This is a genomic window from Phycicoccus sp. Root101 (assembly GCF_001426245.1).
In the GTDB taxonomy this organism is placed as follows: Bacteria; Actinomycetota; Actinomycetes; order Actinomycetales; family Dermatophilaceae; genus Pedococcus.
In genome coordinates, this window is record NZ_LMCM01000006.1 from 343125 (window position 1) to 567393 (window position 224269).

At 71.7% G+C, this 224269-nt stretch carries 227 protein-coding genes, 2 tRNA genes, 1 pseudogene and 2 riboswitches (2 of these 232 only partly in view); of the genes and pseudogenes, 90 read left to right on the plus strand and 140 right to left on the minus strand.

Translation table 11 applies throughout. The features are described from left to right. The 10 genes from gcvP to ASC58_RS08990 form a co-directional block, all read right to left on the minus strand. Window positions 1-2009, minus strand: the 5' portion of a protein-coding gene (gene gcvP, locus ASC58_RS08945) for an aminomethyl-transferring glycine dehydrogenase (protein WP_082553104.1). Its footprint begins 934 nt before the window's first position; only the first 2009 of its 2943 coding nucleotides appear in the window; its start codon is at window positions 2007-2009; the stop codon falls past the left edge of the window. 69 nt (window positions 2010-2078) lie between these two features. After that, a riboswitch (glycine riboswitch) is annotated at window positions 2079-2197 on the minus strand. Between the two features lie 84 nt (window positions 2198-2281). Next, entirely contained in the window at window positions 2282-2863 is a 582-nt protein-coding gene (locus tag ASC58_RS08950; RefSeq protein WP_056917077.1) for a MerR family transcriptional regulator, read from the minus strand. Window positions 2864-3046: 183 nt separating this feature from the next. Continuing rightward, window positions 3047-3544, minus strand: a complete 498-nt coding sequence (locus ASC58_RS08955; protein WP_056914469.1) for a bifunctional nuclease family protein — start codon at window positions 3542-3544, stop codon at window positions 3047-3049. 19 nt (window positions 3545-3563) lie between these two features. Beyond that, window positions 3564-4295 (minus strand): MerR family transcriptional regulator, encoded by a 732-nt coding sequence (locus ASC58_RS08960; protein WP_235529158.1) that lies wholly within the window; start codon window positions 4293-4295, stop codon window positions 3564-3566. Window positions 4296-4308: 13 nt separating this feature from the next. Then, window positions 4309-4764, minus strand: a complete 456-nt coding sequence (locus tag ASC58_RS08965; protein WP_056914471.1) for an FHA domain-containing protein — start codon at window positions 4762-4764, stop codon at window positions 4309-4311. A 107-nt stretch (window positions 4765-4871) separates the two neighbouring features. Further along, entirely contained in the window at window positions 4872-5261 is a 390-nt protein-coding gene (gcvH, locus tag ASC58_RS08970) for a glycine cleavage system protein GcvH (RefSeq protein ID WP_056914472.1), read from the minus strand. Window positions 5262-5380: 119 nt separating this feature from the next. Continuing rightward, on the minus strand, window positions 5381-6076 hold the full coding sequence (locus ASC58_RS08975; RefSeq protein ID WP_235529159.1) for a DUF881 domain-containing protein: 696 nt from the start codon (window positions 6074-6076) through the stop codon (window positions 5381-5383). Between the two features lie 56 nt (window positions 6077-6132). After that, window positions 6133-6465 (minus strand): small basic family protein, encoded by a 333-nt coding sequence (locus tag ASC58_RS08980; RefSeq protein ID WP_056914474.1) that lies wholly within the window; start codon window positions 6463-6465, stop codon window positions 6133-6135. Continuing rightward, window positions 6462-7472, minus strand: a complete 1011-nt coding sequence (locus ASC58_RS08985) for a DUF881 domain-containing protein (RefSeq protein ID WP_056919038.1) — start codon at window positions 7470-7472, stop codon at window positions 6462-6464. The genes ASC58_RS08980 and ASC58_RS08985 overlap by 4 nt, the downstream gene beginning before the upstream one ends. A 7-nt stretch (window positions 7473-7479) precedes the next feature. Continuing rightward, entirely contained in the window at window positions 7480-8094 is a 615-nt protein-coding gene (locus ASC58_RS08990) for a CDP-alcohol phosphatidyltransferase family protein (RefSeq protein WP_255353295.1), read from the minus strand. 42 nt (window positions 8095-8136) lie between these two features. On the opposite strand from ASC58_RS08990, the gene ASC58_RS08995 reads away from it, so the two are divergent. Then, entirely contained in the window at window positions 8137-9279 is a 1143-nt protein-coding gene (locus ASC58_RS08995) for a MalY/PatB family protein (protein WP_056919040.1), read from the plus strand. A 69-nt stretch (window positions 9280-9348) separates the two neighbouring features. Here the strand turns inward: ASC58_RS08995 and ASC58_RS09000 are convergent, their stop codons facing one another. Further along, on the minus strand, window positions 9349-9792 hold the full coding sequence (locus ASC58_RS09000; protein ID WP_056919041.1) for a YdeI/OmpD-associated family protein: 444 nt from the start codon (window positions 9790-9792) through the stop codon (window positions 9349-9351). 33 nt (window positions 9793-9825) lie between these two features. Between ASC58_RS09000 and ASC58_RS09005 the strand changes: the two genes are divergently transcribed. Both ASC58_RS09005 and ASC58_RS09010 read left to right on the plus strand, forming a co-directional pair. Beyond that, window positions 9826-10473: a DUF2461 domain-containing protein gene (locus ASC58_RS09005; protein WP_056919042.1), complete on the plus strand. Its 648-nt coding sequence runs from the start codon at window positions 9826-9828 to the stop codon at window positions 10471-10473. Window positions 10474-10526: 53 nt separating this feature from the next. Further along, window positions 10527-11291 (plus strand): class I SAM-dependent methyltransferase, encoded by a 765-nt coding sequence (locus ASC58_RS09010; RefSeq protein ID WP_056914480.1) that lies wholly within the window; start codon window positions 10527-10529, stop codon window positions 11289-11291. 33 nt (window positions 11292-11324) lie between these two features. Here ASC58_RS09010 and ASC58_RS09015 read toward each other — a convergent pair whose 3' ends face one another. The 3 genes from ASC58_RS09015 to ASC58_RS09025 all read right to left on the minus strand — a co-directional run bounded on the left by ASC58_RS09015 (window position 11325) and on the right by ASC58_RS09025 (window position 13534). After that, on the minus strand, window positions 11325-11801 hold the full coding sequence (locus ASC58_RS09015) for a hypothetical protein (protein ID WP_056919043.1): 477 nt from the start codon (window positions 11799-11801) through the stop codon (window positions 11325-11327). Between the two features lie 104 nt (window positions 11802-11905). Beyond that, window positions 11906-12541 carry an FMN-binding negative transcriptional regulator gene (locus ASC58_RS09020; protein ID WP_056919044.1) on the minus strand — a complete coding sequence of 212 codons (636 nt, stop codon included), beginning with the start codon at window positions 12539-12541 and terminating at the stop codon, window positions 11906-11908. Window positions 12542-12580: 39 nt separating this feature from the next. Beyond that, entirely contained in the window at window positions 12581-13534 is a 954-nt protein-coding gene (locus tag ASC58_RS09025) for a DMT family transporter (protein ID WP_056919045.1), read from the minus strand. Here ASC58_RS09025 and ASC58_RS09030 point away from each other — a divergent pair. Continuing rightward, window positions 13533-14942 (plus strand): PLP-dependent aminotransferase family protein, encoded by a 1410-nt coding sequence (locus ASC58_RS09030; RefSeq protein WP_056919046.1) that lies wholly within the window; start codon window positions 13533-13535, stop codon window positions 14940-14942. The genes ASC58_RS09025 and ASC58_RS09030 overlap by 2 nt on opposite strands. Here the strand turns inward: ASC58_RS09030 and ASC58_RS09035 are convergent. The 12 genes from ASC58_RS09035 to xerD form a co-directional block, all read right to left on the minus strand. Further along, window positions 14926-15402, minus strand: coding sequence for an N-acetyltransferase (locus tag ASC58_RS09035; RefSeq protein ID WP_056919047.1), 477 nt, complete (start codon window positions 15400-15402; stop codon window positions 14926-14928). The two genes, ASC58_RS09030 and ASC58_RS09035, sit on opposite strands and share 17 nt — an antisense overlap. 96 nt (window positions 15403-15498) lie before the next feature. Continuing rightward, window positions 15499-15572, minus strand: a tRNA-Pro gene (locus ASC58_RS09040). A 130-nt stretch (window positions 15573-15702) separates the two neighbouring features. Beyond that, entirely contained in the window at window positions 15703-17883 is a 2181-nt protein-coding gene (locus ASC58_RS09045; protein WP_056919048.1) for an acyltransferase family protein, read from the minus strand. Window positions 17884-17885: 2 nt separating this feature from the next. Beyond that, window positions 17886-19409, minus strand: a complete 1524-nt coding sequence (gene der, locus ASC58_RS09050; protein ID WP_082553105.1) for a ribosome biogenesis GTPase Der — start codon at window positions 19407-19409, stop codon at window positions 17886-17888. A gap of 73 nt (window positions 19410-19482) precedes the next feature. Continuing rightward, complete coding sequence (locus tag ASC58_RS09055) at window positions 19483-20181, minus strand: 1-acyl-sn-glycerol-3-phosphate acyltransferase (protein ID WP_082553106.1); 699 nt, start codon at window positions 20179-20181, stop codon at window positions 19483-19485. After that, window positions 20178-20882, minus strand: a complete 705-nt coding sequence (gene cmk / locus ASC58_RS09060; protein WP_056919049.1) for a (d)CMP kinase — start codon at window positions 20880-20882, stop codon at window positions 20178-20180. Before cmk ends, ASC58_RS09055 begins: the two co-directional genes overlap by 4 nt. 73 nt (window positions 20883-20955) lie before the next feature. Continuing rightward, entirely contained in the window at window positions 20956-22038 is a 1083-nt protein-coding gene (locus tag ASC58_RS09065; RefSeq protein WP_056919050.1) for a prephenate dehydrogenase, read from the minus strand. 36 nt (window positions 22039-22074) lie between these two features. Beyond that, window positions 22075-23037: a pseudouridine synthase gene (locus tag ASC58_RS09070; RefSeq protein ID WP_056914490.1), complete on the minus strand. Its 963-nt coding sequence runs from the start codon at window positions 23035-23037 to the stop codon at window positions 22075-22077. Then, window positions 23034-23741, minus strand: coding sequence for an SMC-Scp complex subunit ScpB (gene scpB, locus ASC58_RS09075; protein WP_082553188.1), 708 nt, complete (start codon window positions 23739-23741; stop codon window positions 23034-23036). Before scpB ends, ASC58_RS09070 begins: the two co-directional genes overlap by 4 nt. Then, on the minus strand, window positions 23734-24720 hold the full coding sequence (locus ASC58_RS09080) for a ScpA family protein (RefSeq protein WP_056917080.1): 987 nt from the start codon (window positions 24718-24720) through the stop codon (window positions 23734-23736). Before ASC58_RS09080 ends, scpB begins: the two co-directional genes overlap by 8 nt. 4 nt (window positions 24721-24724) lie before the next feature. Continuing rightward, window positions 24725-25540: a ParA family protein gene (locus ASC58_RS09085; RefSeq protein WP_056917081.1), complete on the minus strand. Its 816-nt coding sequence runs from the start codon at window positions 25538-25540 to the stop codon at window positions 24725-24727. 208 nt (window positions 25541-25748) lie between these two features. After that, window positions 25749-26660 carry a site-specific tyrosine recombinase XerD gene (gene xerD / locus ASC58_RS09090; protein WP_056919051.1) on the minus strand — a complete coding sequence of 304 codons (912 nt, stop codon included), beginning with the start codon at window positions 26658-26660 and terminating at the stop codon, window positions 25749-25751. Window positions 26661-26698: 38 nt separating this feature from the next. Here xerD and ASC58_RS09095 point away from each other — a divergent pair, with 38 nt between their 5' ends. Then, the gene (locus ASC58_RS09095) at window positions 26699-27307 is read left to right on the plus strand and encodes a hypothetical protein (protein ID WP_056914492.1); all 609 of its coding nucleotides are present in this window, start codon (window positions 26699-26701) and stop codon (window positions 27305-27307) included. Window positions 27308-27344: 37 nt separating this feature from the next. Here ASC58_RS09095 and ASC58_RS09100 read toward each other — a convergent pair whose 3' ends face one another. Genes ASC58_RS09100 through ASC58_RS09110 form a run of 3 tightly spaced genes read right to left on the minus strand, consistent with a single transcriptional unit; the run spans window position 27345 to window position 30642 of the window. Beyond that, a complete protein-coding gene (locus tag ASC58_RS09100) occupies window positions 27345-28592 on the minus strand; it encodes a 4-alpha-glucanotransferase (RefSeq protein ID WP_056919052.1) in 1248 nt (415 codons plus the stop codon). A gap of 5 nt (window positions 28593-28597) precedes the next feature. Next, window positions 28598-29953, minus strand: a complete 1356-nt coding sequence (hisS, locus tag ASC58_RS09105) for a histidine--tRNA ligase (protein ID WP_200947793.1) — start codon at window positions 29951-29953, stop codon at window positions 28598-28600. Continuing rightward, a complete protein-coding gene (locus tag ASC58_RS09110; protein ID WP_056919054.1) occupies window positions 29941-30642 on the minus strand; it encodes an MBL fold metallo-hydrolase in 702 nt (233 codons plus the stop codon). The genes hisS and ASC58_RS09110 overlap by 13 nt, the downstream gene beginning before the upstream one ends. 45 nt (window positions 30643-30687) lie before the next feature. On the opposite strand from ASC58_RS09110, the gene ASC58_RS09115 reads away from it, so the two are divergent. The 3 genes from ASC58_RS09115 to ASC58_RS09125 all read left to right on the plus strand — a co-directional run bounded on the left by ASC58_RS09115 (window position 30688) and on the right by ASC58_RS09125 (window position 33850). Beyond that, window positions 30688-31512, plus strand: coding sequence for a peptidylprolyl isomerase (locus ASC58_RS09115; RefSeq protein WP_056919055.1), 825 nt, complete (start codon window positions 30688-30690; stop codon window positions 31510-31512). A 1-nt stretch (window position 31513) separates the two neighbouring features. Next, entirely contained in the window at window positions 31514-33364 is a 1851-nt protein-coding gene (locus ASC58_RS09120; RefSeq protein WP_082553107.1) for a DUF349 domain-containing protein, read from the plus strand. Window positions 33365-33427: 63 nt separating this feature from the next. Continuing rightward, window positions 33428-33850 (plus strand): hypothetical protein, encoded by a 423-nt coding sequence (locus ASC58_RS09125; protein ID WP_056919056.1) that lies wholly within the window; start codon window positions 33428-33430, stop codon window positions 33848-33850. Between the two features lie 28 nt (window positions 33851-33878). Here the strand turns inward: ASC58_RS09125 and ASC58_RS09130 are convergent, their stop codons facing one another. The 10 genes from ASC58_RS09130 to pdxT all read right to left on the minus strand — a co-directional run bounded on the left by ASC58_RS09130 (window position 33879) and on the right by pdxT (window position 44151). Continuing rightward, window positions 33879-36188: a bifunctional (p)ppGpp synthetase/guanosine-3',5'-bis(diphosphate) 3'-pyrophosphohydrolase gene (locus tag ASC58_RS09130; RefSeq protein ID WP_056919057.1), complete on the minus strand. Its 2310-nt coding sequence runs from the start codon at window positions 36186-36188 to the stop codon at window positions 33879-33881. A gap of 32 nt (window positions 36189-36220) precedes the next feature. Further along, on the minus strand, window positions 36221-36769 hold the full coding sequence (locus tag ASC58_RS09135; protein WP_056919058.1) for an adenine phosphoribosyltransferase: 549 nt from the start codon (window positions 36767-36769) through the stop codon (window positions 36221-36223). 1 nt (window position 36770) lies between these two features. After that, window positions 36771-37937, minus strand: coding sequence for a protein translocase subunit SecF (secF, locus tag ASC58_RS09140; RefSeq protein ID WP_056919059.1), 1167 nt, complete (start codon window positions 37935-37937; stop codon window positions 36771-36773). Continuing rightward, window positions 37934-39742, minus strand: a complete 1809-nt coding sequence (gene secD / locus ASC58_RS09145; protein ID WP_056919060.1) for a protein translocase subunit SecD — start codon at window positions 39740-39742, stop codon at window positions 37934-37936. The genes secF and secD overlap by 4 nt, the downstream gene beginning before the upstream one ends. Before the next feature lie 12 nt (window positions 39743-39754). After that, window positions 39755-40066 (minus strand): preprotein translocase subunit YajC, encoded by a 312-nt coding sequence (yajC, locus tag ASC58_RS09150; RefSeq protein ID WP_056914501.1) that lies wholly within the window; start codon window positions 40064-40066, stop codon window positions 39755-39757. 248 nt (window positions 40067-40314) lie between these two features. Further along, window positions 40315-41418, minus strand: coding sequence for a Holliday junction branch migration DNA helicase RuvB (gene ruvB, locus ASC58_RS09155; RefSeq protein ID WP_056919061.1), 1104 nt, complete (start codon window positions 41416-41418; stop codon window positions 40315-40317). A 6-nt stretch (window positions 41419-41424) separates the two neighbouring features. Continuing rightward, window positions 41425-42027 carry a Holliday junction branch migration protein RuvA gene (gene ruvA / locus ASC58_RS09160; RefSeq protein WP_056914503.1) on the minus strand — a complete coding sequence of 201 codons (603 nt, stop codon included), beginning with the start codon at window positions 42025-42027 and terminating at the stop codon, window positions 41425-41427. Further along, window positions 42024-42629, minus strand: coding sequence for a crossover junction endodeoxyribonuclease RuvC (ruvC, locus tag ASC58_RS09165; RefSeq protein WP_056914504.1), 606 nt, complete (start codon window positions 42627-42629; stop codon window positions 42024-42026). The genes ruvA and ruvC overlap by 4 nt, the downstream gene beginning before the upstream one ends. 134 nt (window positions 42630-42763) lie before the next feature. After that, window positions 42764-43525 (minus strand): YebC/PmpR family DNA-binding transcriptional regulator, encoded by a 762-nt coding sequence (locus ASC58_RS09170; RefSeq protein WP_056919062.1) that lies wholly within the window; start codon window positions 43523-43525, stop codon window positions 42764-42766. Further along, entirely contained in the window at window positions 43522-44151 is a 630-nt protein-coding gene (pdxT, locus tag ASC58_RS09175) for a pyridoxal 5'-phosphate synthase glutaminase subunit PdxT (RefSeq protein ID WP_200947794.1), read from the minus strand. Before pdxT ends, ASC58_RS09170 begins: the two co-directional genes overlap by 4 nt. Window positions 44152-44186: 35 nt before the next feature. On the opposite strand from pdxT, the gene ASC58_RS09180 reads away from it, so the two are divergent. After that, window positions 44187-44714: a GNAT family N-acetyltransferase gene (locus tag ASC58_RS09180; protein WP_056914507.1), complete on the plus strand. Its 528-nt coding sequence runs from the start codon at window positions 44187-44189 to the stop codon at window positions 44712-44714. Between the two features lie 19 nt (window positions 44715-44733). Here the strand turns inward: ASC58_RS09180 and pdxS are convergent, their stop codons facing one another. The 6 genes from pdxS to ASC58_RS09210 all read right to left on the minus strand — a co-directional run bounded on the left by pdxS (window position 44734) and on the right by ASC58_RS09210 (window position 49737). Next, window positions 44734-45660: a pyridoxal 5'-phosphate synthase lyase subunit PdxS gene (gene pdxS / locus ASC58_RS09185; RefSeq protein WP_056914508.1), complete on the minus strand. Its 927-nt coding sequence runs from the start codon at window positions 45658-45660 to the stop codon at window positions 44734-44736. A 309-nt stretch (window positions 45661-45969) separates the two neighbouring features. After that, the gene (locus ASC58_RS09190; RefSeq protein WP_056914509.1) at window positions 45970-46551 is read right to left on the minus strand and encodes a hypothetical protein; all 582 of its coding nucleotides are present in this window, start codon (window positions 46549-46551) and stop codon (window positions 45970-45972) included. Next, window positions 46551-47753 carry a glycosyltransferase family 4 protein gene (locus ASC58_RS09195; protein ID WP_056919064.1) on the minus strand — a complete coding sequence of 401 codons (1203 nt, stop codon included), beginning with the start codon at window positions 47751-47753 and terminating at the stop codon, window positions 46551-46553. The genes ASC58_RS09190 and ASC58_RS09195 overlap by 1 nt, the downstream gene beginning before the upstream one ends. Then, window positions 47750-48697 (minus strand): phosphatidylinositol mannoside acyltransferase, encoded by a 948-nt coding sequence (locus ASC58_RS09200; protein ID WP_056914511.1) that lies wholly within the window; start codon window positions 48695-48697, stop codon window positions 47750-47752. Before ASC58_RS09200 ends, ASC58_RS09195 begins: the two co-directional genes overlap by 4 nt. Then, a complete protein-coding gene (gene pgsA, locus ASC58_RS09205; RefSeq protein ID WP_056914512.1) occupies window positions 48694-49308 on the minus strand; it encodes a phosphatidylinositol phosphate synthase in 615 nt (204 codons plus the stop codon). The genes ASC58_RS09200 and pgsA overlap by 4 nt, the downstream gene beginning before the upstream one ends. Before the next feature lie 12 nt (window positions 49309-49320). Further along, entirely contained in the window at window positions 49321-49737 is a 417-nt protein-coding gene (locus ASC58_RS09210; protein ID WP_056914513.1) for a thiol-disulfide oxidoreductase DCC family protein, read from the minus strand. A gap of 37 nt (window positions 49738-49774) precedes the next feature. Between ASC58_RS09210 and ASC58_RS09215 the strand changes: the two genes are divergently transcribed. Beyond that, window positions 49775-50281 (plus strand): hypothetical protein, encoded by a 507-nt coding sequence (locus tag ASC58_RS09215; RefSeq protein ID WP_157581201.1) that lies wholly within the window; start codon window positions 49775-49777, stop codon window positions 50279-50281. Window positions 50282-51049: 768 nt separating this feature from the next. On the opposite strand, the gene ASC58_RS20530 is transcribed toward ASC58_RS09215, so the two are convergent. Beyond that, window positions 51050-51655: an HIT domain-containing protein gene (locus ASC58_RS20530; protein WP_082553108.1), complete on the minus strand. Its 606-nt coding sequence runs from the start codon at window positions 51653-51655 to the stop codon at window positions 51050-51052. 50 nt (window positions 51656-51705) lie between these two features. Between ASC58_RS20530 and ASC58_RS09225 the strand changes: the two genes are divergently transcribed. Further along, window positions 51706-52206 carry a GNAT family N-acetyltransferase gene (locus ASC58_RS09225; RefSeq protein WP_200947765.1) on the plus strand — a complete coding sequence of 167 codons (501 nt, stop codon included), beginning with the start codon at window positions 51706-51708 and terminating at the stop codon, window positions 52204-52206. A 111-nt stretch (window positions 52207-52317) separates the two neighbouring features. Here the strand turns inward: ASC58_RS09225 and thrS are convergent, their stop codons facing one another. Then, on the minus strand, window positions 52318-54303 hold the full coding sequence (thrS, locus tag ASC58_RS09230; protein WP_056919065.1) for a threonine--tRNA ligase: 1986 nt from the start codon (window positions 54301-54303) through the stop codon (window positions 52318-52320). 207 nt (window positions 54304-54510) lie between these two features. On the opposite strand from thrS, the gene ASC58_RS09235 reads away from it, so the two are divergent. The 5 genes from ASC58_RS09235 (at window position 54511) to ASC58_RS09255 (ending at window position 59377) form a co-directional block, all read left to right on the plus strand. Next, window positions 54511-54957, plus strand: coding sequence for a Fur family transcriptional regulator (locus ASC58_RS09235; RefSeq protein WP_056914516.1), 447 nt, complete (start codon window positions 54511-54513; stop codon window positions 54955-54957). A gap of 57 nt (window positions 54958-55014) precedes the next feature. Further along, a complete protein-coding gene (katG, locus tag ASC58_RS09240) occupies window positions 55015-57267 on the plus strand; it encodes a catalase/peroxidase HPI (protein WP_369796217.1) in 2253 nt (750 codons plus the stop codon). Between the two features lie 106 nt (window positions 57268-57373). Beyond that, window positions 57374-58039 (plus strand): NAD(P)-binding oxidoreductase, encoded by a 666-nt coding sequence (locus ASC58_RS09245; protein WP_056914517.1) that lies wholly within the window; start codon window positions 57374-57376, stop codon window positions 58037-58039. 38 nt (window positions 58040-58077) lie between these two features. Beyond that, window positions 58078-58566 carry a GNAT family N-acetyltransferase gene (locus tag ASC58_RS09250; RefSeq protein ID WP_082553109.1) on the plus strand — a complete coding sequence of 163 codons (489 nt, stop codon included), beginning with the start codon at window positions 58078-58080 and terminating at the stop codon, window positions 58564-58566. 82 nt (window positions 58567-58648) lie between these two features. After that, a complete protein-coding gene (locus ASC58_RS09255; protein WP_157598413.1) occupies window positions 58649-59377 on the plus strand; it encodes a potassium channel family protein in 729 nt (242 codons plus the stop codon). A gap of 90 nt (window positions 59378-59467) precedes the next feature. Here ASC58_RS09255 and ASC58_RS20955 read toward each other — a convergent pair whose 3' ends face one another. The 5 genes from ASC58_RS20955 to ASC58_RS09280 form a co-directional block, all read right to left on the minus strand. Then, window positions 59468-60766 carry an HNH endonuclease signature motif containing protein gene (locus tag ASC58_RS20955; RefSeq protein WP_162246831.1) on the minus strand — a complete coding sequence of 433 codons (1299 nt, stop codon included), beginning with the start codon at window positions 60764-60766 and terminating at the stop codon, window positions 59468-59470. 174 nt (window positions 60767-60940) lie between these two features. Then, entirely contained in the window at window positions 60941-62155 is a 1215-nt protein-coding gene (locus tag ASC58_RS09265) for an aromatic acid exporter family protein (protein WP_056919069.1), read from the minus strand. Between the two features lie 86 nt (window positions 62156-62241). Then, on the minus strand, window positions 62242-63102 hold the full coding sequence (locus tag ASC58_RS09270; RefSeq protein ID WP_056919070.1) for a MaoC/PaaZ C-terminal domain-containing protein: 861 nt from the start codon (window positions 63100-63102) through the stop codon (window positions 62242-62244). 1 nt (window position 63103) lies between these two features. Continuing rightward, window positions 63104-64444, minus strand: a complete 1341-nt coding sequence (locus ASC58_RS09275; RefSeq protein ID WP_056919071.1) for a 3-oxoacyl-ACP reductase — start codon at window positions 64442-64444, stop codon at window positions 63104-63106. A gap of 1 nt (window position 64445) precedes the next feature. Continuing rightward, complete coding sequence (locus ASC58_RS09280) at window positions 64446-65738, minus strand: acetyl-CoA C-acetyltransferase (protein ID WP_056919072.1); 1293 nt, start codon at window positions 65736-65738, stop codon at window positions 64446-64448. Window positions 65739-65813: 75 nt separating this feature from the next. Here ASC58_RS09280 and ASC58_RS09285 point away from each other — a divergent pair, with 75 nt between their 5' ends. Further along, the gene (locus ASC58_RS09285; RefSeq protein ID WP_056919073.1) at window positions 65814-66464 is read left to right on the plus strand and encodes a TetR family transcriptional regulator; all 651 of its coding nucleotides are present in this window, start codon (window positions 65814-65816) and stop codon (window positions 66462-66464) included. 17 nt (window positions 66465-66481) lie between these two features. Beyond that, window positions 66482-68398 carry an acyl-CoA dehydrogenase gene (locus tag ASC58_RS09290; protein WP_082553111.1) on the plus strand — a complete coding sequence of 639 codons (1917 nt, stop codon included), beginning with the start codon at window positions 66482-66484 and terminating at the stop codon, window positions 68396-68398. On the opposite strand, the gene ASC58_RS09295 is transcribed toward ASC58_RS09290, so the two are convergent. The 11 genes from ASC58_RS09295 to ASC58_RS09340 all read right to left on the minus strand — a co-directional run bounded on the left by ASC58_RS09295 (window position 68395) and on the right by ASC58_RS09340 (window position 75873). Then, window positions 68395-68832 carry a VOC family protein gene (locus ASC58_RS09295; protein ID WP_235529160.1) on the minus strand — a complete coding sequence of 146 codons (438 nt, stop codon included), beginning with the start codon at window positions 68830-68832 and terminating at the stop codon, window positions 68395-68397. The two genes, ASC58_RS09290 and ASC58_RS09295, sit on opposite strands and share 4 nt — an antisense overlap. Then, on the minus strand, window positions 68817-70130 hold the full coding sequence (locus ASC58_RS09300) for a class I SAM-dependent methyltransferase (RefSeq protein ID WP_056914525.1): 1314 nt from the start codon (window positions 70128-70130) through the stop codon (window positions 68817-68819). The genes ASC58_RS09295 and ASC58_RS09300 overlap by 16 nt, the downstream gene beginning before the upstream one ends. Continuing rightward, entirely contained in the window at window positions 70127-71536 is a 1410-nt protein-coding gene (locus ASC58_RS09305; protein WP_235529161.1) for an FAD-binding oxidoreductase, read from the minus strand. The genes ASC58_RS09300 and ASC58_RS09305 overlap by 4 nt, the downstream gene beginning before the upstream one ends. Before the next feature lie 41 nt (window positions 71537-71577). Beyond that, complete coding sequence (locus ASC58_RS09310; RefSeq protein ID WP_056914527.1) at window positions 71578-71931, minus strand: MOSC N-terminal beta barrel domain-containing protein; 354 nt, start codon at window positions 71929-71931, stop codon at window positions 71578-71580. Continuing rightward, window positions 71931-72191: a DUF6295 family protein gene (locus ASC58_RS09315; RefSeq protein ID WP_056914528.1), complete on the minus strand. Its 261-nt coding sequence runs from the start codon at window positions 72189-72191 to the stop codon at window positions 71931-71933. The genes ASC58_RS09310 and ASC58_RS09315 overlap by 1 nt, the downstream gene beginning before the upstream one ends. Before the next feature lies 1 nt (window position 72192). Further along, window positions 72193-72945, minus strand: a complete 753-nt coding sequence (locus ASC58_RS09320; protein WP_056919074.1) for a dienelactone hydrolase family protein — start codon at window positions 72943-72945, stop codon at window positions 72193-72195. Between the two features lie 78 nt (window positions 72946-73023). Beyond that, complete coding sequence (locus tag ASC58_RS20960; RefSeq protein ID WP_157581207.1) at window positions 73024-73194, minus strand: hypothetical protein; 171 nt, start codon at window positions 73192-73194, stop codon at window positions 73024-73026. A 137-nt stretch (window positions 73195-73331) separates the two neighbouring features. Beyond that, window positions 73332-73408 (minus strand) — tRNA-Val (locus tag ASC58_RS09325). An 85-nt stretch (window positions 73409-73493) separates the two neighbouring features. Continuing rightward, complete coding sequence (locus tag ASC58_RS09330; RefSeq protein WP_157581210.1) at window positions 73494-73991, minus strand: TIGR02611 family protein; 498 nt, start codon at window positions 73989-73991, stop codon at window positions 73494-73496. Then, window positions 73988-74830, minus strand: coding sequence for an aminotransferase class IV (locus ASC58_RS09335; protein ID WP_200947766.1), 843 nt, complete (start codon window positions 74828-74830; stop codon window positions 73988-73990). The genes ASC58_RS09330 and ASC58_RS09335 overlap by 4 nt, the downstream gene beginning before the upstream one ends. Further along, complete coding sequence (locus ASC58_RS09340; RefSeq protein ID WP_056919075.1) at window positions 74827-75873, minus strand: chorismate-binding protein; 1047 nt, start codon at window positions 75871-75873, stop codon at window positions 74827-74829. The genes ASC58_RS09335 and ASC58_RS09340 overlap by 4 nt, the downstream gene beginning before the upstream one ends. Before the next feature lie 35 nt (window positions 75874-75908). On the opposite strand from ASC58_RS09340, the gene ASC58_RS09350 reads away from it, so the two are divergent. From ASC58_RS09350 to ASC58_RS09385, 8 genes are all read left to right on the plus strand, one after another. After that, entirely contained in the window at window positions 75909-77099 is a 1191-nt protein-coding gene (locus ASC58_RS09350; RefSeq protein ID WP_082553113.1) for a CapA family protein, read from the plus strand. A 94-nt stretch (window positions 77100-77193) separates the two neighbouring features. Further along, window positions 77194-78285, plus strand: a complete 1092-nt coding sequence (locus tag ASC58_RS09355; protein ID WP_056914533.1) for an LLM class flavin-dependent oxidoreductase — start codon at window positions 77194-77196, stop codon at window positions 78283-78285. Then, complete coding sequence (locus tag ASC58_RS09360; protein ID WP_056914534.1) at window positions 78282-78929, plus strand: FMN reductase; 648 nt, start codon at window positions 78282-78284, stop codon at window positions 78927-78929. Before ASC58_RS09355 ends, ASC58_RS09360 begins: the two co-directional genes overlap by 4 nt. Window positions 78930-79098: 169 nt before the next feature. Beyond that, window positions 79099-80118, plus strand: a complete 1020-nt coding sequence (locus tag ASC58_RS09365; protein WP_056914535.1) for a serine protease — start codon at window positions 79099-79101, stop codon at window positions 80116-80118. Further along, the gene (locus tag ASC58_RS09370; RefSeq protein ID WP_056914536.1) at window positions 80115-81143 is read left to right on the plus strand and encodes a hypothetical protein; all 1029 of its coding nucleotides are present in this window, start codon (window positions 80115-80117) and stop codon (window positions 81141-81143) included. The genes ASC58_RS09365 and ASC58_RS09370 overlap by 4 nt, the downstream gene beginning before the upstream one ends. Further along, a complete protein-coding gene (locus ASC58_RS09375) occupies window positions 81140-82063 on the plus strand; it encodes a peptidoglycan-binding protein (RefSeq protein WP_056914537.1) in 924 nt (307 codons plus the stop codon). Before ASC58_RS09370 ends, ASC58_RS09375 begins: the two co-directional genes overlap by 4 nt. Before the next feature lie 16 nt (window positions 82064-82079). After that, window positions 82080-82826, plus strand: coding sequence for a hypothetical protein (locus ASC58_RS09380; RefSeq protein WP_157581213.1), 747 nt, complete (start codon window positions 82080-82082; stop codon window positions 82824-82826). Then, complete coding sequence (locus tag ASC58_RS09385; RefSeq protein ID WP_200947767.1) at window positions 82823-83665, plus strand: hypothetical protein; 843 nt, start codon at window positions 82823-82825, stop codon at window positions 83663-83665. The genes ASC58_RS09380 and ASC58_RS09385 overlap by 4 nt, the downstream gene beginning before the upstream one ends. A 12-nt stretch (window positions 83666-83677) precedes the next feature. Here ASC58_RS09385 and ASC58_RS09390 read toward each other — a convergent pair whose 3' ends face one another. Beyond that, window positions 83678-83902 (minus strand): hypothetical protein, encoded by a 225-nt coding sequence (locus ASC58_RS09390; RefSeq protein WP_056919078.1) that lies wholly within the window; start codon window positions 83900-83902, stop codon window positions 83678-83680. A gap of 157 nt (window positions 83903-84059) precedes the next feature. On the opposite strand from ASC58_RS09390, the gene ASC58_RS09395 reads away from it, so the two are divergent. From ASC58_RS09395 to ASC58_RS09405, 3 genes are read left to right on the plus strand one after another with little or no spacing between them, the layout of a single operon-like run. Further along, window positions 84060-84827 carry an SDR family NAD(P)-dependent oxidoreductase gene (locus tag ASC58_RS09395; RefSeq protein ID WP_056919079.1) on the plus strand — a complete coding sequence of 256 codons (768 nt, stop codon included), beginning with the start codon at window positions 84060-84062 and terminating at the stop codon, window positions 84825-84827. Window positions 84828-84862: 35 nt separating this feature from the next. Continuing rightward, window positions 84863-85288 carry an OsmC family protein gene (locus ASC58_RS09400; protein WP_056914542.1) on the plus strand — a complete coding sequence of 142 codons (426 nt, stop codon included), beginning with the start codon at window positions 84863-84865 and terminating at the stop codon, window positions 85286-85288. A 10-nt stretch (window positions 85289-85298) separates the two neighbouring features. Next, window positions 85299-86282 carry a magnesium transporter CorA family protein gene (locus ASC58_RS09405; protein ID WP_056919080.1) on the plus strand — a complete coding sequence of 328 codons (984 nt, stop codon included), beginning with the start codon at window positions 85299-85301 and terminating at the stop codon, window positions 86280-86282. Between the two features lie 6 nt (window positions 86283-86288). On the opposite strand, the gene ASC58_RS09410 is transcribed toward ASC58_RS09405, so the two are convergent. The 3 genes from ASC58_RS09410 to ASC58_RS09420 form a co-directional block, all read right to left on the minus strand. After that, the gene (locus ASC58_RS09410; protein WP_056914544.1) at window positions 86289-86495 is read right to left on the minus strand and encodes a hypothetical protein; all 207 of its coding nucleotides are present in this window, start codon (window positions 86493-86495) and stop codon (window positions 86289-86291) included. Window positions 86496-86568: 73 nt separating this feature from the next. Next, window positions 86569-87612: a ribonucleotide-diphosphate reductase subunit beta gene (locus ASC58_RS09415; protein WP_056914545.1), complete on the minus strand. Its 1044-nt coding sequence runs from the start codon at window positions 87610-87612 to the stop codon at window positions 86569-86571. Further along, window positions 87609-90014 (minus strand): ribonucleoside-diphosphate reductase subunit alpha, encoded by a 2406-nt coding sequence (locus ASC58_RS09420; RefSeq protein WP_056919081.1) that lies wholly within the window; start codon window positions 90012-90014, stop codon window positions 87609-87611. Before ASC58_RS09420 ends, ASC58_RS09415 begins: the two co-directional genes overlap by 4 nt. Before the next feature lie 129 nt (window positions 90015-90143). Beyond that, a riboswitch (cobalamin riboswitch) is annotated at window positions 90144-90398 on the minus strand. Between the two features lie 66 nt (window positions 90399-90464). Between ASC58_RS09420 and ASC58_RS09425 the strand changes: the two genes are divergently transcribed. Both ASC58_RS09425 and ASC58_RS09430 read left to right on the plus strand, forming a co-directional pair. Further along, window positions 90465-91694 carry a DUF4185 domain-containing protein gene (locus ASC58_RS09425; protein WP_162246832.1) on the plus strand — a complete coding sequence of 410 codons (1230 nt, stop codon included), beginning with the start codon at window positions 90465-90467 and terminating at the stop codon, window positions 91692-91694. Window positions 91695-91840: 146 nt separating this feature from the next. Next, a complete protein-coding gene (locus ASC58_RS09430; RefSeq protein WP_235529162.1) occupies window positions 91841-92470 on the plus strand; it encodes an MBL fold metallo-hydrolase RNA specificity domain-containing protein in 630 nt (209 codons plus the stop codon). A 29-nt stretch (window positions 92471-92499) separates the two neighbouring features. On the opposite strand, the gene ASC58_RS09435 is transcribed toward ASC58_RS09430, so the two are convergent. Together ASC58_RS09435 and ASC58_RS09440 are read right to left on the minus strand one after the other, a co-directional pair. Further along, on the minus strand, window positions 92500-93441 hold the full coding sequence (locus ASC58_RS09435; RefSeq protein ID WP_056914550.1) for a universal stress protein: 942 nt from the start codon (window positions 93439-93441) through the stop codon (window positions 92500-92502). Further along, a complete protein-coding gene (locus tag ASC58_RS09440) occupies window positions 93438-93890 on the minus strand; it encodes a pyridoxamine 5'-phosphate oxidase family protein (protein ID WP_056914551.1) in 453 nt (150 codons plus the stop codon). Before ASC58_RS09440 ends, ASC58_RS09435 begins: the two co-directional genes overlap by 4 nt. Window positions 93891-94024: 134 nt before the next feature. Between ASC58_RS09440 and ASC58_RS09445 the strand changes: the two genes are divergently transcribed. After that, window positions 94025-94903, plus strand: coding sequence for a universal stress protein (locus tag ASC58_RS09445; RefSeq protein ID WP_056914552.1), 879 nt, complete (start codon window positions 94025-94027; stop codon window positions 94901-94903). Between the two features lie 55 nt (window positions 94904-94958). Beyond that, entirely contained in the window at window positions 94959-95441 is a 483-nt protein-coding gene (locus ASC58_RS09450; RefSeq protein WP_056914553.1) for a pyridoxamine 5'-phosphate oxidase family protein, read from the plus strand. Between the two features lie 89 nt (window positions 95442-95530). On the opposite strand, the gene ASC58_RS09455 is transcribed toward ASC58_RS09450, so the two are convergent. Both ASC58_RS09455 and ASC58_RS09460 read right to left on the minus strand, forming a co-directional pair. After that, window positions 95531-96187 (minus strand): response regulator transcription factor, encoded by a 657-nt coding sequence (locus ASC58_RS09455; RefSeq protein ID WP_056914554.1) that lies wholly within the window; start codon window positions 96185-96187, stop codon window positions 95531-95533. Between the two features lie 67 nt (window positions 96188-96254). Continuing rightward, a complete protein-coding gene (locus ASC58_RS09460) occupies window positions 96255-97979 on the minus strand; it encodes a GAF domain-containing sensor histidine kinase (protein WP_056919083.1) in 1725 nt (574 codons plus the stop codon). 161 nt (window positions 97980-98140) lie between these two features. Between ASC58_RS09460 and ASC58_RS09465 the strand changes: the two genes are divergently transcribed. Together ASC58_RS09465 and ASC58_RS09470 are read left to right on the plus strand one after the other, a co-directional pair. Then, the gene (locus ASC58_RS09465) at window positions 98141-98623 is read left to right on the plus strand and encodes a universal stress protein (protein WP_056919084.1); all 483 of its coding nucleotides are present in this window, start codon (window positions 98141-98143) and stop codon (window positions 98621-98623) included. A gap of 72 nt (window positions 98624-98695) precedes the next feature. Further along, a complete protein-coding gene (locus ASC58_RS09470; RefSeq protein ID WP_157598415.1) occupies window positions 98696-99301 on the plus strand; it encodes a hypothetical protein in 606 nt (201 codons plus the stop codon). Between the two features lie 68 nt (window positions 99302-99369). Here the strand turns inward: ASC58_RS09470 and ASC58_RS09475 are convergent, their stop codons facing one another. After that, window positions 99370-100014, minus strand: coding sequence for a CBS domain-containing protein (locus ASC58_RS09475; RefSeq protein ID WP_056919085.1), 645 nt, complete (start codon window positions 100012-100014; stop codon window positions 99370-99372). 135 nt (window positions 100015-100149) lie between these two features. Between ASC58_RS09475 and ASC58_RS09480 the strand changes: the two genes are divergently transcribed. Beyond that, window positions 100150-101133, plus strand: coding sequence for a universal stress protein (locus ASC58_RS09480; protein WP_056919086.1), 984 nt, complete (start codon window positions 100150-100152; stop codon window positions 101131-101133). A gap of 3 nt (window positions 101134-101136) precedes the next feature. Here the strand turns inward: ASC58_RS09480 and ASC58_RS09485 are convergent, their stop codons facing one another. Beyond that, on the minus strand, window positions 101137-101559 hold the full coding sequence (locus ASC58_RS09485) for a VOC family protein (protein ID WP_056919087.1): 423 nt from the start codon (window positions 101557-101559) through the stop codon (window positions 101137-101139). Window positions 101560-101656: 97 nt separating this feature from the next. Here ASC58_RS09485 and ASC58_RS09490 point away from each other — a divergent pair, with 97 nt between their 5' ends. Continuing rightward, window positions 101657-102430 (plus strand): DUF4118 domain-containing protein, encoded by a 774-nt coding sequence (locus tag ASC58_RS09490; RefSeq protein ID WP_235529188.1) that lies wholly within the window; start codon window positions 101657-101659, stop codon window positions 102428-102430. Here the strand turns inward: ASC58_RS09490 and ASC58_RS09495 are convergent. After that, window positions 102405-104483 (minus strand): SpoIIE family protein phosphatase, encoded by a 2079-nt coding sequence (locus ASC58_RS09495; protein WP_157598416.1) that lies wholly within the window; start codon window positions 104481-104483, stop codon window positions 102405-102407. The genes ASC58_RS09490 and ASC58_RS09495 overlap by 26 nt on opposite strands. 203 nt (window positions 104484-104686) lie before the next feature. Here ASC58_RS09495 and ASC58_RS09500 point away from each other — a divergent pair, with 203 nt between their 5' ends. Then, entirely contained in the window at window positions 104687-104980 is a 294-nt protein-coding gene (locus tag ASC58_RS09500) for a putative quinol monooxygenase (RefSeq protein ID WP_056917090.1), read from the plus strand. Between the two features lie 41 nt (window positions 104981-105021). Here the strand turns inward: ASC58_RS09500 and ASC58_RS09505 are convergent, their stop codons facing one another. Beyond that, window positions 105022-106704 carry a glycoside hydrolase family 13 protein gene (locus tag ASC58_RS09505; RefSeq protein ID WP_056914562.1) on the minus strand — a complete coding sequence of 561 codons (1683 nt, stop codon included), beginning with the start codon at window positions 106702-106704 and terminating at the stop codon, window positions 105022-105024. Between the two features lie 274 nt (window positions 106705-106978). On the opposite strand from ASC58_RS09505, the gene ASC58_RS09510 reads away from it, so the two are divergent. Beyond that, window positions 106979-109192, plus strand: a complete 2214-nt coding sequence (locus ASC58_RS09510) for an ATP-binding protein (protein ID WP_056919090.1) — start codon at window positions 106979-106981, stop codon at window positions 109190-109192. Here ASC58_RS09510 and ASC58_RS09515 read toward each other — a convergent pair. After that, entirely contained in the window at window positions 109189-110361 is a 1173-nt protein-coding gene (locus ASC58_RS09515) for an acyl-CoA dehydrogenase family protein (RefSeq protein WP_056919091.1), read from the minus strand. The genes ASC58_RS09510 and ASC58_RS09515 overlap by 4 nt on opposite strands. Further along, window positions 110342-111244, minus strand: a complete 903-nt coding sequence (locus ASC58_RS09520) for a homocysteine S-methyltransferase family protein (protein ID WP_056919092.1) — start codon at window positions 111242-111244, stop codon at window positions 110342-110344. Before ASC58_RS09520 ends, ASC58_RS09515 begins: the two co-directional genes overlap by 20 nt. A gap of 273 nt (window positions 111245-111517) precedes the next feature. On the opposite strand from ASC58_RS09520, the gene ASC58_RS09525 reads away from it, so the two are divergent. Together ASC58_RS09525 and ASC58_RS09530 are read left to right on the plus strand one after the other, a co-directional pair. Beyond that, complete coding sequence (locus ASC58_RS09525) at window positions 111518-112933, plus strand: hemolysin family protein (protein WP_056919093.1); 1416 nt, start codon at window positions 111518-111520, stop codon at window positions 112931-112933. Continuing rightward, a complete protein-coding gene (locus ASC58_RS09530; RefSeq protein WP_056919094.1) occupies window positions 112930-113937 on the plus strand; it encodes a CNNM domain-containing protein in 1008 nt (335 codons plus the stop codon). The genes ASC58_RS09525 and ASC58_RS09530 overlap by 4 nt, the downstream gene beginning before the upstream one ends. A gap of 11 nt (window positions 113938-113948) precedes the next feature. Here ASC58_RS09530 and ASC58_RS09535 read toward each other — a convergent pair whose 3' ends face one another. Then, complete coding sequence (locus tag ASC58_RS09535) at window positions 113949-114917, minus strand: aldo/keto reductase (protein WP_056919095.1); 969 nt, start codon at window positions 114915-114917, stop codon at window positions 113949-113951. Window positions 114918-115042: 125 nt separating this feature from the next. On the opposite strand from ASC58_RS09535, the gene ASC58_RS09540 reads away from it, so the two are divergent. Then, entirely contained in the window at window positions 115043-115969 is a 927-nt protein-coding gene (locus ASC58_RS09540) for an acetamidase/formamidase family protein (RefSeq protein WP_056919267.1), read from the plus strand. Between the two features lie 13 nt (window positions 115970-115982). Here ASC58_RS09540 and ASC58_RS09545 read toward each other — a convergent pair whose 3' ends face one another. After that, window positions 115983-116759: an isocitrate lyase/phosphoenolpyruvate mutase family protein gene (locus ASC58_RS09545; RefSeq protein WP_056919096.1), complete on the minus strand. Its 777-nt coding sequence runs from the start codon at window positions 116757-116759 to the stop codon at window positions 115983-115985. A 118-nt stretch (window positions 116760-116877) separates the two neighbouring features. Here ASC58_RS09545 and ASC58_RS09550 point away from each other — a divergent pair, with 118 nt between their 5' ends. Beyond that, a complete protein-coding gene (locus ASC58_RS09550; protein ID WP_056914570.1) occupies window positions 116878-117756 on the plus strand; it encodes a hypothetical protein in 879 nt (292 codons plus the stop codon). Between the two features lie 206 nt (window positions 117757-117962). Continuing rightward, window positions 117963-118229 carry a hypothetical protein gene (locus ASC58_RS09555; RefSeq protein ID WP_056914571.1) on the plus strand — a complete coding sequence of 89 codons (267 nt, stop codon included), beginning with the start codon at window positions 117963-117965 and terminating at the stop codon, window positions 118227-118229. A gap of 62 nt (window positions 118230-118291) precedes the next feature. On the opposite strand, the gene ASC58_RS09560 is transcribed toward ASC58_RS09555, so the two are convergent. After that, window positions 118292-120709: a glycoside hydrolase family 31 protein gene (locus ASC58_RS09560; protein WP_082553117.1), complete on the minus strand. Its 2418-nt coding sequence runs from the start codon at window positions 120707-120709 to the stop codon at window positions 118292-118294. Between the two features lie 217 nt (window positions 120710-120926). On the opposite strand from ASC58_RS09560, the gene ASC58_RS09565 reads away from it, so the two are divergent. Next, window positions 120927-121910 carry an MEDS domain-containing protein gene (locus ASC58_RS09565; RefSeq protein WP_056919097.1) on the plus strand — a complete coding sequence of 328 codons (984 nt, stop codon included), beginning with the start codon at window positions 120927-120929 and terminating at the stop codon, window positions 121908-121910. An 82-nt stretch (window positions 121911-121992) separates the two neighbouring features. On the opposite strand, the gene ASC58_RS09570 is transcribed toward ASC58_RS09565, so the two are convergent. Further along, the gene (locus ASC58_RS09570) at window positions 121993-122592 is read right to left on the minus strand and encodes a hypothetical protein (protein WP_056914573.1); all 600 of its coding nucleotides are present in this window, start codon (window positions 122590-122592) and stop codon (window positions 121993-121995) included. Between the two features lie 219 nt (window positions 122593-122811). Here ASC58_RS09570 and ASC58_RS09575 point away from each other — a divergent pair, with 219 nt between their 5' ends. Continuing rightward, window positions 122812-124140 carry a hypothetical protein gene (locus ASC58_RS09575; protein ID WP_082553119.1) on the plus strand — a complete coding sequence of 443 codons (1329 nt, stop codon included), beginning with the start codon at window positions 122812-122814 and terminating at the stop codon, window positions 124138-124140. 9 nt (window positions 124141-124149) lie between these two features. On the opposite strand, the gene ASC58_RS09580 is transcribed toward ASC58_RS09575, so the two are convergent. Together ASC58_RS09580 and ASC58_RS09585 are read right to left on the minus strand one after the other, a co-directional pair. Continuing rightward, window positions 124150-124437, minus strand: coding sequence for a DUF1905 domain-containing protein (locus tag ASC58_RS09580; RefSeq protein WP_056919098.1), 288 nt, complete (start codon window positions 124435-124437; stop codon window positions 124150-124152). 59 nt (window positions 124438-124496) lie between these two features. Continuing rightward, entirely contained in the window at window positions 124497-125111 is a 615-nt protein-coding gene (locus tag ASC58_RS09585; RefSeq protein WP_082553120.1) for a DUF664 domain-containing protein, read from the minus strand. A gap of 61 nt (window positions 125112-125172) precedes the next feature. Between ASC58_RS09585 and ASC58_RS09590 the strand changes: the two genes are divergently transcribed. Further along, window positions 125173-126171 (plus strand): YafY family protein, encoded by a 999-nt coding sequence (locus ASC58_RS09590; protein WP_056919099.1) that lies wholly within the window; start codon window positions 125173-125175, stop codon window positions 126169-126171. Here the strand turns inward: ASC58_RS09590 and ASC58_RS09595 are convergent. Continuing rightward, window positions 126144-127649, minus strand: coding sequence for a carboxylesterase/lipase family protein (locus tag ASC58_RS09595; RefSeq protein WP_056919100.1), 1506 nt, complete (start codon window positions 127647-127649; stop codon window positions 126144-126146). The genes ASC58_RS09590 and ASC58_RS09595 overlap by 28 nt on opposite strands. Window positions 127650-127709: 60 nt before the next feature. Between ASC58_RS09595 and ASC58_RS09600 the strand changes: the two genes are divergently transcribed. Next, the gene (locus ASC58_RS09600) at window positions 127710-128651 is read left to right on the plus strand and encodes an aminoglycoside phosphotransferase family protein (RefSeq protein ID WP_056919101.1); all 942 of its coding nucleotides are present in this window, start codon (window positions 127710-127712) and stop codon (window positions 128649-128651) included. Window positions 128652-128653: 2 nt separating this feature from the next. On the opposite strand, the gene ASC58_RS09605 is transcribed toward ASC58_RS09600, so the two are convergent. The 3 genes from ASC58_RS09605 to ASC58_RS09615 all read right to left on the minus strand — a co-directional run bounded on the left by ASC58_RS09605 (window position 128654) and on the right by ASC58_RS09615 (window position 130212). Beyond that, window positions 128654-128929: a hypothetical protein gene (locus ASC58_RS09605; RefSeq protein WP_056914578.1), complete on the minus strand. Its 276-nt coding sequence runs from the start codon at window positions 128927-128929 to the stop codon at window positions 128654-128656. 121 nt (window positions 128930-129050) lie between these two features. After that, window positions 129051-129647: a 1-acyl-sn-glycerol-3-phosphate acyltransferase gene (locus ASC58_RS09610; protein WP_056914579.1), complete on the minus strand. Its 597-nt coding sequence runs from the start codon at window positions 129645-129647 to the stop codon at window positions 129051-129053. Between the two features lie 103 nt (window positions 129648-129750). Next, window positions 129751-130212 (minus strand): iron chaperone, encoded by a 462-nt coding sequence (locus tag ASC58_RS09615; RefSeq protein ID WP_056914580.1) that lies wholly within the window; start codon window positions 130210-130212, stop codon window positions 129751-129753. Between the two features lie 156 nt (window positions 130213-130368). On the opposite strand from ASC58_RS09615, the gene ASC58_RS09620 reads away from it, so the two are divergent. Continuing rightward, window positions 130369-130869, plus strand: a complete 501-nt coding sequence (locus tag ASC58_RS09620) for a pyridoxamine 5'-phosphate oxidase family protein (RefSeq protein WP_056919270.1) — start codon at window positions 130369-130371, stop codon at window positions 130867-130869. Here ASC58_RS09620 and ASC58_RS09625 read toward each other — a convergent pair. The 5 genes from ASC58_RS09625 to ASC58_RS09645 form a co-directional block, all read right to left on the minus strand. Further along, window positions 130842-131648: a hypothetical protein gene (locus tag ASC58_RS09625; RefSeq protein WP_056919102.1), complete on the minus strand. Its 807-nt coding sequence runs from the start codon at window positions 131646-131648 to the stop codon at window positions 130842-130844. The genes ASC58_RS09620 and ASC58_RS09625 overlap by 28 nt on opposite strands. An 85-nt stretch (window positions 131649-131733) precedes the next feature. Then, window positions 131734-132831 carry an acyl-CoA desaturase gene (locus ASC58_RS09630; RefSeq protein ID WP_082553121.1) on the minus strand — a complete coding sequence of 366 codons (1098 nt, stop codon included), beginning with the start codon at window positions 132829-132831 and terminating at the stop codon, window positions 131734-131736. Window positions 132832-132997: 166 nt separating this feature from the next. Then, window positions 132998-133948: a hypothetical protein gene (locus ASC58_RS09635; protein ID WP_056914582.1), complete on the minus strand. Its 951-nt coding sequence runs from the start codon at window positions 133946-133948 to the stop codon at window positions 132998-133000. A gap of 115 nt (window positions 133949-134063) precedes the next feature. Continuing rightward, window positions 134064-134828, minus strand: coding sequence for a class I SAM-dependent methyltransferase (locus ASC58_RS09640; RefSeq protein ID WP_200947769.1), 765 nt, complete (start codon window positions 134826-134828; stop codon window positions 134064-134066). Continuing rightward, the gene (locus ASC58_RS09645; protein ID WP_200947770.1) at window positions 134825-137308 is read right to left on the minus strand and encodes a CDP-alcohol phosphatidyltransferase family protein; all 2484 of its coding nucleotides are present in this window, start codon (window positions 137306-137308) and stop codon (window positions 134825-134827) included. The genes ASC58_RS09640 and ASC58_RS09645 overlap by 4 nt, the downstream gene beginning before the upstream one ends. Before the next feature lie 65 nt (window positions 137309-137373). Here ASC58_RS09645 and ASC58_RS09650 point away from each other — a divergent pair, with 65 nt between their 5' ends. Then, the gene (locus ASC58_RS09650) at window positions 137374-138255 is read left to right on the plus strand and encodes a class I SAM-dependent methyltransferase (RefSeq protein WP_056919104.1); all 882 of its coding nucleotides are present in this window, start codon (window positions 137374-137376) and stop codon (window positions 138253-138255) included. On the opposite strand, the gene ribA is transcribed toward ASC58_RS09650, so the two are convergent. From ribA to ASC58_RS09680, 6 genes are all read right to left on the minus strand, one after another. After that, window positions 138215-138922, minus strand: coding sequence for a GTP cyclohydrolase II (gene ribA, locus ASC58_RS09655; protein ID WP_369796218.1), 708 nt, complete (start codon window positions 138920-138922; stop codon window positions 138215-138217). The two genes, ASC58_RS09650 and ribA, sit on opposite strands and share 41 nt — an antisense overlap. Next, window positions 138919-139611, minus strand: a complete 693-nt coding sequence (locus tag ASC58_RS09660; RefSeq protein WP_082553123.1) for a dihydrofolate reductase family protein — start codon at window positions 139609-139611, stop codon at window positions 138919-138921. Before ASC58_RS09660 ends, ribA begins: the two co-directional genes overlap by 4 nt. After that, complete coding sequence (locus tag ASC58_RS09665) at window positions 139604-140524, minus strand: lysylphosphatidylglycerol synthase transmembrane domain-containing protein (protein WP_235529163.1); 921 nt, start codon at window positions 140522-140524, stop codon at window positions 139604-139606. The genes ASC58_RS09660 and ASC58_RS09665 overlap by 8 nt, the downstream gene beginning before the upstream one ends. A gap of 126 nt (window positions 140525-140650) precedes the next feature. Continuing rightward, window positions 140651-141733 carry a glycosyltransferase family 4 protein gene (locus ASC58_RS09670; RefSeq protein WP_056919105.1) on the minus strand — a complete coding sequence of 361 codons (1083 nt, stop codon included), beginning with the start codon at window positions 141731-141733 and terminating at the stop codon, window positions 140651-140653. Further along, window positions 141730-142128, minus strand: a complete 399-nt coding sequence (locus ASC58_RS09675) for a 6-carboxytetrahydropterin synthase (RefSeq protein WP_056919106.1) — start codon at window positions 142126-142128, stop codon at window positions 141730-141732. Before ASC58_RS09675 ends, ASC58_RS09670 begins: the two co-directional genes overlap by 4 nt. Continuing rightward, a complete protein-coding gene (locus ASC58_RS09680; RefSeq protein ID WP_056919107.1) occupies window positions 142116-143120 on the minus strand; it encodes a zinc-binding alcohol dehydrogenase in 1005 nt (334 codons plus the stop codon). The genes ASC58_RS09675 and ASC58_RS09680 overlap by 13 nt, the downstream gene beginning before the upstream one ends. Window positions 143121-143158: 38 nt before the next feature. Between ASC58_RS09680 and ASC58_RS09685 the strand changes: the two genes are divergently transcribed. The 4 genes from ASC58_RS09685 (at window position 143159) to ASC58_RS09700 (ending at window position 148192) form a co-directional block, all read left to right on the plus strand. Next, entirely contained in the window at window positions 143159-143533 is a 375-nt protein-coding gene (locus tag ASC58_RS09685; RefSeq protein WP_056919108.1) for a VOC family protein, read from the plus strand. 37 nt (window positions 143534-143570) lie between these two features. Continuing rightward, a complete protein-coding gene (locus ASC58_RS09690) occupies window positions 143571-146333 on the plus strand; it encodes a LuxR C-terminal-related transcriptional regulator (protein WP_056919109.1) in 2763 nt (920 codons plus the stop codon). A 129-nt stretch (window positions 146334-146462) separates the two neighbouring features. Beyond that, on the plus strand, window positions 146463-147494 hold the full coding sequence (locus ASC58_RS09695; protein ID WP_235529164.1) for a DUF4386 domain-containing protein: 1032 nt from the start codon (window positions 146463-146465) through the stop codon (window positions 147492-147494). 113 nt (window positions 147495-147607) lie between these two features. Next, a complete protein-coding gene (locus ASC58_RS09700; RefSeq protein WP_056919277.1) occupies window positions 147608-148192 on the plus strand; it encodes a hypothetical protein in 585 nt (194 codons plus the stop codon). 15 nt (window positions 148193-148207) lie between these two features. Here the strand turns inward: ASC58_RS09700 and ASC58_RS09705 are convergent, their stop codons facing one another. Continuing rightward, window positions 148208-148741 carry an SRPBCC domain-containing protein gene (locus ASC58_RS09705; RefSeq protein WP_056919110.1) on the minus strand — a complete coding sequence of 178 codons (534 nt, stop codon included), beginning with the start codon at window positions 148739-148741 and terminating at the stop codon, window positions 148208-148210. Between the two features lie 8 nt (window positions 148742-148749). Then, a complete protein-coding gene (locus ASC58_RS09710) occupies window positions 148750-149055 on the minus strand; it encodes a helix-turn-helix transcriptional regulator (protein ID WP_056919111.1) in 306 nt (101 codons plus the stop codon). Between the two features lie 140 nt (window positions 149056-149195). Here ASC58_RS09710 and ASC58_RS09715 point away from each other — a divergent pair, with 140 nt between their 5' ends. From ASC58_RS09715 to ASC58_RS09735, 5 genes are all read left to right on the plus strand, one after another. Then, window positions 149196-150098 carry an ABC transporter ATP-binding protein gene (locus ASC58_RS09715; protein WP_200947771.1) on the plus strand — a complete coding sequence of 301 codons (903 nt, stop codon included), beginning with the start codon at window positions 149196-149198 and terminating at the stop codon, window positions 150096-150098. Continuing rightward, entirely contained in the window at window positions 150095-150937 is an 843-nt protein-coding gene (locus ASC58_RS09720; RefSeq protein WP_056919113.1) for an ABC transporter permease, read from the plus strand. The genes ASC58_RS09715 and ASC58_RS09720 overlap by 4 nt, the downstream gene beginning before the upstream one ends. Window positions 150938-151010: 73 nt before the next feature. Then, window positions 151011-151937, plus strand: a complete 927-nt coding sequence (locus ASC58_RS09725; RefSeq protein ID WP_082553125.1) for a CHAD domain-containing protein — start codon at window positions 151011-151013, stop codon at window positions 151935-151937. Between the two features lie 78 nt (window positions 151938-152015). After that, the gene (locus ASC58_RS09730) at window positions 152016-154259 is read left to right on the plus strand and encodes a multicopper oxidase family protein (RefSeq protein ID WP_056914596.1); all 2244 of its coding nucleotides are present in this window, start codon (window positions 152016-152018) and stop codon (window positions 154257-154259) included. 30 nt (window positions 154260-154289) lie between these two features. After that, window positions 154290-155438: a hypothetical protein gene (locus tag ASC58_RS09735; RefSeq protein WP_056919115.1), complete on the plus strand. Its 1149-nt coding sequence runs from the start codon at window positions 154290-154292 to the stop codon at window positions 155436-155438. Between the two features lie 12 nt (window positions 155439-155450). Here the strand turns inward: ASC58_RS09735 and ASC58_RS09740 are convergent, their stop codons facing one another. The 3 genes from ASC58_RS09740 to ASC58_RS09750 are packed head-to-tail and all read right to left on the minus strand — an operon-like array spanning window position 155451 to window position 157938. Continuing rightward, on the minus strand, window positions 155451-155915 hold the full coding sequence (locus ASC58_RS09740; protein ID WP_056914598.1) for a response regulator transcription factor: 465 nt from the start codon (window positions 155913-155915) through the stop codon (window positions 155451-155453). A gap of 3 nt (window positions 155916-155918) precedes the next feature. Then, complete coding sequence (locus ASC58_RS09745) at window positions 155919-157307, minus strand: sensor histidine kinase (RefSeq protein ID WP_056914599.1); 1389 nt, start codon at window positions 157305-157307, stop codon at window positions 155919-155921. Next, window positions 157294-157938: a response regulator transcription factor gene (locus ASC58_RS09750; protein WP_162254747.1), complete on the minus strand. Its 645-nt coding sequence runs from the start codon at window positions 157936-157938 to the stop codon at window positions 157294-157296. Before ASC58_RS09750 ends, ASC58_RS09745 begins: the two co-directional genes overlap by 14 nt. A 309-nt stretch (window positions 157939-158247) precedes the next feature. Here ASC58_RS09750 and ASC58_RS09755 point away from each other — a divergent pair, with 309 nt between their 5' ends. Next, on the plus strand, window positions 158248-159234 hold the full coding sequence (locus ASC58_RS09755; protein WP_056919116.1) for a BTAD domain-containing putative transcriptional regulator: 987 nt from the start codon (window positions 158248-158250) through the stop codon (window positions 159232-159234). Window positions 159235-159374: 140 nt separating this feature from the next. Beyond that, window positions 159375-162224 (plus strand): IPT/TIG domain-containing protein, encoded by a 2850-nt coding sequence (locus ASC58_RS09760; RefSeq protein WP_056919117.1) that lies wholly within the window; start codon window positions 159375-159377, stop codon window positions 162222-162224. A gap of 101 nt (window positions 162225-162325) precedes the next feature. On the opposite strand, the gene ASC58_RS09765 is transcribed toward ASC58_RS09760, so the two are convergent. Next, a complete protein-coding gene (locus ASC58_RS09765) occupies window positions 162326-163144 on the minus strand; it encodes an arylamine N-acetyltransferase (RefSeq protein WP_056917101.1) in 819 nt (272 codons plus the stop codon). 97 nt (window positions 163145-163241) lie between these two features. Here ASC58_RS09765 and ASC58_RS09770 point away from each other — a divergent pair, with 97 nt between their 5' ends. Beyond that, the gene (locus ASC58_RS09770) at window positions 163242-163532 is read left to right on the plus strand and encodes a three-helix bundle dimerization domain-containing protein (protein WP_056919118.1); all 291 of its coding nucleotides are present in this window, start codon (window positions 163242-163244) and stop codon (window positions 163530-163532) included. Between the two features lie 63 nt (window positions 163533-163595). On the opposite strand, the gene ASC58_RS09775 is transcribed toward ASC58_RS09770, so the two are convergent. Continuing rightward, a complete protein-coding gene (locus ASC58_RS09775; RefSeq protein WP_056914604.1) occupies window positions 163596-163925 on the minus strand; it encodes a cupin domain-containing protein in 330 nt (109 codons plus the stop codon). A gap of 144 nt (window positions 163926-164069) precedes the next feature. Here ASC58_RS09775 and ASC58_RS09780 point away from each other — a divergent pair, with 144 nt between their 5' ends. Beyond that, a complete protein-coding gene (locus ASC58_RS09780) occupies window positions 164070-166142 on the plus strand; it encodes an ATP-binding protein (RefSeq protein WP_082553126.1) in 2073 nt (690 codons plus the stop codon). Between the two features lie 59 nt (window positions 166143-166201). Here ASC58_RS09780 and ASC58_RS09785 read toward each other — a convergent pair whose 3' ends face one another. Together ASC58_RS09785 and serA are read right to left on the minus strand one after the other, a co-directional pair. After that, window positions 166202-167563, minus strand: coding sequence for an FAD-binding oxidoreductase (locus tag ASC58_RS09785; protein WP_056919120.1), 1362 nt, complete (start codon window positions 167561-167563; stop codon window positions 166202-166204). Window positions 167564-167597: 34 nt separating this feature from the next. Continuing rightward, window positions 167598-168800: pseudogene (gene serA / locus ASC58_RS09790) on the minus strand (phosphoglycerate dehydrogenase); the annotation flags it as partial. A gap of 148 nt (window positions 168801-168948) precedes the next feature. On the opposite strand from serA, the gene ASC58_RS09795 reads away from it, so the two are divergent. Then, window positions 168949-170268 (plus strand): hypothetical protein, encoded by a 1320-nt coding sequence (locus ASC58_RS09795; RefSeq protein WP_157598418.1) that lies wholly within the window; start codon window positions 168949-168951, stop codon window positions 170266-170268. Here the strand turns inward: ASC58_RS09795 and ASC58_RS09800 are convergent. Continuing rightward, window positions 170174-170872, minus strand: coding sequence for an alpha/beta hydrolase (locus ASC58_RS09800; RefSeq protein WP_082553127.1), 699 nt, complete (start codon window positions 170870-170872; stop codon window positions 170174-170176). The two genes, ASC58_RS09795 and ASC58_RS09800, sit on opposite strands and share 95 nt — an antisense overlap. Window positions 170873-170940: 68 nt before the next feature. Then, complete coding sequence (locus tag ASC58_RS09805) at window positions 170941-171519, minus strand: NADPH-dependent F420 reductase (protein ID WP_056914609.1); 579 nt, start codon at window positions 171517-171519, stop codon at window positions 170941-170943. A gap of 94 nt (window positions 171520-171613) precedes the next feature. On the opposite strand from ASC58_RS09805, the gene ASC58_RS09810 reads away from it, so the two are divergent. The 3 genes from ASC58_RS09810 to ASC58_RS09820 all read left to right on the plus strand — a co-directional run bounded on the left by ASC58_RS09810 (window position 171614) and on the right by ASC58_RS09820 (window position 174374). Beyond that, on the plus strand, window positions 171614-172099 hold the full coding sequence (locus ASC58_RS09810; protein ID WP_056914610.1) for a MarR family winged helix-turn-helix transcriptional regulator: 486 nt from the start codon (window positions 171614-171616) through the stop codon (window positions 172097-172099). A gap of 113 nt (window positions 172100-172212) precedes the next feature. After that, window positions 172213-173082: a polysaccharide deacetylase family protein gene (locus tag ASC58_RS21590; RefSeq protein ID WP_235529165.1), complete on the plus strand. Its 870-nt coding sequence runs from the start codon at window positions 172213-172215 to the stop codon at window positions 173080-173082. Continuing rightward, a complete protein-coding gene (locus ASC58_RS09820; RefSeq protein ID WP_056919123.1) occupies window positions 173079-174374 on the plus strand; it encodes a YncE family protein in 1296 nt (431 codons plus the stop codon). The genes ASC58_RS21590 and ASC58_RS09820 overlap by 4 nt, the downstream gene beginning before the upstream one ends. Before the next feature lie 22 nt (window positions 174375-174396). Here the strand turns inward: ASC58_RS09820 and ASC58_RS09825 are convergent, their stop codons facing one another. Further along, window positions 174397-175092 carry a DUF1345 domain-containing protein gene (locus ASC58_RS09825; protein WP_056919124.1) on the minus strand — a complete coding sequence of 232 codons (696 nt, stop codon included), beginning with the start codon at window positions 175090-175092 and terminating at the stop codon, window positions 174397-174399. Between the two features lie 171 nt (window positions 175093-175263). Here ASC58_RS09825 and ASC58_RS09830 point away from each other — a divergent pair, with 171 nt between their 5' ends. From ASC58_RS09830 to ASC58_RS09845, 4 genes are all read left to right on the plus strand, one after another. Further along, window positions 175264-176448 (plus strand): zinc-dependent alcohol dehydrogenase, encoded by a 1185-nt coding sequence (locus ASC58_RS09830; protein ID WP_056919125.1) that lies wholly within the window; start codon window positions 175264-175266, stop codon window positions 176446-176448. After that, window positions 176445-177419, plus strand: coding sequence for an SDR family oxidoreductase (locus tag ASC58_RS09835; RefSeq protein ID WP_056919126.1), 975 nt, complete (start codon window positions 176445-176447; stop codon window positions 177417-177419). The genes ASC58_RS09830 and ASC58_RS09835 overlap by 4 nt, the downstream gene beginning before the upstream one ends. 8 nt (window positions 177420-177427) lie before the next feature. Continuing rightward, on the plus strand, window positions 177428-178129 hold the full coding sequence (locus ASC58_RS21270; RefSeq protein ID WP_162246834.1) for an HAD family hydrolase: 702 nt from the start codon (window positions 177428-177430) through the stop codon (window positions 178127-178129). Between the two features lie 203 nt (window positions 178130-178332). Then, window positions 178333-179001 (plus strand): ANTAR domain-containing protein, encoded by a 669-nt coding sequence (locus ASC58_RS09845; RefSeq protein ID WP_157581234.1) that lies wholly within the window; start codon window positions 178333-178335, stop codon window positions 178999-179001. Here ASC58_RS09845 and ASC58_RS09850 read toward each other — a convergent pair. Together ASC58_RS09850 and ASC58_RS09855 are read right to left on the minus strand one after the other, a co-directional pair. Continuing rightward, window positions 178998-180797, minus strand: coding sequence for a GAF domain-containing SpoIIE family protein phosphatase (locus tag ASC58_RS09850; RefSeq protein ID WP_056919128.1), 1800 nt, complete (start codon window positions 180795-180797; stop codon window positions 178998-179000). The genes ASC58_RS09845 and ASC58_RS09850 overlap by 4 nt on opposite strands. Before the next feature lie 438 nt (window positions 180798-181235). After that, the gene (locus ASC58_RS09855; RefSeq protein ID WP_056914618.1) at window positions 181236-181667 is read right to left on the minus strand and encodes an Hsp20/alpha crystallin family protein; all 432 of its coding nucleotides are present in this window, start codon (window positions 181665-181667) and stop codon (window positions 181236-181238) included. A 113-nt stretch (window positions 181668-181780) separates the two neighbouring features. Between ASC58_RS09855 and ASC58_RS09860 the strand changes: the two genes are divergently transcribed. Continuing rightward, window positions 181781-182116: a MerR family transcriptional regulator gene (locus tag ASC58_RS09860; RefSeq protein ID WP_235529166.1), complete on the plus strand. Its 336-nt coding sequence runs from the start codon at window positions 181781-181783 to the stop codon at window positions 182114-182116. A gap of 122 nt (window positions 182117-182238) precedes the next feature. Here ASC58_RS09860 and ASC58_RS09865 read toward each other — a convergent pair whose 3' ends face one another. Then, a complete protein-coding gene (locus ASC58_RS09865) occupies window positions 182239-183630 on the minus strand; it encodes a sorbosone dehydrogenase family protein (RefSeq protein WP_056914619.1) in 1392 nt (463 codons plus the stop codon). Between the two features lie 262 nt (window positions 183631-183892). Here ASC58_RS09865 and ASC58_RS09870 point away from each other — a divergent pair, with 262 nt between their 5' ends. Continuing rightward, window positions 183893-184831, plus strand: a complete 939-nt coding sequence (locus tag ASC58_RS09870; protein WP_056919279.1) for an acyl-ACP desaturase — start codon at window positions 183893-183895, stop codon at window positions 184829-184831. Window positions 184832-184905: 74 nt separating this feature from the next. Here ASC58_RS09870 and ASC58_RS09875 read toward each other — a convergent pair whose 3' ends face one another. Next, window positions 184906-186033: a TDT family transporter gene (locus tag ASC58_RS09875; protein WP_082553129.1), complete on the minus strand. Its 1128-nt coding sequence runs from the start codon at window positions 186031-186033 to the stop codon at window positions 184906-184908. Between the two features lie 92 nt (window positions 186034-186125). Between ASC58_RS09875 and ASC58_RS09880 the strand changes: the two genes are divergently transcribed. Continuing rightward, on the plus strand, window positions 186126-187055 hold the full coding sequence (locus tag ASC58_RS09880; protein ID WP_200947772.1) for a LysR family transcriptional regulator: 930 nt from the start codon (window positions 186126-186128) through the stop codon (window positions 187053-187055). Window positions 187056-187090: 35 nt separating this feature from the next. Here ASC58_RS09880 and ASC58_RS09885 read toward each other — a convergent pair whose 3' ends face one another. Beyond that, window positions 187091-188920 (minus strand): GMC family oxidoreductase, encoded by a 1830-nt coding sequence (locus tag ASC58_RS09885; protein WP_056919130.1) that lies wholly within the window; start codon window positions 188918-188920, stop codon window positions 187091-187093. 134 nt (window positions 188921-189054) lie between these two features. Here ASC58_RS09885 and ASC58_RS09890 point away from each other — a divergent pair, with 134 nt between their 5' ends. Next, window positions 189055-189852, plus strand: a complete 798-nt coding sequence (locus ASC58_RS09890) for an alpha/beta fold hydrolase (protein ID WP_082553130.1) — start codon at window positions 189055-189057, stop codon at window positions 189850-189852. Here the strand turns inward: ASC58_RS09890 and ASC58_RS09895 are convergent. From ASC58_RS09895 to ASC58_RS09915, 5 genes are all read right to left on the minus strand, one after another. Further along, entirely contained in the window at window positions 189842-190657 is an 816-nt protein-coding gene (locus ASC58_RS09895) for an ABC transporter permease (RefSeq protein ID WP_056919131.1), read from the minus strand. The two genes, ASC58_RS09890 and ASC58_RS09895, sit on opposite strands and share 11 nt — an antisense overlap. Beyond that, window positions 190654-191580, minus strand: coding sequence for an ABC transporter ATP-binding protein (locus ASC58_RS09900; RefSeq protein ID WP_056919132.1), 927 nt, complete (start codon window positions 191578-191580; stop codon window positions 190654-190656). The genes ASC58_RS09895 and ASC58_RS09900 overlap by 4 nt, the downstream gene beginning before the upstream one ends. Continuing rightward, window positions 191577-192683 carry a transcriptional regulator gene (locus ASC58_RS09905; protein WP_157598420.1) on the minus strand — a complete coding sequence of 369 codons (1107 nt, stop codon included), beginning with the start codon at window positions 192681-192683 and terminating at the stop codon, window positions 191577-191579. Before ASC58_RS09905 ends, ASC58_RS09900 begins: the two co-directional genes overlap by 4 nt. A gap of 166 nt (window positions 192684-192849) precedes the next feature. Beyond that, window positions 192850-193947, minus strand: coding sequence for a beta-propeller fold lactonase family protein (locus ASC58_RS09910; RefSeq protein WP_056919134.1), 1098 nt, complete (start codon window positions 193945-193947; stop codon window positions 192850-192852). A gap of 151 nt (window positions 193948-194098) precedes the next feature. Then, window positions 194099-194785 carry a haloacid dehalogenase type II gene (locus ASC58_RS09915; protein WP_056919135.1) on the minus strand — a complete coding sequence of 229 codons (687 nt, stop codon included), beginning with the start codon at window positions 194783-194785 and terminating at the stop codon, window positions 194099-194101. A gap of 140 nt (window positions 194786-194925) precedes the next feature. Between ASC58_RS09915 and ASC58_RS09920 the strand changes: the two genes are divergently transcribed. Together ASC58_RS09920 and ASC58_RS09925 are read left to right on the plus strand one after the other, a co-directional pair. Continuing rightward, a complete protein-coding gene (locus tag ASC58_RS09920) occupies window positions 194926-195519 on the plus strand; it encodes an RNA polymerase sigma factor (protein WP_056919136.1) in 594 nt (197 codons plus the stop codon). Next, on the plus strand, window positions 195516-195791 hold the full coding sequence (locus ASC58_RS09925; RefSeq protein WP_056919137.1) for a zf-HC2 domain-containing protein: 276 nt from the start codon (window positions 195516-195518) through the stop codon (window positions 195789-195791). The genes ASC58_RS09920 and ASC58_RS09925 overlap by 4 nt, the downstream gene beginning before the upstream one ends. 79 nt (window positions 195792-195870) lie before the next feature. On the opposite strand, the gene ASC58_RS09930 is transcribed toward ASC58_RS09925, so the two are convergent. Continuing rightward, entirely contained in the window at window positions 195871-196917 is a 1047-nt protein-coding gene (locus tag ASC58_RS09930; protein ID WP_056919282.1) for an NAD-dependent epimerase/dehydratase family protein, read from the minus strand. Between the two features lie 11 nt (window positions 196918-196928). Next, window positions 196929-198386 (minus strand): hypothetical protein, encoded by a 1458-nt coding sequence (locus tag ASC58_RS09935; protein WP_157598421.1) that lies wholly within the window; start codon window positions 198384-198386, stop codon window positions 196929-196931. A 112-nt stretch (window positions 198387-198498) separates the two neighbouring features. Here ASC58_RS09935 and ASC58_RS09940 point away from each other — a divergent pair, with 112 nt between their 5' ends. Genes ASC58_RS09940 through ASC58_RS09975 form a run of 8 tightly spaced genes read left to right on the plus strand, consistent with a single transcriptional unit; the run spans window position 198499 to window position 204585 of the window. Further along, window positions 198499-199158, plus strand: a complete 660-nt coding sequence (locus tag ASC58_RS09940; RefSeq protein ID WP_056919138.1) for a glycosyltransferase family 2 protein — start codon at window positions 198499-198501, stop codon at window positions 199156-199158. Continuing rightward, window positions 199155-199838 (plus strand): DUF2064 domain-containing protein, encoded by a 684-nt coding sequence (locus ASC58_RS09945; protein ID WP_056919139.1) that lies wholly within the window; start codon window positions 199155-199157, stop codon window positions 199836-199838. The genes ASC58_RS09940 and ASC58_RS09945 overlap by 4 nt, the downstream gene beginning before the upstream one ends. Next, window positions 199835-200569, plus strand: coding sequence for a class I SAM-dependent methyltransferase (locus ASC58_RS09950; protein ID WP_056919140.1), 735 nt, complete (start codon window positions 199835-199837; stop codon window positions 200567-200569). The genes ASC58_RS09945 and ASC58_RS09950 overlap by 4 nt, the downstream gene beginning before the upstream one ends. After that, complete coding sequence (locus ASC58_RS09955; protein WP_056919141.1) at window positions 200566-201735, plus strand: molybdopterin-dependent oxidoreductase; 1170 nt, start codon at window positions 200566-200568, stop codon at window positions 201733-201735. Before ASC58_RS09950 ends, ASC58_RS09955 begins: the two co-directional genes overlap by 4 nt. Continuing rightward, a complete protein-coding gene (locus ASC58_RS20965) occupies window positions 201732-202157 on the plus strand; it encodes a hypothetical protein (protein WP_056919142.1) in 426 nt (141 codons plus the stop codon). The genes ASC58_RS09955 and ASC58_RS20965 overlap by 4 nt, the downstream gene beginning before the upstream one ends. Continuing rightward, window positions 202150-202827 carry a response regulator transcription factor gene (locus tag ASC58_RS09965; protein ID WP_056919143.1) on the plus strand — a complete coding sequence of 226 codons (678 nt, stop codon included), beginning with the start codon at window positions 202150-202152 and terminating at the stop codon, window positions 202825-202827. Before ASC58_RS20965 ends, ASC58_RS09965 begins: the two co-directional genes overlap by 8 nt. Continuing rightward, window positions 202824-203933, plus strand: coding sequence for a sensor histidine kinase KdpD (locus ASC58_RS09970; protein WP_056919144.1), 1110 nt, complete (start codon window positions 202824-202826; stop codon window positions 203931-203933). The genes ASC58_RS09965 and ASC58_RS09970 overlap by 4 nt, the downstream gene beginning before the upstream one ends. A 43-nt stretch (window positions 203934-203976) precedes the next feature. Further along, a complete protein-coding gene (locus ASC58_RS09975; RefSeq protein WP_056919145.1) occupies window positions 203977-204585 on the plus strand; it encodes a hypothetical protein in 609 nt (202 codons plus the stop codon). Between the two features lie 53 nt (window positions 204586-204638). On the opposite strand, the gene ASC58_RS09980 is transcribed toward ASC58_RS09975, so the two are convergent. The 13 genes from ASC58_RS09980 to ASC58_RS10035 all read right to left on the minus strand — a co-directional run bounded on the left by ASC58_RS09980 (window position 204639) and on the right by ASC58_RS10035 (window position 215631). Next, window positions 204639-205523 carry an amino acid ABC transporter ATP-binding protein gene (locus ASC58_RS09980; RefSeq protein ID WP_056914636.1) on the minus strand — a complete coding sequence of 295 codons (885 nt, stop codon included), beginning with the start codon at window positions 205521-205523 and terminating at the stop codon, window positions 204639-204641. Window positions 205524-205526: 3 nt separating this feature from the next. Continuing rightward, a complete protein-coding gene (locus ASC58_RS09985) occupies window positions 205527-206351 on the minus strand; it encodes an amino acid ABC transporter permease (protein WP_082553133.1) in 825 nt (274 codons plus the stop codon). A gap of 93 nt (window positions 206352-206444) precedes the next feature. Then, window positions 206445-207272 carry an ABC transporter substrate-binding protein gene (locus tag ASC58_RS09990; RefSeq protein ID WP_056919146.1) on the minus strand — a complete coding sequence of 276 codons (828 nt, stop codon included), beginning with the start codon at window positions 207270-207272 and terminating at the stop codon, window positions 206445-206447. A 135-nt stretch (window positions 207273-207407) separates the two neighbouring features. Next, window positions 207408-208559 (minus strand): N(5)-(carboxyethyl)ornithine synthase, encoded by a 1152-nt coding sequence (locus ASC58_RS09995; RefSeq protein ID WP_056919147.1) that lies wholly within the window; start codon window positions 208557-208559, stop codon window positions 207408-207410. Window positions 208560-208864: 305 nt separating this feature from the next. Then, window positions 208865-209176 (minus strand): phosphatase RsbU N-terminal domain-containing protein, encoded by a 312-nt coding sequence (locus ASC58_RS10000; protein WP_056919148.1) that lies wholly within the window; start codon window positions 209174-209176, stop codon window positions 208865-208867. Then, on the minus strand, window positions 209173-209553 hold the full coding sequence (locus ASC58_RS10005) for an STAS domain-containing protein (RefSeq protein WP_056919149.1): 381 nt from the start codon (window positions 209551-209553) through the stop codon (window positions 209173-209175). The genes ASC58_RS10000 and ASC58_RS10005 overlap by 4 nt, the downstream gene beginning before the upstream one ends. Next, a complete protein-coding gene (locus ASC58_RS10010) occupies window positions 209550-210443 on the minus strand; it encodes an STAS domain-containing protein (RefSeq protein ID WP_056919150.1) in 894 nt (297 codons plus the stop codon). Before ASC58_RS10010 ends, ASC58_RS10005 begins: the two co-directional genes overlap by 4 nt. After that, window positions 210440-211528, minus strand: coding sequence for a sigma-70 family RNA polymerase sigma factor (locus tag ASC58_RS20550; RefSeq protein WP_235529167.1), 1089 nt, complete (start codon window positions 211526-211528; stop codon window positions 210440-210442). Before ASC58_RS20550 ends, ASC58_RS10010 begins: the two co-directional genes overlap by 4 nt. Window positions 211529-212052: 524 nt before the next feature. Further along, entirely contained in the window at window positions 212053-212481 is a 429-nt protein-coding gene (locus ASC58_RS10020; protein ID WP_157598423.1) for a hypothetical protein, read from the minus strand. Window positions 212482-212580: 99 nt separating this feature from the next. After that, the gene (locus ASC58_RS21365; protein ID WP_082553135.1) at window positions 212581-213120 is read right to left on the minus strand and encodes a hypothetical protein; all 540 of its coding nucleotides are present in this window, start codon (window positions 213118-213120) and stop codon (window positions 212581-212583) included. A gap of 433 nt (window positions 213121-213553) precedes the next feature. After that, window positions 213554-214186 (minus strand): PAS and ANTAR domain-containing protein, encoded by a 633-nt coding sequence (locus ASC58_RS10030; RefSeq protein ID WP_162246835.1) that lies wholly within the window; start codon window positions 214184-214186, stop codon window positions 213554-213556. A gap of 494 nt (window positions 214187-214680) precedes the next feature. Next, complete coding sequence (locus tag ASC58_RS20975) at window positions 214681-214938, minus strand: DUF2795 domain-containing protein (RefSeq protein WP_157598424.1); 258 nt, start codon at window positions 214936-214938, stop codon at window positions 214681-214683. Between the two features lie 396 nt (window positions 214939-215334). Next, the gene (locus ASC58_RS10035; RefSeq protein ID WP_056919153.1) at window positions 215335-215631 is read right to left on the minus strand and encodes a WhiB family transcriptional regulator; all 297 of its coding nucleotides are present in this window, start codon (window positions 215629-215631) and stop codon (window positions 215335-215337) included. 188 nt (window positions 215632-215819) lie between these two features. Here ASC58_RS10035 and ASC58_RS10040 point away from each other — a divergent pair, with 188 nt between their 5' ends. Continuing rightward, window positions 215820-216230: a hypothetical protein gene (locus tag ASC58_RS10040; protein WP_157598425.1), complete on the plus strand. Its 411-nt coding sequence runs from the start codon at window positions 215820-215822 to the stop codon at window positions 216228-216230. An 81-nt stretch (window positions 216231-216311) separates the two neighbouring features. Next, the gene (locus tag ASC58_RS10045; protein WP_056919155.1) at window positions 216312-216986 is read left to right on the plus strand and encodes a DUF6766 family protein; all 675 of its coding nucleotides are present in this window, start codon (window positions 216312-216314) and stop codon (window positions 216984-216986) included. Window positions 216987-217239: 253 nt separating this feature from the next. Here ASC58_RS10045 and ASC58_RS10050 read toward each other — a convergent pair whose 3' ends face one another. The 5 genes from ASC58_RS10050 to ASC58_RS21950 all read right to left on the minus strand — a co-directional run bounded on the left by ASC58_RS10050 (window position 217240) and on the right by ASC58_RS21950 (window position 222065). Continuing rightward, window positions 217240-217842: a CinA family protein gene (locus tag ASC58_RS10050; RefSeq protein WP_082553137.1), complete on the minus strand. Its 603-nt coding sequence runs from the start codon at window positions 217840-217842 to the stop codon at window positions 217240-217242. A gap of 240 nt (window positions 217843-218082) precedes the next feature. Beyond that, window positions 218083-219153 carry a YihY/virulence factor BrkB family protein gene (locus ASC58_RS10055; protein ID WP_056919156.1) on the minus strand — a complete coding sequence of 357 codons (1071 nt, stop codon included), beginning with the start codon at window positions 219151-219153 and terminating at the stop codon, window positions 218083-218085. Window positions 219154-219279: 126 nt separating this feature from the next. Continuing rightward, window positions 219280-220044 (minus strand): DUF72 domain-containing protein, encoded by a 765-nt coding sequence (locus tag ASC58_RS10060; RefSeq protein ID WP_235529168.1) that lies wholly within the window; start codon window positions 220042-220044, stop codon window positions 219280-219282. 387 nt (window positions 220045-220431) lie between these two features. Further along, a complete protein-coding gene (locus ASC58_RS21800; RefSeq protein WP_255353296.1) occupies window positions 220432-220560 on the minus strand; it encodes a hypothetical protein in 129 nt (42 codons plus the stop codon). Between the two features lie 107 nt (window positions 220561-220667). After that, the gene (locus tag ASC58_RS21950; RefSeq protein WP_082553196.1) at window positions 220668-222065 is read right to left on the minus strand and encodes a sigma-70 family RNA polymerase sigma factor; all 1398 of its coding nucleotides are present in this window, start codon (window positions 222063-222065) and stop codon (window positions 220668-220670) included. 24 nt (window positions 222066-222089) lie between these two features. Here ASC58_RS21950 and ASC58_RS10070 point away from each other — a divergent pair, with 24 nt between their 5' ends. From ASC58_RS10070 to ASC58_RS10080, 3 genes are all read left to right on the plus strand, one after another. Further along, complete coding sequence (locus tag ASC58_RS10070) at window positions 222090-222668, plus strand: alpha/beta hydrolase (RefSeq protein WP_235529190.1); 579 nt, start codon at window positions 222090-222092, stop codon at window positions 222666-222668. 204 nt (window positions 222669-222872) lie between these two features. Further along, a complete protein-coding gene (locus ASC58_RS10075) occupies window positions 222873-223640 on the plus strand; it encodes a histidine phosphatase family protein (RefSeq protein WP_056919159.1) in 768 nt (255 codons plus the stop codon). Next, window positions 223637-224269 carry the 5' portion of an NAD(P)H-hydrate dehydratase gene (locus tag ASC58_RS10080; protein WP_056919160.1) on the plus strand. Its footprint extends 261 nt past the window's final position, so only the first 633 of its 894 coding nucleotides appear in the window; it begins with the start codon at window positions 223637-223639; the stop codon falls past the right edge of the window. The genes ASC58_RS10075 and ASC58_RS10080 overlap by 4 nt, the downstream gene beginning before the upstream one ends.

Sequence of the window (224269 nt, forward strand, 5' to 3'; positions counted from 1 at the left end):
ATGATGGCCGCGAGGTCGTCCCGGTGCTGGTCGACCTTGGCGCGCAGGTCGTCCATGTCGACGTCGCCGCCGGGGGCGGTCTTCACGACGACGACCTTCATGCCGGCCATGACGGCGCTGGCGGCGTTGGTGCCGTGGGCGCTGGCCGGGATGAGGCAGATCCGGCGCTGCGACTGGCCGTTGGCCTCGTGGTACGCGTGGATCGCAAGGAGCCCGGCGAACTCACCCTGCGAGCCGGCGTTCGGCTGGAGCGACACCGCGTCATACCCGGTGATCTCGCACAACCACGCCGAGAGGTCGCTGATGAGCGAGCGGATGCCCTCGGTCTGGTGGGCCGGGGCGAACGGGTGCAGGTGCGCGAACTCCGGCCAGGTCACCGCCACCATCTCGGTCGTCGCGTTGAGCTTCATGGTGCAGGAGCCCAGCGGGATCATGCCGCGGTCGAGGGCGAAGTCGCGGTCGGACAGGCGCCGCAGGTAGCGCAGCATGGAGGTCTCGCTGCGGTGGCTGTGGAACACCGGGTGCGTGAGGTACTCACTGGTGCGCACGAGCTCGGTCGGCCACCGGACGCCGTCGAGCGGGACCGACGTGGTGCCGGTGGCGCCGAACGCCGACCACACCGCGTCGAGGTTGCGCAGGTCCGTGGTCTCGTCGACGCTGACCGACACGCGGTCCGCGTCGACGCGCCACACGTTGACGCCGCGGTGGGCCGCCTCACTGACGACCTCGTCGGCGCGCCCCGGGACCGAGACGGTCACCGTGTCGAAGTAATGGGTCGTGAGGACCTCCACCCCGCTCGCCTGCAGGCCCTCGACGAGTGCGCGGGCGTGGCCGTGGACGCGCTTGGCGATCGCCGTGAGGCCGTCGGGTCCGTGGTAGACGGCATACATCGAGGCCATCACGGCCAGCAGCACCTGGGCGGTGCAGATGTTGGAGGTCGCCTTCTCGCGACGGATGTGCTGCTCACGGGTCTGGAGCGCGAGCCGGTATGCCGGGGCCCCCTCCGTGTCGACGCTCACGCCGACGAGGCGGCCGGGCAGCGACCGCTCGAGGCCGGCGCGGACGCTCATGTAGCCGGCGTGGGGGCCGCCGAAGCCCATCGGCACCCCGAAGCGCTGGGTCGTGCCCACCGCCACGTCGGCGCCCCACTCCGCCGGCGCCGTGGCCAGGGTGAGCGCGAGCAGGTCCGCGGCGGCCGTCACGAGCGCGCCGGCCTCATGGGCAGCCGCCGTGAGGGCGCTCCAGTCGCGGACCTCACCGTCGGCGCCGGGGTACTGCACCATCACGCCGAACACGGGGGCCCCGCCGGCGGCGGCCGTCAGGGCCTCCACCGAGGCGACCTCGTCCAGGTCGGCCTCCACGACACCGATGCCGAGGGGCAGCGCCCGGGTCCGCATGACGGCCAGGGTCTGCGGGAAGAGGTGACGGTCGACGACGAGGACGGCGTCGGCGCCGGCCTTGCTCGAGCGCCGCATCAGCGTCATCGCCTCGGCAGCGGCCGTGCTCTCGTCGAGCAGGGACGCACCGGACGTGGAGAGACCGGTGAGGTCGCTGACCACGGTCTGGAAGTTGATGAGGGCCTCGAGGCGGCCCTGCGAGATCTCCGGCTGGTACGGCGTGTAGGCGGTGTACCAGGCCGGGTTCTCGAGCACGTTGCGCTGGATCACGGCCGGGGTGATGGTGCCGTAGTAACCCAGGCCGATCATCGACGTCATCACGTGGTTGCGCCGGGCGAGGCCGCGCAGCTCCTCGACGACGGCGGACTCCGAGGGGCTGGGCTCGACCCGCAAGGGGGTGTCGTTGCGGATCGCGCCGGGCAGGGCCGCGTCCACCAGGGACTCGAGGCTGTCGTGGCCGACGGCGGCGAGCATCGCGGAGACGTCGTCCCCCGACGGGCCGATGTGGCGGCCGACGAACTCGGGCAGGCGGGTGGTCGGCTGCTCGGCGGTGGCGTCGGCACCGGCTCCGGTCGAGGCGTCGGCGGGCGTGCTGGTCTGCTGGGCGGACATGAGGCTCCTGAACGTCGGACTGCTCGGATCGCCTCCCCATCTGTCACGGGTTCGCCGCTCCAGAGGTGCCTGTCCCATGCAGTCCTGGCGCCTGAGAGGTTCCGGGGAGTTTGCCCCTTCGGCGCCCCGCCGTGGGCCCGGCGTCGAAACGCACGCGGCTCACGCGGGGACTCTCCCGCACGGGATGTTCAGCACCGCCCAATCTACAGCACGGGCCGCCGTCCCCGAGGGAGCGGCGGCCCGTGCAGGACAGCAGTGTGGTTCAGGCGTGGTCAGGCCAGGCGGGCCTGACGACGGACGCGGAGCTCGTCACCGGGGTGGTCCGCCGGGGCCTCCTCGTCGGTGCGCTCGCTCGGCAGCTCGGCGAGCTCGCCCTCGACCTCGCGCCACACGCGGCCGACGGCGATGCCGAAGACTCCCTGGCCACCCTGGACGAGGTCGATGACCTCGTCGGCGGAGGTGCACTCGTAGACCGACGCACCGTCACTCATGAGGGTGATCTGGGCCAGGTCCTCGACCCCACGCTCGCGCAGGTGGGTGATGGCGACCCGGATCTGCTGGAGGGAGACCCCGGTGTCGAGCAGTCGCTTGACCACCTTGAGGACGAGGATGTCGCGGAAGCCGTAGAGCCGCTGCGTGCCCGAACCCGTCGCGCCGCGGACCGAGGGCTCGACCAGGCCGGTCCGGGCCCAGTAGTCGAGCTGGCGGTACGTGATCCCGGCCGCCTTGCAGGCCGTGGGACCGCGGTAGCCGATGTCCTCGCTCAGCTCGGGCAGGTCGTCCGTGAACAAAAGCCCCTGTGCCGCTCTCGGCACACTCGTGTGGCCGTGGCCAGCCTCACTGCTCGTGTTCACGACGCTCACCTCCTGGTCGAACTACGGGTGTAACTACATGGGTTGCATTTGCGGGTCTGGGCTGACCGTACGGCCGCACAGATTGCAACGTCAACAACCACTCGACCTCGGGGTTTCGGCGTGTCGCGCCGTCGGGGTCGACTCTCGATGTTGAGTTGAGATAGAGGGTTTGAGCGTGGCCGCTCAGGCTTCTGGGCCGGTTTCGCCCGGTTTGGTCTCGAAGTCCTCGGCCGAGACGTGGTCGAGGAACTCGCGAAAACGCTCGACCTCGTCGTCCTTGTCCTCCTCGCCGGTCATCGCGACGCCCGCCTCCTCGAGGAGCGACTCCCCCGCGACGATGGTCGTGCCGGTGCGCAGCGCCAGCGCGATGGCGTCCGAGGAGCGCGACGAGATCTCGGTCGTCCCGTCGAGGACCAGGGCGGCATGGAAGACGCCGTCCCTGAGCTCGACGATGCGGACCTCCGTGAGCTTGTGGCCCAGACCCTCGATGACGTTCTTCATGAGGTCGTGGGTCAGCGGGCGCGGCGGCTCGATCCCCTGCTGGGCGTACGCGATGGCCGTCGCCTCCGCTGCGCCGATCCAGATCGGCAGGTAGCGGTCGCCGTCGCGTTCCCGCAGCAGGACGATGGGGTGGTTGGTGGGCATCTCCACCCGGACGCCGAGGACCTCGAGCTCCTTCACTGCTCCACCGTACCCCGGTTCAGCCGCGCTGCAGTCCGTCCTTCACGAGGGCGGTGTGCAGGGCGACGCACAGCCGCAGCACCTCCCCCGTCGGGTCGGCCGCGGCACCGCCGCGACCCCCCTTGCCGGACGCGGCACGGTGGGGCGTGACGACCTGCTGGACCAGCCCGATCTCACGGTCCGCCGCCGTGCGGAACGGACGGAGGTGCCGGGGCTCGACGCCGTAGGCCGCGAGGGCGCCGGCCGCGTGGGCGATGCCCAGGGCCGCTTCGCCGTAGTGCCCGGCAGCATCCGGGCGGACGAGGCCGAACGTCTCGAGGGCGTCGATCGTGGCTGCGTCCAGGCCGGCGGCGGAGCCGAGCTCGTCGCGGGTCAACCGCAGCGACCCCACCTCGGTCAGGGCAGCGGCCGTGGGCACGTCCGGGTCGGTGACCGGCGCAGGGACCGAGGGCCGCGGCATACCGGCGGACGAGCCGCGCTCCGGCGTGAGGCCACGGTCCAGCGCGTCCAGGGCGTCACGGATGACCTTGAGCGGCCAGAAGTGGTCGCGCTGCGCCGTGAGGATGTAGCGCAGCCGGTCGACGTCGGCCGCGGAGTACGTGCGGTAGCCCGATCCCGTGCGCGCGGGCGTGACGAGGCCCTCGGCCTCGAGGAACCGGATCTTGGAGATGGTGATGTCCGGGAAGTCCTCACGCAGGGCAGCCAGCACCGCCCCGATCGCCATCGACTGCCGTGGTGTGCGAGCGGTCACCAGGGGCCTTGCGTCAGGCCCTGCCGGCGTAGAAGACCAGGCGGAACTTGCCGATCTGGACCTCGTCGCCGGTCTGCAGCGTGGCCTCGTCGATCCGCTCGCGGTTGACGTACGTGCCGTTGAGCGAACCCACGTCGCGGACGACGAAGGTCTCGCCCTCGCGACGGAAGTTCGCGTGCTTGCGGGACACCGTGACGTCGTCGAGGAAGATGTCGCTGTCGGGGTGACGGCCGGAGTTGACCTCGTCGTCGTCGAGGAGGAACCGCGCACCGGTGTTGGGTCCGCGCAGGACGACGAGCAGGGCGGTGCCGGGACGCAGCGCGTCGACCGTGGCCTGGTCGGCCTTGCTGAGGGAGACCTCGGTCTCGGCCGACGTGTCGACCGGCTCGAGGCCCGAGATGCCGGGGAGACGCATGGTCGTCGGCTCGTGCGGGTGCGACGCCTGCTCGTCCATCTCGCTGCCGTTCATGGGTGCTGCGCTCCTCTGTTGTCGTCAAGCCCCTCTAGCAAAGCACACACCCTAGGTGACGCCGCCGACACTGCGCAGCGAAATCCGGCCCGGGTGCCGGCGGTCGGTCAGCCGAGCTGACCCTGGTATGCCGCGGGGTCCAGGAGGGCCTCGACGGCAGCGGCGTCGGAGGGGCGGAGCTCGTACATCCAGCCCTCGCCGTAGGGGTCGGTGTTGACGAGCTCCGGGGTGCCGTCGAGCGCCTCGTTGACCGCGGTGATCTCACCGGCGAGCGGGGCGTACAGGTCGCTGACCGACTTGGTCGACTCGACCTCGCCGCAGGCGTCGCCGGTCGCGACGGTGTCGCCGACGGTCGGGAGGCTGACGTAGACGACGTCACCGAGGGCGTCCTGGGCGAAGGAGGTGATCCCGATGCGCACGGTGCCGTCGTCGCCGGAGCGCACCCACTCGTGCTCGGCGGTGTAACGAAGGTCCTGGGGGTACTCCAGCTCGCTCATGCTGCTCCTCTGGCGCGTGACTGACGGTGTGACGGAACGCTGTTGGCCGCCAGTGTGTCCGACGGGGGTCGGACGTGGTGGGGCGGGGTGGGTCGCGGTGCGTCCTGGCTGCGGGCGGCCTACTTGGACGGCGTCGGGACGGGCCGAGCGTAACGAGGGTCCTGAAGGGAGTGCAATGCAGTGACCTCGATCGAGTCGGCCTGGCGCACGGTCGAGGTGGCCCCGTCCTTGCGGACCGACTCCGTCACGCCGCCGGGGATGTCCATGGCTGAGGCCATGGTGGCCGGGTCGCCGATGGCCTTGATCGAGTAGGGCGGGTCCACCCGCGTGCCGCTGATCTCCACGCCGCCGTCGGCGTCCGCGAACCACGTGCTCGCGACGATGCGGACGTCGCCGATCTGCACGGCCTCGGCGCCGGCGTCCCGTAGCTCCTGCAACGCGTCGAGCAGCCTGGCCGCGCTGATCTTCCGGTCGGGGTCGTTGATCGTGATGACGACGCCGCGCCCGGTCGCCGGGGCGGTGCCGGTGAGGATGCCAAGGGTGTCGAGGCGCTCCTGGGCGGACTTCAGCGCCTCGGCGCTGGAGTCGACACCGGACAGGAGGGCGTCACGGCTGCTCTCGAGCTCGCGGGTGTCGCTGGCCAACCGCCCCTGCGCCTGGCTCACGTCGTCGAGGATCCGGACCAGCTCGTCCTCGCGCAGCTGCTCCAGCCCGCTCTGGTTGGTCTGCTGCACCTGGGTGGCGATGGCGAAGCCGAGCGCGATGGCGAGGAGGGCGGCGAAGGCGTTCGCACGGGTGGCGCGCGGGCGTGCCATGCGCAGCAGCGTGACCCACGCGCTGGACGTGGGCGGGGAGGACGGTGGCGTCGTCGTCATGCCTTGAACAGGTGTCGGCGGATCGAGGCGACGTTGGAGAAGATGCGCACGCCGAGGACGACGACGACGCCGGTGGACAGCTGCGAGCCGACACCGAGCTGGTCACCGAGGAAGACGATGAAGGCGGCGACGACGACGTTCGCGAGGAACGAGACGACGAACACCTTGTCGTTGAAGATCCCGTCCAGGACCGCACGCACCGCCCCGAACACGGCATCGAGGGCCGCGATCACGGCGATCGGCAGGTACGGCTGCAGCACGAGGGGCACGTCGGGGCCCCAGAGGAGCCCGATGAGGACGCCGCCGACGAGGCCGAGCAGGGGTATCACGGTGTGTTCTCCGAGGTGGGCGTTGGGGAGTCGGTCCTGGAGCTCGATCCCGACGGTGCCGAGCCCGAGGACGCCGAGCCAGATCCGGGTTTCGAGGAGGTCGGGGTGCTCGAGGTCGGTGCCGGCACGGTGGCCTCCCGCACGGTCAGTGCGGTGGCCGCAGGCACCGTGAGGTCGTCCTTGGCGTCAATGGAAACACGGATGCCGTAGTTGTCCTTGAGGGCGCGCGCGTAGGCGCCCCCCGCCGTCTCGGCGAAGTCCACCTGGAGCCCGTCGGGGTCGCCCAGCACGGTGATCGTGTAGGGACGGGCGAGGGGTCGGTAGTTGACGAGGATGGCGTCACCGGCGAAGCGGATGGCCGATCGCGAGGTGAGCCGCTGCTCGTTGACCGAGATCGCCTCCGCCCCCGCCTCCCACAGTCCGTTGACCACGACCTGCATGTCCTTGGAGTAGAGGATGCCGTCGGTGTTCTCGCTCGACGTGCGCGGGTTGCCGTCGGCACTGGTGTCGCCGGCCCCGGGGGCGTTGTCGAGGACGACCACGATGCCCTTCCCCTGCAGCGCCTGGGCGCCCGACGCCAGGTCGAGGGCTGCGAGCCGGCTCTGCAGCGAGCTGGACGTCTGGCCGAGGGCCTGGCTGCGCAGCTCGTCCACCTGCACCTGGAGCTTGCGCAGGGCAGTCTCCTGGCGGTCGACGGCGGTCCGGCGAGCCTCCACCTGGGAGACCAGCTGGGCCTTGGCCCTCGCGGCCGAGGTCGACGGGGCCCGCAGGGCCACCGCGCCGAGCGCCAGGAGCAGGCCCACCACGGTCGCCGCCACGACCACGGTCAGCGTCCGGGTGCCCGTGCTGGGCGGGAGGCCCTCCGAGACGCGCCGCTCGGCCGCGGCGGCATACCCGGGGTCGAGCGGGCGCTCCATCATCGAGGTGAGCAGGGTCATCGACTCGTCCGGCCGTCGCCCCGTGGGGGTCGGGTCGGGTGCGGAGGTGCGGTGCGACGTGGGAACCATCGTGACCTCAGCGCGCGGCGGCCACGCGAGCAGCCACCACCTGCCGCGCCTGGACGATGTACATCACGCCGGCGACCCAGTAGAGCGCAGTACCCCACCACGCGAACGCCCACCCGATGGGCAGCGCCCAGGCGGCGAACCCGCTGTCCCCCTGGCCCAGGAGCAGCAGCGGGAAGGCGTAGAGGAGGTTGAACGTCGCCGCCTTGCCGATGAAGTGGACCGGCAGGCCCGTCTGTCCGTGCCGCTTGACCCACCAGAGCACGCCGGCGAGCAGCAGCTCCCGACCGACGAGGGCCCAGACCAGCCACCACGGGATGACGTCACGCACGGCGAGGCCGACGAGCGTGGTCGCGATGTAGAGGCGGTCGGCGAACGGGTCGAGCAGCTGCCCGAGGCGGGACTCCAGGCCGTACCGGCGCGCGATCTTCCCGTCGAGGTAGTCGCTCAGCCCCGAGAGCATCAGCGTCACGAGGGCGATCGCGTCGTGCTCGGTCAGGATCGCCCACAGGAACACCGGGACGCCGAGCAGCCGCAGCATCGACAGGACGTTGGGCAGGGTGAGGACGCGGTCGGACACGAGGGACACCCCCGAACCCGTCCCCCGATCACCCTGTGCCGCCACGCCCGAAGCCTAACGGGCGGCTGGGACGTAGAGTTCGCAGGCATGGACAACCCGCTGGTCGGACCGGGTCTGGCTGCGCTCCGCGAGCGCCGGAGCGTCAAGTGGCGCCTGTACGGACCTGACGTCCTGCCCCTCTGGGTCGCGGAGATGGACGTCGTCCCGGCGGAGCCCGTGCAGCGTGCGGTGGTCGACGCGATGCGCTCGGGCGACACCGGCTACCCGTGGGCCGAGGACTACGCCACGGCCCTGTCCGCGTTCGCGACGCAGCGGTGGGGGTGGACGCCGGACCCGGCTGCCATGGCGATCGTGCCCGACGTGATGCTGGGGGTGGTCGAGGTGCTCAAGCTGGTCACCGGCCCCGGTGACGCGGTCGTGGTCAGTCCCCCCGTCTACCCGCCGTTCTTCCAGTTCGTCCGGAGCCTCGGCCGCAGGGTGGTCGAGGCGCCCCTGTCCCCCGCGGGTCGGCTCGATCCCGAGACCGTCGAGCGGGCCTGCGTGGAGGCCACGCGCGGTGGTGGTCGGGCGGCATACCTGTTGTGCAACCCGCAGAACCCCACCGGGGCGGTGCACACGGCGGACGAGCTCACCGCGGTGCTCGAGGTCGCGAGCGCCCACGGGGTACGGGTCGTGGCGGACGAGATCCATGCCCCGCTGGCCCACCCCGGGGTGAGGTTCACACCGGTGGCCTCGCTCCCGGCAGGAACAGCCGCCATCTCGCTGATGTCGGCCTCGAAGGCGTTCAACCTGGCCGGGCTCAAGGCGGCCATGGCTGTGCCGGGGCCGCAGGCTCGCGCGGACCTCGCCCGCATCCCCGAGGAGGTCTCCCACGGAGCCAGCCACGTCGGTGTCATCGCCCACCGGGCGGCCTACCTCGAGGGAGGTCCGTGGCTGGACGCGCTGCTCGCGGGTCTCGAGGAGAACCGGCGCCTGCTCGGGTCGCTGTTGTCGCAGCACCTGCCTGAGGTGGGGTACCGCGAACCGCAGGGCACGTTCCTCGCCTGGCTGGACCTGAGGGCGTACGACCTCGGCCCCGATCCAGCAGCGGTGCTGCGCGAACGCGCCAAGGTGGCCCTGCACCCCGGCCCCGGCTTCGGCGCGGGCGGGCAGGGCCACGCCCGGCTCAACTTCGGGACCTCGCCGGAGATCCTGCGCGAGGCCGTGACCCGGATCGCCGCGGCGGTCTGACGAACCCCGCGTCGGGAGTCACCGGGACTCGCGGGCACTCGTCGGGACTCGCCGCCGCATCGAGCTGGGTCAGCCCTTGCTGCGCAGCGCCTCCAGCGTCTTGTCCACCCTGCGGGCGCGCGTCTCGGCGGCCTTGGCCCCCTCGATCGCCAGCGCGTGCTGTCGCTGGTGGGAGTAGGAGAGCTTCGCCCAGGCGGCCTGCGCGGCGGGGTCGCCGGCCAGGGCCGCCGCCAGCTCGGCCGGGACCTCGACGGTCCTCGGCGCCGTGTCGAGCTCGAGCTCCACCTCGTAGGTCCGGCCGCCCACGGCACCGGTCAGTGCGCGGTTCTCGGCGCTGACGCCGACCCAGCTGCTGCCGCCCATGGGCGCGACGCTGCTGCGGTACGTGGCGCCGTTGAGGGTCACCGTCACCTTGGGGCGCTTGCCCCCGCCGAGACCGTCGACCACCTCCTGCGGCACCTCGAAACCCGTGGTCGTCCTACCCGTCTGCTGCAGCTCGGCCGTGAACCTCATGGGAGCGAGTATGCCGCGTGGCACAGTGGGTGGATGGCTGACAGCAGTGGGTTCGACGGCTTCCCGGTGTGGGGTGTGGAGTTCTACCAGGACCTCGAGGAGGACAACACACGGGAGTTCTGGCTCGCCCACAAGACGCGGTGGCAGACCGACGTCCGGGACCCGATGCGCGCTCTGGTCGACGCGCTGGAGGACGAGTTCGGACCGGGCAAGCTGTTCCGCCCCAACCGGAACCTGCGCTTCAGTGCCGACAAGTCCCCGTACAAGACGCACCAGGCAGCCCTGGTCGGTCGGGACAAGGGTGCCGGCTGGTACCTCCAGCTGGGCGGTGACGGCCTCACCGTGGGCGGGGGGTTCCGCGCGCACTCCCCCGCTGAGACGGTTCGGTACCGCGCCGCGGTCGACTCGAGCGCGTCCGGGCCGGCGCTCGAGCGCATCGTCGCCGACCTCCGCGCGGCCGGGTTCGCGCTGGAGGGGGCGGAGCTGAAGACCCGGCCGAAGGGATTCGGGGCCGACCACCCACGGCTGGACCTGTTGCGGCGCAAGGAGATGATGGCCGTCCGTCGGATCGGGGCACCGGACTGGCTGTCGACGCCGAGGACCCTCGCGGAGGTGCGGACGTCCTGGCGGCAGGTGCGTCTGCTCACCGAGTGGGTGCTGGAGCACGTGGCCACCGACTGACCGGCTGCTGCCAGAGCCTGTTCGCCCGGGCGGCACAGGCCTAGAGTCCGAGGATGAGCTTCCTCGTCCCGGCGCAGGCCTACGGCAGGTTCATGGGCCGGTACTCCGAGCCCCTCGCCGACCAGTTCGTCGAGGTCGCCGGGATCCGGCCGGGTCAGCGCGCCCTCGACGTCGGGTGCGGACCGGGCGCCCTGACCGCCCGGCTGGTGGCTGTCCTCGGACCGGAGCGGGTGTCGGCCGTCGATCCGTCGCTGCCGTTCGTCGAGGCTGCACGGGAGCGCTTCCCCGGGACCGAGGTCACCGTGGGCAGCGCCGAGTCGCTCGAGTTCGCCGACGACTCCTTCGACGCCGCGATGGCGTCCCTGGTCGTGCACTTCATGACCGACCCCGCTGCCGGTCTCGCCGAGATGGCTCGGGTCACCCGCCCCGGGGGCGTCGTCGCAGCCACGGTGTGGAACCACGGCGCAGGTGCGGGACCGTTGTCGCTGTTCTGGGAGGCCGTCAGGGCGGTCGACCCGCAGGAGGAGGGCGAGAACGACTACGCGGGCGTCCACGAGGGCGACCTCGCCAGCCGGTTCCGGGCAGCAGGCCTGCACGACCTGACCGAGACGGTCCTGACGGTGCACGTGCCGTACGACTCGTTCGAGCAGTGGTGGGAGCCCTACACGCTCGGGGTCGGGCCCGCCGGTCAGTACGTGCTGGGACTCGACGAGGCCGGCCGCGCCCGGCTCGAGCAGGAGTGTCGCGGACGGGTGCCCGACGTGCCGTTCGTCGTGGCCGCCGAGTCGTGGTGCGTCACCGCCCGCGTGGCGGGGTGATCGCAGGCGCCCGGACGGGCGCCGGGGGCCGGGTCACCCCTCGGCGGCGGCACCCTCGATGGCCACACCCGCGATGGGGGTACCTGCGGGGAGATCGAGCACCTGTTGGTGGATCTGCCCGGCGATGTTCGTGGCCACGACGAAGTCCTGCACCTCCAGGTTGTCGACGGTCAGGGCACCGCCGAGCACGGGTGGGTGGATGAAGCTCAGCACCTGCTCGGGTCCGGGGACGATCCCCTGCTCGGCGGCGGCCAGGGCCAGCTCCCCCATGAGGTAACGGTCCTGCCCGTCCTGGGTCAGGAGCGCGGCCTCCACCGACTCGCGGTCCGGCCAGGCGTGGACGAGGGTCCCCTCGACCGTGTCGAGGAACGCGAAACCGCCCGGCGTCTGCAGGATGACGTCACCGAAGAGGGTCGCGAGGAGGGGCAGTGCGTCGGCCAGGTCCAGCCAGTCCCACGACTCGAGCGCGCCGGCATACTCCTCGGCGCTGAACTCCTTGGTGAGGTCCACGCCGCGATTAGACCACGCACGAACGCCGTACCGGCCCGGTTGGCCCCACGACACGGACGCGGTCGAGCCGGGTCACGGCACGGGCCGGCCGGCGGCAGGACGGGTCACTGCCCCGCGCCCCGCAGCGCCGCGTCCACCGCCTCGGCGACGACCGCAGCCGCGGGTGAGTCCTCGCCGCGCAGGCCCGCCACCACACCCTGTCGATCGGCCTCCGAACGGTTCTGGCTCAGCTTGGCCTTGCCCTCGACCCGCTCGACGGTCACCTCGACGCCGACGATGGCCCGCAGCTGCCCCTCGAGGTACCGCTGCGGGGCGTCGTCGCTGCTCCACGGCTGCGGCCGATGGCCCTCGTGACGGGTGACGAGGGCGTCGACCGCGGTGCGCAGCCACTGGGGATCCTCGTGGATCCGCGCCCGACCCACGAGCTCGACCGCGGAGTAGTTCCAGGTCGGGACCACCCGGCCGTGCTCCGCCTTGCTCGCGTACCAGGAGGGTGAGACGTATGCGTCCGGCCCGGTGGCCACCACGACCGCCGGCGCCCCGTCGCCGATCTGCTTCCAGTGCGGGTTGGCCCGGGCCATGTGAGCGATGACGGTGTCGCCCTCCCAGAGGATCGGCAGGAACGTCACCAACGGGTACCCGTCGCTGCCGACCGTGACCAGCTGCGCGGTCGCAACCCCAGCGACCAGGGCCCGCAGCCCTGCCTCGTCCGGGATGGCGTTGAAGTGGGGAACGTACATGGGTCCAGTCTCCCTCGGTGGGGTCCTGAAAGGCAGGAGTCAGGCGGTGGGGCCAGGAGCGGGCTGCGGTACCCGGGCCCCGGGCCGCGCCCGCACGGCCCCGGCGGCGCACAGCACCACGACGAGACCACCCAGCACCGTGACCGGTGTGAGCGACTCGCCGAGCAGCAGGGCAGCCCACGCGATCGACAGGACCGGTTGCACGAGCTGGACCTGGCTCACCCTCGCCATCGGCCCGATGGCCAGCCCGCGGTACCACGCGAAGAAGCCGAGGAACATGCTGACGACGGCGAGGTACGCGAAGGCCGCCCACTGCGTCGGCGAGGCCGTAGGGGTGTGCCGCGCGACGGAGGTCGCGGCCAGCACCACCATGACCGGTGAGCAGAGCACCAGGGCCCAGGAGACCGTCTGCCACGCCCCCAGCTCGCGCGCGAGGAGGCCGCCCTCGGCGTAGCCGACGGCGGCAGCGAGCACCGCACCGAACAGCAGGAGGTCGGCCAACCGCAGGTGGCCGAACCCACCCCACTGGGCCGACGCGAATCCCGTGGCGGCGAGGGCCCCGGCACCCGCAGCGGTCCAGAACCGCGGCGGGGGGCGTTCGTTCCCACGCAGGACGGCCATCGCCGCGGTCGCCGCCGGGAGGAGGGCGATGACGACAGCGCCATGGCTGGCCGGCGCGCCGCTGAGCGCGTACGACGTCAGGAGGGGGAAGCCGACCACGACGCCGGCGCCCACCACCGCGAGCCGTACCCACTGTCGTGGTCGCGGCAGGGCCTGCCGGGTCAGGGCGAGCGCCGCACCCGCGAGGACGGCTGCAGCAACCGCACGCGCCGATCCGATGAAGAGTGGGGACAGGCCCCCTACGGCCACGCGCGTGAACGGCACGGTGAACGAGAAGGCGACGACTCCCACCAGTCCCCAGGCCAGTCCGGCACCAGGAGCGGCAGGTACCGGAGTGCCCTTCGCCAGAGTAGCGCTACTGTGTTGGCTCATGAATGACGATAGCAGTTCACGTATCTCCGCAGCTCTGCGAGCGTGGATCGCGAACGCATCGGTCGGGGCGCGCCTTCCGTCCACACGAGCTCTCGTTGCCGAGCACCGGGCCAGCCCGGTGACCGTTCAACGCGCCCTGCGCGAGCTCGCGGGTGCTGGACTGCTGGAGACCCGCCCCGGGGTGGGCACCTTCGTCCGGACCGTCCGAACGGCGCGTCCTGCCGACTACGGGTGGCAGACGGCCGCCCTGGGGTCCCCGGAGGTGCGCAGCCACGGTGTTTCCACTGCGATGCGCACAGCACCCAACGACGCCATGGCTCTGCACTCCGGGTACCCCGACAGGGAGCTCCTGCCCGAGCGCCTCGTCCGCGCGGCGCTGGGCCGGGCCGGTCGCAGCGACACGGCCATCTCCCGCCCACCCGTCGCGGGTCTCCCGGAGCTGCAGTCCTGGTTCGCCCACGAGCTCGGCGCCGCCTGCCCGGCCGGGACCGCTGTGCCTGGTCCGAGCGACGTCGTCGTCCTGCCCGGGAGCCAGGGCGGGTTGAGCTCGATCTTCCGGGCCCTCGTACCGCGGGGACGGGCCGTCCTCCTCGAGTCGCCCACCTACTGGGGCGCCATCACGGCTGCGGCCCAGACCGGTGTCCGCGCCGTACCCGTGTCCACCGGGCCGGAGGGTCCGGACCCCGAGGAGCTCGACAGGGCGTTCACCGAGAGCGGTGCACGGGTGTTCTACGCCCAGCCGACCTTTGCGAACCCCACCGGGACCCAGTGGTCGACCGAGAGAGCCTCGGCGGTGCTGGACGTGGTGCGCGCCCACGGCGCATTCCTCGTGGAGGACGACTGGGCCCACGACTTCGGCATCACGTCGACGCCACGCCCCTTGGCGGCCCAGGACGACTCGGGCCACGTGGTGTACCTGCGCTCGCTGACCAAGAGCGTGTCACCCGCCCTGCGCGTCGCCGCGGTGATCGCTCGCGGCCCGGCCCGTGAGCGCATCCTGGCCGACCGGACCGCTGAGTCGATGTACGTGAGCGGGCTGCTGCAGGGGGCGGCGCTCGACGTGGTCACGCAGCCCGCCTGGCAGACACACCTGCGAGGGGTCCGCGACGCGCTCCGCGCCCGCCGTGACCTGCTCGTCGACAGCCTGCTCGAGCACGCGCCGGCCGCACTCGTCGACCACGTTCCGCCCGGCGGGCTCAACCTGTGGGCCCGGCTGCCGGACGGCACCGACGTCCGCGAGCTCGCCCAGGACTGCGAGCGCGAAGGCCTCGTCATCGCTGCGGGGGACGAGTGGTTCCCCGCGGAACCGACCGGACCGTTCCTGCGGCTCAACTACTCGGGCCCCAACCCGTCGGCGTTCCCCCGGGCTGCTCAGGTCCTGGGGCGTGCCCTCAGTCGCCGAGGGTGATCTCCCAGCGGCGCAGCAGCGCGTACGGCGCGAACGTCGAGCGGCTCGTCACCTCGGTCGGCTGCCAGCCGCGGCGCGCGTAGAACCGGGTGGCGCGGTGGTTCTCCTCGTACACCCGCAGCCAGGCGTGTTCGTGCCCCTGACCGTGCAGCGTGGCGAGGACCTCGTCGTGGACCCGGCCCGCCAGCCCGCTCCCCCACGTGGCGACAGCCGTGCCGAAGTGCAGGAACTCGCCGTCGCGGGTGGCGGCGAACCCCTCGATCGCCGCGTAGACCACGACGGCGTAGCACCGCACCTCGGGGTCCTCGAGCTCGACGGACCACCGTTCCCGCAGCTGGTCCGTCGGGAACGGGTGGTCGTCCTGGGGGAAGATGTGGCCGAGACCGAGGACGGCTCCTTCGCGCTGCACGACCAGGAGCTCCTCGAGGTCGTCGCGCCGCAAGGGTCGCAGCAGCGTCATGCCCGAGACCCTGGACGCGGCCCCATCAGCTCACCCTTCGTACGGCGGAGACGACGACGGGGTCCGACCTGCGTGAGCAGATCGGACCCCGATCGGTCGGGCTGACAGGATTTGAACCTGCGACCCCTTGACCCCCAGTCAAGTGCGCTACCAAGCTGCGCTACAGCCCGTTGTGGAGTTGTCGCCCCGTGCAGAATCGCGCCGAAGCACGACCGCGGGAGCGAACGAAACCCTAGCGCACGCCATACCCCCGCTTGAAATCGGTATGCCGCCGCGCGACCCGGTGGGCGTCGGCCGGCGTCAGCGCACGGGGTGGTCGGTGACGGCCGACAGCACGTCCTGCGCGAGGAAGCGGCCCAGCGAGCGTGAGTAGACGGCGCTGTAGTGGTTGGTGTCGTGCAGGACGTTGACACCGCCGACGACGCTGCGACAGGTCCTGGCGTCGCACACGTGGTCGGTGAGGTCGATCCGGGCCAGACCGCGGACCCGGCCGGCGAGGGTGTCGGTGGCGCGTTCGAACGCGCCGAGCCGGACCACGGAGCTGCGGGCGACCGAGCAGGTCTCGAGGTGGTCAAGGTTCTGGTTGGTGCAGGTCGAGTCGAGCACCCCGGTCCTGCCGGGGTTGTCGGTCATGGCGAGCACGACCGAGCCCTGCCGCGTCCAGGCGGTGACGACGGGAGAGAGCGCGTCGACGTACTGCTGCACCTGGGGACGGCCGGTGCCGTCGTCGATGTGCTCGCGCTTGCTGGACACCGAGACGATGACGACGTCCGGGCGTTCCCGGGTCACGGCCGTGTCGACAGCCGGGCCGAAATGGGGGCAGACGTCCTCCGAACGCCCCTCGATCGCCCCGGGGGCCTGCTTCGTGGGGATGGGCAGGCACCCGCCGATGGCCAAGGAGGTGACCTTCCAGTGGTGCCGGCGACCCGCCTCCGCCAGGGCCGGCACGAGGTGCTGGGCGTGCGAGTCCCCGACCAACCACACGTGCAGGGCCTTGGCGTCCCCTCCGGAGAAGTCGCAGTCGGTGCGCGGCTTCCACCCGGCGACCACCATCGAGGCGTCGTCCCGGCACCCGGCGACGTTGTGGAAGTCCTTGTCCACGTCGGAGACCGGGGCGATGAGGGGACGCTGGTACGGGTCGCCACACTCCCGCTCGAGGGCACCGGCACCGACGCACACGCCGTGCGTGACGGCCGAGATGAGGTCGGCCCGGACCGCGTCCGCGCGGCGCGCCGACTCGACGCTGACACCGGACGCCAGCCCGACCACCACGGCCATGGCCACCGCTGTGGACGCCAGGGACCTGAGCCGGCCGGCCTTGAGGAAGCCGGAGCGTTGGGCGGCCTGCTCGACGTACCGACGGGTCAGCCAGGCGAGCAGCAGCGTCAGGGCCAGCACGGCCAGGCGGGCGGCGAGGCCGTGGCTGCCCACGGCGTACGGGAGCAGGACCAGGAGCGGCCAGTGCCAGAGGTAGACCGAGTACGAGATGTCGCCGAGGAACTGCACCGGGCGCACCGAGGTGATCGGGTCCAGGGGGGCACGCAGGCGGGACTCCCCGGCCACGAGGACCGCGGCGGCACCGAGGACGGGCACCAGCGCCGGGGCTCCGGGCACAGCCGTCCGGCCGTCGAACACCACCATGGCGCCCGCCATGAGCAGCCACCCGCCGACGGCCAGTGCGCCGGCCGACGAGGTGCTCAGCACGGGGCGCCCGCCCCGGGACCTCGCCAGCACGGCGACCAGCGCGCCGATGCCGAACTCCCAGGCGCGGGTCCAGGTGAGGAAGTACGCAGCCGTGGGCGAGGCCGCGGTCTGGACCACGGCCGCCACTCCCGACGCCAGCACGATGACGCCCACTCCGGCCCCCACGGCGGCGAGGCCGTGGGAACGGTCGTTCCCGCGGCGACGCCAGCGGCGCAGGGCCACGAAGCCCAGGAACAGCGCGGGCCAGACGAGGTAGAACTGCTCCTCGACGCTCAGGGACCAGTAGTGCTGGAACGCGCTCGCCGCCTCGTCGTGGGCCTGGTAGTCGACCGCGAGCCGCACGAGCTGGAAGTTCTCCACGTAGAGGGTCGACGCGATGGCCTCCCCCACGTTGCGGTCCCACACCGTCGACGGCACGAACAGGACCATGGCGACGAGGCTGACCACGACGACGAGCAGGGCGGCGGGCAGCAGGCGGCGGGCGCGCCTGCTGTAGAACGCGACCAGGCCGATCCGGCCGGTGTCGGCGAGCTCACGCAGCAGGTGCAGGCTGATGAGGTAGCCGGAGATGACGAAGAAGACGTCGACGCCGACGTACCCGCCGGTCAGCCAGCCCGGCCAGAGGTGGTTGAGCACGACGCCGCCGACGGCCAGCGCGCGCATGGCCTGCACGTCGCGGCGCGCGGGCGTCGGGGCACGGGTCCCCGCCGAACCGGCACGCGTCGCCGCGGCGTCGGGCGCACGAACCGGGGCGGGCACCTCCACGCTGTCGGTCACGCCTACTTGCGCTTGCGCTTCTCGCGGACGCGGACCGACACCTCGATGGGCGTGCCCTCGAAGCCGAACTCCTCGCGCAGCCGGCGCTCGAGGAACCGGCGGTAACCGGCCTCGAGGAAGCCGGAGGCGAAGATGACGAAGCGCGGCGGCCGGGTCGAGGCCTGCGTCGCGAACAGGATGCGGGGCTGCTTGCCGCCCCGCACCGGGTGCGGGTTGGACGCGACGATCTCGCCGAAGAACGCGTTGAGGCGACCGGTCGGCACCCGGAAGTCCCAGGACTCCAACGCCTTCTCCAGCGCAGGCACGAGCTTGTCGACCGAGCGACCGGTCTTCGCGGAGATGTTGACCCGGGGTGCCCACGGGATCTGCACGAGCTCGCGCTCGATCTCGCGCTCGAGGTAGTAGCGGCGCTCCTCGTCGAGGGTGTCCCACTTGTTGTAGGCCACGACGAGCGAGCGGCCCGCGTCGATGACCTGCTGCACGACGCGGATGTCCTGCTCGGCGATCTGCTGCTCGGCGTCGATGAGGACGACGGCGACCTCGGCCTTCTCCAGGGCCGTCTGCGTGCGCAGGGAGGCGTAGAAGTCGGCGCCACGGGTCTGGTGCACACGACGACGGATGCCGGCGGTGTCCACGAAGCGCCAGGTCTTGCCGCCGAGCTCGATGAACTCGTCGACCGGGTCACGGGTGGTGCCGGCGACGTTGTCCACGACGACCCGGTCCTCGCCGGCGAGCTTGTTGAGCAGCGACGACTTGCCGACGTTGGGGCGGCCGATCAGGGCCACGCGACGCGGGCCACCCCGCTGGTAGGCGTCGGAGTTCGCGGCGACCGACGGAAGGACGTCGAGGACGGCGTCCAGGACGTCACCGCTGCCGCGTCCGTGCAGCGCCGAGACGGGCCACGGCTGCCCCAGCCCGAGGTTCCACAGGGCGGCGGCGTCGGCCTCGGTGCGCTGGTCGTCGACCTTGTTGGCCACGAGCACGACGGGCTTGCCCGAGCGACGCAGGAGCTTGACGACGGCCTCGTCGTCGTCGGTGGCACCGACCGTCGCGTCGACGACGAACATCACGACGTCGGCGAGGTCCACGGCCACCTCGGCCTGCTCGGCGACACGCAGGTGGATGCCGGTGGCGTCGATCTCCCAGCCGCCGGTGTCGACGAGGGTGAACCGGCGCCCGGCCCAGTCGGCGTCGTACGCCACGCGGTCACGGGTCACGCCGGGCACGTCCTCGACGACCGCCTCGCGACGGCCGAGGATGCGGTTGACGAGCGTGGACTTGCCGACGTTCGGGCGGCCGACGACGGCGACGACCGGCAGCGGACCGCTGCCGACGACGAACCCGTCCTCGTCGACGTCACCGTCGATGAGCGAACGGTCCTCGTCGGTGAGGTCGAAGTCCTCCAACCCCACGCGCAGGGCGCGCTCCACGGTCGAGTCGTCGGTCAGGTGCTCACTCACGGCAAATCCTTGCGTTGGTCTGTGTTCGGGCCACGGCGCGCGGTATGGCGCGGGGCCGCCCCACATTGTCGCGCACTTTTGGGGGCGCCCAGGACAAGGCCCGCGCCCCGCGCGTCGTGCCCTCCGTCGGCAGGTCGACCTACGAACCCAGTCCGTCGTCCTCCGGCAGCGCGATCTGGTGCCGTGCGGAGGCGTTGGCCACGTGGTCCGCGAGCAGGTCACGCACCTGGGCGGTGGCAGCAGCGAGGCGGGCCCGTCCCGTCAGCTCCGGGTCGGCCGCGAGCCTGACGGGCGCGCCGAACTCGACGACCATCCGCGTGCCGGGCCTGGGCAGCGTGCCGGTGGAGGCGCCGGTCTCCCGGGTGCCGAGGAACGCCACGGGCACCACGCTCGCACCGCCCTGGAGGGCGAGCCACGCGGCGCCCTGCTGGACGGTCGAGACGTCACCACGGCCCCGGGTGCCCTCGGGGAAGATGCCGACCGCACCGCCCGCCCGCAGGACCGCGACCGCCGTCGTCAGGGCGCTGCGGTCACCGGAGTTCCGGGTGACCGGGATGTGGCCGATGAAGGTGAGGAACCACCCCAGCAGACCGCGGAACACCTCCCGCTTGACCAGGATGCTGGTCGGGCGCGGGGACAGCGCAGGGAGCATCGGGCCGTCGAGGAACCCGACGTGGTTGCCCACGAACAGCACCGGACCGACCTTCGGCACCCGGTCGCGGCCGACCGTGGTCACCCGGTAGAGGACCCCGAACAGCACGCGGCCGACGACGATGTTGATGCGCACCCGCCACTGCGGCGTCACGGCGGGGCCGGGCGTGGACGCAGAGGTGCTCACACCCCGGCCTTGGCCGGGGCCTCCCGCCGCACCACGTCGATGACGGCGGCGATGCTCTGCTCGAAGTCGAGGTCGGAGGTGTCGACGAGGTGCACGCCGTCGGCGGCCTCGGTGAACTCCGACACCGTCGAGTCGTCGGCGTCCCGCCGGACGATCTGGTCCCGGGTGGCCTCGACCGCGTGGTCCGCGTCGTGCCCGTGCAGCTCCTTGGAGCGGCGGCGCAGGCGGGCCTCGACGCTGGCCGTGAGCAGGACGCGGACGTCGGCGTCGGGTGCCACGACGGTGGTGATGTCGCGGCCCTCGGCCACGACTCCCCCGGTCCGGGTGGCGATCCGGTCGATGAGGTCGCGCTGCAGCTGCTGCAGGACCGGGCGGACACCGGTGTTCGTGGCGACCTTCGACACCACCTCGCTGACGCGCGTGGTGCGGATGTCGTCCTCGATCTCCCGACCGCCGACCTGCACGCTCGCTTGCGAGGGGTCGGTGCCCATCTCGAGCGGGATGTCCCTCGAGGCCTGCTCGACCGCTGCGGTGTCGTCGAGGTCGACCCCCTCCTCGAGGCACCACCACGTGACCGCGCGGTACATCGCGCCGGTGTCGAGGTACCCGATGCCGAGCTCGCGGGCGACGGCGCGGGAGACGCTGGACTTGCCGGACCCGCTGGGTCCGTCGATCGCGACGACGAGGTGCTGGCTGTTCATGACCGCCAAGCCTATGGGCAGCACCGACGGCCCGCGACGGCCCCTGCAGCGGGGCGTGCCCGCTGCGGACCGGTCAGCCGTGGAGGCGCCAGCCGCGGGCGAGGAGCTCGTCGGCCAGCCGTTCGGCGACCGCAGGCAGCACCGACACCTCGGCCAGCCCGAACGGCTGCCCGAGGCCGTGCTCGAGGTGCAGGTCCTCGAGGTTGACGCCGGCGTCGCCGACGTCGTGCAGCAGCCGGGCGAGCTCGCCCGGTTCGTCCGGCACGAGCACCACGACCGTCGTGTATGCCGTCGGGGCAGCGCCGTGCTTGCCGGGGATCCGTGCGTGGCCGGCGTTGCCCTGGGCCACGATCCGGGCGAGCACCTCGCGCGCCCCGACGCCGTCGCCGTCGGCCAGCCCGTCCAGGGCCGTGATCACCTCGCCCAGCTCGGCGTGCACGTGCGCCAGCACCTCGCGGACCGCCGCGGCGTTGCCGGCCAGGATCTGCGTCCAGAGCTGGGGGTCGCTCGCCGCGACCCTCGTGACGTCGCGGATCCCCTGACCCGACAACGCAACCGCAGGGTCGGACAGGTCGCGCAGTCGCCCCGCGACCAGCGACGAGGCCAGCTGCGGGACGTGCGAGACCACGGCCACGGCCGCGTCGTGGTCGGTGGGGCTCATCGTGCTGACGGTGCCGCCCGCGGCAGAGGCGACCGCCCGCACCGCGTCGACGGCAGCCGGTGACGACTCCTCGCTGGGTACGACGACCCAGGCACGACCGTCGAACAGGTCTCCGCGGGCTGCGACCGCACCCGAGCGCTCCCGACCGGCCATCGGGTGCGAGCCGACGTACCGGGTGAGGTCGCCACCGAGGTCCCGCACCCGGTCGAGCACGGCCACCTTCACGGACGCGACGTCGGTGACCACGGCCTCCGGCCAGCGGTCGAGCTCGCCGGCCACGACCTCACCCGCCACGTCCGGAGGTGCGGCGACGACGACCACGTCCGGGGCAGGATCGCCCTGCGCTGCAAGCGAACCCGCGCCGAGGTCACGGGCCAGCGCGCAGGCGGTGGGCGACGGGTCGCTGAGCACCACGGCATACCCGGCACGGCTGAGGGCGATGCCCAGGCTGGTGCCGATGAGGCCGGTGCCGACGATCCGAACGCGTGGGGTCACGACGCGAAGGCTACCGACGCGCCGTGACCCACGGGATCAGAGTCCAGCAGCGGTGTAGAGCTTGCCGACCTCGTCCTTGGTGAGCTTGCGCATCTTGCCGGGCTTGGTGTCACCGAGGTGGATCGGGCCCACCTGGACGCGCACGAGGCTGATCACGGGGTGCCCCACGGCGTCGAGGAGCCGGCGCACGATGTGCTTGCGTCCCTCGTGCAGGACCACCTCGACGAGCGCCTTGCCGGGCTGGGAGTCCACGACGCGGAACGAGTCGACGGAGGCCGGCCCGTCCTCGAGCTGGACGCCTTCGCGCAGCTGGCGACCCATGTCGCGCGGTACCGGTCCACGGATCTGGGCGAGGTAGGTCTTGAGGACGCCGTACTGCGGGTGCTGCAGCCGGTGGGCGAGCTCGCCGTCGTTCGTGAGCAGGAGCAGGCCCTCGGTGTCGGAGTCCAGCCGACCGACGTGGAACAGCCGGTCCGTGCGGTCCTTCACGTAGTCGCCGATGTTGATCCGGCCGAGCTCGTCGCTCATCGTCGTGACGACGTTGAGCGGCTTGTTGAACGCGAAGTACACGCGGGTCTCGTCGAGCTGGACCTTCACCCCGTCGACGTGCACGGTCTGGTCGGGACGGATGCGCACACCGAGCTCGCGCACGGTGTGGCCGTCCACCTCGACGCGACCGGCGCTGATGAGGTTCTCGCAGACGCGGCGCGAACCCACGCCGGCGGCGGCGAGCAGCTTCTGCAGCCGGATGCCGTCGGGGTCGTGCATGTCGACGTCGGGCTCTTTGCGCTCCTGCGGCACCCGCGTCGGCTGGCTCTTCTTGGTCGTGCCCGAGCTGCCGCGCTGGGGACGGTCGCCCCGGCCACCGGCACCGGCGCCCGTCGGGCCGCCGCGAGGACCGGGGCGGCCACCCTGGCCGGCACCGCCTCGGCCGCCGCCGGGGCGACCGCCGCCTCGTCCTGCTCCGGCCGAGCCGTCTCTGCTGCGTGGGGGTGTCATCCGCGTCCCTGTTCTGCTATTTCGTCGAGCACATCGATTTCGGGCAGGTACGGCGCGAGCGCCGGGAGGTCGTCCAGGCTGCCCAGGCCCAGCCGCTGGAGGAAGTAGTTGGTCGTGCCGTAGAGGACCGCGCCGCTCTCGGTCTCAGCGCCGAGCTCCTCGATCAGGCCGCGGTTGAGCAGCGTGCGGACGACGCCGTCGACGTTGACGCCGCGCACCGCCGAGACACGCGAACGCGAGATCGGCTGGCGGTAGGCGATGACGGCGAGCGTCTCGAGGGACGCCTGCGTGAGCTTGGCCTGCTGGCCGTCGAGGAGGAACTTCTCCACGACCGGTGCGTAGTCGGAGCGGCTGTAGATGCGCCACCCGCCGGCCACGGAGCGCAGGGTGAACCCGCGAAGCTGCTCGGCGTACTCCCGCTCGAGGTCCTCGAGGTGTCCCTGGACGTCGTCGACCGGCAGCTCGAGCGCGGACGCGAGGGCCATCGAGGTGACCGGCTCGTCGACCACCATGAGGACGGCCTCGATGGCGCTGCGGGCACCGCCGGGGAAGTCGTTGACGTCGAACGCGAACTGCTCCTCGGGAGCCGTCTCCTCTGAGGCCGCCGCGTTGGGATCCGTCTCCTCCACCACCGTCTCGTCCACCACGCGCTCCTCGACGTCGATGACGACCGGTGCGTCCTGGTCGGTACCGGTGTCACTCATCGTCACTGCGCTCCTGGTTCGTGCCCGCGTCCGTCTCCGGTGAGGGCTGCTCGTCGGACGGCTCGGGACTGCTGTCGTCCCCATCGTCCTCGGTCTGGTCCGACTCGTCGAACTCGTCGAACTCGTCGCTGACCTCGATCTCCCCGTCGTCGGTGCCGGTCCACCTCACGGTGAGCTCCCCCAGCGCCTCGACCTGCTCGAACGCGATCGCTGCCTCGCGGAACAGTTCGAGCAGCGCGAGGAACCGGGCGACGATGACGAGCGTGGAGTCGGCGTCCGCGACGAGCGAGCGGAACGAGCAGACCCGCTCGGCCCGCAGCCGCACACCGATGATCCCGGCCTGCTCGCGGACGCTGACCTGCGGGGCGTGCAGGTGCTCGAGCCCCACGGTCGGGGCGACCCGCGGCGTCATCGCCCGGGCGGCGATCATCGCGAGCTGCTCGGGGGTGATCCCCATGACCAGCTCGGGCAGCAGCTTGGCGAACTGGGGCTCGATCCCGGCCTGGCGCGGCGTCATCCGCCCTGCGGTCGCCATCCGCTCCGCGAAGGTGAAGGCGATGTCCTTGAAGGCGCGGTACTGCAGCAGCCGCGCGAAAAGCAGGTCGCGGGCCTCGATGAGCGCGAGGTCCTCCTCGTCCTGCGGTCCGGTCTGCGGCAGCAGCCGCGCGGACTTGAGGTCGAGCAGGGTCGCGGCGATGAGCAGGAACTCCGAGGCCTGCCCCAGGTCCCACTCGACGTCGGTCTTGCGGGCGGCCTTGATGTGCTCGATGAACTCGTCGGTGACCTGGGCCAGCGCGATCTCGGTGATGTCCAGCTTGTGCTTGCTGATCAGCCCGAGCAGCAGGTCGAACGGCCCGGAGAAGACGTCGAGGTGCACCTCGAAGGGGAGGCCGCCGCGCCGGGTGATGACCCCACCGGGAGTGGCCTGTGCGGTCGGGCTGCCCTGCGTGGTGGCCTCGGTGGTGGCCTCCTGGGTCACCGGCTCAGGCCGCCCCACCACGGGCGATCAGCTCGCGGGCCAGCTGCCGGTATGCCGTGGCCGCCCCGTGCGTGGGCGCGTACGTCGTGATCGGCTCGGCGGCCAGCGTCGCGTCCGGGAACTTCACCGTGCGGCTGATGACGGTGTGGAAGACCCGGTCGCCGAAGTGGTCGACGACGCTGCGCACGACCTCCTTGCTGTGCAGGGTCCGCGAGTCGTACATCGTCGCGAGGATCCCGTCGACCTGCAGTCGCGGGTTGAGCCGGTCGGTGATCTTGTCGATGGTCTCGACCAGCAGCGCCACGCCACGCATGGCGAAGAACTCGCACTCCAGCGGGATGAGGACACCGTGGGCCGCGGTGAGCGCGTTGACGGTGAGCAGTCCGAGCGAGGGCTGGCAGTCGATCATGATGACGTCGTAGTCGTCCATCACGGGACGCAGCACCCGGGCCAGGATCTGCTCGCGGGCGACCTCGCCGACGAGCTGGACCTCAGCGGCCGACAGGTCGATGTTGGCCGGGATGACGTCGAGGTTCGGCGTCGACGTCTGCTGGATCACGTCGCGCACGTCGTGGCCGCGCTCGACCAGCAGGTTGTAGATGGTGACGTCGAGCTCGTTGGCCCGGACGCCCAGACCCACGGACAGCGCGCCCTGCGGGTCGAAGTCGACCAGCAGGACCTTGCGGCCCACCTCGGCGAGCGCGGCACCGAGGTTGATGGTCGTCGTGGTCTTGCCGACGCCACCCTTCTGGTTGCACATCGCGATGATGCGCGCAGGACCGTGACTGGTCAGCGGGGCGGGCTCGGGGAAGTCCGGCATCGGGCGGCCGGTCGGGCCGACGGTTCCGGGACCCACCGTCTCGGTGCCCGGGAGACGCGCGTGGTGGCGCTCGTGGGTGGTGTCGGACGACTCCGGGGTGCGCTGGTCGGATGGTTGCGACTGCGTGGTCACCTCAGGTTCCACAGGCGTTTCACTCCCGGTGCGTTGGCGTACGGCGGTCAGCCTCTCGCTGATCGGGTTGACCCTATCAGCGGGCACGGGGGTGGCTCTGTGCGTACACCTCGCGCAGTCTCTGCACCGTGACGAGGGTGTAGATCTGCGTCGTCGTGACCGAGGCGTGGCCGAGGAGCTCCTGCACGACACGCACGTCGGCTCCCCCGTCGAGCAGGTGGGTGGCGAACGAGTGCCGCAAGGTGTGCGGCGAGACGTGGCCCGACAGCTGGGCGCGTTCGGCGGCCGCACGCATCACGGCCCAGGCCGACTGCCGCGACAACCGGCCGCCGCGCTGGTTCAGGAAGACCGCGGGCGTGCCCCTCCCCTTGCCGGCGAACGCCGGTCGCCCCCGGACGAGGTACGCGCCGATGGCGTCCGCGGCATACGAACCAAGGGGGACGAGTCGCTCCTTGCTGCCCTTGCCGAACAACCGGACCACCCCCTCCCCCGTGTCGATGTCGTCGATGTCGAGGCCGACCGCCTCGGAGATGCGCGCGCCGGCGCCGTAGAGGACCTCGAGCAGCGCGCGGTCGCGCAGCGACGCGGGGGTGTCACCGACGCTCGCCGCCTCGAGCAGCCGCTCCACCTCGTGGACGGTGATCGCCTTGGGCAGCCGGGTCGGGGGTTTCGGCGGGCTCACCGCGCCGGCGGGGTCGGTGAGCACCTCCCCCTCCATGGCGAGGAACTTGTGGAAACCGCGCACCGCGACGAGCGTGCGCGCGGCCGAGGAGGCGGCCAGCGGCGGGTGGTCGGCGCTGCCCTCGCGCAGGGTGGCCAGGAAGTCGCTCACGTGCGCCTCGGTCACCTCGGCGGGCTCCCGGACCTCGTGCGCCTCGAGGTATGCCGTGTAGCGGGCGAGGTCGCGCCGGTAGGACTTCAGCGTGTTGGTGGCCATGCCGCGCTCGACGTCGAGGTGGCCCAGCCAGCTGCGGACCGCACGCTCCATCGCGCTGGTGGGGGGCACGAAATGGGAGTGTAGGCGGCATGAAGCTCTACGCAGACCTCCCGGGCCGACGCACCCTCCAGATCCTCGCCGACCTCGGGATCGTGGCCTGGGTGTGCACCTGGGCGTGGGTGGGGAGGGTCGTCCACGACGCGACCCTCCAGCTCGGCGCACCGGGTCGTCAGCTCCAGAGCGCGGGGTCGGGGTTCCGGGAGCAGATGACGGGTGCGGGCGACGCCGTGAGCGACGTGCCGCTCGTGGGCGACAAGATCGCCAGCCCGTTCCGCCGCGCCGGCACGGCGGGCACGACCATCCAGCAGGCCGGCACCGACCTCGTCACCGCGGTCGAACGGCTCGCCAACCTGCTCGGCTGGGTCACGGCGCTGGTGCCGATCGTCATCGTCGGGCTGGTCTGGCTGTTCGTGCGCGGCCGGTTCGTGCGCCGGGCGACGGCGGCCCAGCGGTTCATCGACCAGGCTGCCGACCTCGACCTGTTCGCGCTGCGGGCCATGGCCGGCCAGCCGATGCGCAAGCTCGCCGCCATCTCCCCCGACCCCACGGGCGCGTGGCGACGGGGCGAGGAGTCGACGATCCGTGCCCTGGCGCTGCTCGAGCTGCGCGACTCCGGCCTGCAGCCCCCCGCGGCCTGACGCCAGCCCGCGCCGGACGCTCAGCTTTCGATGCGGATCAGGCTGGAGCGCGGCCTGACGCCTGGGTGAGGTCACGCAGGCGGGCAGCGTGCTCCGACGTCAGCGCGCCGGGGTCCATCTGCCAGGACCAGCCGCCCTCGATGCCGGGCGCGTTCATCCGGGCGGTCGAACCGAGGCCCAGGACGTCCTGAGCCTGCATCATCGCCAGGCCGCAGGGGGTAGCCAGGGCGAGCTCGATCATGGCCCAGCTCGGCTCACGGTCGCCGTCGGCCCGCACACCACGCTCCCGCCAGGCAGCACGGACCAGCTCGCGCCGGTGCTCGGGCAGCTCTGCCCACCAACCGTTGACCGTGTCGTTGTCGTGGGTGCCGGTGTAGACCACCTGGTCGGGCGCGAGGTTGACCAGGTCGTGGGTGTTGTACTCGTAGGCCGGCTCGAACCCGAACTGCAGCACCGCCATCCCGGGGAACCCCAGCGCCTTGCGCAGGTCGATGACGGGCTGGTCGATGTCACCGAGGTCCTCCGCGAGGACCGGCAGGTCACCGAGCGCTCCACGGGCTGCGTCGAACACGGCCCGCCCCGGCCCCGGCTCCCACTGCCCGCCCAGCGCCGTCTCGTCGCCGGCGGGGATGGCCCAGTAGGCGGCGAAGCCGCGGAAGTGGTCCACCCGGACGAGGTCGAACAGGGCGAACGTCCGGCGCAGCCGCTCGATCCACCACTGGTAGCCGTCGTCGGCGAGCACGTCCCAGCGGTACAGGGGGTTGCCCCAGAGCTGGCCCGTGGCGGCATACGCGTCCGGCGGGCAGCCGGCCACGGCGTCGTCGCGGAAGAACTGCGGCCAGGCCCGTTCGTCGGCGCCGTCCGGCGCGACGTAGATGGGGACGTCACCGAGGATCTGGATCCCGCGCTCGTGGGCGTACGCGCGCAGGGCCGACCACTCCCGGTCGAAGCGGACCTGGTCGGCGAGGTCACCGCCGAAGCTCGTCCACGAGTCGACCCAGTAGGCCTCCCGCTCCGCGAAGGCGTCGAGCTCCGCCTGGCTGACCGGGGCGTCCGGTTCCTCGAGGAGGGCGGCGGAGGCAGCGAAGGCCGACGGGGACTTGTAGGGCGAGCGGTGCTGGTCCGGCACGGACACCGGCAGCACCTGCCACACCGACTGCCCCGCCTCGGCGAGCCAGTCGACGAAGTCCCGCGCGGGCTGCCCGAGGCGACCGCCCGGCAACGACGTGACGTGCAGCTGCACCCCGCTGGTGCGGGCGTCGGTCAGCGGCTGTGTGGTGTCCATGGTGGTCAGCTCTCCGCGCGCAGGATCTGGGGGTGCAGGTCGTCGGCCGGTGGCTGCCACGTCGTGGCGTCGGCGTCCACCTGCTCGCCGGAACGGATGTCCTTGACCTGGTCGGTGGCGCCGTCGGCGGGCTCCCCCGCGCCCGGGAACCAGACGTACGGCATGCCCCGCCGTTCGGCGTACCGGATCTGCTTGCCGAACTTGGCTGGCTTGGGCGCCACCTCGCACGGTATGCCGCGGGCGCGCAGCTCGGTCGCGACGCGGGTCGACGTGGCACGGGAGTCCTCGTCGGTGACCGCGACGAGCACGCAGGCAGGGGTGGAGCGGCTCGCCGTGAGCAGCTTCTGCCCGAGCAGCAGGCCGAGCAGGCGGGAGACGCCGATCGAGATGCCGACACCCGGGTACGTGGTCCTGCCGTCGGAGGCGAGCGAGTCGTACCGGCCGCCGGAGCAGAACGAGCCCCACGACTCGTGGCCGACGAGCTGGGTCTCGTAGACCGTGCCCGTGTAGTAGTCGAGTCCCCGGGCGATGCGCAGGTCGGCGACGAGGGCACCGGGGGCGTTGGCCATCCCGGTGCCGATGACGCGGGACAGGGCCTCGAGGCCCTCGTCGAGCGTCGGGTGGCTGACCCCGAGCGCGCGAACCCGGTCGACGAACGACAGGTCCTCGGTGCGGATCGCCGCGAGGGCCAGGCACTGGTCGGCCTGCTCGCGGGTCAGGCCGGCCTCGACGAGGAGGTCGGCGACCTTGGCCGGGCCGATCTTGTCGAGCTTGTCGACGATGCGCAGGGTGCCGATGACGTCGGTGACGCCGATGCCGAGGTAGAACCCCTCGGGGATCTTGCGGTTGTTGACCTGGATGACCAACTGGCCGATCGGCAGCTTCGAGAAGACCTCGGCCATGACGAGCGGGATCTCGGCCTCGAAGTGGGGCGCCAGCTCCCCCACGTCGACCACGTCGATGTCGGCCTGGGTGAACTCGCGGTAGCGGCCCTCCTGCGGGCGTTCACCGCGCCACACCTTCTGGATCTGGTGGCGACGGAACGGGAAGGCGAGGTGTCCGGCGTTCTCGAGGACGTAGCGCGCGAACGGGACGGTCAGGTCGAAGTGCAGGCCGAGCTCGGCGTCGCGCGACCCGGCGTCGTCGCCGGCGAGGCGGCTCACGCCGTAGATCTCCTTGTCGGCGTCGCCGCCCTTGCCGAGGAGTCGCTCGACGGGCTCGACGGCACGGGTCTCGATCGAGGGGAAGCCGTGCAGCTCGAAGGTCTCGCGGATGACGTCGAGGAAGTGCTGCTCGACGATGCGCTCGGCGGGGAGGTACTCGGGGAAACCGCTGATCGGGGTGATCTTCACGCGCCCAATCCTTGCAGGTGGGGGTTCGTGGCCCGCTCCCGCTCCATCGTGGAGGCGCCGTAGTGGCCGGGCAGCACCAGGGTCGTGTCCGGCAGGGGCAGGACGACGTCGCGCAGCGAGCGGTTCATCGCCGCCGGGTCCCCGCCCGGGAGGTCGGTCCGCCCGATCGAGCCGGCGAAGAGGACGTCACCGCTGAGCAGGGTCCGGTCCACGTCCACCTGGTCGCCGATGCCGTCCGGCACCGCGTCCACCGCGAACATCACCGATCCCTCGGTGTGCCCGGGCGCGTGGAGCACGTCGAACCCCAGCCCGGCCAGCTCCAGGTGCGTCCGGTCCCCGATCTCGACGACGTTGCTGGGCTCGGTCCACGTCGCCCGGGTGCCGAACTGCTGCTCGAGCATCGCGACCAGCCCGGGGTTGGACTGCCCGAGGAGGTCCACCAGCCGATACCGGTCGTCCGCGTGGATGTATGCCGCCGTGTCGGCGCCGCAGACCGGTGTCACCGAGTACACGTGGTCGAGGTGGCCGTGGGTGAGCAGGACCGCGGCGGGCCGCAACCGGTGCTCGGTCAGGACCGCCATCAGGGTCTCCTCGATCCCGATGCCCGGGTCGACGACGACGCACTCCTCCCCCGGCGCGGGGGCCAGGACGTAGCAGTTGGTGTCGAAGGCGGCAGCAGGAAAAGCAACGGTCAGCACGGGCGGCAGCCTAGTCATCGCCGTCTCCTGCCTAGACTGGCGCGCGTGACCAAGGAGCAGGAACGAGCCAGGGCCCACCGACGTCAGGAGAAGCTGGACGCGCGAGCGGCCCAGCGGGAGCGCGAGGCCGCACGCAACCGTCAGGTCGCGGTGGTCGTCGCTGCCGTCCTCGTGGTCGTCGCGGCGTTCGTCTTCCTCGCCACCCGGCTCGGTGGCGACGACACCACCCCCGCCGCCTCGCCGAGCGCGACGAGCACGCCGCAGGCCTCCACCAGCGCGACCACCGCTGCCGTCGCGGGGTGCACCGCGCCTCCTGCGGTGCCGACGGCCATCAAGACGCAGGGCCTGCCCGCCAAGGCGACCGCCGCGGGCAAGACCTTCACCGCGGTGGTGACGACCAACTGTGGCGACATCACCCTCCAGCTCGACGGCGCCAAGGCACCGCAGACCGTGGCCTCGTTCGTGGCGCTCGCCAGGAGCAGCTACTTCAACGACGCGCCGTGCCACCGGCTCACGACCCAGGGCATCTTCGTGCTCCAGTGCGGAGACCCGCTCGGCGGCACCGGGACCGGCCCCGGCTACGCGTACGGGCTCGAGAACACGCCCAAGGACGGCAAGTACCCCAAGGGCATCCTGGCCATGGCGCGCACCACCGACGTCAACAGCAACGCCGACCAGTTCTTCATCGTCTACGACGACACCGACCTGAGCAGCGTCCCCGAGGGGTACTCCATCTTCGGCACGGTGACCGGTGGAATGGATATTGTCGAGAAGATCGCCGCAGCAGGTGTGAGTGGTGGCGCCACCGATGGCGCCCCGGCTGCACCCATCAGCATCCTCAAGGTTGCTGTGACCGAGAAGAAGGCCTGACGTGACCGAGCAGACGCCCCCGGCTGACCCCACCGAGCCGCAGGCTCCCGCCGAGCCCCAGGCCGACCAGGAGACCGCCGCCACCGCCACCGTCGACGAGACCGCCGAGGCGACCCCCGAAGCGGCAGCTGAGGCGACCCCCGAAGCGGCAGCTGAGGCGACCCCCGAAGCGGCAGCTGAGGCGACCCCCGAAGCGGCCCCTGAGGCCGTCACGGAGGAGGCTCCGGCCGCAGAGGACGCCGCTGCGCAGGCACCCGAGCCCGAGGCCCCCGCGGCTGCCCAAGCAGAGACTCCCGAGCCCGAGGCCCCCGCGGCCGAGGCTGCCTCGGCAGGGACTCCCGAGCCCGAGGCCCCCGCGGCCGACGCCCCGGCAGCCGCCGTCGAGCCTGAGGCCGCCCCCGCCCCCGAGCCTGAAGCCGCGCCTGCCGAGCCCGAGGCTCCCGCCGGCGAGGACGTTCCCGCTGAGGTCGCTCCCGCCGCTCCGGCTCCGGCGGCCAGGCCGCGGCCCGTGCCGAAGCCGGCGCCGATCCCGTCCCCCGCTGCCGTGCGCAAGGTGGCCCACCCGCTGCCCACCCTCACGGCTGCCGCCCCCAGCGGGCCGCCGGCCGAGACATTCGGTCGGGTGGCCGAGGACGGCACCGTGTTCGTCCGTACCGCCGACGGCGAGAAGGAGGTCGGGGCCTACCCCGGCGCCACGCCGGACGAGGCGCTGCACTACTTCGCCCGCAAGTACGACGAGCTGTTCGCGTCCGCCGACCTGCTCCACCAGCGGGTGACGACCACCGACCTGTCCGCCAAGGACGGTGCCGAGGGCCTGACGAAGCTGCGCGAGCACGCTGCCGAAGCCGGTGTCGTGGGCGACCTCGAGGCCCTCGAGGCGAAGATCGCCGAGATCGGTGAGGCGGTCGCCGAGCGCAAGAAGACCGAGAGCGCCGAGCGCAACGCGGCTCGCGCGATCGCGGCCACCGAGCGTGAGGCCATCGTCGCCGAGGCCGAGAAGATCGCCGGGCAGCCGGAGAACAAGATCCAGTGGAAGAGCAGCGGTGCGCGGATGCGTGAGCTGCTCGACGAGTGGAAGAAGCACCAGCGCGCCGGCACCCGCCTCGACCGCGAGACCGAGGGTGCTCTCTGGCAGCGGTTCAGCCAGGCCCGCAACTCCTTCGACAAGGCCCGGCGCGTCCACTTCGCCCAGCTCGAGAGCACCCAGGGTGAGGCCAAGGCCGCCAAGCAGGACCTGGTGAAGGAGGCCGAGTCCCTCGCGACGAGCACCGACTGGGGTGCGACGGCGGGCGCGTTCAAGCGGCTCATGGACCGCTGGCGCCAGGCCGGCCGCGCCTCCCGGACGGACGACGACGCCCTGTGGGCCCGGTTCAAGGCCGCCCAGGACGCCTTCTTCACCGCCAAGGACGCAGAGGCCGCCAAGGAGGACGAGGAGTTCCGGGGCAACCTCGCCGTGAAGGAGGAGCTCCTCAAGGAGGCCGAGGCGATCCTGCCCGTCACCGACCTCGACGCCGCCAAGGCTGCGCTCCGCGCCGTGCAGGACCGCTGGGAGGCTGCCGGCAAGGTGCCCCGCGGCGATGTCGACCGCATGGAGAAGGGGATGCGCCGCATCGAGTCCGCCGTGCGCGAGGCCGACGAGAAGCGTTGGCACAAGACGAATCCCGAGGTGGCCGCCCGCGCCCAGAGCATGGTCGACCAGCTCGAGTCCTCCGTCGCGGCCCTCAAGGCCGACGTCGAGAAGGCGCAGGCGTCCGGGAACGAGAAGAAGGTCAAGGACGCCCAGTCCAAGCTCGAGGCCCAGGAGCAGTGGCTCGCCCAGGCCCGCGGCAACCTCGACGAGTTCGGCGGCTGACATCAGCGGTGGGTCGCGTCGCGTCACAGCGGTGACCGGCGCGCCCACCCACGGTCCGCTCCGGTGACCGGCTCCCCCGCCCTCGTGGCCCTCGCGGCTGCGACGACCCTCCACCTCGGCTTCCAGCTGACCGTGACCGCCCTCGTCTACCCCGCCCTGGCTCGAACGAGCCCGGAGGGTTGGTCCAGGTCGCACGACGCCCACAGCCGGGCGATCGTCCCCCTCGTCGTCCTCACGTATGCCGCCCTCCTCACCACCCTCACGTGGGCGTGGCTCGCTGGACCCATCGGCCCGGGACTCGTGGTCGCAACGGCCGGGACGATCCTCACCTTCGCGGCGACGGCCTTCGTCGCCGCCCCGACCCACGCGGAACTCGGCAGAAACGGCAAGAGCGACAGGGCAGTCCGCCGGCTCCTCGCAGCAGACAGGACCCGCAGCATGGGCGCTGTCCTGGCGACCGTCGGGGCGCTGATCGCGCTCACCTGACCCCGCCGACGAGGCGAGAACGAGACGACTAGGCCTTGGCGGCCGTCGCCTTGGTGCCGGTGATCCGGTAGACGTCGAAGACGCCGTCGATCTTGCGCACCGCCTTCATCACGTGGTCGAGGTGGCTCGGGTCGCCCATCTCGAAGGTGAACTTCGAGACCGCCACCCGGTCGCGCGAGGTCTGCACCGAGGCCGACAGGATGTTGACGTGCTGGTCGGACAGCACCCGCGTGACGTCGGACAGCAGGCGGTTGCGGTCGAGCGCCTCGACCTGGAGCTGGACGAGGAAGACGGATGCCGACGACGGCGCCCACTCGACCTCGATCATCCGATCGGGTTGCGACAGAAGCGATTCCGCGTTGGTGCAATCGGTGCGGTGGACCGAGACGCCGTTCCCGCGGGTGATGAAGCCCATGATCGGGTCGCCCGGGACCGGGGTGCAGCAACGGGCCAGCTTGACCCAGACGTCGGCTGTGCCGACGACGACGACGCCGGGGTCGCCGGAGCGACGACGCATCGACCGCGTCGGGGTGGTGGCCTCGGCGAGGTCCTCCGACGCGCCCTCCTCACCACCGAGGCTGACGACGAGCCGGCCCACCACGTGCTGGGCGGACACGTGCCCCTCGCCGACGGCGGCATACAGGGCGTCGATGTCCTGGTAGCGCAGCTCGGAGGCGAGGCCGGTGAGGGTCTCCACGGTCAGGAGCCGCTGCAGCGGCAGGCCCTCCTTGCGCATCGCCTTGGCGATCGCGTCCTTGCCGGTCTCGATGGCCTCCTCGCGACGTTCCTTGGAGAACCACTGCTTGATCTTGTTGCGGGCCCTCGGCGACTTGACGAAGGTCAGCCAGTCACGCGACGGGCCGGCGCCGTCGGCCTTGGAGGTGAGCACCTCGACGACGTCGCCGTTCTCGAGGGTGGACTCCAAGGGCACCAGCCGGCCGTTGACGCGACCGCCGATGCAGTGGTGACCGACCTCGGTGTGCACGGCGTAGGCGAAGTCGACGGGCGTCGCGCCGGCGGGCAGGGCGACGACCTCGCCCTTCGGGGTGAAGACGTAGACCTCGCGCGCGTTGATCTCGAACCGCAGCGAGTCGAGGAACTCCCCCGGGTCGGCGGTCTCCTTCTGCCAGTCGAGGAGCTGGCGCAGCCACGCCATGTCGTTGATCGGGCCGGTCTCGCCGTCCTTGGTGCCGGCCGGCGGGGCGGTCGCGTCCTCCTTGTACTTCCAGTGCGCGGCGACGCCGTACTCCGCCCGGCGGTGCATGGTGTGCGTGCGGATCTGGATCTCGACCGGCTTGCCCTCGGGACCGATGACCGTCGTGTGCAACGACTGGTACATGTTGAACTTCGGCATCGCGATGTAGTCCTTGAACCGCCCGGGGAGGGGGTTCCAGCGGGCGTGCAGGGCACCGAGCGCCGCGTAGCAGTCGCGCACCGAGTCGACGAGGACGCGCACGGCCACGAGGTCGTAGATGTCCTCGAAGTCGCGGCCACGGACGATCATCTTCTGGTAGACGGAGTAGTAGTGCTTCGGCCGACCGGTGACGGTCGCCTTGATCTTGGCGCCCCGCAGGTCCTCACTCACCTGGTCGCGCACCCCCGAGAGGAACTCCTCGCGCGCCGGCGCCCGCTCGGCCACGAGCCGGACGATCTCGTCGTACACCTTGGGGTACAGCGTCGCGAACGACAGGTCCTCGAGCTCCCACTTGATGGTGTTCATCCCGAGCCGGTGGGCCAGGGGGGCGTAGATCTCGAGGGTCTCGCGGGCCTTGCGCTGGGCGGACTCGACCGACACGTACCGCCAGGTGCGGGCGTTGTGCAGCCGGTCCGCGAGCTTGATGACCAGGACCCGGATGTCGCGCGCCATCGCCACGACCATCTTGCGGACCGTCTCCGCCTGGGCAGCGTCGCCGTACGTCACCTTGTCGAGCTTGGTGACCCCGTCGACGAGCATCGCGACCTCGCGGCCGAAGTCCTTCTCCAGCTGGGTCAGGCTGTATGCCGTGTCCTCGACCGTGTCGTGCAGGAGCGCCGCCGCGAGGGTGGCCGGCGTCATGCCCAGCTCGGCCAGGATCGTCGTCACGGCCAGCGGGTGCGTGATGTACGCGTCGCCGGACTTGCGCTTCTGGCCGCGGTGGGCCTCCTCGGCCACGACGTAGGCCCTCTCGATGACCGTGAGGTCGGCCTTGGGGTGCGTCGCGCGGACGGTCTGCAGGAGTGGCTCGAGGACCGGGTTGGTCGGGCCCCCACGGCTGCCGAAGCGCGCCAACCTGGCCCGCACGCGGCTCGCCGACGAGGCGCCGGTGGGGACCGGCCCGGTGACGACGTCCTCGCTCATGGGCTGAGCCTACGTGATGGGGGCAGGCCGGTTCAGTCGCCTCGGACGACGAGGCTGCAGTGCACCTCTCGACCCTTCAACCGGTCGCGCCCGTGCAGGAACTCGAGCTCGATCGGCGCCTCGAACGCGACCACGTCGGCGCCCGCGTCCTCGAGCAGGTGGCAGGCTGCCTCGGCGGTGCCGCCGGTGGCGAGCACGTCGTCGACGACGAGCACCCGCTCCCCGCCGACGAACGAGTCCTCGTGGATCTCGATGGTGGCGCTGCCGTACTCGAGGTCGTAGGAGACGCCCATCGTCTTCCCGGGGAGCTTGCCCGCCTTGCGGACGGGCACGAACCCGATCCCGAGCTCGTGGGCCAGGGCTGCTCCGAAGATGAACCCGCGGGCCTCGATCCCCACGACCAGGTCAACGCTCCCGCGCCGGCGGTCCGCCATGTCGCGGACCACCGCACCGAACGCCTCTGCATCGGCGAGCAACGGCGTGACGTCCTTGAAGACGACCCCGGGGCTGGGGAAGTCTGGGATGTCACGCAGTCGGCTCTCGATGAGCGCGACGAGGGAGGCCGAGGCGGTCGTGGTCATGTCAGCGACGCGACTTCGGAGGCCGCTTCGGCTGGTTCCGCGGACCGGACGGCGAGGCGTACTTGTGCGTCTCGCGGACCGTGGAGGACGTGGTTCGGCGCTCCCCGGTGCCGACGGCCGCCGGCTCGAGGTCGTCGTCGCTGCCGTGGTCCACCGGGGCGGCGTCGGAGGCGAGCACCTTGCCGCCGTGGCGCTGCTGGTAGCGCTCGGCCTTCTTCGTCAGCTCGACCATCTCGGGCTCGTGGTCACGCATGTGCACGAGCAACGGGGTGGCGATGAAGATCGAGGAGTACGCACCGACCGCAATGCCGACGAACAGCGCCAGCGCGAGGTCGAGCAGGGTGCCGGGGCCGAGGAAGAGGAAGCCGATGACGAGGATCGCCGCGATCGGCAGCAGGGCCACGACGGTGGTGTTGATCGAGCGCACCAGGGTCTGGTTGACGGCGAGGTTGGCGGCCTGGGCGTAGGACATCCGTCCGTTGCCCCGGGCCTCGGTGGTGTTCTCGCGCACCTTGTCGAACACGACGACGGTGTCGTACAGCGAGTACCCGAGGATCGTCAGGAAGCCGATCATCGTCGCAGGCGACACCTCGAAGCCGGCGAGGGCGTAGATGCCGACCGTGATGAACAGGTCGTGCAGCAGCGCGGCGAGGCCGGCGACGGCCATCTTCCAGGTGCGGAAGTAGATCGCCATGACGGCCGCCACGAGGGCGAGGAAGACGGCCAGGGCCTGGAGGGCCTTCTGGCTCACCGAGGCGCCCCATGACGGGCCGACGAAGGTGGCGGACACCTTGTCGGACGTGGTGCCGAACGCCTTGGCGAGGGCGTCCTGGACGTCCCGGCTCTGGGAGTCGTTGAGCTTCTCGGTCTGCACCCGGACGGTGCTCGAGCCGATGGTCGTCACCTCGGGGGCACCCGCTGCGGCCACGGAGGTCACCGCGTCCTTGGCGGTCTGCTCGTAGGAGTCGGTGACCTTGACCCCGGAGACCCGGAACTCCGAGCCGCCCGAGAACTCCAGGCTGAGGTTGAGCCCCTGCAGGACCAGGCCGAGGGCCGCCAGGAGGATGAACACCCCGGAGACGAGGTACCACCGCTTGTAGCGGCCGACGAAGTCGATGGACCGCTTGCCGGTGTAGAGGTCGTTGCCGAGCGCGGCGAAGTTGATCACAGCGCACTCCCGTCGTTCGTGGCGGACGCGGTCTTGTTCATGGCAGGCATCGCGATCCGTCCGCGTCCGGCATACCGGGGCTTGAAGGCCTTGACACCCAGGCGCTGCGGGTCGAGACCGGACCAGCGGTGGCCGCCGCCGAAGAACTTCGTGGTGGACAGCAGGGCCACGACCGGGTGGGTGAACATGACCACGACGAGCAGGTCGATGAGGGTCGTGAGGCCGAGTGTGAACGCGAAGCCGCGCACGTTGCTCGACGCCAGCAGGTACAGCACGAAGGCGGCAAGGAAGTTCACGCCGTCAGCGGCCAGGATGGTGCGCCGGGCGCGACGCCACCCGGTGTCGACCGCGGCGCGCAGCGGTCGTCCCTCACGCACCTCGTCGCGGATGCGTTCGAAGTAGACGATGAACGAGTCGGCGGTGACACCGATGGCCACGATCAGCCCCGTGACGCCGGCCATGTCGAGCCGGAAGTTCTGGGACCACCCGAGCAAGGCGATCGAGACGTACGTGAGCACCGCGGCGATGACGATCGACGCGACGGTGACCAGGCCGAGGGCGCGGTACTGGATCAGCGAGTAGCCGAAGACCAGCACGAAGCCGATGACCCCGGCGAGCAGGCCCATGCGGAGCTGCTCGCCACCGAGGGTGGGGCTGATCTCGTCACGGGTCTGCAGGTCGAACGACAGCGGCAGGGCGCCGAACTTCAGCTGGTTGGCCAGGTCGCGGGCACTGACGATCGTGAAGCTGCCGGTGATGCTGGCCTGGCCGTCGAGGATGGCGGCCTGCGCGGTCGGCGCGGTGAGCACCTGGGAGTCGAGCGTCACGGCGAACCGGTTGCGCGGGTCCTCGAGGCTGACCAGGCGCTTGGTGACGTTGCCGAAGGCCGTGGTGCCGCTGCCGTTGAAGGACAGCCGGATCTCCACGATGCTCGAGGGCTGGCCGTTCTGCAGCGGCTGGTAGCCGGCGACGGCGTCCTTGATCTGGTCGCCGCGCACCTCGACCGGGCCGAGGATGTACTTCTCGCCGAGGTTGACGTTGCAGGTGACCAGCGGCTTGGTCGCGTCGTCGACGATCCCGTCCAGGACACCGGGCTTTGCGCAGTCGAGGTCCTGGAACTCCTTGGTCAGCGCCGGCGTGATCTGGTTGAGGTCGCTGGCGTCGGTCGGCTTGGTCGCGGTGCCCGTGGTCGCACCGCCGGTCGGCGTGGCCGCCCCGGTGGTGGCGCTGGGCTGCGGGGTGGTGGCCCGGACGAACGCGCCGGGCAGGCCACTGCCGGCGCTGGTGGTGGCGCCGGTCGCCTTCGGGGGCGTGGAGGTGGTCTTGCTGCCCGTGGCGGTCCCGGTCGCCGTGCCCGTGGCGGTGCCAGTGGCCGTGCCCGTCGCGGTACCCGTGGGCACCGGGACGTTCGTGCCTGGGGCAGCGACGAGGACGGGACGGAACTGCATCTGCGAGGAGCGGCGGATGGCATCCTCGGTGGCCTTGTCGGGCGTGCCCGGCATGCTCACGACGATGTTGTCGTTGCTCGTGGTCACCTCGGCCCCGGCGACACCGTTGGAGTCGACGCGCTGCACGATGATGTCGCGGGCCTGGTTGAGCTGGTCGGTCGTCACCTTCGCGTTGCCCACGAGGCGGGGAGCGAGGACGAGCTGCGTCCCACCGGCGAGGTCGAGGCCGAGCTTGGGCTCGAGCTGCGCCTCACCCCAGGTGGTCGCTGCGAACAGCAGGCCGTAGAGGCCGATGGTGACGGCCGCCAGCGCTGACAGGACCTTCAGCGGCTTGCGGTTGTACGGGTTGATTGCCACGGGTGGTGACCTCTACTCGGTGGTGCCGGGGGTGCCCGGCTGGTCGGTCGCCGCGGGGGCGGCGGTCTTCAGGCCGATGGCCCGGCGGTCGAACCGGAGGACGACCCCTGGGGCCACCTCGAGCGTGACGACCGCGTCGTCCAGGGAACGCACCGTGCCGAAGAGCCCCGAGGTCGTGCAGACCTCGTCGCCGACCGCCAGTCCTGCCTGCAGCTTCTGCACGTCGCGCTGGCGCCGCCGCTGCGTGAACACCATGAAGGCGATGAGCAGCACGGGCAGGGCGAAGATCAGCAGGCTGGCAGTGGGCGAGCCGCCATTCGACATGGAGCATCCCTTCACGGTTGGCAGGTGGTGCGCGCAGCCGGGTCTCGGGCGCGCACGATTCCCCGACGCTGGCCGGGTGACCGCCCGAGTGTAGGTGACGCACGGCATACCGACCAACGTGCCCCACCGTGGTCGCGTTCCAATTGTGACCATTTCGCGCCGTGCCGCCGCGGGGCCACCCACGGTGCCGCGGTGGGGCCCCACCAGGTCGCGCCGGTATGCCGCGAGGGCACCCGGCAGGGCCGGTCTCAGGCCCCGAAGCGCCCCTCGCCGGTGTCCAGCGGCAGTGCGGGCTGCCGGTCGAGCCCGGCCGGTGGGGTGTAACCGAGGTGGTCCCACGCCAGCGACGTCGCTGCCCGGCCACGTGGGGTGCGCGTGATGAAGCCCTCGCGGACGAGGAACGGCTCTGCGACGGTCTCGACCGTGTCGGCCTCCTCGCCCACGGCCACCGCCAGCGTCGACAGGCCCACCGGTCCCCCGCCGAACCTGCGGCAGAGCGCGTCGAGCACCGCCCGGTCGAGGCGGTCCAGACCCCGGTCGTCCACGTCGAACAAGGCCAGCGCCGCGTGCGCCGCCGTCTCGTCCACGACGTGGCGGCCGTGCACCTGGGCCCAGTCGCGCACTCGGCGCAGCAGGCGGTTGGCGATGCGGGGTGTGCCGCGGGACCGCCGGGCGATCTCCTCGATGCCGTCGGAGTCCGCCACCACGTCCAGCAGGCGGGCCGAGCGGTGCAGGATCGTCACGAGGTCGTCGGTGGCGTAGAAGTCGAGGTGGCCGGTGAAGCCGAAGCGGTCGCGCAGGGGCGCCGGGAGCAGCCCGGCTCGGGTGGTCGCCCCCACCACGGTGAACGGCGGCAGCTCGAGCGGGATGGCGGTGGCCCCGGGTCCCTTGCCGACGATGACGTCGACGCGGAAGTCCTCCATGGCGAGGTAGAGCATCTCCTCGGCCGAACGGGACATGCGGTGGATCTCGTCGAGGAAGAGCACCTCCCCCTCGGTCAGGGAGGACAGGACGGCCGCGAGGTCGCCCGCGTGCTGGATGGCCGGGCCGCTGGTGATGCGGATCGGGCGCTCGAGCTCGGTGCCGATGAGCATGGCCAGCGTGGTCTTGCCGAGGCCGGGCGGCCCCGAGAGCAGGACGTGGTCGGGCGGGGTGCCACGACGACGGGCGGCCTCGAGGACGAGCGAGAGCTGGTCACGTACCCGCGTCTGCCCCGTGAACTCGCTGAGCCGGCGGGGCCGCAGGGCCATCTCGACCTGGCGCTCATCGGTGTTGCCGGCGGGGTCGACGACCCGGGCCGTGGCGTCGAGGGAGGAGTCCTCGTACATCTCGGAGGAGAAGCCGTCAGCCATCACCCGTCACCGCCCCAGCTCGCGCAGGGCGGCGCGCAGCATCTCGGAGACGTTCGGCGACGCCGGCGCCGCAGCAGCCACGGACGACACGGCCTCCTCGGCCTGCTTGCCGGAGTACCCGAGCCCCGTGAGGGCCTCGGTCACCTGGTCGCGCCACGACGGACCCGACGCGACGGGCGCGCTGGGCGTCGCGCCCGCTGCACCCGACGGGAGGCCGATCTTGTCGCGCAGCTCCAGGACGATGCGCTCTGCGCCCTTCCTGCCGATGCCGGGGACCTTGGTCAGGGTGGCGAGGTCGCCTCCGGTGACCGCGGCGCGCAGCCGGTCGGGGGCAAGGACCGACAGCATCGCCAGGGCCAGCCGGGGCCCCACGCCGGAGACGGTCTGGACCTGCTCGAAGATGTCGCGCTCCTCGTCGGACGCGAAGCCGTAGAGCGTGAGCGAGTCCTCGCGGACGACCAGGGTCGTCGCCAGGGTGGCTTCGTGGCCGAGGTGCTGGGCCGAGGCCGTGGCCGGCGTGGTGTGCAGCAGCATGCCGACTCCCCCGACCTCGACGACGACGCGGTCGAGACCGATGTGCCTGACGGACCCACGGACCGAGGCGATCATCGTGACACCGCCGTCCTGCGGGAGCGGGCCTGCGTGCCGGGGACGGCTGCGGAGCCCTCCGCGGCGCGGGTCGCGACCGCCTTGAGCCGGGCCCGCTCGGACGCCGCGGCCAGGGCGAGCCGCTGGTCCCCGCCGCCACGCCAGTGGTGGCAGATCGCCAGCGCCAGGGCGTCGGCGGCGTCAGCGGGCTTGGGTGCCACCTCGAGCTCGAGGATCCGGGTGACCATCGCCGTCACCTGGGCCTTGTCAGCCCGGCCGGAACCGGTCACGGCCGCCTTCACCTCGGTGGGTGTGTGCGTGATGAGCGGAAGCCCGCGGCGCGCGGCGGCGAGGAGGGCCAGGGCGGAGGCCTGCGCCGTGGTCATCACGGTCGGGACGTGGTCGGCGGCATACACGCGCTCGAGGGCGATGGCATCGGGCTGGAACCGGTCCAACCAGGCATCCATCTGGTCCTGGAGGTAGACGAGCCGCTCCCCCGTGTCGCGGTCCCCGGGGGTGCGCACGACACCGACGGCGACCATCGTCAGCCGGTTGCCGCGACCACTGTCGACGACACCGAGGCCGCATCGCGTGAGGCCGGGGTCGACACCGAGTACGCGCACTCCACTGCTCCCTCCGAGGTGACGTCCGGGGCCGGGGCATCCGAACACGTGTTCGGGTGAACGCTACACGGACGACGCCCCGCCTCCCCCGCAGCAACACGCGGGGAGGACGGGGCGTCCGTGGGCGGGAGGGGTCAGTCCTCGTCCTCGTCGAGCTCGGCCAGGACCTCGTCGCTGATGTCGCCGTTGGCGAAGACGTCCTGCACGTCGTCGGAGTCCTCGAGGGCCTCGATGACGCGGATCATCTTGCGGGCACCGTCGGCGTCGAGCGGCACCTGGAGGTTCGGCACCCAGGAGGCCTCGGCGGAGTCGTAGTCGATGCCGGCGTCCTGGACCGCCTTGCGGACGGCCACGAAGTCGCTCGCCTCGGAGATGATCTGGAAGGAGTCGCCGAGGTCGTTGACCTCGTCGGCGCCGGCCTCCAGCACGACCTCGAGGATGTCGTCCTCGGACATGTCGCCCTTGGGGACCACGACGACGCCCTTGCGGTCGAAGACGTAGGAGACCGAGCCGGGCTCGGCCAGCTGCCCACCGTTGCGGGTGAGCGCGGTCCGGACCTCGGCGGCAGCGCGGTTGCGGTTGTCGGTGAGGCACTCGATGAGGACGGCGACACCACCGGGGGCGTAGCCCTCGTAGGTGATCGTCTCCCAGTCGGCCCCACCCGCCGTCGCACCGGACCCGCGCTTGACCGCGTTGTCGATGTTGTTGTTGGGGACCGAGGTCTTCTTCGCCTTCTGGATGGCGTCGTAGAGCGTCGGGTTGCCGGTGACGTCACCACCACCGGTGCGGGCCGCGACCTCGATGTTCTTGATCAGCTTGGCGAAGAGCTTGCCGCGCTTGGCATCGATGGCAGCCTTCTTGTGCTTCGTGGTCGCCCACTTACTGTGGCCACTCATTCCATGCCCTCCAACAGGTAGTCACGCACGATCTGCACGAACAGTCCGTGGACCCGGTGGTCACCACTCACCTCCGGATGGAAGGAGGTGGCCAGCAGGGGCCCTTGACGGACGGCGACGATCCTACCGGCGGCCGGTCCGTCCTCCACACGGGCCAGCACCTCGACCGCCTCTCCGGCCTGCTCGACCCAGGGCGCACGGATGAAGATGGCGCGCACGGTGTCGTCGAGACCGGTGAAGTGGATGTCCTCCTCGAAGGAGTCGACCTGTCGCCCGAACGCGTTGCGCCGCACGGTGATGTCGAGGCCACCGAGCGTCTGCTGGTCGGGTCGGGCGTCGGCGATCCGGTCCGCCAGCATGATCATGCCGGCGCAGGAGCCGTAGGCCGGCATGCCCGCCGCCAACCGCTCGCGCAGGGGTTCGTGCAGGTCGAACGCCCGGACCAGCTTGTCCATCGTGGTCGACTCACCCCCGGGGATGATGAGGGCGTCGACCTCGGCGAGCTCCCGCGGGCGGCGCACGGTGGTGCCGTGGGCACCCGCCTGCTGCACGGCATGCAGGTGCTCGCGGACGTCTCCCTGGACGGCGAGGACACCGATGGTGGGCTGGGCTGTCACGACGCGAATGCTACGGGCGGCCGGTGCGGCCCTAGCGTGGGGGCATGACCGGCGACCTGACCATCCGTCCACGGACCACCGAGGACCTGCCCGTCCTGGCCGACGTGCTCGCCGCCCAGCGGGAGCACAGCGACTACCCGCAACGCTGGCCGCTGCCGATGCCCGTCGAGGAGTTCCTCCACCGGTCGAGCGAGCTGCGGTCCTGGGTGGCCGAGCTGGACGGAGCCGTCGTGGGGCACGTCGCCGTGGCAGCGGTGGTCCCCGGTGACATGGCGACGGTGTGGAGCGCCGGTACCGGCCGCCCGCTGGACGGGCTCGCGGAGGTGTCGGTCCTGTTCATCGACCATGCCGTCACGGGGCGCGGTGTCGGTGCGGCCCTGCTGGCGACGGCGGTGGGGTTCATCCGCGACAGCGGCAGGACCCCGGTGCTCGACGTGGTGCAGGAGACGGAGAACGCCGTGCGGCTCTACGAACGCAGCGGCTGGCAGGTGGTTGGCGAGGCGAGGCCGCCGTGGCTGCCGGCCACCCACCGCCCGGTGCTCCTGATGACGCTCCCCGACGGCGGGGCCTGAGCCCCGCCGTCGGTTGACTTCACCAGCCGCGCTCGGCCAGGCGGTGCGGCTCGGGGATCTCGTCGACGTTGAGGCCGACCATGGCCTCGCCGAGACCGCGCGAGACCTTGGCGATCACGTCGGGGTCGTCGAAGAACGTGGTGGCCTTGACGATCGCCTCGGCGCGCTGGGCCGGGTTGCCGGACTTGAAGATGCCCGAGCCGACGAAGACTCCCTCGGCGCCGAGCTGCATCATCATCGCGGCGTCGGCAGGGGTGGCGATGCCGCCGGCCGTGAAGAGGACCACGGGGAGCTTGCCGGCCTCGGCGACCTCCTTGACGAGGTCGTACGGGGCCTGCAGCTCCTTGGCCGCGACGTACAGCTCGTCCTCGGGGAGGCCGTGCAGCCAGCGGAGCTGGTCGCGCAGCTTGCGCATGTGGGTGGTGGCGTTCGAGACGTCGCCGGTGCCGGCCTCACCCTTGGAGCGGATCATCGCCGCGCCCTCGGTGATGCGGCGCAGGGCCTCGCCCAGGTTCGTCGAGCCGCAGACGAAGGGAACGGTGAAGTTCCACTTGTCGATGTGGTTGGCGTAGTCGGCCGGGGTCAGCACCTCGGACTCGTCGATGTAGTCGACACCGAGGGACTGCAGCACCTGGGCCTCGACGAAGTGGCCGATGCGGGCCTTGGCCATCACGGGGATCGAGACGGCCTCGATGATGCCGTCGATCATGTCGGGGTCGGACATCCGGGAGACGCCACCCTGGGCGCGGATGTCGGCCGGGACGCGCTCGAGCGCCATGACGGCGACAGCGCCGGCGTCCTCGGCGATCTTGGCCTGCTCGACGTTGACGACGTCCATGATGACGCCGCCCTTGAGCATCTCGGCCATGCCGCGCTTGACGCGCGACGTGCCGGTGGTGGGCTGCGACGAGGACTGCGGTACGGGGGTGGTGGTGTCGGCGGACATGACGACGAGCTCCAGATCTGTTCAGGGCGCAGCGCAGAAGACGCGCTTCGAGGCCAATGCTAGTTGGTGCCCCGAGCGCCGCGGACCGAGCCTGCGTGCGGGCCCACTGCCCCGCCATCCGCGACCGGCCGGCGCCCGCACCCCCACCACGCGACACGCTCACAGAACGTCGGTTGCGAGGCAGAACGCGCGTCTCCAACCCTCGTCCTGCCGCGCACCCAGCGTTGTGCCGGGGGCGCCGGAGGCCGGCGGGGCCGGCAGGGCGGCGAGGTGCGGGGGCCGGCGGGGCGGGTATGGCGCGGTGCGGGCTCAGTCGCGGACGGCCGGGGGGAGCTCGTCGTCGAACTCGACCGTGCGCGGGAGGTCGGCGTGGCCGGCCAGCCGGAACAACCGGACGACCGCCTTGCGCCGCACCCTGCGCACGTCGGTGACGGCGTCGTTGTGGAACCGTCGGGCCAGCTGCACCCGGACCCCGGCTGCCTCGACCCGCTGGAGCGCGAGCGCCCCGAGGTTGTCGTCGCGCCGGATCTCCCCCACCACCTCGGCGCTGAGCGCTGCCATCAGGGCTGCGGTGAGGTCGCTCTCGAGCTCCTCGCGCTGGCCGAAGCTCTGGCCCTCGAGGAAGTCCTCCTCGAGCACGCGTTCGTTGTGCGCCTCGAGGGCCTCGGACGCGGCACCGGCCAGCATGAGCGCACTCGCGGGGTCGAGGGCCCCGGAGTTGGCGAGCTCCAGGGTGGCCTCGGAGCGCCGCACCAGCTGGGCGTCGAGCGCCGAGAGCGCTCCCTCCGCCCGGGTGTGCAGCCGGTCGAGGCGGGCGGCGTTGTACGACAGGTACCACGCGATCCCGAGCAGCACGGCGACGGCGACGGCGGTCCAGGTGACGGTCTGCATCAGTCCTCGGTTCCTCGGCGGCCGCGCAGCAGCCGGGTCCAACGGGTGTCGGCCGGGTCGGCCCGGTCGTCCCGGACCTCGCGCCAGTCGTCGACACCGTGGGTGACCGTCTCGTAGACGGCCATGACGTCCTCGGCGACGACCGCCCAGTCGAAGACCTGGGCGCGGCGGCTGCCTTCGTCGCGCAACCGCTCCCGCTCGGCGGGGTCGCCGAGCAGCCGCAGCAGCTGGCGGGCGAGGTCGGCCGGGTCCTCGTTGGCGAACATCGCCCCGCACCGGCCGCCGTCCAGGACACGCACGAACGCCGCAAGGTCGCTGGCCACCACCGGCGCGCCGGCGCTCATCGCCTCGACGAGGACGATCCCGAAGCTCTCGCCCCCGGTGTGCGGCGCGACGTAGGCGTCGACCGACGACAGCAGCGCCGCCTTGTCCTCGTCGCTGATCATCCCCAGGAACTCCGTCGCGGCGGCCACGGCCGGGTCGAGCCGCTCGCGCGCGGCCTCCACGTCACCCGGGCCCGCGACGAGGACGCGGGTCCCCGGGTGCTCCGCCAGGACGGCGGGCAGGGCGGCCGCCAGGACGGGCAGGCCCTTGCGCGGCTCGTCGATGCGCCCGAGGAACGCCAGCGTCGGCGCCTGCTCGGTGCCGGTCCACGCCGGGTTGGGCGTGGCGTCGGCGAACCTGCTCACGTTGACCCCGTTGGGGATGACGACGGCGTCACCGCCGAGGTGCGTGGTGACCGTGCGCCGCGCGTCCTCGGAGACGGCGATGCGCCCGTTGATCTTCTCCAGGCTGGGACGCAGCAGCGGGTATGCCGCCTGCATGGCCCGTGAGCGCAGGTTGGACGTGTGGAACGTGGCCACCACCGGGCCCTCGGCCGACCAGAGGGCGAGCAGCGCGATGCTGGGGGTGACGGGTTCGTGGATGTGGAGCACGTCGAACTCGCCGCGCTCCAGCCAGCGGCCGACCCGTGCCGCGGTGACCGGACCGAAGTTGAGGCGGGCGACCGAGCCGTTGTAGCGGACCGGGACGGCACGTCCCACCGACTCGACGTACTCGGGCAGCGGGGTGTCCTCGTCGGCCGGCGCGAGGACCGACGCGTGGTGGCCCTGGGCGAGGAAGTGCTCGGCGAGGTCGCGCACGTGGAACTGCACTCCCCCGGGCACGTCGAACGAGTACGGGCAGACGATGCCGATCCTCACGGCGCCACCTCGGCGGCGGCCGGTCGGGCGGGGCGAGGCTCGAGGTCGTCGAGGAAGACCCGCTGGAGCATGTGCCAGTCCTCGGTGTGCTCGCGGATCGCCGCCCCCAGCACGTCGGCGCACTGCTGGGTCATGGCGACGGCCTTCGCGCGGGTCGCGCCGGTGGCCGGGACCTCGACCCGCTCGTGGAAGGTGATGACGAGGCCGTGCCTGCGGGAGCCGGGTACACGTTCGTAGTGGATGGACACGGGGTGCAGTGCGGCACCGCTGCCGAGGGCGAGCGCTGCCGGACCGGCGGCCATCTTGGAACGGTGGCCGAGCAGGTCGACCTCGATCCCCCGGTCGGTGAGGTCGCGGTCGGCCAGCAGCGGCATGAGGACCGGGGAGGCCAGGTGGCCGCGGAGCTGGGCGAAGACGTCTCCCCCACCGGTGAGCGGCAGGATCGTCATGCCGAGCGACTCCCGGAACTCGAGGAACTCGGCATACACCTCCTCGGGCTCGAGCCGCTCCGCGACGGTGACGACGGGCCCCAGGGCCTTGGTGCCCCACGCGCCGGCCAGGTCCCAGTTGCCGAGGTGGCCGAGGAAGCAGACGACGGGGCGCCCGGCTCCCAGCTCGGCCCGCACGGGAGCGTCGCCGACGACGCGCACCTGGCCCGCGATGTCGGCGGTCGAGCGGTCGGGCAGGCGGAAGGCCTCGCAGTAGTAACGCAGGTAGGAGCGCATGCCTGCGCGCACCAGAGCGTCGAGGGCACGGTCGTCGAGCTCGGGCCGCGCCTTCGCGTAGTTGGACCGCAGCCGCTCGACCCCCTTGCCACCCCGCGCGACGGTGAGGTCGGCGATGCGGTCGAACGCGGCATACGCGGCACGCTCGGGGAGTCGTCGGACGGTCCCCCACCCGAGCCGGAAGCCGGTCACGGCGAGGACGTCGCCGAGGCGGCTCACGGGGCTGCGGCGAGCGCCTGGCGGCGCACCATGAGCATCCGCTGGACCACGGTGATCAGGCTCGCGACGGCGAGCAGGGCCAGCACGACGGTGAGGACGACCTCGGGCAGGCCGATCCCGACCAGGCCGGTCGTGGCGAGCACGGCGACCAGGCGGTCGGCCCGCTCGGCGATGCCGACGTCCGCGGAGAAGCCCAGGCCCTCGGCGCGGGCCTTGGCGTAGGACACCACGCTGCCGAGGATCAGGCAGGCCAGCGCGAGCCCGGCCATGAGGAAGTTGTCACCGCTACCGGCGTACCAGAGCACGAGGCCGCCGAAGATCGCCGAGTCGCCCACCCGGTCGAGGGTCGAGTCGAGGTAGGCCCCCCACTTGCCCGAGCGGCCGGACATGCGGGCCATGACCCCGTCGACCGTGTCGGAGAAGACGAACAGGGTGATGACGATGGTGCCCCAGAAGAACTCGTGCCGGGGGTAGAAGGCCAGGGCTCCGACGCAGACGCCGATGGTCCCGACGACGGTCACCACGTCCGGGCTGATGCCGAGCTTCAGGAACAGCCGGGCCACGGGGGTGAAGATCGTGGTGAAGAGCGCGCGCGCGTACTTGTTGAGCATGGTGGTGGCAGCCTACTGAGGCGCGGCCGGAACCTTCGGCGCGCACGCCGGGGTGCCGCCGGGAAGTGCGTACCGGTGGTCGGCGACCCAGGTGTAGGCGCGGGCGGCGAGCCACGAGATGCCCGGGAGGGTGATCAGGTGCCCGAGCGGCCGCCACGCCGGCGCTCCGTGCTTGAGCCCCTCCGCGATCGCCCGGTGCCCGGCGACGACGGAACCGTCCTGCCGCACGAACTGCGCCGCCGCGATGCAGTCCTCCTCGGTCACGCCGAGCGGCGCGAGGTCGAGCTGCTGCCACGGCTGGACCTCGTAGCGCTGGTGCCGGTCGACCCAGCGGGAGAGGAAGCGGGCGCTGGTCGTGCAGAAGCCGCAGTCACCGTCGAAGATGAGCAGGCCGCGCCCCCTCGGGGTGCTGTCCGGGGCGGTGTCCATGGCCGAAGTCTCTCACCCGCGTGGCACCATGACGGCCATGAGGGGGCGTCCGGGCGGCAGCACACAGCGGCTCGGGCCGTACTCGCTCCTGTGGCGGCTGGCCACGACGGCCGTCGTCGTCACCACCGTCTGCCTCGGCACCTGGGTGGGCGACGACGAGTGGTGGCCGTTCGCGCCGATGTCGCAGTACGCGTTCTCGGTGCAGAACAACGGCGTCATCAACTCCCTGACGATGGACGCGCTCACGACGGACGGTGAGGTCGTCCGGGTGCCCCTCTCCAAGGAGATGATCGGCATCGAGCGGGCCGAGATCGAGGGCCAGGCGCCCCGGATCATCCGCACCCCCGAGCTGCTCCAGGACATCGCCGTCCTGCACCACCGTCGCCTGCCGCACGAGACGCCGTACGCGACCATCTGGCTCCGCAACACCTCGACGAGCATCCCCACCGGCGACGCCACCGTGCACACGCTCGCCACCTGGCAGGTCCGCGACCCCCTCGACCCGCAGCCGAGCGGGCTCCCCGGCGGGAGGGGGTCCCGGTGAACCCGGTCGAGCGGTTCCTCGCCCCGGAGCTGCCCCTCGCGCGCGTCGCGTGGCTGCGCCACGTGATCTACCCGTTCGTCCTGCTCGACGTCCTGTGGATCGTCACCGACCCCATCCCCCACGGCGACGTCCCGCCCTCCCTCTACCGCGGGCTCGTCGTCCGCGACGTCCTGCACCTGCCCGCGCCCTCGCACGTCTACGTCCGGGTCCTGCTCGGCGTGATCGTCGTCAGCGCCCTCGTCGCGGCCACCGGACGGCTCCCGCGCCTGGCCGGCTGGGTCTGCGCCGTCGGGATGCTCGACTGGGTGAGCAACGCCTTCGCGTACTCCAAGGTCGACCACGACCACTTCGCCCTCGTCGTGGCGTTGTTCGTGCTGCCGACCGCGGGGCGGGCGCGGGTCCCGGACGTCGACGTGCGTTCGCAGGCGGCCGGGTGGGCCGTCCGCATGGTGCAGGTCGGCGCCGTGTCGATCTACTTCCTGTCCGCCAGCGCCAAGATGCGCTTCGGGGGCTGGGACTGGGCCAACGGCGCCACCCTGATCTGGGCGCTCACCCGCCGACCCAACGGCATCGGCCCATGGGTCGGCTCGCACCCGGCCCTGACCCATGCCATGCAGTGGATCGTGCTCGTGGCCGAGTTCTGCTCACCCGTCCTGCTCTGGCTCCGTGGCAGGGCCCTGTATGCCGCGCTGGCGTTCTGGGGCGGGTTCCACCTGAGCACCTACCTCATGCTCAAGATCCACTTCCTGCCGCTGGTGGTCTGCCTGCTCAGCTTCCTGCCGCTGGAACGCCTCGGTCCGTGGTGGTCGACCCGTCCGAGGCATCGGCTCCCCCACCCGGCCAGGCGGCGACCAGCCGGGAGCGCACGTCCTCCAGCAGCATCGGAAGAGCTTTCGTCTGCCCGATGATGGGCAGGAAGTTCATGTCGCCACCCCAGCGGGGGACGACGTGCTGGTGCAGGTGTGCCTGGACCCCGGCTCCCGCGACGGCCCCCTGGTTCATCCCGATGTTGTAGCCCATCGGCTGCGACGTCGTGTCGAGGGCGGCGATGGCCTCCTTGGTGAGCCGGCCGAACTCGGTCGTCTCCTCCTCGGTGAGGTCGACGTAGAGGGACACGTGCCGGTACGGGCAGACGAGGACGTGGCCGGGGTTGTACGGGAAGAGGTTCATGACGACGTAGCAGTGCTCGCCCCGGTGGACGACCAGCCCCTCGGCGTCGCCACGACCCGGCGCCGCGCAGAACGGACAGCCGTCCCCTGCCGCCTCGCTCGGGCGGTCGCCGGTGATGTAGGCCATCCGGTGCGGGGTCCACAACCGCTCGAACCCGTCCTGGACGCTCGCGAAGTCGGTGTCCGGCTCGGGTGCGTCGCTCATGCCCCGATCCTATGCAGCCGGCCACGGACGGAGTCGGCATGATGTTCGCCGTGCCCGAACCGCATACCCAGGCCACCCCGGCGACCGACGGCATCCCGTCGGTGGCCATCCGTCCCGCGACGCCGGACGACGCACCCGCCGTCGCAGAGCTGTTCTGGCAGGTGCGCACCGAGTCGGCGCCCCGGATCCCCATGATCGTCCACCCGCGCGAGAGCGTGCTGGCGTTCGTCGAGCACGTCCTCATCGCCGACGGCGAGGTCTGGGTCGCGGATGACGACGGGCGGGTCGTCGGGTTCCTCGCGCTGGCCGAGCCCGACGAGCTGGGTCACCTCTACATCGCGTCCGACCACACCGGCCGGGGACTCGGCGCCCGGTTCGTCGAGCTGGCCCGCGAGCGGTTCCCCGACGGGGTGCAGCTCTGGGCGTTCCAGAGCAACACCGGCGCCCTGCGCTTCTACGAGCGGCACGGGTTCGTCCCGGTCGAGTGGACCGAGGGTGACAACGAGGAGGGCGCCCCCGACGTCCGGCTGGTCTGGCGACCGCGCGGGTGAGCGGGCGCCATACCCGCTGATCTCACGAAGGTGAGAACTGAGTGAGCGCGAGGTGTCGGAATCGCACAGGGATTCCGACACCTCGCGCTCACCGAACGCAGGCGTGACCGGTCAGACCTGGACGCGGGCCTGGACGGCCGCGACGACCTCGGCGATGGCGTCTTCGATCGGGACGCCGTTCTTCTGCTCACCGTTGCGGTAGCGGAACGACACGGCACCGGCCGATCGGTCCTCCTCGCCGGCGATGAGGGTGAACGGCACCCGCGACTTGCTCGCGTTGCGGATCTTCTTGGGGAACCGGTCGTCACTGTCGTCGATCTCGACGCGGATCCCCTTGCGCCGCAGCTGGTCCGCGACGTCGTGGAGGTACTCGGAGTACTCCTCCGCGACGGGCACGGCCAGGACCTGCACCGGCGAGAGCCAGGGCGGGAAGGCCCCGGCGTAGTGCTCGACGAGCACGCCCAGGAACCGCTCGATCGACCCGAACTTGGCCGAGTGGATCATCACCGGCTGCTGGCGCGAACCGTCCGCCGCCTGGTACTCGAGCCCGAACCGCTCGGGCTGGTTGAAGTCGTACTGGATGGTCGACATCTGCCAGGTGCGGCCGATCGCGTCGCGGGCCTGGACGGAGATCTTCGGGCCGTAGTAGGCCGCGCCACCGGGGTCCATGACCAGCTCGAGACCCGACTCGGTGGCGACGTCGCGCAGCACCTCGGTCGCGAGCTCCCACTGGTCGTCGGACCCGATGAACTTGTCCTTCTTGTCGCCCTCGGTCTCGCGGGTCGACAGCTCGAGGTAGTAGTCGTCCATCCCGAAGTCGCGCAGCAGGGACAGCACGAAGTCCAGCAGGTGCTTGATCTCGCCGGGAGCCTGCTCGGCGGTGACGTACGAGTGCGAGTCGTCCTGGGCGAACCCACGCACGCGGGTCAGGCCGTGGACCACTCCGGACTTCTCGTTGCGGTAGACGTGCCCGAACTCGAACAGCCGCAACGGGAGCTCGCGGTAGGAGCGGCCTCGGGAGCGGTAGATGAGGTTGTGCATCGGGCAGTTCATCGCCTTGAGGCGGTAGTCGGTGCCGTCCACGTCGAACGGCGCGAACATGCCCTCGGCGTAGTAGGGCAGGTGACCCGAGGTGTGGAACAGCTGCTCCTTCGAGATGTGCGGGGTCCCGACATACTCGAAACCCTCCTCGATGTGGCGCAGCCGGACGTAGTCCTCCATCTCGCGCTTGATCACCCCACCCTTGGGGTGGAACACGGGCAGGCCGGAGCCCAGCTCGTCGGGGAAGCTGAACAGGTCCTGCTCGGCGCCGATCTTGCGGTGGTCGCGCTTCTCCGCCTCGGCGAGGCGGTCGAGGTAGGCCTTGAGCTCGTCCTTGGTCGCCCACGCGGTGCCGTAGACGCGCTGCAGCTGCGGGTTCTTCTCGCTGCCGCGCCAGTAGGCGCCACCGCTGCGCATGAGCTTGAAGGCGTTGCCGAGCACCTTGGTGGTGGGCACGTGCGGTCCGCGGCACAGGTCGCCCCAGGCCCGGGTGCCGTCGCGCTTGATGTTGTCGTAGATGGTCAGCTGCGCGCCGCCCACCTCCACGTCGGCACCCTCGGCGGCGTCACCGGCGGCTCCGCCCTTGAGGCCGATGAGCTCGATCTTGTACGGCTCGTCCGCCAGCTCGACGGCCGCGGCCTCGTCGCTGACCTCCCGGCGCACGAAGGTCTGGCCCTCGTTCACGATGCGCTGCATGACCTTCTCGAGGGCCTTGAGGTCCTCGGGGGTGAACGCGTCGTCGACGTCGAAGTCGTAGTAGAAGCCGTCACGGACCGGCGGCCCGATGCCGAGCCTCGCCTTCGGGTTGACCTCCTGGACCGCCTGGGCCAGCACGTGGGCCGCACTGTGCCGCAGCACGTCGAGGCCGTCCTGCTCCTGGGCGGTCACGGGCTCGACGACGTCGCCGTCGGCCACGACGTGGGCCAGGTCGCGCAGCTCGCCGTTGACGCGCGCGACGAGGACGGCGCGGTCACCCTCGAACAGGTCGGCGGCAGTCGTCTGCTCCGGCACCTGTCGCTCGCTCCCGGCGATGGTGACGGTGATCTGGGCAGACACGGTGCGCTCTCCTTGGTTCGGGTGTGGGACCGGTGCTGGCCCCTCGGGTATGCCGCCCGCGGACCTCCGCGCGCAGCCCTCCGATGCTATCGGCCGGGGTCGCGTCGTCGCGCGCGAGATACCGGCACCGCAGGTTCACCCACCCGTCATCTCACGGCACCGTGTCGAATCTTGACTCGTTCCAGATACGGGGCCAGAGTGTGCGGCATGACCACGACGTCAGCGGGACACCCCGAGGGCCTCCCGCAGCTCCTGCGCGAGGCAGGGCTCCGGGTGACCCAGCCCAGGGTCGCGGTCCTCGGTGCGGTCCGTGCGCACCCCCACGCCGACACCGACTCGCTCATCGCGGCCGCCCGCCGCGACGTGCCCGAGGTGTCGCACCAGGCCGTCTACGACGTCCTCGGCGCTCTGACCCGCTCGGGTCTCGTGCGCCGCATCCAGCCGCCCGGCTCGGTGGCCCGCTACGAGGCACGCGTCGGCGACAACCACCACCACGTCGTGTGCCGGTCCTGCGGCACCATCGCCGACGTCGACTGCGCCGTGGGCCACGCCCCCTGCCTGACGGCGTCGGACGACCACGGCTTCACCATCGACGAGGCCGAGGTCGTCTACCGCGGCCTGTGCCCGACCTGCGCCGCTGCAGCCACGGCCTGACCCCACCACGAACCACCCGCCATACCCGTCCATCCACCCCTTGCCCGGAAGGAAGCCATGTCCGACCAGAACCACGAGAGCAACACCAACGCCGAGGGTCACGAGACCCGCGTCGGCGAGATGAACGAGAGCGACCGCAAGTGCCCCGTCGTGCACAACCGTGCGCCGGAGCCGGCCCAGGGCGGCGGCAACCGCGGCTGGTGGCCCGAGCGGCTCAACGTCAAGATCCTCGCCAAGAACCCGGCGGTCGCGAACCCCCTCGGCGAGGACTTCGACTACGGCAAGGCGTTCGAGTCCCTCGACCTCGCAGCGGTGAAGCAGGACATCGCCGAGGTCCTGACCACCTCGCAGGACTGGTGGCCGGCCGACTTCGGGCACTACGGCCCGTTCATGATCCGCATGGCGTGGCACAGCGCCGGCACCTACCGGGTGCAGGACGGCCGCGGCGGCGCGGGCGCCGGGCAGCAGCGGTTCGCCCCGCTCAACAGCTGGCCCGACAACGCCAACCTCGACAAGGCCCGCCGCCTTCTGTGGCCGGTCAAGAAGAAGTACGGCCGCAACCTCTCCTGGGCCGACCTGATGATCCTCACCGGCAACGTCGCGCTGGAGACGATGGGCTTCGAGACCTTCGGCTTCGCCGGTGGCCGCGCCGACGTGTGGGAGCCCGACGAGGACGTCTACTGGGGTCCTGAGACCGAGTGGCTCGGCGCCGAGCGCTACACCGGTGACCGCGAGCTCGAGAACCCCCTCGCCGCGGTCCAGATGGGCCTGATCTACGTCAACCCCGAGGGCCCCGACGGTGAGCCCGACCCGCTGCGGTCGGCTCGCGACATCCGCGACACGTTCGGCCGGATGGCCATGAACGACGAGGAGACCGTCGCCCTCATCGCGGGCGGCCACACCTTCGGCAAGACGCACGGTGCGGCGAACCCCGACGAGCACGTGTCCGACGAGCCCGAGGGCGCACCGCTCGAGCAGATGGGCCTGGGCTGGAAGAACGACTTCGGCACGGGCAACGGCGCCGACACGATCACCAGCGGCATCGAGGTCACCTGGACCACGACGCCGATCCAGTGGAGCAACAACTTCTTCGAGAACCTGTTCGGCTACGAGTGGGAGCTCACCAAGAGCCCCGCGGGCGCCCACCAGTGGAAGCCCAAGGACGGCGCCGGCGAGGGCACCGTGCCGCACGCCCACGACGCCACGAAGAAGATCGCCCCGAACTTCCTCACGACCGACCTGGCGCTGCGCGTCGACCCGGTCTACGAGAAGATCTCCCGGCGCTTCCTGGAGAACCCCGCCGAGTTCGCCGACGCGTTCGCCCGCGCGTGGTTCAAGCTGACCCACCGCGACATGGGCCCGGTCGCCCGCTACCTCGGTCCGGAGGTCCCCTCCGAGGAGCTGCTCTGGCAGGACCCGCTCCCCGCCGCCTCCGGCGAGCCGATCACCGCGGAGGACGTCGCCGCGCTCAAGTCGGCCATCGCCGGCACGGGCCTGACGGTCTCGCAGCTCGTCTCCACGGCCTGGGCGGCTGCGTCCTCGTTCCGCGGCAGCGACAAGCGCGGTGGCGCGAACGGTGCCCGAATCCGCCTCGCCCCGCAGAACGGCTGGGAGGTCAACAACCCCGCCCAGCTCGCGACGGTGCTGCGCGCCCTCGAAGGTGTGCAGGAGTCGTTCAACGCCCAGGGTGGACGTCAGGTGTCGCTGGCCGACCTGGTCGTCCTCGCCGGTGGCGTGGGCGTCGAGCAGGCGGCCAGGGCCGCGGGCCGCGACGTCGAGGTGCCCTTCACCCCGGGTCGCGTCGACGCCTCGCAGGAGCAGACGGACGTGGAGTCGTTCGCGTGGCTCGAGCCGCGGGCCGACGGTTTCCGCAACTACCCGGGCAAGGGCCACCGGCTCGGCGCGGAGTACCAGCTGCTCGACCGCGCCAACCTGCTCACGCTGAGCGCGCCCGAGATGACGGTGCTCGTCGGCGGCCTGCGCGTCCTCGGCGCGAACTACGACGGCTCCTCGCTCGGGGTGCTCACCGATGCTCCCGGCACGCTGACGAACGACTTCTTCGTCAACCTGCTCGACCTCGGGACGCAGTGGACCTCGACCTCCGAGGACGCCTCGACGTTCGAGGCCCGCGACAGCTCGGGCCAGGTGCGCTGGACCGGCACCCGCGCCGACCTGGTGTTCGGCTCGAACTCCGAGCTGCGTGCCCTCGCCGAGGTCTACGCCAGCGACGACGCGAAGGACCAGTTCGTCGACGAGTTCATCGCGGCCTGGACCAAGGTCATGGAGCTCGACCGGTTCGACGTCGCCTGAGGCTCGTCGCTGCACCACGCGCCCTCCGTATGGCGCCGCGCCATACGGAGGGTGCGTCGTCCGCCCCGGGCGCGCGGCCCGGCGGCCGAGGTTGTAGACAGGACGCATGATCGTCGCCATCGCCGGAGGACACGGACAGATCGCCCTGCTGCTCGAGAAGGAGCTGACAGCGCGTGGGCACGAGGCCATCGCCCTCGTGCGCAACCCCGACCACGTCCCTGACGTGGAGAAGCACGGGGCCAGGGCCGAGGTGGTCGACCTCGAGCACACGACCGTCGAGGCCCTGTCTGCTGCCATCGCCGGTGCCGACGCCGTGGTCTTCGCAGCCGGCGCGGGGCCGGACAGCGGGGCGACTCGCAAGGAGAGCGTCGACCGTGGCGCCGCCGTGCTGCTCGCCGACGCCGCCGTCGCGGCGGAGGTCGGGCGCTACGTCATGGTGTCCTCGATGGGCGCCGACTCCGGGGACCCCGACTCCGACGACGTCTTCCAGGTCTACCTGCGGGCCAAGGGGGCGGCCGATGCCGACCTCCGTGCGCGCACCGAGCTCGACTGGACGATCCTGCGTCCGGGGCGGCTCACCGACGACGAGGCGACCGACCGGGTCGCGCTGGCACCCACGGTCGAGAGGGGCGCCGTCCCCCGGGCCGACGTCGCCAGCGTCCTGGCCGAGCTGCTCGCGACCGGTGCCGGATCGGGCCTGGTCCTGGAGCTCGTCTCCGGCCACGTCCCCATCGCCGAAGCCGTGGCTGCCCTTCCCACGGACCCTGCCTGAGCGTGACGGATCGCCCTGTGCCCCACAACGATCGGGGTGTGCAGCTGCGCAGCGTCCCGTTCGAGGACGACGACGTCCAGCACCTCGTCGCGGAGGTGCAGGCCTACTACGTGTCCATCTACGGCGGGCCTGACGAATCCCCCATCGTCGACGGCGAGTTCGCGGCACCCCGTGGTGCCTTCGTGCTGGCCACCGACGACACCGGGCCGGTGGCCATGGGTGGATGGCGACGCAGGGACGACCTCGTGCGCCTGTTCGGCGCACCTGTTGCCGAGGTCAAACGGATGTACGTCAGCCCGCGGGCCCGGCGCCGTGGTGTCTCCAGGCTCGTGCTCGCCGACCTCGAACGCACCGCTCGACTCGCCGGGGTCGCAGTGATGGTCCTCGAGACGGGAATCATCCAGGGGGACGCCATCGCGTTGTACGAGTCGTGCGGCTACTCCCGGACCATCGACTTCGGCCACTACGCCGACTCCGACCTCTCCCGCTGCTACGCCAAGAGCCTCGTGCACGCAGGAGCGACCTAGGCTCGGCTGGCTCCCGGGCGCGACGTGCCGCTCGTAGGAAAAGGAACACTCTTCGCCGTTTCACTCCACTACCGTGCCCAGCGTGTCGGACCACAGGCTCATCGACTGGGAACGACGTACGAGCGGGCCCCTGCTCGTCGCCGCACTTGCTTTCCTCGGCGCCTACGCCTGGCCCATCCTCCAGCCACAACTGTCGCGAGCGGCTCAGACCACCTGCTCGATCGTTTCCTGGACGGTGTGGCTTCTCTTCGCTGCCGACCTGTTCGTCCGCCTGGCCATGTCCGAGGACCGGTGGCGGTACCTGCGCCGCAACTGGCTCGACGTCATCACGTTGGCCGTCCCCATGCTCCGCCCCCTCAGGGCCCTGCGTGCTGTCGTGGCACTCAACATCATCGGTCGTCGAGGTCAGTCCTTCGTGCGAGGCAGGGTGGTCGCGTACGTCGCGGCGGCGGTCGTTGTGGTGGGGCTCGTCGCGGCACTGGCCGTGCTGGACGCAGAACGCGGCCATCAGGGCGCCAACATCACGACGTTCGGGGACGCATTGTGGTGGGCAGCGACGACCGTGACCACCGTGGGGTACGGCGACCAGTTCCCCACGACGCCAGAGGGCCGGTTCGTCGGTGCTGGGTTGATGCTGACCGGTATCGCCCTGCTCGGCGTCATCACTGCCTCTTTGGCCTCTTGGTTCGTCGAGCGGGTGGCCGAGGTACAGGCGGCAGAGGAACGGACCGGCGAAGGGGTCAGCGATCTCGCTGCAGAGCTGCGGGCGCTGCGCGCAGAGCTCACTGCGCTGCGACAGGAACAGTCCTAGCAAGCGTGGGCTGACACCCGGGGCGTCGCCCCTCCGCTGGCTGTCAGCGGGTCGCGAGCGTGACCCAGACCCCGCTCAGGTCGTGGCGGGTCAGGGGCCAGGCCGAGTTCGGGCTCGTTGTCGCCATTCGTCGAGGGTGGTGTCGTAGGAGCCGACCGTCAGGTCCCACTCGACCTGCGGGCTGCCGTGCTGGCGACGGAGCCGGCCGCCGTAGCGGTTCGTGTGCACCACCGTGTGATGGGCCCGGCACAACAGGGCAGCGTTGTCGATGTCCGTCGGGCCACCATCAGCCCAGTGCACCAGGTGGTGCGCATCCGACCACGCCGCCGGTTTCGAACAGCCCGGGAACGTGCAGTGCCGGTCCCGCAGCCACAGGTGCCGTATCTGGGCTCGGTCGAACAACCGCCGACCCATCCCCTGGTCCAGGACCTCCCCACGGCTGCCGAGCACGACTGGGATCACCTGGGCGTCGCACGCCAACCGCCGCACCGCCCCCACCGTCAGGGACTCGTCGCCGGCCGTGAGCGCGGCGCCACGGCACCGCCCCTGCAGGGCGTCCAGCCCGACCGTCACCACCAGCGACGTCTTCGCCTGACGAGGCAGGCCTTCCGGCGCGGACACCGCTCGGGTCACCAGGTCCAGCAGGGCGTCCGCGCGCCGCGCGGCGGGGGTACGCAGATCCAGCTCGCCCGTGTCCTCGTCGCGCACCGGCCTCGCCAACGCGTCCACGGCGGCATCGACGACTGCGGCGCCTTCCTCGTCCAGCAGCAGCGTGTACCGCCACATCCCGACCGGGCCGGGACCCTTGGTCAGCGACCGGTGGTCCCGGCGGACCTGAGCGTCGCGCTCGACCGAACCGTCAGGGCGTGCCACCTCACCGGCGTGGCGCAAGGCGACCGCAAGCCTGGCCTCCGACAACCCACCAGCACCACGGGCGCCGAACACCAGCTGCGACGTCGCTCCGGCCAGACCGGCCGGCTCCGCCATACCCCGCACCGCACGGTGGAACCGGCAGATCTGTGCCGCCTTGCCGATCGCCAACGCATCCGCCCGCAGCTCCGGGTCCGACGAGCACGCCCCGGCCACGGCATCGACCAGCTCGTCCAACCGGTGGTCCACCGAACCGACCGCCGCAGACTCGGCCACCACCGATGCCACGACCTCGGCGTCCAGCAGGTCCCTGGTCGGCAGCAACGGGGCCACCGACCGCACCCAGTCCGCCGCCCCCAGTCCCCGCTCGACCCCCAGACCGCGTCCCTTGGCCTCGGCAAGGACCAGGACCAGCTGCGCCCTTGCCGCCGCCACGACCTCGCTCAACACCCCCACCGCGGCTCCGACCTCACCGTCCCCCAGCGCCCACAACCGGTCGCACTCTCCGCGGGACAGCACGTCCAACGCCACCCCAGCCGCGTCCACCACCGGGCGCCGCTCACCACCAAAGGTGGGAGGAGCAACGTTCGCGCAGATCGCCATACCAAGGACACTACCGGCGACCACTGACAACGGTCACCGTTCATCCACAGGGGCAAACTCCTTGCACAGCAACGCGATTCGCCTTGAGGATCAGTGGCCGATGACCTTGCGGCCGGGCTTGCGGATCGGTCCGCTGTCGGTCGGCATGACCGCTTGGTGGCTGGCCACCTCGAGCTCGCGGATCAGGCGCTGGGCATCGAGCAACAGGGCGCCGTACGCCGGCCAGGCTCGCGGGTCCTCCAGCTCGGTCTCGCGGATGTCGTGCCCCAGCTGGTCCAGGACGGCGCCCGCCGAGTGGAGGTAGTCGGTCACCGCTCCCACCTCCTCGTCGCCGGGGAGACCGAAGTGGCTGATGGCACCCGCGACCTTGTCCAGCGCCTCGGCGTAGCAGTCGAGGAAGCGCTTGGTCGGGGTGGGCTGGCTCTCGTCCTCGTCGGCCGCGTCGACCAGCGTGCGGGCGATGCCCGACAGCTGCCACTGCGCGCGTCCGATCGCGTCGACGGTCCGGGCGTACCCCGCCCAGTCCACCTCCATGCGGCGCAGGTTGTCGCGGGGGTTGAACCGCATGCTCTCGCGACCGGTCTCGATCTCCTCCTGGATGGTGGGCGCGAGGCCGACGATCTCCGAGCTCGTGTCGTACCACTTGCGGGCCGCGTCGGTGTCCCAGCCCTCGCGCAGCCCCGCGGCCATCTCGTTGAGCAGCGCACAGACGCGGGTGGTGAGGGACCGGATCTGTTCGCGCGGCTGCTGCACGTGCAGCGGCGCGAGGACGATGGCATTGGTCGCCACACCGATCACGCCACCGACCACGGTCTCCAGGATCGTCAGGTAGGTGAACTCCCTGTCCGTGCCACCCACCGTCAGCAGCGACAGCAGCACCATCGACGGGACCTGGATCCCGTGGTCGCCGAGCCGTCGCCACCGCGCGAGCAGCAGGGCGAGGTAGATGACCGGCACCATGCTCCACCAGTGCACCCCCAACCAGGAACCCACCAGCCACGCCGCGGAGATGCCGACGACGACCGCCGCGACGCGCCGAGCACTGGCGCCGAGCGAGCGAACCATCGTCTTGTCGACCACGAGCAGGGCGGCCATCGGTGCGTAGAACGGGCTCGGGCTGTGCAGGACCCGCACCGCGAACTGCCAGGCGATCACCGTCGCCAGCGCCGCCTTGGCCATGAGCAGCGCAGCATCACGTTCTGGTCCTGCGACGCGGACCGCCTGCGAGGCGGTGGTCAACCACTGGGTGACGACGGCACGGACCCGCTCGCCGAGGCGAGGTCGGTCCCGCGCTGCTGTCTCCACGCCGTCGACCCTAGGTGGGGCTCTCCCGCCCCACCAATCCACGCCGGACGGGTCGGTACCAAGCCGGACGAATCACCCCGCCCGGCTCAGGCGCCTGCCTCCACGTCGAGGGTCAGCACGAGGTGCTCACGCACGCCCTCGCGGCCGGACCGGAGACCCACGACCGTGCGCGACCCGCTGTCGTCGACCACGAGCTCCACCGTCGAGGGGAGCAGGACCGGCTTGCGGAACCACACCTCGGAGGTGGACGGCTCGCTCGCCTCCGGCCCGAGGGTGGCGAGGGTCCGCGCCGCCGTCCACATCCCGTGCGCGATGGCGCGCGGGAACCCCATCGCCTTCGCGCTGAGGGCGTGCAAGTGTATGGGGTTCACGTCACCGGACACGGCGGCATACGCACGGCCCAGTCCCTCGGGCAGGCGCAGGACGCCGGCGGGAGGCCCCTGGGGCATCGGTGGACTCGACTGGGGCGCCACGGCGTTCGCGTCGCCTCGACCGCGTCGCAGGTAGGTGCTGCGTCCCTCCCAGACCCGCTCCCCGTCGACGTCCACCTCGGTCACGAGGTCGACGAGCTGACCCTTGGCGTGCGGGCGCAGGTCGGCGGCGTGTACGGTGACGTCGAGGCGGTCGTCCGCGGTCAGGCGACGGTGCACGGTGATGCGGTTCTCGAGGTGCACCAGTCCCGGCAGCGGCAGCGGGAAGTCACGTCCGGCCATGAGCGCGACCTGGAGAGGAAACCCCAGCACGTGCGGGTAGGTGTGCGGCAGCACGTCTCCCCCGGCGAACCGGCACAGGTGCTGGTAGTCGAGCAGGTGCGCGCGGTCGACCTGGACTGCGGCCAGGAGCAGCCCGTGCGCGGGCAGCGCCCCGCCCCGTCCACGCTGGGTGAGCGCAGCCCGGGCGAACAGCGGTCCGAGGGCAGGTGTTGACGCGACCTCGCGCAGCTCCACGTCAGGCCCCCAACAGGCTCTGGCCGCAGACACGGACGACGTTGCCGGTCACTCCCGCGTTGGCGTCCTGGCTGAACCACGCGATCGTCTCGGCGACGTCGACGGGCAGGCCGCCCTGGCTCAGCGAGTTGAGCAGGCGCCCGACCTCCCGCGTCGCGAAGGGGACCTTGGCGGTCATCTCGGTCTCGATGAACCCCGGGGCCACCGCGTTGACGCTGATGCCCCGACGGACCAGGTCGGCGTCGACCGAGAGGGCGTCGACGAGGCCGATGACCCCGGCCTTGGACGCGGCGTAGTTGGTCTGGCCACGGTTGCCCGCGATCCCCGCGATCGAGGACACGAGGACGACGTGCCCACCGTCGCGGATCCCGTTCTCCCCCAGCAGGACCTCGTTCATCCGCAGGATCGAGCCGAGGTTGACGTCGAGCACCGAGTCCCACCGGGACTCGTCCATGTTGGCGAGCAGCTTGTCGCGGGTGATCCCCGCGTTGTGGACGACGACGTCGAGGCCCCCGTGGCGGCCGGTGGCGTCCAGGATCCGCTGCCCCGCGTCGGCCGCCGTGACGTCGACCTGCAATGCGGTTCCGCCGACCCGGTTCGCGGTGCGGGCCAGCGACTCCCCCGCCGCCGGGATGTCGACGCAGACCACGTGCGCTCCGTCGCGGGCGAGCACGTCGGCGATCGAGGCACCGATCCCCCGAGCAGCCCCGGTCACGACCGCGACCTTGCCCGCCAACGGAAGGGCCCAGTCGGCGGGCTCGGCCGGGGTGCCCGGTCCGACCCGGACGACCTGGGCGTCGACGTAGGCGGAGCGGCCGGAGAGCAGGAACCGCACCGCGGCGTCGGTGTTGGCCTCGGCGCCCTCGGCGACGAGGACGAGGTTGGCCGTGGCTCCGAAGCGCAGCTCCTTGCCGACCGAGCGGGTGATTCCCTCGAGCGCGCGACGCGACGCCGCCTGCGCGACCGACGTGGCGGACGCCGGATCCGCACCCACGACGACCACCCGGCCGGACGCCCGCAGCGCCTTCACCGCGGGGGCGAGGACGACGCGGACGAGGTCGAGGTCTCCGGGCTCCGTGACGGTCGTGAGGTCGAGGACCACCGCGCCGAGCCTGGACCCCGCCGGCACCGCGTCGACGACCTCCACCCCCTCGTCGGAGAGCAGCGTGCGGACGTGCTCGGCCACCGGGGCGTCGGCGAGCCCTGCGACGAGGACCGGACCCTCCACGAGCGGTGCGTCCGCGGCATACCGGCGCAGGCGCACGGGCCGAGGGAGGCCCAGCTGCGCCGCGAGCTTCGTGCCGACGGCACTGTTGACGAATCCTGCGTACGCGCCGGTCATGTCAGGCCGCCTCGAGGATCGCCATGACACCCTGCCCACCGGCGGCGCAGATCGAGATCAGGCCACGCGCGCCGGATCCCCTCTCCTCCAACGACTTGGCGAGGGACGCAACGATCCGTCCACCGGTCGCCGCGAAGGGGTGGCCGGCGGCCAGGGACGAACCGTTGACGTTGAGCCTGGTGCGGTCCAGCGCCCCGATGGGCGCGTCGAGACCGAGCCTGTCGCGGCAGAACGACTCGCTCTCCCAGGCCGCGAGCGTGCACAGCACGGTGGCCGCGAAGGCCTCGTGGATCTCGACGAGGTCGAAGTCCTGCAGCTTCATGCCCTGGCGTTCCAGCAGGTGGGGCAGCGCGTAGGCGGGAGCCATGAGCAGTCCCTCGTGGCCGGTGACGTAGTCGACCGCCGCGGTCTGCGCGTCGACGAGGTGGGCCAGGACGGGCAGGCCGCGCTCGGCCGCCCACTCGTCGCTGCCGAGCAGCACGACGGAGGCACCGTCGGTCAGCGGCGTCGAGTTGGCTGCCGTCATGGTGGCGCCGTCGCCCCGGCCGAAGACCGGCTTGAGCTTCGCGAGCTTGTCGACCGAGGAGTCCGCGCGCAGGTTCTGGTCCCGGGTGAGGCCGAGGTAGGGCGTCAGGAGGTCGTCGAAGAAGCCGCGGTCGTAGGCCGCTGCGAGGTTCCGGTGGCTCTGCACGGCCAGCTCGTCCTGGGCCTCACGCGTCACGCCCCAGTGCGCCGCCGTCTGGGCCATGTGCTCGCCCATCGACAGGCCGGTGCGCGGCTCGACGTTGCGCGGGATCTCGGGGACGACCTGACCGGGGCGAAGGCGCGCGACCGCCTTGAGTCGCTGGCCGGGGGTCTTCGCCCGGTTGAGCGCCAGCAGCGTCTCGCGCAGCCCCTCGTTCACGGCGATGGGCGCGTCGGAGGCCGTGTCGGTACCGCCGGCGATGCCGGACTCGACCTGACCCAGGGCGATCTTGTTCGCCACGAGGACGGTCGCCTCGAGCCCGGTGCCGCAGGCCTGCTGCACGTCGTACGCCGGGGTGGTCGGCGCGAGGCTCGAACCCAGGACGGACTCACGGGTGAGGTTGAAGTCGCGGCTGTGCTTGAGCACCGCTCCGGCGGTGACCTCGCCGACCGGCTCCCCCGCCAGCCCGAACCGGGCCACGAGGCCTTCGAGGGACGCGGTGAGCATGTCCTGGTTGGAGGCCTTGGCGTACGTGCTGTTGGCACGGGCGAACGGGATGCGGTTGCCACCGATGACGGCGGCGCGGCGGGGCTTCGCTGATGCGGCCACGAGGTGCTCCTGGAGGTCGAGGGTTACTGATACCGACGGTAGCAGGTACGGCTGGTACCTGCTACCGTCGACAGCGTGAGCACCACCACCGACGGTCGCAGCACCCGCTGGGACGAGCACCGCGCCAGCCGGCGCCGTGAGCTCGTCGAGGCCACCCTGCGCGCCATCCGGGAGCACGGTGCCGGGGTCGGCATGGACGACATCGCGGCGGCAGCCGGCACGTCCAAGACGGTCTTCTACCGCCACTTCACCGACCGCTCCGGCCTGTATGCCGCCGTGTCGGAGAGCGTGGATGCGCGGATCCTGCGCGACCTCGGGTCCGCCATGGGGGGCGGGTCGCCCGACCTCGCCCGCGCCGGGGGGTCACCCCGGGCGATCATCGCCGCGGCGATCGACTCCTACCTCGCCCTCGTCGAGCGCGATCCGGAGGTCTACCGCTTCGTCGTCAACGCCCCCCTGCTCGACGCCCCGTCCGGTGGCGACCCCGCCCTGGCCGTGACGAGCCACATCGCCGACCAGATGTCCGCGCTGATCGGCGCAGCCCTCGCCTCGGTCGGCCGCGACACCTCGCCCGCCGCGGTGTGGGGGGCCGGCGTCGTGGGCATGGTCCGGGCGGCTGCCGACCAGTGGCTGGCGGACCCCTCGCTGACCCGCGCCGACCTCACCGCACACCTCACCGACCTGGCCTGGGGCGGACTGTCCGCCGCCTGGTCCGACCCGTCCTGATCGTCCAAGGAGCCACCATGACCGACCTTGCCACCGAGCTGCGCCGCGCCCTCGACGGGCGGTGGGCCCACATCAAGGACGAGGCCCGCACCGACCTGTCCCCCAGCGACTTCGCCGCCCCCGAGGCGGAGCTGACCATGGAGGAGTACCGCGCGCGGGTCGCCGACCAGGTCCAGAAGATCGCCGCGACCGGTCACCCCGCGCGCGGCTTCCCCAAGGAGGCCGGCGGCAACGGCGACCTCGGCGGGTCGGTGACGGCGTTCGAGATGCTCGGCCACGCCGACCTGTCGGTCATGGTCAAGGCCGGCGTGCACTGGGGCCTCTTCGGTGGCGCGGTGGCCAACCTCGGCACCGCCGGGCACCACGCGGCATACCTGCCTCGCATCATCGACGCCACGCTCCCGGGCTGCTTCGCGATGACGGAGACCGGGCACGGCTCCGACGTGCAGTCGCTCGGCACCACGGCGACGTACGACCCCGCGACCGACGAGCTCGTCGTCAACACGCCGGACCTGCGCAGCCGCAAGGACTACATCGGTGGCGCCGCCCGCGACGGCAGGCTCGCCGCGGTCTTCGCCCAGCTCATCACCGACGGTGAGAGCCACGGCGTGCACTGCGTCCTCGTGCCCATCCGCGACGAGGACGGCACGCCCCTGCCCGGCGTCACCATCGGCGACTGCGGGGCCAAGGCAGGCCTGGCGGGCGTGGACAACGGCCGGCTGTCCTTCGACCACGTCCGGGTGCCGCGCACCAACCTGCTCAACCGGTACGGCGACATCGACGACCAGGGGCGGTACACCTCCCCCATCGAGAACTCGACCCGCCGTTTCTTCACCATGCTCGGCACCCTCGTCCGCGGCCGGGTCAGCGTCGCCGGTGCCGCGGGCTCGGCCACGCGGACCGCGCTCACCCTCGCCGTGACGTATGCCGGTCACCGCCGCCAGTTCACCCCGCCCGGTGCCGAGGACGAGGTCGTCCTGCTCGACTACCGGGCCCACCAGCGCAAGCTCCTCCCGGCCCTCGCGAAGTCCTACGCCCTCCAGCTCGCCCAGAACGAGCTCGTCTCGCTGATGCACGACGTCCAGAGCGCTCCCGACGAGGTCGACGAGCACGGCCAGCGCGAGCTCGAGGCCCGTGCCGCCGGCATCAAGGCGGTCTCCACGGCCCACGCCACCACGACCATCCAGATGTGCCGGGAGGCCTGCGGTGGCGCGGGGTACCTCGCCGTCAACCGGCTGCCCGCGCTCAAGGCCGACACCGACGTGTTCACGACCTTCGAGGGCGACAACACGGTGCTGCTCCAGCTCGTCGCCAAGGGCCTGCTGACCGACTACCGCGACAGCTTCGGCAACCTCGACACCCTCGGGATGGTGCGCTTCGGGGCCCGCCAGTTCGCCGGGGCCGTCATCGAGCGAACGGCTGCCCGCGGGTTGGTCGAGCGCCTGGTCGCCGCGGCGCCGGGACGCGACAGCGAGAAGGGGCCCACCGACCGCGGTTGGCAGCTGGCGCTGTTCGAGGACCGCGAGCGGCACCTGCTCGAGACCCTCGCCCTGCGGCTGCGCAAGGCGGGCAAGCCGGGCGCCGACCTCTTCGAGGTCTTCAACCTCGCCCAGGACCACGTCGTCGAGGCGGCCCGCGCCCACGTCGACCGCACCATCCTCGAGGCCTTCGTCGCCGGCATCGACGCCTGCGAGGACCGCACGGCGGCGGCGATGCTCTCCACCGTGTGCGACCTCTACGCGCTGAGCCAGATCGAGGCCGACAAGGGCTGGTACCTCGAGCACGGCCGGATCACCCCGGCCCGGAGCAAGCAGGTCACCGCCGCGGTCAACGACCTCTGCGCGACCCTGCGACCGCACGCCCAGGAGCTGGTCGACGCGTTCGGCATCCCGAAGGAGTGGCTGGGGACCGAGCTGCTCGCTCCGCTGGACTAGGGGGCGCGCAGCAGCGTGCGGCCGTCGTCGGTGACGGTCCAGAACGGGTTGTGGGCGACCTCCCAGGGGTGGCCCTCGGGGTCGACGAAGATGCCGGAGTACCCGCCCCACACCGTGTCGGCGCCGCCGCGGCCGATGGTGGCCCCGGCTGCGCGGGCCTCCTCGAGGACGGAGTCGACCTCTGCAGGGCTGGCGACGTTGAGCGCCAGCGTCACCCCGCCCCAGCCGCCGTCATCGGTGACCACCGAGTCCTCGGCCAGGGCGGTCCGGTCCCAGAGCGCGAGGACGATGCCACCGCACTGGAAGAACGCCACCTCGTCCTCGTCGTTGCCCCGGCGCCAGCCGAGCGCGGTGTAGAACGCCTCGGCGCGGGCGAGGTCGCCCACGCCGAGGGTGACCAGCGAGATCCGCTGGTCCATCAGCCGTCCCACCACGGTCGCAGCGGAAGACCTGCCGCACCCTTGTCACCGAGCTTGACCGCCAGCACCTGGTGGAGCTGGACGACGTTGCGCTCGAACCCCAGTCGCGACCCCGCCATGTAGAGGCCCCAGACGCGGGCCGTGGCCTCGCCCACCTCCGCCACGCAGGCGTCCCAGTTGTCCCGCAGGTTGTCGCACCACCCCGCGAGGGTGCGGGCGTAGTGCTCGCGCAGGTTCTCCTCGTGGCGCACCTCGAGCCCGCCGACGTCCTGGATCGCGGCGATGATCGTGCCGGAGCCGGTCAGCTCACCGTCGGGGAACACGTAGCGGTCGATGAACGCCCCGGTGGAGGTGCGCCTGTTGTCGGGACGGGTGATGCAGTGGTTGAGCAGCAGGCCACCCGGGCGCAGCCGGTCCTCGATGAAGCGGAAGTACGACGGGTAGTTGCGCACGCCGATGTGCTCGGTGAGGCCGATCGAGGAGATCGCGTCGAAGCCCGTCTCCGCGACGTCGCGGTAGTCGGTGTGGCGGACCTCGGCCAGGTGCGCCAGCCCCTCGCGCTCGATCGCCTCCTGGGCCCACTGGGCCTGCTCGGCCGACAGGGTGGCGCCGATGACGCGGACCCCGCGCCGCGCGGCATACCGGACCATGCCGCCCCAGCCACAGCCGATGTCGAGCAACCGGTCACCGGGCTTGAGCCGCAGCTTGTCGAAGACGAGGCGGTACTTGTTCTCCTGCGCCTCCTCCAGCGTCGAGGAGTCCTGCGGGTACGCCGCGCAGGTGTACGTCATCGACGGGCCGAGGACACGCTCGTAGAACGCGTTCGAGACGTCGTAGTGGTGGTGGATCGCCTCGGCGTCACGGGTCCGGGTGTGCCGCAGCCCCTCGGCGACTCGACGCCACCTCGGCAGGGACTCCTGGGGCGGCGGCGGCGGGGGCTTGAGCAGCTCCACCCCGAGCGAGCGGGCGATCGCCGCAGCGGTCTTCGGCGCCGGCATCTGGAAGTGCACCTCGCCCATCGCCGCGAGCAGCGGGTAGGGGTCACCGGGGTGGACCCCGATGAGGTCGAGGTCCCCGGCGACGTAGGCGCGCGCCATACCGAGGTCCCCGGGTGCCGTAGCGAGGTAGCTGGCACCGCGCGGGGTCCGCAGGTCGAGGCCGAACTCGGCGTCCTCGGGGCCGGTACGGGAGCCGTCGTAGGCGGTGAACCGTAACGGCATCTCCCCCGAGGTCACGGCATCGAGGATCTGGGCCATCGACAGCTTTGCCGGGAGGACGTCGGAGTCGGGTCGGTTGCTCTTGAGGATCGTCATGTGCGTCGCACCGCCTTGGAGTAGAGATCGAGCAGTCGGGAACGGGGGTCGTACCTGGCCTTGAGCGCCGCGTACGTCGCGCCGCCGTAGTGCTGCCAGAACTCACCCTCGTCGTAGTAGGAGTCGGAGTAGAGGGACTTGTGGCCGTCGAGCTCGGTGACCTTCGCCTCGATGAGGCGGTTGGTCGCGCCGGGGTCGTCGGGGTCGCGGGGGACGCTGGACCAGAAGCCGACGTTGACGTACGTCTCCCCGGGCCGCAGGGGGTAGAGGGGCCAGCTGCCGGAGCTGCGCACGGGGCAGAGCCAGATCGGCTCGATCGGCACCTCGCGCAGGAACCACTCGACGAACTCGGCCGTGCGCCCGAGCGGCACCTCGATGTCCTGCACGACGCGTTCGCGCGGTGGCCGGCCCTTGCGGGCCTCGAGCCGGTCGGCCACGTCGAACCGGTGGTCGAGCGCGATGAGCTTCCAGTAGGACGCGCTGTTGCGGAACCGCTTCGGCCACAGCCGACGGATGCCCGGCCGCTGCACCCCGAACGCCCTGCTGCACCAGAACCAGTCGGTGTCCCAGCGCCACAGGTAGTCGTGGGTGGTGAGCAGGTCGGTGCGCGGGCGAGCACCGTCGTGCTGGATCGACCGGTAGTAGACGTCCATGCCGGTGTAGTCGCTGGGCGCCCCCGTGAGGGGTGAGCGCCGCCCCAGCGTGAGGTAGGCCTCGGTGGCGGAGAACACCACGCCGTCGAGGTAGTCGACCCGCTCCCCCTCGTGCTCCCCGGTGTCGACGACGGCACCCATCGCCGTGACGAGCGACTCGAGGTCGTGGAACCGCAGGTGCCGCAGCGCCACCGCCGCATCGACCTCCTCCAGGGAGATGCGCAGCCGGGTGGCGTAGCCGAGCGTCCCGTAGGAGTTGGGGAAGCCGTGGAACAGGTCCGCGTGCTCCCCCTCGGGGCGGGCGGTCACGATCTCGCCGCTGCCCGTGAGGATGTCCATCTCGAGCACGGACTCGTGCGGCAGCCCGCTGCGGAACGACGTCGACTCGATGCCCAGTCCCGTGACCGCTCCGCCGAGGGTGATCGTCTTCAGCTGCGGGACGACGAGTGGTGCCAGCCCGTGCGCGAGCGTGGCGTCCACGAGGTCGGCGTACGTGCACATGCCCTGGACGTCGGCCGTGCGGGCCACCGGGTCGACCGACAGCACGCCACCGAGCCCGGAGACGTCCAGGCCGGGGGCGTCGGTCCTGGCCCGGGCCCGGAACAGGTTGGACGTCTTCTTCGCGAGCCGCACCGTGGCATCGGCCGGTATGGCGCGGTAGCTCGCCGCCAGCCGTGCGACGGCGGCCTCGTGCGCGGCCGCAGGCACCATCGGAAGCGGTGCCGACCGCCCCTGCCCCGTTGTCGTCGTCAAGCTGACCACTGCTCGACCTTATGCCGCGCGTGCAACAGTCGTCACGCGGGTTCTTGATCCGTGGTCACGGGGTCCCCCACCCGCACCGTGCCGCGGCGGCTCACCGCGGCATACACCCCGGGGCAGCCGCCGGCGGGGCCGGTGACGTCGAGCACGACCTCCCCCACGCGCAGCACCGAGCCCACGGTCGCGGCGAGGTCGGCCGAGGCCAGCGTGACGACCACGTTGGCCCGGGTATCGTCGCGGACGTCCTCGGCGGCGATGACCTGCACGGGTGCCTTCTTGCGGCGGTCGCCCTCCAGACCCGCGTCGTCGACGACGACGGCCTCGAGTGTGAGGCCGGGCTCGCCCTTGACGGGGTACGTGTGCAGGCTCTGGACCGTCGGCGTCGCCATCAGACCCCCTCGGGTGCCGACGCCAGGGCGGTGTCGATGGCATCGCGGAGCCGGGTGGCCGACGCACGGGTCAGCTCGACCGCGACCCGCTGCCCCGGTCCTCTCGAAGGGTCGGCCAGGTCGATGTTGAGGGTGTGCTCGGCCATGGCGTGGACGGGGTGGTCGTAGTAGACGGTCGCGTCGCTGACGTGGAACCACTGGCCCCCCGGGCCCTTGGCGCTGCCGTCGACGGACTCGGTCACGGTGGCGTACGTGCACACGTCAGGCCCCTTGCGTGGAGAGGTGGGTGGCGAAGAACGTGGCGATGCGTTCCCAGCCGTCGTTGGCGGCCTCGGGCCGGTAGGACGGTCGGTCCACCGCGAAGAACGCGTGCGGCGCGCCCTCGTAGGAGTGGAACTCGTGCGGCTTCCCCAGCTCGGTCAGGCGCGTGTCGAGCTCGGCGACGTGCTCGGGGCTGGGGGTCTTGTCGTCCGCTCCGAAGAGGCCGAGCAGCGGCGCGCGCAGTCCGGGGAGCTGGTCCACGAGGTTGGTCACCTTGAGCGGGAACCCCTCCGGCGGCGTGCCCGTGACGAACGCCCCGTAGCAGTCCACCGCCGCGTCGACGTCGAGGTGGCAGGCGGCCAGGACGCTCTGGCGGCCGCCGGAGCAGTACCCGATGACACCGACCTTCCCGTTGCTGCTCGGGAGTGACCGCAGGTGTGCCGCGGCACCACCGACGTCGCCGACGAGCCGCGCATCCGGGACCCCGCCGTTCGCCCGGGCGGTCGCGGCCGCGTCGGACGGGTCGGCGCCGGGAGCCTCGCGCCAGTAGAGGTTCGGGCAGATCGCGTCGTACCCCAGCTCGGCGAACCGGCGCACGATCTCCTTGGTGGCCCGGTCGTAGCCGGGCATGTGGTGGATCACCACGACCCCGCCGCGGGGGGCGTCGCCGTCGGGCCGGGCGAGGTAGGCCTCGATCTCGTCGCCGTCGGCGCCGGCGATCCGGATGGTTGTGGTGTGCATCGAGTCGCTCACCCTCCGGATGCTATTCCTCGGTTGCTCGCCGCCGCGCCCCTCCCCTCGTCCGGACCGCCTCCACCGGAGGACCCGCCGTCAGGGGTGGGCGGCCTGCTGCGCCACCGCCTGGCAGCTCGTCCCCGTGGTCGTGCCCTCGAAGACCTGGTCGAGGTCGATCCCCTGCTTGACGGCCACCGCCCCGAGGAGCTGGCACATGGCCTGGACCTCGTCGAGGGTCGTGGTGCCGCTGCCGGTGTCCGCCCTCATGTTCGCCCGCCTCCCGTATGACGCGACGAGACCCCGCGGGGATGCGGAACCTGCCGCGGAACCCACCCGCAACGCGTCGAAGCCCTCCCCGGAACGGGAAGGGCTTCGACGGACGGCGTGGGCGGCTGGTGCCGACCTGGTGGACGTGAAGGGACTCGAACCCATGGCCTCTCGCGTGTGAAGCGAACGCTCTAACCAACTGAGCTACACGTCCAGGTGCCCTTGCGGGCCTGCCGAAGAATAGCGGGAGCGGGTGCGATGGGCGAAATCCGGGGGTCTGTCGGGGCGTCGCCGACGGGTCAGAGGCCGGGCAGGGAGTTCAGCCAGTCCTCGATGACGTCCGGCAGGAACCCGGGCACGCCCGACAGGAGGAACAGCCCGTAGAACACGAGCGCCACCAGCGCTGCGGTCAGGAGCCCGACGAGGCCCTTGACCCAGAGCGGCTTGGGGCCGATCCAGTCGTTCCAGTCGGCGAGGCGCGCCTTGCCCCAGTCGAGCAGCCGCTGGGCCCACTCGAACTCCGACGCCAGGATGCCGATGCCGACGAAGACGATCAGCCAGCCGGGTCCCGGAGCGGGCACGGCGATGAGTCCGGCGATGGTGACGAGGGCGCCGACGATCCCCACGACCCACTTGTAGATGCGGTGGCTGTGGGGGTTCGAGCGGATCTTGCGCCGCCACTCCCAGTCCTTCTCCCGGTCGTTCTCCCGGTCTCGTGACCGGCGTCGTTCGTCGGAGGGCGACTGCTGCTGGTCCTGCCTGGCCTCGGGGGTGCGGCCCCGTGTCTGGTCGGTCACGGATCCATTCTCTCCTGACAGAGCCGGGCGAACACCTCGGCCGCGCGCCGGGTCACCGGGCCCACCTCGAGGGTGCGGTCGTCGACGGCGTGGATCGCCAGGACGTCCTTGGTGCTGCTCGTGATGAACACCTCGTCGGCGCTGTCGAGGACGTCCAGCGGCAAGGCCTCCTCGACGACCTCCATCCCGTCCTCACGGCACCACTCGATGGTGACCTCGCGGGTGATGCCGGCGAGGCAGCCGGAGTCCAGCGGCGGCGTGCGCAGCACCCCGTCGACGACGACGAAGATGTTGGACCCGGTGCACTCGCACAGCTCCCCACGGGTGTTCGCGAACACCGCCTCGATCGCCCCACACTTCTTGGCGTACGCGAGGGCGACGACGTTCTCGGCATACGAAGTCGTCTTGAGGCCGGCGACGGCGGAGCGCTCGTTGCGCGTCCACGGGGTGACGGCGACCGAGGCGCTCGCCGGCGGTCGCGGTTGGGCGCCGGCGGTGACGATGTACGTGAGTGGGCTGTCGTCCCGGTCGGACCCGAGTGGGCCGGCTCCTCCGGTGACGGAGTAGCGCAGCCGACCGAACTCGATCGGGTCGCCCGCGGACAGCACCGCATCGATGCCTTCGGCGAGGCGGTCGTGGTCGGCCGGCGGCAGGCCGAGCCCGGCCATCGTGCGGTCGAGCCGACGGGCGTGGCGGGTTGCCGCGAACACCTGCCCGTGGTCGACCTTCGCGGTCTCGAACGCCCCGTCCCCGACGGTCACCCCGTGGTCGAGCGCCGCGATGGACGGCTCGTCCACCCCTGTCAGCCGACCGTTGACCCAGACCCTCACGCTGCTCATGCGTCCACCCTCCCAGATGCGAGCCCGACCAGCCGTGCGGCCTTGACCCGGGTCTCCTCCCACTCACCCGCGGGGTCCGATCCCCACGTGATGCCTGCACCGGTACCGAACCGCAACCACCGTCGGCCGTCCGCGCCCCGCTCTGCCCAGAACGTCCGGATGCCGACGGCGAGTTCCGCCGTGCCCGCATCGGCGTCGACCCACCCGACGGCCCCGCAGTACGGACCGCGAGGGACCGGTTCGAGGTCGGCGATGGCCTGCAGGGCAGTGTGTTTCGGTGCGCCGGACACCGACCCGGGTGGGAAGGTGGCGGCCATGACGTCCTCCCAGCTCGCCCCGGGACGCAGCTCGCCGGAGACCGTCGACACGAGGTGCACGAGGCCGGGGTGCTCCTCCGGTGCGCAAAGATGGTCGACCCGCACGGTGCCGGGGCGGCTGACGTGCGACAGGTCGTTGCGCACCAGGTCGACGATCATGACGTTCTCGGCGTAGTCCTTGGGCAGCATCGCCTCGAGGTGGGTCGCGGTGCCCTTGATGGGCCGCGACTCCAGCTGGTCACCGTCGCGCAGCAGGAACGCCTCCGGGCTCGCGCACACGACGTCGAGTCCCGCGTCCGGCACGTGGATGCGCGAGGCGTATGGCGCGGGGTTGCCCCGCGCGAGCAGCTGCGCCAGGCCGTCGAGGTCGGCCTCCTCGGCCAGCTCGTGCGACATCACCCGGCAGAGGTTGACCTGGTAGACGGTGCCGGCGGCGATGCGGTCGCGGATCTCCCGCACCCCTGCGAGGTAGCCCGCCTCGTCGAGGCTGGTGCCCCACTCCCCGCGCAGCGGCACCCACGGCACGGTGCGCGCCTTCGGCGGCTGACGCGTCACGTGGGCGAACCGCACGGCAGTGACCGACCCCTCGAACTCGGCGACCACGGCCCAGAACCCCGAGCCCAGGCCGTCGAGCGCCTCCAGCCCGGACAGGTCCCGACGCACCTCGACGGGCCCGGTCGCGACGAGCGACCCGAACCGCCCGTGTCCCGATGCGGCCGCCTCCACGATGGCGATCCTAGGGCGACCTACACTCGGCGCTCATGCGCCCACTCGCAGCGGTCACCGCTGCCGCCCTCGCGGTCACGCTCACGGCCTCCTGCTCCGCGGGCGCCTCCGACGGGACCGCCACCAGCCGGACGGGCAGCCCGAGCACCCGGCCCGGCGGGACCCCGAGTGCGAGCGGCACGTCCGCCACGACCACGACGCGCGCGCCCGGGACGTCGTCGACGACGGCGTCGCCCAGCTCCACCACGGCCGCCCGGCCGAGCGACCCGAACACCCTGACGATGGCGTTCGCCGGGGACGTCCACTTCGAGGACTACCTCGCCCCCCTGGCGTCACGTCCCGACGGCCTCGCCGAGCTGCAGGACTCCCTCGGCGCCGCCGACCTCGCCATGGTCAACCTGGAGACGGCGATCACGACGCGAGGGACGAAGATCGGCAAGGAGTTCCATTTCCGGGCCCCCGCCTCGGCGCTGAGGACCGTGCAGGGCGCCGGGGTCGACGCCGTGAGCATGGCCAACAACCACGGCGTGGACTACGGACCGGTCGGGCTGCAGGACACCCTCGCCGCGAAGCGGACGAGCCCCATCCCGGTCGTGGGCATCGGCGCCGACGAGGACGAGGCCTTCGCCCCGGCGGTCCTGTCGGCCAAGGGCCTGCGGGTCGCTGTCTTCGGCGCCTCCGAGGTCTTCGAGATGACCCTCTCGCGCTACTCGGCCGGACCGGGCAAGGGCGGCATCGCCAGCGCCGCCCCGGTGACCCGGCTGCGCAGGGCCGTTGCCGCAGCGTCCAGGAAGTACGACGTGGTCGTGGTCTTCCTGCACTGGGGACTGGACTACCAGAAGTGCCCCGACCCGCTGTCCGCGGAGACCGCGCAGGTCCTCGAGGAGGCAGGAGCCGACATCATCGTCGGCGGCCACTCCCACCGGGTCAACGGCGCCGGGTGGCTCGGGCGCTCCTACGTCGCGTACGGGCTCGGCAACTTCGTGTGGTGGCGCAGCAAGGAGCCGGACTCCAGGTCCGGCGTGCTCACCTTGTCCCTGGACGTCAAGGCCGCGAAGGGCACCGGGTCGAACGGCCACAGCGTGGTGCGCACCGCGAGCTGGACGCCCATGCTCATCGGCATCGACGGCATACCCCGTCGTCCGGGGGCCGCGGACACCAAGCGGCTCCACGGGCTCTGGGAGCAGGCGAACGCGTGCACCGGGCTCGAGTCCCGGCCGAGCTGACGTGCGCCGCGCACCCCGTGCGCGGGGAATGGATGTGACACCTCGCGGGTTGATGTAGTTGAATTCGCAACTACCTACACGAGAGGCGAGACCGATGCAGTTCGGGATCTTCACCGTCGGCGACCTGACCACCGACCCCACCACGGGCACCACCGTCAGCGAGCACCAGCGCGTCAAGGACACCGTCGAGCTCGCCAAGCACGTCGAGCAGGTCGGGCTGGACGTCTTCGCGACCGGTGAGCACCACAACCCCCCGTTCGTGCCGTCCTCCCCCACCACGACGCTGGGATTCATCGCCGCCCAGACCTCGCGGCTGCTGCTGTCCACCTCGACGACCCTCATCACGACGAACGACCCCGTGAAGATCGCCGAGGACTACGCGACGCTGCAGCACCTCGCCGACGGTCGTGTCGACCTCATGATGGGCCGCGGCAACACCGGCCCGGTGTACCCGTGGTTCGGCAAGGACATCCGCGACGGCATCGCCCTCGCCGTGGAGAACTACGCGCTGCTGCGCCGGCTCTGGACCGAGGACGTCGTCACCTGGGAGGGCAAGTACCGCACCCCGTTGCAGTCCTTCACCGCCACCCCGCGCCCGCTCGACGGCATCGCGCCGTTCGTCTGGCACGGCTCGATCCGCAGCCCCGAGATCGCCGAGCAGGCGGCCTACTACGGCGACGGCTTCTTCCACAACAACATCTTCTGGCCGATGAGCCACACCCGTCAGATGGTCGCGCTCTACCGTCGCCGCTTCGAGCACTACGGCCACGGCTCGGCCGACCAGGCCATCGTCGGCCTCGGTGGGCAGGTCTTCATGCGGGCCAACAGCCAGGACGCGGTGCGGGAGTTCCGCCCGTACTTCGACAACGCCCCCGTCTACGGCCACGGCCCGTCGCTGGAGGAGTTCAGCCGGGAGACGCCCCTCACGGTGGGTTCGCCCCAGCAGGTCATCGAGCGGTATGCCGCGATGGCCGACTCCGTCGGCGACTACCAGCGCCAGCTCTTCCTCATCGACCACGCGGGGCTGCCGCACTCGACCGTGATGGAGCAGGTCGAGATCCTCGGCACGCAGGTCGTCCCCGAGCTGCGCAGGATCGCCGCCGCCCGCAAGCCGGCCCACGTGCCGGACGCCCCGACCCACGCCAGCCGCCTCGCCGCGGCCCGATCCCTGGAGGTCTCCCGATGACGAGTCCCCTGTCGTCCCAGTCGCGCCCACGCCGGGTCGTGGTGGTCCAGGCGGGCCTCGGACAGCCGTCGTCGACCCGCCTGCTCGGCGAGCGGCTCGCCGCCGCCACCCGCGACGCGCTGCTCGAGCGCGGGCAGGAGGCGACCGTCGACGTGGTCGACCTCCGTGAGCACGCCCACGACCTGGCGAACGCGCTCCTCACCGGCTTCCCCAGCGGTGCGCTGCGTGAGGCCGTCGACGCCGTCGCCTCGGCCGACGCCGTGATCGCGGTGACGCCGGTGTTCCAGGCGTCCTACAGCGGCCTGTTCAAGACCTTCTTCGACGTCCTCGACGAGGGTTCCCTGCGGGGCACCCCGGTGCTGATGGCGGCCACCGCAGGCACTGCCCGCCACTCCCTGGTCCTCGAGCACGCGATGCGTCCGATGTTCGCCTACCTCAAGGCCGTGACGGTCCCGACGGGTGTGTTCGCGGCGTCCGAGGACTGGGGCGGTGGCGACCCGGGCCAGGGGCTGTCCACCCGTGTCGAGGTCGCCGCGGCCGAGCTCGCCGACCTCGTGTCGGGGCGTGCCGCTGCGGCGGCACCGGCCCGCAGCGGCACCGAGCTCGCCGACCCGGTGCCCTTCGAGGAGCTGCTGGCCCGCTGAACCCACGCCGGGATGTCGCTTGTGCCCCGGTAGCAGCACGGAAACGCCGGTATCCGCTACGTCAGATTGCTGATGCCGCCGTGCTGCCACCGGGCGCACCCTGAGTCATCCGCAGCGAATTCCTCCGACTCGTGCCGTGGACAGGATCACCACACGGAGGTGGGCAGAGATGGCAGTCGTCAGTGCGTTGCCGGAGCCGAACGAAGGCGACCGGCACGGACCACGTGGGGAGCCCGAGCTCCGGCTCGGGCCCGAGACGCTGGCACGCATCAGCGCGGTCGCGGCGCAGCCCGGACAGGCCTGGCGCAGCGAGCCGCTCGCCCGCAAGAAGGCGTTCGCCCGGCGCCGCGGGGAGCCGGTCGCCAAGGACGCCGCGGCGCCCGACGTCGATGCGGCCCTCGAGCGCATCTTCCAGAACGCCGACTTCCTCGCCGGGGCGTGGCTGAGCACCGGCGCGACCAAGGCCGATGCCGTGGCGAAGATCAACACCACCAGCGAGCTCGGCACGGGGTTCCTCGTGTCGCCCTGGCTGCTGATGACCAACAACCACGTCATCGACTCACCCGAGACGGCCTCCGGGTCGGTGGCGTGGTTCCGCTACGTCGAGGACGCCGACGGCAACATCACCCCGCGCAAGGTCGCCCTGCAGCCCGAGCGCTGCTTCGTGACGAGCCCCCGCGATGCCCTCGACTACACGGTCGTCGCTGTGGCGCCGCTGGACGGCCAGCCCCCGGGTCAGCAGTTCGGTTCGATCCCGCTGCACGGCGGCGTGGGCAAGATCGTGGTGGGCCAGAACGTCAACGTGATCCAGCATCCGTCGGGTCGCACACGGGAGATCTGCGTCCGCAACAACCTGCTGCTCGAGGTCGTCGACGACACCTTCGTCCTCTATGGCGCCGACACCGAGCCGGGCTCGTCCGGGTCACCCGTCCTCAGCGACACGTGGGAGCTCGTGGCCCTCCACCACGCCAGCGAGCAGAAACGCAACGCGCAGAACCAGTACGTCGACGCCGAGGGCAACCTCGCCACCGACGAGACGCCGGAGTCCAAACGGGTCTGGGTCGCCAACAAGGGAATCCGGGTCTCCGCACTGGTCGCCGACCTCCGTGCGCGGACCCTCGACGAGAGCAACGGCACCGAGGCTAAGGACCTCGTCGGCCAGATGCTCGGACTGGGAGGAAACATATGAGCACCGCCCTGCTCCTCATCCACGGTCGCAGCCAGCAGATGCCTGCGGGGAGCGACCGCAGTGACGCCGCGGTCGCCGACTACGTCGCCCGCAAGAAGCGCGAGTGGCTGGCCGGGCTCGCCAAGGGGGCGACCCTCGCCGGACGGGCCCAGCCCGACGCCGGCGCCGTCTACTTCCCCTACTACGGCAACGTCCTCGCGGACCGGATCGCCGCCCACGAGAAGGCCGGTGGAACGGCGCCACAGCTCGAGGGGCTCGACGTCGCCGCCCAGGCGAAGGCCACCGGGGAAGACCTCCTGCTCGACGGCGCCGCCGAGATCGGCTTCGTCGCCTCCCGCCGGCTGGAACAGACCGACCCCGAGCTGGCCGGTGCTGCCCGGGACGTGGAGAAGGCCCGGGCCAGCGGCGAGGAGGCGTCGTGGGGCGACCTGCTGCGCCCCAAGGTCGTGCGGGAGGCGTTGCGCTTCATCAGCGACAAGACCGGTGCGCCGCAGGCGATCATCACGAGGTTCCTGTCCGACGTGGCCTACTACCTCGAGGACGACGCCATGCGGGACGCCGTCCAGGAGGTCGTGTCCGCCGCCATCGCGCAGGCCTCTGCCGACGGCCACACCGACCTCGTCGTCGTCGGCCACAGCCTCGGCAGCTGTGTGGCCTACGACGCCCTGCAGCGCTACACCCCCGGACCTCGCGTGCGGCTGCTGGTCACGGCCGGCTCCCCCGACGGGTACGCGGTCGTGAAGCGGAACCTCTGGGGCGGCGCCGAAGGGGACGCGGACCGCGGCATACCGGGGGGGATCGAACCGGTCGGTGGAACGCTCAGGTGGCTCAACGCCTACGACGAGCACGACGTCGTGGCGCTGGTGCACCCGCTGACCCCCTTGTTCGCACCGGGCAGTGACGCGATGCGGGACGAACGGGCGCAGAACCCCTCGGACCCGCACTCCATCCAGGACTACCTCTCGGACCCCGATGTCGCGGCAGCCGTCCTCGACGCGGTCGGTGCGGCGCAGGAGGTTCCATGACCTCGACCGAGGGGACGGACGTCCACACCAACAGCCTCGGTGAGCCCGAGGACGAGCCCGTGCAGACCGACAACGGCCCCAAGGAGGGCGACGGCGAGGTCCCCGACCAGGACGCGGTCGAGCTCCCCTCACCCGGCGAGCACGAGGCCGCGGGCCTGGCCGGTGCGGTCCTCGCCGAGGCCCTGCGCCACCGCGGGACCATCGAGGACCCGGTCGGCAGCAACCGGCAGCCGTTCGGGGCGCAGTACGGCTGGAACGGTGTCGCCTGGTGCAACATCTTCGTGTCCCGCGTGGGGTTCGGGGTGGCCGGCGACTACGACCTGCTGGGCAAGTTCGCCTCCACCGTGGCGTGCGCGCGGTGGTGGGACGGCCAAGGGCGGTTCGGCCACGAACCCCGTCCGGGCGCCGCGGTGTTCTTCGACTGGGACGGCGGTCGCCGGATCGACGCCATCGACCACATCGGGCTCGTCGTCGAACCCCTCGCGAACGGACGCGTCCGCACGATCGAGGGCAACGCCGCCATCCCCGGCAAGAGCGACGGCGTCTGGGTCCACGACCGCTCGACCCGCTTCATCGTGGGCTACGGCTACCCCGCGTACTCGGGAGCGGTGCCACTCACCAAGGCGGCTGCCACGCAGGGCCGTGGTGACGCCGCGACGGCCTCCCGCGGGACCGCCCGAGCCCCGGTGGGGACGCCCCCGCCGTTCCCGGGACTGATGAGGAAGGGGTCCACCGGCCCGGGGGTGCTGGCCCTCCAGCGCCGCCTCGTCCAGCGCGGGTGGGAGCTCGACGCCGACGGCGAGTTCGGGCCCGTGACCGACCGCGTCGTCCGCGGGTTCCAGCAGGACAAGGGGCTCGAGGTGGACGGTGAGGTCGGGCCGAGGACGTGGTCCGCGCTCTGGACCACCCCGGTGACCTAGGGACGGACGACCCGTGATGAGGACGCACCGCGCTTCGCACCGCACGTCACGACCTGCCCGGTCGCACGCGGCGGCGGTGCTGGCCGTCGGGGTGCTCCTGCTGGGTGGGTGCGCGGCGAGCGGTGGCTCGGGTGGTGCGACCGCAGCCGGCGACCCCGGCAACGGCTCCTCGCAGGCGTCCGGGGACAGCGAGACCTTCGACTCCCCCGAACCCGAGCCCACGACCCCGGACAGCTCCGACAGCTCGACCTCGGACGACGCCCCGGCGATCGCGGTGGCCAGGCTCCCCATCGGCGGCGATGCGCAGGACGACGGTGACGACCCCCGGCTCCAGTGCGCCCACGTCACGTGGATCGCCAGTCCCGACGGGCAGATCCCGCGGGGGACCGGCATCGAGATCACCCGGGTGCTGTTCGACCCCGCGTCGTTCGAGGCGGTCGACCAGGGGTGCGGCTCGGAACGCCCGAGCTGCCTGCACTACGTCTTCCGGACATCGGCCCTGCAGTGCGACCTCCCCGTCCGGGCCACCGGCGACGTCGCCCAGGACGCGAACCCCTCGCTCGGCTTCGCCGGCCTCGTCTTCTGCCCCGACCCGACCTCGGCGACGTGTCGGCACTTCGTCGGCGCGCTCGCGAACGAGCAGCAGCTCTCGGTGTCGCTCAACGTGCCGCAGCTGCCGCCCGGGTCCGGCGATGCCAGCACCGACACGAGCAGCGACTCGGGCACCGACACGGGCACGGACGCCACGACCGACGGCGGATGATGGCCGCCGACGAGCCGGCCCGCGGGGTCTCGTGGGACCGCGTCTACAGCGTGGCCGGCAACATCGTGGCGCCCGCCACCGCACTGAGCACCCTGCTGTTCTACTTCGGCTACGTCTCGACCCGGGCGCAGTACCTCTACTTCGGGCTGGACGTCGACACGATCGGGCTCTCGACCCAGAGCTTCGTCATGCGCAGCCCGGGTCCGCTGCTCGTGCCGCTGCTCGTCCTGGTCCTGCTGGTGGCCGGTGCCATCGCCGCGAACCGCTGGCTCGCGCCGCGACTGACGCGACGCGCCTCGCTCGCCCTCGCCGTCGGAATGGGGCTCCTCGCCGCCGGGCTCGTGCTGCTGTTCGCCTACGCGATGGTCGGCCGGTGGCCGTACTACCCCTTGGTCACGCCAGTCCTCATGGCGCTGGGAGGCACCGTCACGGCATACACCCTGGGGTTGCGTGGGAGCTCGATCCGGCTGCGGGTCGCCCTCTGGATCACCGTGGCGGCAGCCGTTTTCTGGGCCAACGCCACCGTGGCCCAGTGGTCGGGGACGGGACTGGCGCAGGAGCAGGCGGGGCACCTCGAGGACCTCCCGCGGGTCGTCGTCGACACCCGCGAACGGTTGTACCTGCGCAGCCCCGACATCACCGAGACGGCCTTGCCGGTCGAGGAGGGACAGACCTTCCGCTACCGGTACCGAGGGCTGCGCCTGCTGGTCCAGAACGGCGACCGGATGTTCCTCGTCCCCTGCTCCGAGCAGGTCTCCCCCTGCCCGCACCGGCCAGGCAGCGCGACGATCGTCGTGCGGTGGAACGACAGCACGCGGGTCCAGTTCGTCGCCCCCTGAACGCCCCCCGGCTCAGCGGTCGCGGTTGCGGGGGTGCTGCCGGGCCCGGCGCTCGTTGCCGCGCCGGTAGTTCCCGGTCACCCGCGCCATGAGCTCCTGCGGGTCACCGCGCTGCGCGTCCTCGAGGAACTCCGCCGCGCGACGTCCGCGCAGCACGGAGGCGAGGCGGCCGTGGTGCGTCACCACGACCTCTTCGCCGCGTCGCTCGAACGCGAACCCCTCCGGTGGTCCTGCCATGCCGTGAGGGTATGGCGCGTGGCCCCCGGTGTCGCGCGGGTTTCAGAGCTTGCCGAGGATCGTCATCGTCCGCTCCCACGCTCGTCGTCGTCGCCGTCACGAGACAGGAGGTCCACACCCCTCGCCCTGATACGCGCTGCCCCATAGATTGGCTCGCATGAGTGCACTTGAGCGTTTCTCCCTCGCGGGCCGCGTCGCCGTCGTGACCGGAGGGACGCGCGGGCTCGGTGCCGGGTTCGCCGAGGCGCTCGGGGACGCCGGCGCCAGCGTGGTCCTCGTCGGACGTGACGTGTCCGCAGCGGAGGGTGTGCTCGCGACGTTGCGCGCCAAGGACATCCGCACCGAGTTCGTCGAGGCCGACGTCACCGTGCCCGACGACGTCCAACGCGTGCTCGACGCGACGCTCGCAGCCTTCGGGCGGGTCGACATCCTCGTCAACAACGCCGGTGCCTGCGTCCACGCGCCCGCCCTGGACGTCACGCCGGAGGACTGGCGGGCCGTCATGGCGGTCAACGTCGACGCCGTGTGGACCTGCTCGCAGACGTTCGGTCGTCACTTCGTCGCCGAGGGGTCCGGGTCGATCGTCAACATCGGCTCGATGTCGGGCTTCATCGTCAACCGACCACAGTGGCAGCCCGCGTACAACGCCTCGAAGGCCGCGGTCCACCACCTGACCCGCAGCCTCGCCGCCGAGTGGGCGCCGCACGGAGTCCGGGTCAACGCCCTCGCCCCCGGCTACATCAAGACCGACATGTCGCCGGTCGACGACCCGAAGTTCCGCCAGCACTGGATCGAGGACGCACCGATGCGGCGCTACGGCACCGTCGAGGAGCTCGCGCCCGCCGTGGTCTTCCTCGCCAGCGACGCGTCGTCGTTCGTCACGGGGTCGGTCCTCGTGGCCGACGGCGGGTACACCACGTTCTGACCCACCCCCATCCACCCACACCGTCAGGAGAAGTCATGGCCACCACCCGCAACGCCTCGGCCCACTGGGAGGGCTCCCTCATGGAGGGTGCCGGGAGCGTCACCCTCGACTCGTCCGGCCTCGGGACGTACGACGTGACCTGGCCCTCGCGCGCGGAGGAGGCGAACGGCAGGACCAGTCCGGAGGAGCTCATCGCAGCAGCGCACTCGACCTGCTTCTCGATGGCGCTCTCGCACGGGCTGGCCCAGGCGGGCACGCCGGCCACGTCGATCGACACCACCGCGGCAGTGACGTTCCAACCGGGCACCGGCATCACCGGGGTCGCGCTCACGGTCACGGGTGTCGTCCCCGGACTGACGGCCGAGCAGTTCGACGAGGCCGCCCAGGCCGCCAAGGCGGGCTGCCCGGTGAGCCAGGCGCTGTCGGTGCCCATCACGCTGGAGTCCAGCTTCAGCGAGTGAGCCGGGACCGGTGGACACCTGGCTGGTGACGGCGGACGGGATCGAACCTCACCCGTCCTCGGACATCGCCGCGCTGCTGGCCCGCCCCGAGGGCTTCGTCTGGGTGGACGCCCCGGACTTCGACGACGAGGTGGAGCACGTCCTGCGGGACGTGCTCCACGCGCACCCGTTGGTGCTCAAGGCCTGCCGAGAGCGCAACTTCGTCCCGACGGTCCACGGGTACGAGGACCACACCTTCGTCGTCGTGCACACGCCGCTCCCCGGGGAGGGCGGGCACGTCCACATGCTCGAGCTCGACCAGCTCGTCGGTGCCCGCTACCTCGTCACCGTCCACGGCCCACGCAACCCCGCCGTCCCCGCGTCCGAGGCCACCGCCCAGACCGATGCCGTCCGCGAACGCATCGCCGCGGGACGGCTCCGGCCCACCACTCCCGGGGACCTCTCGTACGCGATCGGGTCGGCCATGGCGCGGCGGCAGAGCGAGGTGGTGCGCTCGGTGGCAGCCCGTCTCCCCGCCCTCGAGATGCAGGTCATGGGATCGGACTTCCGGCAGCCGGAGGTGCTGCTCGAGCAGCTGTTCCTCCTCCGCCACGAGCTCCTGATCTCCCGGACGCAGGCGGGGCAGGCCCACGAGATCTTCGGCAGGCTCGCCTCGCTGGACCGCTTCTCCTCCACGCAGTCCCGGCGCCATGCCCAGGACCTGAGTGAGCAGTTCGACCGGGTGCGCAGCCTCGCCGACGGCGAGAGCGCGTTCCTGTTCGGCGTCATCGAGCTCTACCAGACCCGGGTCACGACGAAGATGACCGTGGCGATGGAGCGGCTGGCGGTCATCGCCGCGATCACGCTGCCGGTCACCGCCATCGCCTCGGTCTACGGGATGAACGTGATCGTCAACCAGAGCACCCACTGGGTCCAGCTCGTCGTCGTCCTCGCCGTGATGACGTCGATCAGCCTCTGGCTGCTGCGCTGGGCCCGCCGCCAGGGCTGGTGGTGACCTCGGTCAGTCCTCGTGGAGGGTGCGGTGACGACCGCCCCGCAGGCCGCTGAGGGCCAGCACGACCCCGACGACCGCGACGACCGGGCCGATGACGGCCCACAGGGTCACGCCGCTCATCACGCTGCCGCCGAGGACGTCGATGCCCTGGAGGAACCAGACCACCCCGATGAGGACGAGGAAGGCACCGAGGGCCACGCGCACAGGCTTCATACCGCGACCCTAACCCCGCACCGCCTCCGCGGCTGGTCGGGCGCCTCTCCCTCGCGAGGCGCCCGACCAGGGCTCAGAAGTCCTCGTCGAACCCGACCGAGCCGCTGACCCCCATCTGGTAGGCGGACACGCGGCGCTCGAAGAAGTTCGACAGCTCCTGCACGTCCTGGAGCTCCATGAACGCCAGCGGGTTCTTCGAGCCGTACTCCGGCGCGAGGCCGAGCTGCTCGAGCCGTCGGTCGGCGACCGACTCGAGGTACGTGCGCATGTCCGCGGTGGACAGGCCCGCCACTCCCCCGCCGAGCAGGTCCTCGGCGAACTGCGCCTCGGCGTCCACGGCGGCCCGGATCATCGCCCGCACCTGGTCGGCGAGCTCGTCGTCGAACAGGTCGGGCTCCTCGGCCCGCACCGTGTCGACGACGTCGAAGGCGAACGCCATGTGCATCGACTCGTCGCGGAACACCCAGTTGGTGCCGCTGGCCAGCCCGTTGAGCAGACCCCGGGACCGCAGGAAGTAGACGTACGCGAAGGCGCCGTAGAAGAACAACCCCTCGATGCACGCGGCGAAGCAGATCAGGTTGAGCAGGAACGCCCTGCGGTGCTCACGCGTCTCGAGCTGGTCGAGCTCGAACACGGTGTCGATCCACTCGAAGCAGAAGTCCGCCTTGGCCTTGATCGACGGGATGTTGTCGACCGCGGCGAACGCCTCGTGCCGCTCCTTCTCGTCAGGCACGTAGGTGTCGAGCAGCGTCAGGTAGAACTGCACGTGCACGGCCTCCTCGAACAGCTGACGGCTGAGGTAGAGCCGTCCCTCCGGTGAGTTGACGTGCTGGTAGAGGTTGAGGACGAGGTTGTTCGCGACGATCGTGTCGCCGGTCGCGAAGAACGCCACCAAACGGCTGACGAGGTGTCGTTCGGCCGCCGTGAGCCGCTGGAGGTCCTTGAGGTCGCTGTGCAGGTCCACCTCCTCCACGGTCCAGGTGTTCTTGATGGCGTCGCGGTACCGCTCGTAGAAGTGCGGGTAGCGCATCGGCCGCAGGGTGAGGTTCATCCCGGGGTCGAGCAGCATCTTCGTGGCGGTCGGGCCGGTCGTGGTGGTGTCGGTCGTGGTGGTCATTCGCAGGCCTCGCAGCTCTCGGGGTTCTCGAGGGAGCACGCGATGGCTGCCTCGTCGGTGACGGTGGGTGGGGCGGCGGTCAGGCCGATCGTGGCCTGCTGGATGCGCGTGGCCGGGCGGGACCTCAGGTAGTAGGTCGTCTTGAGCCCGGCCTTCCACGCGTAGAGGTACATCGAACTGAGCTTCCCGATGGTCGGTGACGCGAGGAAGAGGTTGAGCGACTGGCTCTGGTCGATGTACGGCTGGCGCGCGGCCGCCAGCTCGATGAGCGCCTTCTGCGGCAGCTCCCACGCCGTGCGGAAGAGGTGGCGGACGTCCTCGGGGATCGCCGTGATGCCCTGCACCGACCCCTCGCTGCGCTTGATCGCCTCACGCACCTCGGGGGTCCACAGGTCGCGCGCCTTGAGCTCGCGCACCAACGCCGTGTTGACCTGGAGGAACTCCCCCGACAGCGTCTCCCGCTTGAACAGCGTCGACACCTGCGGCTCGATGCACTCGTACACCCCGGCGATCGACGCGATGGTCGCCGTCGGCGCGATGGCGATGAGCAGGGAGTTGCGAAGACCGTTTTCTTTGATGGCCTTCCGCAGCTCCGTCCAACGCTCCGCCTGCGTCGGGGTCACGTCCCAGAGGTCCGGCTGGAGATCGCCGCGAGCCGCGCGCGTCTGCTCGTATGCAGGGTGCGGACCGTGCACGGAGGCCAGCTCGGTCGACCGCTCGAGCGCCGAGAGGTAGACCTCCTCGGCGATGCGGGTGGACAGCTCCTTGGCCTCGTCGGAGTCGAACGGCAGCCGCAGGGCGAAGAAGACGTCCTGCAGCCCCATCACCCCGAGTCCCACGGGGCGCCAGCGCGGGTTGGAGGCCGCCGACTCCTCGCTCGGGTAGTAGTTGATGTCGATGACCCGGTCGAGGTAGGTCACCGCGGTGCGGACGGTGGCGCGCAGCTTCGCCCAGTCGACGGCATCGCGGCCGGTGGTGAGGTGCTGGGCGAGGTTGACCGAGCCGAGGTTGCAGACCGCGGTCTCGTCGTTGCTGGAGACCTCGATGATCTCCGTGCAGAGGTTGGACAGGTGGACCACCGGTGAGCCAACCACCTGGTCGTCGCTGGTCTGGTTGCAGGTGCGGTTGCTGGCGTCCTTGAACGTCATCCAGCCGTTGCCCGTCTGGGCGAGGGTCCGCATCATCTTGCCGTAGAGCTCGCGCGCGCTGACGGTGCGCACCACGCGGCCGTCGCGCTCCGCGGCGGCATACGCGGCCTCGAAGGCGGGGCCCCACAGGTCGGGGAGCTCGGGCACCTGGTCGGGGTCGACCAGGCTCCACTGCTCGTCCGCCTCCACCCGGCGCATGAACTCGTCGGGGATCCAGTTGGCGAGGTTGAGGTTGTGGGTGCGCCGTGCGTCCTCGCCGGTGTTGTCACGCAGCTCGAGGAACTCCTCGATGTCGGGGTGCCACGGCTCGAGGTAGACACAGGCCGCACCCTTGCGACGGCCGCCCTGGTTGACGGCGGAGACCGACGAGTCGAGCGTGCGCAGCCACGGGACGATGCCGTTGGAGTGGCCGTTCGTGCCCCGGATCAGGGCGCCTCGCGAGCGGACCCGGGACCACGAGATCCCAATGCCCCCAGCGAACTTCGAGAGCTTCGCGACCTGGGCGTAGCGGTCGTAGATCGACTCGAGCTGGTCCTGCGGCGAGTCCACGAGGTAGCACGAGGACATCTGGGTGTGCCGCGTGCCGGAGTTGAACAGTGTGGGCGAGCTGGGCAGGTAGGCCAGCGATGCCATCAGCCGGTAGAAGGCGATGGCCTCCTGCGGGGTGCGCGAGAGGCCGCAGGCGACGCGCAGCAGGAAGTACTGCGGGGTCTCGATGACGCTGCGGGTCTCGGGGTGCCGCAGCAGGTAGCGGTCGTACACGGTCCGCAGCCCGAAGTACTCGAAGCGACGGTCGTTCGACACGTCGACGGCGTGGTCGAGCTTGCGGGCGTTGGCCTCCACGAAGGCGGCCGTCTCGTCGCCGATGAGGCCCTCGAGGTGGCCGAGGCGGACGGCCTGGCTGAACGACGCGATCTGCTGTCCGCGCACCTCCTTGTCGATGTAGTTGGACAGCAGGCGCGCGGCGAGCCGCGAGTACTCCGGCTCGCTCGCCGTCATCTCCGCAGCGGTCTGGATGGACAGGCGGTCGAGCTCGGCGGTCGTCGCACCGTCGTAGAGGCCGCTGATCGTGCGGGTGGCGATCGCCATGGGGTCGACCTCGCCGAGGTCGTCGCACCAGCGCTCGACGGCGCGGACGATCTTCATGACGTCGACGGGTTCGCTGTCGCCGTTGCGCTTGCGCACGGCCATGCTCGTCCGACGGGTGGGGGTGGTGCTGGTGGTCGACGGGTCGACCACGGGGGTCTGGGTCATCCTGCTCTCTCCTCGCGAGCGAATCGGTGCCGCGGGCGCGAGGGGGACGACGACGCAGCCGTGCCGGCACACCGACACGGGACTGCAGAAGCCGGGTGACCCACCCTCGAGGCCACGACTCAACCGCGCACGGTGTGCGCGGCCGCTGGCAGGTCTTCGGACTCGTGGACCCGTCGTTGCCGGCTCCCCCGACCGTCCGTGGACGGTCCTGGGACCCGGCGAGACACCTACTGGCCGTCGCTTCCCACACGCCGAGGCGTGCAGTGCTTGGTGACGACTGTCGTTTCCACTCACCGCTGCGGGGCAGTCCCGGACTCGCACCGGGTTCCCTCTTGCCCCGGGTCCCGTGTGCACGGGACCCGGACCAGCGAGACACACCATATGCGGGTGACGGGGGCGATTGACAGCACCACATGTGGGGTCCGCGTGTCGCCGCCCTACGCTTCCTCCGTGCCCGCACTCCCCCGGCCCCGGCGACCGGTCCGCCACCCGTCGGCTGCCCCTTCGACAGCCCCGGCCACCGGACGGAGGCGAGTCCTCGCGCTGGTGCTCGCCGCCACGACGCTGGCCGGGTGCACCGCGACGCCCTCGCGGACCGGCGGCGGGACCGGACCCCGGGTCTCGACGCAGGCGGCATACCCGCGGCTCACGCCCTCGTGCCCGGTGGTCACGGGCACGACCCCGCCGGCGGTGACGGTGGACGAGCTCAACCGCGTCGTCGCCGGGCTCGACCTGCCCCTGTGGCAGGCCGGTGACATCGGCGCCAGCACGAGGCTGCCGGACGGTCGGATCGTGTGGGTCTTCGGCGACACCGTCCGTCGCGATGACGTCCGTCCCCGGGTCGTCGCCAACTCGATGCTGGTGACGAGCGGCTTGTGCACCTCGCAGGTGCAGACGCGGGACAGTGGTCCGGTCATCCGCGACCGCGAGGACGGTGTCGTGCACTGGCCCATGTCCGTCGCCACCCTGCGACGCGGCGATCGGACCCTGCTCGTGGTCATCTCGGCGCGCATCCGCAGAGGCACGGCCGGCGCTCTCGACTTCACGTATCTCGGTAGCAGCGCAACGGTTTTCGACGCCACGACGGCCGGGTCTCCGCAGCTGCAGAGCCAGCTCGACATCACCCCGGACAGCACGGCGGCCGACCAGGTCAACTGGGGTTCGGCGATGACGGTCCAGGGTCGGTGGATCTACGTCTACGGCACGCGGTTGCCCGGGCGGACCTCCTTCGGACGAGCCCTGTACGTCGCCCGCGCCCCGGCCGCCGACGCGCGGGACCGCGGCACCTGGCAGTTCTGGGACGGCGTGCGCTGGTCGCTCGACCCCGACTCCGCGACGGCTGTGCTCCCGGCTGAGGGTGGGGTGTCGCAGACCCTGTCGGTCGACGTCGTGGACGGGCGTTTCGTCGTCGTCTCGAAGCGCGACGGCGACCTCGGCAGCACGGTCTACTCGTGGACGTCGGGCTCGCCCACCGGGCCGTGGACCCCGAGGCGTGGGGTCCGTGCCGAGTTCCGCGACCCCGCCGGGCAGCTGCGTTACGCACCCCTGGCCCATCCCGGCATACGGCTGGCAGACGGACGGCTCCTCATCTCGATCTCGCGCAACACCACCGACTTCGGTCGACTGCTGTCCCAGCCCACCCTGGGGCGCCCGGTGTTCGCGGAGATCGACCGCCCCTGACCGCGGCAGGACCTCGCTGCGGCCCGCGGGAAGGGACCTAGGTCTCTGCCCGGGTGTCGCCACCGACGACGACAGTGGGGTGAGCACAGGTGCACCACCGCTCTCGAGCGAGGAGCCCGAGCATGTGCCCGACCGAGTCTCCGACCATGTGCCCGACCGAGTCCCCGACCGAGTCCCCGACGACGTCCGCGCCCCACACCCCCTCGCGGGGAGGGCGGGCCCTCCGGCTCGTGTCGTGCGCGGTCCGGGACCTGGTCCCCGTCGAGCTGCACCCGTCCCCCGCGCGGGTCGGCGTCAGCGACGACCTCGTGCAGCTGCCGGGGTTGCGCACCCTCCCGACCGCACAGGAGTCGGAACGGGTCAACCGCCCCAAGGAGCCGAGCATCATCGTCTCCTCGTCCGGGATGGCGTCCGGCGGGAGGGTCGTGCACCACCTGCGCACCCTCCTCCCTGACCGCCGCAACACCGTCGTCCTGACGGGCTACCAGGCCGTCGGCACCCGGGGTCGGGCGCTCGCCGAGGGCGCCCACGAGGTCAAGATCGCCGGGGCGTACGTCCGGGTGCGGGCCGAGGTCGTCCAGGACCAGGGCTTCTCGGTACACGCCGACGCCGACGAGCTGGTCGCGTGGGTCATCGGTCTCGTCCAGCCGCCCGAGGCGGTCTTCGTGACGCACGGCGAGCCGCAGGCCGCCGCCGCGCTGGCCGACCGGTTGCGTCGGGAGACGGGTGCGACGGTCGTCGTCGCGCGCCTCGGGGAGCGCGTCGTCGTCCCCTGAGGACCGGCGGGGATCAGTGCCGGCGGGGATCAGTGCCGGCGGTCGGGTTCGACCGCGGCGGCCGCGACCTGGTCGGGTCGGGGCACCGGGACGGCGTCGGGCGCGACGACGTGGGGCGGGACGACCAGCACGTCGCAGGGCATCCGGTCGAGGACGCCACGGGCGACGGACCCGCTGATGAGTCCTGCGAGCCGACCTTCCCCGTGGGTCCCCACGACGACCAGGTCGTGGGGTCCGGCGTGGGACAGCAGCGCCGGCACCGGTCGTTCGACCTCGACGACGACCCGGGCCAGGGAGTGGTCGGGCGACCGCTGGGCCAACAGGAGGTCGCCGTGCCGCTCCCAGACACCCCGCGCGAGCAGGTGCAGCTCGGTGTCCGTCCGCGGGACGGCGTGCACGACCGTGAGGGCCCAGCCCCGGAGCTGGGCCGCCTCGACGGCGACACGCAGCACGACGGCGGCGCTCGGTTCGTCGTCGACGCCCACGACGACCACCGGGTGCGGCCCGCCGACCCGGTGGACCGCGCCAGCCCCGGGCCTCGGGCCGGCCACGAGCACGGGGCACCGAAGGCGGCGGACGAGCTGTTCGCTGGTCGAGCCGGAGGCGAAGGCCCCGAGTCCCCCGGAGCCGTGCCGGCCCACGACGAGCAGGGCCGTCCCCCCGGCGAGCCCGTCGAGCTGGGGGGAGTCCACCTCCGTGGCGGTGAGGGCCGTGACAGGGACCCGGTCGCCCACGCGCTCGAGCGCACGACACCCGATCGCACCGGCCCACAGCGCGCCTTCGGCGCTCGCCCGGGACCAGTCGCGCAGGTCGTGCAGCCCGGCGCCGCGACCGTCCTCGACGGTGAGGACGACCAGCGGGAGCGCTCGGCGCCGAGCCTCCTCGACGGCCACGTCGACCGCCTCGACGGACTCCCAGGACCCGTCGCACCCGACGACGACCGCCAGGCCCTCCTCCGGCCGCGTCGTCATGGTGTCGCCGGGCCGGACGGCTCGCTGCGGTGGACGCCGCCGGCGACGGCGAACCGACGCCCGCTGACCTCGTCCGCCTCGACCCGCAGGAAGTGCGGCTTCACCGAGTCGTGCCACGGGAACAGCGGCAGGGACAGGGCCTCGAGGACGTCGTGCAGCCGGGACACCTCGGCCGCCCGGCCCTTGACGACGACGCTCCACGCAGTGGCGGTGGCCACGTCGTACCCGTCGACCTCGAACGCCACGAGGTGGCCCAGGGCGCTCTCGAGCTTGGTGCCGGCAGCGGTGCGGATGACGATCGACGCGTGGTCGACGACGTGGTTGACCGGGAAGATCTCCGGCTGGCCGTCGATGGCCGTCGCGAGCCGTCCGACGACGGCCTCGCGCAGCAGGGCCCAGCACTCGTGCCGGGGGATCTCGTGGGTGGCGGGTGCGGTGCTCGTGGTCATGACAGCAGCGTCCTCCCGGCCCGCAACAGCCGTATGGGGCGAAGGTCCCGTGCCCACGTCCGGGACCTTCGCCCCTCCCGCCGATGCCCCCTCAGGGCGACCGTGGGCAGGCAGGAGAGCGAGAGGAGCTGGTCATGAACAGGTTGGACGAACCACCGCGGCACGCCGTGGTCGTCGGGGTCGACGGGTCGGCGGCCGCCCACCGGGCGCTGGACGTCGCCGTCGAGGAGGCCCGTCGCCTGCGTCGGCCCCTGCACGTCCTGCACGCGACAGGTGTGGGGATCGTGCCCTGGACGACCGAGCGGCTGGAGGCGCAGGACCTCGTCGCCGAGGCGGCAGCCCGTCAGGCGCGCGAGGCCGCGCCCGACCTCGAGGTGACCCGCGGGACCGTCGTCGCCGACCCGGCTGCAGCGCTCGTCGACGCCAGCCGGACGGCCGACCTCGTCGTCGTCGACTCGGGTGGTCTCGGCCGCGCCTCCGGGCTGCTCCTGGGCTCGACCAGTCGCGCCGTCGCCGCGCACGCCCGCTGCCCCGTGCTGCTGGCTCCGCACCGGGGTGACTGGAAGGCCCACGGACCGGTCGTCGTCGGCGTGGACGCCTCGGAGCAGTCGATGCCCGCTGTCGCCTGGGCGTTCGCCGAGGCCTCCTCCCGCGAGGCTCCCCTGCTCGCTGTCCACACGTGGTGGTGGGAGGAGCCCGACCCGTTCCTGTCGGGGCGCGACTGGGAGGGCGAGTGGCGCGACGTCGCCGAGTCCCAACGACTCGAGGTCGCCGAGATGCTGGCCGGGTGGCAGGAGAAGTACCCCGACGTCCACGTCGCCACCACCCTCGTCCGCGGCCACGCCGCGACGATCCTCGCCGAGGAGTCGCGCGACGCCCAGTTGCTCGTCGTCGGGACACGCGGCCGCGGTGGCTTCCGGGGTCTGCTCCTGGGTTCGGTGAGCGCGTCGCTCGTGACGCACGCCCGGTGCCCCCTGACCGTCGTGCCGTCCAGCCATCCGGGCACCCCCTGACCACCGGGGGCGGCACCCCTGCCACCCCGTCCACCCCTTCGGACAAGGAGCTCCCATGAACGACCTCGACACCTCCCCCGCCGTCCCCGGCGCCGTCCCTCGGGAAGGGCCGGGCACCGCATACGCCACCGACCACACGGGCCTGCGGGTCCTCGACCTGGAGGACTGCCTGAACCGTCTGGGGGCGGCCCCCGTCGGCCGCCTGGCGTTCCCACTCGACGGCGAGATCGCGGTGCTCCCCGTCAACCACCTGCTCGACGGGGTGGACATCTGCTTCCGGACCGCCGGAGGCTCCAAGATCCAGGCCGCGCTGGACGGGGACGCCGTGTCCTTCCAGGTCGACGAGTGGGACGCGGCAGCCCGTTCGGGCTGGTCCGTGCTCGTGCACGGGACGGCCGCGGTCGTCACCGACGAGGCCGAGGCCGCTCGGCTGGTCTCGCTTGCCCGTCGTCCGTGGGTCAGGCTCGACGAGCGCGAGGCGCGCTGGGTCCGGGTGTCCACCCGTCAGGTCACCGGTCGGATGCTCCTGCCCGGCTGACGTCGGTGGTGGGCTCGAAGGTGCGCTCGAAGGTGGGCTCGTGGTGGGCTCGGTGGTGGACCCGGCCCCGCGGATGCCTTCCCGGTCGCCTACGGGACGGCGCGCCCGCCGCGACCACCGGCGCCGTGGGTGGCGACGTAGACGGCGGCCTGCGTGCGTCGCTCCATGTTCATCTTGGCCAGGACCGACGTGACGTAGTTCTTCACCGTCTTCTCCGCCAGGGACATGGCCTCGCCGATCTGGCGGTTGGTCAGCCCTGCGGCGATGTGGTCGAGGATGCGGCGCTCCTGGGGGCTGAGGGACCGCAGCCGGGGGTCGGCGTCGTGGTCCTGCGACCAGTCGGTGCGCACCCGACGTGCCCGCTCGGGGTCCAGCAGGTTCTCGCCGCGGGCGACCCGCTCGATGGCCTCGACGAGACCGTTGCCACGGATGTCCTTGAGCAGGTACCCGGCGGCACCGGCCAGGATCGCAGCCGTGAGCGCGGTGTCGTCGTCGAACGACGTCAGGATCAGCCCGGCGATGGACGGGTCGACCGACCGCACCTGGCGGCACGCCTCGATCCCGGACCCGTCGGGGAGCCGGGCGTCGAAGATCGCCACGTCGGGGCGCAGCGCCGGGATGCGACGGGCGGCCTCCTGGGCCGACCCCGACTCCCCGATCACCGTGAAACCCGGTGTGCCCTCGAGCAGCTCACGCAGGCCACGGCGCACGATCTCGTGGTCGTCCAGGAGGAAGATCGTCGTCATGGTGCTCCTTCGGGCGTGCTGGTGGTGGCGACGATGACGCCGAGACCACGATGACACCTGGCGGCGCTCACGCCCGGGACCATGGTCCCCCCGGTCGGGCAGCACGACCGGCAGGGGCCGCACCGCCGCCCGTGGGGACGCTCCACGTGAGGCGGGTGCCGCACGGGTGTGCGGCACTGACGGCGCACTGACCGCCCCGGGCCGCAGCGCGCTCGGCGAGGTTGGCCAGGCCGCTGCGCCGGCCGGTCGCCGGTGCGCCGACGCCGTCGTCGACGATGACGACCTCGAGGCTCGGCCCCATCGACACCCGGACCGTCGCCGAGGTCGCCTGCGCGTGACGGGCCACGTTGGCCAGACCCTCGCGGACCACCGCCGCCACGTCCTGCTCCTGCTCCGGGGTGATGCCCACGGCCTCACCGAACAGCTCCAGCCGCGCCGCGAAGCCCAGCACGTCGGTGTAGCTGCCGACCAGCTCCTCCAGCCGACCCCGCAGGCCGGTCGGCGCCGGGAGGGGGGTCAGCTGGTAGATGGCCTGCCTGATGTCCTTGATGGCGAGGTCGAGCTCCCCCACCGCCTCCTCGAGCCGGGACCGCACCATCGGGTGCTGCGCCAGCCGCCCGCTGGCCTGGAGGGACAGCCCCGTGGCGAAGAGCCGCTGGATCACGTGGTCGTGCATGTCCCGGGCGATGCGCTCCCGGTCCTCCAGCAGGGCGACCACGGCCCGGTCCTTCTGGGCGCTGGCCGCCACCAGCGCGAGTCCCACGTGCTGGGCGAACTCCTGCAACGGCCCGAGCACCCCGGACGCCACGTCCTGGTCGGCCGACTCCCAGCAGACCAGCAAGGCCCCCACGGGGGTGGCTCCGGCGACGATCGGCACGAGCGCGGTCGGGCCGGAGCTCTCGACCCCGGTGATGGCCACGACGTCGTCGACGATCTCCGCCACCGCGGCCTGCTGCTCCCCCGGGATGAGCAGCAGGGGCTGGCGGACGTCACGCACCTGCTCCCAGTGCGGTCCGGTCAGGGTGCCGAAATCGCCTCTCCCGTCAGGGATCTCGACGGCACCGCTGTCACGCCGGTGCACCACTGCGACCACCGGCGGCAGCCCTTCGCGCTCCAGGGCGATGGCGCAGGCCCTCGCACCCGACACGCGGCAGACCTGGTCGGCGACGACCCCCAGGGCGGCGGTCTCGGTCTCCCCCTCGAGCAGCGCCTGGGTCACGTCGGCCACGGCCTGCGCCCACTGGCGCTGGACCTGGGTGCGTTCGTAGAGGCGGGCGTTCTCGATGGCCACACCCGCGGCAGCGGCCAGGGCCACGACGAGCTCCTGGTCCTCGTCGGAGAACTCGGGCGCCCCCTCCTTCACCGCCAGGTACAGGTTGCCGAACACCTCGTCCCGGACGCGGATCGGTGCGCCGAGGAAGCTGCTCATCGGCGGGTGGTTGGGCGGGAACCCGTACGAGTCGGGGTGGGACGTGATGTCGGCGATCCGGCGCGGACGCGGGTCGCGGATGAGCAGGCCGAGCACGCCGTGCCCGCGGGGTGGGTCGCCGATCCGTTGCCGTTCCTCCTCCCCCAGGCCGTGGGTGATGAACTCCATCAGGTGGTCGCGATCCGGTGCCAGGACCCCCAGAGCGCCGTACCGGGCGCCCACCAGCGTGCACGCGGACCGGACGATGCGCGTGAGCACCTCGGAGAGCTCGAGCCCGGCGCTGACCGCGATGACCGCGTCCAGCAGGCCATCGGTCTGCGGTGAGGACGGGACAGGGACTGCGTGGGGTTCGCCGGGGTCCATGGCCCGAGGATAGGCCGGGCCGGCGGCGCGGGACCGGTGTGCCGCGAACGGCACCGCTGCGGCGGCACACCGGCCGTGCCCGGTGCCGGACCTCGACGGGCGACGGTGGGCGGGACCTTCGCCCGTGTCGGTCCGCGCGCAGGTTCGCAGAGACTGGCCCCATGACCAACGTGCCTCGACCCAGCCACCCCGACCCGACCGCGCGAGAGGTGGTCGTCGGCCTCGTCAACGACGGCATGGCACTGGGTGTCGCCGTCCGGGGGGTCGAGCTGGCCGCGAGCCTGGGCGCCTCGATCCGGTTCGTCCAGGTCGTGCCGGTGGGGCTCGACCCCACCGAGCGGGCCGAGGCCGAGAGCGCGACGTTCGCGGCCGGGCTCAAGGCGTTGCGCCACGGGAAGCACCGTGGCGTGACCTTCGAGTCACCCGCCGGCGACCCCGCGGTCGTCCTCGTCGAGCGCAGCTCCAAGGCCGTCGGGCTGGTCGTGGGGCAGGACCGGAGCAGCGACGACACGGGTCCCGGTGGGACGCAGGTGGGTGCCTACTGCTCGGCGCACGCACGGTGCCCGGTGCACGTCGTGCCGCGTGCCGCCACATCGAACGTCAGGGACCAAAGCCACTGGGAGACAGCGGCATCCGGCTCCTAACGTCATGACTGGGCCCTTGGCGCCACGGCGCCGAGGGAGGGGTCGCTCGACCCCGTCCCAACGGCCCCAGCCATGCCTGACAAGGAGAAGACGATGTCCACCATCTCGCGCCACCGCGGATCGACCAGTACCACCAAGGCGCCTCAGGAACCCTCCCAGCAGCAGGGTCTGGGTACCGCCCTCGGACTCCTTCGCCTCGCCCTGGGATGGGTGTTCCTGTGGGCCTTCCTGGACAAGCTGTTCGCCCTCGGGTTCGCCACCGGGAGGGACGCCAAGACCGGCGTGGTCGACCGGTTCGGCGATGCCGCCTGGGTCAACGGGGGCTCACCCACCAAGGGGTTCCTGACGTTCGGGACCGCCGGACCGCTCAAGGACTTCTACGGCAGCTTCGCCGGCGCGGCCTGGGCCGACTGGCTGTTCATGCTCGGCCTGTTCGGCATCGGCGTCGCGTTGGTCCTCGGCGTGGGGATGCGCATCGCGACCGTGGCCGGCTCGGCCATGCTGGTGATGATGTGGAGCGCCTACCTGCCCCCGGACAACAACCCCTTCATGGACGACCACCTCGTGTACGCCCTGGCCCTGGTCGTCCTGCTCGCCTCGGGTGCCGGGAAGCACCTCGGTCTAGGGAGGGCGTGGAACCGCCTGACCGTCGTGCGGCACCACCGCTGGCTGCGCTAGCACCAGCCGGCTCGAGGACGACCGCGGCACCACCTCCGGTGTCGCGGTCGTCCTCCGTCCGGCTCGCGTCAGGCGCCCGCACCACCCGGCTGACCGCTCGAGGGGTCCTGGTCACCGACCACGCCACCGGTGACGACCACGCGGCGCACCCCGGCGACCGCCGACGCCATCACCTGCGCGAGGCGGGCCTCGCGCCCACCCCGCGTGCCGGACACCGTCACCTCGCCCTCGGCGACGCTCACCGACCAGCGGGCCCGGCCCAGGGCTGCGAACTCCCTCGTGAGGTGCCGGCGGATCACGCTGTCCGACGTGGTCATCGACTGCAGGATGTCGCTGCGGCTGACCATCCCGACCAGGACCCGGTCCCGGGTCACGGGAACACTCTTCCAGCCGGTGTCGGCCAGCAGCTGCCCGAGCTCCGCCACGTCCGAGGTCTCCAGCACGGTCACGGGGTCGGGGGTCATCACCTCGTCCACGAGCCGTGGCCACGGCCCGGCCTCGATCTCCATGGGACGCAGGTGCGCCCGCGGGTCCGGGGTGAGGTGCAGCCGCAGGATGTCGGCCTCGCTGACGATGCCGACCACCCGGTGGTCGGCATCGACGACGGGGAGCGCGGACAGCTTGGCCCGGGCCAGCAGCTGGATCGCCAGCTCGAGGGTGCTCCCCGTGCGGACGCTGTGGGCCGGGACGGTCATGAGCTCGCGCACCAGCATGGAGTCTCCTTCGAGGGAAGTGGTGACCCCACCCTGTCGGTCGTCGATGGAGCGGCACAGGGACCAAGTGCCCTGTGCCGACAGGGATCTCGCAGCCACCGTGGACTCCACAGAGACGAGAACCAGGAGCACTCCATGGACACCAACCACCGCACCGTGGTCGTCGGCATCGACCTGTCCCACACCAGCGAGCTGGCCCTCGAGTGGGCTGCCGTCGAAGCCGCCCGCAGCCGCTGCCGACTGCTGGTCGTGCACACCTACTCGCTGCCGACCTACCCCGCCGTCAGGGCCGGCGTGCCCGGGGGGACCGTCGTGACGGACCTCGACGACTCGGTCAGGAGGGCAGCGGTCGACGCCGCCACACAGGCTGCGGCGCGCGTCCGCAGTGCACACCCCGGGCTCGAGGTCGCCGTGGAGACGGGCGCCGGGTCGCCGGCCGAGGCCCTGGTGGGCGCCTCACGCGACGCCGCCCTGGTCGTGGTCGGGGCGCGCGGGCTCGGTCCCCTGCGGGGCCTGCTCATGGGTTCGGTCTCCACCCACGTCTGCGCCCACGCGCACAGCCCGGTCGTCGTGGTCCACGAGGCGGCGACCCGTTCCGTCCCGGACGCGCGGGTCGTGGTCGGCGTCGACGGCACCGAGACCTCGGTGGCCGCACTCGCCTTCGCCTTCGAGCAGGCGGCCTCCCGCGGGGTCGGGATCACCGTCGTGCACACCTGGCAGCTCGACGCGGTCGAGGGCGCCTCGGCCTCCATGGCGTGGTCGGTCGACTGGGAGCAGGCCGGTGAGCAGGAGCGGTCGGTCACGTCCGAGGCCCTCGCCGGGTTCGGGGAGCAGTACCCCGACGTCGACGTCCGACGGTCGGTGGTGCAGGGACACCCCGTCGAGGAGCTGGCCCGGCTGAGCGAGAACGCCTGCCTGCTCGTGGTGGGCACCCGTGGGCGCGGCGTCGTCTCGGGTTGGGTCAAGGGTTCGGTGTCGCAGGCCGTCGTCAGGGCGGCCCACTGCCCCGTCGCCGTCGTGCACCCCTCCGGGAGCGAGGCGTCGGAGGAGCACCAGCGGCACGGCCACAGCCCCAGGGGCATCCGGCTCCCTGTGCCACCGGTGCGCGAACGCCTCTGACCGTCAGCCGGTCGGGGCGGTCAGCTCCAGCGCGACACCGTCGGGGTCGCGGAACTCCAGGATCGACATCCGGCCCAGGTCCTTGATGTCCTCGTGGGCGACACCGAGCTCGTCGAGGGTGGTCGCGGCCGCCTCGAGCTCCGCCAAGGACGCGACGGCGAAGGCCACGTGGTCCAGGCCCACGCGGTCCTCGGAGAACTCGTCGGACTCCGGCGCGACGGGACGCAGGCCGAACAGGCCCCCGCCGAACGTGTAGATCACTCCCCCGTAGAGGAACGCGAGCTGCTCACGGGTCTGCTCGTCGGCGCCCTCGGGCACCTCGAAGGCGACGTCCCACCCGAAGACGGCGTCGTAGAACTCCTTCGACCGGGCGAGGTCGGTGACGGTGAGGCGGACGTGGGCGAATCCTTCGACGGGTACGGGCACGTGACCACCCTCGCACACACCGACATCCGGCGTATGGATCGCGTCAAGGCCCCTTGACCCTTGCCGACCGGCGCGGCGTCATGGAGGTGTGACCACCATGACGGCGTCCTCGGGCCGCCCCCTCGTCCTCGGCCTCGCGGCCAGCCTCCCGCTGCTCGCGTGCCTCGCCCTCACCACGGTGCGTGCCGAGGTCGCCAACGCGCCGGCCGTCCTGGTCCTCGTGGTCCTCGTCGTCGCGGCGGCGTCCACCGGACTGCGCTCGGCCGGGTTGCTCGCTGCTGCCTCGGCAGCCGTCTGGTTCGACGTCCTGCTGACCCGACCCTACGGACAGCTCGCGATCCACGACCGCGAGGACCTCGAGGCGATGGCCCTGCTCATGCTGGTCGGCGTGGCCGTCACCGAGCTGTCCCTGTGGGGGCGGCGGCAGCAGGCCCGCGCGAGCCGGGCCTCGGGCTTCCTGGACGGCCTCGTCGCGAGCGCCGACGCAGCCCAGGGAGCGGACCGCCCCGTCGACGTCCTCGTGGCCGACGTGTGTGAGCGGATCACCGCCGTCCTCGGGCTGGACCGGTGCCGTTTCCAGGCCGTCCCGGCAGGGCCGGGGGTGCCGCGGTTGTCGCGCACCGGCGCCCTGACCGGCCGCGGCAGCAGCCACGACGTCGACCGCGACGGCCTGCCCGTGGACACGGAGGTCGCCGTGGAGGTCACCGCCGCCGGCGAGGTCCTCGGCACCTTCCTGCTCACGGCCGCCTCGCGCGTCATCCGCCCGACCCGCGACCAGCGCCGCACCGCCGTGCTGCTGGCCGACCAGGTGGCGACCGCGCTGGTGACGCGGCCCCGCCCGGACCTCAGGCGGTCGTCGGCGGCGCAGTGAGGGGATGGTGGTAGGCCAGCGAGACCAGCTCGAGGACGATCGCTGCCGGGCTGCCCGGTTCGGCGACGATGACCAGCTGCTTGCGGTTGGCGAGCAGCTGCTCGCGAACCTCGAACAACGCCCGGACCCCGGCGCTGGCGAGCTGGTGCACCCCGGTCAGGTCGATCGTCAGGGAACGCACCCCACCACGCGCAGCCCCCAGCAGTGCCGCCCTCGCGCGCTCGGCGGTGTCGAGGTCGACGGTCCCGGTGAGGCGCACGACCGGCCCCTCGTCGCAGTCGTCCACGACCACCTCGAAGTCGACCTCGGGGAAGTCACCCTCCCGCGTCTCGTCGTGCAGCAGGCTCCGGCCCGAGGCCATCACGGCGTCTCGGTGCGCCCGGTGACGCAGGACGACGGTCGTCCCGCGGTCCCCCTCCGGGGCGTTCGCGGACTGGGGCGGGTGCAGGACCTCGGCCTCGTCGACGACCTGCGACATGAGCAGCAGGCCCCGTCCTCCCGTCGCCGCCTTCGACGGCGGCGCCTGCCAGCGCCCTTCGTCGCCGACGCGCACCGCGATTCCTCCCGTCGGCAGGACCGAGGCGATGAGGTTGAGCACCCCCGGTCGTCCCACCGGGTAGGCGTGCTCGATGACGTTGGTGACGGCCTCGGTCACGGCCAGCTCGAGGGCGAACCGGTCCGCCGCCGACGGCCCGAGCGCAGCCAGCCACGCCCCGAACGCGGCGTTGACCTGGTGCAGGCTCTCTCGCGTCGCGGTCAGGCGCAGGTCGAGGTCCTCGACCCGCCGGGCGAGGCGCTGGGCGACGAGCACCGTCACGTCGTCCTCGTGGCCGCTTCGCGTCATCAGCTCCATGGTGAGCTCGGCCACGCGGTCGGCCGCGGAGGCTGCGGCGTTCACGGGCAGGCTGCGGTTGACCATGGCGTCGGACGCCACCTTGCTCAGCTCCCGGACGCCGTCGTCCAGGGAGTGTCCGGTGCGCTCGACGAGGCCATCGCTGTAGAGCAGGACGACCTCACCCCGGGCCAGCGTGGTGTGGGCCAGCGACTGGATCGCCCCCGTCCCCAACGGTCCCCCGGCGCCGGCATCGAGCAGGCGGGTGGTCCCGTCCTCGGCCAGCACGAGCGGAGCGGGGTGACCGCACCGGCCGTAGACGACCTTCCCGGTCTCGGGATCGAGGAGCACCACCACCACGGTGGCCGCACGCATGGTCGGGTTGTGCGCCGCATACGCGTCGAGGCGGCCGAGCACCGCCTCGAGCTCACGTTCGGTGCGCAGCAGCTCCTCGAGCACCGCCCTCAGCTGGCCCATCGCAGCGGAGGCCGCGACGCCGTGGCCGACCACGTCGCCCACCACGAGCGCGAGCATGCCGGAGTCGAGGACGAAGGCGTCGAACCAGTCGCCGCCGGCGGCCTGGTCGTGCGCGGCGACGAGGTAGCGCGCGGCGATCGTGGCCGTGGGCAGGACCGGCAGCGACATGGACAGCAGGGCGCGCTGCAGCTCCACGACGACGTCGTGCACCGCCTCGTACCGCTCCTGCTCGTGTGCGGTGCGCAGGGCCGCCTCGTGACGTTCGTGGACGCGGTCGGTGACGTCGACCACCGAGCACACGGCGCCGATGGTCCGGCCGTCGGCGTCGCGCCGTGGGGTGACGGTGAAGTCGACGTAGATCTCGTGGAGCTGGTCGGTGTCGTCCCGCCGGATCTGGAACCGCCACTCCGAACCGACGTGCGTCTCGCCCGAGGAGTAGACCCGGTCGAGGATCTCGAGGAACTGCTGGCCCTCGAGCTCCGGCATGACCTGGCTCCACGGCTGGCCGATGAAGGCCTCACGGCCGACGTAGTGGCGGTACGGCGCGTTGGCGGCAACCGCCACGTGCTCCGGTCCCTCCCACGCGACGACCATCACGCCGAGCTGGTCGAAGACGTCCCGAACGGTGTCTGCGGCGCCCACCCGGGCGTCCGTGGCCGCGCGTTGGCGAGCCTCGGCGCTGTCCCCGGTGACGGCTCCTCCAAGGTCCTGACCTGCGCGTACATGGTCCGATCGTGCATCCACGGGGCGACAGTACCTCTCGAGGGGCAGCCGAGGGGGAACTGGTCCCGGACCACGACGACGACATCCGGGCCCGCATCGCCGGGCCGTCGTCCGGAATGGCCCGGATCGGGCCCTGTGTCCCGTCCCACTGCCACTTCGCGCTCACCTGCGGCCCGGACCACGCGGACCTAGTGTGGGGAGCACCCGACCCGAGAGGCACCACCATGACCGAGCTCCACGTCGTCGCCACCATTCCTGCCAAGCCCGGGTCGGAGGAGACCGTTCGAGCCCTGCTCACCACGCTCGCCGCCGCCACCCGCGAGGAGGAGGGCTGCCTGGCCTACGACCTGTTCGAGTCCGGGGCCGCTCCCGGGACGTTCGTCACGCTGGAGCGGTGGCGCGCTCAGGCCGACCTCGACGCCCACCTCACGACGCCGCACATCGCCGAGGCCATGACCGCCAGCGCCGACCACCTCGGCGGAGACATCGCCATCCACCCCCTGAGCCCGGTCGCCTGAGGCCGGTCGACCGGACCGCACCCCTCCCGGACGCGGCGGCGTCAGCCCGGACTGACCCAGGCCGTCGCGTCCGCCGGCAGGGCGCCGTCCTCGAGCGGGATGCTCGACAGGAGGACGGTGCAGCCCTCGAGCGGTACCGACTGTCCCGAGAGGTTCACGACGCAGCGCAGGGACGCCCCCCGCTCGAAGTCCAGCACCCCTGACGACGACTCCCGCCAGGCAAGTCCCGCCGCAGCGAGCCCGGGGAGCTCGTGCCGCAGCCGAAGTGCCTCGCGGTGCAACGACAGGGTGGAGCCGGGGTCGGCGAGCTCGGCCTCGACCGTGAGGTCGCGCCAGGACTCGGGCTGCGGGAGCCACGGGTCGACGCCCTCGGGCGAGAACCCGAACGGCGGCTCGGTGCCGGACCACGGCAGCGGCACGCGGCAGCCGTCTCGACCTCGCATCTCCCCGCCGCTGCGCAGGAACATGGGGTCCTGCAGGACCTCGTCCGGCAGGTCGTCGACGTTGGGGAGGCCGAGCTCCTCACCCTGGTAGATGTAGGCGCCCCCGGGCAGCGCGAGCATGAGCATCGCGGCCGCCCGCGCCCGGCGGGTGCCCAGCTCGAGGTCGGGGACCTCGCCCTCACCATCGGTGATGAAGTACGAGCTCGTCGTCGTCCGGCCGTACCTCGTCACCGGCCGGATCTCGTCGTGGCTCGTCAGCACCCAGGTGGCGGGGATGCCCATGGGGGCGAAGGACGCGAGCGTGTCGTCGATGACCGTGCGCAGCGCGGTGGCCTCCCACGGACCCTTGAGGTAGGGGAAGTTGAACGCCGTGTGCATCTCGTCGGGGCGCAGGTACTTGCTCAGCCGTTCCGGGGTGCTGACGACGGCCTCGGCGACGAACACGCGCTCCCCGTCGTAGGAGTCGGCGATCGCGCGCCAGCGGCGGAAGATCTCGTGGACGGTCTCGACGTCCCAGTGGGGGTTGTCGTCCCAGTCCACGGTGCGGAACTGCAGCACCCCGCCGTAGTCGGCGTCGGGCAGGCCGGCCTTCTTGGACATGGCCGGGGCGGCGTCGATCCGCAGGCCGTCGACCCCTCGGTCGAACCAGAACCGCAGCACGTCGTCGAAGTCGTCGAGGACGTCGGGGTTGCTCCAGTCGAGGTCCGGCTGCTCGGGGGCGAAGAGGTGCAGGTACCACTGGCCCGGGGACCCGTCCGGCTCGGTGACCCGGCTCCACGCCGGTCCACCGAAGGCGCTGATCCAGTTGTTCGGCGGCTCGTCGCCACCGTCGCCGCGGCCGTCGCGGAAGAAGTACCGCGCCCGTTCCGGTGCGCCGCGTCCTCCGGCGAGCGCCGCGAGGAACCACGGGTGCTGGTCGGAGGTGTGGTTGGGGACGAGGTCGATGATGACGCGCAGTCCGAGGGCCCGGGCGTCGCGCAGCACCGCGTCGGCGTCCTCCAGGGTCCCGAACATCGGGTGGATGTCCGTGAAGTCGCTGACGTCGTACCCACCGTCGGCCATCGGCGAGGGGAACCACGGGGAGATCCAGAGCCCGTCGACACCGAGGTCGGCGAGGTAGGGCAGGCGTTCCCGCAGCCCGGGCAGGTCGCCCTCGCCGTCACCGTTCCCGTCGGCGAAGCTGCGCGGGTAAACCTGGTACATCACGGCACTGCGCCACCACGCCTCGGCCCCGTCGGGGCCCGGCGACTCGGTGCCGGAGGTGTCCGCGGCGCTGCTCATGGGCTACTCCTGGAACGGATCGGGAACGGATCGGTGACGGGCCGCCCACGGCTCGCCCTCGGCTGCGGAACCGAACCTAGTGGGCACGGTCCTGCGCGGACAGGGGTATGGCGCCGCCGCGCCATACCCCTGTCCCCCCACTGGTGCGGCGCGTTGGTGGGATAACGGGCCGCGTTCGTGCAGAATCGCCCTCGTCCCCTCCCCCCGGCCGAGAGTCAGGTGTTCGCGTGTCCGTTGCGCGCGTCGTGCCCGTCCCGAGCCCGGGACGGACCCCGTGAGGTCCGGCAGCCACCGCCCCACACCCGCACGCCGAGCCGCCGACGGCCACCCGGACGTCCCGCAGGGCGCCAGCGCCACCGTGCACGTCCGCGAGCCCGTGGTCAGGGTCGGCCCGGACGGGGCCCTGCGCACCTGGTTCGACGGGCTGCCCGACGGGGTCCGCCCCGTCGTGGCCCTCACCGGCCTGCTGGGCACCGTCCTCGCGCTCACCAGCACCTCCGTGGTCCTGGCCCCGTCGGGATCCAGCGTGGCGGCGTGGTGGCCGGCCGCAGGGGTCTCCGTTGCTGCGCTCCTCTGGCTGCGCGGGCGGCAGCGCTGGGTGCTCGGCGCCGGGCTGTTCGTGGTCTCCGTCATCGGCAACCTCCTCGGTGACCGGTCCCTGCCCGTCGCACTCGGGTTCGCTGCCGCGAACCTCGCCGAGACCGTCGTCGTCACCGTCCTGCTCGTCCGCGCCGGCGGGGCCCGGACCGCACTCGCGTCGATGGCCGGACTCGGTCACTTCCTCAAGGCGTGCACGGCGGGGGTCGCGGTCATCGCCGTGGGAGCCGGTGTCACCGTCCAGCTCTCCGGCACCGGGGACTTCCTCGACGTGGCCCGCGCCGTCGGCGCCTCGCACGGGGCGGCCCTCCTGCTGGTGCTGCCGTGGTTCCTCGGCGCCTCTCCGACGCCGCGCCGGCGCCGGACCGAGCGCATCACCCAGTGGCTGGCCCTGCTGGCCGTGGTCGCGCTCGTCTTCGCCCCGGGACAGAGCCTGCCACTGGCCTTCGTCCCGTTCGTCCCGCTGATGTGGGGCGCGGTGCGGATGGGCCAGCGCACGGTCTGTGCGCAGCTCGTGACGGCAGGCATCCTCGGCACCGTGCTCAGCTCCCTGGGAGGAGGGCCGTTCGCGCACATGTCGGCGGGTCGGCCGCCCGAGGTCATCACGGCCCTGGTGCAGGCGTTCGTGGTCAGCGCGGCCCTCCTCGTCCTCCCCCTGTCCGTGGCCATCCGGCAGCGCCAGGTCGCGATGACCGAGCTGGAGCGCAGCGAGGCGTTGTTCCGCCACGGCTTCAACGGCGCGCGAGTCGGCATGCTGCTGCTGCGTAGACGAGAGGGTGCCCTGCGGGTGGTCGAGCTCAATGCCGTGGCCCTGCGCCTGCTCACGGGCGACGACGCACGCACCGAGGCCGACCTGCTGGACGAGAGCTGGTCGCTGCTGCTCGACCCCGTGAGCGCCCTCGAGGTCGACTCCGTGGTCCCGGGGTCCCCCGTGTCGGTGCTCAGCGACGACGAGGCCTCACCTGGCTGGCAGGGCGAGGTGCAGGTGGCGCGTCCCTCGCGGGCCTGGCTCGAGGTGACGCTGTCCCCCCTCGACGAGTACGGCGGCGACCTCTACACGGCCCAGCTCGTCGACGTCACCGAGCGGCGCGAGGCCGAGGCCCAGCTGCGCTCGGCCCTGGACAAGGAGCGTCGGGCGGTGGAACGGCTCACCGAGCTCGACCAGGCCAAGGACGACTTCGTCACCAACATCAGCCACGAGCTGCGCACGCCGATCACCAGCGTCATCGGCTACGCGGAGATGCTCACCGAGGGTGACGCCGGGGACCTCAACCGCCTCCAGCTGAGCATGGTCGAGAAGGTCGAGCGCAACGCCGGCCGCCTGCTGTCCCTCATCGAGGACGTGCTGGCGGTGTCGCGGGTCGATGCGGGCAGCTTCTCGTTCACCCCCACCGAGGTCGACGTCGTCCACTGCTCGTGGCAGGCGTGCGAGGCCCTCGAGAAGATGGCTCGCGACGCCGAGGTCACCCTGGCCGTCGTCGCGCCCCACGACCCCGTCCTCGTCGCCGGCGACGTGGGACAGCTGGAGCGGGCCCTGCTCAACCTGGCCTCCAACGCCGTGAAGTTCACCCCCGCGGGTGGTCGGGTGACCGTGCGCGTCGACGAGACCCACGACGACACCGTGCGGATCGCGGTGGAGGACACCGGCATGGGCGTCCCCGAGGCCGAGGCGCACCGCCTGTTCGAGCGGTTCTTCCGGTCCAGCACGGCCCAGGCCGAGGCCATCCAGGGCACGGGACTCGGCCTGACCATCGTCAGCTCCATCGCGCGAGCCCACCACGGCGAGATCGACTACGCGCCGCGGCCCGGCGGCGGGTCGGTCTTCACGATCACGCTGCCCCGCATCCACGCCACCGGGGTGCGGGCGCCGGCCCGGGGCCACCTCGGCTAGACGAAGGCGCCGATGCCGGTGATCTCGCGGCCGACGATGAGGGTGTTGATCTCGCGCGTGCCCTCGTAGGAGTAGATCGCCTCCGCGTCCGCCACGAACCGGCCGACCTGGTGGTCGAGCAGGATCCCGTTGCCGCCCAACAGCTCGCGGGCATAGCCCACGGTCTCGCGCATGCGCACGGTGCAGAACGCCTTCGCCAGGGAGGCCTGGGCGTCGGTGGCCTTCCCCGCGTCCTGCAGGTGGCTCAGCTGCACGCACAGGGCTGCCGAGGCCGTCGTGTTGCCGAGCATCTGGACCAGCAGGTCCTGGATGAGCTGGAACCCACCGATCTTCTGCCCGAACTGCTCCCGCTCGGTGGCGTAGGCCAGCGCGTGCTCGTAGGCACCCAGCGCACAGCCCACCGCCATCCAGGCCACCCCGGCCCGGGTCATGAGCAGGACCCGACCGGTGTCGTCGAAGGAGTTCGCGTGCTGCAGCCGGTTTGCCTCGGGCACCCGCACCCCGTCGAGCGTGATGTGCGCGTTCTGCACGACGCGCAGCGCGATCTTGTCGCCGATCGCCTCGGTGCTGAACCCCGGGGTGTCCTTCTCGACGACGAACCCGAGCACCTCGTCGCTGGCCGTGTCGCGCGCCCAGATGATCGTCAGGTCGGCGAAGGTCGCGTTGCCGATCCACTTCTTCTCGCCGTCGAGCACCCACTCGTCGCCGTCGCGGGTGGCGGTGGTGGTCAACCCACCGGCGGCACCCGACCCGGCGTCGGGCTCGGTGAGCCCGAAGGCACCGATCTTCTCCCACCGCGCCATGGCCGGGAGCCAGCGCTCCTTCTGCTCGTCGGACCCGCAGAGGTGGATCGAACCCATGGCCAGGCCGCTGTGGACGCCGTGGAACGTCGCGATCGACGGGTCGACCCTGGCCATCTCCATCGCGAGCATCCCGTCGAGCAGGAACCTGCGCTTGCCCCCACCGGGTCCGTCGAACGCGAGGCCTGCCGTGCCCAGGGCCGCCAGCCCCGGGATGATCTCGAACGGGAAGGTCGCGTGCACCCAGTGGTCGGTGATGATCGGTGCCACCTCGCGAGCGAGGAACTCCCTCATCCCCAGCAGGACCTCGCGCTCGTCGTCGTCGAGGTGGCCTTCGAGGCCGTAGAAGTCAGTCGTCGGTGCGCCCATGCTCCAGCACGCTAGCCGCGATCGCCCGCACGTGCCGGTCGTCGGTGCCGCAGCAGCCCCCGACCACGTCCACGGCCGGCATCCGTTGCAGCAACGCGGCATACGCCCGGCCGAGCTCGTCCGGGTCGCCGGCGTCCAGCTCCTCGGCGGCGTCGAGCTGTGCGTGGCTCATCCGGGAGGCGTTGCCGCGGAACCCGACCAGTCGGCCGACCCAGTCCCCGTCGTCGAGGGCGGGCGCGACGTGGTCGGGGTGCGCGCAGTTCACCATGAAGCCCGTCGCCGACCCGTCCGTCTCGTGGTCCACCACCTCCACGGCCTCCCGCAGGCCGACGCCGCCGGGAAGGCGACCGTCGGTCTCCACCGTGAACGACACCACTGCCGGGATCCCCACGTCGCGAGCCGCCCGGACGAACCCGACCGCCTCCGCGACGTACGTGACCGTCAGCAGGGCGACCTGGTCCGCGCCCGCCTCGGCGAGCGCCGCGACCTGCGGCCGGTGGTAGGACTGCGCCCCTTCGACCGTCATCTCGTGGCCCACGACGTACCCGTCGCCCCGGGGGCCGAGGACGCCGTTGACGCTGGCCGAGGGCAGCTGGTCGGCGAGCTCCCGGGCGAACTGCACGGCCTCCGTGTTGACCTCGCGCAGCGCCGCCTCGTCGTACCCCAGCCGGGTGCCCCAGTCCGGGTTCGCGCGCCACGTCACCGTGTCGACGAGGAAGTGGGCTCCCGTCCCGCGGGCCAGCTCGAGGTATGGCGCCCAGTACGTCCGGAGCGCGGCCCGCCCCTGATCGTCGTCGAGCAGCGGGAAGGCGGCGAAGTCCGGCAGGTCGAGGCCCTGGTGGAAGATCAGCGAGGTCTCGAGGCCGCCGTCGGTGAGGCGCACCCGTCCACGGTAGACCGGCCCGTCGCTCGCGTCGACGGGCTCGCGCGTCCGTTGCCGCCCCGGTGCGGCAGGATGGGTGCGCTGCCGGGATCCCACGGACTCCCAGGGAACCCACGGGAACCCACGGAACCCCGGAGGGCACACCGGCGTTGCCACCACCGAGTGACCCTGTCCGCACCAGAGCACCCGACCACGGAGATCCATGGAACCCCCCAGTACGCCGGGACGCGCCCGGCGCGTCGGTCCCACCCCACCCCACGGGGGAGCTGACGCGTGACCGCGGTGCTGTCCCTCCTGCTCGGCATCCTCGTCGTCCTGCTCATCACCGCCCTCACCGGCTACTTCGTGGCCCAGGAGTTCGCCTACATGGCCGTGGACCGGTCGCGCCTGGCCTCCCGTGCCGAGGCCGGTGACCCGGTCGCCGCCCGCGCCCTGGCGGTCACCCGGCGCACGTCCTTCATGTTGTCCGGAGCCCAGCTCGGCATCACCGTCACCGGGCTCGTGGTCGGTTACGTGGCCGAACCGCTGATCGGTGAGTCCCTCTCGGACCTGCTCGGTGGCACGCCCGTGCCGACCGGTGTCGGACTGGCCGTCGGCACGGTGATCGCCCTCGGGTTCTCCACCGTGGTGCAGATGGTCTTCGGTGAGCTCTTCCCGAAGAACCTCGCCATCGCCCGGCCCGAGCCGATCGCGCGCTGGCTGTCGCGGTCGACGACGATCTACCTCACGGTCTTCGGGTGGCTGATCCAGGTGTTCGACCGGGCGTCCAACGTCCTGCTGCGTGCCCTGGGCATCCAGCCGGTCCACGACGTCGAGCACTCCGCGAGTGCCCGCGACCTCGAGCACATCGTGGCGGAGTCGCGCGAGAGCGGAGACCTCTCCCCCGAGCTGTCGCTGCTGCTCGAACGCGTCCTCGACTTCCCCCGGCGCGACGTCGAGCACGCGATGGTCCCCCGTCCGCGGGTGGACACGGTCGACCCGCGCCACACCGTCGACGACGTCCGCAGCCTCATGGCGGCCGGCCACTCCCGCTACCCCGTGCTGGCCGAGGACGGAAACAGCGTGCTGGGGGTGGTCGAGCTGTACGACGTGCTCGCCACCTCCGGCCTCGGCGCCCGGTCGGTCACCGAGCTCATGCAGGAGCCGGTCGTGGTGCCGACGACGATGGCCCTGCCCGACGCAGTCCGCGAGCTCGTGGGGCGACGGCGTGAGCTGGCCTGCGTGATCGACGAGTACGGCTCGTTCGCCGGCATCCTCACGCTCGAGGACATGGCGGAGGAGCTCGTGGGCGAGCTGACGGACGAGCACGACGACGCCGTGTCGGAGCCGGTCCCCGCACCCGACGCGGACGGTTCGTGGCTGCTCTCCGGCGACCTGCCCCTGGACGAGGCCGAGCGCCTGCTGGGCCGAGCCCTCCCCGTCGGTGACCACGAGACCGTGTCCGGCCTCGTCATCGCCCACCACGGGGCGCTGCCGGACCCCGGTGACACCGTGGTCGTCGAGCTGCCGATCGACCCGGCCGAGCTGGCCGAGGACGGCGAGCCGACGCCCTACGTCGCCGTCATCGAGGTGCTCGAGGTCGAACGGTATGTTCCCGCGAGCGTCCGACTGCGGGTCGAGCGGGCCCCCGAGCCGCAGAGCGGCGAGGCGGATGCCGCTGGACCGCACCAGCCCGAGGAGCAGTCATGAGCAACACCTGGGTGATCCTCGCGGCCACCGTCGCCATCATCGCGCTGTCCGCGTTCTTCGTCGCGATCGAGTTCGCGCTCATGTCGGCCAAGCGGCACCGGCTCCAGGACGCGGCGCACCACAGCCGGGCCGCACGTGCCGCGCTGCGCAGCTCGCACGAGCTGACCCTGCTGCTCGCCGGCTCCCAGCTCGGCATCACCGTCTGCACCCTGGCCCTCGGTGCGATCACCAAGCCGGCGGTCCACCACTGGTTCATGCCGCCGCTGGAGGCCACCGGCCTGCCGGTCTGGGCCGCCGACGTCGTCGCCTTCGTCCTCGCCCTGGTGGTGGTGACGTTCCTGCACCTCGTCGTGGGCGAGATGGCGCCGAAGTCGTGGGCGATCGCCCACCCCGAGCGTTCCGCCACGATGCTGGCGCTGCCGATGCGGGGGTTCATGTGGGCGACCCGGCCCCTGCTGCGGTCCCTCAACGCGGTCGCCAACTGGTGCCTGCGCCGGGTCGGGGTCGAGCCGACGGACCAGGTGGCCTCGGGCCGCAGCCCCGAGGACCTGCGGTCCCTTCTGGAGCACTCCACCAGCGTCGGGACGCTCGACACGGCGTACTCCGCCCAGCTCTCCGGGGCGCTGGACCTCCAGACGCTCACGCTGGCGGACCTGGTCGACGACCACGGGGCCCTGACCTCGGTCGGGGTCGATGCGACGGCGGCCGACCTCTGGGAGACCTCGCGGCGCACCGGCCACCTCCGGGTCCTGGTCCGCGACGGACGCAGCGTCCTGGGCGTCGTCCACGTCCGCGACGCCCTCACCTCGGATCCCGGGCAACCGGTGACCGTGATCATGCGCCACCCCGAGACGATGCCACCGGGTGCCCTGGTCCACCAGGCCCTGACCCGGATGAAGCAGACCAGCACCCAGCTGGTCGTCGTGGCCGAACCGGGCGGCCCTGCGCTCGGGGTGGTCGGGGTCCCCGACATCCTGCAACGCCTGATGCCCGAACCGGCCTGACCGGCTGCGGGCTAGAACCCCGCGGGGGCGTGCGGCACGTACGACGCCTCGAGTCTCGCGACCTCGTCGTCGGTGAGCTCCAGGTCCAGGGCCGCCACGGCGTCCTCGAGGTGGCCCACCCGGGTCGCCCCGACGATCGGTGCGGTCACCACCGGGTTCCGCAGCACCCAGGCCAGCGCGACCTGCGCCCTGGGCACGCCCCTGGCCGCCGCCACCTCGCCCACGGCGTCGACGACGGCCCGGTCGGCCTCGCCGTACAGGGTCCGGCCGAACTCGTCGGTCTCGCTGCGACTGGTCTGCTCGCCCCACTCCCGGGTGAGCAGGCCGCGCGCCAGTGGGCTCCACGGGATGACCCCCACCCCCTGGTCGGCGCACAGCGGCAGCATCTCGCGCTCCTCCTCGCGGTTGAGGAGGTTGTAGTGGTCCTGCATCGACACGAACGGCGTCCACCCGTTGGCCCGTGCGGTCTCCTGCGCCTTGGCGAACTGCCACGCCCACATCGACGACGCCCCGAGGTAGCGCACCTTCCCCGACCGGACGACGTCGTGCAGTGCCTCCATCGTCTCCTCGACCGGCGTGTGCGGGTCCCAGCGGTGGATCTGGTAGAGGTCGACGAAGTCGGTGCCCAGGCGCGCGAGGCTGGCGTCGATGGCGGCGAGGATCGCCTTGCGGGACAGCCCGGCGCCGTTCGGCCCGTCGTGCATGCGGCCGTGCACCTTGGTCGCGACGACGAACTCGTCGCGGCGCCCGTACTCCGCCAGGGCGCGTCCGACGATCTCCTCGCTGCTGCCTGCCGAGTAGACGTTCGCGGTGTCGAAGAACGTGATCCCCGCCTCCACGGCCTGACGCAGCAGTGGCCGGCTGGCCTCCTCGTCGAGGGTCCAGGAGTGGTTGCCCCGGTCCGGCTCGCCGAAGCTCATGCACCCCAGCACGAACCGTGAGACATCCAGTCCGGTGGATCCGAGCTTCACGTACTCCATGGGGTCCTCTCCGCAGGGGCCACGGCCGGACGGCTGTGGCAGGGTCGGTCCCATCGTCACCTCGGCTGCCCCGCACCGCCACCCGGCACCAGCCCACCACCACCCGGACCACCACCTGGAGCACCGTGATCCACCACCTCCCCGTCAGCCCCGCCACCGTCGTCGAGACCGTCTCCCGGGACAGCCCCCCGGTGCTCACGGTGCAACCCGGTGACACCGTCGTCCTGGAGTCGCTCGACTCGGGCGGCCACCTCGAGCGCCAGACCTTCCCCGGTGAGGACCGCCCGCGGATGTTCACTCCCCGCCGTGGTCACTGCCTGACCGGGCCCGTGGCCGTCGACGGAGCGCGTCCCGGCGACGTGCTCGCGGTGCACTTCTCCGCCATCGACCCCGGTCCGTGGGGCTGGACCGCCTCCGGCGGCGCCGACTCGTGGCTCAACCACCGTCTCGGACTGGGCGAGGGGCACGGTGGGCACCTCCTGTGGGAGGTCGACACCTCCGCGGGCCTGGCCCGCAGCCACCTCGGGTATGCCGTGCCGCTGGCACCGTTCCTGGGCGTCGTCGGCGTGGCGTGCGACGTCGACGGAGAGCTGTCGACCGTGCCCCCGAGGCCGGAGAGCGGCGGCAACATGGACTGCCGCGACCTCGTGGCCGGTTCGACGCTGTTCCTGCCCGTCAACGTCCCGGGCGCCCTCCTCACGGCGGGCGACGGCCACGCGGCCCAGGGCCACGGAGAGGTCGGCGGGACCGCGATCGAGTGCCCGATGACGACGACGATGGCGCTCGACGTCGTCGTCGACCCGCCGTTGCGGACCGTGCACGCGCTCACCCCGACCGCCCGGCTGACCCTGGGGTTCGACACCGACCTCAACACCGCGACCGCTGCCGCCCTCGACGCGATGGTCACGTGGATGGAGTCGCTGCTCTCGGTCACCCGCGCCGAGGCCCTGGCGCTGTCGAGCGCAGCGGTCGACCTGCACGTCACCCAGGTCGCCAACCAGACCTGGGGTGTGCACGCCTCACTCGGCCACGAGGCCCTGCTGCGCGGGTGACCCTCCCGGGCCGTCAGTTGAGCTTGCGGGTGCCCTCCGGCAGTCCGCCACCGGCATACACGTCCTCGGCGAGCTCGGCCAGCGCCGTCAGGGCGACGTTCTGGCTCCACGGGCCGTAGGAGACCCGGGCGACGCCCAGCTCCTGGAGGCGGGCCAGCGGCACCGAACCGGGGATGCCGATGACGTTGACCTTCTGGGGGCCGAGCTCGTCGACGAGCCGGCTCACCATGGCCTCGTCCAGGGGTCCCGGGACGAAGAACGTCGAGGCTCCGGCGTCGAGGTAGGCGCGGCCGCGCGCAGCGGCCTCGTCGAGGACCTCCTGCGGGTCGCGGTCCCCGGCCTTGACGAAGGCGTCGGTGCGGGCGTTGAGGACGAAGGGGATGCCGGCCCTCTCCCCGGCGGCGACGGCAGCCTCGACCGCACGGACCGAGTCGGCCAGCGGCTTCATCTGGTCCTCGAGGTTCGCCCCGACGATGCCGACGTCGATCGCGCGGCTCACCGTCTCCCCCGCGTCGCCGTAGCCGCCCTCGAGGTCGGCGGTCACGGGCAGGTCGACCGCGGCCGCGATCCGGCCGACGGCCTCGATCATGAGGTCGCGCGGGATCTGCTCGCCGTCGGGGTAGCCGTAGGAGGCGGCGATCGAGTGGCTGGCGGTCGCCAGCGCCTTGGTGCCGGGGGTGTCCGCGACCACCTTCGCGGTGATGACGTCCCAGACGTTGACGACGAGCAGCAGTTCGGGGTCGGTGTGGAGTCGGAGGAGCTCACGGGCCTTGTCGGCATTGGAGGTCATGACTTGAAATTACCTGAGCCAGAACGAATCGGCCTTCCGAGCGCGAACTGGGACAAGGCGACGCCCACCCCTTCCCATGGCTGGCGCGGGGCGGCTGGGCGGCGCGAGGATGACCCTCGTGGACGACCGACCCGGGCGGCGCCGCCCGACCTCCGCACCCATGCGGGTCGTGTGGGCCGTGGTCGCCTTCGCCGGGGCCGGGGTGCTGGGACTGCTGCTGGTCCTGCCCCGGACCCGGGTCCTGCGCCCACGCCGAGTCCTGGCCTGCGACCTGTGCCAGCGTCGTCACCGCCGCCTGCTCGCGGCGATGGTCGTCCTCGCCCTGCTGTCGGTCGTGGGGCTCGGGCTCCGGGTGTCGCAGAAGGCGCGGGCACTGCCGGCCTGCGTGGCACCGATCTCGATCTCGGAGGGACGGACCATCGCCGACCCGGTCATGCCGGCCCGGTCGTCGGTGCGCTCGCGCGTCAGGTCGCTGCTCACCGCCCCGGTCAGCGGGCTGGCGCTGGGGTTCGCCGAGCTCAAGGGGCGTGGGCTGTGCAGCGTCGGCGACCCACAGATCACGCTGGCCTTCATCCCGGCCGCCAAGGACCTCCCCGGCAGCATGGTCGGCGAGGTGTTCCTCGCCTCCCCCACCCCCCGCGTGAACCCGGTCCGCGCCAGGCTCCTGGCGCAGCACGAGTCCCGCCACGTGGACCAGTGGGCGGTGTTCACCCTCGTCGGTGGCATCGCCCTGCTGCCTGTCGCGTACCTCGTCGACGACACCCTGTTCCCCGGGTCGGAGAACCACTTCGAGCAGGCAGCCGGACTCGACGACGGCGGCTACCGACCGGTGCCCGACCCACCCGTCGGGCCACAACGATGGGCCGTCGGGCTGTGGGTCGGCGTGCTGCTGCTCCTCGCACGACGCCGGATCCGCTGGGCGGTGCGCACCGCGGTCCGGCGGCGCAGCACGCACAGCCCTGGGCGCTGCCCGGTCCACACGACCGGCTGGACCTGAGGGGCTGGATCGGTGCTGCCGTCGCAGGCCACGTCGGCACGAGCGGGCGTTGCTGACGCTCGGCGGAGGAAGGCCATCGCAGGAACCGCCCGTCCGTGGATCGACGTCGTCCGATGCGTGCGCCCATGAGCCCTGCTACCGTCCGAGAATCGCCCCGGACCCCGGCGGGTCCTGCATCGACCCCGCCCGTGGAAGGTCCACCTCCGATGACCGCATCTGTCGACGCCACCTCGCCGGTCCCCTTCGACCCGGGTGCCATCACCTCCACCGTTCCCCCACTCGAGCTCGAGCTCATGACCGCCATCGCCGAGGACGCCGGCCGCGCCGCCGCCTCGGGGTCCGACGCATCCCCGTTCGACGCCTCACCCGCCATGCGCGTCGTGTGCCGAACCCCCGGGGGTGGGCGGATGGTCGCCGCCGCGCGGCTCTACCGGGCCGCGTACCAAGGCGCCCTCGAACCCGACCTGGACTGAGCCGGCGTCACCAGGACGTCGAGTGGTTGACGCACCCCTGCGCGCAGATGTCGCGGGACCGGTCAGAGCACGAAGGTCGCCATGAACTCCTCTGCACCCACGGGCAGCACCGCCACCGCGTCCCGGACCGGCACCTCGGTCCCGTCCAGGTCCACGCTCGCCGGGGCAGCCCCGTGCAGCACGAGGTGGAATGCGCTACGCCGGAACTGCGGATAGCCCTCGCCCTCCACCCCGGCCCGCAGCGACACCGAGGCACCGTCCCGCGTCAGCGTGAACGTCGTCCGCCAGGCAGCCCCCTGCACCGACGCGGTCGTCAGGCCGTCGTCCTCGACCAGTCGTGACGTGTGCACACCGTCCGACCGGGGGACGAAGACGTGCAGCTCGACCGCCTCGGGGTGGTGGCCGTCGGTCGATGCCGGGGCCTCCACCCACATCGGCACGACCGCTCCCCCACGGGCGTAGACCGGGATGCGGTCCATCGGTGTCGCGGCCACGACGAACGAGCGGCCGGGCAGCACCTCGTCGGAGTGCCAGTCGAACCAGTCCCCTTCGGGCAGGTAGACCTGCCGGGAGGTCGTCCCGGCGTCGATCACCGGGGCGACGAGCAGGTCGGTCCCGAACAGGTACTGGTCGTCGATGTCGCGGACGGTGCCGTCGTACTGGTGGTCGAACACCAGGGGCCGCTGCACCGGCTCACCGGTCTCGGAGGCCCGGACGAATGCTGTGTAGATGTAGGGCAGCAGGCGGTACCTCAGGCGCACCGCCTCGCGGACGAGGTCCTGGACCACCGGCCCGAACGCCCAGGCGTACTGGTCGACGTTCCCCATCATCGAGTGGTTGCGGCAGAACGGTGTCAGCACGCCGTACTGCATCCACCGGGTGAAGAGCTCGGGGTCGGAGCTGCCCGCGAACCCACCCACATCTGCACCGACGAACGCCTGGCCCGACACCCCGAAACCAGAACCCATGGCGATGCTCAGCCAGAGGTGGTCCCACCGGGAGAGGTTGTCGCCCATCCAGTTCGCGGCATACCGCTGGATGCCCGCGAACCCGGCGCGCGACAGGATGAACGTGCGCAGCTCCGGCATCGCTGCCCGCAGGCCCTCGGTGGTGCCCATGGCCATGAGCAACGCGTACTGGTTGCGGTAGCGGTCGTGGGCGAACTCGCCGTGCCCGAACCGCATGCCGTCGGGCGCGATCGACCCGGTGGCCGGCTCGTTCATGTCGTTCCAGATCCCGGCCAGGCCGGACTGGACGTGCCTGGCGTTGAGCTCTCCCCACCACGCGCGCGCCTCGGGCGTGACGAAGTCCGGGAACGCGGTGTTGCCGGGCCAGACCTGGCCGATGTAGGTGTCACCGCCCTCGGTCCGGCAGAAGACGTCGCGCTCGAGCCCGTCGTCGAACACGGCGTACCCCGGGTCCCACTTCACGCCGGGGTCGATGATGGTGATCACCTTGAACCCCTGGTCGGACAGCCGCTCCAGCATCCCCGGGGCGTCGGGGAACTTGTCGGTGTCCCAGGTGAAGACGCGGTAGCCGTCCATGTAGTCGATGTCGAGCCACAGTGCGTCACACGGGATCTCGTCGTCCCGGTGCCGCTGGCCGAGCGCCTCGACCGCCTCCTGGGTGTAGTCGAACCAACGGCACTGGTGGTAGCCCAGCGACCACAGGGGAGGGAGCTGGGTGCGTCCCGTGAGCGCGGTGTACCCCGTGAGGATCGCGGGCATGTCCGGGCCCGCGAAGATGTACTCGGTCCACTGACCGCCGCGGAAGGTCATGCGGTACTCGTCGTGGGCGGAGAACTCGTACTCACCCCGGTACCCGTTGTCCATGAACGACCCGGCCATCGTCCCCGCCGGGTAGGTCTGGTGGTAGAAGAACGGGATCGTCACGTAGAACGGGTCGAACTCGACGCTGGTGCGGTCGCCGCGCGGGTCACCCGCTTCCTTGCCGGCGGTGAACTCCCCTGCCGCGTCAGGGCTGAGGACGTCGGTGTTCCACATCGTGAAGTCCCGACCCTTGCGGTTGTGCCGTCCCGACTTCTCCCCCAGCCCGAAGACGGCGTCCTCCTGCCGACAGCGCCGACGAATCGTGAAGGTGTCGTTGAGCGTGGCGTACCCCCAGTAACGGCCGTGCTCGTCGGCAGCGGTCTCCACCACCGCGGTGCCGTCGGTGCGGTGCACGTCGAGGCGGAACGGCTCCAGCCACAACGACACGACCATCGCGGAGGTCCTGACGGTCACCCGCTGGTCGTCGCGGTCCACGGTGAAGTCGACCGGGCCCGACAGCGGGTCGACGCAGACCGCGAACGTCGGCTCCTCGTCGAACACCCCGCCACGGCTCATCTTCACGCGCACGACGTCGTCGCTGACGAGGTCCACCCGCAGCTGTTCGGTCTCCACCTCGGCGAGCAGCCCGCGGTCCGTGGCCGTCACCTCCCCGACCTTCTCGAAGCGGATGAAGTGGTCGGTCTGCAGCACGGGAGGACCTCTCGGCAGGTGTGGGGAGGGCGGGAAGGGCGGCCCGGTTCCGGGTCCGGGCACCGGACGGCGAGGTATGGCGCGCGCACCGGTCCGCCGTCGCGGGCGCCGCAACATTCTGGTGCCGGTGCCCCCGAGGAGTCCACCACCGTCCCCCGGCGAGACAAGTCGCCAGAAACCTGCCGACGCCCGTCCATACGGGCGTACAGTGCGAGGCGTGCTGTCCGGCGACCCGGTGGCCGCTCCCGACGACCATGCGGTGATCTTCTACGACCACGACTCCGAGATCGTCTCGGCGGTGGCCGGGTACGCGCATGAGGGCCTGCAGTCCGGGGAGGTCGTCCTCCTCATCGCCACGGCGACGCACGCACCGGTGATCCTCGAGGTCCTGTCGGCACTAGGCTCCGACGTCGCCGAGGCCACCGCGCGTGGCACGCTCCACCTGCGCGACGCGGCCGCAACCCTGGCCCAGTTCCGGGCCGAGGGCGAGCTGGATCTCGAGCGGTTCGAGTCCCACCTGCGCGAGCTGCTCGCCTCCGTGACGACCAAGGACACCCGCGCCCGCGTCTTCGGTGAGCTGGTCGCCCTGCTCTGGGAGGAGGGTGAGGTCGCCGCCGCGATCGGGCTCGAGTCCGCCTGGAACACCGTGCTGACCGGTCACCGGACCGGCCTGCTCTGCGCCTACCCCACCGCCCTCCTCGCCTCCGCGGGCCTGCCGGGCATCCGCGAGACCTGCGTCCGGCACTCCGAGGTGCACGCACCACCCGGGTACGGCTCCCTCCGCCCCCTCCCGGAGGACCCGGGCGCCCTGGTCCACGACCTCACGACCGCCCAGCGCACCGAGGTCTTCGTTCCCACCACCACGGCCGTGATCGCGGCCCGCCGCTTCGTGGGCGCCACGCTCGAGCACTGGGACCTCGACCACGTGGCACCGGACGCTCTGCTGCTCGTCTCCGAGCTGGCCACGAACGCCGTGCTGCACGCCGAGTCACCGTTCCGGGTCTTCCTGCACCACAGCCCGGGCGTGCTGCACCTGTCGGTCCACGATGCCCAGCGCGGATGGTTCGAGCTGGGCCACCCCTCGGCCGGCGAGGTCAACGGGCGCGGCGTGAGCATCGTCGAGGCCGTCGCCGACCGGTGGGGCTGCGACGCGGTCTCGGACGGCAAGGTCGTCTGGGCCGAGCTGCCGACCGGCGCCTGACTACCGGGCACCGACCGCGCGGGCGCACGTCACCCGGGCGTCGTGGCTCACGCCATACGGGCACCGCACCGGGAGCGGGCGCTCACCATCCGACGTCCGCGGCCTCGGCCGGCTCCTCGGGTCTGGCTGCCATCCGGCGGACGATGACGAGCATCACGAGCATCCCGGCCACTCCCATGACCACCGCCCAGGTGAGCTGGGACCGGGTGGCGCTGGTCCTCGGCGCCTCGCGGAGCCCGGACCGCGCGGCCTCGGCGGGAGCTCCCGGCACGACGACGGTCGCCGGGAGGGGTGACGGACTCGCCACGTCGCTGATGGACCCGTCGTCGCCGACCACGAACCCGATGCTCTGCAGGCCCTTGCTCTTGCGGACGGCGTCGACCTCGAGCTGCCACCGCCCGGGGGTCGCGTGCACGGTGCCCCGCCACTGCCCACGGGCACCCTTGGTCTCGCTGAGCGTGAGCGGGCGGGACTCGGCCGTGTCGGGCAGGTACGCCACGGCACGGACGGTCTCGCCGACGACGGGATCGCTGTCGGGGTAACGGATCGAGGCCGTGACCACCACGTCACCACCGCTGCCGGACACCTGCAGCACGATGGTCGAGATGGGTGAGTGGGCCGAGGCAGGCGCCTGCCCGAGCCACACCAGGTGGGCCACCACGAGCACCGCCAGCAGCAGCACGCGTGGCCACCGTGACGACGCGTGCATGGGACCTCCCGGAGCCGACGGACCGCAGCCGGTCCGCGTCCAGAGTCTAGGGTCGCCAGCCCGTCGACGGCGGAGATTTCTCCGCGGGTCCACCAGGTCGCGGCCTCGCCGAAACACCGGTGGCCGGGCACGTCCCGGCAGTACCGTTCAGGGACCGTCGCGCACGACGGCCGGCCCCCGGAGGAACCGCCCGTGACCCCTGTGCTGAACCCCGCCGCGTGGGTCGCGCACGGGGTGGGCAAGCGCGAGGACCTGCCGCTGCCGTTCCCCCTGGTCGTCGCCGGCGCGTCCGTCGCCCTCGTGGTCTCGTTCGTGGCCCTGGGAGCACTCTGGCGCACCCCGCGCCTGCACCCGGGTGGCGGCCACCCCCTCCCTGCCACGACGGCCAGGCTCCTGGACAGCCGGTGGCTGCGGGGCGGCGCCGTCGCCCTCGCGCTCGCCCTGTCGGCCTGGACCCTGATGGCCCTGGTCGCCGGGGCCGACAACGCCAACAACCCCACGCCGTACGTCGTCTACGTCTGGCTCTGGATCGGGCTGCCGTTCCTGTCCCTGGTGCTGGGTCCCGTCTGGAGGGTGCTCAACCCCCTCCGCGCGCTCTTCCTCCTCCTGTGCCGGGCGGGCGGACTGGACCCGCTCAACGGCATCCTGCGGTACCGGCTGGGCTACTGGCCGGCCGCCGCCGGGCTCTTCGCGTTCACCTGGCTCGAGCTCATCGCGCCCGACCGCACGACGCGAGCCGTCCTCCTGCCCACGATCCTCGGCGTCATGCTGCTCACCCTCCTCGGCGCGGTGGTGTTCGGTCCACGCTGGTTCGAACGGGCCGACCCCTTCGAGGTCCTGTCCTCCCTCTACGGCGCGCTCAGCCCGTTGGGGCGACGACCCGACCGCACGTGGGTCGTCCGCACCCCGCTGCACGGCGTGGACCGGATCGAGGCCGATCACGGGCTGCTGGCGACGGTGTCCGTCCTGCTCGGCGGCACGGCGTACGACGGCTTCTCCGGGCTCACCGCGTGGTTCAGCTGGACGCAGTCGTCGGCCTCCCCGGTGGCGGCGCAGACCCTGGGCCTCCTCGGGTTCTGCGTGCTGGTGGCCGGGACGCTGGCGGCCGCAGCAGGGCTGGCGGCCAGGATCGCGGGCGTCGTGTCGCTGCGCGGGTGCGCCACGGCGTTCGCCCCGTCGCTGGTGCCCATCGCCGCGGGGTACGTCGTCGCGCACTACTGGTCCCTGTGGGTCTACGGCGGACAGCTCACCCTCGCCCTGCTGTCCGACCCGCTCGGCACCGGCGCCAACTGGCTCGGGACGCGTGGACTGACCCCCGGCTCCGCCCTCATCGGCCCGACGTTCGTCGCCTGCCTGCAGGTGACGGCCATCGTCACGGGCCACGTCCTGGGCATCGTCCACGCCCACGAACGCGCCCTGCGCCTGTTCGACCGGAAGGCGGCCGTCCGCGGCCAGGTCCCCATGCTCGTGGTGATGGTCGGCTACACGTGTGGTGGCCTGGTCCTGCTGTTCGCGGCGTGACCCTGCGGCTCAGGTGTCGACGCAGAGGTGGACGGTCACCACGTCGCCGACCTCGATCTGCTCGGCCCGCAGCACCGCGAACTTGAGCGGCACGGCATACGCACCGTCCTTGGGGAACAACGAGGTCGTCCACGTCGTCGGCCCGATCCGGGCCCGCACGGGGATCATGCCCCAGCCGTAGCTCACGCGGGACGCGACCGCCTCGAGCGCCCCGCACTCCTCGTCGGGGACGGTGACGAAGTGCCACGGCGACGGCCCTCGCCAGAACCACACGTCACCGCTGAACTCGAGCTCCATCGCAGCAGGATAGGGAGCAGCCGGCTGCCCGGTCCGGAGCCGGTTCGCACCTGCGCCCGTCACGGTCGCCAGTCGCTGGGCGGGTCCTCGCCGACCAGTCCGTCGACGGCCTCCCGGAGGAGGTCGGCGTGCCCGGTGTGGCGGCCGTACTCCTCGACCAGGTCGAAGACCAGCCGACGCAGGCTCGCGTGCCGTCCGTCGGGGGCCGTCACATGGGCCTCCTGCTCCAGCCCACCCTCGGCGACCGCTGCGGCCAGGGTGGCCCGGGACCTCGCGACCGCGCCGTCCCACAGGGCGTACAGCTCCTCGGGCGTGTCGGCGGCGGCGGACCGGAAGTGCCACCCCTCGTCGTCGTCCTGGTCCATCTCCGTCCAGGGCGACCCCAGCGGCTCCCCCTTGAGCTTCGTCGTGAAGACGTGGTCCTCGCAGGCGGCCAGGTGCTTGAGCAGGCCTCCCAGGGTCAGGGACGACGCCCCGACGCTGGTGTCCAGGCCCTCGCGGTCGAGCCCGCCCGCCTTCCAGCGGAACGTCGTGCGCAGCCGGTCCAACGCTCCTGTCAGGTGCTCCAGCTCGGTGCCGGCGAACGGTGGTTCCCAGCTCGGCGGAACCCATTGCGCTGCAACGCCGTCCGGGGCGGCAGCCGGTCCGGTGTCGGTGCTCTGCTCGGTCGTCATGGGTGCACGGTACGGCGGGTTCCGGACGGATCGCTTCCGCAACGTGTGCCAATCTGTTCACGTGGACACCACGAACCCGACCGCCCGGGCCCTGCTCTGCCTGGAGCTGCTGCAGGACTCACCGGGCATCACCGCGGACCGCCTCGGCGAGCGGCTCGGGGTCACGTCACGCGCGGCCCGCCGCTACGTCGGCATCCTCCGCGAGGCCGGGATCCCCGTCCAGTCCACCCGGGGCCCGTACGGCGGCTACCGCGTGGGTCGGGGTCTGCGGCTGCCCCCGCTGACGTTCAGCTCCGCCGAGGCGCTCGGTCTGGTCATGGCCGTTCTCGACGGTCACCACGACGCCGGCAACCCCGCCGACCCCGTCGGCAGCGCCTTGGCCAAGATCCTCCGGGCCCTGCCCGACTCCGTTGCCGCACAGGCGGATGCCGTCCGCCGCACGGCTGCCTCCGCACCCGACCGGGCTGCGGCCCGCCCGGACCCGACCACGGCCGCCACCCTGGTGGACGCCAGCGCGGAGCACCACCGGGTCAGGGTCACCTACCACTCGGAGTCAGGTCGCACGTGGGACGTGGAGGTCGACCCGTGGGCGGTCGTCGTCCGCCACGGACGCTGGTACCTGCTCTGCCTCACCCGCCCCACGTCCGACGAGGCGGCGGTGCGGACGTACCGCGTCGACCGGGTCTCGGCCGTCGAGGTGCTCGACCTCACCTTCACCCCTCCCCCGGACCTCGACCCCGTCGCCCTCCTCGAGCGGCACCTCGCGACGGGCTGGGAGTATGCCGTCGACGTCCTGGTCGAGGCCCCGGTCGAGATCGTGTCGCACTGGCTCCCCCGGGCGCTGGGGCGGCTCGAGCTGGTCGACGAGCGGACGACGCGGCTGGTCGGGACGACGAGCAGCCTGTGGTGGTACGCCGAGCAGCTGGCGGTGCTGCGCGCACCGTTCCGGATCGTCGGGTGCACCGAGCTCCAGGAGGTGGCCCGGGCCGTCGGCGCGCAGCTGCTGGCCGCCGGCACGCCGGGCGGTGCGGGTCAGCCCCAGAGCGCCAGCTCGTCCTGACGCGGCCAGGTCGACACCTTCACGGCGGACACGTCCGACGAGGGCTCCTCCGGCGACGCGCCGAACGTCCTGACGAGCGGCTCGTCGGGCGCCCAGGACGGCCACCCCGGGTCGCCACCCTTGGCGAACTCGACCCAGGCCCGGTGCATCGCGTCCGCCACCGGCTGCGGCGCCGCCCCACCCGCCATCAGCGCCCCGGCGCCGAGCGTGTCGAAGACGAACGGCAGCTCGAGGGCGTGGCAGGCGCCGAGGTCGGCCAACGGTGTCCGCCAGGCGAACTCGTACACGTGCACCGGCGCCCCGACGCCGTGCTGGGCCGCGGCGAGCTGCGCCGTGGGGACCCGGAAACCGGCATCGGTGAGGATGGCCGCAGCGACGTCGCCCGCAGACGCCTCAGGACGGTTGCGCACGTACGTCTCGACCGCGTGCTCCGGCCAGCCGTAGCGTGCTGCGAGGAACGGCAGGGCCGGCTCGGAGATCGTGGCGGCGACTCCGGTCGGCACCATGAACAGACGCATCTCCTCGGTCGTCGTGCCGATGAGCAGCGGCACCCCCGCGGCCGACCCCGCCGCGATCCGGGTCGCCGGGACCTCGGGCACGACGTCACCGTCCACGACGGGGAACAGACTCATGATGCCGAGACCGCCGCGCAGGACAGAGGAACCCCAGCGGGCCGGGTCGGGGTCGGCCTGGACCGCCAGCGTCAGGGCCCCCTGGGCCGCGGCAACGGCTTCGGGATCCAGCGCTGCGAACGCCTCCGCCGTGGCGGGCACACCGAGGATCGCAGCGAGCTCGACCCCCACCCGTCGGGCGTCCTCGAGTGCGCAGACGGCCGTGCCGCCTCCGGACTGGACGATGGCACGGTGGAAGAGACCTCCTGCAGCAGGCGAGGCCATCAGCGTCGCGACGCTCATGCCGCCCGCCGACTCACCGAAGACGGTCACGTCCTCGGGGTTGCCGCCGAACGCCGCGACGTTGTCGCGCACCCACCGCAGAGCGGCGACCTGGTCGCGGAGACCGAGGTTGGTGGGAGCACCGTCCAGCACGGCAAAGCCCGGCGCGCCGAGGCGGTAGTTGACCGAGACGAGGACGACCCCGTCACGGGCGAAGGCCGAACCGTCATACGTGGCAACGCTGTTCGCGCCTCGGACGAACGCCCCACCATGGATCCAGACCATCACGGACAGGTCCGTCCCGCCCTCCGACGGCGCCCACACGCTGACGTTGAGGTACTCGTCCCCCGGGGCCACCGAGGCCGGCAGGAACTGGTCCATCGGGCTCGGGTACGCCGTCTGGGCTGCGCTCGGCCCGTGCACGCCCGCGTCGCGTTCCACCTCCCACGGCACGACGGGCTGCGGCAGCCGGTACCGGTCGGCGCCCACGGCCGGCGCGGCATACGGGAGTCCGAGGAAGGCGTCGACACCGTCGCGTCTGGTGCCGCGAGCGAGTCCACCGGTGACGTTCACGACAGGGGCCATCTGCTCATCCAACCAGCCGTGGCCTGCCCCGGCACGGGAGCCGGTGGTTAGCCTGAGGCGGTGAGGCGCCCACCCGAGCACGACGACGTCATCGCCGGCGCGGTGGCCGAGGCCGACCGGCGCCGTGACCGGTCCGACCGCGACCTCAGGACCACCGTCGCGCACTTCCGGGCCACCGTCGGCCCCGTCTGCACCGCCTGGGACCTCACCGCCCGCGCGTGGTTCGACGGCGGAGCGGGGGCTCCGACGCTCGACGTGGTGCGCGTGGACGGCACCGGGGCGGTGCTCAAGATCGCGGACCCCGGCGCCCTCGACCGGGCTGCGACGGTCATGCTCGCCGCCGAGGGGCGTGGCTACGCCGAGGTCCTGGCCTGGGACGAGGCGGCCGGCGCCCTGCTGACCGAGCGGCTCGGCGCCGACCTCTGGACCGAGCACCGCACGGTGTCCGCGCAGGTCGAGGTGGTCGCGCCCCTGCTCCTCGAGGCGTGGCAGGTGCCGGCCGGGTCAGGGAAACGGTTCGAGGGCAAGGCTGCCGGTCTCGTGGCCATCCTCGACGACCTCGGACCCAGGTACGGCGGCGGACACGAGGGTGCCCTCGCCCTGGCCTCGGCCCACGCGCACGAGCTCGCGACGACAGAGCGACCGGAGGTGGTCTGCCACGGCGACCCGCACGGCGGGAACGTCCTGCGGCGAGGGACCGGCTGGGCCCTGATCGACCCGGACGGCTTCGTCGGGGAACGCGCCTACGACCTCGGGGTGGCGCTGCGCGACGCCTGCCACGAGCTGCGCGACCTGGAGGAGGCCGAGCCCGGCTCGGGCACCGACCTGTTGCGACAGGGGTGCGAGCACGCCGCAGAGCTGGCCGGGGTGGAGGCGGAGCGTGTCTGGCGCTGGGCCTACGTCGAGCGGGTGACGACCGGGCTGTACCTCGCGTGGCACGGGTACCCGGAGGAGGCCCGGACGTTCCTCGACACCGCGAGCACGATCGCGGCCGGGGGCTGAGGTCAGCCCTCGTGGTCGTGGGCGTACTCCACGTCGTACGCCGGTCCGAGCTCGAGCTGCAGGTCGCGCGACAGCCGGCGCCCGGAGCTGACCCAGTCCGAGTAGGAGTCCTGCTGCGGCGCGGTGCGGGTGCGGTCGTGCAGCTCCTCCCAGCGACGCGCCCAGGCGAGCAGGTCCGCGGTCAACCGCGGCGAGAGCGGGAGGGTCTCGAGGTCGACCATGCCCTGCTTGGTCCAGACCGGGTCCGCGTTCCAGTCGGCCATGACGGTGAGCTCCATCCGGCAGACCATGTCAGGGTCGCAGGGTCGCCACCTGCCGTTATGCGTGCCCTTTGCCATCTCCTTGACGACTCCGGACCATGTCGAGGACCAGCCGTGGGGCGAGGGGTGGGGTCGGCGCTCAGGCGCCGGAGGACCGCCCGGGGGCGCGCCCGGCGGCGCCCCCTTCCTCCCGCAGCCGTGGCTCCGTCCGGCGCTCGGGGTGGATGCCCCTTTTGTCCCGGTAGAAGGCTCGGACCTGGTCCATGACCACCACGACGTCCTCGTCCGCCACGATGGTCGGACCGAATCCCGCTGTGCGCGAGGGGCCGTCGATGAACGCCAGGGCGATCGGCAGCCGCGCCTCGCGGGCGATGCGCCAGAAGCCGGACTTCCAGTACTCGCCCTTCGTTCGGGTCCCCTCGGCGGCCAGGATCAGCAGGAACGGCTCTCCGCTGCGCGCCTCGCGCACGAGGTCCCGCACCACGGCACCGGGGTTCTCGCGGTCCAGGGAGACCCCGCCGAGCCGGGGCAGCAACCACCCCAACGGCCCCCTGAACAGGCTGTGCTTGATGAGGACCCGCGGGGTGACCCCGCCGCGCCACATGATCAGCAGCATCATGACGAAGTCCCAGTTGGACGTGTGGGGGGCCCCGACGAGGATGCCGCTGCGGGGCACCTCGCCGACGGCGGTCCACCGCGAGAGCCGCAGCACCGCCCTGGCCAGTCGGCTCCTCATGGCACGTCCCTTCGTGGGGCTTGCTGCCCCGAGGGGACCAACCTACGGGGCGCGGGCCGGCGCAGGGCCCGGTGGTCACCGACCGCGCCCACCGTGCCCGGCGTCAGGACACGGCGGCCTTCACCAGCGCGACGACCTTCTTCTCGACCGCGGGGCTCCACCGCAGCAGGGCGAACGAGGCCGCCCACATGTCACCGTCGTCGAGGTTCGCAGCGTCCTGGAAGCCCAGGGTCGAGTAGCGGTAGTTGAACTTGCCCGAGTCCTGGAAGAACAGGACGACCTTGCCGTCCGCGTTCGCGTAGGCGGGCATGCCGTACCAGGTCTTCGGCAGCAGGTCGGGCGCGGTCGTCGTCACGGCGACGTGGACGCGTTCGGCGAGGGCACGGTCGTCGGGCGCCATCGCCGCGATCTTGTCGAGCAGGTCCTGCAACCCGTCCGCCAGCTTCGCGCCCTTCTTCCCCTCGGCGCGCAGCTCCGCGGCCCGTTCCTTCATCGCGGCACGCTCCTGCGCGGTGAACCCGTCCGTGGTGCCGGCGTTCTTGGTGTCGGCGGTCTTGGTGGCCATGTCATCGTCCCCTCGTGGTGTGATCCCGGTATGGCGCCTTCCGGGCCCCTCGATGGAAGGCTAGGCCGCTCACCCCCGCCCGTGCTTCTCGATTCCTGACCGGATCGGCACGTCAGCACCGACCGGGTGTCGGGGCCCGCGAGTACCGTCGACACCGTGAAGGAGACGGCACGCGAGGTCGACGATCTGCAGGTCCTGATGGACGCGTCCCACGCGGCCGGCACGAGCCACCTGCGCGAGATCATCACCGGCGACCGCCGTCTCACCGCCGCGCAGGTGGTGGCCGCCCTGGACGGGATGAAGGTGCTGAGCCTGGCCACCGTCACGGCCAGGGGTGAACCCCGGGTGAGTGCCGTGGACGGGCACTTCCTGCACGGGTGCTGGACGTTCGGCACCGACGGTCGGGCTGCCAAGGCCCGTCACCTCGAGGCTCGACCCGCGGTGAGCGCTGCCCACCTCGACGGTGAGCGACTCGGGGTCTTCTGCCACGGACGAGCCGTCCTGCTCTCCCCCGGCGACCCGACCTGGGACGAGACCATCGCGCACTGGACGGCCCACTACGGCTCGGACCCGACCACGTGGAGCGACGACATCCGGATGTACCGCCTCGAGCCCAGCTGGCTCGTCGGTTACGGGACGGTCGCCCCGCCCGACTGACCGGGGGCGGCTGCCAGCACGACACAGGCACCCAGGGCCAGCAGCAGCGCGAGCACCGCCGGTGCTGCCCAGCCCGGACGGACCGCGTCGCCGAGGACCCACACGCCGACGACGGCCGGTAGGGCGACCTCGACCACCCAGAGGATCGCGGTCGCCGGACCGACCGAGCCGTGCTCCAGCGCTCCCGTGTAGCCGATCATGCCGAGGGCCCCGTAGCCGAGCACAGCCCAGGCCAGGGGTTCGTGCAGCAGGCTCGCCCAGTCGCCGGACCCGTGGGCGGCGCGGGCGCACAGGGCCGCACCCGAGAAGGCGACGCCGCCGAGGACCGCCAGCTCCGTCGAACGGGCACGGCGCCCGGCGAGCACCGTCGCCACCGCCAACACCCCCAGGGAGACGAGCATGACCGGGCTGAAGGGCCGTGGCGGTCGCACCGCCGACAGCGGTCCGGCACCGGCGGCCAGGACGACGAGGGCGGCGGTGATGACGGCCGCCGCGACGCCTTCCCGGCGGCGGACCCGGACGCCGAGGACGAGGCGGGCGAGGACGACGGTCACGGCCAGCGAGCCCGCGAGCAGGGCCTGGACCGCGAACAGCGGCAGCTGGCGCAGGGCCACGAGCGAGCCCATCCACGCGACCGCGTCGAAGGCGAGACCGGCGACGTAGGTCGGTTGGCGCGCCACGGCGACGCCACTGGCCCGGGAGGCGCCCACGCTCTGCAGGACCGACCCCGCGCCATACCCGAGGGTGCCGACAAGGGCGGCGAGGAGGGCGAGGATCACAGGTGGACCCTACGTCGGTGGCCACGGGGCGCCGACGTGACGGCAGTCGTCCCCGGCGCCGGGGGCGGTGCTCGCCCCGGCCGCCTCAGCCGCGGTACTGCTCGACGAGTGGACAGCTGAAGGGATCACGGTTTCCCGGGCCGACGGAGTCGAGGTACCTGACGACGATGGCGTACGAGGCCATCAGGGTGGTCTCGGTGTACGTGACCCCGCGTTCGGCACAGAACTGCTGGACGAGGGGACGGGCGCGGCGCAGGTTGGCCCTCGGCATCGACGGGAACAGGTGGTGCTCCACCTGGTAGTTGAGCCCGCCCATGAGGAACGTGACGAGCCACCCGCCGCGGATGTTCCGCGACATGAGCACCTGGCGGCGCAGGAAGTCGATCCGGGCGTCCCGTGGCACGATCGGCATCCCCTTGTGGTTGGGCGCGAAGGCGGCACCGAGCAGGAACCCGAACAACCCCAGCTGGACCGCGAGGAACGCGAGCGCCTTGACGGGGTCGAGCACGAGCAGCAGGACCACGACGTACCCGGCCAACCGCACGGCGACCAGCCCGAGCTCGAGCCGGCGCCACGGGAGCTCACGACGCTGCAGCAGCACGCGCACACCGGCCTGGTGGAGGTTGAGTCCCTCGAGCAGCAGGAGGGGGAAGAACCACCAGCCCTGGTGGTCGGCGAACCAGCCGGGGAACCCCGTGCGGTCGGCGGCGGCCTCACGGGTGAAGGCGATCGCCCCCGGAGCGATGTCCGGGTCCCGACCCACCTGGTTCGGGGCGCTGTGGTGCCGGTTGTGCTTGTGGGTCCACCACGCGTAGCTGAGGCCGACCACGCCGCAGGACAGGCAGCGCGCCAACCACTCGTTGCCCTTCCTCGTGCCCAGCACCTGCTGGTGGGCTGCCTCGTGACCGAGGAATCCGAGCTGGGCAAGGACCAGCGCGAGCCCGGCCGCGGTGCCCAGCTGCCACCACGAGTCGCCCAGGACGACGAGGAGCGCGCCGGTGCCGGTCAGCGCCGCACCCAGGGACACCAGCAGCACGAGGTAGGGCAACCGTCGGCGCTGCAGCAGGCCGGCCCCGCGGATCCGCTCGGACAGGAGGGCGTAGTCGCTGGGGGGTCGCGGTCGCCGTGGGGCGACGCGCTGGGTCGCGGACGGTGCGCTGGTTGCCGCTGGTGGCTGTTCCATGGGACCTCGTGTCGGCGTCGTGCCGCCGGGTCCAGGGCAACTCTCGAGCTGGTCCTCCGACTGAAGCACGCACGGCGACGCGCCGCAACCCCGGGGGCGGCCACCTGTGTCGCGGCCGTGCCCCGGGGTGCGGACCGGTCACGCTCAGGCGCGGACCGGACGAGGTCTACCGCTTCACGACGACGACCTCGAACTGCGTCGCCGTGGGCGGGAAACCGGTGTCGAACTTGGCGTTCGCCAGGACGAGCCGGCCGCCGACACGGGCCACCGTGGTGGGTGTCTCGAAGAGAGGACTCGTGATGACCTTGCGCACCGTGGCCGACGACAGGTCCTTGGCCAGCCGGGCCTCGACGACCAGGTTGTCGTTGTTGCGCACCGACCACAGGGTCCGCCCGTCGAGGAGGATGCCGTCGACGTTCGGAACGCTCAACCCCGCGACGGCCCGGCTCGCCCCGGTGCGGGGGTCGACGACGTTGACGGCACCTTGGGCGCTGTGGGCGACGAGCAGCCGCGAACCGTCCTGCGTGGCCTGGATGCCGTTGTTGTTGAACGCGCCGGCGAGCTCTGCGGCGGGCCCGCTCAGGGAGAGGGTCCGGAAGGCGCCGGGCGTGCCGTGCCTGACGGGGACGAAGTACAGCACCGCCCGCGCGGAGTCGGTGAACCACGCACCCTTCTCCGTGAGTGCGACGTCGTTAATGAAGGTGGGGGCTGCAGCGAAGGTGTACGACGCCACCGGCATCCCCGTGGAGGTGCTGTAGACGTAGCCCTGGCCCGTCGGGCCTCCGGCGACGAACAGCAGGTGGTCGTCGCGGTCCACCTTCATGCCGGTGGCGAAACGGCCGGCCGGTGCATCGATGAACTTGGCCGCGGTGCCCTTGCCGACATCTCCGCGGAAGACGTCGCCCGTGAGCAGGTCCCCAGCGTAGAAGGTCGAGCCGCCACCGCTGGCGACCCCCTCGGTGCCCGTGGCGCCGGGTAGGACGATCGCCCGGTCCACGTGGTGGCGGTGGTCGGCGTGGTCGTCATGGTCGGCCGTCGCCGGTGGAGCGGCGAGGGCCAGCGTGGCGGCCGCCGCGAACACGGCAGCCAGCAGGGACGTCTTCCTCAGTGCGGTCATCGGTGGTGCCTCTCTGGTCGCGCACCGCGACGGGTGCGGTCCTGCATGGTGGTCTGGCCGTCCCGGCCCCGCTCCCGGGTGGCAGGAGGTAGGACGACGGTCGCGGACCCCGCGTTCACCCACCCCCTCGGGTCGCGACGAGGGTGAGCTTGCGGATGCGCCCCTGCTCGAGCCAGTGGGTCCAGAGCCGGTGGGCCGTCAGTAGGTCGTCGAGGAAGGCGTCGCCGAGATGCGCTCGGATGTCCCCCGCGTGCTCCGAGAACGCGCGGGTCAGGGCTCGGGCGGCAGTGTGGTGGGCACGGGTGCTGTCGGTCTCCCACGTCACCCTCAGGCCGGCGTCCTCCAGGGAGGACCTCAGCTCGGCGTCCGGCACCGGCCAGACCGTGTCGGACGCCGGCATGAGGGACCGTTCCGCCGCCGTGAGGGGCGCCCCGGTCTCGACGGTGCAGGCGAACCGGCCACCGGGGACGAGGGCGCCGGCGACCGCGCCCAGCAGGGGCGCCTTGTCGGCGAACGCGAGCATCGTCTCCAGGAGCAGGACCACGTCGAACCCGCCCTCGGGCACCGGTGGGACGTCGGCGATGGTGAACCGGCACCGGGGGCCGGCCCGCCTGCGTGCCACGGCGATCGCGTCCGGGGAACGGTCGACCCCGAGGTAGGTGCAGCCGAGCGCCTCGGCGATGAGCCGGCCGGGACCCGCGACACCGCAGCACAGGTCCAGGACCGAGGTCCCCGCCCCGATGGCGGCCCTGGTGGCGAGGTCCCGGATCTCGGTCGCCCGCATGAAGCTCTCCTGCCCGACGTACTCGCCGGGCTCGTAGGCCTCGAGGCGGGCGGCGAGCAGCCCGGCCTCGACCACCTCCCGGCCGATGGTCCTCACCTGATGGCCCGGGTGGGTGGGGCGCTCGCGACGCCGGCCGCGGGAGCGGTCTGCCCGGCCGTGACCACCTCCGGCGACCGGTCGCCGAACGCGCCCAGGAACCGGTCCCTGAACGCGTCCATGCGCCATACCGGCGCCCGGGGACCGGGGCGCAGGCCGTCCTGCCAACCCCACGAGGAGATGCGGGCCAGGACGGAGGGATCGCGAGCCAGGACGGTGACGGGCACGTCGTGGTTGCCCCCGAACCCGCTGACGATCGTGGCGGGCTGGTGGTCGCCGAGGAGGACGAGCACGAGGGAGTCGCTGCCGTACCGCTCGACGAAGCCGAGCAGGGCCGTGAGGGAGTACTCGATCGAGTCCATGTAGGCCGCCGGGACCCGCTCGCGGTGGCTCCAGAGGTGGGACGCGGACTCGGCCCCGGCGTGCACGGCATCGAAGACCGTGCCGTCCCCCAGGTCGTCCCACCCCACCATGCGTGGCAGCGGCGCCCACGGCCCGTGGCTCGACGCGAGGTCGATCTCGGCCATGACCGGGGACGTCCGGCCCGGGCCGAGCTCGCGCCGCCCGAACGCGTCGAGGGCGTACTGGTCGGGCATCGAGGAGAACCCGAACGCGGGCCCGGCGTACCCGAGGTCCGAGCTGTCGTAGATGGTGTCGAACCCGTAGTACCGCTGCCCCTGCGGCCAGGTCCCCCGGTTCGAGGGGAGCAACCCCACGGTCCGCCACCCCGAGCGAGCGAACACGCTGGGCAGGGTGGTGTGGTTCCCCGCGAGGAGCGTGTCGTAGCTGGTCTGGTTGTCGACCCACACCCCCGACAGGAAGGTGGAGTGGGCCAGCCAGCTGACTCCCCCGAAGGTGGAGGACGTGAGGTAGGCACTTCGCGCGGCATACCCGGAGGCCCCGAGCCGGGCCGAGGCCGCGTCGAGCATCGTGCGGACGCCCGCCGACGCGTCACCCTCGACGGCCACCCGGCCGTAGCTCTCGACGAAGGCGACGAGGACGTCCTTGCCGGCCAGGCCCGCGAGGTCACCGGTCCGCTGGTCCGCGTATGCGTCGTGCCGCACCGCCGCGTCGAAGGCGCGCTGCTCGCGCAGCGACGTCGAGATGCCGCGCGCCTGCCCCACCGCGAAACCGAGGGCTGCCCTGGCCGCGACCGGCTCGTCCTTCCCGACCTGTGCCCCGGACACCGCCGTGAGCGCCCAGGCGACGGTCAGGGCGACGACGGCGAGAGCGGACCGCCTGCGTCGGCGCCGAAGCTGCCGCGCGAGACGACCCACCGAGGCGGTGACGCCCGCGACGATGGCGAGCAGGAGCACCACCGCGCCCGCCTGCGCGCCGGTGGCCGCCCACGGACCGTAGGACGCACGGACGAAGTCGACCGCGGCCCCGAGGTGACCGGCGTCCGTCACGAGGTCGACCGGTCGGTCCAGCACCTCGACGAACGCCAGCTCAACGACCTCCAGCACCCCCAGCAGGCCCAGCGCGAGTCCAGCGACCCGGGCCACCACCCTCGAGGACCTCCCCGAGAGGACCACGACGAGGGCCGCCAGGGCGAGGCCCTCGACAGGGAGCCGCAGGAACGCCACCGGCGCCAGCCGGCCCGGCTCGACCGGGGCCACGAGGACGACCCAGACCAGCGCGACGGCTACGGTGTCGACGACGACGCCCCCGACACGACGCCACGACAGGCCCCGAATCTGCACGGCACCCACGGGGGCGGTGACGCGGTGCCGCCACAGCCACCAGACGTCACGGCCGAACGACTCGGCCAGCAGCACCAGCCCGCCAATGACGGCGGTGACCACGAACCAGTGCGGACCGGCATCGGCAGCCGCGACGGTCAGCACGATCCCCACGGACGCCGTCACCACCTTGCGCCAGTAGCGGAACGGCAGCTGCGCGCGGAGCCAGGGCAGTCCCCAGCCGGCCACCGCGAACAGGTACCGCACCAGGCCGGCGAGCAGGACCCACGGACCTAGGTCGGGTGCCACGTAGACGCTCAGCACGAGGATGAGGAACGCGTCGACCTCACCGTCGAAGCGGCCGCCGAAGGCCGACGTGGTCCCGGTGCGCCTGGCGACCCAGCCGTCGAGGGCGTCGAGCAGCAGGGCCACCACGGTGATCGGCACCAGCAGCGCGGTGGTGCGTCCGTGCAGCAGGGCATCGGCCGTCAGGGCGGCCACGGCGCAGGTGATGACCGCGCGACCGAGGGTCACGGCGTCGGCCGGACCCGGGTCGACGCCGGCAGCCCGCAGGCCACGGGCGACGACGAGGTTGACGGTGACGCCGCACAGCAGGCCGACGACCCACCCCGTGGCGGTCAGGCCGACGCTGTTCCCGACCACGGCCAGCAGCACGGCCACGCCGACGACCCCGGCCCCGGTGAGGCGACGCACCGTCAGCACAGCGCCTCCCCATCTGGACGTGGAACCGTTCTGGGCGTACAGCATTACTACGGTCGTCATCGGTGGTCGGTTCACCGGCCGGATCCACGAGCAGGAATCCACCGGCGGTGGGTCCGCCGACCGCGACGCGAGGAGGTGCGGTGGAGGACGGACACGGTCGGGCGACCCCGACCTGGCTGGCGCTGCGCGAGCCTGCCGATGCCGCGGCGAGATCGAGCGAGCTGGTCGACGCACTGGTCGACGCGCTGGCTGGCACCGACCCCGACGCCGACCTTGCGGCTGCAGGTCGTCGGCGCGAGCGGAGGGCACCGGGGCGCCGGCTCGTCGTCCATGACCTCGGGTGCGGGACGGGGTCGATGTCCCGGTGGCTTGCCCCGCTGCTCCCCGGACCGCAGCACTGGGTGCTGCTCGACCGCGACGCCGACCTGCTCGCCGTGGCCGCGACGAGGGTGCCGGAGCGGGCGGCCGGCGGAGCTGCCGTGACCCTCGAGAGCCACCAGAGGGACATCACCCGACTCGGCCCCGACGGGCTCTCGGGGAGCGACCTGGTCACGGCCTCGGCGCTGCTGGACATGCTGACCGGTGCCGAGCTCGACCGCTTCGTCCGCTCGTGCGCGGCAGCGCGCTGCCCGGTCCTGGTCACCCTGAGCGTCGTCGGGAGGGTCTCCCTCGAGCCCGCTGATCCCTTCGACCGGCAGGTGGAGGCGGCGTTCAACGCCCACCAGCGCCGGACGGTGGGCGGCCACCGGCTGCTCGGTCCCGACGGCGCCCGCGCCGCGGTCGACGCGTTCGGTCGCCTGGGGTTCGACGTGCTGCGGCGGCCGAGTCCGTGGCTGCTGGAAGCGCAGGACCGCGAACTCGTGCGCGAGTGGTTCACCGGCTGGCTCGGTGCCGCACTGGAGCAGGACCCGTCCCTGGTCGCACGTGCGGGCACCTACGCGGAGCGTCGCCTCGCAGAGGCCTCTGCGGGCCGACTCGCGGTCACGGTGCAGCACGAGGACGTGCTCGCCCTGCCCCGGTGAGCTGCGCGAGGTCCAGGGTGTGGTCACCGTGGCGCGCCTTCGCGGCGAGGTAGCGCACGTTGGCGTCGCTCACGTGCAGCCCCGTGGGGACCTGGGTGACGACGTCGATGCCGAGGCGCCGCAGCTGGGCGACCTTGTCCGGGTTGTTCGTCAGCATCGCGACCCGCGGCTGCCCGAGGGCCAGGAGCATCTGCGCAGCCACCGTGTAGTTGCGCTGGTCCACGGCGTACCCGAGCGCGACGTTGGCCTCGTAGGTGTCGAGCCCCACGTCCTGCAGCACGTAGGTGTCCAGCTTGGCGTAGAGGCCGATGCCGCGTCCCTCCTGCCGGAGGTAGAGCAGGAAGCCCCCCTCGGTCGCCAGCTGCCCGATGGACTCACGCAGCTGGGCACCGCAGTCGCAGCGCTGGCTGCCGAAGACGTCCCCGGTCAGGCACTCACTGTGCAGCCGGACCGGGGTGGCGGGCGAGCTCCCCACTGCCGTATGGCGTTCCGCGTACCTCCCGAGCCCGAACGCGAGGTGCTCGAGCCCGTCGACGAGTCCGTTGAAGGTGACCACCCTCGCCGTCGTCGTGGAGCCGTCCGGGAGCGCCAACGGGACCTCGACCTGGGTCCGGATCGACGCAGGGGGTGGGGGCGACGGCAGCGGCACCAGCATCTCGACCCTCACCCCTCGCCGTACCGGGGGGACAACGCGTACCTCAGCAGGGCCACGTCGTCGATCTGACGCACCTCGGCCAGGGTCGCCCGGCGGGCGACGCTCCACGGGAACGCCCCGTCGCCGACGAAGCGCGGCGCGGCCGACTCCCCCACGAAGAAGGGCGCCACCACGAGCTGCAGCTCGTCGCCGAGACCCTGAGTGAGCATCTGCGTGTGGACGGTGCCCCCGCCCTCCACCATGAGTCGGCGCACCCCTCGCGCGTGCAGCTGCTCGGCCACCCACCGGAGCTCGACCGGCTCGCCCGCGTCGATCACCGTCGCCACGCCTGCGAGTCGTTCCCGCGTCGTGGCGAGGGCCGGCCTCGCGCAGAACACCAGCTTCTCGCCGTCACCGCTGGCGAAGAACTCCGCAGCAGGGTCGAGGCACCCGTGCCTGGTGACGGTCACCTTGACCGGGGAGGGCGACCACCCGCGGGCCACCCGTTCGGCCTGTCGCTGCTGCGACCGCACGAGCAGCCGCGGGTCGTCGCAGCGGATCGTCCCTGCACCGACGAGGATGGCGTCGGAGTCGGCGCGCTCACCGTCCACCCGGTCGAAGTCCGCGAGGTTCGACAGCTGCAGCCGCCCGCGCGAGGCGCTGCCGAGGTACCCGTCCAGCGACATGCAGCAGCTCAGCAACGTGTACGGGCGGTCAGCCACGGCGCCCTCCCCGTACCCGGCCGGCCGCCGACACCAGCAGGACGACCGCACCCGGGAGGGCCCCGACGAAGACGATCACGCCGTAGACGACGGCCGTCGTGACACCCTGCTGTGCGCCCATCCCCGCTGCGCCGAAGCTCCACGCCGCGACGCCCTCGCGGGGTCCCCAGCCCGCCACGTTCGGCAGTCCCATGGCCAGCAGGACCACGAGCGCGAGCGGGAGGACCGCCGCGGTGGCCGCGCTCGCCCCCGCCGTCCGTGCCGCGACCAGGAACGTCAGCACGTGCCCCGCCAGGGCCACCACCGATGCGAGCAGCACGCGCGACGAGGTGTGCCGGGTGAGGAGCACCGCACGGAGGTCACCCGACCCCGGGATCGCCGACCACCGGCGGCTCCTGTCGCCGGTGGGTCTCGAAGATCCCCCACGACGTGCAGCCAGGGTGACCAGGGTGATGACGAAACCCGTTGCCAGCACGGCGATCGCGGCCAGGCGCACCTGATCCCTCACGGGCGAGGGCAGGACGGTCAACCCCGCGATCGCCACCGCGACGAGGACGACCTGGCCGGCCACCCGGTCCCAGACGACCGACCGCACGACCCGGCCCGTGTCCCCCACGGCGCTCCCACGGCGCAGGGCGCGATCGACGTCCCCGACCACGCCGCCGGGCGTCGCGACGTTGAGGAACTGCGACCGGTAGTAGGCGGCCACCGCCGCAGTGAGCGGCACCGGCACCCCGAGGCTCCGGGCCACGAGGGTCCACCGCCACGCGCAGCAGACGGTGGTGACGAGGGCGACGCCGCAGCCCACGGCGAGGGACCGTGCGTCCACCCGGGACAGCCCGGCAAGGAACGCGTCCGTCCCGACCCGCCAGCCCACGGTCGCGAGGACGGCCACCGCCACGGCAGCGCGCACCCAACCCCACCGACTCAGGCGTCCGGCTCGGGCCGTGGCGGGACGACGATGATCCCTGTCCACTGGCGGACACCACCTTCCCTCGGAGGGCGCTCAGTGGGTACACGGAGGAGCCGCCCCGGAGGTTCACGCCGACAGGGCGGCGGGCTCCAGGACGGCGGAGACCGTCCGGGCCGTCGCCGTCCACGACGGCAGCGTGGCTCGGCGGCCGAGGGCCGCCCGGCGCCACCGGTCCCGCAGGTCCGGGTCGCCGAGCCAGTCCCGGAGCGCACCGGTGAGGGCACGGGCGTCGCCTGCGGGCACGAGGCGTCCGGGCACCTCGCCGTCGGGAGCCGTCCCCAGTGCCTGCGCGACCCCGCCCACGGCGGTCGTCACCACCGGCAGCGCCCTCGCCAGCGCCTCGGTCACCACCAGCCCGTACGTCTCCAGCCGGGAGGGGTGGACGAGCAGGTCGGACGCGGCATACGTGTGCTGGAGCCGACCGGACGGCTGCGGGCCCACGAAGCGGACACGGTCGCCGATCCCCTCCTCCTCGCACCGGCGGGCCAACCGCCGCACGTGCCCCGGGTCGAGGTCGACGGCGCCTGCGCAGGTCATGCGCCAGGGAAGATCACGGACACCCGTCAGGGCCGTCACCAGCTCTTCGTGCCCCTTGGCCGGCACCACCGCCGCGACGGACAGCAGCTCGCGCCCCCCGGGGGCCCCGGGCGCGACGGGCGCGGGGTCCGACCCCGGTTCGGCGACCTGCACACGCTGTGGGGAGATCGCGTAGTGCTCGAGCAACCACTCCCGGCTCCAGTCGCTGGTCGCGACCACGGCGGCGGCACGGCGAAGGACCGCCCCCTCGGCATCGCGTCGGGTCCGGACGGGCACCGCGCCGCTCACGGTGTCAGCCGCACCGAGCGGAAGGTGCACGAGCACCACGACCCTCAGCCTCGACGACGCGGGCACGAGGAGCTCGGCCGTGCCCGAGGCGACGAGGCCGTCGAGCAGCACCGTCGCGCCGTCCGGCAGCTCGGCAAGGACTGCCGCCAGCCCGGCACGGGCCGCCGGGTCCGCGTCCGGCCAGGCTCCGGGCAGCAGGTGCCGGTGAACGCCCCAGCCGAGCTCGGCCAGGGCCGCACAGACCTTGGTGTCATAGGTGTTGCCCCCGCTGGGGTGCAGCGGGTCGTCGACGATGTCGGGCAGCACGACGTGGACGGTCCTCACAGGTCGAGCTCGTAGCTGGCCCAGGCGAGGTGGGACTCCCGCAACGTCACGGTGATCCCCGCCAGCCGACGTGCCCCCTCCCCGAGCCCGCCGGCACGGATGCGGACGGCGAGGGCGTCCGCGACCACCCGGGCCAGTGTCTCGGTCGTGGTGTTGAGCCCCGCCAGGGCGGGCACCTCGTCGAGGTTCCGGTAGCCGAGCTCCCCGAGCACCTCGTGCAGCTGCTCGGTTGCCCGCCCGATGTCGACGACGACGGAGTCCTCGTCGAGGGACGCGCTGCGAAAGCTCGCGTCGACCACGTAGGTGGCTCCGTGCAGGCGTTGGGCCGGCCCGAAGACCTCACCCCGCAGGCTGTGCGCGACCATCATGTGGTCCCGGACGGTCACGGTGAACATGGCGCCTCCGCGTCGTAGGTGATCGTGTGGCAGATCGCGGGGAGGCTGCCGTCGGCCAGCCGGCCCATGACCTCGGGCAGCGCGTCGAAGTCCGAACGGCCCGTGAGCAGCACGTCGAGGGCCGGGTCCCGCAGCAGCTCCAGCGCGAGGGCGCGCCGGTCGGCGGGCGAACGCCTCGGGCGTCGGGCCGCGGCCACCGCGCTGACCTGGCTGGCACGGATGGACAGCCGCCCCGAGTGGAACGAACCGCCCAGCGACACGGTGACCTCCTGGTCGCCGTACCAGCTGAGCTCCAGCACCTGACCCTCGGCGCCCAGCAGGTCGACGGCCAGCTGGAGCCCGGCCGACGTCGCGCTGGTGTGCACGGTGAGGTCGCAACCGCCGGCGAGGTCGCGGGCCCGTTCGGCGAGGGCGAAGCCGACCCCCAGGGCCGACGCCACCGCCTCCCGGGTGGGGTCGACGTCGACGAGCGTGACGCGGCTCCCCGGGACCCCTGCGAGCAGCCGCGCGACGCAGCACCCCACCATGCCCGCGCCCACCACCGCGACCCGGTCGCCGATGCGCGGTGCCGCGTCCCACAGGGCGTTCACGGCCGTCTCGACCGTGCCCGTCAGCACGGCCCGCTCGGGTGGGACGTCGTCGGGCACCACGGACACCGAAGCCGCCGGGACGACGTACGCGGTCTGGTGCGGGTGGAGCGCGAACACGCTGCGCCCCACCAGTTCTCGTGGCCCCTCCTCGACGACGCCGACACTGAGGTACCCGTACTTCACCGGCCACGGGAAGTCGCCCTCCTGGAACGGTGCCCGCATCGCGGCATACTCCCCGGGCGGCACCCGACCCTCGAAGACGAGGCGTTCGGTCCCCCGGCTCACTCCCGAGTGGGTGGCCCGGACGAGCACGTCGTCGGGCCCCACCGACGCCAGCCCGACGGGCCGGATCTCCCCCGTCGAGGGGCCCACCGTCCAGAAGGCGCGCGCAGCTCGGTGCACGCCAGCGACTGTAGCGGCCGGGCTGGCAGGATGACCCCATGGAACGTGTCCTCGGCATCGGCGGATGGTTCGTGCGGGCGACCGACCCGGAAGCCCTGGTGGGCTGGTACCGCGAGTGCCTCGGCCTCGACCTCGACGAGCACGGTTCGTGGCAGCCGCAGGCCGGGCCCACCGTCGTCGCGGCGTTCCCTTCCGACACGGACTACTTCGGCTCCCCCAGCCAGCAGGTGATGCTCAACTTCCGGGTGAGTGACCTGGACGCCATGCTGGCGCAGCTGCGGGCCCACGGCGCCGCGGTCTCCCCCGAGACGCAGGACATGGACGGGGTCGGCCGGTTCGGCTGGGTCACCGATCCTGAGGGCAACCGGTGGAGCTCTGGCAGCCCGCCTGATCCCGGGCCACCCGTGCCCTAGGGTCGGATCGTCGCCGCGAGAAGAGTGAGGTGACCCGTTGCCGACCCCCCTCGTCCGCACCAAGCTGCACGTCCCTCCCGCGCGCGACGACCTGGTCCCCCGGCCACGGCTGTCCTCCCGGCTGTCGGCCCCCTCGGCCGGCCACCCCGACCGACGCTCCGGGGGCCTCCACGGCTCCGTGGGCCCGCGGCTGGTGCTGGTGTCGGCGCCACCCGGCTTCGGCAAGTCCACGCTCCTCGCGACCTGGGCGGCCACGGCAGCGGCCGCCGGGCGCGCCGTCGCGTGGGTGTCGTTGGAGTCCTCCGAACGCCACCCCGACACCTTCTGGGCCCACGTCGTCGCAGCCCTCGAGCAGGCCGCCCCGGGGGTCGGTGCGGGCGCGGCGACCCTGCTCGACGACGGACGTACCCCGGTCCGTGCCGCGATCACCCTGCTGCTCAACGAGCTCGCGGCCCACCCCGACGGGATCGACCTCGTCCTCGACGACTACCACCAGGTCGACGGCCCGCAGGTCGCGGCCGATGTCGAGTTCCTGCTCCAGCACCTGCCCCCGCAGGTGCGGCTGGTGATCGGCACGCGTGCCGACCCCGACCTCCCGCTGGCCCGGTTGCGGGCCCGCGGCGAGCTGCTCGAGGTCCGGGCCGCAGACCTGCGCTTCACCGGCGACGAGGTGACCGCCTACCTCAACGGCGTCGTGGGCCTGGGTCTGCGGGCCAGCGACATCGTGGCCCTCGAGGGCCGGACCGAGGGGTGGATCGCGGCCCTGCAGCTGGCGGCCCTGTCGCTGCGGGACCGTCCTGATCCCACCGCCTTCATCGCGGGTTTCGCCGGCGACGACCGGTACGTCGTCGACTACCTCGTGGAGGAGGTGGTGGCCCGCCAACCCGAGGAGGTGCGCCGGTTCCTGCTCGACACCTCGGTCCTCGACCGCCTCAGCGGTCCGCTCTGCGATGCCGTCACCGGGGGCGACGACGGCCGTTCCGTGCTGCAGCAGCTCGAGCGGTTGAACCTCTTCGTCGTCCCCCTCGACGACACCCGGCAGTGGTACCGCTACCACCACCTCTTCGCCGAGGTGCTGCGCTCCCACCTCGACGACGAGGCGCCGGGGCGCGCCGTCGAGCTCCACGGGCGCGCAGCCCGCTGGTATGCCGCCCACGGCGAGCCCGAGGCGGCGGTGCGTCACGCCGTGGCCGGCCACGATGTCGAGCTCGCGGCCGACGTCGTCGAGGGGTGCGTGATCGGCATGCTGCGCGACCGCCGGGAGAGCACCGTCCGACGCTGGATCGCCGACATCCCCGCGGTGGTCGCGCACCGGCGCCCGGTCCTGGCGCTCGGGCTCATCGGGGCCCTCATGTCCAGCGGCGAATTTGCCGATGTCGAGGAGCGCCTGGGCGACCTCCAGTCGGTCCTCGACGACCCCCCACCGGACACGCGCGTGCTGGTCGCCTCGGAGCTCCCACGCCTGCGAGGGGCGATGGAGACCTACCGGGCGGCGCTCGCCCTGGTCCGCGGCGACCTGGCCGGCGCCACCGCCCACGCCGACCTCGCGGTGGCGCGGGCAGCGCCCGGTGACGACCTCACCGTGGCTGCCGGGTCAGCCCTGTCCGGTCTGGCCTCGTGGGCCACGGGGGACCTCGACACCGCCCACCGCGGCTACTCCGCCGCGGTCGCGGGCCTGCGCCGGGCCGGCAACCACTCCGACGTGCTGGGCTGCTCGATCACCCTGGCCGACCTGCGCATCACCCAGGGACGTCTCGGTGATGCGGTGGACACCTACGAGGGGGCCCTGCGCCTGGCGGAACAGCACTCGGAGGGCGGCGCCCTGCGAGGCAGCGCGGACATGATGGTGGGCCTGGCCATGGTCGCCCTCGAGCGCGGTGAGCTGTCGGCCGCCGCGGAGCACCTCCGTCGCGCGGACGAGCTCGGCGAGCCCAACGGGCTGCCCCAGCATCCCTACCGCCTGCGCGTCGCCCGGGCCGGCCTGCTCCGGGCGACGGCAGACCCGGCGGGGACGATCCGTCTGCTCGAGGAGGCGGACCGCGTCTACGTCGGGGACTTCTCACCGAACGTCCGGCCCGTCCCGGCGCAACGGGCCAGGGCGCTCCTCGCCGTGGACCGTCTCGTCGACGCCCTCGACTGGGTGCGCGAGCAGCACCTCGGCGCGGACGACGAGCTCCACTACGTGCGGGAGTACGAACACCTCACTCTCGCGCGGATCCTGTTGCGCCAGAACGCACTCGAAGGTTCGACCCGCATCCTCGGAGCGGCCGAGGACCTCCTCGGCCGGCTCCACGAGGCGGCCCAGGGCGGCGGGCGGACCGGGACGGTGATCGAGACCCTGGTCCTGCAGTCCCTCGCCCACCGGGCCCGGCACGGCCGTCGGGACGAGCCCGGCGCCATACGCGTCCTCGAACAGGCCGTGCGCCTGGCGGAGGTGGAGGGCCACGTCCGCGTCTTCGTCGACGAGGGGTCGCCGATGCGCAGCCTGATGGAGGCGTTGGTCCGCGCGAACCCGACGTGGGGCCACCCTCGTCGAGTCCTTGACGGATTCCGTTCTGTGCCAACACCTCCCGCACCGGCAGTGCAAGGGTTGGTCGACCCCCTGAGCGGGCGAGAGCTCGACGTGCTCCGGCTGCTGGCGAGCGACCTCGACGGGCCTGCCATCGCGCGCGAGCTCGTGGTGTCGCTCAACACCGTCCGCACCCACACCAAGAGCATCTACGCCAAGCTCGGCGTCAACAGCCGGCTCACCGCCGTGACGCGCGGCCGAGAGCTCGGCCTGCTCCCCGACCGACGCTGACGGCCCCACCCGGGGGGCGCCGCCCGGGACCCCCCTGCGACCACCACGCAGGACCACCAGGCAGGACCACCACACGGTTCACCAGATGTGGTGAGGCCAGGCCGCCACCGGCGCTCCTAGGTTTCGGGCATGGACACCGCACCGACCAGCTGCCCGGACGAGTCCGGGTGGTACGAGATCCGCCTCCGCAGCCGTCTCGAGCCGCGGTGGGCGACCCGGTTCGAGGGCATGGCCCTGACCACCCGTGACGGCTTCAGCCAGCTCAGCGGTCCCGTCGCCGACCAGGCCGCCCTGCACGGCCTGCTCCAGCAGCTCCGCGACCTCGGGCTGCCCCTGGCCTCGGTCACGCAGCCCGACCACGGGACCCACCCGGCACACCACGGCACGACCCCTCACCCACAGGAGCCTGACATGACCACCACCGCCGCAGCACCGCCCGTCCTGACCGGAGGGGCGCCCATCGACGCCACGCGCAACCACACCCGACTGGCAGGCATCTTCTACCTGCTCACGTTCGCGTCCTCCATCCCCGCGCTCATCCTGCTCGGGCCCGTCCTCCACGACGCCGACTACATCACCGGCGGCGGACAGGACACCCGCGTCATCTGGGGCTGCGTCCTCGACGTCGTGAACGCCCTGACCGCCGTCGGGTCCGCGGTCGCCCTGTTCCCGGTGCTGAAGCGGCGCAACGAGTCCATGGCACTGGGTTTCGTCACCTCTCGTCTGATGGAGGGCGCCGTCGTGATGATCGGGGTGGTGAGCCTCCTGGCCGTGGTCACCCTGCGCCAGGACGCGGCCGGCCTCGCCGGTGACGCGACGGCCCTGACGGCCACCGGGCAGGCGCTCGTGGCCGTGCGGAACTGGACCTTCCTGCTCGGGCCCGGGCTCATGCCGGCCCTCAACGCCATCCTCCTCGCCACCGTCCTGCACCGCGCACGGCTCGTGCCCCGCCTAATCACCACCGTGGGACTGGTCGGTGCACCGCTGCTCCTGGGCTCGGTCCTCGCCACGCTGTTCGGTGCCTTCGACCAGGTCTCCCCCGTCGCCTCGGTCCTGGCCCTCCCGATCGCGGCGTGGGAGCTCGCCCTCGGCTGCTGGATGACCTTCAAGGGCTTCGACCGCAGGGCCGTGGCCGCCCTGCCCGCCCGCAGCGACGCCTGACCGGTCACGCATCCCGGGCCACGCCCGACCCATCGCCCCGAGGGCGGCGCCGCAGCTGCGGCGCCGTCCTCGGGCCACGACCCGTGTCGGTGGCCCGTGGCACCATCTCCCTCGTGAGCGAGGAGCGCCGGACCGCCTACCGCACCGCACCCCTGACCATCGAGACGTGGCCGGACTTCAGCGCGCTCGTCGAGGCCAACAACGGCGTATGGGGCGGGTGCTGGTGCATGGGGTTCCATCCCGAGGGCGTCGGCGCGGGCCACACGCGCGAGGGAAACCGGCAGGCGAAGCTCGGGCACGTCGAACGCGGCACGGTGCACCAGGTGCTCGTCTACGACGACGCGACCTGCGTGGGCTGGTGCCAGTACGGCTCGCCGGTCGAGCTCCCCAACATCCAGAACCGCGCGAGGTACGAGCGCGGTGCGGACGTCCTCCCCGACTGGCGCATCGGGTGCATCTTCACCGGTGCGAAGCACCGTGGCGCGGGGGTCGCCCGGGCTGCCGTCGACGGCGCCCTCGAGGCCATCCGGGCGGCCGGGGGCGGTGTGGTCGAGGCCTACCCCGAGCAGACCGCCGAGCGTCCTCCGCAGCGAGGCGCCTACCTGCACACCGGCCCGGAGGAGCTCTTCGAGCAGTTCGGCTTCGTCCGTGACCGGCAGATCGCCAAGTGGCGCTGGGTCATGCGCACCACGGTCTGAGCCACCTGCGGCCGCTCAGGGGGACGTCGCGGCCCCGGCGTCCTGGTAACGGGGAGTGAGCTCGGTCCACCGTGCGTGCCAGGCCGGGGCGGGCTGCTCGGCGGACCACCCCGTGGCGTGGACGGGCCCGTCGCCACGCAGGGACCGTCCGAGGTCCTCGAGGTGGGCCTGCCAGCCGGCGCCGTAGAAGGCCAGCGCACCCACCGGCAGCCCGCGCTCCTCCACCACGAGGCGGGTGCCGGAACCCTCGACGGTGAACCAGGCCTCGATCGTGGAGGCCTCGTCCGACCCCGGCTCGGAGCTGATCAGGAGGTGGTGCGGTGCGTCGCAGACCTCGATCCGCACCGGCCCCGCCCACGAGCTCGTGAACACCGCCTGCGCGGTGCCGCCCTCCCGCAGGTCGCCGGACACCTCGGCGATCCAGCGCGCCAGCCGCTCGGGGACGGTGCACGCGTCCCACAGGTCGTGGATGTCGGTGTCGTAGACGTCCTCCACGCGTACTGCTCCCCTGGTCTGGTCCAGGGCCCTCATCGTCCCGTTGACGGTCATCTGCGTGCCTACTTTCCTCGAGCGATCTCCGTGTGCAGCGCACCGAGGCGGTTCTGCCACAGGGCGCGGTAGTCCTCCAGCCACTCGTCGACCTCGACGAGCGCCTCGGGCCTCAGGCTGTAGATCCGGCGCTGCGCGTCCTGGCGGACCTCGACCAGCCCGGCCTCCCGCATCACCCGCAGGTGCCGTGACACCCCGGGCCTCGCGATGGGCAGGGCGTCGGCGAGCTCGCCCGCGGTGGCCGGGTGGTCCCGAAGGATCCCCATCACCGTGCGCCTGCTCGGGTCCGCCAACGCCTGCAGCACTGCATCCATGCAGCGAGAGTACCCGGTCGGTTACGTACCCGCAAGGGTACTCATCGAGGAACCCTGAGGCCGCCTCAGGGTGCGGTCAGGGACGGGCAGGGGTTCCTCCCCGATGTGGCGGGCACCCGTGCGGCGACACGATGCTCGTCATGATCACCGTCGAATCACTCACCAAGACCTACGGACGCGCGATGACCGCCGTCGACGACGTCTCGTTCACTGCGGCCACCGGTCGGGTGACCGGCTTCCTCGGCCCGAACGGCGCCGGCAAGTCGACCACCATGCGCATCATGGTCGGCCTCACCCCTCCCACCTCCGGGACCGTCACCATGGACGGGCACCGGTTCGCCGACCTGCCGAACCCCGGTGCCGAGGTCGGCGTCCTGCTCGACGCTTCGGCGCAGCACGCCGGCCGGACCGGGCGCGAGATCCTCACCCTGGCCCAGCGGACGATGGGGCTGCCCCGCACGCGGGTCCAGGAGATGCTCGACCTGGTCAGCCTGACCTCCGCGGAGGCCGACCGCCGGGTCCGCGACTACTCGTTGGGCATGCGTCAACGGCTCGGGATCGGCACCGCGCTCCTCGGCGACCCGCGCATCCTCATCCTGGACGAGCCGGCCAACGGGCTCGACCCTGCCGGGATCCGCTGGATGCGTGACCTCCTGCGCGGGTTCGCGGACCAGGGCGGGACCGTCCTGCTCTCCTCCCACCTCCTGCACGAGATCGAGGTCATCGCCGACGACCTCGTCGTCATCGGGCACGGGCGGATCGTGGCCCAGGGAACCAAGGCCGACCTCCTCGCCGCTGCGGGCACCCTCGCCCGCACCCGTGACGCCGCGGCCCTCGCCCGCGCGATGGAGCAGGCCGGACTCACCGCCACCGTGCACGCCGACGGCAGCGTGCGCACCGACGCCTCGCCCGACCAGGTCGGTGAGGCGGCCCTCGCCGCACGTGTGGTGCTCACCGAGCTCCGTGCCGCCGAGGGGGCAGGGCTCGAGGAGATGTTCCTCGAGCTCACCGCAGACACCCAGCGCGAAGGAGCAGCAGCATGACCACCACGACCCTGACCCCGTCGACCCCGACCGCGGGCCCGCCCCGGTCCACGAGCGGCACCGTCGCGCCCCGTCCCCGGAGCACGCAGACGCGCATCCCCCTGACCCGTCTCGTCGGGGTCGAGCTGCGCAAGATGTTCGACACCCGCGCCGGGTTCTGGCTGATGGCGAGCCTGGTCATCACGAACCTCCTGGCCACCGCCGCGATCATCGTGTTCGCGCCCGACGACCAGCTGACGTTCGACAACTTCGCCGCGGCGATCGGCGCACCGATGACCGTCATCCTGCCCATGATCGGCATCCTCGCCGTGACGAGTGAGTGGACCCAGCGCAGCGGTCTGACCACCTTCACCCTCGTCCCCCACCGCGGCCGGGTGCTGGGCGCGAAGTTCCTCGCCGCCACCGGTGTGGGGGTCGTGTCGATGTTCGTCGCCCTGGCCGTGGGCGCGGTCGGCACGCTCGTCGGCAGCGCCGTCGCCGGGGTCGACCCCGTCTGGAACGTCTCGGTGGCCCACTTCGCCCTGATCGTCCTCGGCAGCGTCCTCGGCATGCTGTTCGGCTTCATGCTCGGGCTGGTCATCCGCAACTCCGCCGGGGCGATCGTCACCTACTTCGTCTACACCCTGGTGCTGCCTCCCCTGTTGGGCCTGCTGGCCGCCAACCAGAAGTGGTTCGCCGACCTGCAGCCCTGGGTGGACTACAGCTACGCGCAGCGGCCGCTGTTCGACGGCACCCTGAACAGCCAGCAGTGGCAGCAGCTCGGGGTGTCCGGGGCGCTGTGGTTCCTCCTGCCGATGGCTGTCGGACTCCTCGTCGTCCGTCGCACCGAGGTGAAGTGACCCGTACGGACGCAGGGCCCCCGAGTCGCCAGGCGACCCGGGGGCCCTTCCCGTGCGTGGGTAGGGTCCTCACATGGGGCACCGAGCGTCAGGCGACCGCTGGGCCGGGGCGGCTCTACCGGTGCTGGACCAGGAGGGCGCTCGCCGCCTCGTCGCGGCCTACCTCGCGCAGCAGTGCGCCGCCCTCGTGGTCGGCGACCAGCGCCTCGGTGCCGGCGACGACTTCGCGGTCCACGACACGCGGGTCGCCGGTCGTCGGATCCGCAGCACGTTGCGGGTGTACTCACCGCTGTTCGACAGGGAGGCGGCCGATGCCCTCGATGGCGAGCTGCGTTGGTGGTCAGGGCTTCTCGGCGCCGTGCGCGACCTGCAAGTGCTCCAGGGCCGACTCGACACGCTGGTGTCCGGGGTCGACCCGGCACTGCCGCGGGACCGTGTCAGGGCTCGGATCGATGCCGCGCTGGAGCGGGACAGGCTCGAGCACTGGACCCGGGTCCGGGAGGCGCACGCCGGGGTGAGGCACCGCGCCCTCCTCGTTGCCGTCACGAGCTGGGGTGCCCGTCCGGCCTGGAGCGGCGGCGTCCTCCGGTCCTCCTCCGCCGTCGCCACGATGGTGGACAGGGCCGACCGGACGGTCGACCGGACGCTGCGCCCTGCGGCCGCCTCCGACGACCTCGACGAGCTGCACCGTGCCCGCAAGGCGGCGAAGCGGGCCCGGTATGCCGCAGAGGTGCTCTTGCCGGTCGTGGGACCGGCGGCCGCGAAGTCGGCACGGCGCCACGAGCGGCTGCAGAAGGCGCTGGGAGAGCACCGGGACTGCACCGTGGGTGCCGAGCTGCTGCTGCGGCTCGGCTCGGCCGCAGGCTCCTCGCCGGGCGAGAGCTTCGTGTTCGGCGTCCTCCACGAACGCGAGCTGCGGAGGGCGCAGGCCCTCCGCGCGGAGGTGCAGGGCCTGGTTCGCCGACGCCGTCGACCCAGCGGCTCGCACGGCCCGAGGTGAGGGGCAGGCACCCTGACCGCAGTGTGGACTAGTCCCTGACCCGAGGAAATCCCGAGGTCCCGGCGGGACGGTGACCTCATGAACGACGTGACCATCGACCCAGGCGAACCGCTCGGGGGAGCCGACCCCGTCGGCACCGCCACGAAGGACAATGACAGCGCCGGGGTGACGCGGCGAACCGTCCTGCGCCTCGGGGCCGCCGGCAGCCTCGGCCTCGCCGTCGCGGCCGCCCAGGGACCGGGGAGCCTCTTCCTCTCCCAGCGGGGGCTGCTCTCGCCGAGCGGCGCCTTCGCCGCCACCTCCACAGCCCTGGCCGACCTCGTCTACATCGAGGCCTTCCCCACGAGCCCACTGATCCTGTCGCCGTTCACCGACGTCCTGCCGGTGCCCAAGGCCCTCGCACCCGTGCCCGTGTCGGAGTTTAGCTCGTGGTCCAAGCCACCCGGTCCCGGGTCAGGCCAACAGAACTCGATGCAGAACGAGCGCCACCAGATCTGGTCGAGCGACATCGGGTGCCCGGACCCGCTCGTCTACAAGATCGACCTGCTGGTTCGCCAGCACGCCTTCACGACGTCCATGGTCCTGCCCATCGACAAGAACGGGCGTCCAACGCTCTCCTTCGACCAGCAGGGGCACCCGGTCGCCGCCGGGACGAAGCGGTTCCTCCCCCTCAGCACCATCTACGGCTTCAACGGCGCCTTCCCCGGTCCCATGATCAACGCCGAGTACGGGCGGCCCGTCCTCGTGCGGTTCGAGAACCACCTCGACGAGAACCCGCTCGGGCTGGACCGCCAGGACTTCGGCGCACCCGACTGGTCCTTCCTGACCCACCTGCACAACGGCCACACGGCCCCCGAGAGCGACGGCAACCCGCACTACTCGATGACGGCCGGTCCGAAGTACCACGGCTACCTTCCGCAGACCTTCTGCGACAACCTCTACCTCAACTGGCCGGCGGGCAACGACGACCGGGAGAAGCAGAGCTTCTTCTGGTTCCACGACCACCGGATGGACCACACCGGAGCCAACGTCTACAAGGGCATGGTCGGGCTCTACCCCATCTACGACCCGAAGAACGGGATGGACATGGGCGACGAGCGGCAGGGCCTTCGGCTGCCCGGCGTCCGCACCGACCACCCTGACGGCTCCTTCGACGTGGACTACGACATCCCGCTGGCCTTCTACGACTGCCGGCTCGACGACGGTGTCACCATGCACAAGGACATGCACGACACCCTCGGTGAGTTCCCCGCGGCCAAGAACCCGTCGGTCCACCCGGAGTGGTGGGGCAAGACGTTCTTCAAGCACTTTCCCAGCCACGGGTTCGTCGGCGACATCTTCACGGTCAACGGCACCGCATACCCGGTCCTGGAGGTGAAGCGCCGCAAGTACCGCTTCCGCTTCCTCGACTGCTCGGTCGCCCGGATCTACGAGTTCAAGCTGATGGCCTCGACCCAGGGCCCCCGGACGGCAGCCTCGCTCGGCTACACCGATGACGAGCTCGAGGGCCAGTACCGCATCCCGGACGGCCAGCAGTGCATGCAGTTCACCCAGATCGCCTCCGACGGCGGGCTGCTGCCGTTCCCCGTGAAGCGCGACTCGTTCGAGCTCTGGCCGGCCAAGCGCCGCGAGGTCATCATCGACTTCACCCGGTACCAGGACGGGACGCCCACCACCAAGGGCGACGTCATCTACCTCACCGACGTCATGAAGATGCCGAACGGCCGGATGTGGTCGAACTCCTCGAGGTTCTCCCCCGACCCGAACTACAAGGTGCCGGTGCTCAAGTTCGTCATCGGCGACAGCGCCCCCGACGACAGCCAGGTCCCCACGGCCATGCGGCCCCTCCCCCCTCTGCCCAGCAACTGGAAGACCATGCTGGACAACCGCTTGATCTTCGAGGTCCAGCGAGGCAGCGCCGGCGGCGAGATCGAGTGGTTGATCAACGGCAGCCCGTTCACCCCGGACGTCGTCGCCACGAGCCTGAAGAACAACGCCGGCAAGACCCCCCTCGCCCAGCAGCGGAAGAACAGCTTCAACCTGTGGGAGATCCGCAACGGCGGAGGCGGCTGGGTCCACCCGTTCCACCTCCACATGGAGGAGCACCGCACCGTGATGCGCGGCGGCAAGGACGTCACTGCCGGAGGCGACAAGGGCCATCCTGACGACGTCTCCCGCGAGGACCTCGCCGCCCTCGACCCCGGTGAGTCGGTGATCGTCTACCGAGGGTTCCGCGACTTCGTGGGCCCGTACGTCGCCCACTGCCACAACCTCGCCCACGAGGACCACGCCATGATGTTCGGCTGGGAGATCACCTCCTGACCGGCGACAGCCGAAACGAGAGAGTGCGCCGTGTCCACCTCCATGTCCACCTCCATGTCCACCTCCATCGCCACGAACCGTCCCGCGGTCGCCGGCCGCGCAGCCGTCCCCTGGCTGACCGTCCTGCCGCTTGCCGTGCTGATGTCGTTCGCGGACGGGTACTGGATGACGTCGCTGCGGGGCGCCTTCGGAGCCATCCAACGCACGCAGGACCTGTTCGGCAGCTGGGTGCGTGACTCCACCGTCCTCGTCCCCGCCTTCGTGCTGGCCGTGCTCGCAGCGCTCGTCCTCTCGGCCCGGCTGTACGGCCCGGTGCTGCGAGCCCGGCCCTCGGTCCCTGTCACGGCCCTGCTCATCGCCCTCGCCGGGACCGTCGCCGGACTCCTCGCCCTCGGGGCCAGCACGGCCTACGACTACGAGCTCGAGAGCAGCCAGCTCGGCCTCATGGCCACGATGCAGGGCCGGTGCGTGGCCGGAGACTGCCTGGGCATCCAGCGCCGGGCGACGCTCGCCCTGCAGGAGCGTTCGGTCGTCATGGGGATGGGGCTGATCCTGCTCACCAACCTCGTCCTGGTCGGCTGGGTGGTGGCGGTGCGCGGGGGAAGGCTCCGGGTCAGCGCGCCCGGGCGGGCCGAGGGCGCGGCACGCTCCCGCGCGGACGACCTGCGCCGCCTGCTCGCCGTCGGACTGGTGTGCAGCGCGGTGATCCACGGCGCCGTGGTACCCGAGCACCTGGTCGAGTGGCCCGCGGCCGGCGCCTTCTTCGTCGCACTCACCGGTGTCGAGCTCGCCGCCGCGATCCTCGTCATCCGACGACCCCAGGCATCCACCCTGGTGGCCGCGGCGGTCGCCTCGCTGGGACCGCTCCTGGTGTGGCTCTGCTCGCGGACCGTGGGGCTGCCGTTCGGGCCCGAGCCGGGCACCGCCGAGGCCGTCGGGCTGGCGGACGTCTCCGCCTGCCTGCTCGAGCTCGCCACCCTGGCGGCAGCAGTCGTCCTCGTCCTCGCGCGACCCGGGCTGGGGTCCCGGCCAGGGACCGGGCCACACCGCGGCTGGATCGCCGTCATGGCCCTGCTCACGGTGACCACGGTCGGGTTCTCCGGCACCGGGCTCGCGGGCTTCGACGGCTTCGGCGTCGCCCCCGCCCACGGCTCCACCGTCGCGGGGCACCACCACTGAGAAGTGTTGTGCTCAGGTCACCGGGCTCGCCGCCCGGACGGCCGCCAGCAACGACTCCGGCCCGTCTCCCTTCATGACGAAGACGGTGGCCCCCGCCTCCAGAGCCGCCTTCTCCGAGCGAGCGCGGGAGCGTCCGGTCAGCACGACCACTCGGACGTGGGGGGCTGCTTCGAGGATCTGGCGGGTGGCCTCCAGGCCGTCGAGTCCGGGCATCGAGAGATCCATGACGACCACGTCGGGGGACGTGGTCGTGGCCATGAGCACCCCTGCGTGGCCGTCCCGTGCATCCCCGCAGACCACGAGGTCGTGCTGCGAGGCGAACAGGGCCAGCAGCCCCAGCCGCACCGGGGCCGAGTCGTCGACGACGAGGACCCGGATCACCTCGACCTCCTTGTCGTAGCGGAAGGGCCACTGCACCAGGCCCGTGGACGCATCGTCGCCGAACGGCCTCGGGCTGACCTCGGGCCCGACGAACACCTGCTAGTCACGGCGGGACGCCGGATCGGAGCGCACGGTGTCCAGCGAGGTCAGCCGCGGGTCGAGGGTCAACGGGATGGTCGCCCGGACCTCGACCCCGCCACCCTTCGGGGTGCCCAGCTCGAGGCCGCCCCCGAAGTCGACCAGGGTGTCCGCGAGCAGGCGAAGGCCGACATGACCGCGCTCCGTGGCACCCGGCGCCATACCCACTCCGTCGTCGGCCACCGTCACGCGGGCCACCGGCCCTTCCACCCACGCCTCCACCCACGCGGACGAGGCGTGGGCGTGGCGCACGACGTTGCGCAGCGCTTCCCGCACGACCCGGTAGACGAGCTGGACCGACTCGGCGGAGGCGCGTGGGATCTCGGGGTCGATGCGCACGTGCACGTCCAGCCCCTTCTCGCGTGCTCGTTCGGCCAGCTCCTCGACGGCGACGAGCAGCCCCTCGTCGGCCAGGTCCGCAGGGTAGATGTCGGTCAGCAGACCACGCAGGGCGATGACGTCCCGGTCGAGCCCCTCACGCACGGCGACCAGCACCCGCCGTGAGTCGGCGTCGGACTCCGGGATCGCCCGGATCACCGCCGGGAGCGTGTACGCCAGCCCCGTCAGGTCCTGGACGAGGCCGTCGTGGAGGTCCGCGGCGATCCGGCGCCGCTCCAGGTCCGACGCGGACAACGCGTGGCGCACCATGACGTTCCGCTCGTCCCGGGCCTTGTCGACCCTGCGCACGAGGGTGCGCACCAGGGGCAGCAGCGCGAGCTGGAAGAGGGCCAGGGCACCCAGGGCGAGCAACGACAGCTTGACGACGATGTCGCGGTTGTCGGCGCGCATCCGGTCGGTCGACCAGTAGGACTCGAACACGATCGGCTGTCCTTCGGCGTCGTGCGCACCGGCGTACACCTCGAGCAGCTGGCGGCTGGGGCGGTCCTCGACGTTCTCGACCTTGGTCAGGTCGGACACTGCTGCGGTGACCTTCTCGGTGCCGAACAGCTCCGCCACGTCGGCGTCCAGGGGGTAGCGCTCGCCGATCAGGGCGGACTCGTCGGACCAGATGACCTTCCCGTCCGGCCCCCAGAGCTTCACGTGGACGATCGACCCGTCCTGCAGTCGCGCCCGCATCACGTTGGCGAACACCGTGGTCCGCGCCGGGTCACCCCTACGCACGGCCGCGTCGACGAGGGGCGCGGCGACGGTGTGGGCGAAGGCCGCACCGCGCACGCGCGCCTCACCCAGCGCGATGTCGGCGGCAAGGGTGCGGGCGACGAGCACCACCGCGATGCCGACGGCCACGAGGACCACCGCGCTGGAGAGGAGGTACCGCGTGACGGCGAAGGCCAGGGACCGGCCCCCGACCGGTCTCCTCCACCGCGCCAGGAGCCTAGTCGGGGTCATCGAGCTGGATGAGTCCGCGGCGGTGCGCCGTCACGACCGCCTCGAGCTGGGTGTGGGCACCCAGCTTGGACAGGATGTTCTTGATGTGGCCCCGACACGTCAGGAGCGAGATGCCGAGGCCGCGGGCGATCCCGCCGGCGTCCTCGCCCGCCGCCAGGCGCGCAAGGACGTCCCGCTCCCGGGAGGTGAGGGGGGTGGTCGGGGGGTGGTGCTTCCCGGCACCACCACCGACGAGGAGCCGCACCAGGCTGGGGTGCACCATGAAGTCGTCCCGGCGCGACGACCGGACCGCGGCCAGGAGGTCGTCGAGCTGCCCGTCCTTGGGCATGAGCCCGCAGGCGCCCGCAGCGACGGCACGCTCGAGCAGCCCACGTGTGACGAACCCGGTGAGGATGATGACCCGCGTCGCTGGTGCGGTGGCGAGCAGCCGCGACGTCGTGTCGATCCCGTCCGCGTCGCGGAGTCGGACGTCCATGACGACCACGTCCGGGCGGAGCTCGCCGGCCAACCTCAGCGCCTCGTCCGCGTCGCCCGTGGTCGCGATGCACTCGAGGTCGTCCTCCCTCGAGATGGCGACGGCCACGGCGTCGGCGACGGTCCCGTGGTCGTCGACGACGAGCACGCGCGTCATCACCTCGCCCACCAGAGCCGCCACCTCCCCACAGGTCACCCCCGATGCAGGGCGCGGCGTCCCCCACGCCGTGGACCCCCGCCCAGCAAGCCCAGTATCCGCGCGGCCCGTCCCCCGGGCCATAGTCCGTGCGAACCATCGTGGCCACCCGATGGTGTCGTGAACCACAGCAAACCGCAGCGAACGATCGCGACCGCCGTGGGCGCGTGGATCCCACCGCCCCAGATTGGGTGTCGTTCGACCCCGAGGCTGCCGGAGCTCTGGATCGCTGCTCGGCGCGAGCATGGTCGTGGCGGAAGGGGAACGGCCATGACCGGTGGGGATGGGGTCGAGGACATCACAGGCACCGCGGTGCTGCGGGCCACGCTGTGCGGACGGGTGACGGTCACGGGGCACGGATCGGTGCTCGGTCCGCGCGAGCTCGGGGGGACGAAACCGCGCCACATCCTCATCGCACTGCTCCTGCGGGCCGGCCAGCCGGTCACGAAGGCGCGCCTCGTCGAGGCGCTCTGGGGAGACGCGCCGCCGTCGGGGGCGACAGGCACGCTCGAGGGCTACGTCAGCCTGCTGCGCAAGCGCATCGAGCCCCTGCACCCGGGACAGGACAGCCCGGTCCGCACCGTGCCCGGGGGGTACCTCGCGGACCCGTCGCTGGTCGAGGTGGACGTCGAGCGCTTCCGTGCCCTCGTGGCAGCCGCGCGACGCCCCGGGAACCCTCCGACGCGGGCGCTGGTGGACTACGCCGCCGGCCTCCTGCTCGTGGAGGGTGGCCTCGTCCCGGACGAGCTCGCCCCGTCGTGGCTCGAGGAAGAGCGCCGAGCGCACGCCGCCCTCGTCGGCAAGGTGGTGGTCGAGGCCGGGATGCTGGCGCTCGACGCCGACCAGCCCGTCCTCGCCGAACACTGGGCCCGTCGGGCCCTGGACCGTGACGCCTTCGACGAGACGGCCTGGAGGGTGCTGCTGGAGTCGTTGGAGGTGCGCGGCCTGCACGCTGACGGTGTGCGCGCCTACGACACCTGCCGGCGACTCTTCGACCGAGAGCTCGGCTGCGCCCCCGGTCCCGGGATCAGGGCGGCCTTCAGCCGACTGCTCGCCGGGACCCGGGGTGACGACGGGGGGCTGGGGAGCCTGCTGCAAGCGGTCCTGCGCGTGCACGCCGAGCTCTCTCCCCCACCCCTTCGTTCCGTCGAGCGCACCGGCGACGCCACGGGCCTCGAGGAGGCCTGTCGGGCCCTCGACGCCCTCATCGCCACGGCCCGGCACCGCTGCGGCCTGAGGGTGGCCAGCTCCGCCTGAGCAGGTCCCCCATCTGAGGGGGCTGGCGGCCCGAGGTGACCCCGAGGTCACGCAGAGACGATGCATCGGTACGACACATCCGGTGTCGACGAACAGGGACGGGATCCCTCGGACCACCGCCCGAGACCACGGAGGACGAAATGAGCACACAGCCTCGGAGGCAGAGCTGGGGGCAGGCTGGCCTCGCGGTTCCGGTCCCACCAGCAGCGAGCACGGTCGGGAGCAGGCGTCGCAAGGCGCTGGGCGCCGTCGCGGTCGCGTCCCTGCTGGCGGTCGCGGGTTCCGCGACGCTGGCCACCACGGCCCAGGCAGCCCTCGTCACGGGCACCCTGGTGGCGCAGAACCTCACCCGACCCGGCGGCGGGGTCTTCCTCCCCGGGGGAGGCGGCCACTTCTGGGTCAGCGACGGGGTGCTGGGTCTGTGCGAGACCCTTCCCGCGACGGCCGGCACCACCAAGTGCAACGGCACGGCAAAGGGCGGCCAGGTGGCCTACGACTCCACGAAGAACCTTGTCTACCAAGCGGACTCGTCGAGCAAGACCAACCAGGTCCTCCGCTTCACCTACACCGCCGCCTCGGACGGGCTGGGCGGTGCCACGGCGCTCCAGGTGCCGAACGTGACGGCAGTCGGCGGCGGATCGGGTGGTGGACGCGCCCAGGGCATCGCCCTCGGCACCGGACCCGACGGCGCCGAACGGCTCTACGTCGGCTACCTCAAGTCCGGCGACATCATGCAGGTGCTCAACCCCTCCGGAAAGGACCGCACGGGCGCCACGGTCACGCCGACGGTGACGAAGATCGGCTCGACCTCTGACGGCCGCGGGGTCAACGCCCTCAGCCTGATCTCCCTGACGGGGTCCGACGGGGTCACCCACCACGACCTGTACGTTGCGGAGCTCGGTGGCGCGGGGATGTCGGTCATCAAGGACGTCGACGGCACCGGCGGGCGGCCCGCCTGTGGCGCCTCGGCGTGCACGGCCACCACGGTGGCCAGCGCCAACGGCGCCGCGCTCTTCAGCTTCCCGGGCGGCCTGGCCAACGACGGCAAGGTCCTCTACATCGCCGACGCACCGCGGAACACGCCGTCGCAGGTCCTGACGTACAACCCCCGCACGGGCGCGACGGACGTCCTGTCCACCGACATCAGCCCGGCGTACACCTCGACGTTCGACGGGGTCCGCCGCACGCAGTACCAGAACATCACCGGCGTGGCAGTCGACCCGGCGACACTCGACGTGTACGTCGGGGACGACCCCAGCTTCCCCCTCGCGACCCCGGTCAACGCCCAGGCGCACGAGTGGAAGGCGGCGGGCGCCGCCTCACAGCCCAGCGTCACCGGTGTCTCCCCCGCCACGGGCGACGTCGCCGGTGGGCTCGCGGTGACCGTCACGGGCAAGAACCTCGTGAACTCCGTCGCAGGGTCGGCGGACCCGGTCGCCTTCGGGACCACCATCAGCTTCGGCACCCTGCACGCAACGGCTGTGTCGTGCCTGGCCGACGGGACCTCCTGCACGGCGACCTCGCCGGCCTCGACCGGTTCCGGCGTCGTGGACGTGCGGGTGACCAACGTCGAGTCGCAGACCAGCGCCAGGGTGGGGGCCGACCAGTTCACCTACACGGCGACGGCCCCCGCGCCCGGGAGCCCGGTCGTGACCGGCATCAGCCCGACGACGGGCCTCGCCAAGGGCGGGACGGCGGTCACCGTCAAGGGCACGGCCCTGGTCAGCCCCGACGGCACCGCGACGATCAGCTTCGGGACGGCGTCCGGAACGGGCGTCAGCTGCCTGGCCGACGGGTCCCAGTGCACCGTGGTGAGTCCCGCCGGCACCGACGGCTCCGTGGTTGACGTCCAGGTCACCACCACCGCCGGCACCAGCGCCGCCGTGGCCGCCGACCGGTTCACGTATGCCGCGCCGATCGGCACGCTGTACAGCTCCGGAGTGACCGCGCCCAAGGGTGGGGTGACCTGGATCCCCGACGGCACCTCGTCCGGTGGGCACTACTGGGTCTCCGACCACGGCAACGGGCTGTGCCGTCTCGACCCCGTGCCGGGGACCAAGGTGAACGCGCCCAACGTCGCAGCCTGCGACCCCGGCTTCACCATCGGCTCCCCCGGCCAGGCCGTCTACGACCCGCGCGCCAGGGCCGACGGGACGCACTGGGTGTACGTGCCCGACAACGCGGTCCGGAGCCCCGGCGTCTGGCGACTGACCTTCCACCCCGACACCGCGACGATCGATGCGCCCGTCGGCATGGCCCCCGGGCTGCTGGACAACCTGAAGACCAACTCCTTGGCCCTCGACGCCGCCCGCGACACCCTGTACGTCGGCGACCTGGTGGACGGGAACATCCGCCGCATCAACGGCATCGCGGGTGACCCGAGGTCGCAGACCGTGGACGTCGTGGCGGTGACGCAGGCGCAGAAGGTCGGCGCTGCCAGCCGCGGGATCAACGGGACGATGAGTCTCCTCGGCAACCGGCTCTTCATGCCGGAGAACAACGCCGCGACCTACTTCGACACCACGGCCGCCTGCGCCAACCCCACCGCCAGCCCCAACCCGGCACCGTGCCAGACGACCACGGTCGACTTCCTGCCGACCCCCGCGCCGGTCTTCATCGCCGGGGTGGCTGCTGACTCGAAGCACAACCTGGTCTACATCTCGGAGTCGCCCGGCACCGCGAACGCCACGATCTACCGGTTCGACGCCTCGACATTGACGGCCGCGCTGCCCGGTGGGTCCGCGGGCACCGTGTACGTCACCGCTGGCAAGGTTCCGGCGGCCGGGTCACCCGAGGCGACGGTGTACTGCTCCCTCACCTGCACCCGTCCGGCAGACCCGAGCCTGACGCCGGGAGGCACGACCGGGTTCCCGTTCGCCCAGGGTCTGTTCGTGGACCCCACGAGCTCGGACCTCTACGTCACCGAGGACGTCACGGCGGGTGCCAGGTCCGGCAGGGGCCACGTGTGGGTGGTGCCGTACATCCCCTAGGTCGACAGGCACCGCCCGATCGACAGGCGTGGCCCCGCACCCTCCCTCACGGGTGCGGGGTCACGTCGTGCCGGTCCCACCCCGGCCCGGGCGGAGGCACCTCACGAGCCAAGCGTGCGCAGCAGGCGACGTCGCTCCTCCGACGACAAGGGCACGGACAGCGTCGTCAGCCACTCATCGACCTCGTCGACCGCCAGGGGGCGGTGCTGGGTCGGTTCGCCGGGAGTGCGGATGGTCAGCGCCTCGTGGGTCACCGCGACGTGGCGGCCCGGCAGGTGCTTGGTGACCATGAGGCCGCGGGTGAAGTGCGAGCCCGGGAAGGTGCTCGTGAAGTGGTGCCCCATCACGACGTCGACCGGCCGCACCTCGAGCTCGTCGGTGGTGTGCGTGACCTCCCAGTCCTGTCCGTGCCGGCGGTCCAGGGCCCAACCTCCCGGGGTGTGCCGCACCCGGTAGTCCCAGCCCGGCTCCTGTTCGGCGCGGGCGCCGTCCTCCAGCGGGATCGGCCGCAGCAGGCTCATCCCGAACCCGGTGTCGCACAGCAGCCGCCGCCCGTCCAGGACGACCTCGACGACCATGTGGGTGCGACCCTGCTGGGTCCCGGCCGCGGGATCGCCGACCCGACCGAGGTGCCGGCGCACGTCATACCCCAGTCGGTGCAGGACGGCGGCGAAGATGGTGCTGTGCTCGAAGCAGTACCCACCCCGTCCCCGGCCGACGAACTTCTCCTGCACTGCGTCGAGCGAGACACCGGGGTGCTGGCCGAGCAGCACGTCGATGTTGTCGAACGTGAAGGTGCGGACGTGGGCCTCGTGCAGCTCCGCCAGCGCATCGACCCCCGGGGCCCTGGCAGGCAGCCCGACCCGAAGCAGGTACCCCTCGAGGTCGAGCGAGTCGGTGTGCCAGTCATCGGTCGGCATGCGCACAGTCAAGCAAACCCCGACCCCCTGCGGACGACAGGCGAGACGGAGCCGGCAAGCCTTGCGGAGCACAGGCGCGAGGAGGACGCTGCTGGACGTGTCCAGCATTCATGAGGCCAGCGCCCTCGAGCAGGTCGTCGGCCAGTTGGTGTCGAAGTTCCCGTCCGTGGACCCCGAGGCGGTGCGAACGGTCGTCGACGAGGTCTACCGCACGTTCGACGGACCGGTCCGTGACTACGTCCCGCTGCTCGTGCAGCGGGTGAGCACCGACCGGCTCCGCGCCCTGGCGACCGGGTCCACAACACCGGCTTCACCGACGTCATCCGCGTCACCGGCGTCACCGGCGGCAACGGCTCCTCACGCGCGCCGGACGCGTGTCTCGGCCTGAACCCAAGCGCCTGCTGACGCCGGGTCAGGTCCTGCGGCGAGGCACCTCCGAGCCGCTTTGGTCTCAGGCTCCGGCGACGTACACCTTGCGCAGGACCTCGTGCACCGTCCACGTCGTCCGGTCCCCCGCCCGCAGGTGGACGGTGACGCCGGGCCCGAGGTCGATCACCTCGCCGTCCTCGAAGCTGACGGTCGCGGACCCGCTCAGCACCACGAACACCTCGTCGACCTCGACGTCGGTGACGGTGCCAGCCGTCAGCTCCCACACGCCGACCTCTGTCCCGACGACCTCGGCGAGCGGCCGCGCACCGGCCTGAGGGCTGCCCTCGACGACGGTGGTGGCGGGAACAGGCTCCAGGGTGACGGGCGCCGTGGTGTCGAGGAGTCGAGTCATGCCCCCATCCTGCCCGTCGAGGGCCAGGCGTCGCCCCCGTAATCCGCCGGGTCCGAGGCCTCAGGTCGCGGCTCCCCCGGCCGATGGGAGTCAGTACTCGATGACTCCGTGTCGAGACTCTGGCGAGGGAACGGCGTGGATGCGATGAGAGCCGCACAGGGATGGCGGCTGCGTGCTGGACCCGTGCCCGGGCACCGGGCGTTCCGGGTGGTCCTGCTCCAGCTGAGCGTGTTCGCCGCGGCGTGGCTGGTCCTGGGCGATGTCGACGCGTCGAGCCGGGTCCCGGCCGTGTGGCCCGCTGTGGGGCTCATCGCGGGATTCCACCTGACCTCGTCCCGGGTCTGGCGACCCCGGCTGCTCGCGGCGGGTTTCGCCGTCATGGTGGTCGCCTACCTCCTGCGCGGCTACCCGTTGGCCATCGCGACGGGGTTCAGCGCCAGCTCGGTGGTGGCGGCGCACGTGGTTCGGCAGCTGCTCATCCGCAGCAGCGGACGGGCTGCCCTGCTCGACAAGGGTGACGTGTCCACGATGATCGGCTCCACGGCCATGGGCGCCGCCGTGGCGGGCCTGGGGTATGGCGCGGTGTGCGCCGTCACCGGCACCGGCAACCCCCTGCTGGGTGCGCTGGCCGCCTTCGGTTCCCACACGGCCTCACTGATGGTCCTGCTGCCGCTGTTCCTGAGGACCCCCAGGTTCCAGCCGCTGGCCGGTCAGCGCGAGCGCCTGGTGCAGTCGGTGATCCTCCTCGCCACGACCGTGGTGGTGTTCGTGGTGGCCGACGCGCCACCGATCATCTTCGTGGTGATGCCGATGTTCGCCTGGCTGGCGTTCCGCGGAACCCTGCGGGAGGCCACTCTGCTGCTCACCGCGGTCGGGGTGATCGGCTCCGGCCTGACAGCGGCCCACCTCGGGCCCATCTGGGACATCAGGGCGCGCTACGACCTCTCACCCGAGCTCGCCGCCGGCGTGCTCCAGCTGTTCCTCATCGACTCGGGACTGATCCTGCTGCCGCTGGCCGTCATGGCCACCCAGCAACGGATGTCGGCGGCGAGCGCGGCTCGGGAACGCGAGACCCGGGAACGGCTCGTGGCCCAGGCCACCGGCACCGCGGTCGTCACCACGGACCGCGACGGCAGGGTCGTCCTGTTCAACCCCGGCGCGGAGACGATGCTGGGGCGCAGGCCCGAGGCCGTGGTCGGGAGCCTGCTGGACGCCTACCTGTCCCCCGACGAGCTCCGTCGCCACGCCTCGGACCTGAGCGCCGAGCCCACCTTCGCCGGCATCTGTCGGGCCTCGGTCGGGCTCGGCGACACCCACCGGCTGTGGTCGTTCCGGCGCAGCGACGGTGCGGAACGGTCGGTCCGGATGACCCTCAGCGCCATCCCTGACGAGGACGGCGGGGTGTCCGGCTTCCTGGCGACCGCGGAGGACGTCACCGAACGCGAGGCCGCCCACGAGGCCCTGATGATGAGCCTCCAGCACGAGCGGGAGGCGGCTGAGCGGCTGCGTGAGACCGACCGGGTCAAGGCCGACTTCCTGGCCACGGTGAGCCACGAGCTGCGCACCCCCATCACCAACATCATCGGCTACACCGAGGTCCTCGACGACGGCGTGGCCGGGGAGCTCACGACCCGCCAGCACGACATCATCGGCCGGGTCGAGCGCAACAGCCGCCGACTGCTGCTGCTCGTCGAGGACCTCCTGACGCTGTCGCAGATCGAGTCCTCCGAGCTGCAGCTCGAGCTGGTCCCCACCGACCTGCGCCGCACGGTGAGGGGGGCCCTCGAGTCGCTCGCGCCGGTACTGGCCTCTCGCTCGCTCGAGATCTCGACCGTCGTGCCCGAGGCGCCGCTGGTCAGCCACGTCGACCCGGTGCAGCTCGAACGGGCCCTGCTCAACCTGTTGACCAACGCGGTGAAGTTCACTCCGGACGGTGGCTCCATCGAGGTCCGGCTGGCCCACACCACGTCGGGCAGCGAGATCGTCGTCCACGACACGGGCATGGGGATCCCCGAGGCCGAGCACGGTCAGCTGTTCCGGCGCTTCTTCCGTTCCTCGACCGTGACCGAGCAGGCGATCCAGGGCACCGGTCTCGGGCTGAGCATCGTCCATGCCATCGTCGCCCAGCACCAGGGCCACATCGAGGTGGCGTCGGCCCAGGGCAGGGGCAGCACGTTCACGGTCAGGCTGCCCCACGTGGTCGGCGAGCAGGCCTAGTCGACGGAACCCGGAGGGTGCTGCGACGCCCGACGGGTCCCTGCCCGCCCAGCCGGACGCTAGATCCCGCGGCCCGGCGAGAGGATGCCGAGCGGGTCGAACGCCTGCTTGACGAGCCGGTGGGCCGCCAGCGTGGGGGCGTCGAGCTGCTTGGGCAGCGCGTGCCGCTTCAGCGAGCCGATGCCGTGCTCCCCGGTGAGGGTGCCGCCCAGGGCGAGGGCCGCGTCGCTGACCTCGTCGAGGACCATCTCCCCCCTGTCGCGGGCCTCGGCGTCGTCGGGGTCGACGATGACCGAGGGGTGCAGGTTCCCGTCACCGGCGTGGGCGAAGGTCGGGATCGAGACCCCGTGCGCCATACCGATCTGCTCGATCGCGGCGAACATGTCGGCGAGGCGAGAGATCGGGACCGCGATGTCCGAGGACACCCGCAGCCCTTCGGCCGAGAGGGCCCGGCCGGTCACCCGACGCGCCTCGAGCAGCACGTCGCCGTCGGCCTGGGCGACGCCGAGCGCGTTATGTCGGCGGCAGATCTCGGCCACCGCGACGACGTCCTCGCGTGCCCCCGGTCCGATGAACTGGCCCACGAGCACGGCGGCGGCACCCTCGACGACGGCCCCCGTGGGTTGGAGCCGTTCGACGGCCTCGACGCTGAGGCGGTCCATGAGCTCCATGACGTCGGGCGGGCTCGGGCGACGCATGATCGCCGTCACCGCCTCCCCCGCGTCGACCAAGGAGGGGAAGGCCGCCCGGAAGGTGATGGTGTCGCCCGTGGGTCGGGGCAGCAGCCGGACCGTCGCAGACGTGACGACGCCCAGTGTGCCCTCGGAGCCGACGAACAACCGGGTCAGGTCGTACCCCACGACGTCCTTGCGGGTCTGGCCGCCGGTCCTGATGACCTCGCCGGTCGCGAGGACGACCTCGAGGCCCGCGATGCTGTCCGCCGTCACGCCGAACTTCACGCACCTGAGCCCACCGGCGTTGGTGGCGATGTTCCCGCCGATGGTCGACTCCTGGTAGCTGGCCGGGTCGGGTGCGTACATCAGGCCGTGCGCCGCGGCAGCGCGGTCGATGTCGGCCGTGATGACGCCGGCCTGGACGTGGGCCAGGCGGTTCGCGGGGTCGACGGCCTCGATGGCGTCCATGCTGGCGAGGGAGATGACCAGGCCCCCGGGGTAGGCGACAGCGCCCCCGGTGAGCCCGGTGCCGCTGCCACGCACCGAGACCGGCACCTGGTGGCGGCTCGCCCAGCGCAGGGCCACGCTGACGTCCGACGTCGACGTCGCCGTGACGACTGCAGCCGGGGGGCCCACCAGGACGGCGCGGGACGCGTCGGTCGAGAAGGCCTCCATCGCGATGCCGTCGGTGACCACCCGTCCGGGCAGCAGCTCGGCGAGCTCCTGCAGCGCGGCCGTGTCGGTCATGCCCGGCTCCCCCGGCCCGGCGTGCACGGACCGCTCAGACGGCCCATGACCGGATCCAGATCGTGTTGTCGAGCTGGCGCAGGCGTTCGGCCGTCTCCTCGGGGACCGGGGTGTCGGTGTCGGTGACGACGTAGCCGTACTCCCCGCGGGTCGACAGGGACTGGCCGGTGATGTTCGTGCCGGCCTCGGCGAAGATCTGGTTGATCGAGGCGAGCACGCCGGGGACGTTGTGGTGCAGGTACCCGAGCCGCTGGACGCTGTCGACCGACGGTGCGGCGACCTCGGGCAGGTTCACCGACAGCGACGTGGAGCCGCCCTCGACGAACCCGAGCAGCTTGGTCGAGACGAAGCCGGCGATCTCCTCCTGCGCCTCCTGCGTCGAACCGCCCACGTGGGGGGTGAGGATGACGTTGTCGAGGCCGCGCAGCGGCGAGTCGAACGGGTCGCCCTGCGCCTTGGGCTCGGCGGGGAACACGTCGATGGCAGCACCCGAGAGGTGTCCCGACAGGATGTGGTCGCGCAGGGCGAGGTCGTCGACGACCATCCCGCGGGAGGCGTTGATGAGCACCGCCCCCGGCTTCATCTGTGCGAGCTGCTCGGCGCCGAACAGGCCGGCGTTGCCCGGCCGACCGTCCACGTGCAGGCTCACGACGTCCGACTGGCCGAGGAGCTCCTCGAGCGTGTCGACCCGTCGGGCGTTGCCGTGGGCCGGACGGTCCGCGGTGTCGTAGAACACGACACGCAGGCCCACCGCCTCGGCCACGTTGGACAGCTGGGTGCCGATGTTGCCGTACCCGATGATGCCCAGCGTGCGACCGCGGATCTCGCGGCTGCCCTTGGCCGACTTGTCCCAGATGCCGTCGTGCATGCGCTGGGTCTTCTCGGGCAGGCGGCGCGCCAGCGCGATCAGCTCGCCGAGCACGAGCTCGACGACGCTTCGGGTGTTCGAGAAGGGCGCGTTGAAGACCGCCACCCCGAGCGTGGAGGCCGCGGCGACGTCGACCTGGTTGGTCCCGATGCAGAAGCAGCCCACGGCCAGGAGGTCGGGCGCCGACTCGAGGACCCGTCGGGTCACCTTGGTGTTCGACCGTATGCCGAGCAGGGACACTCCCTCGAGCGCCTCGACGAGCTCGTCCTCGGTCATGGAGGCGGCCCGCAGGTCCACCTCGTGGCCACTCCTGCGGAACGCCTCGGCAGCACGTGCGTGCACGTTCTCCAGCAGCAATACCTTCACGCGATGTCCTCCGGTTGAGCCTTCGTTCGAGTGGTCGCCTCATGCTGCCATCCCCGCCGAGGTGGACGTCGAGCAGCCCGTACTGCGGATCACCCCTGCATCGAGAGGCCCCCTCAGACGCTGCTCAGGTCGGCCGACCGACACTCAGGCAGTGACCCGTATGGCGACCTCCGGCGCCGTCCGACGGCCCCGGGCGCCGCACCCGGCGTCGGTCGTGGCGTTGGTCCTGGCGTGGTGGCGCACCGTGGTCCTCGTCCTCTGGGCTGCGGGCTGGTTCGCCGCCCTGGCGGTGCACGGCGGCGGCTCGTGGCACTTCTTCGCCACCGGGGGTCGCGTGCTGGCCGACCTCGACGACGGCACCACGGCCGGACTGCACGTGTACGCCGAGCACCCGCTGCTCCAGATCGGCCCCGTCGCGCTCGGCCTGGCCTGGGCGCTGACCCAGCTGTCGGCCGGCCACGGCCTGCTCGCCGCAGAGGCGCTCGGAACCGCGTCGGGCGCCGCCGTGGTGGTCCTCGTCCACGGCATCGACGGCCGGCTCCGCCGTCGACGCGGCACAGCGGCCCGCAAGGGCGCCGAGGGTCCCCTCCTGCTTGCCACCGCGTGCTTCACCCCCGTCTGGCTGTACGCCGCGATCAGCTCGGCCCACCTCGACGACGTCCTGGCCCTGACCTTCTGCGTCATCGCCCTGTCCTGCGTGCTCTCCGACCACCCCGCCTGGGCCGGGGTGGCCGTCGCCGCCGCGGTCGACTCCAAGCCCTGGGCCCTCCCGGTGACGGTCGTGCTCCTGGCCCTTCCCGGCCTGCGCTCCCGGGCCATCGGCGTCGGCGCGGCGGTGGTCGGCGTGACCGCGGGGTGGCTGCCGTTCTTCGTCGCCGACCCGCAGACGATCCGCGCCATGCACTACACGATCGTCAACCGCCCCCTGTCCGGGTTGCACCTCCTGGACCCCCGCGCGGCCCGGACGCCGTTCTGGGACCGGCCTCTCCAGACCGCCATCGGCCTCGTCCTCGGCGGGGTCGCGGTGTGGCGCCGAAGGACGACCGGGGTCCTGCTGCTCGTCATGGCCAGCCGGCTGGCCCTCGACCCGGGCACCAACCGCTACTACACGGCCGGACTGGCGGCAGGGGCGCTGCTGTGGGACGTGGCGGGATCGCGAAGGCGTTGGCCCTGGTGGAGCCTGACGGTCGTCCTCGCCCTGCACCTGGCGCGCTGGGTCCCCGCCCTGGACCCACTCCACGGTTCGGCGATGATCGCCTTCGCCCTGGCCGCGACCTACGTCATCCTCGTCGGCCCCCTGCGGGCGGAACGTCCCCCCACGATCCCGAGCGGATCGGCAGGAGCGGCGCCGCTTCACCGGTGGGCGATGCTGACCGTCACCTCAGGGAGGGCGGCGCGGTCCGGTGGTGCTGGAGGTGGTCGCACCGATCTGCGATCCAGCCGGACAGCCGCTGCAGGCTGGCGGCTGTGATCCCGTGACCGCCCGGGGCCCGGTGCGCCACCGTCGGCGCCCCGGACTCGCCCAGCAGATAGGTCCAGGTGGCATCGAGGAGCTCGCGCGGGATGACCTGGTCCGCCTCGCCCTGGGCCACGAGGACGGGGAGGTTCGCCAGTCGGCCCGTCGTGACGGGGACACCGGCGTCGAACGGCAAGGTGCCGTAGAGGATCGCCGCTCCGGAGTAGCGGGAGGGATCCGACAGGACGAGACCGCCGGCGAACGCGGCGCCACCACTGAACCCGACCAGGATCACGGGCCGCCCGGCAGGGGCGACCTCGTCGAGCCACGTTTCGAACCAGCCCATCGTGGCCTCGAGCGACGAGGCCACGGGACGGCCGATCCCCCGGTTGGCGAACCACGCGAACCCTCCGCCCTCGGCGATCGGAGCCCGCACCGCGGCATACGACGCTCCGTGCGGGAGGTGGGGAGTCAGCGAAAGGATCTCCCGCTCGGTGGAACCACGCCCGTGCAGCAGGACGACGAGCGGAACGCTCGGGTCGGTCGAGCCGGACCAGGCCACCACGGGGCGGCCGAACGGCTGGGTCGGTCCGGTGGTCGGGCTGACGGGGGTGCTCACGGGTGCTCCAAGGGGGTGGGTGGTGTGACGCTCGCGGGACGGTGAGGCACCAGGGGCGCCCCGGCGTGTCAGGCCGGGACGACGCCGAAACCGCCGGTCCAGGCGATCTTCTCGCCGGCGGCCAGCGTGATCTGCAGGAAGCCGATGGCCTCGAGCTCACGGGCCCGCGAGAGCTGTCCGGCGTCGATGGCCTTGAGACCGCCCGACGTGACGATGCCGGCGAGCGTGGACTTGGCGTCGGCGTCGTCACCGGCGATGAGGACGGTGGTCGGCAGGTCTCCGACCGTGCCGCCGGCCAGCGTCGCGGCGAAGTTGGTGTTGAACGCCTTCAGCACGTGCGACTGCGGCAGGGCGGCAGCGATCTCGGCCGCGGCCGAACCGTCGGGGGCAACCGTGAGCGAGTCGAACGTCTCGAAGTTGAGGGGGTTGGTGATGTCGACGACGACCTTGCCGGCGAAGGACTCCCCGCGCTCCGCGATGACCGCGGCGACGGCCGGGTAGGGGACGGCGAGCACCACGATGTCGCCCGTGATCGAGGTGCTCGCGTCGGACTGCCCGAGCAGCTGGACGGTGTGGCCGCCGCGACCCGCGACGGCCGCGATGGCCTGACCCATGGTGCCGGTGCCGATGATGCTGAGGTGTGCCATGACGCTCTCCCGGGGGTGTGGTGATTGGTTGATGCTTCAAGTAAGAGCCTACACCAATTAGTTGTTCCATCAAGTATTCACCTAGCATCGGCCCATGGAACCGAACTGGCTCGAGCCCGACGAGCGGGCGGCCTGGCTGCGCCTCATGGCGGTCGTCGAGCTGCTGCCCGCGGCGCTCGACTCGCAGCTGCGCCGCGAGGCCGGGGTGACGCACTTCGAGTACTTCGTCCTGGCGATGCTCTCCGAAGCCGATGACCGGACGCTGCGCATGACGGCCCTGGCCCAGCGCACCAATGCCACCCTCCCCCGGTTGTCCCACGTCGTGCGCCGCCTCGAGGACCGCGGCCTGGTGGAACGGTTCCCCTGCCCCCAGGACAAACGGGCCACCAACGCGCGCCTGACGCCCGAGGGGATGGAGGCCGTGGTGGCGGCGGCACCCGGGCACGTCGGCGCGGTGCGGCGGCTGGTCTTCGACGCGCTCGACGCGCGACAGGTCGCCCAGCTCCGCGAGCTCGGTGACGCCCTGTTGTCGACGCTGGACGCCGACGGCCAGATGACGAGCCTCTACGCGGGTTCCTGAGCCCGGATCCGTCCCCATGGAGCCGGTCGGAACGGCGGTTGCGGGGCCGGGGACCTGACTCGACGACGCTCTCTCAGGAACCGCTCAAGTCGACCCACCTAGCGTGGGCGGTTGTGGAGCAGCGCCCGGACCCGGTCACCGAAACCTCCCCGCCCGCGCCGACCCGTCGGGCGGTCCTGGGCGCGGCCCTCACCGGCGCGTCCGCCCTGGCCGTCGCGAGCTGCTCCACCCCGTCAGGCCAGCCGCAGGCCTCCCCCACATCGCCCGCGAGGCCCGCGTCCGCAGGCCGCGCGACGTCCTCGACGAGCGCTCCGACCACGACGACGACCGCCCACGTTGCGGGGCCCGGTTCGGGTCCACCGGCGATCGCCCTGACCGCCGGCGACGACATCACCCACGGCCCGGCGTCCACCCAGCAGGTGGCCCTCACCTTCCACGGCCAGGGACCGGCGGACCTGGCCCACGAGGTCCTGCGGGCGTGCGCCGACGCGGAGGCAGAGATCACCGTCTTCGCCGTCGGCACGTGGCTGCGACAGAACCCGCACCTCGGTCGGCAGGTGGTGGCTGCGGGCCACGAGCTCGGCAACCACACGTGGAGCCACCAGCAGATGAAGCAGCTGAGTGCGGCGCAGGCCGTCGACGAGGCCGTCCGTGGCGCCCACGCCCTCGAGGCAGCGATCGGGACGCCCGGCTGGTGGTTCCGTCCCTCGGGTACGCAACGCAGCACCCCGACGATCCGCGCTGCCGCCGCGGCCGCCGGCTACCACCGGTGCGTCTCCTACGACGTGGATCCCGAGGACTTCCGTGACCCCGGCGGAGCCGCCGTCCGCGACCGCACCCTCGGAGCGGTGAAGGCCGGGTCCATCGTCAGCCTCCACTTCGGCCACCGGGGCACGGTGGACGCGCTGCCCGCCATCCTCGCGGGCCTGCAGCGCAAGGGTCTCCGGGCCGTCACCCTCTCGACGATGCTGCGTGACGCGTGAAGGCCCGCGAGCCGGCGTCGATCCGCGAGCCCGTCCCGCCGCGACCCGCGGCGCGCGTCCGGCCGCGAGGGGTGAGGACGACGGCCCTCGCCCTCCTGCTGGCTGTGGGCGCGGGAGGCTGTGCCGCGGGCCAGGGCCCGCGGCACACCGCGTCGTCGTCGACCACCACGTCCGCCGGCTCCGGCGTCGCACCCGTGGCTGCCGCCGGCACCACCACGCCCGACGTGTATGCCGCCGCCGGCGCCCAGGCGCTCACCACCGTCACCCGCCGCGCGCGACCGATGGTCTACGTGCCCGACACCCTGAGCAACACGGTGCAGCTCATCGATCCGCACACCTACAAGGTCGTGGGGCGCTTCCCCACCGCGCGGGAGCCCCAGCACGTCGTGCCCTCGTGGGACCTGAAGACGTTGTGGGTCAACGCCGACAAGGGCAACACGCTGACCCCGATCAACCCGGTGACCGGTCACGCAGGCAGGCCGGTGGCCGTCCAGGACCCCTACAACCTGTACTTCACCCCGGACGGCGCCCACGCGCTGGTGATGGCCGAGCGCCTGCACCGCATCGACGTCCGCGACGCGCACACGATGAAGCTGCAGCGTTCGCTGTCGGTGCCCTGCTCGGGCATCAACCACGCCGACTACTCGGCCGACCAGTCCTTCTTCGTGGCGAGCTGCGAGTTCAGCGGCAAGCTCCTCGTCATCGACAGGGCAGCGACGAAGGTCCACAAGGTCATCGACCTCAACGCGGTGAGGACACCTGGAGCGACCTCCCCGGGCGAGGCGATGGCCATGCCGGGCAGTCCCAAGAACGGCCTGGCCCCCGGCGCCAGCGCGATGCCCCAGGACGTCCGGCTGGCCCCCGACGGCAGGCACTTCCTGGTCGCGGACATGCTGCGCAACGGTGTCTGGGTCGTCGACGCACGCCGCCTCACGGTGACCCGGTTCATCCGCACCGGGCTCGGCGCCCACGGCATCTACCCGTCGCGCGACGCCAGGCACGTCTATGTCTCCAACCGCGATGAGGGCACCATCACCGTGCTCGACTCCACCACGCTGGCCAGGACGGCTCTGTGGAGGATCCCGGGCGGAGGGTCGCCGGACATGGGCGGCGTGACCGCCGACGGGTCGCAGCTGTGGCTCGCCGGACGCTACGACGCCGTGGTCTACGTGTTCGACACCACGACGGGCAGGCTCCTGCACAAGATCCCCGTCGACTCCGGTCCGCACGGCCTGTGCGTGTGGCCTCAGCCCGGGCGCTTCAGCCTCGGTCACACCGGCAACATGCGCTGAGCGGTCGCACCTCCGGCGCCGCCTACTTGAGCAGGCTGACCCCCCGCGCGATGACCAGGACCGAGAGCATCAGGGCCGACACCGACTCCAGCGCCATCAGCATCTTCGCGCGCGGCGACAGGGGCATCGTGTCGGTGGGGCTGAACGCGGAGGAGTTGGTCACCGACACGTAGAGGTAGTCGATGTAGCCCGGCACCCAGCCCGACTTGGCCGACGACCGGGCGGCCACCTCGGCGATGGCGTCGTGGTCCTCGTCCTGGGGGAAGCGGAAGTCCGCGACCGGGAGGCCGGGGCGGGAGGTCTGGGTGCGGGCCACCGGGCCGCCACGGTCGAGCTCCCAGAAGCCGAGTGCGAAGATGAGCACGTTCGTCAGCCACACCTGCAGCGCGGCCAGCAGCAGGCTGCTGCCTTCCTCGGCCTGCCCGGACACCAGGGCGCGGACTAGCAGGACCAGGGCGCAGCCGTTCGTGGTGGCGATGAGCAGCACCAGGGCGATCGACACCCTGCGCAACCCGCGGTTGTCGCGGGTCATCCTCCGGGGGTTGGCGGCCACGAGGGGGAGGAACAGGAGCGCCTCCAGGCCCGGGACCACGAGCCGAGGAGCGAAGAGGAGGCTCTGCGGCAGGGCGGCATACAGGCCGATCGCCGTCAGCACCGCCAGCGCTGCCGGCAGTCGCACCTCGCCTGGATGTTGTCGTCGGTGGATCTGTGTGCTCACGCGCTTGGTCTACTCCCCCGGTGAGCCGGTTGCCTGTTGCCACACCGCCAGCGGTGTCGGTCTCGTCCCAGGTAGCCCGTTCGTGTGGGTTTGGGTGCACCCCGTACGGGGCACAGCCCAGGTGGACGACGCGTCCGGTCTGGACGCGCGACGTGGGAAAGGACCTCATCGATGAAGGCACTGACGTGGCAGGGAAAGCGCGATGTGCGCGTGGAGGAGGTGCGCGACCCCGAGCTCGAGGCGCCCACCGACGCGATCATCAAGGTCACGTCCACAGCCATCTGCGGCTCCGACCTGCACCTGTACGAGGTGCTCGGCGCGTACCTCACCCCCGGTGACGTCCTGGGTCACGAGACGATGGGCATCGTCGAGGAGGTCGGGCCCGAGGTCACCAACCTCAAGCCGGGCGACCGGGTGGTCATCCCGTTCAACATCTCGTGCGGCCGCTGCTGGATGTGCGAGCGAGGCCTCTACGCCCAGTGTGAGACGACCCAGGTCCGCGACCAGGGCAAGGGCGCGTCGCTGTTCGGTTACACCAGCCTGTACGGCGCGGTGCCGGGTGGGCAGGCCGAGTACCTGCGGGTGCCGCAGGCCCAGTTCGGGCCGATCGTCGTGCCGGAAGGACCCAGCGACCAGCACTTCCTGTACCTCTCGGACATCCTCCCGACCGCGTGGCAGGGCGTGAAGTACGCCGAGGTGCCCAAGGGCGGGACCCTGGCCGTGATCGGGCTCGGACCGGTCGGCCAGCTGGCCACCCGGATCGGCAAGCTCCTGGGTGCCGGCCGCGTCATCGGCGTCGACCTCGTCGACGAGAGGCTGGCCCTCGCCCGCGAGCACGGGATCGAGACGCTCGACCTCCGGGAGGTGGACGACGTCGCCGCCGCGCTCATCGAGATGACCGGGGGTCGCGGGCCGGACGGCGTCCTCGAGGCCGTCGGCATGGAGGCCCACGGCAACCCCGTCGCCAAGACCGCCCAGGCTGCTGTCGGCCTGCTCCCCGATGCCCTCGCCAAGCCCCTCATCGACCGGCTCGCGGTCGACCGGCTCGACGCGTTGCTCACCGCCCTGAAGGCGGTTCGCCGGGGTGGCACCGTGTCGATCAGCGGCGTCTACGGTGGAGAGGTCGACCCGCTGCCGCTCATGGAGATGTTCGACCGCGGGATCTCGCTGCGGATGGGTCAGTGCCACGTCAAGCGCTGGATCGACGAGATCATGCCGTTCGTGCTCGACCCCGCCGACCCGCTCGGCACGGCGACGCTCGCGACGCACATCCTCCCGCTGTCCGACGCGGCGCGCGGCTACGAGCTGTTCCAGGCCAAGGCCGACGGCTGCGTCAAGGTGGTCCTGCAGCCGTGAGGTCCTGGGCCGGCAGGACCGTGCTGGTCACCGGTGCCTCCAGTGGCATCGGGCGGGCGACCGCACTGCTGCTCGCCGCGCAGGGCGCGGACCTCGTGCTCGTCGCCAGGTCCCAGGCGTCGCTCGAAGCCGTCCAGAGCGAGTGCGTCGGCGCCGGGGCGCGAGCCCTGGTGGCCGTGGCGGACGTGGGCGACGCGGACGCCGTGGCCGCTGCCTTCCGCTCGGGGGAACGGGTCTTCGACCGGATCGACGCCGTCGTGCACTCGGCTGCGTCGCTGGCCTACGGCCGGTTCGAGGACGTACCGGTGGAGGTGTTCGACGCAGCCGTGCGCACCACGCTCCTGGGAACGGCGAACGTGGCCCGCAGCGCCCTGTCGGCGTTCGCGCGATCCCCCGAGGGAGGCTCGCTCGTCGTGGTCGGCTCCCTGCTGGGCAAGATCAGCACCCCGTGGATGAGCTCCTACGTGACCGCGAAGTGGGGGGTGCACGGGCTGGTCCGCACCCTCCAGGTCGAGGCCCGCAGCACGCCCGGCATCCACGTCAGCCTGGTCTCCCCCGGTGGTGTCGACACCCCGGTCTACCTCCAGGCCGGCACGTACCTCCGTCGGCACGGTCGTCCGCCGCCCCCGGTGGACCCGCCCGAGAAGGTCGCTCGGGCGATCGTCCGAGCGCTGGGGCGCTCACGGCGCGAGGTCTCCGTCGGAGCGGCCAACCACCTGGCGGTGACCGGGTTCCGGGTGTTCCCCGGCCTGTTCGACGCCCTCGTCACCCCGTTGATGCAGATCGGCGGCCTGTCCCACTCGGCCACGGCCAACTCTGCGGGCAACGTCCTGGAACCGCAGCCCGCGGGCGAGGCGCTGCACGGTCGCTGGGGACGACACTGGCTGCGTCCGGCCGCAGCGGCGGCGACCCTCGCGGCGGGCGCCGTCGCGGCGCACTCCGCCCACGTCACCTGGCGCCGGTCGGGGTGACGTCGTCCGTGGACCCTGTGCTGACCGTGCCCGCAGGCATCGTCTTCGACCTCGACGGCACCTTGGTCGACACCACCTACCTCCACGCGTTGGCGTGGTGGCAGGCCCTCGAGCTCTCGGGCTACGTCGTCCCGATGGCGCGACTGCACCGTGCGGTCGGCATGGGTGCCGACCGCCTCCTTCCACACGTCCTCGGCGACGGACGTGACCCCCGGCACGACGAGGACATGGTCAACGCCCACGACGTGATCTTCGCCACCTGGCACGACCGCGTCGAGGAGCTGCCGGGCGCCTGCCACCTGGTGGGTCTGTGCCACCGGATGGGTCTGACCACGGCCCTTGCCTCGTCGTCCGCGGGCCGGGACCTCGAGGCGATGTTGCGGGTCCTCGACCACCCGGACTTCGACGTGGTCGTCACCATCGACGACGTCCGGGATTCGAAGCCGAGCCAGGACCTCGTGGCCGTCGCCCTGTCGCGCATGGGGTTGGAGCCGAGCGAGATCCTGGTCGTGGGTGACTCGGTGTGGGACGTCAAGGCGGCCCAAGCGGTCGGCGCGCGATCCGTCGGGCTGGAGTGCGGCGGCACCAGCAGGTGCGAGCTCGACGAAGCCGGCGCGACGTGGGTCCTCGCCAACCCTGACGAGCTGTGCCGGGAGCTGACGCGGGCCGTGTCGAGCCGGCGCGACAGCCAGTCGGCCGACAGCGCGTGACCGAGCGGTTCCGGGCCGCAGAGGAGGCCGTGCTGCGCACCGCCACGGCCTCGAATTGCCCTGGGCCCGGTTCCTCCTGCACCGCGAGTCGAGCGACGACCCGGTGTGTTGGCACCGGTCGCTGCCCGTCGTACCATCGGGATCGGTCAAGGAGTGGCCTTCTCGCTTGAGAGATCCCCAGGGTCGTCACGTAGGAGGAAACGGTGGCCCGGCACGCAGTGCAGCCTGACGGACAGGCGATGTTCTTCGAGTACCAGGTGGAGGGGCGCCGCTGGTCGTGGTCACAGGGGCTCCGTGACCTGCACGGCCTCGACGAGGGTGAGGAGCCCACCACGGAGGCGATGCTTGCCCGCATCGTCCTCGACGACCGGGCCGCGATGCTGTCCCGGTTCCAGCACCACCTCGAGGACGCCGGTCCCTACTCGTGCGTCTACACCATGACCGACGCGCACGGGCGAGCCCGTCGGCTGGTCCTCGTGGGTCGCAGCGAGGCAGTGGCGGGAACGGTCAAGCGACTGACGGGGTTCGTCGCGGACATCACCGAGGCGATGCGCGAGGGGGCCCGGGTCGCGGTCGCGGCGTCGGCCGAGAACCGGGCCGCCATCGAGCAGGCCAAGGGCGCCCTGATGGTCACCTTCGGCATCGACGAGGACGTGGCCTTCGACCTCCTCCGCACCTATTCGAGCCAGCACAACATCAAGCTGGCAGCCGTCGCCGACCGGATCGTCGATGGACTCGGTGATCCGGCCTTCTCCCGCGAAGAGCCGGCGCGAAGCCTGCTGGACATCGTCATCGGGCTCGCGGCCGAGGCGGGTGACGGCACTGGTGTGGTCACCCGAAGCTCTGCCGGTGGTGGGCTCTCGGGGGCCTAGCTCGAGAGGTGTGGTTGCAGTCCGCCGCCGTGTCGGCGGAGGGCCACCGCGGCGACGTCGTCGTCCTGGGTGTCGTCGCGCACTCGCCCGACCAAGCCGTCGAGGCCACTGCTGAGGTCGTCGCCGCGGAGGCCGGACAGCGCCTCCTCGAGTCGAGTCCTACCCGCGTCGATGTCCTCGGTGCGCCGCTCGATCAGGCCGTCGGTGAACACGACGATCGTGTCGCCGGGGCAGAAGCTGAACGTGCTCCGGCGACGCCGCGGCCCGACGATCCCGAGCGGAGCCCCGTCAGCGCAGGGAAGGTGCTCGACCACCCCGCCGTCGCGCAGCAGGGTCGGCGCCGGGTGTCCTGCGTTGGCCACCACGATCTCGTTCCTGCTCGGGTCGGCCACCAGGTAGACGAGCGTGACGAGCTGGTCCTCCCCGAAGGCGGCCATCATCATGTCCAGCTTGGTGAGCACGACGTCGGGTCGCGGGTCCACGGCGACATACGCGCGCACGGAGGCACGCATCTGGGCCATGGAGGCTGCGGCCTCCACCCCGCGGCCCATCACGTCCCCGACGAACACGGCAACCCGTCCGTCGGGCAGGGAGAGCACGTCGTAGAAGTCTCCACCGACACCGGTGCGACCGGAGGGCGAGTAGTGCGCGGCTGCATCACAACCCACCAGCGCCGGCAGGGCGCGTGGGAGCACGGCGTGCTGGAGACGTTCCGCCACTGCCGACGTCTGGCTGTGCAGGTCGGAGTTGTCGATGGAGACGGCGGCCCGGCGCGCGAGCTCCTCGGCGAGCTCGACGTCGGCCTGGTCGTAGCGGACCCGGGACTCGGCCCTGACCCAGGTCATCACCCCGAGGGTTCGTCCACGGGCGATCAGCGGCACGGTGATCGCGCTGTGGAGCGCCAGCTCCCGCGCGATCCGGAGGTGCTCGTCGTCGCGGGCCGCGGCGACGAGCATCTCGTCCGTGATCTCGGGGATGAGCTCGCTGCGTCCCGTGCGCATCACCTGCCACGGTCCATTGCCCGAGTCCGGGTCGCTCGGATACCGCTGTGCCAGCTCGTGGGCGTACTCGACCTTCGCAGGATCGACGTGGGCCACCGCGAGGCGTCGAAGTCGGTTGTCCTTGACCAGGTCGATGGCGCACCAGTCGGCGCGGCTCGGGACGGCAAGCTGCGCGACCCGAGCCAGCGTGGCCTCGTAGTCGAGGCTGCTGGCGAGCTCGGCCGACGCCTCGACCAGGAAGGAGAGCTGGGCCTGTCGTTCAGCAGCCTGCCCTTCGGCCCGGATGCGCAGCAGCGCCTGCGCGCAGCTGTCGGCAAGGATGTCGAGGAAGTTCAGCTCGGCGTTCTCGAAGTGCCGGCGTCCGGGAAAGGACAGTCCGACCGCACCCAGCGTGCCGTCCGCCGTGTTGAGCGGCAGGACCAGGATGGAGCGTTCCCCTCGGTCCATCCGGGGCACCGTGGGGTACGCCTCGAGGATCGCCTCACGCCCGACCAGCACCATGCGTCGTCCTGAACGGATGACGTCCGCCGCTGGAGTCGCGATGGCGAGCGGATACGACGCGAACACCTCCGCGTCCCCCTCGAGCCCGCCGAACAGACCCGCGAGTCGCACCTCGTCGTCCTCGGCGCGCAGCGTCAGGGACGCGATGGTGGCACCGACCGCGACCGCACTGTGTTCGACCACCACCTTCGTGACCGCCTCCGAGGTCCTGGCCTCGATCAGCTCGGCGGTCACCCGGGCCAGCCCTGTCAGCCGGGCGTCCAGGGCGGACTCGTCGCCGGTGCCGGGTCTCATGTCGGCATGATGGCAGGAGCCCCTTCGAAACTTCTTCGAAACGCCCGAACACCACGGACGCTGGCCAGCCGGCGGGCACGAGCTGACACACCCACCGGCTGGCTGTGCCGTCACCTCCCGACGCGGGGCCGAGACGCGCCAGGAGGTGAGCGCTGTCGACGGCGACCTCCGACGGGTCGTGGCTGCGGTCGCGCGGGGGTGGCGGCCCGGAGCCATACGGACCGTCGTGGGTTCGGCCGGTCGCCCGGTGCCGTCGCCCCTCTCGCGCCCTCACGTCCCGCTGGGGGTTTCGCCCATGCCTCGCCGATGATCGCGTCGAACTCCTCGCGCAGGAAGTCCTCATCGGCCAGCACGAGGTCGAAGAAGTCCTCGCACGATCCAGTGGCGAGGTCGCTGCGTTCAGCCGGGCTCGCGGCCATGGTCACCACCACCCGCGGCTCAGGCGCTGATCGCCTGCTGTCCTTCGTGCCTGCTGGCGATCTCGACCTTGCGGGGCTTGGCCTGCTCCGCGACGGGGATCCGCAGCGAGAGCACTCCGGTGTCGTAGCTGGCCTCGATGTGGCCGGTGTCGAGGTTGTCGCCCAGCACGAGCTGCCGGCTGAACACCCCACGCGGTCGCTCTGCGGCGAGGAGCTCGGCGTCGCTGGCCCTGGCCGGACGTTCGGCCTTGACCGTGACGACGTTGCGCTCCACGTCGATGTCGATCGCCTCCTGGCTCACGCCGGGCAGGTCGAACTCGACGTGGAACACGTCTCCCTCACGCCAGGCATCCATGGGCATGACCGAAGGACGGGCCAAGGTGCCGTCCGGGCCGAACACCTGCTGGGTGAGCCGGTCCAGCTCACGGAACGGGTCGGTGCGCATCAGCATCGTCTTCACCTCCGTTGTGTTGTTCTGATGCTCCCCACAGCGGCACCATCCAGAGCAACATCTGATGCCGCTGCTATAGATTTCTTGTAGCACCACTGACCATACTGTCGTAAGTGGCCAGACAGGATTCCTCAGCAGGGCGCGCGCCCGCAGCGACACCGGCCCCCGACGGCGACCGCGGCGTCTACGCCATCTCCGTGGCCGCCGAGCTGGTCGGGATGGGCGCGCAGAACCTGCGCCTGTATGAGGCGCGTGGGCTGATCGAGCCCAACCGCACCGACGGAGGCACCCGTCGCTACAGCGCCAACGACCTGGACCGGCTGCGCCGGATCGGCGACCTCCTCGATGCGGGCCTCAACCTCGCGGGGATCGGGATGGTCCTCGTGCTCGAGGAGGAGAACGCCCGCCTGCGCCTGGCACGCAAGGGCAGTCAACCGTCCACGGGCTGACGGCCCTGACCTCTCAGGGCCCTGGTTGCGGTGGGACGCATGCGGCGGCCCCCCTCATCCGACGATGAGAGGGGCCGGGGCATCGACGCAGTCGCCGGGGCCGGCGACCGGTCGACCGGAGGTCAGGGCCGGGTGATCCGCAGGACGGTGCCGGTCGTCCCGGACAGGACCCCAGTGGTGTTGCCGAGGACGTAGAGCTCACCCCTGCGGTCCTGGGCGAACCCGAACACGGCGATGCCGGGGTCCTGCAGCGAGGTGACCGCCGAGCCCTTGTTGACGAACAACCGCCCCAGCGGTTGGGCGAAGGCCCGCGAGTAGTCACCGAAGACGTAGTGCCCACGAAGGGCCTTCACGTCGTGGCCGCGGTAGACGTAACCGCCCACCACGGCGATGCCCTGGCAGGCGCTGGCCGGCGCCCCACCGCCGCACCGCGTCCCACCGGGCGCGGTGTGGTCGTACTCGAGCACCGGGTCGACCAGCCCTGCGGGGCTGCCCGGCGAATTTGCCGTCACGAAGCCGGGGCCGTCGCCGCCGTTGTCGAACAGGAAGCTGCCCTCCTTGACCGGCCAGCCGTAGTTGCGGCCCGGGCGAACCACGTCCACCTCCTCGATGTCGTTCTGGCCCACCTCACCGACCACGAGGCGACCGGAGCGGGAGTCGAAGGAGAACCGGTAGGGGTTGCGGAAGCCGTAGGCCCAGATCTCGTCCGCACCCTCGCGACCGACGAACGGGTTGCTCCTGGGGATGCCGTACTGCCCGTTGGCCGAGTTGTGTCCGTGCGGGTCGATGCGCAGCACCTTGCCGAGGACGTTGCCCGCAGCGAGGCTCTGCGCGTTGCCACCCGCGACGTGCCCCGGACCCTGGTCGTCCGCAGCGCCCCCGTCACCGATCGCGATGTAGAGCTTGCCGTCGGGACCGAAGGCGATCTCACCGCCGTTGTGGTTGAACTGCGGCTTGTCGATGCGCATCAGCTCGCGTCGCGTGCTCGGGTCGACCACCGGGTGCTCGGCCCGCGCGTTCCGGACCTTCCACTGCGCGATCACGGTCTGTCCTCCCCCGGGCGTGACCCCGGGCTGCGTCGTGAAGTCCGGTGAGGGAGTGGGGTTCTCGGACGTGAACGTGTAGAGCAGGCCGTTGTGCTTGTACCCCGGGTCGAAGGCGAGGCCGAGCAGGCCCCGCTCGTCGTAGGGCAGTCCGGGGATCACCTTGGCGAGGTCCGAGACGAGCCGCGCGGACAGGTCGGCGACCAAGGTCTTCGGTGACCTCCCGCGGACGTCGACCTGCCAGATCTGGCCGCCCTGGTCCGCGATGTAGAGGTGGTCGTGGTCTCCGGGAGCCACGGCGCCGGTGACGGGAGCCACCAGACCGGTGGCCACGGGCTTGAGAGCGATGCGGGTGTTGCTGACCGGGATGGGTGAAGGGATGGGATCTGCGAGGGCAGTGGCCGCAGCCACCGGGGCGGCGACGGCGATGACCGCGACCGCGGCCAGAGCGATGGATCTGTGAACTCTCATCAGACTTCCTCTGCTCGAGCGCGCTTGAGCACGCGTGGTCGGATACTGCTCACCACGAGCCCCGCGCACACAGAGTTCACCTTGGCGGCCAATCTCCGGCGCAGACAGGGCGATCGCCACTTTTCGGACACGCGGTCGGCGTCGGCCGCTTCGCCCGGCACGCAGGTACGTCGTGGCCGGTCCGTCGCTCTGGCCCGGTGGCTCGTGAGGGTGTAGGCAGGGGGTGGGCGCGACCTTCGCGTTCGTCACCGAGGAGGACCCCGTGGCCGCCACACTCGACAGCGCCCAGTTGCTCGCCGCACTCGAGCCGGTGGTCGAGGAGAACCTCAACCGTCACCTCGAGGCCGCCCAGGACTGGATGCCGCACGAGTACGTGCCGTGGTCGATGGGCCGCGACTTCGCTGAGCTGGGGGGCGACCCGTGGTCACCGGACCAGTCGCAGCTCTCGCCGATCGCCCGGACGGCCCTGGAGGTCAACCTCCTCACCGAGGACAACCTGCCCAGCTACCACCGCGTGATCGACCAGGCCTTCGGCCGCGACAGTGCCTGGGGCACCTGGGTCAACCGGTGGACCGCCGAGGAAGGGCGACACGCGTTCTGCATCCGCGACTACCTGCTCGTCACCCGGGGCGTCGACCCCGACGAGCTCGAGCGGGCCCGCATGGACACGATGGAGACCGGCTACGACTCAGGTGACAAGGCGCTGCTCAACATCTGCGCCTACGTCTCGTTCCAGGAGCTGGCCACCCGTGTCTCGCACCGGAACACGGGCCGCTACACCGAGGAGCCGATCGCGGAGAAGCTGCTCACGCGGGTCGCCAAGGACGAGAACCTCCACATGATCTTCTACCGGAACCTCGTCCAGGCGGCCCTGGAGCTGACCCCGAACCAGACCATGCGGGCGATCACCGACGAGGTCGTGACGTTCCAGATGCCCGGCTCGATCATCCCCGGCTTCGGGCGCAAGGCGGTGCAGATGGCCATGGCCGGCATCTACGACCTGCGCATCCACCATGACGACATCGTGACCCCGATGCTGCGCCAGTGGGGTGTCTGGGACCTCGAGGGCCTGGACGCCTCCGGCGAGCAGGCCCGGGAGGAGCTCGCGAGCGCGGTCGCCTCCCTCGACGAGGAGGCTGCTCGCTTCGTCGCCCGCCGCGAGGAGCGAGCGGCCAAGCAGGCGGCGCGCCAAGGATCCTGACCCCGCCCCGCCGGAAGCGCGGCGGGCCACCGGACCTGTGTGCCGGGTGGCCCCGGCCGTGGCGTCCACCGGCGTCACCGTCGGGCGTGCACCCGCCGGATCGTCACCACGCTCGCGACGGCGCAGAGGGCCCAGGTGCCACACAGCGCCGCGGTCGCGGCCACGCCGACCGCGGTGACGAAGGGGTGGCTCGTCGAGCTGCCCAGGAGCCGCGTACCGAGGGCCAAGGTGCCGATGGGGAAGGTCAGCGCCCACCATCCCGGGCTGAACGGCATACGCGCGCGGAATCCTCGAACGGTCATCGTGACGGCGTGGGCGACCACCGGCAGGGCGACGGCGAGCATCACGTAGCCGTAGGCGTCGGCCAGCCGTCGAGCGGCATCGGCCGCTGAGAGCGTGAGGAGCGGCGAGCTCCGGCTCGCGATCACCTGGGCCGCGGCCATCGACTGACCGACCATGCCCAACGGGATCCAGGCCGAGGCCGAGGCTGCGATCGGTAGGGCCGCTCTCCGGAAGTGGTGGTGGTAGGCCGTCGCGAAGACGAGCGTCCCGAGGAACAGCGCGAGGAAGAAGCAGGCGACGACGGCCACGAGGAGGGCCATGCGGACGTGGGGGCCGACCTGGGGGATCAGGGCCGCGCCGGTCGTCGCGGACACCATCGGCGGCACCAGCGGGAGCCCCCACGCGGGGACCGGGTCCCGGAGGTTTCGCCTGAGCAGGACGGTGGCGAACCCGAAGGCGGTGACGACACCGAGGCCCGTGCCCACCACCCAGCACCCTGCATCGGTGACCACCACCCATCGGGCGGGGACGCCGGAAGCGGCGTGCGCCCCGAGCTGTGGCAGCACGGTGAGCAGCGCTGAACCGATCGAGAGGATGCCCATCGACACGGTGCCCCACGTCGGCACCACTGCTGGGTCGCGGAGGGTGTTCGTCAGGACGGCCGGGTCGCGAGCGGCACGCCCACCGAAAGAAGCCGTCAGCCCGATGAGCAGCAGCACGCCGACCAGCGTCAGCAGCGACGCCGGCACCAGCAGGACCGGGACCTGGGAGGCGTCACGTGCAAGGAGGGTCGCCAGGATCCCCGTTCCCATGACGGAGGAGAACCACACCGGTCCCGCCGGAGGCAGGACGGGTCGAGCCGAGCGCCCACTTCGCTCTCGGGGCAGGCGTGTGGCGACCTGGTCCACAACGGTTCTCATGAGCCTCACTCTGGGCCCGCGGGGCGACGTGCGGTACCCGGCCCGATGGTGTCGCGCCACAAGAGATGCTTGTGAGCCCCTAGGGTGCAGGGGTGCAGAGCCTCCATCGCATCCCGTCGCTCGAGCAGCTGTCGGCCCTGACTGCTGCCGCCGCCCACGGCAGCATGGGGGCTGCTGCCCATGAGCTGGGAATCAGCCAGCAGGCAGTCAGTGCACGGATATCCGCCGCAGAGACCTTGATGGGCCTCGCGGTGCTCGAGCGGTCGAGCGGCGGCGTCAGGCCGACGGGGCAAGGACAGCTGGTGCTTGCCTGGGCAGAGCGGGTGCTGGACGCAGCCCGAGACCTGGGCGACGGCATACAGGGGATGGACGCCTCTGGGCGCACCCTCCTCGTGGCGGCGAGCAACACGATCTCCGAGGCGCTCCTCCCCCAGTGGGCCACCCGGCTGCGCCGCGCGCACCCGGATGTCGCCCTCCAGGTCGAACCGGGCAACTCCCGGTCCGTGATCGAGGCCGTCACGAACGGTGCGGTCGACCTGGGCTACGTCGAGACGCCGCAGATCCCCCGAGGGCTGCGCTCCAGGACCGTCGCCCACGACGAGCTCATCGTCGTGGCGCCACCGGACCACCCCTGGGCGCGGAGGCGGCGAGGCATCGACACGGCCGAGCTGTCGAGCACCCCGCTCATCCTGCGGGAGGACGGTTCCGGGACCCGCACCCACATCCAGCAGGCACTGCCGGGCCACGCCTCGCCCCTGCACACCCTCGCCTCCACGGCAGCCGTGCGCGACGCGGCCCGCACCATGGGCGTGCCCACCATCCTGTCCTCCCTTGCCGTCGTGGACGACCTCGCGACCGGACGCCTGGTGCGCGTGAAGGTCACCGACCTCTCCATGCCGCGCGCCCTGCGAGCGATCTGGAACCCCCACCAACGACCCCGCGGGCCGGCTGCCGAGCTGCTGCGCATCTCGACCCAGCCGTCGCGCTCCCCCCGAAGGGGCCCACGAGTGCCGCCGGCCTGAGTCCGGGGTCCTTTAGGCGCGAGCCGACCAGGCCGTCAGCCGACCACCTCGTGGAGGTGGACCCCGTGGTCCGCGGCGATGAGCTCGGCGGCCTTCTCCCCGATCATGATTGCGGCGGCGTTGGTGTTGCCGCTGACGACGTTCGGCATCACGCTCGCGTCGGCCACGCGCAGGGCCTCGATGCCGTGGACCCGCAGCCGCGGGTCGACGACGTCACCGATCCGACAGGTCGACGTCGCGTGGTAGACGGTCAGCGCGTAGTGGCGGGCAAGGTCCTCGAGCAGCTCGTCGCTCGGCTCGGCGCCGGCGACGTGGCCGTGTGCCTGAGCCAGGTGCGGCGGGATGACCGGCTCGCCGAGGCCGCCGCCGGGCCATGCCTGCGCGACCTCGAGTGCTCGGCGCATCACGGCGATCATGATCGTCACGTCGTGCGGGTCGCCGAAGTAGTTGAAGTCGATCGTCGGCGGTACCGCAGGGTCCGCACTGGCCAGCGTCACCGAACCCTCGGAGTGGGGTTGCACGGGATTGGGCAGCACCACGACCTGTCCGCGCGTCGGGTCCAGGAAGGTCTCCGGGTCCTCGAAGAAGGCAGCCGGCGGCAGCCGGAAGACGCCCTCCCAGATCGCCGGTGTGTAGCCGGTCGCGAGGAAGCCGATCTGCGCGTCGTGGGTGTGCTCGTCGCCCAGTCCGGTCGAGAAGAACGCGACCGCGTCGTAGAGGGAGGACGAGGCGAGGCCGCTGCCGGTCGTGAACCACTCGCCGATGCGGCGCTCGGCCTCGGCCTTGGCCGCCGCCAGGGGCTCGGGCAGGTCGTCGTCGTCCGCGGGGTCGGCCGGCAGCGGTCCGGCGGGGGCCCGTAGTGCATCCGGCCCGAGCGACATCGCCACCTCGGTCATCGTCTCCCCGATGCCGTCGGCGGCGAACATCAAGGGTGTGTGCAGGTGGTCCTTGAGGTGGCGTCCCACGGCCGGGAGGTCCACGACGCAGGCCACCCCGACGTCCGTGAGCTCTTCTCGGGACCCGACCCCTGAGAGCAGGAGCAGGTGCGGCGACCCGATGGCGCCTGCGCACAGCACCACCTCGGTGCTCGCGGCCACCGTCTCGGACGTGCCGTGCTCGGTGCGGTAGGCGACCCCGGTGGCGCGAAGCACCTCACCGGCCGTCTCGAACAGGACCCGCTCGACGAGGGCGCCGGTGACCACCGTCAGGTTGTCCCGGTCCATCGCCGGCTCGAGGTAGGCGTGGAAGGTCGAGCTCCGCCTGCCGTCCTTCGTCGTCGTCTGGAAGAGCGAGGCAACCCCGTCGGGGTTGAGGCGGTCACGACCGTTGTAGTCACCCTGCTTCAGTCCTGCGGCGCCCGCGGCCTCCACGAACTGCACCGAGGCACGCAGGATCGGCTGACGCACCGACACCCCCACCGGGCCGTCGTGGCCGTGGGCGTCGGGGTCGGCGTGGAGGTCGGGGCTGCCCACGAACCCCTCGGCCTTGAGGAAGTACGGAAGGACCTCCTCGTAGGACCAGCCGACCGCGCCCCCTGCGGCCCACGAGTCGAAGTCGCCCGGGTGCCCCCGTACGTACGCCATGTAGTTGAGTCCGGAGGAGCCGCCGAGCATCTTCCCGCGGGGCACCATCATCCGACCGCCGACCAGGCCCTTGCCGACCCCGCCGGGATCACCGTTGTACATCCAGTCGGTCGCGGGGTCGTTCTGCAGGCTGGCGACGGCGGCCGGCACCAGCTCTGCGGGAGGTGGCGGCCCGCCGGCCTCGAGCAGGCAGACCCGGACGTCCGGGTCCTCGCTCAGCCGGGCAGCGACCACGGCGCCCGCCGATCCCGCCCCCACGATGACGTAGTCGTACGAGTCCATCGATCCCACCTCGCTGTGGCACCTCGCCGGACGGCGGGGACGGTCTCGCCACGCAACCACACTCGGGAAGGCGAAACAAGGGAGCCGGGGCCGCTGCTTCTCCCAGTCGGGGGGGCCGGACGCATGATGGTCGGGTGCTCTCTGCCCTCGCCCCGGCCCGACGGCGCCTGACCCTTGCTGTCGGCGGCCTGGTCCTCGTCGCGATCGCTGCCTCAGGGGTCGCCGTCGTCGTGGGACGCGACGGCGCGGCCAGGCCGGTCGACCAGGCCGTGCCGGGACCGGTGCTGCTCGTTCCCGGGTACGGCGGCTCGACCTCCGCGTTCGGCCGACTCGCCTCGACCCTGCGCTCGGCAGGCCGGGACGTCACGGTCGTCCAGCTGCCTGACCAGGCCCTCGGCGACCTGCAGGGCCAGGCCGACGAGCTCGCCCACGTCGCAGCCGCCGTCCTCGCCCGCACCGGGGCGACCTCGGTGGACGTCGTCGGCTACTCCGCGGGAGGTGTGGTGGCTCGGCTCTGGGTGCAGGAGGGCGGCGGAGCCGGCTCCGTGCGTCGGCTGGTCACCCTCGGGTCGCCCCACCACGGGACCCAGCTCGCCGCCCTCGGCTCGCTGGTCGCCGGCGCCTGCCGGGTGGCGTGCCAGCAGCTGGCCCCGGAGAGTCCCGTGCTGGCTCGGCTGAACAGCGCTCCACTCCCCCGCGGTCCCCGTTACCTCGCGGTGTGGACGACCCAGGACGACGTGGTGGTGCCCGCGGCGTCGGCCGAGCTCGACGGCGCGACCAGCGTCTCGGTCCAGCAGGTGTGTCCCACGGACGGGGTGCGCCACTCGGGTCTGCCCGAGGACGTCGTCGTCGTGGGCCTGGTGGCCGGGTCCGTCGGCGCGGAGCCCATCCCCGCGTGGGGTCCGTCGGACTGCGCCCGACTCAGCTCGTGATGTCCTTGGTGGCGAAGTTGGCCCATGCAGCCCCGAGGAGCACGGCGACGTAGACGGCCTGCAACCCGACGCCCCGCTCGACCCCGCTCAGCAGGAGGGGGTCACGGTAGAGGTCGACGAACGTCAGCCAGTACCGCGTCGGCAGGTAGGGCTGCAGGGGACGGGCCGCGTCGATCGTGAGCAGCAGGGAGGACCCGATGAGGAAGGCGAGTGCGCCCAGGGTCGCCGTCTGCGGTGAGTCGGTCAGCGTCGACAGGAACAGCGCCATCGCCGCCACCCCGAGCATCGAGAAGGTGATGAAGGCGATCGCCAGCACGGTGCGCCAGGCGATCTGACCGGGAGTGAGCAGGGTGCCCGAGACGCTGACCATGGACTGCGACAGCGGTGCGTTCCCGAGCGTGAGCCGCCCCACGACGAACCCGACGGCAGCCACGGTGAGCACCGACACGAGGACGTATGCCGTGCTCGCGACCAGCTTGGCCACGAGCAGCCGCGTACGGCCGACAGGGCGGATCAGCAGGTACCGCAACGTTCCTGCCTGGGACTCACCCGCCACCGCCTCCCCGGCGACGACGGCAACGGAGATCGGCAGGAACAGCGGGAGCACGATGGCCAGGGCCGCGATCGCGAACAGCGACCCGTTGGCCACCACGGCCGAGAGGAAGGCGGGCCCCTGACCCGGACGCGGCGCGATACCGGTCACCGCGAGCAGCACCGCCACGATCGTCGGCAGCAGGTTGAGCAGGGCGATGGTCAGCCAGGTGCGGCGGCGGCGGAAGAGCTTGCCGAGCTCGACGACGATCACCGGGCCACCTCTCCCGGAGCCCGCGCGCTGGTGCGCTCGGCGATGACGTCCTCGAGGCGGCGGCGCTCGGGTCCGAGCTCCACGACGCGCAGCCCCGCGGCCACGAGCCGGGCGTTGATCTCAGCGGCGTCGGCGGTGCGGACGAAGAGCAGGTCGTCCTCCCGCACCTCGACGCGGCCGTCGAGGAGGCGGTGCGCCTCGTCGGCGTCGGGGGTGCGCACCACCACTCTGCCGGTGGGTGCCCGCAACGTGGCGAGGTCCTCCTGGACGACCAGCCGGCCACGGTCGAGCAGCCCGATGCGGGTGCAGAGCTCCTCGACCTCGGCGAGCAGGTGGCTGGAGAGGAAGACCGTCGTGCCGGCGGCGTTGAGGGTCTGCAGGAGGGTCCTGACCTCGAGGATGCCCTGGGGGTCGAGCCCGTTCGTCGGCTCGTCGAGGACGAGGAGCTCGGGCTGGCGCAGGAGGGCACCGGCCAGCCCCAGCCGCTGACGCATGCCGAGCGAGTAGGCACGCACCGGACGACGGCCCACGGACGCGAGGCCGACGAGCGAGAGGGCCTGCGCCACCCTGTCCCGGCGGCCGCGACGGCCACCACCCAACGGACCCTGGGGCGCCGGACCGCTCGCGTCGAGGATGGTGAGGTTCGCTGCACCGGAGAGGTGGCCGTATGCAGCCGGGCCCTCGACGAGGGCCCCGACACGGGGCAGCACGCTGGCCGCGTTCTTGGGCATCGGCTGTCCGAGGACCCGGACCTCCCCCGAGGTCGCCAGGACGAGCCCGAGCAGGCAGCGCACCGTCGTGGTCTTGCCCGATCCGTTGGCACCGAGGAAGCCGTAGACGTCACCGGGACGCACGTCGAGGTCGATGCCGTCGACGGCCGCGACCGCGCCATACCGCTTGACCAGGCCCTCGGTGCGGATCACGACGGGGCCCCTTGACCGTGGAGCAGCTCGTCCGCGGCCTCGGAGAGGCCCGCGGGGGTCATCGTCCCGGTGAGCAGCCACTGGATCCCCGACCGGTCGGGCCGGGTCAGGAGGAGGGCGAGGGGGCCGACGTCGACGGCGGTGCCGGCCGGTACGGCGTGCGAGCCCGCTGCGAGCTGCAGCTGCCGGTCGAGGGACCGCGCCCTACGGCCCGGGAGTCCGGCCACCGCCAGCTGGGTGACTCCGCTGCCGTACAGGCCCACGCCGCGGGTGCCTGCGAGCGGATCCTGGCGTGGGTACCCGCGCAGGACGTCCGGGGGCTGGGCCGGTGAGAACCGCGCGATCGCATCGACGAGGTCGAACCGGCTGCTGATCCGCACCCGCGCCGACGGCGGCGGGGTGAACGAGATCGCCGCCTCCGGGGGTCGCCCGGGGGCGAAGTCGAGGAAGGTCGTCGACATGGCTGCGCGGGACTCGCCCCGGCCGTAGACCTCGACCGACACGGGGATGCCGGACTCACGGTCGGCCCAGACGTCCAGGCGGTCGATGCTGCTCTGCGGGTCCTGCGGCCGGATGCGCAACCCGTCGGCGGCCCGACCCGCGACCCGGCGGGCCGCCAGCATCGACGCCTGGGCATCGGTGGCCCCACTGAGGAGGCGTGCAGCCAGCGCCGGGGGAAGACCGTCGTCGGCCCTCGGCAGTCGGACCGTGCCCGCGGGGGCGTCGGCGGCCCGTGTGGCCCGGTTGTCCTCGAAGTCCCACGACCACGACCCGGAGGGGCTGACCCGCAGGCTCCGCTCACCGCCCGGGTCGAGGGTGTCCACGCGCCACTCGTCGTCGTCCCGCCACCAGACGCGCAGCTCGGTGCGACCACCGAGCAAGGTCGACACGTCGTTGAACTCGTCGCCGACGGGCAGGGCCAACGCACCGGTCGACTCGGCGTACCCCGAGTAGGCCGCCCCCCTGGCCGCCACGATCCGCTGGAGCAGAGCAGCAGCATCGTCGTGCTCCCCGCCGACCGGCAGGACACGGAGCACCAGCGGCACCGCCGCGATGGTCAGCGCCGAACCCACCACCACCGGCCATCGCCACGAGCGGATCACCCCGCCCACGGTACGTCGCGGAGCCGGGAGCCGCGATGGCCTGCCAGCCTCGGTTCGGTCACGAGAACAACGCCCGTCGGGCGCGAAGACCGTCCTTCGCGGGCGGCACCGGTCCGTACCAACGGTGCCCACCCCGAGGAGCGGACACCGTTGGTGTCGACGTCCGTCAGTCGGCACTCAGGCCCGAGGTTCCGTATGCCGTGCCGGCAGCGGTGCCGGTGGAGGTGAGCCCTCCTTGGGCACCGACCCGGAAGGAAGACACCGAACCGTCACCCAGACGCACCGACAAGGTCCGTCCGTCCGACGACACCGCGGCGTCCGTGGGACCGGCGCCAGTCGTCGCAGCAACGGCCGCTGCCAGCGACAGCGAGCCGTCGTGGGAGATGCGGTAGGCCGAGATGGAGGTGCTGGCCGCGTTCACGACGAACGCCCAGTCGCCCGCGACGACCAACCAGCAGGCCGCCTTCTGCGTGTCGGCCAGGGCGCCGGTGATGGGCCGCAGAGGCCGGACCCGGTACGAGGATGCGGATCCGGTCGCCGCCTCCGACACGATGAGGTGTCCGCGTCGGTCGAAGTCGAAGCCGTAGGGCGTCGTACCCGCCGAGGCGTGTGGCCTCGCGTCCCCGGCGTAGCCGCCGACGACTCGGAACGTCTCGATCCGGTTGGCGGCCTTCTCGGTCACGATGAGTGAGTGCCCATCGGGGGTGAAGGAGATCTGCGCGGCGTCGGTGGTGCCGCCTGCCGGGTTGGGGGTGAGGCTCCGCGTGGAACCGGGCAGGCTGTGCAGATCTCCGTCGGCGTCGTAGCGGAAGCCTCGGATCGTGTCGTCGCCCTGGTTCAGCACGTAGCCGACCCCATCCCGCACCGTGACACTCACCGGGAAGTCGCCGCCGGAGCTGATCCGGTCTCGCAGGACAAGACCGCGGCGGGTCGAGACCAGGGCCGACACCGAACCGTCGCCGGCGTTGACCACGAACAAGATCCGGCCGTCCCGGGCGACGCCCCCCTGAGAGTGCAGCGATGCGCCGGCGCCGAGACCTCCGGTAGCGACTGTTCCAGCTGCGCGGAGCGAACCGTCCTGCGTGCGGTCGAAGACGGCGACGGCGTTCCCTGCCGCTGCGTTCGTGGCCTCGTACACGTGGCCGACGACCGCGTCGCCCGCCCTGGCTTCATGGGCGGAGGCGCCGCCCGCAGTCGCGGCGAGCATCAGTGCAGCCGCCGTGGCTGCAGCTGCAGCGAGGACTGATGTGCGTGTGGTGTTCATGAGGCTCTCCCGTTGAGTTGGTGGATGCGATGACTTCGAAACCACCCCTCAGGTGCCCGTGCTTCCCGGTTTCGGGGTCCGTAAGGAGGACGAAAGAATTGCGTTGTCCGACAACAGGTCTGCAGTCACGAATGTCGCCACGCACCCACGCTCAGAGCTCGCCCAGCACCTCAGCGAGTTCGAGCAGTGATGTCACCTCCACCTCGGGGCGCGCGAAGCAGGTCGGGTAGGTGGCACCCGTCCGGTTGATGAACGCCGTCCTCAGGCCGGCGTGGTGCGCGCCGTGGATGTCCCAGGGATGGACGGCGACCAACATCGCCTCATCGGCAGCCACCCCGCAGACGTCCAACGCGTACTGGTACGCGGCCCCGGCCGGCTTCCACAGGGGCGCCGCCTGCACGGACAGGAGTCGCTCGAACGTGGTCGTGAGGCCGTTGCGGTGGAGGAGACCCTCCGCCACGCCGGTCGAGCCGTTGCTCAGGGTCACGAGTCGGATCTCCAAGGCTGCCAACGCCGGGATCCCGGTCAGGACATCGGGGTGAACAGGCAAGGTGGCGAATGCAGCCATCACCCGATCGACCGCCAGGTCGACGTCATCGAGCTGCAGCGGCCGCAGCACCGTTGCCAACGACGTGGCGGCCAGGTCGGCGAAGTCGGGGTTGACCCCGGTGACGGTCAGGGCGAACCCATCGCGCAGCAACGACGCGAACCACGTCCCGGCCAGGGCGGGCGGGGCGCCCAGATCGGCGAAGGTCTGCTGCAGCCCGCTCATGTCCGACAAGGTCTCGTTGACGTCGAAGACGACCAACCCTGGCCGAGGCCTGATCTCTGTGCCCATCGATGACTCCTTGCGCGATTTCGTCTCCACTGGTGCGATGTCAGCCTGTCGCACCAGCGTCCTCATGTGCTGGACCTTCGCCCGGAACCGAAGGCGGCCGACACCTTCGTGAGGGACCGAACCCACCTGACGGGAACACCATGAGCCACCCAGCGGATTCCCGGGGTGTGCCCGAACCCCGACCGGACGTTGACGCGCAGGCGTCGGCCCGCGCGTTCCGTGAGCATGTCGAACCACAGCTCGAGGTGCTCCTGCGCGTGGCTCAGTCGCTGACGGGCAACGCTGCCGACGCCGAGGACCTGACCCAGGAGACCCTGATCCGCGCCTACAACGCGGTCGGCCGCTTCGACGGACGTCATCCCCGGGCGTGGCTGCTGACCATCCTTCGACACACTCACCTGAACATGCACCGTCGCCAACGGCCCGAGACCGTGGCGGACTGGGAGTCGCTGCGCAGGACGCGACCGGCCTTCGGAGCAAGCGCGCCGCACAGCGCCGAGGAGGAGGTCATCGGCCTGGAGCTGCATGACCACCTGGAACGCGCTCTGGCCGAGCTGGACCCGCGCTTCCGTGCGGTCCTGTGGCTGGTCGACGTCGACGACCTCAGCTACGCCGAAGCAGCCGCGGCGCTCGGCGTGCCTGTCGGCACCGTGATGTCCCGGCTCAGCCGTGCCCGAGAACGCGTCCGCCACCACCTCGGCCCGAACATCCTCACCGCAAGGAGGCTTCCATGATCCGCTCGCTGCGTGCCGTGGTCACCTGCCACTGGAGCGCGCGACGCATCCAGCGGTACCTCGATGCCGATCCAGCGGCACTGCTGACGCCCGGCGAGGTGTCCCGGCTCGAGTCGCATCTGGCGACCTGCGAGACCTGCGCCCAGGTGGCGAACGAGCACCGGACCCTGCACCGGGCCCTGTCGCGCTGGCCGGGACGACCGGCGCCCGACCCCGTTGCCGTGGCGCGCCTGCGCGGCTTCGTCGATCAGCTCGTGGGCGAGGAACAGTGATGAGTCCCTGACAGCAGCGCGGTCGGCGCCGCTGGGCTGTCCCTTGACGGACGAGATCGATCCGTACCGGCCGAGGCGTTCACGCGCGGAGCGGGTCCCGGGCGAACCGTGCCAGCCCCTCCATCGGCCCCACCCGGGCGGTGAATCCGAGCTCGTCGGCTGCGCGCGCCGGTGAGGCGACGACGTGTCGCACGTCGCCCAGCCGGTACTCCCCCGAGACGACCGGGCTGAGTGAGGCCGCCGAGCCGGCGGTGACCATCCGGGCCACGTCGAGAATGGTCACCGGCTCACCGGAGCACACGTTGTAGGCCGCGTGGCTGCCGTGGTCGCGCCCGCCAACGGCCTCCACCGCGGCCACGTTGGCGCGGGCGACGTCCTCGACGTGGACGAAGTCGCGCACCTGACCGCCGTCCTCGAAGACGACCGGAGCCCGCCCGGCCTCCATGGCCGACCGGAAGATGGCGGCCACGCCCGAGTACGGCGTGTTCCTGGGCATCCCCGGGCCGTACACGTTGTGGTAGCGCAGCGAGATGGCCGAGCCGGGAGCCTGGCGTGCCCACGCGGTCGCGTAGTGCTCCTGGGCGACCTTGCTCGCGGCGTAGCTGCTGCGCGGGTCGAGGAGGGCGTCCTCGGTCACCGTCTCCCAGTCCAGCACCCTGCCGCAGCGCGGGCACGCGTTGTCGAACCGGCCCGCGTCCAGGTCCTCCACGGTGCGGGGTGCCGGCGTCTGGTGACCGTGGTCCGGACACCGGTAGCGGCCTTCGCCGTAGACGACCATCGACGACGCCTGCACGAACCTTGGCACCCCGGCCCTGGCCATGGCGGCAAGGAGGGAGGCGGTACCGAGGTCGTTGTGTGCGGCATACAGGGGAAGGTCGGCGACCGTCACGCCGGCGCCGACCATCGCGGCAAGGTGGCACACCACGTCGACGCCGCGCAGGAGCCCGACCCAGTCGTCGGCGGCGCGGACGTCGAGGACGTGCACACCCTCCGGTGCCGTTGCTGGACGGACATGGGCCTGCGGCACCATCGCATCCACGGCCACGACGTCGTGTCCTGCGGCGCGCAGGGCCGTTGCTGTCGCCGTGCCGATGAACCCCGCCGCGCCGGTCACCAGCACGGTCATCGAAGCCTGCGTCACCACGGCGTCACCAGCAGCGACTGGACCAGCAGCCCCAGCGCGGCCTGGCCCACGAGGGCCCACCGCCGTGCCCGTACGGGGACCATGACCGTGGCCAGCAGCAGCCACGGGACGAACGGGAGCCAGATGCGCTCCACCTCGGCCTTGCTCATCAGCGACAGGTCCGCGACCACGATCGCAAGGACGGCACCGACCACGAGTGTCAGCACCGGGTCACCGTCGGGTCGGTGGGCAGTGGCCCGCAGTCGTCTGGCCGACGCGGCGAGGGCGCCGAACAGGACCGGCCCGGCGCACACGGCGAGCAGGGCCAGGTTGGCCCAGACCCAGTACCAGGCGGGCCGGGCGGAGGCGAGGCCGTCCCAGTACCGTTGGTGCAGAACCGGATACGCCCGCCAGTAAGCGAACCCGGACCAGGCAGAGGCACCCAGGACGACGCCTGCCCCGACGGCAACCACGGCCGCCAGCGCAACCACGTCACGGTGCCAACCTCGGGCGGCGACCAGTGCCGCGAGGACCAGCACCACCACGAGGGGCAGTCCGTAGGACAGCATGGCGCAGCCACCGAGGCCGAGTCCTGTGGCGACCGCCAACGCCGAGGACCTCACGCGGGTGGGCGCGGTACCGGACAATGCAGCCACGGCAACGGTCCAGGCCGCGACGGCGGCGAACACCGCATCCGCCGAGACGGCCTGCCAGACGGCGAACGGACCCAGCACCAGGAAGGGCAGCACTCCCCTGGCCCGCGCGTCGTGGCCGAGGGCCCGGCAGGTCACGGCGACCGCGACCGGGACGGTCCCCGCGACGGCGACCACGACCAGGCCGGCGGCCAGCCCGGAGCCGAGTCCCAGGTGGACGAGGGCGACGAAGAAGAGCAGTGCGCCCGGTGGGTGACCGGCCACGTGCACCGGCCAGTTGTCGTTGGCAGTCAACGGGATCCGACCGATGAACGAGCGAAGCAGCTCGCCGGTGTCACCGACGCCTCGAGCGCTGACCAGGTACTCGGTGTCGTGGTCCAGGACTGTGCCGATCCCGTCCACACCGTCCACGAGAGCGAGGGACACCATCCAGGCGACCGACAGTGCCCACACCGCCAGCAGGAGCCTGCCCCAGCCCAACCGCGCCATGACCGTCCACGGGTGCGGGGTCGCGGCCCACCCGAGCAACCCCAGCGCCGGGAGGGTGCCCACGCCGACCCGTGGGGACCACGCGGCCTGCAACGGCGCTGCCGCGCCGGCGTGCACGTTCACCCCTGGCAGGTGCGCCACCACGACCGCGGCGGTGATGAGCGAGATCGCCACCAGGACACCCCGCAGCAGTGCCCGCCCGTTCCGGGACCCGCCGTCCGCGCGCGGTTCGTGGTCCGTCGCTGTCGCCGTCGCTGTCGCCGTCGCCGTCGGCGTCGCCGAATGGGCGGTTGCGTGCGTGGGAGCCGTGGCTGCACGTGGTGTGGTCACGTCGCTGACCCTCGCACGCCCCGGGCACCGGTGACGGGCCACGGGCTCACTGGTCAGACTTCCGTAATGTTTGGCCCCGCAACGCGATCGGTGGCCGCCATAGCGTCGTCGCATGGTCCTGGACTGCGAACTCATCCTCCCGTGCCGCAACGAGGCGCGAGCCCTGCCGGCCCTGCTCGCCAGGGTTCCCGCGGGCATGTCCGTCCTGGTCGTCGACAACGGCTCGACCGACGGAACCGCCGACGTCGCCCGCGGGCTGGGGGCGCGGGTGGTGGTCGAGCACCGTCCCGGGTACGGCGCAGCGGTCCAGGCCGGAGTGGCCGCGGCCCGAGCGAGGTACGTCGCCGTGATGGACGGCGACGGTTCGCTGGACCCGGCGGAGCTGCTCCCCCTGCTCGAGGACGTCGCCGGAGGCCGGGCCACGATGGCCGTCGGGCGACGCCGCCCCGTCACCAGAGCCACCATGGACTGGCACGCGAAGGTCTTCAACGTGGTGGCGGCGTGGTGGATCGGCAGACGCACCGGGTTGCGGCTCCATGACGTCCCCTCCGTTCGGGTGACGCGCCGCGCAGACCTGCTCGCGCTCGGGGTCCGGGACCTGCGCTTCGGGTACCCGGTGGAGGTCCTGGTGAGGGCACACCGAGCAGGATGGTCCGTCGTCGAGCACGACATGACGTACCGGCCGCGGGCCGAGGGCACGACCTCCAAGGTGTCCGGCTCTTTGCTCGGCTCGGCCAGGGCTGCGCACGACCTCGTCAAGGCCCTCCCGTGAACGGCGCGACGATCCTCGTGGTGGCCAAGGCCCCGGTCGCGGGTGAGGTGAAGACCCGCCTCGCAGCCACCGTGGGAGCACACCACGCCGCACGCCTGGCGCAGGCGGCCCTGCTGGACACGCTGGCCGTGTGCGAGTCCGTCTTTCCGCAGGGACGTCGCGTGCTCGCGCTGGCCGGGAGCCTCCACCGTGCCGTCGACCCCGCCCAGCTGCTCCAGGCGCTGACCGGTTGGCACGTGGTCGGCCAGGACGGTCCGACGTTCGCGCACCGGCTCGCCACCGCGCACCGGGACGTCCACGCCACCCACGGCGGCCCGGTCGTCCAGCTCGGGATGGACACGCCCCACGTCACCGCCGGGCACCTCGAGGACGTCATCGCGGCCACCCGTGACGGTCGCCCCGTCCTGGGGCGTGCGCCGGACGGAGGCTGGTGGGTGCTGGCCACCACCTCGCCCGGGGACGTGGCCGGGCTGCACCTGGTGCCGATGTCCCACCCGGACACGTGGGTGCGCACCCGGGCCGCCGTGGAGGGCGCTGCCGGGACCGTCCTGCACACCGCCGAGCTCGGAGACGTCGACACCGCCTCGGACGCCCACGCAGTCGCCGCAGCAGCACCGCACACCAGGTTCGCCCACGCGTGGCGGCAGCTGGACACCACCCCGGAGAGCAGGACCGCATGAGCACCGTCACCAGCCCGGCAGGCATCACCGCGGGGGCTGCTCGCGTCGGCCCGTTCACGGACGCGGAGGCGGGGGGCCGTCCCGGTCATGCCTCACCTGCGCGGGTGTTCGCCACGGCCCTCGCCCTGGGGACGCTCACGGCGGTGATCGAGGGGCACACCACCCATCGGGACCTCCCCGTCCGGAGCTGGACGGGCAAGGCCTCCCGCAGCGACAGGTTCCTGCTCGACCACTGCCACGGCTCCACCATCGACCTGGGGTGCGGTCCCGGTCGCCTGGCGGCCGAGCTCCGCACCCGGGGCCACGACGTCCTCGGCGTCGACACCTCCCGAACAGCGCTGGTCGAAGCCAGACGACGTGGCGTGCCCGTCGAGTGCGGCAGCCTGTTCGACCCCCTGCCGGGTGAGGGAACGTGGGAGACCGTCCTGCTCGCGGACGGCAACATCGGCATCGGCGGCGACCCCACCGCCCTCCTCGCCCGCGCCAGGCACCTCATCCACGACCACGGTCGTGTGGTCGTCGACCTCGCGAAGGCGGGCACCGGCCTGCGCGTCCACCAGCTGCACCTGCGCGCCGGCGGCCTCGCGTCCACGTCGTTCCCGTGGGCGGAGCTCGGCCCCGACGCCTTGCCGCAGGCTGCCTCCGCGGCCGGCCTCGTCGTCGCTGCCGTCACCCAACGACACGGACGCACGGTCGGCGTCCTGGCCCCGTCCACCGGCGTGAAGTCGTGAGCGGCACCCGTTTCACCGACTCCCTCACGAGCCTCCTCGACCGAGCCCCCACGCCGGAGGACTTCACCAGCCCTGCCCGCAGCCCGCAGCTCACGGCGCGGGTCGGGACCTGGCTCGGCGTCTGCTTCCTGGTGGCCTTCCTCACCGGTGTCTGGAGCCACCTCGCACAGCTGCCGAACCCGCTGGTCCCCCTGCCGACCCGACCCATCTGGCTGTACCGGGTCACCCAGGGCGTGCACGTCGCGGCGGGGACCGCGGCCGTGCCGTTGCTGCTGGTCAAGCTGTGGTCGGTGTTCCCCCAGCTGTTCCGGCGCCCACCGACGCCGACCCGAGCCAGGCTGCTCGACGCCGTCGAACGGTTGTCCATCCTGGTGCTGGTCTCCAGCGCGTCGTTCCAGCTCGTCACCGGTCTGGCGAACTCCGCCCAGTGGTACCCGTGGTCGTTCTCGTTCCGGTCCACGCACTTCGCCCTCGGCTGGGTAGCCATGGGCTCCCTGCTCGTCCACGTCGCGGTGAAGCTGCCCGTCATTCGCAGCGCCTGGCTGGGGCCAGAGGTGGCACCCGTGCCGGGTGCTGTGTCCCGACGCACCATCCTGCGGGCCACCTGGGCGGCGGCCGGCGTCGCCGTGGTGACCAGCGCCGCCTCCGGGGTTCCGGGCGTCAGGCGCCTGTCGGCCCTCGCCCCACGCTCCGGCACAGGGCCCGGCAACGTGCCCGTCAACAAGTCCGCCGCCGCCGCGGGCGTCACGACCGCCGCGGCCGACCCCGGGTTCACCCTCGCCGTCAGCCGGGGCGGTGTCCACCGACAGCTGACCCGAGCAGACCTGGAGTCCATGCCGCAGACCACAGCCACCCTGCCCATCGCCTGCGTCGAAGGGTGGAGCGCCACCGGCACGTGGACCGGGGTGCGCATCACCGAGCTCATGGCCCTGGTCGACGCGCCCACCGGCTCGGCGGTCCTCGTCGAGTCCCTCCAACGCGGCGGTGCGTCGAGTCGGAGCCGAATGCCGGGCAACGTGGCCGCCGATCCGCAAGCCATCCTCGCCCTGACCCTCGACGGCGAACGACTGTCCCTCGACCACGGGTACCCGTGCCGGATCATCGCTCCCAACCGCCCCGGCGCGCTGCAGACGAAGTGGGTCAACCGGATCGAGGTGCAGGCATGACCGGCACCCTGCGCGGCACACGCACCGTCATCGGCGCGGTGGGGCTCGTGCTCGGCCTGTATGGCGTCGTGCGCCTCCTCGGCCTCGGCTGGGGCAACCTCCTGGCGACCGTCCCCTGGCTGGCCGGTGTCGTGGTCGTCCACGACGGGCTCCTCGCCCCCGTGGTCGTCCTCGTCGGGGTCGCGGCGGCGCGCGTCCTGCCGACCTGGGGCCGTCGTGCCGCACTGCTGGTCCTGGTCGTCCTCGGCCCACTGACGCTGCTGGCGGTGCCGGTGCTGGGCCGGTTCGGCGCGAAGGCCGACAACCCCACCCTCCTCGACCGTCCGTATGCCGCAGGATGGGCCGCGGTCGTCGCCGTAGTCTTGGTCGCAGCGGCAGCTGTGGCCGTCCACGACCGACGCGAAGGAGCACCCCGTGGCTGAGGTCCTCGTCGTCGACGACGACCTCACCGTCCGCGAGGTCGTCGTGTCCTACCTGCGGGCCGGTGGACACCGCGTACAGGAAGCCGGTGACGGCGAGGGTGCGCTGCGAGCCATGCGCGGCCGCGGTGCCGACCTGGTCGTCCTCGACCTGATGCTCCCCGGCGTCGACGGGCTCGAGGTGTGCCGCCGGCTGCGCGAGAGCAGCGACGTCCCGATCATCATGCTCACCGCCCTCGGCGCCGAGACCGACCGCCTCGTCGGTCTACGGCTCGGTGCCGACGACTACGTCACGAAACCGTTCAGTCCCCGCGAGCTCGCCCTGCGCGTCGACTCCGTCCTGCGTCGCGTCGGGCAACGACACCCCAAGGGCGCGACCGTGACCGACGGCGACCTCGTGGTCGAGCCGTCCGGGCACACGGCGACGCTGGCCGGTGCCGTCCTCCCGCTGACGGTGCGCGAGTTCGACCTGCTGCACTTCCTGGTCGCCAACCCCCGACAGGTCTGGTCCCGCGACGCGCTGCTGCGCGAGGTGTGGGGCTGGTCGTTCGGTGACCAGTCCACCGTCACCGTCCACGTCCGCCGCCTGCGCGAGAAGGTCGAGACCGACCCACGTCGCCCGGCCCGGCTGCTCACCGTGTGGGGCGTCGGCTACCGGTGGGAACCGCAGTGACCGGCGACCAGGTCACCGTGGTCCTCATCGCCGCCGGCTGGTCCCTGGGCGTCGGTGTCGTCGGTGCCCTCATCGGGTGGCGCATCCGACGCGCGCCCATCCGCTGGTCCGCCGGGCTCATCGCCGTCGTCGCCGTCGGCGGTGTCGTCGCCGGTGTCGTCGGAACTGCACGGGCGATGTTCCTCTCGAGCCACGACCTGGGCGTCATCGTCCTCGTCTGCGGTGTCTCCGGTGTGGTGTCGGCAGCGTTCGCGCTCCTGCTGGCCCGCACCCTGGCCCTGTCCGCGCGAAGACTCCGAGGCATGGCCGCTGCTGTCGGTGCGGGGCAGGACGTGGACGCGCCCGCCGGAGACCCGTCAGAGATGCGCGAGGTCGCGGACGAGCTGGCACGCAGCAGTGAACGGTTGCGTACCTCCCAGGCGCGCGAACGCCAGCTCGAGCAGTCCCGCCGCGAGCTCGTCGCCTGGGTGTCCCACGACCTGCGGACCCCGTTGGCTGGGTTGCGTGCCATGGCCGAGGCGCTCGACGACGGCGTGGCCAGCGACCCGCGGCGCTACCACCGGCAGATGCTGACGGAGACGAACCGGATGGCCGGCATGGTCGACGATCTGTTCGAGCTGTCCCGCATCCACGCCGGCGCGCTCAACCTGACCCTGGAACCCATGGTCCTGCGGGACGTCGTCAGCGAGTCCATCGCCGGCGCCACCCCGGTGGCCACCACCCGCGGTGTCGAGCTCGGCGGGAACGTCGTGCCCGACGTCGAGGTCCGCGCCGACGCCACGGCGCTGTCCCGGGTGGTGGGGAACCTCGTCATGAACGCCATCCGCCACACCCCGACCGACGGGGTCGTCCTCGTCGAGGGCCGCACGGCCGGGGACACCGTCGAGCTCACCGTGAGCGACGGCTGTGGCGGCATCGACCCCGACGACCTCGAGTCGGTGTTCGAGGTGGGCTGGCGCGGCACCCGCGCCCGGACACCGGGTCCGGACACCGGCGCCGGCCTCGGCCTGGCCATCGTGCGAGGGCTCGTCGAGGCACACCAGGGAACCGTGACCGTCAGCAACCACGGCAACGGCTGCCGCTTCGTCGTCCGCCTGCCCGCCTAGTCAGAAGTACGTTCCTGTGGCCGGGAGTCGATCGGAGAACGACGTGGACCTCACCCAGACCCGCACCAGCCTGCACGCGGTGGCCGAGCTCCTCCTCGCGGGCCCCCAGTACGACGCCTGCGGCGACATCCGCCTGCGCGTCGTCCCCGGCGGCATCGCGACCGTGGCCCGGCCCGACCTGCGGCTGCTTGGCTCCGAGCTGGTCGGACCGGGCGGGCGGCACCCGTTGACCGGGACCTATGCCGCGGCGGCCGCAGTCCTTGGGGTGACGCCCCGCGGGCTGGGCGACGTCTACAGCGACACCGTCGACGTCGCCCCGGAGGACTCGATCGTGACCGACTCCGACCACGTCGGCGTGCTGCTCGACGCGTTCGCCCGGGGCGACGCGGCACTGCGCACGTTCGCGGCGTCCGAGGAGCCGGTGCTCTGGCCCGAGCACTTCGACATCGGCATCTCGCTCGGCGAGGTCAACTACGGGGTCTCCCCCGGCGATGCGGTCATCCCCGAGCCCTACGCCTACGTCGGTCCGTGGCGGCGGCGACAGGGCGACTTCTGGAACCAGTCGTTCGGGGCGGCCAGGCTGATGGCAGAGCTGGACGACGTGGCGGCCTTCTTCGCCGAGGGCGCAGAGCGAGCCGTCACCGATTCCTGAGGGCGCTGGGAAGGCGCACGGCTCACGGACGGAACCGCCCCCTGGGTGCTCTGTCAGCCGCGGCCGGCGCCACCGCCGTTGCGACCGTGCGTGGCCGGGTGGCGCTCATCGACGTCGTCGGCTGCGACCTCACCCACGTGACGCTTGGCGTATGCCGCGTCCTCGGCTCCCGCTTCGACGTGCGTCGGGTCGAGCACGCGCTGCAGGAAGACCTTGGTCCGCTCCTCGGTGGGCTCTCCGATGACCTGCTCGGGCGCGCCCTCCTCGACGATGACGCCACCGTCCATGAAGATCACGCGATCGGCGACATCGCGGGCGAAGGCCATCTCGTGGGTCACGACGAACATCGTCATTCCCTCGCTGGCGAGCCGGCGCATGACTGAGAGGACGTCACCCACCAGTTCGGGGTCCAGGGCGGATGTCGGCTCATCGAAGAGCATCAGCTTGGGGTCCATCGACAGCGCTCGGGCGATGGCGACGCGCTGCTGCTGACCACCCGAGAGCTGCGCGGGGAAGGCGTCCTCCTTCTCGGAGAGGCCGACCTTCTCGAGGTTCTCGCGGGCCTTGGCCTGGGCCTCGTCCTTGCTCCGCTTGAGCACCGTGGTCTGGGCGACCGTGCAGTTCTCGAGGACCGACAGGTGCGGGAAGAGGTTGAACTGCTGGAAGACCATGCCCATGTTGCGACGGATGGCGTCGATGTCGCAGTCGGGGTCGTTGACCTCCTCCCCTCCCACCTTGATCGAGCCGCTCGTGGGGCTCTCGAGGAGGTTGATGCAGCGCAGGAAGGTCGACTTGCCGGAACCTGAGGGACCGATGACACAGACGACCTCGCCCTGGCGGATGGTGGCACTCAGCCCGCGCAGGACGTCGTTGGCGCCGAACGACTTGTGGAGGTCGGTGACCTCGACGATCGGGGCGGCCGGGGTGGGTGCGGTCACGGCTCAGCGCTCCTTCTTCTGTCGGGCTTCCATGCGGCGCACGATGATGGAGAGCGGGAGGGTGATGATCAGGTAGCAGAAGCCGGCCACCACGAGAGGTGTCAGGCTGGCGTTGTCGCTGGAGAGCTGGCGTCCGTACTTGGTCAGCTCGTAGCCCGAGGCCGACAGCCCCAGGACGTAGACGAGCGAGGAGTCCTTGACGAGGAGGATGAGCTCATTCGTCAACGGCGGAGTGATGACCCGGAAGGCCTGCGGCAGGACGATCTTCCGCGTGGCGACGCCGGACGGCATACCGAGCGAACGAGCAGCTTCGATCTGTCCGGGCGGTACGGCCTGGATTCCCGCTCGGATCGTCTCGGCCATGTAGGCGGAGGCGACGAGGCCGAGGGCGACCCACACCGTTCCGTAGGGGTCGTACGGGATGACGAACCCCTCGAAGGCCAGCGACATGAGGCCGAACGCGATGAAGACGATGATCGCCGGAAGGCCTCGGAAGAACTCGATCCAGATGGTCGCGATCCACCGGTAGGGGGCGACCGACGACAGTCGCATGAGGGCCAGCACCGTGCCCAGCAGGAGGCCGATGACGAAGGCGCCGGCTGTGTAGACGATGGTGTTCTTGAGCGCACCCCCGACGCCCTCGGTCAGGGTGGTCCTGATCAGGTCGCTGCGGAAGAACTGCTGCTGGATCTGGCCCCAGTCCGCGACGAACGCGATGACCAGCGCCACGCCGACGAGAACTGCGTACTGCACCCACCGGATCCGCTGGGCGCGCCTGCGCGGGGACAGCTTCTTCTTCGGTGGCGCTTCGGTGTGGGTGGCGCTCATCAGCTCTCCTGCCGACCTGCGGGGTCATGGGCCGCAACGCCGAGGGGCGACGGCCGGTCGAAACCGTACTGCCGCCCCCCACGCTGCGCGAGGTCACTTCGGTGCGTCGACTCCGAACCACTTCTTGTAGATCGTGTTGTAGCTGCCGTCGGCGACTGCAGCCTTGAGTACCTCGTTGGTCAGCTCGGTGAGCTTCTGACCGTTGGCGTCCTTCTTGAACATCAGGCCGTACTGCTCGCCGGTGTCGAACTCCTTGACGACCGCGGTCGTCGGGTTGTCCTTCACGTAGTCCAGGAGGGGCCCGTTGTCGTTGATCGCGGCGTCCACCCGACCTGCGAGCACGGCCGCGAGCTGGGTCGGCAGGTCATCGAAGACCACCGGCGTGAAGCCGTTGGCCCCCTTTTCCTTCTCGGCGAACTCCTGGCCCGTGGTGTCGGTCTGGACGCCGATCTTCTTGCCCTTGAGGCTGGCGAGGTCGGTGACACCCGAGTCCTTCTTGGTGATGAGTGCCGCCGTCGAGTCGAAGTACGGGTCCGAGAAGCTGATGGCCTGCTTGCGCTTGTCGTTGATCGTCGTCGCCCCGTAGCCGGCGTCGCACTTCTTGGCCGCGAAGGCAGCACCCGACGTGATCGTCGCGAACTCGATGTCGACGACCTCCTGCTCGACCCCGAGCTTCTTGGCGACGAGGTCCATGAGGTCCACGTCGAAGCCGACGACCTCGGAGCCTTCCTTGAACTCGAACGGCTTGTAGGACAGGTGGGTGCAGGCCTTGAGCTTGCCCCCCGTGATCAGCGCCACGCCAGCGGAGTTCGTGGCGGCGGGGGCGGCATCGTCACCGGAACCGCACGCGGCAAGGGCCAACGTGGACGTGAGCGCGACGACAGCGAGGGCGCTGGCGCGGCGTGTGCGTGAGGTGGTCACCGGAGTACTCCTAGGCGGTAGTGAACGTGGTCGACCCACGTCTGACTGCCGCCGACAGTACCCAGCGCTGGGCGGCATACACCGCCTTGACTTCAGGCAACCCCGAATCGTGACCTGCTGCGCGGGGACCGCGGCTCAGGGCCGCTCCGAGGCCCTGACGTGCGGGTACTCCTCGTCGCGGGACTGGAAGGCGAGGATCGCGGGGTTGCCGATCACGCCGTCACGGATCTCGACGGCGCGTTTGATGGTCTCGTCCGAGTCCCACGCGGCGGACCCCGCCAGCACCGTCGCCACGTGGGGAAGCAGTGCCTCGCTGATCTCCCAGGTCGCGGAGTCCCAGAGGTAGGACGGGCTGTGGTCGACCCCGTAGTAGCGGACGTGCTCACCCACGGTGAACATCGGGTCCTCGAACGTCGTCGGTCTGGCCCAGCTGAAACCCATGCCCTCGTCGCACGAGACATCGATGACCAGCGTGCCGGGCGCCAGCGTCGGCAGGTCCGCGTCGTGGAGGAACACCATCGGCGCGTTCGGGTCCTGCAGCACGCAGTTGACGATGATGTCGTGCTCGGCCAGGTAGGTCGCCAACGGCACCGGGCCGTTCTCCGTGTAGGCGACGCTGCCGCTCCCGCCCTCGGGCCGGTCGAAGTTGACGATGTTCGCCGAGTGGATGGGCGACGCGATCTCGGCGACCTCCCGCAGGCTGAGGACGTCCACCTGGTTGAGGCCCAGGGCGCTGAGGGCGGTCACTGCGCCACGGGCCGTGGCACCGAAGCCGATGACGGCGGCACTCAGTCGACGTCCGTAGTCACCTGTCGATCCCACCAGCGAGAGCGCGTGCAGCACCGACGCGTAGCCGGCGAGCTCGTTGTTCTTGTGCAGCACGTGCAGGTTGAAGGCACCATCGGGGCGCCAGTGGTTCATCGCCTCGAACGCGATGAGCGTCAGCCGCTTGTCGATCGCCAGCTGGGTGATCTCGGCGTCCTGGACGCAGTGCGGCCACCCCCAGAGGACCTGGCCCTCCCGCAGCTCCGCGACGTCGGCCGCGAGGGGCTTGGGCAGCATGATGACGTCGCACTCGTCCACGAGCTGCTGGCGGGAGAGGATCCCGCCGACGAACGGGCGCAGCTGCTCGTCCGAGATCCCGAAGTTCTCGCCGTACCCCTGCTCGAGGAAGACCTGCCCCCGCAGTGCCGGGTCGAGGCGTTCCAGGTGCCGCGGGTGGATGGGAAGTCGGCGTTCGTTCTCCTTGCGTGAGCGGGAGACGATTCCAAGGCTGAGCTGCTGCACGGATACCCCTTCGAGTGGGTCCACTGTCTAACACACTCGACACGTCGTCCCTGAGGTCGTCGTCGGTTCCTCCGTGATCGGAGCCGACGAGCGAGGTCCGCGTCGGCCCTGACTCTGACCGGAGCCGACCTGCTCGTATGCGCTCTGGATTACATGCAATCTGCAGCGGATGAAGGGATATGACAACTTCGGCAGGCGAGGAATCGCCTGTGGTCGATCCGTTCGCCCGTTTGCCCGGTGCGCGTGTAGGCGAGCACGAAGTCAGCCCTCGACCAGCTGGCAGTCCGAGGTCCGCGCGGCCGCCCTCATCCATCCCCTGTGGAGGTCGTCGGACGGTCGTGCACGCTTCGATGGGCCATGTCGAAGGTCGACAGGACTTCGACGAGGAAGTCGCTGGCCGCCGCCGTGATCGAAGGTATCTCCTGCTCCTGCGCCCCGGCGAGGACTTCGGCCAACACTCGGTGATGGACTCCGACAAGGTTCAGGAGGCTCACCCTGTCGTCGATCGCGTTGCGCCCCAGCTGGTAGCCGAGCGCCAGCGCTGCTTCACTCCGCTGTGGGAGGTAGCGCAGGAATGCGGCCCGGTAGTCACGCAGCAGGTCCTCCAGCCTGGTCACGAAGCACCCACAGCCCGAAGCCGGGCGAGGTAGGCGAGGCCTTCCTCCAGGTCCAGGGCGGTCGGCACCTGCCCCATGTCCATGCCCAGGCGCACCATCGCGAAAGCCACCTCGGGCTGGATGCCCACGATCACGGTGGTCGCACCCCGCAACCGGGCGATGTCGGCGATGGAGCGCAGGGTTCGGGACCCGAAGCTGTCGATCACGTCGAGGGCGGCGACGTCGATGATGATCCCGCGCGCCCGGACCTCGCCGATCTGCCTCACGAGGTCGTTCTGGAACCGGATCATCTCGGAGTCGTCGAGGGCAGTGTGAACCGACGCCACAAGGGTGTCGCCTTGTCGCAGGATGGAGACGAGCGCCGGTCCTGAGTTCACGAGCCTTCACTCACCTCCTTGCGGGTGACGGAGTAGCCAAGCAGGCGCTCTGCCTCCTCGAGACCCCCTTGGAGGTCGCCGATGGTGTTCATCTTGCTCAGGTCGACACCGATGGTGACCAAGGTCTGGGCGATGGTTGGCGACAGGCCGGTGATGATGACGCTTGCCCCCATCAGTCGCGACGCGTCCACGGTCTGCACGAGGTGGTTGGCGACCGTCTCATCGACGTCCGGAGCGCCGGTGATGTCGATGACGACCACCTTGGCGCGATGGGTGCGTATGCCGCTCAGCAGCTGCTCGGTGAGCTGCTTGGCACGCTCGCTGTCCAGGACACCGATGATCGGGAGGATGAGAAGCCTCTCGCGCACGGGCAGCACAGGCGTGGACAACTCACGGATGGCATCCTGCTGCTGGCGGATGACCCGCTCGCGCTCGTCCACGAAGCTGACGGCGACGGTGTTCGCGATGCGGTTCGCGGCGGGCTCGTAGGCATCGAGGATCTGGTTGAGCAGCCCGAAGTCTCGTTGGTACTTCTCGAACAGCGAGCGTGCGAGGACGTCGCGCAGAAGGAGGACGATGCCGACGACCTCATGGGTTTCCACGCCTCTGGGGATGATGCGTTCCGAGAGGTCACGGGCGTAGTGCTGCAGCGCCTCGACGCTCCCGGTCTCGAGCACCTCGACATAGTTGTCGTACACCGAGGTGGTCTCGGCGACCATCTCCTGTGGGGTCATCGCCTCGAGCAGGTGGGCGTCACGGATCCGGGAAGCCCACTCGTCGCGCAGCTTGGCCCGGTGCTCCCTCAGGTGGGCCACCAGCTGCGGCAGGAGATGGTTCCCCGACAACGAGGAGCCTGGTTCCGTGTCCATCGCGGTTTCGTCGGTGTTCATGCGGATCCCTTCGGGTCGAACCACTTGGTCATGCTGACAGTCGTTCCGTGACCTGCCTCCGAGACGAGGTTGAACTCGTCCATGAGTCGTCGGGCGCCGGGAAGGCCCAACCCGAGCCCGCTGTAGGTGCTGTAGCCGTCCTGGAGCGCGGCCTCGACGTCCGCGATGCCCGGTCCCATGTCCCTGGCGACCACCCGGATCCCGCGGCGTGGCCGCTCCAGGAGCTCGATCGTCACGTCGCCGTTGTCGGCGAACCGGACGATGTTGCGGGCGACCTCGGAGACAGCGGTGGCAAGCATGGTGAGGTCGGTGCCGGTGAAGCCGGCCTGGGCGGCCAGGTCTCGTGCCGCTCGCCGGGCGGACACGATGTCAGGGTCGGCTCCGATGGTCACGTGGAGAACATCGTCCCGGACCGGTCCACGGTCCAGCAGCGGTTCGCTGAGCCGGGCGCACACGTCGCACTCCAGCAGGTGCCGGGCAGCGTCCACCTCACGCTGGCGACGCCGGTCAGCACTCGACAGAGCCAGGAGGACAGGCCTGCACCTGTCGGTGGGTGGCTCGATGTGGTCGAGCGCCAAGAGGTACTCGACGCGGAGCCGCGCGCGTGTTCTCTTGAGCTGGGCGGCAACAGCCCCGGCCGTGCTCCCCGCTTCGTCGGCCAGCATCTGCGTGGCGGCGCCGCTGACCTCGTGGGCGAGCAGCACCTGTCTCTCGCGGTCGGTGAGCCTGCGCAGGGCCTCGTTGATGGCGAGCTGCTCCTCCGAGGCGACCAGCACGTTCTCGACGTCATCCGGCTGGGTGGGATCGAAGACCCTGTGTCGATTGCGCACCTCACGGTCGTCCCTGCGCCACATCGTCGCCATGACGTTGCGGACGGTCGCGATCGCGTATGGCTCGATCATGCCGGGTTCGATCCGGTCCTCGGCGGCCAGGACCCGCACAAGAGTTTCCTGCACGAGATCCTCAGCCGACGGATGCTGTCCGACGCGAGCCGCGACGATGCGGCGCAGCATCGGGATCAGAGCGGCGACGTCCTCCGCCCCTCCCGGCTCTGGAGGCTGGTCCGCCGTCCTGGCCGTCGTCACGAGGCCGACCCTACGCCGGAGGACGGCGCTCCACCTCTCTGACGTGCGGCTTTGTCGGAGCGCGAGGCAGTAGCCAGCAAGGTAGGCCTCCTGCAGGCAACGCAGCCCTGACCCGTTTCAGGAACTGCCGGGATCGCCTTCGGCGTCATCGCTCTCGGCGCCCGGGGACCGGGTGTCGGGCCCCCCGACGGGAGCCATCCCCGCCAGCAGCGTGCTCTCCGCGAGCGGGTCGACATACCCGGGCGGTAGCGGCGGGTCTCGGGGAAGGGGGACTGGGAAACCGTCCACCGAGCCACGTACGGCTGGGTCTTCATGCACATCCCGATGGTCACCGTGGGGGCAGGACACTGGCGACCTCCCCCCGACGTAGGTGTTCCGGGGCGTCGGGTTGGGTTGACGCGGTGGTTGCGGTCACCGCCGTCGCGCCATGGGGCCAGGGTCGCTGTGGAGCGTCCAGAGCTCCACCTTGTGCAGCAGGTGCATGAGACCGAGGGCGAGGAGGGGCGTCGCGAGGGCGAGGGCGATCACCGGCGGACCATTTCCTTTGCTGCTGCTGACTTGCCGCGGCGGGGACCGTGACCGCGAGGAAACGCCAGGCAGGGATCGATGACGAAGGCATCCACGTCGATGGTCATACCCATGAGGTCGAGCTTCAATCCACGGACGACGGGGCGAAGACCCTGTTCGTCACGCACGAGGTCCGCGGGCACGGTGGCACGTCGCGTGTCCACACCGATCAGGGTGCCGTCCGGCTCGCGGAGCTCCCCGGTGAAGATGCCCGAGACGAATGCGCCCCGAGGCGCGATGACCAGACGGGTGAGACGAAGGCTGCCCACCATCGCCCCCATCCGTCCGCGTGGTGAGCGGAACCGACCGACGATCGGGGTGGTGTCGCGTGGATATCGCTCGGAAGAACTGGATCGAGCTCTCGGCTTGAAGGCGATCACGGTCATCGGGGGCTCCATGGGGTTGACGGAATGATGGCGGCCGGGCCGCGGTGGCACTCCGGAATGAGGGGGGGAGCGCCACCGCGGGGCAGGAAGGGGCTGGAGTCAGAGACCCAGGCCCGTGAGGAGGCGGTTGAGCAGGGCCGCGACACCACCCAGCGCGTTGCCGGGACCGTCGAACAGCCCGGCGACGGCGCACAGCAGGTTGCCCAAGAGGTTGCCCGCACCCGGCACGGCCGTGACGTCCAGGACGACTGGCGCGAGGTCGATGACGAGCCCGAGCACGTCGAGGTGCAGTGGACCGAGGTCCAGGTTGAGGATGCTGCATCCGTCGGGCGCGGCAAGGTTCTGCACGGGGGCCGTGAAGGTCGTTCCACCCGCTGGCAGGCCGGTACCGCTGATGGTGCCTGAGAGCTGGACCACTCCGTTGACGACAGAGGTGGTCAGGTTGCTGAGGCTGCCGACGAAGGCTGTGCCGTCTGGCAGCGTTCCCGTCACAGGCAGAGTGGTGGCTGCGGGTTGCGCCGCCGGGGCCACCGTCGCGCGCGGCGGTGCCGCGCTGGCCGAGGTGGCTGAAGGGACGAGCCCCACGGCGCCTGCGATGAGGATGGCCGTTCCGGTTCCGATGAGCTTGGTCTTCATCATGAGGTTCTCCTTGGGCGGGCCGGTGGGCCCTTGAGGATCGAGTTGCTGCTGACGGCGGACCAGGTCGGCCCTGCACTCTCCCGTCACACCCATGAAGACCCCCTCACCTCCTCGACATGACGCGGCGATGATGCGGCGGTTCGTCGGGTGTTCGCGCCTGAAGCTGCCCAGACGGGGCGAGGAAGAGCTCCGAGGCACTCGTGGAGCGGGTGTTTCGCGGCCGAGGGCAGGCAACGCCCGATCGAAGCTGCAGCGCGAGGACGTGTCCCACGCACACGGACGACGTGTGGACGCCGATGCCCCCCTCACGTGACGCGATGCCTCGTTCACGGCCCCGGACGGGCGCAGGAGGAACGCCCATGAGCCCTTCGAGAACCTTCAAGCCCTCGGACGAGTCGATGCGCGAACCGCGCGTCCGTGGCTTCCCGTGCCCTCAACCAGTTGCGGCGTCGGCGGGCTCCGCAGCTGCGGGACCGAAGGCCGCCAGGATGTTGAGCAGGTTGCGACCCGGGTCGAGGCTCGAGTACCTCGGGTCTGACAGCCCTTCGGTGATGCGCGCGGCCACCACAGAAAGCTTGAGGTTTGACCGACTGGAGTAGGTGCGCAGAAGGTCGAACGCCGCCTCGTCGTCGATGCCGAAGCTCAGCATCAGCGCCCCCTTGGCCTGCTCGATCGCCGCCCGGTGTTCCATTGCACCGTGGACCGCCTCGTTGGCGTACTCACGCAGCATGTCCGTGAGGTCGAGGACAAAGCCGAAAAGGCGTGTGACCTGGCCCTGGTACGCCTCGGCGTACCCCACGTAGCGGACTCGACGTAAGCGCCCGTGCGGGTCGCGCAGCTCATAGACGCAGGTATAGGGGCCCGGCGTGGCGAGATGCTTCTGGAACCGGGCGAGCATCTCGTCGCGATGTTCCTCCACCATTCGGTCGAGCATGATCTCCGTAGTGGGGACGTCGTCCACCGACAGGCCGTGAAGAGCCCGCAGGCCCGTCGACCACGACCAGCGCCCTGCGAGGACGTCGTACTCGAAGGCGAGCTTCGGCTCATCCACTCGTGGTGACGACATGAAGGACCTCCTACCACCAAAGCGCCTCATCAGGATCGCTGCTAAAGGGGCGGCCGCTCCTTGACCAATTCACAGGATGCCACAGATCGGCACCGCTGATCCCAGCGCATTCGAGGGAATGGACCACGGCCCGTCAGGGTAGTTAGCCGGCAGACTGCCCCCGGTACGGCTCCAACAGCGCGGGCCTTCAGGGGCCGGGGGCAGTCGCCTGCCAGTCACCATAAATGGGGCACCTCGACACGGCAACGACCCCGCCGCCCCGACCGGCTGGCGAACAGTCCGGGTGCTCCGCCCAACGCCGGCCACCTGGAATCGCTGACGCGCCCGGGCTACTACCGGGCCGGCGCGATCTCGTCAGACGTGACTGGTCCTGCAGATGCAGCTGTCGATCCGCGGACTCGTGTCAACACCCAGTTCGTCGAGGTGAAGGGACTCGTCACTCACGTCAGCCCGTGAACGTGTTCGTGGGCAGCGGGTCCGAATGACGCCCACGCTCAGTAGGGGTGCCCGACATAGCTGTTTGGCGACGATACCTGCGAGTGTTCCAGGCAGTCGAACAGTTCTTGCAACGAGCCGAACGCACGAGCACGCGGAAGCCCTGACAGGCGCCACAAAAGGTGGCTGGGGGCATGCTTGCGTAGCAGGACCGCGGCCAGGTCGTCATATCCGGCCGGAAAGCAATCGACTGGCAGAACCATGGCCAACTCCTGACGCCAATCTGCCTCGGGAATGACCGGAGACTGGTCCTCCATGTTTCCTCGCTTCCATGTCGGTTCAGAGGTCCGCACAGGACCGTCGCCCGTTACTGCCCTCACCGGGACATCGCCAAACGTTGACGCCACGTCAGACAACCGTGTCTCGGACTGAGCAGCGACAGGTCCTGGGGCCGTCCGGTCGCATCGTCCACGATCGGGGGTACGGTGATCAGGTAGCGCACCTGGACCCGTGCGCCTCAGCGATGGCATGCGTCCGGGTCCAGCAGCGCGGCTCAACGGCGGCCATCTCGGGTCGTCGTCATCTCGACTAGACGACGTCACCCGGGCAGTGCCCTCGCTCCCCCGCGTGCGAGGGCACTGTCGCCGCGGGGACCGATCACGGTCTGGGAGCCTGACGTTGGGCCTTGCGAGCGGATCTGCGGCCCCTGGAGGTCAGGCAGAACGCCGTGCGGCGACCGCCACCTGTCGGTACTGCTCACGCTCTTCAGGGGTGGTGCCACCCCACACGCCATACGGCTCCTGGACCGTCATCGCGTGCTCCAGGCACGCCTGGGTGACCGGGCAGGTCGCGCACAGCGCCTTGGCGCGCTCCTCACGCGTCAGGCGGCGGTTGCCGCGCTCTGAGTCCGCAGGAAAGAACTCGTTCGGGTCCGTGGTGCGGCACGCACCGCGGGTCTGCCACTCATAGGAGCTGAGAAGTGGCTTGGGCAGTCGACTGATGTTCGTCATGACGGGGCTCCTCTTTCCGTGGGGAAATGTCGAACTTGTCCACAAGTTATGCAGAACTTGTTCACGATGCAAGGCCCGGACCCGTGGGCTGTGCGCTCCAGGTGCCTCACGCGATCACCGGCCGCGTGCCGCTGACCTGCGCGGATGTGGCCTTCCGGTGGGCTCGAGCGGCTGGATAGGGTCAAGTCGTGACTGTTTTGCGCCCGTTGCTTGCTGTCGTCGCAGTGCTGACCGCGTGCGGTGCACTGGCGGGGTGTGCGGGACAGGGCAACGCCGAGAACGACAACGCCCTGGCCGTCGCCGGTCAGTTCACCCGGTCCGTCCGCACCGACCCCGCCCGAGCCTGCGCACTCCTGGCGCCCCAGACGCTGAAGACCGTCGAGGACGAGGGCGGGACCTGCGCCACAGCCCTGCCTCGGGAGGTGCAGCCAGCGATCGGAGGTACCAGCGCGGTGCAGGTCTACGGCAAGGACGCCATCGTCCACCTGGGCACGAGCACGCTGTTCCTGGCCCGCTTCGGGCTCGGCTGGCGCGTGACAGCCGCCGGCTGCACCCCGCAGCCCGACCGGCCCTACGACTGCACCGTCAGGGGGAGCTGACGTGCGTGCCCTCTTCCTGTCCTACGTCGCGTTCATCGTGCTCGGCCTCGCGTACTGCATCGCGATCGGGGTGGTCCACCGATGAGGAAGACGTTGCGCGAGAACGGACTCACGCTCGCCTTCACCGCCCTGCTCGTCCTCGCGCTCGCCGGGCAGGCCCTCACGGGGCAGGCGAGCTACAACGACGCTGCCACGGACGCCGGGTTGCCGACCCTGAGCATCGTCGAGTACGTCACGTCGTCGCAGTTCACGGTCGACGTCGCAGAGAACTGGCAGTCGGAGTACCTGCAGTTCCTCCTCTACATCCTGCTCACCGTGTGGCTGCTGCAGAAGGGCTCGCCGGAGTCCAAGCCCCTGGACTCGGCGGGGCGCGAGTCCGACAAGGACCAGAAGGTCGGGGTGTACGCCGACCAGGACTCCCCGAGATGGGCGGCCGTCGGTGGGTGGCGTACCGAGCTGTTCTCGCGATCCCTCGGGCTGGCCATGGGGGCCGTCTTCCTCGGGTCGTGGGCTGCCCAGCTCGTCGCCGGGCGCTCCGCCTACAACGCCGAGCAGCTCCAGGACCTGCAGGACCCCCTCACCTGGTCCCAGTACCTGGACGCCCCGGACTTCTGGAACCGCACCTTCCAGAACTGGCAGTCCGAGTTCCTCGCCGTCGGCAGCATGGTCGTGTTCAGCATCTACCTGCGCGAACGCGGCTCCCCGGAGTCCAAGCCGGTCGGTACCGCCGACACGGCGACGGGCGTCGAGGGCTGACGCCGCGCACCCCACCGGAGTGATCAGTCCGGCGGCTCCGCGACGGGATCACCTCGTGCCTCGTCCTCAGCCAGCCCACAGTCCGGTATCACGGGCTCGACGTAGCCGGGCGGCGGTGGCGGGTCCGGTGTCACGGGCGGGAACGTCGTCCCGTCGGGGCGCAGGTGCGATGTGTTGTCGGTCATCATTGGCCACCTCCTCCGTCACGATGCCCACCCGGGACCGCCCCAAACATCCGGCGCACCGAGGTGCATCAGTGGGCAGACGGGGCGTCGGTGGACCAGGTAGGGGTCGTGGCAAGGTCCGCGGCGACGGGAGCCGACACCGGACGGGGCTCCCCTGAAGGAATCGGCAGCTGGCCGGTTCCGGGGCGGCGGGGGTGCAGGTCACGCTGTCCGCGGCACGCACCGACGAGAAGCCGCAACGCCTCGCTCACCGTCTGGGCGACCACTCGCTCCGGCGGCCCGTCGAAGTGGAAGAGGTGGGACTCCACGCGGCCCGGGCGCCGGACAGCAAGCCAGGTGGTCCCCGCCACCACGCCGCTCTCGGGGCCGGGACCGGCCACTCCTGTCGCTGCCAGGGTGAGGTCGGCACTGAAGAGCTCTGCTGCAGATGCCGCCATGGTGCACGCGGCCGTCGGGCTGACGACCGGGCCCGGTGCGACCCCGAGGACGTCGAACTTCGTTCGTGAGGCGTAGACGACGACGCCACCGAGGAACCACGCGGACGCGTCAGGACCGCGGCCCAGCTCCGTCGCGATGGCCCCGGACGTCAGCGACTCTGCCACCGCGACCGTCCAACCGCGCTCCTGCACGAGCCCGGCGAGGACCTCGGCACGCGTCCGGACGTCGGTCATGCTGGACGCCCCCCGTCCATCGCTCCCGGGAGGCGGGGAGGTGACGGCGTCGCCGCCGCCGGCTCACCGCATCCGTGGTTGGGGACCGAGTGCACCGTGTCGGCGTCGGGTCGACCCATGACGTGGACGACCTGCCGACGTACGATGGGAACGCCCTTCGGGGCCCCGGGCGGGCGTCGAGGGCCGAGCGCAGCATCCCCCCTGCTGCAGCCCCGGTACTCCGCCCGTTCGGGTTGCACCTCACGCATCGGGATCTCCTTGGCCCCCGGTCTCCCGCAGCTCCCGCCCCCGCTCCACGTCCTGCTCCTCCTTGGCCCGTGACTTGTCGCTCGTGCGCGTGTCCCGGGGGGGCAGCTGCAGCGTGCGTTCGGCGGGCACCCCCGACTGGAGCTCCCGGCCACGTTCGAGCTCGCTGTCCAGCTCTGCACCGAAGAGGAGTGCGAGGTTGGTGAGCCACAGCCACAGCAGGAAGACCACCACCCCCGCAAGGGCGCCATACGTCTTGTCGTAGCTGGAGAACCTCGAGACGTAGAAGCCGAACGCGAGCGAGGCCAGCACCCACACGACGATGGCCACCAGCGCCCCCACGCTGAGCCACCGGAACCGCGGCTGCTCGACGTTGGGGGTGGCGTAGTACAGCAGCGCCACCACGAGTGCGACCACGACGAGGATGACGGGCCACTTGGCGATGTTCCAGACGAGCAAGGCGGTGGACCCGACCCCGATCGCGTCGCCTACGGCCTTGGCGGCAGGGCCCGTGAGCACGAGCGCGACGGCGACCAGCGCCACGAGGACGAGGGCGACGAGGGTCACGACGAGCATCACCGGCCGCAGCTTCCAGAACGGGCGGCCTTCCTCCACCTCGTACATGCGGTTCATGGCCCGCCCGAAGGCTCCGACGTAGCCCGATGCGGACCAGAGAGAGGCGGCGAGGCCGATGACGAATGCCACGCCCGCTGCCCCACCACGGTCGGCGAGCGACTGCAGCGTGGGTCCGAGGGTCGTGGCGGCAGAGCCCGCACCCACGTCACGCAGGATGCCCAGAAGCGTGTCGACCGTCGTCCGGCTCTGCCCGACGAGGCCCACGAGGGACAGGAGCGCGATCGCGGCTGGGAAGAGCGCCAGCACCGCGTAGTAGGTCAGCGCGGCCGCAAGGTCCGTGCACTGGTCCCTGCTGAACTCCCTCAGCGTCTTGCGGGCGATGAACTGCCATGACTCCTTCGAGACCTCGGTGGGTGAGTCCGGCTGTCGCTCGGGTGCATCGCCCCCATGGGCGTCGGTTCCGGTGTCGGTGTGCGTCGTTGCTGGCATGCCTGCCCTGTGCCCCGCCGAGGACGTCCTCAACCGTGTTTTTGACCAGTACTGCCGGGCACTTCTGGCGGCGAGCGTGGCGACGCGGTTGCGGTTCGCCCCGCACAAGTCGCCCACGTCGCGGACTCAGGGGATGTCGGCCAGGCGCTCCAGGAGGGACACGGCGTCGTGCGGAGCCCGGCCGTCGATGTCGTTGTCGAAGTAGACGTAGGAGTCGATCCCCTCGGCGCTCCATCCGCGGATGCGCTCGGCCCACGCGTCGAGGGTCGCAGCGGCGTAGCCACCCCCGTACAGCCTGTCCTCCCCGTGCAGCCTGACGTAGGCGTGGTCCGTGGTGAGCGCAGCGAACCTGGGCCAGGTGCCGGCGCTGTCCGACTCGACCAGCGCCACACCGTGGCGGTCCAGCAGTGCGCGCGCGCGGGGGTCGTCGAAGCTCTGGTGCCGGGGTTCCAGCGCGTGACGAACCGGTGTGGCCGGGTCCACGCCCACCTCCAGCTGGGTCTGGGTCCGCCCCTCGGCAACCTTGTCGTCGTGCTGGCATGCCAGGGTCGCGGCCTCGCCCGCGGTGAGCGGCAGGAGGGAGAGGAAGGTGTCGAGCCGGTCCTCGTCGAATTGGGACCGGGCGGGCAGCTGCCACAGGGTCGGTCCCAGAGCTGGTCCCAGGGCCAGGACTCCCGAGGCCCAGTGGTTCGCCAGCGCGGTCTCGACGCCCTGCAACTGCCGGAGGTGGGTGATGTACCGCCCGCCCTTGACGGCGAACTCGAAGTGTGGCGGGGCCGCGGCAGCCCAGCTGCGGTACCGCTCAGGGCGTTGCAGGGAGTAGAACGAGCCGTTCACCTCGACACTGGTGACGAGGCGGCTGAGGTGGGACAGCTCGTCGCGCTGCCGCAACCCCGCAGGGTAGAAGTCGCCCCGCCAGCTCGCGTAGCGCCACCCCGAGGTGCCGACCCGCACACGCCCGGCCCCGCGCCTCAGGGCTGCCCCTGCTCGCCAGGGCCCCGATGGGCGCGGTGCCGTGGGCTCACCGGAGCGCGCCGCGGTCGGGCTGCGGGCTCGGCGTCGGCGCAGTGGGGTCCGGGGAGGGCGCGGGGCTCGGACCGGGCTCGGGCGAGGAGACCGGCGACGGGCCGGGATCACTCGGGTCGGGTCTCGGCGTCGGGCTGCCACCCGGTCCAGCGGGGACGGAGAGCGGGTCGGGTGCGCCGCCCGGATCGGTCGCCGGGGGCTGCTGGCGAGTCGCCATGGGTGGATCCTTTCGTTCGGGGTCGACCGGTTGGTTCAGCCCTGCTTGGCACTCGTGGCGATGCCGTCGAGGATGTGCCGTTGGGCCACGGCGAAGACGATGATCAGGTGCAGCGCCAACAGGGCCGGTGTCGCGAGCCGGCCGGTCAGTCTCCGTGTGTCCATGTCGCAACCTCCAGGAGTGAGCTGGATTCGTCCCAGCATTGCATCCATCCGCTCGGACGTCGGAGAAACACTTCGACGACGAGAAGTGTCGGAGAGGCCTCACGTCCTCAGGCCACCAGGCCGGAGACGTCCAGCTCGTGCCGCAGCCGCGCCACGATCCCGCTGAGGAGGCGCGACACCTGCATCTGGCTCACGCCGAGCTCCTCGCCGATCTCGGTCTGTGTCATCTCCTCGACGAACCGAAGGTGGACGATCCGGCGCTCACGGTCACTGAGCGACTGCAGGCAGGTCGTCAGGGCCAAGTGGTTGTCCACGGCCGTCGACTCGTCCTGGGCCAGCAGCGAATCCACCCACCCGGACACACCATGAGCGACATGGTCCAGCGACGCAGCCCGGAACGCCCGGCGGCAGGCCATGACCTCATCCACCTCCTGGGTGCTCCAGCCCAACGAGGCCGCGAGCTCCGTGGCCGTGGGTTCGGATTGCAGTTCCTGGCGCAGCCGCTCCTGCTCGGCGATCATCCGCTCACGGCTCTCCTGCAGGCCCCTGGGGGGTCGCACGGCCCAGCAGCAGTCACGGAAGTAGTGCTTGATCTCGCCTTGGATGGTTGCGCGGGCGAAGGCGCCGAAACCGGAACCCTTTCCACTGACATACCGGTTGGCCGCCTTGACGAGCGCGGCATGGGCGACCTGCGACAGGTCCTCGAACTCGACTCCTCGTCGGCTGTAGCGACGTGCGCACGAGGAAGCCAGGTCGAGGCAGAGCAGGACGGCGTCGTGCCTGAGGCGGCTGGCCTCCGTCGCGTCCCTGCACGCGAGCGCGGCTTCGAGCAGCGCCTCCGCGCGCTGGAGGTTCGGGCCGCGACCGGCGCCAGAAGGGTCGGGGTGGGAAGGCTGGGCAACGGGTCCATGGGGCGCCCTTCGTGCTGGTGGGTATGCACCGGCGCCGCTGTTGGACCATGCGTTCGATCTAGAAAAGCACCCCATATCGGACCGCGCAACACAGGCGGGGCGCGCGCCTGTCCAGCTGGCGCGGCGCGACAGGCGGTCGTGATTCGTCACCGGGGGTCGAGCCGAACCCGGGTCTCGCGCAACGTTATCCAACCGTGCCCGGTTCGACAGCGTCCGGGTAGTGGGCGCGGCAGCAGATTCCCGAGGCAGCCCTGAAGCGGGCTGTTCCCTTGAACCCGGGCAAATTGATCCGGCCCGACGCAAGCCGATGCTCGGTGCCACGAGCGGCCAGCTCGAGACCGACTCCCCTCGGGCCGCCCAGCGGCCCACCGCCCCGGGGGAATGGAACCGCTGAGGACCGGGTATCCCCGTGGTACCGAGTCGGGGCCCATGACCAGGAGGACCAATGACCCGTCCCTTTCGCATGCACCAGACGACCTGTCGTGAATCAGTGACTGCGCTCCGCGTCGACTGGATGCCGGAGCGCTCGTAATGGCCCAGCTCATCGCGACCCGTTCCGTGACGGCACCGGAGGGATTGTGCCTCGTCCTGCATGGTGGCGGTTCCCGACGCGGCATGATGCGGGTGAGCCCCGCACACCGCTCGGTGCTGCGGATGATCCCCACGGCTGCTCGCACGGCGCTGGCCGGGCGTGGTCGGCTCGGCGTCTACCGGCTCCTCAACACCATCCGCGGCTGGGACACCCACCAGACCCCGGTGGTCGACGTCGAGTGGGCGCTGGACCAGCTCGGACTCGAGTTCGGGCCCGAGCTACCGGTCGCCCTGATCGGGCACTCCCTCGGTGGCCGAGCAGCGTTGTTGGCCGGTGGAGCACCGCAGGTCCGGACCGTGGTGGCCTTGGCACCGTGGTTGTACCCCGGTGAGGATGTTCCTCTGAGAGGGCGGCAGGTGCTCTTCGTCCACGGCGACGAGGACCGAGTCGCCAGTGCCACTCGGGCCATGTCTGTGGCACGTCAGCTGGAGGTCGAGAACGACGTCGGCTTCATCAGTGTGCTCGGCGGCAAGCACGCGATGCTGCGCCGCCACGGGGTGTTCGATGGCGCCGCTGCCGACTTCGCGGTCAGCACACTCCTCCACGAGCCTGTGCGCGGCCCGGTCTCCGCGATCATGCAGGGACGCTCGTGGCTGGAGGTCTAGCCCAGCGACGCGGGGAACGGGACCACCCGGGCGGCGACTTCCCGCCACCGCGTCGACAACCTGCGGAAGGCCGGTTTGCGGCGGCCACCCCCGGGTAGACGGACCATCGACACTTGCTCGCCGCGTGATCGACGATCGGAGAACCATGATGACTTCCGCGTCCGGCCGGGGACGGACCGAACGGACCAGCACGACCCTGAGCCGATGACCCCGGTCTTCGGCGCCATGGACCGCGGTCCTGCCCAACTGGTCCTCGTACGCCACGGCGAGAGCATCGGCAACCTCGCCGACCGGGCCGCCCGGGATGCCGGTGCCTCGCGACTGGACCTCGACGCCAGGGACGCCGACGTCCCCCTGTCCGACACGGGACAAGAGCAGGCACGAGCCCTTGGGCACCATCTCAGGAACCTGCCCGAGGATGGCCGACCGACGGTCGTGGTCAGCTCTCCCTACCGTCGTAGCGCGGACACGGCGCACCTGGCACTCCGTGCGGCCGCCGTGGGACTCGAGGTGCAACGGGACGAACGACTGAGGGAGCGCGAACTGGGGGCCTTCGACGGTCTCACCGGGACGGGGATCCGCGCCGAGTTCAGGGTGGAGTCAGTCCGCCGAGACCATCTCGGCAAGTTCTACTACCGCCCTCCGAGCGGTGAGAGCTGGTGCGACGTCGTCCTGCGCGTCCGCTCCTTCCTGCGCGACGTCCGGACACTGCCGTCGTCCGACCGCCTCTGGGTCTTCACGCACCAGGCAGTCATCACGTGCTTCCGCTACGTCCTCGAGGGTCTGGACGAGACCACCCTCATGCACATCGACCGGACGGTGGACGTACCCAACGCGTCGACCACCTCCTACCGACGAGGCGCCGGGGACGTGCTAGAGCTGGTCGACTACGCGTCCTCGGCGGCGGTCGAGTCCAGTGGAGGCCACACCACGCAGGAATCCGAGCACGCAGGACGCGGGGGCCTGTCGTGACGTGGTCGACACGCATCCTCGATGCGGAGGCTCTCCGTGCGTGGCCCCTTCCCGACGCCGGCGGGGGCAAGGACTCCCGTGGACGGGTAGTGGTCGTCGGTGGAAGTCGCCGTACCCCTGGCGCAGTCCTGCTGGCGGCCGAGGCAGCCGTGCGAGCAGGAGCCGGCAAACCCCAGGTCGCCACCGTGGCCAGCGTGGCAGTCGCGGCCAGCGTCGCTCTTCCGGAGGCCTTGGTCACCGACCTGCCGGAGACGGATGACGGCGAGATCTCAACCAGTGCAGCCCAACAGATCATCAGCCTGGCCTCCGACTGCGACGCCCTGCTCTTCGGCCCCGGCCTGCTGTCCCCGGAGGGCGCTCGCGAGCTGCTCGAGGAGCTGGCTGCCGAGCTGAACTGCCCGCTCGTGGTCGACGCTCTCGGCATGGCCTACCTCACCGCCCACCCGGACGGCCTCAGGCACCTCAGCGGAAGCGTGGTCCTGACCCCCAACGAGTCCGAGCTCGCCGAGACCCTGCAGCGTGACGAGGACGACGTTCGCGATCACCTGGCCGACTGCTGCGCAGAGCTGGCTGACCGCTCGGGCGCGACCGTCGTCGCAGGAGGGGAGCAAACGTGGGTCGTCAGCCCG

Bases quoted from the DNA above. Each gene is read 5' to 3' on its own strand.
- ASC58_RS08965 (WP_056914471.1), bottom strand. From the start codon at position 4,764: ATGAACGGCAGCGAGATGGACGAGCAGGCGTCGCACCCGCACGAGCCG.
- gcvH (WP_056914472.1), bottom strand. From the start codon at position 5,261: ATGAGCGAGCTGGAGTACCCCCAGGACCTTCGTTACACCGCCGAGCAC.
- ASC58_RS08975 (WP_235529159.1), bottom strand. From the start codon at position 6,076: ATGGCACGCCCGCGCGCCACCCGTGCGAACGCCTTCGCCGCCCTCCTC.
- ASC58_RS08985 (WP_056919038.1), bottom strand. From the start codon at position 7,472: ATGGTTCCCACGTCGCACCGCACCTCCGCACCCGACCCGACCCCCACG.
- ASC58_RS08995 (WP_056919040.1), top strand. From the start codon at position 8,137: ATGGACAACCCGCTGGTCGGACCGGGTCTGGCTGCGCTCCGCGAGCGC.
- ASC58_RS09000 (WP_056919041.1), bottom strand. From the start codon at position 9,792: ATGAGGTTCACGGCCGAGCTGCAGCAGACGGGTAGGACGACCACGGGT.
- ASC58_RS09005 (WP_056919042.1), top strand. From the start codon at position 9,826: ATGGCTGACAGCAGTGGGTTCGACGGCTTCCCGGTGTGGGGTGTGGAG.
- ASC58_RS09010 (WP_056914480.1), top strand. From the start codon at position 10,527: ATGAGCTTCCTCGTCCCGGCGCAGGCCTACGGCAGGTTCATGGGCCGG.
- ASC58_RS09020 (WP_056919044.1), bottom strand. From the start codon at position 12,541: ATGTACGTTCCCCACTTCAACGCCATCCCGGACGAGGCAGGGCTGCGG.
- ASC58_RS09030 (WP_056919046.1), top strand. From the start codon at position 13,533: ATGAATGACGATAGCAGTTCACGTATCTCCGCAGCTCTGCGAGCGTGG.
- ASC58_RS09025 (WP_056919045.1), bottom strand. From the start codon at position 13,534: ATGAGCCAACACAGTAGCGCTACTCTGGCGAAGGGCACTCCGGTACCT.
- ASC58_RS09035 (WP_056919047.1), bottom strand. From the start codon at position 15,402: ATGACGCTGCTGCGACCCTTGCGGCGCGACGACCTCGAGGAGCTCCTG.
- der (WP_082553105.1), bottom strand. From the start codon at position 19,409: ATGTGGGGCGGCCCCGCGCCATACCGCGCGCCGTGGCCCGAACACAGA.
- cmk (WP_056919049.1), bottom strand. From the start codon at position 20,882: ATGAACAGCCAGCACCTCGTCGTCGCGATCGACGGACCCAGCGGGTCC.
- ASC58_RS09070 (WP_056914490.1), bottom strand. From the start codon at position 23,037: ATGACACCCCCACGCAGCAGAGACGGCTCGGCCGGAGCAGGACGAGGC.
- scpB (WP_082553188.1), bottom strand. From the start codon at position 23,741: ATGAGTGACACCGGTACCGACCAGGACGCACCGGTCGTCATCGACGTC.
- ASC58_RS09085 (WP_056917081.1), bottom strand. From the start codon at position 25,540: ATGCCGGACTTCCCCGAGCCCGCCCCGCTGACCAGTCACGGTCCTGCG.
- xerD (WP_056919051.1), bottom strand. From the start codon at position 26,660: ATGGAGCGTGCGGTCCGCAGCTGGCTGGGCCACCTCGACGTCGAGCGC.
- ASC58_RS09095 (WP_056914492.1), top strand. From the start codon at position 26,699: ATGAAGCTCTACGCAGACCTCCCGGGCCGACGCACCCTCCAGATCCTC.
- ASC58_RS09100 (WP_056919052.1), bottom strand. From the start codon at position 28,592: ATGGACACCACACAGCCGCTGACCGACGCCCGCACCAGCGGGGTGCAG.
- ASC58_RS09130 (WP_056919057.1), bottom strand. From the start codon at position 36,188: ATGAGCGAGGACGTCGTCACCGGGCCGGTCCCCACCGGCGCCTCGTCG.
- ASC58_RS09135 (WP_056919058.1), bottom strand. From the start codon at position 36,769: ATGACCACGACCGCCTCGGCCTCCCTCGTCGCGCTCATCGAGAGCCGA.
- yajC (WP_056914501.1), bottom strand. From the start codon at position 40,066: ATGTCGAATGGCGGCTCGCCCACTGCCAGCCTGCTGATCTTCGCCCTG.
- ruvB (WP_056919061.1), bottom strand. From the start codon at position 41,418: ATGGCTGACGGCTTCTCCTCCGAGATGTACGAGGACTCCTCCCTCGAC.
- ruvA (WP_056914503.1), bottom strand. From the start codon at position 42,027: ATGATCGCCTCGGTCCGTGGGTCCGTCAGGCACATCGGTCTCGACCGC.
- ASC58_RS09170 (WP_056919062.1), bottom strand. From the start codon at position 43,525: ATGAGTGGCCACAGTAAGTGGGCGACCACGAAGCACAAGAAGGCTGCC.
- ASC58_RS09180 (WP_056914507.1), top strand. From the start codon at position 44,187: ATGACCGGCGACCTGACCATCCGTCCACGGACCACCGAGGACCTGCCC.
- pdxS (WP_056914508.1), bottom strand. From the start codon at position 45,660: ATGTCCGCCGACACCACCACCCCCGTACCGCAGTCCTCGTCGCAGCCC.
- ASC58_RS09190 (WP_056914509.1), bottom strand. From the start codon at position 46,551: ATGCAGACCGTCACCTGGACCGCCGTCGCCGTCGCCGTGCTGCTCGGG.
- pgsA (WP_056914512.1), bottom strand. From the start codon at position 49,308: ATGCTCAACAAGTACGCGCGCGCGCTCTTCACCACGATCTTCACCCCC.
- ASC58_RS09210 (WP_056914513.1), bottom strand. From the start codon at position 49,737: ATGGACACCGCCCCGGACAGCACCCCGAGGGGGCGCGGCCTGCTCATC.
- ASC58_RS09215 (WP_157581201.1), top strand. From the start codon at position 49,775: ATGAGGGGGCGTCCGGGCGGCAGCACACAGCGGCTCGGGCCGTACTCG.
- ASC58_RS20530 (WP_082553108.1), bottom strand. From the start codon at position 51,655: ATGAGCGACGCACCCGAGCCGGACACCGACTTCGCGAGCGTCCAGGAC.
- ASC58_RS09235 (WP_056914516.1), top strand. From the start codon at position 54,511: ATGACCACGACGTCAGCGGGACACCCCGAGGGCCTCCCGCAGCTCCTG.
- katG (WP_369796217.1), top strand. From the start codon at position 55,015: ATGTCCGACCAGAACCACGAGAGCAACACCAACGCCGAGGGTCACGAG.
- ASC58_RS09245 (WP_056914517.1), top strand. From the start codon at position 57,374: ATGATCGTCGCCATCGCCGGAGGACACGGACAGATCGCCCTGCTGCTC.
- ASC58_RS09275 (WP_056919071.1), bottom strand. From the start codon at position 64,444: ATGACCGGCGCGTACGCAGGATTCGTCAACAGTGCCGTCGGCACGAAG.
- ASC58_RS09290 (WP_082553111.1), top strand. From the start codon at position 66,482: ATGACCGACCTTGCCACCGAGCTGCGCCGCGCCCTCGACGGGCGGTGG.
- ASC58_RS09300 (WP_056914525.1), bottom strand. From the start codon at position 70,130: ATGACGATCCTCAAGAGCAACCGACCCGACTCCGACGTCCTCCCGGCA.
- ASC58_RS09310 (WP_056914527.1), bottom strand. From the start codon at position 71,931: ATGGCGACGCCGACGGTCCAGAGCCTGCACACGTACCCCGTCAAGGGC.
- ASC58_RS20960 (WP_157581207.1), bottom strand. From the start codon at position 73,194: ATGAGGGCGGACACCGGCAGCGGCACCACGACCCTCGACGAGGTCCAG.
- ASC58_RS09335 (WP_200947766.1), bottom strand. From the start codon at position 74,830: ATGAGCAGCGTGAGGGTCTGGGTCAACGGTCGGCTGACAGGGGTGGAC.
- ASC58_RS09350 (WP_082553113.1), top strand. From the start codon at position 75,909: ATGCGCCCACTCGCAGCGGTCACCGCTGCCGCCCTCGCGGTCACGCTC.
- ASC58_RS09355 (WP_056914533.1), top strand. From the start codon at position 77,194: ATGCAGTTCGGGATCTTCACCGTCGGCGACCTGACCACCGACCCCACC.
- ASC58_RS09360 (WP_056914534.1), top strand. From the start codon at position 78,282: ATGACGAGTCCCCTGTCGTCCCAGTCGCGCCCACGCCGGGTCGTGGTG.
- ASC58_RS09365 (WP_056914535.1), top strand. From the start codon at position 79,099: ATGGCAGTCGTCAGTGCGTTGCCGGAGCCGAACGAAGGCGACCGGCAC.
- ASC58_RS09370 (WP_056914536.1), top strand. From the start codon at position 80,115: ATGAGCACCGCCCTGCTCCTCATCCACGGTCGCAGCCAGCAGATGCCT.
- ASC58_RS09375 (WP_056914537.1), top strand. From the start codon at position 81,140: ATGACCTCGACCGAGGGGACGGACGTCCACACCAACAGCCTCGGTGAG.
- ASC58_RS09380 (WP_157581213.1), top strand. From the start codon at position 82,080: ATGAGGACGCACCGCGCTTCGCACCGCACGTCACGACCTGCCCGGTCG.
- ASC58_RS09385 (WP_200947767.1), top strand. From the start codon at position 82,823: ATGATGGCCGCCGACGAGCCGGCCCGCGGGGTCTCGTGGGACCGCGTC.
- ASC58_RS09390 (WP_056919078.1), bottom strand. From the start codon at position 83,902: ATGGCAGGACCACCGGAGGGGTTCGCGTTCGAGCGACGCGGCGAAGAG.
- ASC58_RS09395 (WP_056919079.1), top strand. From the start codon at position 84,060: ATGAGTGCACTTGAGCGTTTCTCCCTCGCGGGCCGCGTCGCCGTCGTG.
- ASC58_RS09400 (WP_056914542.1), top strand. From the start codon at position 84,863: ATGGCCACCACCCGCAACGCCTCGGCCCACTGGGAGGGCTCCCTCATG.
- ASC58_RS09410 (WP_056914544.1), bottom strand. From the start codon at position 86,495: ATGAAGCCTGTGCGCGTGGCCCTCGGTGCCTTCCTCGTCCTCATCGGG.
- ASC58_RS09415 (WP_056914545.1), bottom strand. From the start codon at position 87,612: ATGACCACCACGACCGACACCACCACGACCGGCCCGACCGCCACGAAG.
- ASC58_RS09420 (WP_056919081.1), bottom strand. From the start codon at position 90,014: ATGACCCAGACCCCCGTGGTCGACCCGTCGACCACCAGCACCACCCCC.
- ASC58_RS09430 (WP_235529162.1), top strand. From the start codon at position 91,841: ATGTGCCCGACCGAGTCCCCGACCGAGTCCCCGACGACGTCCGCGCCC.
- ASC58_RS09435 (WP_056914550.1), bottom strand. From the start codon at position 93,441: ATGACGACGCGGCCGGAGGAGGGCCTGGCGGTCGTCGTCGGGTGCGAC.
- ASC58_RS09440 (WP_056914551.1), bottom strand. From the start codon at position 93,890: ATGACCACGAGCACCGCACCCGCCACCCACGAGATCCCCCGGCACGAG.
- ASC58_RS09445 (WP_056914552.1), top strand. From the start codon at position 94,025: ATGAACAGGTTGGACGAACCACCGCGGCACGCCGTGGTCGTCGGGGTC.
- ASC58_RS09450 (WP_056914553.1), top strand. From the start codon at position 94,959: ATGAACGACCTCGACACCTCCCCCGCCGTCCCCGGCGCCGTCCCTCGG.
- ASC58_RS09455 (WP_056914554.1), bottom strand. From the start codon at position 96,187: ATGACGACGATCTTCCTCCTGGACGACCACGAGATCGTGCGCCGTGGC.
- ASC58_RS09460 (WP_056919083.1), bottom strand. From the start codon at position 97,979: ATGGACCCCGGCGAACCCCACGCAGTCCCTGTCCCGTCCTCACCGCAG.
- ASC58_RS09465 (WP_056919084.1), top strand. From the start codon at position 98,141: ATGACCAACGTGCCTCGACCCAGCCACCCCGACCCGACCGCGCGAGAG.
- ASC58_RS09470 (WP_157598415.1), top strand. From the start codon at position 98,696: ATGCCTGACAAGGAGAAGACGATGTCCACCATCTCGCGCCACCGCGGA.
- ASC58_RS09475 (WP_056919085.1), bottom strand. From the start codon at position 100,014: ATGCTGGTGCGCGAGCTCATGACCGTCCCGGCCCACAGCGTCCGCACG.
- ASC58_RS09480 (WP_056919086.1), top strand. From the start codon at position 100,150: ATGGACACCAACCACCGCACCGTGGTCGTCGGCATCGACCTGTCCCAC.
- ASC58_RS09490 (WP_235529188.1), top strand. From the start codon at position 101,657: ATGACGGCGTCCTCGGGCCGCCCCCTCGTCCTCGGCCTCGCGGCCAGC.
- ASC58_RS09500 (WP_056917090.1), top strand. From the start codon at position 104,687: ATGACCGAGCTCCACGTCGTCGCCACCATTCCTGCCAAGCCCGGGTCG.
- ASC58_RS09505 (WP_056914562.1), bottom strand. From the start codon at position 106,704: ATGAGCAGCGCCGCGGACACCTCCGGCACCGAGTCGCCGGGCCCCGAC.
- ASC58_RS09515 (WP_056919091.1), bottom strand. From the start codon at position 110,361: ATGGGCGCACCGACGACTGACTTCTACGGCCTCGAAGGCCACCTCGAC.
- ASC58_RS09530 (WP_056919094.1), top strand. From the start codon at position 112,930: ATGAGCAACACCTGGGTGATCCTCGCGGCCACCGTCGCCATCATCGCG.
- ASC58_RS09535 (WP_056919095.1), bottom strand. From the start codon at position 114,917: ATGGAGTACGTGAAGCTCGGATCCACCGGACTGGATGTCTCACGGTTC.
- ASC58_RS09545 (WP_056919096.1), bottom strand. From the start codon at position 116,759: ATGACCTCCAATGCCGACAAGGCCCGTGAGCTCCTCCGACTCCACACC.
- ASC58_RS09555 (WP_056914571.1), top strand. From the start codon at position 117,963: ATGACCGCATCTGTCGACGCCACCTCGCCGGTCCCCTTCGACCCGGGT.
- ASC58_RS09580 (WP_056919098.1), bottom strand. From the start codon at position 124,437: ATGGAGCTCGAGTTCAGCGGTGACGTGTGGTTCTGGCGAGGGCCGTCG.
- ASC58_RS09585 (WP_082553120.1), bottom strand. From the start codon at position 125,111: ATGACGACCGAGCAGAGCACCGACACCGGACCGGCTGCCGCCCCGGAC.
- ASC58_RS09595 (WP_056919100.1), bottom strand. From the start codon at position 127,649: ATGGCCCCTGTCGTGAACGTCACCGGTGGACTCGCTCGCGGCACCAGA.
- ASC58_RS09605 (WP_056914578.1), bottom strand. From the start codon at position 128,929: ATGGAGCTCACCGTCATGGCCGACTGGAACGCGGACCCGGTCTGGACC.
- ASC58_RS09610 (WP_056914579.1), bottom strand. From the start codon at position 129,647: ATGAGGAGCCGACTGGCCAGGGCGGTGCTGCGGCTCTCGCGGTGGACC.
- ASC58_RS09615 (WP_056914580.1), bottom strand. From the start codon at position 130,212: ATGGCCACCAAGACCGCCGACACCAAGAACGCCGGCACCACGGACGGG.
- ASC58_RS09630 (WP_082553121.1), bottom strand. From the start codon at position 132,831: ATGGAACAGCCACCAGCGGCAACCAGCGCACCGTCCGCGACCCAGCGC.
- ASC58_RS09635 (WP_056914582.1), bottom strand. From the start codon at position 133,948: ATGACCGCACTGAGGAAGACGTCCCTGCTGGCTGCCGTGTTCGCGGCG.
- ASC58_RS09675 (WP_056919106.1), bottom strand. From the start codon at position 142,128: ATGTTCACCGTGACCGTCCGGGACCACATGATGGTCGCGCACAGCCTG.
- ASC58_RS09685 (WP_056919108.1), top strand. From the start codon at position 143,159: ATGGAACGTGTCCTCGGCATCGGCGGATGGTTCGTGCGGGCGACCGAC.
- ASC58_RS09695 (WP_235529164.1), top strand. From the start codon at position 146,463: ATGGACACCGCACCGACCAGCTGCCCGGACGAGTCCGGGTGGTACGAG.
- ASC58_RS09705 (WP_056919110.1), bottom strand. From the start codon at position 148,741: ATGACCGTCAACGGGACGATGAGGGCCCTGGACCAGACCAGGGGAGCA.
- ASC58_RS09710 (WP_056919111.1), bottom strand. From the start codon at position 149,055: ATGGATGCAGTGCTGCAGGCGTTGGCGGACCCGAGCAGGCGCACGGTG.
- ASC58_RS09715 (WP_200947771.1), top strand. From the start codon at position 149,196: ATGATCACCGTCGAATCACTCACCAAGACCTACGGACGCGCGATGACC.
- ASC58_RS09720 (WP_056919113.1), top strand. From the start codon at position 150,095: ATGACCACCACGACCCTGACCCCGTCGACCCCGACCGCGGGCCCGCCC.
- ASC58_RS09725 (WP_082553125.1), top strand. From the start codon at position 151,011: ATGGGGCACCGAGCGTCAGGCGACCGCTGGGCCGGGGCGGCTCTACCG.
- ASC58_RS09730 (WP_056914596.1), top strand. From the start codon at position 152,016: ATGAACGACGTGACCATCGACCCAGGCGAACCGCTCGGGGGAGCCGAC.
- ASC58_RS09745 (WP_056914599.1), bottom strand. From the start codon at position 157,307: ATGACCCCGACTAGGCTCCTGGCGCGGTGGAGGAGACCGGTCGGGGGC.
- ASC58_RS09750 (WP_162254747.1), bottom strand. From the start codon at position 157,938: ATGACGCGCGTGCTCGTCGTCGACGACCACGGGACCGTCGCCGACGCC.
- ASC58_RS09755 (WP_056919116.1), top strand. From the start codon at position 158,248: ATGACCGGTGGGGATGGGGTCGAGGACATCACAGGCACCGCGGTGCTG.
- ASC58_RS09760 (WP_056919117.1), top strand. From the start codon at position 159,375: ATGAGCACACAGCCTCGGAGGCAGAGCTGGGGGCAGGCTGGCCTCGCG.
- ASC58_RS09765 (WP_056917101.1), bottom strand. From the start codon at position 163,144: ATGCCGACCGATGACTGGCACACCGACTCGCTCGACCTCGAGGGGTAC.
- ASC58_RS09775 (WP_056914604.1), bottom strand. From the start codon at position 163,925: ATGACTCGACTCCTCGACACCACGGCGCCCGTCACCCTGGAGCCTGTT.
- ASC58_RS09780 (WP_082553126.1), top strand. From the start codon at position 164,070: ATGAGAGCCGCACAGGGATGGCGGCTGCGTGCTGGACCCGTGCCCGGG.
- ASC58_RS09785 (WP_056919120.1), bottom strand. From the start codon at position 167,563: ATGACCGACACGGCCGCGCTGCAGGAGCTCGCCGAGCTGCTGCCCGGA.
- ASC58_RS09805 (WP_056914609.1), bottom strand. From the start codon at position 171,519: ATGGCACACCTCAGCATCATCGGCACCGGCACCATGGGTCAGGCCATC.
- ASC58_RS09810 (WP_056914610.1), top strand. From the start codon at position 171,614: ATGGAACCGAACTGGCTCGAGCCCGACGAGCGGGCGGCCTGGCTGCGC.
- ASC58_RS09830 (WP_056919125.1), top strand. From the start codon at position 175,264: ATGAAGGCACTGACGTGGCAGGGAAAGCGCGATGTGCGCGTGGAGGAG.
- ASC58_RS09850 (WP_056919128.1), bottom strand. From the start codon at position 180,797: ATGAGACCCGGCACCGGCGACGAGTCCGCCCTGGACGCCCGGCTGACA.
- ASC58_RS09855 (WP_056914618.1), bottom strand. From the start codon at position 181,667: ATGCTGATGCGCACCGACCCGTTCCGTGAGCTGGACCGGCTCACCCAG.
- ASC58_RS09865 (WP_056914619.1), bottom strand. From the start codon at position 183,630: ATGAGAGTTCACAGATCCATCGCTCTGGCCGCGGTCGCGGTCATCGCC.
- ASC58_RS09875 (WP_082553129.1), bottom strand. From the start codon at position 186,033: ATGAGAACCGTTGTGGACCAGGTCGCCACACGCCTGCCCCGAGAGCGA.
- ASC58_RS09885 (WP_056919130.1), bottom strand. From the start codon at position 188,920: ATGGACTCGTACGACTACGTCATCGTGGGGGCGGGATCGGCGGGCGCC.
- ASC58_RS09910 (WP_056919134.1), bottom strand. From the start codon at position 193,947: ATGAACACCACACGCACATCAGTCCTCGCTGCAGCTGCAGCCACGGCG.
- ASC58_RS09915 (WP_056919135.1), bottom strand. From the start codon at position 194,785: ATGGGCACAGAGATCAGGCCTCGGCCAGGGTTGGTCGTCTTCGACGTC.
- ASC58_RS09920 (WP_056919136.1), top strand. From the start codon at position 194,926: ATGAGCCACCCAGCGGATTCCCGGGGTGTGCCCGAACCCCGACCGGAC.
- ASC58_RS09925 (WP_056919137.1), top strand. From the start codon at position 195,516: ATGATCCGCTCGCTGCGTGCCGTGGTCACCTGCCACTGGAGCGCGCGA.
- ASC58_RS09930 (WP_056919282.1), bottom strand. From the start codon at position 196,917: ATGACCGTGCTGGTGACCGGCGCGGCGGGGTTCATCGGCACGGCGACA.
- ASC58_RS09940 (WP_056919138.1), top strand. From the start codon at position 198,499: ATGGTCCTGGACTGCGAACTCATCCTCCCGTGCCGCAACGAGGCGCGA.
- ASC58_RS09950 (WP_056919140.1), top strand. From the start codon at position 199,835: ATGAGCACCGTCACCAGCCCGGCAGGCATCACCGCGGGGGCTGCTCGC.
- ASC58_RS20965 (WP_056919142.1), top strand. From the start codon at position 201,732: ATGACCGGCACCCTGCGCGGCACACGCACCGTCATCGGCGCGGTGGGG.
- ASC58_RS09985 (WP_082553133.1), bottom strand. From the start codon at position 206,351: ATGAGCGCCACCCACACCGAAGCGCCACCGAAGAAGAAGCTGTCCCCG.
- ASC58_RS10010 (WP_056919150.1), bottom strand. From the start codon at position 210,443: ATGAACACCGACGAAACCGCGATGGACACGGAACCAGGCTCCTCGTTG.
- ASC58_RS10020 (WP_157598423.1), bottom strand. From the start codon at position 212,481: ATGACCGTGATCGCCTTCAAGCCGAGAGCTCGATCCAGTTCTTCCGAG.
- ASC58_RS21365 (WP_082553135.1), bottom strand. From the start codon at position 213,120: ATGATGAAGACCAAGCTCATCGGAACCGGAACGGCCATCCTCATCGCA.
- ASC58_RS10030 (WP_162246835.1), bottom strand. From the start codon at position 214,186: ATGTCGTCACCACGAGTGGATGAGCCGAAGCTCGCCTTCGAGTACGAC.
- ASC58_RS20975 (WP_157598424.1), bottom strand. From the start codon at position 214,938: ATGGAGGACCAGTCTCCGGTCATTCCCGAGGCAGATTGGCGTCAGGAG.
- ASC58_RS10035 (WP_056919153.1), bottom strand. From the start codon at position 215,631: ATGACGAACATCAGTCGACTGCCCAAGCCACTTCTCAGCTCCTATGAG.
- ASC58_RS10045 (WP_056919155.1), top strand. From the start codon at position 216,312: ATGAGGAAGACGTTGCGCGAGAACGGACTCACGCTCGCCTTCACCGCC.
- ASC58_RS10050 (WP_082553137.1), bottom strand. From the start codon at position 217,842: ATGACCGACGTCCGGACGCGTGCCGAGGTCCTCGCCGGGCTCGTGCAG.
- ASC58_RS10055 (WP_056919156.1), bottom strand. From the start codon at position 219,153: ATGCCAGCAACGACGCACACCGACACCGGAACCGACGCCCATGGGGGC.
- ASC58_RS21800 (WP_255353296.1), bottom strand. From the start codon at position 220,560: ATGGACACACGGAGACTGACCGGCCGGCTCGCGACACCGGCCCTGTTG.
- ASC58_RS21950 (WP_082553196.1), bottom strand. From the start codon at position 222,065: ATGCAGGACGAGGCACAATCCCTCCGGTGCCGTCACGGAACGGGTCGC.
- ASC58_RS10070 (WP_235529190.1), top strand. From the start codon at position 222,090: ATGCGGGTGAGCCCCGCACACCGCTCGGTGCTGCGGATGATCCCCACG.
- ASC58_RS10075 (WP_056919159.1), top strand. From the start codon at position 222,873: ATGACCCCGGTCTTCGGCGCCATGGACCGCGGTCCTGCCCAACTGGTC.